197 protein-coding genes (2 of these 197 cut by a window edge) are annotated in these 224,445 nt (G+C 66.5%); 94 read left to right on the top strand and 103 right to left on the bottom strand.

All coding sequences use genetic code 11. The features are described 5' to 3' along the window. The 7 genes in view from trkA to def are tightly spaced (at most 33 nt apart) and all read right to left on the bottom strand, a layout consistent with a single transcriptional unit that may run on beyond the window. Nucleotides 1-413, bottom strand: the 5' portion of a protein-coding gene (trkA, locus tag AC1Q6E_RS01940) for a Trk system potassium transporter TrkA (protein ID WP_152798119.1). It extends 964 nt beyond the left edge of the window; the window shows 413 of its 1,377 coding nt (coding positions 1-413); the start codon lies at nucleotides 411-413; its stop codon lies off the left edge, out of view. Then, the gene (locus AC1Q6E_RS01945) at nucleotides 410-1,144 is read right to left on the bottom strand and encodes a response regulator (RefSeq protein ID WP_152798118.1); all 735 of its coding nucleotides are present in this window, start codon (nucleotides 1,142-1,144) and stop codon (nucleotides 410-412) included. The genes trkA and AC1Q6E_RS01945 overlap by 4 nt, the downstream gene beginning before the upstream one ends. 17 nt (nucleotides 1,145-1,161) lie before the next feature. Continuing rightward, the gene (locus tag AC1Q6E_RS01950) at nucleotides 1,162-3,621 is read right to left on the bottom strand and encodes a sensor histidine kinase (protein WP_152798918.1); all 2,460 of its coding nucleotides are present in this window, start codon (nucleotides 3,619-3,621) and stop codon (nucleotides 1,162-1,164) included. Between the two features lie 23 nt (nucleotides 3,622-3,644). Then, complete coding sequence (locus tag AC1Q6E_RS01955) at nucleotides 3,645-4,475, bottom strand: DUF4390 domain-containing protein (RefSeq protein ID WP_492572100.1); 831 nt, start codon at nucleotides 4,473-4,475, stop codon at nucleotides 3,645-3,647. Further along, a complete protein-coding gene (gene rsmB / locus AC1Q6E_RS01960; protein WP_492572191.1) occupies nucleotides 4,472-5,794 on the bottom strand; it encodes a 16S rRNA (cytosine(967)-C(5))-methyltransferase RsmB in 1,323 nt (440 codons plus the stop codon). Before rsmB ends, AC1Q6E_RS01955 begins: the two co-directional genes overlap by 4 nt. Further along, nucleotides 5,791-6,738, bottom strand: coding sequence for a methionyl-tRNA formyltransferase (gene fmt, locus AC1Q6E_RS01965; protein WP_296557934.1), 948 nt, complete (start codon nucleotides 6,736-6,738; stop codon nucleotides 5,791-5,793). The genes rsmB and fmt overlap by 4 nt, the downstream gene beginning before the upstream one ends. Nucleotides 6,739-6,771: 33 nt before the next feature. Beyond that, a complete protein-coding gene (gene def, locus AC1Q6E_RS01970) occupies nucleotides 6,772-7,272 on the bottom strand; it encodes a peptide deformylase (RefSeq protein ID WP_152797832.1) in 501 nt (166 codons plus the stop codon). Between the two features lie 168 nt (nucleotides 7,273-7,440). On the opposite strand from def, the gene dprA reads away from it, so the two are divergent. The 4 genes from dprA (at nucleotide 7,441) to AC1Q6E_RS01990 (ending at nucleotide 12,662) form a co-directional block, all read left to right on the top strand. After that, entirely contained in the window at nucleotides 7,441-8,550 is a 1,110-nt protein-coding gene (dprA, locus tag AC1Q6E_RS01975) for a DNA-processing protein DprA (protein WP_492572101.1), read from the top strand. Nucleotides 8,551-8,654: 104 nt separating this feature from the next. After that, nucleotides 8,655-9,113 carry a Smg family protein gene (locus AC1Q6E_RS01980; protein WP_152797830.1) on the top strand — a complete coding sequence of 153 codons (459 nt, stop codon included), beginning with the start codon at nucleotides 8,655-8,657 and terminating at the stop codon, nucleotides 9,111-9,113. Between the two features lie 316 nt (nucleotides 9,114-9,429). Beyond that, nucleotides 9,430-12,084 carry a DNA topoisomerase III gene (locus tag AC1Q6E_RS01985; RefSeq protein ID WP_152797829.1) on the top strand — a complete coding sequence of 885 codons (2,655 nt, stop codon included), beginning with the start codon at nucleotides 9,430-9,432 and terminating at the stop codon, nucleotides 12,082-12,084. Nucleotides 12,085-12,095: 11 nt separating this feature from the next. Next, nucleotides 12,096-12,662, top strand: coding sequence for an SET domain-containing protein (locus AC1Q6E_RS01990; RefSeq protein ID WP_152797828.1), 567 nt, complete (start codon nucleotides 12,096-12,098; stop codon nucleotides 12,660-12,662). 44 nt (nucleotides 12,663-12,706) lie between these two features. Here AC1Q6E_RS01990 and AC1Q6E_RS01995 read toward each other — a convergent pair whose 3' ends face one another. Then, complete coding sequence (locus AC1Q6E_RS01995) at nucleotides 12,707-13,459, bottom strand: outer membrane lipoprotein (protein WP_492572102.1); 753 nt, start codon at nucleotides 13,457-13,459, stop codon at nucleotides 12,707-12,709. 148 nt (nucleotides 13,460-13,607) lie between these two features. Here AC1Q6E_RS01995 and AC1Q6E_RS02000 point away from each other — a divergent pair, with 148 nt between their 5' ends. Next, a complete protein-coding gene (locus tag AC1Q6E_RS02000; RefSeq protein ID WP_296557924.1) occupies nucleotides 13,608-13,844 on the top strand; it encodes a DUF3717 domain-containing protein in 237 nt (78 codons plus the stop codon). Here the strand turns inward: AC1Q6E_RS02000 and AC1Q6E_RS02005 are convergent. Next, nucleotides 13,834-14,682, bottom strand: coding sequence for an NUDIX hydrolase (locus AC1Q6E_RS02005; protein WP_152797857.1), 849 nt, complete (start codon nucleotides 14,680-14,682; stop codon nucleotides 13,834-13,836). The genes AC1Q6E_RS02000 and AC1Q6E_RS02005 overlap by 11 nt on opposite strands. A gap of 176 nt (nucleotides 14,683-14,858) precedes the next feature. Between AC1Q6E_RS02005 and AC1Q6E_RS02010 the strand changes: the two genes are divergently transcribed. From AC1Q6E_RS02010 to AC1Q6E_RS02040, 7 genes are all read left to right on the top strand, one after another. Beyond that, the gene (locus AC1Q6E_RS02010) at nucleotides 14,859-15,851 is read left to right on the top strand and encodes a 2-dehydropantoate 2-reductase (protein WP_152797858.1); all 993 of its coding nucleotides are present in this window, start codon (nucleotides 14,859-14,861) and stop codon (nucleotides 15,849-15,851) included. Between the two features lie 126 nt (nucleotides 15,852-15,977). After that, a complete protein-coding gene (locus tag AC1Q6E_RS02015) occupies nucleotides 15,978-16,847 on the top strand; it encodes a fumarate hydratase (protein ID WP_152797859.1) in 870 nt (289 codons plus the stop codon). Between the two features lie 20 nt (nucleotides 16,848-16,867). Further along, the gene (locus tag AC1Q6E_RS02020; RefSeq protein WP_492572103.1) at nucleotides 16,868-17,497 is read left to right on the top strand and encodes a fumarate hydratase C-terminal domain-containing protein; all 630 of its coding nucleotides are present in this window, start codon (nucleotides 16,868-16,870) and stop codon (nucleotides 17,495-17,497) included. A gap of 42 nt (nucleotides 17,498-17,539) precedes the next feature. Next, nucleotides 17,540-18,520, top strand: coding sequence for a Bug family tripartite tricarboxylate transporter substrate binding protein (locus AC1Q6E_RS02025; protein ID WP_152797860.1), 981 nt, complete (start codon nucleotides 17,540-17,542; stop codon nucleotides 18,518-18,520). A 172-nt stretch (nucleotides 18,521-18,692) separates the two neighbouring features. Continuing rightward, entirely contained in the window at nucleotides 18,693-19,313 is a 621-nt protein-coding gene (locus tag AC1Q6E_RS02030; RefSeq protein WP_130356452.1) for a flavin reductase family protein, read from the top strand. Nucleotides 19,314-19,443: 130 nt separating this feature from the next. Beyond that, nucleotides 19,444-20,199: an HpcH/HpaI aldolase family protein gene (locus tag AC1Q6E_RS02035; protein WP_296557911.1), complete on the top strand. Its 756-nt coding sequence runs from the start codon at nucleotides 19,444-19,446 to the stop codon at nucleotides 20,197-20,199. A gap of 31 nt (nucleotides 20,200-20,230) precedes the next feature. Next, nucleotides 20,231-21,091 carry a cupin domain-containing protein gene (locus tag AC1Q6E_RS02040; protein WP_492572104.1) on the top strand — a complete coding sequence of 287 codons (861 nt, stop codon included), beginning with the start codon at nucleotides 20,231-20,233 and terminating at the stop codon, nucleotides 21,089-21,091. On the opposite strand, the gene AC1Q6E_RS02045 is transcribed toward AC1Q6E_RS02040, so the two are convergent. Both AC1Q6E_RS02045 and AC1Q6E_RS02050 read right to left on the bottom strand, forming a co-directional pair. Further along, the gene (locus AC1Q6E_RS02045; protein ID WP_492572105.1) at nucleotides 21,088-21,855 is read right to left on the bottom strand and encodes a DNA-binding transcriptional regulator; all 768 of its coding nucleotides are present in this window, start codon (nucleotides 21,853-21,855) and stop codon (nucleotides 21,088-21,090) included. The two genes, AC1Q6E_RS02040 and AC1Q6E_RS02045, sit on opposite strands and share 4 nt — an antisense overlap. An 87-nt stretch (nucleotides 21,856-21,942) precedes the next feature. Continuing rightward, complete coding sequence (locus AC1Q6E_RS02050; RefSeq protein ID WP_152797863.1) at nucleotides 21,943-22,902, bottom strand: amidohydrolase family protein; 960 nt, start codon at nucleotides 22,900-22,902, stop codon at nucleotides 21,943-21,945. A 211-nt stretch (nucleotides 22,903-23,113) separates the two neighbouring features. Between AC1Q6E_RS02050 and AC1Q6E_RS02055 the strand changes: the two genes are divergently transcribed. From AC1Q6E_RS02055 to AC1Q6E_RS02065, 3 genes are all read left to right on the top strand, one after another. After that, nucleotides 23,114-23,425, top strand: coding sequence for a (2Fe-2S)-binding protein (locus tag AC1Q6E_RS02055; protein ID WP_152797864.1), 312 nt, complete (start codon nucleotides 23,114-23,116; stop codon nucleotides 23,423-23,425). Between the two features lie 254 nt (nucleotides 23,426-23,679). Next, a complete protein-coding gene (gene mnmC / locus AC1Q6E_RS02060; protein ID WP_492572192.1) occupies nucleotides 23,680-25,581 on the top strand; it encodes a bifunctional tRNA (5-methylaminomethyl-2-thiouridine)(34)-methyltransferase MnmC2/FAD-dependent 5-carboxymethylaminomethyl-2-thiouridine(34) oxidoreductase MnmC1 in 1,902 nt (633 codons plus the stop codon). 266 nt (nucleotides 25,582-25,847) lie between these two features. Then, on the top strand, nucleotides 25,848-28,076 hold the full coding sequence (locus AC1Q6E_RS02065; RefSeq protein WP_296558406.1) for a glycoside hydrolase family 31 protein: 2,229 nt from the start codon (nucleotides 25,848-25,850) through the stop codon (nucleotides 28,074-28,076). 316 nt (nucleotides 28,077-28,392) lie between these two features. Here the strand turns inward: AC1Q6E_RS02065 and AC1Q6E_RS02070 are convergent, their stop codons facing one another. Then, nucleotides 28,393-29,211: a copper resistance protein NlpE N-terminal domain-containing protein gene (locus tag AC1Q6E_RS02070; RefSeq protein ID WP_296558404.1), complete on the bottom strand. Its 819-nt coding sequence runs from the start codon at nucleotides 29,209-29,211 to the stop codon at nucleotides 28,393-28,395. Between the two features lie 193 nt (nucleotides 29,212-29,404). Here AC1Q6E_RS02070 and AC1Q6E_RS02075 point away from each other — a divergent pair, with 193 nt between their 5' ends. Beyond that, a complete protein-coding gene (locus AC1Q6E_RS02075; RefSeq protein ID WP_152794430.1) occupies nucleotides 29,405-30,259 on the top strand; it encodes a prepilin peptidase in 855 nt (284 codons plus the stop codon). Continuing rightward, entirely contained in the window at nucleotides 30,253-30,897 is a 645-nt protein-coding gene (gene coaE, locus AC1Q6E_RS02080; protein ID WP_152792473.1) for a dephospho-CoA kinase, read from the top strand. Before AC1Q6E_RS02075 ends, coaE begins: the two co-directional genes overlap by 7 nt. A gap of 19 nt (nucleotides 30,898-30,916) precedes the next feature. On the opposite strand, the gene AC1Q6E_RS02085 is transcribed toward coaE, so the two are convergent. Beyond that, entirely contained in the window at nucleotides 30,917-31,873 is a 957-nt protein-coding gene (locus AC1Q6E_RS02085; protein ID WP_492572106.1) for a Bug family tripartite tricarboxylate transporter substrate binding protein, read from the bottom strand. 125 nt (nucleotides 31,874-31,998) lie between these two features. Here AC1Q6E_RS02085 and AC1Q6E_RS02090 point away from each other — a divergent pair, with 125 nt between their 5' ends. The 3 genes from AC1Q6E_RS02090 (at nucleotide 31,999) to AC1Q6E_RS02100 (ending at nucleotide 34,143) form a co-directional block, all read left to right on the top strand. Next, on the top strand, nucleotides 31,999-32,964 hold the full coding sequence (locus AC1Q6E_RS02090; RefSeq protein ID WP_296558398.1) for a LysR family transcriptional regulator: 966 nt from the start codon (nucleotides 31,999-32,001) through the stop codon (nucleotides 32,962-32,964). 169 nt (nucleotides 32,965-33,133) lie between these two features. Next, nucleotides 33,134-33,889: a cell division protein ZapD gene (gene zapD, locus AC1Q6E_RS02095; protein WP_492572107.1), complete on the top strand. Its 756-nt coding sequence runs from the start codon at nucleotides 33,134-33,136 to the stop codon at nucleotides 33,887-33,889. 38 nt (nucleotides 33,890-33,927) lie between these two features. Then, nucleotides 33,928-34,143 carry a DNA gyrase inhibitor YacG gene (locus AC1Q6E_RS02100; RefSeq protein WP_152792469.1) on the top strand — a complete coding sequence of 72 codons (216 nt, stop codon included), beginning with the start codon at nucleotides 33,928-33,930 and terminating at the stop codon, nucleotides 34,141-34,143. A 1-nt stretch (nucleotide 34,144) separates the two neighbouring features. Here the strand turns inward: AC1Q6E_RS02100 and AC1Q6E_RS02105 are convergent, their stop codons facing one another. Then, complete coding sequence (locus AC1Q6E_RS02105; RefSeq protein WP_152792468.1) at nucleotides 34,145-35,053, bottom strand: LysR substrate-binding domain-containing protein; 909 nt, start codon at nucleotides 35,051-35,053, stop codon at nucleotides 34,145-34,147. A 120-nt stretch (nucleotides 35,054-35,173) separates the two neighbouring features. Here AC1Q6E_RS02105 and AC1Q6E_RS02110 point away from each other — a divergent pair, with 120 nt between their 5' ends. Both AC1Q6E_RS02110 and AC1Q6E_RS02115 read left to right on the top strand, forming a co-directional pair. After that, nucleotides 35,174-36,322 carry an FAD-dependent monooxygenase gene (locus AC1Q6E_RS02110; RefSeq protein ID WP_152792467.1) on the top strand — a complete coding sequence of 383 codons (1,149 nt, stop codon included), beginning with the start codon at nucleotides 35,174-35,176 and terminating at the stop codon, nucleotides 36,320-36,322. A 64-nt stretch (nucleotides 36,323-36,386) separates the two neighbouring features. Then, nucleotides 36,387-37,349: a Bug family tripartite tricarboxylate transporter substrate binding protein gene (locus tag AC1Q6E_RS02115; RefSeq protein WP_492572108.1), complete on the top strand. Its 963-nt coding sequence runs from the start codon at nucleotides 36,387-36,389 to the stop codon at nucleotides 37,347-37,349. Nucleotides 37,350-37,405: 56 nt separating this feature from the next. Here the strand turns inward: AC1Q6E_RS02115 and AC1Q6E_RS02120 are convergent, their stop codons facing one another. Both AC1Q6E_RS02120 and AC1Q6E_RS02125 read right to left on the bottom strand, forming a co-directional pair. Further along, on the bottom strand, nucleotides 37,406-38,518 hold the full coding sequence (locus AC1Q6E_RS02120; RefSeq protein ID WP_296556855.1) for a thiamine phosphate synthase: 1,113 nt from the start codon (nucleotides 38,516-38,518) through the stop codon (nucleotides 37,406-37,408). Beyond that, nucleotides 38,511-39,362, bottom strand: a complete 852-nt coding sequence (locus AC1Q6E_RS02125) for an ATP-binding protein (protein ID WP_492572193.1) — start codon at nucleotides 39,360-39,362, stop codon at nucleotides 38,511-38,513. The genes AC1Q6E_RS02120 and AC1Q6E_RS02125 overlap by 8 nt, the downstream gene beginning before the upstream one ends. A 249-nt stretch (nucleotides 39,363-39,611) precedes the next feature. Between AC1Q6E_RS02125 and AC1Q6E_RS02130 the strand changes: the two genes are divergently transcribed. Next, complete coding sequence (locus tag AC1Q6E_RS02130; RefSeq protein WP_152798170.1) at nucleotides 39,612-39,872, top strand: type II toxin-antitoxin system RelE/ParE family toxin; 261 nt, start codon at nucleotides 39,612-39,614, stop codon at nucleotides 39,870-39,872. Nucleotides 39,873-39,883: 11 nt separating this feature from the next. After that, nucleotides 39,884-40,168: a HigA family addiction module antitoxin gene (locus AC1Q6E_RS02135; protein ID WP_492572109.1), complete on the top strand. Its 285-nt coding sequence runs from the start codon at nucleotides 39,884-39,886 to the stop codon at nucleotides 40,166-40,168. Nucleotides 40,169-40,204: 36 nt separating this feature from the next. Here the strand turns inward: AC1Q6E_RS02135 and argJ are convergent, their stop codons facing one another. The 4 genes from argJ to thiD (AC1Q6E_RS02155) are packed head-to-tail and all read right to left on the bottom strand — an operon-like array spanning nucleotide 40,205 to nucleotide 44,351. After that, complete coding sequence (argJ, locus tag AC1Q6E_RS02140; RefSeq protein ID WP_152798171.1) at nucleotides 40,205-41,431, bottom strand: bifunctional glutamate N-acetyltransferase/amino-acid acetyltransferase ArgJ; 1,227 nt, start codon at nucleotides 41,429-41,431, stop codon at nucleotides 40,205-40,207. 51 nt (nucleotides 41,432-41,482) lie between these two features. Beyond that, a complete protein-coding gene (hemL, locus tag AC1Q6E_RS02145) occupies nucleotides 41,483-42,766 on the bottom strand; it encodes a glutamate-1-semialdehyde 2,1-aminomutase (RefSeq protein WP_492572110.1) in 1,284 nt (427 codons plus the stop codon). Between the two features lie 2 nt (nucleotides 42,767-42,768). Further along, nucleotides 42,769-43,461: a thiamine phosphate synthase gene (gene thiE / locus AC1Q6E_RS02150; RefSeq protein WP_492572111.1), complete on the bottom strand. Its 693-nt coding sequence runs from the start codon at nucleotides 43,459-43,461 to the stop codon at nucleotides 42,769-42,771. Then, the gene (thiD, locus tag AC1Q6E_RS02155; RefSeq protein ID WP_152798203.1) at nucleotides 43,458-44,351 is read right to left on the bottom strand and encodes a hydroxymethylpyrimidine/phosphomethylpyrimidine kinase; all 894 of its coding nucleotides are present in this window, start codon (nucleotides 44,349-44,351) and stop codon (nucleotides 43,458-43,460) included. The genes thiE and thiD (AC1Q6E_RS02155) overlap by 4 nt, the downstream gene beginning before the upstream one ends. Nucleotides 44,352-44,486: 135 nt before the next feature. On the opposite strand from thiD (AC1Q6E_RS02155), the gene AC1Q6E_RS02160 reads away from it, so the two are divergent. The 9 genes from AC1Q6E_RS02160 to AC1Q6E_RS02200 all read left to right on the top strand — a co-directional run bounded on the left by AC1Q6E_RS02160 (nucleotide 44,487) and on the right by AC1Q6E_RS02200 (nucleotide 49,862). Beyond that, a complete protein-coding gene (locus AC1Q6E_RS02160; RefSeq protein ID WP_152798202.1) occupies nucleotides 44,487-44,651 on the top strand; it encodes a rubredoxin in 165 nt (54 codons plus the stop codon). A gap of 29 nt (nucleotides 44,652-44,680) precedes the next feature. Next, nucleotides 44,681-45,247, top strand: coding sequence for a YqgE/AlgH family protein (locus AC1Q6E_RS02165; protein ID WP_152798201.1), 567 nt, complete (start codon nucleotides 44,681-44,683; stop codon nucleotides 45,245-45,247). Next, a complete protein-coding gene (gene ruvX / locus AC1Q6E_RS02170) occupies nucleotides 45,240-45,650 on the top strand; it encodes a Holliday junction resolvase RuvX (RefSeq protein ID WP_152798200.1) in 411 nt (136 codons plus the stop codon). The genes AC1Q6E_RS02165 and ruvX overlap by 8 nt, the downstream gene beginning before the upstream one ends. Nucleotides 45,651-45,662: 12 nt before the next feature. Beyond that, nucleotides 45,663-46,202 (top strand): bifunctional pyr operon transcriptional regulator/uracil phosphoribosyltransferase PyrR, encoded by a 540-nt coding sequence (gene pyrR, locus AC1Q6E_RS02175; RefSeq protein ID WP_152798199.1) that lies wholly within the window; start codon nucleotides 45,663-45,665, stop codon nucleotides 46,200-46,202. After that, on the top strand, nucleotides 46,147-47,142 hold the full coding sequence (locus tag AC1Q6E_RS02180) for an aspartate carbamoyltransferase catalytic subunit (RefSeq protein WP_152798198.1): 996 nt from the start codon (nucleotides 46,147-46,149) through the stop codon (nucleotides 47,140-47,142). Before pyrR ends, AC1Q6E_RS02180 begins: the two co-directional genes overlap by 56 nt. Nucleotides 47,143-47,145: 3 nt before the next feature. Further along, nucleotides 47,146-48,438, top strand: a complete 1,293-nt coding sequence (locus tag AC1Q6E_RS02185; RefSeq protein ID WP_152798197.1) for a dihydroorotase — start codon at nucleotides 47,146-47,148, stop codon at nucleotides 48,436-48,438. A 2-nt stretch (nucleotides 48,439-48,440) separates the two neighbouring features. Next, entirely contained in the window at nucleotides 48,441-49,205 is a 765-nt protein-coding gene (locus AC1Q6E_RS02190; RefSeq protein ID WP_296556848.1) for a lysophospholipid acyltransferase family protein, read from the top strand. Between the two features lie 73 nt (nucleotides 49,206-49,278). Beyond that, nucleotides 49,279-49,557, top strand: coding sequence for a YlcI/YnfO family protein (locus tag AC1Q6E_RS02195; protein ID WP_152798195.1), 279 nt, complete (start codon nucleotides 49,279-49,281; stop codon nucleotides 49,555-49,557). Continuing rightward, nucleotides 49,554-49,862, top strand: a complete 309-nt coding sequence (locus AC1Q6E_RS02200; RefSeq protein ID WP_152798194.1) for a type II toxin-antitoxin system RelE/ParE family toxin — start codon at nucleotides 49,554-49,556, stop codon at nucleotides 49,860-49,862. The genes AC1Q6E_RS02195 and AC1Q6E_RS02200 overlap by 4 nt, the downstream gene beginning before the upstream one ends. Nucleotides 49,863-49,882: 20 nt before the next feature. On the opposite strand, the gene lldD is transcribed toward AC1Q6E_RS02200, so the two are convergent. The 3 genes from lldD to AC1Q6E_RS02215 all read right to left on the bottom strand — a co-directional run bounded on the left by lldD (nucleotide 49,883) and on the right by AC1Q6E_RS02215 (nucleotide 52,782). Further along, nucleotides 49,883-51,016 carry an FMN-dependent L-lactate dehydrogenase LldD gene (gene lldD / locus AC1Q6E_RS02205; protein ID WP_492572112.1) on the bottom strand — a complete coding sequence of 378 codons (1,134 nt, stop codon included), beginning with the start codon at nucleotides 51,014-51,016 and terminating at the stop codon, nucleotides 49,883-49,885. Further along, nucleotides 51,013-51,771 carry a transcriptional regulator LldR gene (gene lldR / locus AC1Q6E_RS02210; protein WP_492572194.1) on the bottom strand — a complete coding sequence of 253 codons (759 nt, stop codon included), beginning with the start codon at nucleotides 51,769-51,771 and terminating at the stop codon, nucleotides 51,013-51,015. The genes lldD and lldR overlap by 4 nt, the downstream gene beginning before the upstream one ends. 90 nt (nucleotides 51,772-51,861) lie before the next feature. Further along, nucleotides 51,862-52,782 (bottom strand): LysR family transcriptional regulator, encoded by a 921-nt coding sequence (locus AC1Q6E_RS02215; protein WP_152798192.1) that lies wholly within the window; start codon nucleotides 52,780-52,782, stop codon nucleotides 51,862-51,864. A gap of 155 nt (nucleotides 52,783-52,937) precedes the next feature. Between AC1Q6E_RS02215 and AC1Q6E_RS02220 the strand changes: the two genes are divergently transcribed. The 11 genes from AC1Q6E_RS02220 to AC1Q6E_RS02270 all read left to right on the top strand — a co-directional run bounded on the left by AC1Q6E_RS02220 (nucleotide 52,938) and on the right by AC1Q6E_RS02270 (nucleotide 64,823). Beyond that, a complete protein-coding gene (locus tag AC1Q6E_RS02220; RefSeq protein WP_492572113.1) occupies nucleotides 52,938-53,708 on the top strand; it encodes an SDR family NAD(P)-dependent oxidoreductase in 771 nt (256 codons plus the stop codon). 2 nt (nucleotides 53,709-53,710) lie between these two features. Then, nucleotides 53,711-54,640 carry a 3,5-dioxohexanoate:acetyl-CoA acetone transferase gene (kce, locus tag AC1Q6E_RS02225; protein ID WP_492572115.1) on the top strand — a complete coding sequence of 310 codons (930 nt, stop codon included), beginning with the start codon at nucleotides 53,711-53,713 and terminating at the stop codon, nucleotides 54,638-54,640. 41 nt (nucleotides 54,641-54,681) lie between these two features. Further along, nucleotides 54,682-55,899 (top strand): Rieske 2Fe-2S domain-containing protein, encoded by a 1,218-nt coding sequence (locus AC1Q6E_RS02230; protein ID WP_296558628.1) that lies wholly within the window; start codon nucleotides 54,682-54,684, stop codon nucleotides 55,897-55,899. Nucleotides 55,900-55,944: 45 nt separating this feature from the next. Next, nucleotides 55,945-56,919, top strand: a complete 975-nt coding sequence (locus tag AC1Q6E_RS02235; protein WP_152798189.1) for a Bug family tripartite tricarboxylate transporter substrate binding protein — start codon at nucleotides 55,945-55,947, stop codon at nucleotides 56,917-56,919. Nucleotides 56,920-56,959: 40 nt separating this feature from the next. Continuing rightward, nucleotides 56,960-57,760, top strand: a complete 801-nt coding sequence (locus AC1Q6E_RS02240) for an HpcH/HpaI aldolase family protein (protein ID WP_152798188.1) — start codon at nucleotides 56,960-56,962, stop codon at nucleotides 57,758-57,760. Nucleotides 57,761-57,931: 171 nt separating this feature from the next. Beyond that, nucleotides 57,932-59,068 (top strand): cupin domain-containing protein, encoded by a 1,137-nt coding sequence (locus AC1Q6E_RS02245; RefSeq protein ID WP_492572116.1) that lies wholly within the window; start codon nucleotides 57,932-57,934, stop codon nucleotides 59,066-59,068. A gap of 112 nt (nucleotides 59,069-59,180) precedes the next feature. Next, nucleotides 59,181-60,155 carry a Bug family tripartite tricarboxylate transporter substrate binding protein gene (locus AC1Q6E_RS02250; RefSeq protein WP_492572117.1) on the top strand — a complete coding sequence of 325 codons (975 nt, stop codon included), beginning with the start codon at nucleotides 59,181-59,183 and terminating at the stop codon, nucleotides 60,153-60,155. A gap of 14 nt (nucleotides 60,156-60,169) precedes the next feature. Next, nucleotides 60,170-61,165: a zinc-dependent alcohol dehydrogenase family protein gene (locus AC1Q6E_RS02255; RefSeq protein WP_152798185.1), complete on the top strand. Its 996-nt coding sequence runs from the start codon at nucleotides 60,170-60,172 to the stop codon at nucleotides 61,163-61,165. 142 nt (nucleotides 61,166-61,307) lie between these two features. After that, nucleotides 61,308-62,057: an alpha/beta hydrolase gene (locus AC1Q6E_RS02260; protein ID WP_152798184.1), complete on the top strand. Its 750-nt coding sequence runs from the start codon at nucleotides 61,308-61,310 to the stop codon at nucleotides 62,055-62,057. Continuing rightward, nucleotides 62,054-63,610 (top strand): acetolactate synthase large subunit, encoded by a 1,557-nt coding sequence (locus tag AC1Q6E_RS02265; RefSeq protein ID WP_492572118.1) that lies wholly within the window; start codon nucleotides 62,054-62,056, stop codon nucleotides 63,608-63,610. Before AC1Q6E_RS02260 ends, AC1Q6E_RS02265 begins: the two co-directional genes overlap by 4 nt. 22 nt (nucleotides 63,611-63,632) lie before the next feature. Beyond that, complete coding sequence (locus AC1Q6E_RS02270; RefSeq protein WP_296558619.1) at nucleotides 63,633-64,823, top strand: CaiB/BaiF CoA transferase family protein; 1,191 nt, start codon at nucleotides 63,633-63,635, stop codon at nucleotides 64,821-64,823. Here the strand turns inward: AC1Q6E_RS02270 and AC1Q6E_RS02275 are convergent. Next, a complete protein-coding gene (locus tag AC1Q6E_RS02275) occupies nucleotides 64,816-65,772 on the bottom strand; it encodes a LysR family transcriptional regulator (protein WP_152798181.1) in 957 nt (318 codons plus the stop codon). The genes AC1Q6E_RS02270 and AC1Q6E_RS02275 overlap by 8 nt on opposite strands. Before the next feature lie 105 nt (nucleotides 65,773-65,877). Beyond that, nucleotides 65,878-66,840: a Bug family tripartite tricarboxylate transporter substrate binding protein gene (locus AC1Q6E_RS02280; protein ID WP_296558617.1), complete on the bottom strand. Its 963-nt coding sequence runs from the start codon at nucleotides 66,838-66,840 to the stop codon at nucleotides 65,878-65,880. Nucleotides 66,841-67,038: 198 nt separating this feature from the next. Between AC1Q6E_RS02280 and AC1Q6E_RS02285 the strand changes: the two genes are divergently transcribed. Next, on the top strand, nucleotides 67,039-68,043 hold the full coding sequence (locus AC1Q6E_RS02285; RefSeq protein WP_492572119.1) for a quinone oxidoreductase family protein: 1,005 nt from the start codon (nucleotides 67,039-67,041) through the stop codon (nucleotides 68,041-68,043). Nucleotides 68,044-68,055: 12 nt separating this feature from the next. On the opposite strand, the gene AC1Q6E_RS02290 is transcribed toward AC1Q6E_RS02285, so the two are convergent. Beyond that, the gene (locus AC1Q6E_RS02290) at nucleotides 68,056-69,030 is read right to left on the bottom strand and encodes a Bug family tripartite tricarboxylate transporter substrate binding protein (RefSeq protein WP_152798178.1); all 975 of its coding nucleotides are present in this window, start codon (nucleotides 69,028-69,030) and stop codon (nucleotides 68,056-68,058) included. Between the two features lie 42 nt (nucleotides 69,031-69,072). Then, nucleotides 69,073-70,071, bottom strand: a complete 999-nt coding sequence (locus AC1Q6E_RS02295) for a quinone oxidoreductase family protein (protein ID WP_152798177.1) — start codon at nucleotides 70,069-70,071, stop codon at nucleotides 69,073-69,075. A 208-nt stretch (nucleotides 70,072-70,279) separates the two neighbouring features. Between AC1Q6E_RS02295 and AC1Q6E_RS02300 the strand changes: the two genes are divergently transcribed. Beyond that, on the top strand, nucleotides 70,280-70,879 hold the full coding sequence (locus AC1Q6E_RS02300; RefSeq protein WP_296559508.1) for a cupin domain-containing protein: 600 nt from the start codon (nucleotides 70,280-70,282) through the stop codon (nucleotides 70,877-70,879). A gap of 47 nt (nucleotides 70,880-70,926) precedes the next feature. Here the strand turns inward: AC1Q6E_RS02300 and AC1Q6E_RS02305 are convergent, their stop codons facing one another. The 5 genes from AC1Q6E_RS02305 to AC1Q6E_RS02325 form a co-directional block, all read right to left on the bottom strand. Then, nucleotides 70,927-71,880, bottom strand: coding sequence for a LysR family transcriptional regulator (locus AC1Q6E_RS02305; RefSeq protein WP_152798175.1), 954 nt, complete (start codon nucleotides 71,878-71,880; stop codon nucleotides 70,927-70,929). Nucleotides 71,881-71,912: 32 nt separating this feature from the next. Further along, on the bottom strand, nucleotides 71,913-72,854 hold the full coding sequence (locus tag AC1Q6E_RS02310) for a LysR substrate-binding domain-containing protein (RefSeq protein WP_492572120.1): 942 nt from the start codon (nucleotides 72,852-72,854) through the stop codon (nucleotides 71,913-71,915). A 163-nt stretch (nucleotides 72,855-73,017) separates the two neighbouring features. Then, entirely contained in the window at nucleotides 73,018-74,298 is a 1,281-nt protein-coding gene (locus tag AC1Q6E_RS02315) for a c-type cytochrome (RefSeq protein WP_296559502.1), read from the bottom strand. A gap of 1 nt (nucleotide 74,299) precedes the next feature. Continuing rightward, nucleotides 74,300-74,848: a (2Fe-2S)-binding protein gene (locus AC1Q6E_RS02320; protein WP_152800337.1), complete on the bottom strand. Its 549-nt coding sequence runs from the start codon at nucleotides 74,846-74,848 to the stop codon at nucleotides 74,300-74,302. Then, on the bottom strand, nucleotides 74,845-77,682 hold the full coding sequence (locus AC1Q6E_RS02325) for a xanthine dehydrogenase family protein molybdopterin-binding subunit (RefSeq protein ID WP_492572121.1): 2,838 nt from the start codon (nucleotides 77,680-77,682) through the stop codon (nucleotides 74,845-74,847). The genes AC1Q6E_RS02320 and AC1Q6E_RS02325 overlap by 4 nt, the downstream gene beginning before the upstream one ends. Nucleotides 77,683-77,918: 236 nt before the next feature. Here AC1Q6E_RS02325 and AC1Q6E_RS02330 point away from each other — a divergent pair, with 236 nt between their 5' ends. The 10 genes from AC1Q6E_RS02330 (at nucleotide 77,919) to AC1Q6E_RS02375 (ending at nucleotide 89,971) form a co-directional block, all read left to right on the top strand. Next, entirely contained in the window at nucleotides 77,919-80,099 is a 2,181-nt protein-coding gene (locus AC1Q6E_RS02330; protein WP_152800336.1) for a thiamine pyrophosphate-dependent enzyme, read from the top strand. After that, nucleotides 80,096-81,670, top strand: coding sequence for an indolepyruvate oxidoreductase subunit beta family protein (locus tag AC1Q6E_RS02335; RefSeq protein WP_296559496.1), 1,575 nt, complete (start codon nucleotides 80,096-80,098; stop codon nucleotides 81,668-81,670). Before AC1Q6E_RS02330 ends, AC1Q6E_RS02335 begins: the two co-directional genes overlap by 4 nt. 57 nt (nucleotides 81,671-81,727) lie before the next feature. Continuing rightward, entirely contained in the window at nucleotides 81,728-82,720 is a 993-nt protein-coding gene (dctP, locus tag AC1Q6E_RS02340; RefSeq protein WP_492572122.1) for a TRAP transporter substrate-binding protein DctP, read from the top strand. Beyond that, nucleotides 82,717-83,247 carry a TRAP transporter small permease gene (locus AC1Q6E_RS02345; RefSeq protein WP_152800333.1) on the top strand — a complete coding sequence of 177 codons (531 nt, stop codon included), beginning with the start codon at nucleotides 82,717-82,719 and terminating at the stop codon, nucleotides 83,245-83,247. Before dctP ends, AC1Q6E_RS02345 begins: the two co-directional genes overlap by 4 nt. Further along, on the top strand, nucleotides 83,244-84,560 hold the full coding sequence (locus AC1Q6E_RS02350; RefSeq protein ID WP_152800332.1) for a TRAP transporter large permease: 1,317 nt from the start codon (nucleotides 83,244-83,246) through the stop codon (nucleotides 84,558-84,560). Before AC1Q6E_RS02345 ends, AC1Q6E_RS02350 begins: the two co-directional genes overlap by 4 nt. Nucleotides 84,561-85,195: 635 nt before the next feature. Beyond that, nucleotides 85,196-86,449: an aromatic ring-hydroxylating oxygenase subunit alpha gene (locus tag AC1Q6E_RS02355; RefSeq protein WP_492572123.1), complete on the top strand. Its 1,254-nt coding sequence runs from the start codon at nucleotides 85,196-85,198 to the stop codon at nucleotides 86,447-86,449. 13 nt (nucleotides 86,450-86,462) lie between these two features. Next, nucleotides 86,463-86,969 carry an aromatic-ring-hydroxylating dioxygenase subunit beta gene (locus tag AC1Q6E_RS02360; protein WP_152793116.1) on the top strand — a complete coding sequence of 169 codons (507 nt, stop codon included), beginning with the start codon at nucleotides 86,463-86,465 and terminating at the stop codon, nucleotides 86,967-86,969. Nucleotides 86,970-87,000: 31 nt separating this feature from the next. Beyond that, nucleotides 87,001-87,975 carry a Bug family tripartite tricarboxylate transporter substrate binding protein gene (locus AC1Q6E_RS02365; RefSeq protein ID WP_152793117.1) on the top strand — a complete coding sequence of 325 codons (975 nt, stop codon included), beginning with the start codon at nucleotides 87,001-87,003 and terminating at the stop codon, nucleotides 87,973-87,975. 2 nt (nucleotides 87,976-87,977) lie between these two features. After that, a complete protein-coding gene (locus tag AC1Q6E_RS02370) occupies nucleotides 87,978-89,180 on the top strand; it encodes a rhodanese-like domain-containing protein (protein ID WP_492572124.1) in 1,203 nt (400 codons plus the stop codon). Next, entirely contained in the window at nucleotides 89,180-89,971 is a 792-nt protein-coding gene (locus AC1Q6E_RS02375) for an alpha/beta fold hydrolase (RefSeq protein WP_492572195.1), read from the top strand. The genes AC1Q6E_RS02370 and AC1Q6E_RS02375 overlap by 1 nt, the downstream gene beginning before the upstream one ends. A 51-nt stretch (nucleotides 89,972-90,022) precedes the next feature. On the opposite strand, the gene AC1Q6E_RS02380 is transcribed toward AC1Q6E_RS02375, so the two are convergent. Then, nucleotides 90,023-90,925 carry a LysR family transcriptional regulator gene (locus AC1Q6E_RS02380; RefSeq protein WP_492572125.1) on the bottom strand — a complete coding sequence of 301 codons (903 nt, stop codon included), beginning with the start codon at nucleotides 90,923-90,925 and terminating at the stop codon, nucleotides 90,023-90,025. Between the two features lie 205 nt (nucleotides 90,926-91,130). Between AC1Q6E_RS02380 and AC1Q6E_RS02385 the strand changes: the two genes are divergently transcribed. Genes AC1Q6E_RS02385 through AC1Q6E_RS02395 form a run of 3 tightly spaced genes read left to right on the top strand, consistent with a single transcriptional unit; the run spans nucleotide 91,131 to nucleotide 102,041 of the window. Continuing rightward, entirely contained in the window at nucleotides 91,131-93,167 is a 2,037-nt protein-coding gene (locus AC1Q6E_RS02385) for a CHAT domain-containing protein (protein ID WP_492572126.1), read from the top strand. Nucleotides 93,168-93,170: 3 nt separating this feature from the next. Next, nucleotides 93,171-94,814, top strand: coding sequence for a ShlB/FhaC/HecB family hemolysin secretion/activation protein (locus AC1Q6E_RS02390; RefSeq protein ID WP_492572127.1), 1,644 nt, complete (start codon nucleotides 93,171-93,173; stop codon nucleotides 94,812-94,814). 54 nt (nucleotides 94,815-94,868) lie between these two features. Further along, nucleotides 94,869-102,041, top strand: coding sequence for a two-partner secretion domain-containing protein (locus AC1Q6E_RS02395; RefSeq protein WP_492572128.1), 7,173 nt, complete (start codon nucleotides 94,869-94,871; stop codon nucleotides 102,039-102,041). Here AC1Q6E_RS02395 and AC1Q6E_RS02400 read toward each other — a convergent pair. Both AC1Q6E_RS02400 and AC1Q6E_RS02405 read right to left on the bottom strand, forming a co-directional pair. After that, complete coding sequence (locus tag AC1Q6E_RS02400; protein ID WP_492572129.1) at nucleotides 102,038-103,936, bottom strand: ATP-binding protein; 1,899 nt, start codon at nucleotides 103,934-103,936, stop codon at nucleotides 102,038-102,040. The genes AC1Q6E_RS02395 and AC1Q6E_RS02400 overlap by 4 nt on opposite strands. A gap of 18 nt (nucleotides 103,937-103,954) precedes the next feature. After that, the gene (locus AC1Q6E_RS02405) at nucleotides 103,955-105,073 is read right to left on the bottom strand and encodes an ABC transporter substrate binding protein (RefSeq protein ID WP_492572130.1); all 1,119 of its coding nucleotides are present in this window, start codon (nucleotides 105,071-105,073) and stop codon (nucleotides 103,955-103,957) included. 207 nt (nucleotides 105,074-105,280) lie between these two features. Here AC1Q6E_RS02405 and AC1Q6E_RS02410 point away from each other — a divergent pair, with 207 nt between their 5' ends. After that, nucleotides 105,281-105,889 (top strand): OmpA family protein, encoded by a 609-nt coding sequence (locus tag AC1Q6E_RS02410; RefSeq protein ID WP_152793127.1) that lies wholly within the window; start codon nucleotides 105,281-105,283, stop codon nucleotides 105,887-105,889. A gap of 36 nt (nucleotides 105,890-105,925) precedes the next feature. Further along, a complete protein-coding gene (locus tag AC1Q6E_RS02415; protein WP_492572131.1) occupies nucleotides 105,926-106,315 on the top strand; it encodes a DUF4280 domain-containing protein in 390 nt (129 codons plus the stop codon). Nucleotides 106,316-106,339: 24 nt separating this feature from the next. Here AC1Q6E_RS02415 and AC1Q6E_RS02420 read toward each other — a convergent pair whose 3' ends face one another. The 8 genes from AC1Q6E_RS02420 to phnD form a co-directional block, all read right to left on the bottom strand. After that, the gene (locus AC1Q6E_RS02420; protein ID WP_492572132.1) at nucleotides 106,340-108,529 is read right to left on the bottom strand and encodes a hypothetical protein; all 2,190 of its coding nucleotides are present in this window, start codon (nucleotides 108,527-108,529) and stop codon (nucleotides 106,340-106,342) included. Nucleotides 108,530-108,644: 115 nt separating this feature from the next. After that, nucleotides 108,645-109,268, bottom strand: coding sequence for a peptidoglycan-binding domain-containing protein (locus AC1Q6E_RS02425; RefSeq protein WP_152793130.1), 624 nt, complete (start codon nucleotides 109,266-109,268; stop codon nucleotides 108,645-108,647). Between the two features lie 3 nt (nucleotides 109,269-109,271). After that, entirely contained in the window at nucleotides 109,272-111,542 is a 2,271-nt protein-coding gene (gene tssI, locus AC1Q6E_RS02430) for a type VI secretion system tip protein TssI/VgrG (RefSeq protein ID WP_492572133.1), read from the bottom strand. An 11-nt stretch (nucleotides 111,543-111,553) separates the two neighbouring features. Continuing rightward, nucleotides 111,554-114,205, bottom strand: coding sequence for a type VI secretion system ATPase TssH (tssH, locus tag AC1Q6E_RS02435; RefSeq protein WP_492572134.1), 2,652 nt, complete (start codon nucleotides 114,203-114,205; stop codon nucleotides 111,554-111,556). Next, on the bottom strand, nucleotides 114,196-115,275 hold the full coding sequence (tssG, locus tag AC1Q6E_RS02440) for a type VI secretion system baseplate subunit TssG (RefSeq protein ID WP_296557280.1): 1,080 nt from the start codon (nucleotides 115,273-115,275) through the stop codon (nucleotides 114,196-114,198). Before tssG ends, tssH begins: the two co-directional genes overlap by 10 nt. 4 nt (nucleotides 115,276-115,279) lie before the next feature. Next, on the bottom strand, nucleotides 115,280-117,112 hold the full coding sequence (tssF, locus tag AC1Q6E_RS02445; RefSeq protein WP_492572135.1) for a type VI secretion system baseplate subunit TssF: 1,833 nt from the start codon (nucleotides 117,110-117,112) through the stop codon (nucleotides 115,280-115,282). 105 nt (nucleotides 117,113-117,217) lie between these two features. Beyond that, complete coding sequence (mltA, locus tag AC1Q6E_RS02450) at nucleotides 117,218-119,098, bottom strand: murein transglycosylase A (protein ID WP_492572136.1); 1,881 nt, start codon at nucleotides 119,096-119,098, stop codon at nucleotides 117,218-117,220. An 80-nt stretch (nucleotides 119,099-119,178) separates the two neighbouring features. Continuing rightward, the gene (phnD, locus tag AC1Q6E_RS02455; RefSeq protein ID WP_152793135.1) at nucleotides 119,179-120,165 is read right to left on the bottom strand and encodes a phosphate/phosphite/phosphonate ABC transporter substrate-binding protein; all 987 of its coding nucleotides are present in this window, start codon (nucleotides 120,163-120,165) and stop codon (nucleotides 119,179-119,181) included. Between the two features lie 192 nt (nucleotides 120,166-120,357). Between phnD and AC1Q6E_RS02460 the strand changes: the two genes are divergently transcribed. Next, a complete protein-coding gene (locus AC1Q6E_RS02460; RefSeq protein WP_296557289.1) occupies nucleotides 120,358-122,247 on the top strand; it encodes an ATP-binding response regulator in 1,890 nt (629 codons plus the stop codon). Here the strand turns inward: AC1Q6E_RS02460 and tssE are convergent. From tssE to tssB, 4 genes are all read right to left on the bottom strand, one after another. Beyond that, nucleotides 122,232-122,663 (bottom strand): type VI secretion system baseplate subunit TssE, encoded by a 432-nt coding sequence (gene tssE / locus AC1Q6E_RS02465; protein ID WP_152793136.1) that lies wholly within the window; start codon nucleotides 122,661-122,663, stop codon nucleotides 122,232-122,234. The genes AC1Q6E_RS02460 and tssE overlap by 16 nt on opposite strands. Nucleotides 122,664-122,789: 126 nt before the next feature. Then, entirely contained in the window at nucleotides 122,790-123,284 is a 495-nt protein-coding gene (locus AC1Q6E_RS02470; protein ID WP_152793137.1) for an Hcp family type VI secretion system effector, read from the bottom strand. 22 nt (nucleotides 123,285-123,306) lie between these two features. After that, nucleotides 123,307-124,794, bottom strand: a complete 1,488-nt coding sequence (gene tssC, locus AC1Q6E_RS02475; protein WP_152793138.1) for a type VI secretion system contractile sheath large subunit — start codon at nucleotides 124,792-124,794, stop codon at nucleotides 123,307-123,309. A gap of 26 nt (nucleotides 124,795-124,820) precedes the next feature. Beyond that, nucleotides 124,821-125,339: a type VI secretion system contractile sheath small subunit gene (gene tssB, locus AC1Q6E_RS02480; protein ID WP_152793139.1), complete on the bottom strand. Its 519-nt coding sequence runs from the start codon at nucleotides 125,337-125,339 to the stop codon at nucleotides 124,821-124,823. 223 nt (nucleotides 125,340-125,562) lie between these two features. On the opposite strand from tssB, the gene AC1Q6E_RS02485 reads away from it, so the two are divergent. Both AC1Q6E_RS02485 and AC1Q6E_RS02490 read left to right on the top strand, forming a co-directional pair. Next, nucleotides 125,563-125,871: a type II toxin-antitoxin system RelE/ParE family toxin gene (locus AC1Q6E_RS02485; RefSeq protein ID WP_492572137.1), complete on the top strand. Its 309-nt coding sequence runs from the start codon at nucleotides 125,563-125,565 to the stop codon at nucleotides 125,869-125,871. Next, nucleotides 125,861-126,148 carry an addiction module antidote protein gene (locus AC1Q6E_RS02490; protein WP_152793141.1) on the top strand — a complete coding sequence of 96 codons (288 nt, stop codon included), beginning with the start codon at nucleotides 125,861-125,863 and terminating at the stop codon, nucleotides 126,146-126,148. The genes AC1Q6E_RS02485 and AC1Q6E_RS02490 overlap by 11 nt, the downstream gene beginning before the upstream one ends. A gap of 5 nt (nucleotides 126,149-126,153) precedes the next feature. Here the strand turns inward: AC1Q6E_RS02490 and tssA are convergent, their stop codons facing one another. The 5 genes from tssA to AC1Q6E_RS02515 are packed head-to-tail and all read right to left on the bottom strand — an operon-like array spanning nucleotide 126,154 to nucleotide 134,658. Next, complete coding sequence (gene tssA, locus AC1Q6E_RS02495) at nucleotides 126,154-127,254, bottom strand: type VI secretion system protein TssA (RefSeq protein WP_492572138.1); 1,101 nt, start codon at nucleotides 127,252-127,254, stop codon at nucleotides 126,154-126,156. A gap of 16 nt (nucleotides 127,255-127,270) precedes the next feature. Further along, nucleotides 127,271-130,852 (bottom strand): type VI secretion protein IcmF/TssM N-terminal domain-containing protein, encoded by a 3,582-nt coding sequence (locus AC1Q6E_RS02500; RefSeq protein ID WP_492572139.1) that lies wholly within the window; start codon nucleotides 130,850-130,852, stop codon nucleotides 127,271-127,273. Nucleotides 130,853-130,856: 4 nt separating this feature from the next. Continuing rightward, nucleotides 130,857-132,194, bottom strand: a complete 1,338-nt coding sequence (locus AC1Q6E_RS02505) for a DotU family type IV/VI secretion system protein (protein ID WP_296557297.1) — start codon at nucleotides 132,192-132,194, stop codon at nucleotides 130,857-130,859. 27 nt (nucleotides 132,195-132,221) lie between these two features. Further along, complete coding sequence (tssK, locus tag AC1Q6E_RS02510) at nucleotides 132,222-133,643, bottom strand: type VI secretion system baseplate subunit TssK (RefSeq protein WP_492572140.1); 1,422 nt, start codon at nucleotides 133,641-133,643, stop codon at nucleotides 132,222-132,224. Nucleotides 133,644-133,677: 34 nt separating this feature from the next. After that, entirely contained in the window at nucleotides 133,678-134,658 is a 981-nt protein-coding gene (locus tag AC1Q6E_RS02515) for a TraB/GumN family protein (RefSeq protein ID WP_492572141.1), read from the bottom strand. Nucleotides 134,659-134,845: 187 nt separating this feature from the next. Here AC1Q6E_RS02515 and AC1Q6E_RS02520 point away from each other — a divergent pair, with 187 nt between their 5' ends. Continuing rightward, nucleotides 134,846-135,511 (top strand): response regulator transcription factor, encoded by a 666-nt coding sequence (locus AC1Q6E_RS02520; protein ID WP_296557301.1) that lies wholly within the window; start codon nucleotides 134,846-134,848, stop codon nucleotides 135,509-135,511. A gap of 5 nt (nucleotides 135,512-135,516) precedes the next feature. Here AC1Q6E_RS02520 and AC1Q6E_RS02525 read toward each other — a convergent pair whose 3' ends face one another. The 7 genes from AC1Q6E_RS02525 to galU all read right to left on the bottom strand — a co-directional run bounded on the left by AC1Q6E_RS02525 (nucleotide 135,517) and on the right by galU (nucleotide 141,656). Continuing rightward, nucleotides 135,517-136,206 (bottom strand): nitroreductase, encoded by a 690-nt coding sequence (locus AC1Q6E_RS02525; RefSeq protein ID WP_492572142.1) that lies wholly within the window; start codon nucleotides 136,204-136,206, stop codon nucleotides 135,517-135,519. Between the two features lie 58 nt (nucleotides 136,207-136,264). Continuing rightward, complete coding sequence (gene rfbB, locus AC1Q6E_RS02530) at nucleotides 136,265-137,278, bottom strand: dTDP-glucose 4,6-dehydratase (protein ID WP_296557305.1); 1,014 nt, start codon at nucleotides 137,276-137,278, stop codon at nucleotides 136,265-136,267. Then, nucleotides 137,275-138,156, bottom strand: coding sequence for a dTDP-4-dehydrorhamnose reductase (gene rfbD, locus AC1Q6E_RS02535; RefSeq protein WP_492572143.1), 882 nt, complete (start codon nucleotides 138,154-138,156; stop codon nucleotides 137,275-137,277). Before rfbD ends, rfbB begins: the two co-directional genes overlap by 4 nt. Next, on the bottom strand, nucleotides 138,153-138,719 hold the full coding sequence (gene rfbC / locus AC1Q6E_RS02540) for a dTDP-4-dehydrorhamnose 3,5-epimerase (RefSeq protein WP_492572144.1): 567 nt from the start codon (nucleotides 138,717-138,719) through the stop codon (nucleotides 138,153-138,155). Before rfbC ends, rfbD begins: the two co-directional genes overlap by 4 nt. 25 nt (nucleotides 138,720-138,744) lie before the next feature. After that, the gene (locus tag AC1Q6E_RS02545; RefSeq protein ID WP_296557310.1) at nucleotides 138,745-139,566 is read right to left on the bottom strand and encodes a symmetrical bis(5'-nucleosyl)-tetraphosphatase; all 822 of its coding nucleotides are present in this window, start codon (nucleotides 139,564-139,566) and stop codon (nucleotides 138,745-138,747) included. Then, on the bottom strand, nucleotides 139,563-140,741 hold the full coding sequence (lptG, locus tag AC1Q6E_RS02550; RefSeq protein WP_296557312.1) for an LPS export ABC transporter permease LptG: 1,179 nt from the start codon (nucleotides 140,739-140,741) through the stop codon (nucleotides 139,563-139,565). The genes AC1Q6E_RS02545 and lptG overlap by 4 nt, the downstream gene beginning before the upstream one ends. A gap of 72 nt (nucleotides 140,742-140,813) precedes the next feature. Then, on the bottom strand, nucleotides 140,814-141,656 hold the full coding sequence (gene galU, locus AC1Q6E_RS02555) for a UTP--glucose-1-phosphate uridylyltransferase GalU (RefSeq protein WP_152793153.1): 843 nt from the start codon (nucleotides 141,654-141,656) through the stop codon (nucleotides 140,814-140,816). Nucleotides 141,657-142,005: 349 nt separating this feature from the next. Between galU and AC1Q6E_RS02560 the strand changes: the two genes are divergently transcribed. The 6 genes from AC1Q6E_RS02560 to AC1Q6E_RS02585 all read left to right on the top strand — a co-directional run bounded on the left by AC1Q6E_RS02560 (nucleotide 142,006) and on the right by AC1Q6E_RS02585 (nucleotide 149,954). Then, the gene (locus tag AC1Q6E_RS02560) at nucleotides 142,006-143,538 is read left to right on the top strand and encodes a capsule assembly Wzi family protein (protein WP_152793154.1); all 1,533 of its coding nucleotides are present in this window, start codon (nucleotides 142,006-142,008) and stop codon (nucleotides 143,536-143,538) included. Nucleotides 143,539-143,622: 84 nt separating this feature from the next. Further along, nucleotides 143,623-144,078: a low molecular weight protein-tyrosine-phosphatase gene (locus AC1Q6E_RS02565; RefSeq protein ID WP_296557428.1), complete on the top strand. Its 456-nt coding sequence runs from the start codon at nucleotides 143,623-143,625 to the stop codon at nucleotides 144,076-144,078. Between the two features lie 11 nt (nucleotides 144,079-144,089). Beyond that, nucleotides 144,090-145,292 carry a polysaccharide biosynthesis/export family protein gene (locus AC1Q6E_RS02570; RefSeq protein WP_152793156.1) on the top strand — a complete coding sequence of 401 codons (1,203 nt, stop codon included), beginning with the start codon at nucleotides 144,090-144,092 and terminating at the stop codon, nucleotides 145,290-145,292. Nucleotides 145,293-145,310: 18 nt separating this feature from the next. Next, on the top strand, nucleotides 145,311-147,539 hold the full coding sequence (locus AC1Q6E_RS02575; RefSeq protein WP_152793157.1) for a polysaccharide biosynthesis tyrosine autokinase: 2,229 nt from the start codon (nucleotides 145,311-145,313) through the stop codon (nucleotides 147,537-147,539). A 142-nt stretch (nucleotides 147,540-147,681) separates the two neighbouring features. Then, nucleotides 147,682-148,821: a hypothetical protein gene (locus AC1Q6E_RS02580; protein ID WP_492572146.1), complete on the top strand. Its 1,140-nt coding sequence runs from the start codon at nucleotides 147,682-147,684 to the stop codon at nucleotides 148,819-148,821. A gap of 20 nt (nucleotides 148,822-148,841) precedes the next feature. Continuing rightward, on the top strand, nucleotides 148,842-149,954 hold the full coding sequence (locus AC1Q6E_RS02585) for a glycosyltransferase family 4 protein (RefSeq protein ID WP_296557317.1): 1,113 nt from the start codon (nucleotides 148,842-148,844) through the stop codon (nucleotides 149,952-149,954). A gap of 665 nt (nucleotides 149,955-150,619) precedes the next feature. Here the strand turns inward: AC1Q6E_RS02585 and AC1Q6E_RS02590 are convergent. Further along, nucleotides 150,620-150,808: a hypothetical protein gene (locus AC1Q6E_RS02590; RefSeq protein WP_152793159.1), complete on the bottom strand. Its 189-nt coding sequence runs from the start codon at nucleotides 150,806-150,808 to the stop codon at nucleotides 150,620-150,622. A 330-nt stretch (nucleotides 150,809-151,138) separates the two neighbouring features. Between AC1Q6E_RS02590 and AC1Q6E_RS02595 the strand changes: the two genes are divergently transcribed. Then, nucleotides 151,139-153,022 (top strand): putative phage tail protein, encoded by a 1,884-nt coding sequence (locus tag AC1Q6E_RS02595; protein WP_492572147.1) that lies wholly within the window; start codon nucleotides 151,139-151,141, stop codon nucleotides 153,020-153,022. 473 nt (nucleotides 153,023-153,495) lie between these two features. Here AC1Q6E_RS02595 and AC1Q6E_RS02600 read toward each other — a convergent pair whose 3' ends face one another. The 16 genes from AC1Q6E_RS02600 to AC1Q6E_RS02675 all read right to left on the bottom strand — a co-directional run bounded on the left by AC1Q6E_RS02600 (nucleotide 153,496) and on the right by AC1Q6E_RS02675 (nucleotide 171,426). After that, nucleotides 153,496-154,044, bottom strand: a complete 549-nt coding sequence (locus tag AC1Q6E_RS02600) for a DapH/DapD/GlmU-related protein (protein ID WP_296557324.1) — start codon at nucleotides 154,042-154,044, stop codon at nucleotides 153,496-153,498. A gap of 49 nt (nucleotides 154,045-154,093) precedes the next feature. After that, the gene (locus AC1Q6E_RS02605) at nucleotides 154,094-155,374 is read right to left on the bottom strand and encodes an oligosaccharide flippase family protein (RefSeq protein ID WP_152793162.1); all 1,281 of its coding nucleotides are present in this window, start codon (nucleotides 155,372-155,374) and stop codon (nucleotides 154,094-154,096) included. Between the two features lie 27 nt (nucleotides 155,375-155,401). Further along, nucleotides 155,402-156,595 (bottom strand): glycosyltransferase, encoded by a 1,194-nt coding sequence (locus AC1Q6E_RS02610; RefSeq protein WP_152793163.1) that lies wholly within the window; start codon nucleotides 156,593-156,595, stop codon nucleotides 155,402-155,404. A gap of 29 nt (nucleotides 156,596-156,624) precedes the next feature. Further along, nucleotides 156,625-157,980, bottom strand: a complete 1,356-nt coding sequence (locus AC1Q6E_RS02615) for a DUF7033 domain-containing protein (protein WP_152793164.1) — start codon at nucleotides 157,978-157,980, stop codon at nucleotides 156,625-156,627. Then, a complete protein-coding gene (locus tag AC1Q6E_RS02620) occupies nucleotides 157,977-158,972 on the bottom strand; it encodes a GNAT family N-acetyltransferase (protein ID WP_492572148.1) in 996 nt (331 codons plus the stop codon). Before AC1Q6E_RS02620 ends, AC1Q6E_RS02615 begins: the two co-directional genes overlap by 4 nt. A gap of 95 nt (nucleotides 158,973-159,067) precedes the next feature. Next, nucleotides 159,068-160,135 carry a non-hydrolyzing UDP-N-acetylglucosamine 2-epimerase gene (gene wecB, locus AC1Q6E_RS02625; protein ID WP_152793166.1) on the bottom strand — a complete coding sequence of 356 codons (1,068 nt, stop codon included), beginning with the start codon at nucleotides 160,133-160,135 and terminating at the stop codon, nucleotides 159,068-159,070. Nucleotides 160,136-160,208: 73 nt separating this feature from the next. Then, nucleotides 160,209-161,297, bottom strand: a complete 1,089-nt coding sequence (locus AC1Q6E_RS02630; protein ID WP_296557430.1) for a DegT/DnrJ/EryC1/StrS family aminotransferase — start codon at nucleotides 161,295-161,297, stop codon at nucleotides 160,209-160,211. Nucleotides 161,298-161,303: 6 nt separating this feature from the next. After that, the gene (locus tag AC1Q6E_RS02635; RefSeq protein ID WP_152793168.1) at nucleotides 161,304-161,897 is read right to left on the bottom strand and encodes an acyltransferase; all 594 of its coding nucleotides are present in this window, start codon (nucleotides 161,895-161,897) and stop codon (nucleotides 161,304-161,306) included. Next, nucleotides 161,897-162,937 carry a glycerol-3-phosphate dehydrogenase/oxidase gene (locus AC1Q6E_RS02640; protein WP_152793169.1) on the bottom strand — a complete coding sequence of 347 codons (1,041 nt, stop codon included), beginning with the start codon at nucleotides 162,935-162,937 and terminating at the stop codon, nucleotides 161,897-161,899. Before AC1Q6E_RS02640 ends, AC1Q6E_RS02635 begins: the two co-directional genes overlap by 1 nt. A gap of 13 nt (nucleotides 162,938-162,950) precedes the next feature. Further along, nucleotides 162,951-164,009: a Gfo/Idh/MocA family protein gene (locus AC1Q6E_RS02645; protein ID WP_296557336.1), complete on the bottom strand. Its 1,059-nt coding sequence runs from the start codon at nucleotides 164,007-164,009 to the stop codon at nucleotides 162,951-162,953. 49 nt (nucleotides 164,010-164,058) lie between these two features. Next, nucleotides 164,059-165,081 carry an SDR family oxidoreductase gene (locus tag AC1Q6E_RS02650; RefSeq protein WP_492572149.1) on the bottom strand — a complete coding sequence of 341 codons (1,023 nt, stop codon included), beginning with the start codon at nucleotides 165,079-165,081 and terminating at the stop codon, nucleotides 164,059-164,061. A 6-nt stretch (nucleotides 165,082-165,087) separates the two neighbouring features. Further along, nucleotides 165,088-166,362 carry a Vi polysaccharide biosynthesis UDP-N-acetylglucosamine C-6 dehydrogenase TviB gene (tviB, locus tag AC1Q6E_RS02655; protein ID WP_152793172.1) on the bottom strand — a complete coding sequence of 425 codons (1,275 nt, stop codon included), beginning with the start codon at nucleotides 166,360-166,362 and terminating at the stop codon, nucleotides 165,088-165,090. A 342-nt stretch (nucleotides 166,363-166,704) separates the two neighbouring features. Then, nucleotides 166,705-167,847, bottom strand: coding sequence for an MraY family glycosyltransferase (locus tag AC1Q6E_RS02660; RefSeq protein WP_152793173.1), 1,143 nt, complete (start codon nucleotides 167,845-167,847; stop codon nucleotides 166,705-166,707). Between the two features lie 380 nt (nucleotides 167,848-168,227). Further along, a complete protein-coding gene (locus tag AC1Q6E_RS02665) occupies nucleotides 168,228-168,374 on the bottom strand; it encodes a hypothetical protein (protein WP_296557342.1) in 147 nt (48 codons plus the stop codon). A 242-nt stretch (nucleotides 168,375-168,616) separates the two neighbouring features. Beyond that, nucleotides 168,617-169,960, bottom strand: a complete 1,344-nt coding sequence (gene glmM / locus AC1Q6E_RS02670; protein WP_152793174.1) for a phosphoglucosamine mutase — start codon at nucleotides 169,958-169,960, stop codon at nucleotides 168,617-168,619. 368 nt (nucleotides 169,961-170,328) lie between these two features. After that, nucleotides 170,329-171,426, bottom strand: a complete 1,098-nt coding sequence (locus tag AC1Q6E_RS02675; RefSeq protein ID WP_152793175.1) for an MraY family glycosyltransferase — start codon at nucleotides 171,424-171,426, stop codon at nucleotides 170,329-170,331. Nucleotides 171,427-171,802: 376 nt separating this feature from the next. On the opposite strand from AC1Q6E_RS02675, the gene AC1Q6E_RS02680 reads away from it, so the two are divergent. Both AC1Q6E_RS02680 and pgi read left to right on the top strand, forming a co-directional pair. Continuing rightward, entirely contained in the window at nucleotides 171,803-173,209 is a 1,407-nt protein-coding gene (locus tag AC1Q6E_RS02680) for a phosphomannomutase/phosphoglucomutase (protein ID WP_492572150.1), read from the top strand. 12 nt (nucleotides 173,210-173,221) lie between these two features. Further along, a complete protein-coding gene (gene pgi / locus AC1Q6E_RS02685; protein WP_492572151.1) occupies nucleotides 173,222-174,820 on the top strand; it encodes a glucose-6-phosphate isomerase in 1,599 nt (532 codons plus the stop codon). A 9-nt stretch (nucleotides 174,821-174,829) separates the two neighbouring features. Here pgi and AC1Q6E_RS02690 read toward each other — a convergent pair whose 3' ends face one another. The 4 genes from AC1Q6E_RS02690 to AC1Q6E_RS02705 form a co-directional block, all read right to left on the bottom strand. Next, nucleotides 174,830-175,690, bottom strand: a complete 861-nt coding sequence (locus AC1Q6E_RS02690; protein WP_152793177.1) for a fumarylacetoacetate hydrolase family protein — start codon at nucleotides 175,688-175,690, stop codon at nucleotides 174,830-174,832. A gap of 31 nt (nucleotides 175,691-175,721) precedes the next feature. Further along, nucleotides 175,722-176,708, bottom strand: a complete 987-nt coding sequence (locus AC1Q6E_RS02695) for a Bug family tripartite tricarboxylate transporter substrate binding protein (protein ID WP_492572152.1) — start codon at nucleotides 176,706-176,708, stop codon at nucleotides 175,722-175,724. Between the two features lie 37 nt (nucleotides 176,709-176,745). Next, nucleotides 176,746-177,648 carry a TauD/TfdA dioxygenase family protein gene (locus tag AC1Q6E_RS02700; RefSeq protein ID WP_492572153.1) on the bottom strand — a complete coding sequence of 301 codons (903 nt, stop codon included), beginning with the start codon at nucleotides 177,646-177,648 and terminating at the stop codon, nucleotides 176,746-176,748. Between the two features lie 171 nt (nucleotides 177,649-177,819). Continuing rightward, nucleotides 177,820-178,503 carry a GntR family transcriptional regulator gene (locus tag AC1Q6E_RS02705; RefSeq protein WP_152793180.1) on the bottom strand — a complete coding sequence of 228 codons (684 nt, stop codon included), beginning with the start codon at nucleotides 178,501-178,503 and terminating at the stop codon, nucleotides 177,820-177,822. 236 nt (nucleotides 178,504-178,739) lie between these two features. Here AC1Q6E_RS02705 and waaC point away from each other — a divergent pair, with 236 nt between their 5' ends. Beyond that, the gene (gene waaC / locus AC1Q6E_RS02710; protein ID WP_492572196.1) at nucleotides 178,740-179,684 is read left to right on the top strand and encodes a lipopolysaccharide heptosyltransferase I; all 945 of its coding nucleotides are present in this window, start codon (nucleotides 178,740-178,742) and stop codon (nucleotides 179,682-179,684) included. Nucleotides 179,685-179,695: 11 nt separating this feature from the next. Further along, complete coding sequence (locus AC1Q6E_RS02715) at nucleotides 179,696-181,003, top strand: 3-deoxy-D-manno-octulosonic acid transferase (RefSeq protein WP_492572197.1); 1,308 nt, start codon at nucleotides 179,696-179,698, stop codon at nucleotides 181,001-181,003. Between the two features lie 4 nt (nucleotides 181,004-181,007). On the opposite strand, the gene AC1Q6E_RS02720 is transcribed toward AC1Q6E_RS02715, so the two are convergent. After that, on the bottom strand, nucleotides 181,008-181,943 hold the full coding sequence (locus AC1Q6E_RS02720; protein ID WP_152793183.1) for a LysR substrate-binding domain-containing protein: 936 nt from the start codon (nucleotides 181,941-181,943) through the stop codon (nucleotides 181,008-181,010). A gap of 115 nt (nucleotides 181,944-182,058) precedes the next feature. After that, nucleotides 182,059-183,015 carry a LysR family transcriptional regulator gene (locus AC1Q6E_RS02725; RefSeq protein WP_296557359.1) on the bottom strand — a complete coding sequence of 319 codons (957 nt, stop codon included), beginning with the start codon at nucleotides 183,013-183,015 and terminating at the stop codon, nucleotides 182,059-182,061. Between the two features lie 116 nt (nucleotides 183,016-183,131). Between AC1Q6E_RS02725 and AC1Q6E_RS02730 the strand changes: the two genes are divergently transcribed. The 3 genes from AC1Q6E_RS02730 to AC1Q6E_RS02740 are packed head-to-tail and all read left to right on the top strand — an operon-like array spanning nucleotide 183,132 to nucleotide 185,386. Beyond that, a complete protein-coding gene (locus tag AC1Q6E_RS02730) occupies nucleotides 183,132-184,097 on the top strand; it encodes a Bug family tripartite tricarboxylate transporter substrate binding protein (RefSeq protein WP_152793185.1) in 966 nt (321 codons plus the stop codon). 21 nt (nucleotides 184,098-184,118) lie between these two features. After that, nucleotides 184,119-184,868: an alpha/beta fold hydrolase gene (locus AC1Q6E_RS02735; RefSeq protein ID WP_492572154.1), complete on the top strand. Its 750-nt coding sequence runs from the start codon at nucleotides 184,119-184,121 to the stop codon at nucleotides 184,866-184,868. Continuing rightward, a complete protein-coding gene (locus AC1Q6E_RS02740) occupies nucleotides 184,865-185,386 on the top strand; it encodes a cupin domain-containing protein (RefSeq protein WP_152793187.1) in 522 nt (173 codons plus the stop codon). The genes AC1Q6E_RS02735 and AC1Q6E_RS02740 overlap by 4 nt, the downstream gene beginning before the upstream one ends. Here the strand turns inward: AC1Q6E_RS02740 and AC1Q6E_RS02745 are convergent. From AC1Q6E_RS02745 to AC1Q6E_RS02765, 5 genes are all read right to left on the bottom strand, one after another. After that, nucleotides 185,367-186,263 (bottom strand): substrate-binding domain-containing protein, encoded by an 897-nt coding sequence (locus tag AC1Q6E_RS02745; RefSeq protein WP_492572155.1) that lies wholly within the window; start codon nucleotides 186,261-186,263, stop codon nucleotides 185,367-185,369. The two genes, AC1Q6E_RS02740 and AC1Q6E_RS02745, sit on opposite strands and share 20 nt — an antisense overlap. Nucleotides 186,264-186,267: 4 nt before the next feature. Further along, nucleotides 186,268-187,122, bottom strand: a complete 855-nt coding sequence (locus AC1Q6E_RS02750; protein ID WP_152793189.1) for an amidohydrolase family protein — start codon at nucleotides 187,120-187,122, stop codon at nucleotides 186,268-186,270. Between the two features lie 47 nt (nucleotides 187,123-187,169). Then, nucleotides 187,170-188,156, bottom strand: a complete 987-nt coding sequence (locus tag AC1Q6E_RS02755) for an ABC transporter substrate-binding protein (RefSeq protein ID WP_152793190.1) — start codon at nucleotides 188,154-188,156, stop codon at nucleotides 187,170-187,172. A gap of 162 nt (nucleotides 188,157-188,318) precedes the next feature. Next, nucleotides 188,319-189,005, bottom strand: a complete 687-nt coding sequence (locus tag AC1Q6E_RS02760) for a 4-carboxy-4-hydroxy-2-oxoadipate aldolase/oxaloacetate decarboxylase (protein ID WP_296557398.1) — start codon at nucleotides 189,003-189,005, stop codon at nucleotides 188,319-188,321. Nucleotides 189,006-189,016: 11 nt separating this feature from the next. Next, entirely contained in the window at nucleotides 189,017-190,006 is a 990-nt protein-coding gene (locus tag AC1Q6E_RS02765) for a Bug family tripartite tricarboxylate transporter substrate binding protein (protein WP_152793192.1), read from the bottom strand. A 284-nt stretch (nucleotides 190,007-190,290) separates the two neighbouring features. Here AC1Q6E_RS02765 and AC1Q6E_RS02770 point away from each other — a divergent pair, with 284 nt between their 5' ends. From AC1Q6E_RS02770 to AC1Q6E_RS02780, 3 genes are read left to right on the top strand one after another with little or no spacing between them, the layout of a single operon-like run. Continuing rightward, complete coding sequence (locus AC1Q6E_RS02770) at nucleotides 190,291-191,271, top strand: Bug family tripartite tricarboxylate transporter substrate binding protein (protein WP_152793193.1); 981 nt, start codon at nucleotides 190,291-190,293, stop codon at nucleotides 191,269-191,271. A gap of 43 nt (nucleotides 191,272-191,314) precedes the next feature. After that, nucleotides 191,315-192,217 (top strand): amidohydrolase family protein, encoded by a 903-nt coding sequence (locus AC1Q6E_RS02775; RefSeq protein WP_492572156.1) that lies wholly within the window; start codon nucleotides 191,315-191,317, stop codon nucleotides 192,215-192,217. Further along, nucleotides 192,214-193,221, top strand: coding sequence for an amidohydrolase family protein (locus AC1Q6E_RS02780; protein WP_152793195.1), 1,008 nt, complete (start codon nucleotides 192,214-192,216; stop codon nucleotides 193,219-193,221). The genes AC1Q6E_RS02775 and AC1Q6E_RS02780 overlap by 4 nt, the downstream gene beginning before the upstream one ends. A 20-nt stretch (nucleotides 193,222-193,241) precedes the next feature. Here the strand turns inward: AC1Q6E_RS02780 and AC1Q6E_RS02785 are convergent, their stop codons facing one another. From AC1Q6E_RS02785 to AC1Q6E_RS02795, 3 genes are read right to left on the bottom strand one after another with little or no spacing between them, the layout of a single operon-like run. After that, entirely contained in the window at nucleotides 193,242-194,555 is a 1,314-nt protein-coding gene (locus AC1Q6E_RS02785; protein WP_492572157.1) for a TolC family outer membrane protein, read from the bottom strand. A gap of 16 nt (nucleotides 194,556-194,571) precedes the next feature. Further along, the gene (locus AC1Q6E_RS02790) at nucleotides 194,572-195,252 is read right to left on the bottom strand and encodes a protein-L-isoaspartate O-methyltransferase family protein (protein WP_152793197.1); all 681 of its coding nucleotides are present in this window, start codon (nucleotides 195,250-195,252) and stop codon (nucleotides 194,572-194,574) included. 49 nt (nucleotides 195,253-195,301) lie between these two features. Further along, entirely contained in the window at nucleotides 195,302-195,601 is a 300-nt protein-coding gene (locus AC1Q6E_RS02795) for an antibiotic biosynthesis monooxygenase family protein (RefSeq protein ID WP_152793198.1), read from the bottom strand. Between the two features lie 144 nt (nucleotides 195,602-195,745). Between AC1Q6E_RS02795 and thiD (AC1Q6E_RS02800) the strand changes: the two genes are divergently transcribed. Next, nucleotides 195,746-196,570, top strand: a complete 825-nt coding sequence (gene thiD / locus AC1Q6E_RS02800; protein ID WP_296557409.1) for a bifunctional hydroxymethylpyrimidine kinase/phosphomethylpyrimidine kinase — start codon at nucleotides 195,746-195,748, stop codon at nucleotides 196,568-196,570. Nucleotides 196,571-196,579: 9 nt separating this feature from the next. Here the strand turns inward: thiD (AC1Q6E_RS02800) and AC1Q6E_RS02805 are convergent, their stop codons facing one another. Next, nucleotides 196,580-197,527, bottom strand: coding sequence for a LysR family transcriptional regulator (locus tag AC1Q6E_RS02805; RefSeq protein ID WP_152793200.1), 948 nt, complete (start codon nucleotides 197,525-197,527; stop codon nucleotides 196,580-196,582). 235 nt (nucleotides 197,528-197,762) lie between these two features. Here AC1Q6E_RS02805 and AC1Q6E_RS02810 point away from each other — a divergent pair, with 235 nt between their 5' ends. Genes AC1Q6E_RS02810 through AC1Q6E_RS02840 form a run of 7 tightly spaced genes read left to right on the top strand, consistent with a single transcriptional unit; the run spans nucleotide 197,763 to nucleotide 206,778 of the window. Next, nucleotides 197,763-198,755 (top strand): tripartite tricarboxylate transporter substrate binding protein, encoded by a 993-nt coding sequence (locus tag AC1Q6E_RS02810; RefSeq protein ID WP_152793201.1) that lies wholly within the window; start codon nucleotides 197,763-197,765, stop codon nucleotides 198,753-198,755. After that, nucleotides 198,752-199,930 carry a mandelate racemase/muconate lactonizing enzyme family protein gene (locus tag AC1Q6E_RS02815; RefSeq protein WP_492572158.1) on the top strand — a complete coding sequence of 393 codons (1,179 nt, stop codon included), beginning with the start codon at nucleotides 198,752-198,754 and terminating at the stop codon, nucleotides 199,928-199,930. Before AC1Q6E_RS02810 ends, AC1Q6E_RS02815 begins: the two co-directional genes overlap by 4 nt. Before the next feature lie 38 nt (nucleotides 199,931-199,968). After that, nucleotides 199,969-200,952, top strand: a complete 984-nt coding sequence (locus AC1Q6E_RS02820; RefSeq protein ID WP_152793202.1) for a tripartite tricarboxylate transporter substrate binding protein — start codon at nucleotides 199,969-199,971, stop codon at nucleotides 200,950-200,952. Between the two features lie 32 nt (nucleotides 200,953-200,984). Beyond that, nucleotides 200,985-202,421: a UbiD family decarboxylase gene (locus tag AC1Q6E_RS02825; RefSeq protein WP_152793203.1), complete on the top strand. Its 1,437-nt coding sequence runs from the start codon at nucleotides 200,985-200,987 to the stop codon at nucleotides 202,419-202,421. Between the two features lie 19 nt (nucleotides 202,422-202,440). After that, entirely contained in the window at nucleotides 202,441-203,655 is a 1,215-nt protein-coding gene (locus AC1Q6E_RS02830; protein ID WP_152793204.1) for an alpha-hydroxy acid oxidase, read from the top strand. Beyond that, nucleotides 203,628-205,079 (top strand): aldehyde dehydrogenase family protein, encoded by a 1,452-nt coding sequence (locus AC1Q6E_RS02835; protein ID WP_152793205.1) that lies wholly within the window; start codon nucleotides 203,628-203,630, stop codon nucleotides 205,077-205,079. The genes AC1Q6E_RS02830 and AC1Q6E_RS02835 overlap by 28 nt, the downstream gene beginning before the upstream one ends. Before the next feature lie 31 nt (nucleotides 205,080-205,110). Then, nucleotides 205,111-206,778: a thiamine pyrophosphate-binding protein gene (locus AC1Q6E_RS02840; protein WP_296557422.1), complete on the top strand. Its 1,668-nt coding sequence runs from the start codon at nucleotides 205,111-205,113 to the stop codon at nucleotides 206,776-206,778. Between the two features lie 17 nt (nucleotides 206,779-206,795). Here the strand turns inward: AC1Q6E_RS02840 and AC1Q6E_RS02845 are convergent, their stop codons facing one another. The 4 genes from AC1Q6E_RS02845 to AC1Q6E_RS02860 all read right to left on the bottom strand — a co-directional run bounded on the left by AC1Q6E_RS02845 (nucleotide 206,796) and on the right by AC1Q6E_RS02860 (nucleotide 212,102). After that, nucleotides 206,796-207,581: a thiazole synthase gene (locus AC1Q6E_RS02845; protein ID WP_152793207.1), complete on the bottom strand. Its 786-nt coding sequence runs from the start codon at nucleotides 207,579-207,581 to the stop codon at nucleotides 206,796-206,798. A gap of 335 nt (nucleotides 207,582-207,916) precedes the next feature. Then, the gene (thiC, locus tag AC1Q6E_RS02850; protein ID WP_296560562.1) at nucleotides 207,917-209,830 is read right to left on the bottom strand and encodes a phosphomethylpyrimidine synthase ThiC; all 1,914 of its coding nucleotides are present in this window, start codon (nucleotides 209,828-209,830) and stop codon (nucleotides 207,917-207,919) included. A 319-nt stretch (nucleotides 209,831-210,149) separates the two neighbouring features. Beyond that, the gene (locus AC1Q6E_RS02855; RefSeq protein ID WP_492572159.1) at nucleotides 210,150-211,259 is read right to left on the bottom strand and encodes a helix-turn-helix transcriptional regulator; all 1,110 of its coding nucleotides are present in this window, start codon (nucleotides 211,257-211,259) and stop codon (nucleotides 210,150-210,152) included. Nucleotides 211,260-211,364: 105 nt separating this feature from the next. Next, complete coding sequence (locus tag AC1Q6E_RS02860; protein WP_152793783.1) at nucleotides 211,365-212,102, bottom strand: GntR family transcriptional regulator; 738 nt, start codon at nucleotides 212,100-212,102, stop codon at nucleotides 211,365-211,367. 144 nt (nucleotides 212,103-212,246) lie between these two features. Between AC1Q6E_RS02860 and AC1Q6E_RS02865 the strand changes: the two genes are divergently transcribed. The 3 genes from AC1Q6E_RS02865 to AC1Q6E_RS02875 are packed head-to-tail and all read left to right on the top strand — an operon-like array spanning nucleotide 212,247 to nucleotide 214,941. Continuing rightward, on the top strand, nucleotides 212,247-213,215 hold the full coding sequence (locus AC1Q6E_RS02865) for a tripartite tricarboxylate transporter substrate binding protein (protein ID WP_152793784.1): 969 nt from the start codon (nucleotides 212,247-212,249) through the stop codon (nucleotides 213,213-213,215). Nucleotides 213,216-213,246: 31 nt separating this feature from the next. Next, nucleotides 213,247-214,149, top strand: coding sequence for a polysaccharide deacetylase family protein (locus AC1Q6E_RS02870; protein WP_492572160.1), 903 nt, complete (start codon nucleotides 213,247-213,249; stop codon nucleotides 214,147-214,149). 12 nt (nucleotides 214,150-214,161) lie between these two features. Beyond that, on the top strand, nucleotides 214,162-214,941 hold the full coding sequence (locus AC1Q6E_RS02875) for an SDR family oxidoreductase (protein WP_152793786.1): 780 nt from the start codon (nucleotides 214,162-214,164) through the stop codon (nucleotides 214,939-214,941). Between the two features lie 16 nt (nucleotides 214,942-214,957). On the opposite strand, the gene AC1Q6E_RS02880 is transcribed toward AC1Q6E_RS02875, so the two are convergent. The 7 genes from AC1Q6E_RS02880 to AC1Q6E_RS02910 form a co-directional block, all read right to left on the bottom strand. Then, entirely contained in the window at nucleotides 214,958-215,887 is a 930-nt protein-coding gene (locus tag AC1Q6E_RS02880; protein ID WP_152793787.1) for a LysR family transcriptional regulator, read from the bottom strand. 79 nt (nucleotides 215,888-215,966) lie between these two features. Continuing rightward, nucleotides 215,967-216,932, bottom strand: coding sequence for a Bug family tripartite tricarboxylate transporter substrate binding protein (locus tag AC1Q6E_RS02885; protein ID WP_492572161.1), 966 nt, complete (start codon nucleotides 216,930-216,932; stop codon nucleotides 215,967-215,969). 1 nt (nucleotide 216,933) lies between these two features. After that, a complete protein-coding gene (locus tag AC1Q6E_RS02890; protein WP_296560549.1) occupies nucleotides 216,934-217,587 on the bottom strand; it encodes an isochorismatase family protein in 654 nt (217 codons plus the stop codon). A gap of 145 nt (nucleotides 217,588-217,732) precedes the next feature. After that, the gene (locus AC1Q6E_RS02895; protein WP_492572162.1) at nucleotides 217,733-219,835 is read right to left on the bottom strand and encodes a TonB-dependent siderophore receptor; all 2,103 of its coding nucleotides are present in this window, start codon (nucleotides 219,833-219,835) and stop codon (nucleotides 217,733-217,735) included. A gap of 186 nt (nucleotides 219,836-220,021) precedes the next feature. Next, nucleotides 220,022-220,846, bottom strand: a complete 825-nt coding sequence (locus AC1Q6E_RS02900) for an ABC transporter substrate-binding protein (RefSeq protein WP_152793791.1) — start codon at nucleotides 220,844-220,846, stop codon at nucleotides 220,022-220,024. Further along, a complete protein-coding gene (locus tag AC1Q6E_RS02905) occupies nucleotides 220,843-221,592 on the bottom strand; it encodes an ATP-binding cassette domain-containing protein (protein WP_152794765.1) in 750 nt (249 codons plus the stop codon). The genes AC1Q6E_RS02900 and AC1Q6E_RS02905 overlap by 4 nt, the downstream gene beginning before the upstream one ends. A gap of 35 nt (nucleotides 221,593-221,627) precedes the next feature. Beyond that, nucleotides 221,628-222,371 carry an ABC transporter permease gene (locus tag AC1Q6E_RS02910; protein WP_152793792.1) on the bottom strand — a complete coding sequence of 248 codons (744 nt, stop codon included), beginning with the start codon at nucleotides 222,369-222,371 and terminating at the stop codon, nucleotides 221,628-221,630. Between the two features lie 116 nt (nucleotides 222,372-222,487). Here AC1Q6E_RS02910 and AC1Q6E_RS02915 point away from each other — a divergent pair, with 116 nt between their 5' ends. After that, nucleotides 222,488-223,597, top strand: a complete 1,110-nt coding sequence (locus tag AC1Q6E_RS02915) for a substrate-binding domain-containing protein (protein ID WP_492572163.1) — start codon at nucleotides 222,488-222,490, stop codon at nucleotides 223,595-223,597. A 9-nt stretch (nucleotides 223,598-223,606) separates the two neighbouring features. On the opposite strand, the gene AC1Q6E_RS02920 is transcribed toward AC1Q6E_RS02915, so the two are convergent. Then, nucleotides 223,607-224,445: the 3' portion of a formate dehydrogenase accessory sulfurtransferase FdhD gene (locus AC1Q6E_RS02920; protein ID WP_296560543.1), read on the bottom strand. The gene runs 43 nt beyond the window's last position; the window shows 839 of its 882 coding nt (coding positions 44-882); its start codon lies beyond the right edge, outside the window; the stop codon is at nucleotides 223,607-223,609.

Raw genomic sequence — 224,445 nt, forward strand, 5'->3', positions numbered from 1 at the left:
ATCTCGACCAGTTTCTCGATATAGCTGGTCACGCTGCGTTCGGGGCAGATCAGGTGATCGACGTCGAACCCGTCCTCGGCCATCAGTTCCTCGTGGTCGAGGAATTCGGACGAACGCACGCGCGCGATGCAGCGCGGCACGTTGAACACCTTCTTGGCGATCTTGCAGGCGACCAGGTTGCTTTCGTCCGACGTCGCGCAGGAAATGAAAAGATCGGCGTCCGCCGCGCCGGCCTCCTGCAGGGTCGACACGTGGGTGCCGTTGCCTACCAGCCCGCGCAGGTCCAGCCTGTCCTGCAACACGGACAGGCGCGCGCCGTCGGTATCGATGACGGTAATGTCGTTGTGCTCGGATACCAGGTTCTCGGCCACGCTGGTCCCCACCTGGCCAGCGCCGAGTATCAGGATTTTCATACGCCTCGTTTACGCGAGAGTTCGATTCCAAGCTGTTTCAGTTTGCGGTACAGATGGGTGCGCTCCAACCCCGTCTTGTCGGCCACGCGGGTCATGCTGCCGCCCTCGCGCGCCAGATGGTGCTCGAAGTACACCCGCTCGAACGCGTCGCGCGCTTCACGCAGCGGCAGGTCGAGCGAGAGGGTGAGCAGCGGCGAACGTGGCTGGCTATCATGCATGGCAACGGTGCCCGCCGAGCGATCGACGGCCGGCGCGGGCCCGGGGGCAGGCGGACGCATGCCGTCGCCGGCCGAGGGCGGCGACGGCGCGTAGCCCGGCATGGCGGGCCGCACGGAGGCTTGCGGCGCGGCCGGCTTGCCGCCCGCCCGGCCCCGCTCCAGCGCGCCGGCGATGGTCTTGAGCAGGCGCGTCATGGTGATGGGCTTTTCCAGGAAATCGATGGCGCCGATGCGTGTCGCCTCGACCGCGGTATCGATGGTCGCGTGGCCGCTCATCATGATGACGGGCATGTCGAGCAGGTCCTGCGCCGCCCATTCCTTGAGCAGCGTCACGCCATCGGTATCGGGCATCCAGATATCGAGCAGAACCACGTCGGGACGATTGGCGGCACGCAGCGCGCGTGCCGCCGCGGCATTTTCGGCCAGATCGACCGTATGCCCTTCGTCGTAAAGAATTTCCGACAGGAGTTCGCGGATGCCGACCTCGTCGTCAACCACCAAAATTCTGGCCATATCTTTAGCAACCTCTGTTACGCGGACTGCGCCCCCGCAGTCTCGGAAAAACGCGCGGCGTCGTGCGCAACGTCCGTACCCCCGGCAAGCCGAGTGAATAGTATAGAGACCATTGCGCCTCCTTCGGGCCGGTTGGCAAGATCAATTCTGCCTCCGTGCTCTTCGACGATCTTCTTGACGATGGCCAGCCCCAGCCCCGTCCCCCGCGCCTTGGTCGTAATGTAGGGCTCGAAGGCGCGTTGCAGGATGCGGGCGGCGAAGCCGGTGCCCGAATCGGTCACCATGAATTTGATGGAGGCGTGCTCGCGGCCGTCGGGCAACCGCGTCTGGATGAGACGCGTGCCGACCGAGATGCGGTCGCTGGACGTGGGCCCGGCCGGCGCCCCGTCTCCCGCCTGGCGGGCCGCTTCCTTGGCCTTTTCTTCGATGGCATCGCGCGCATTGGCGATCAGGTTGTGGATCACCTGGCGCAGTTGGGTGGCATCGCCGCGCACGCGCGGCAGCGCCGGCTCCAGATCGACCGACAGCGCGACATTGCCGGTGCCGGCCTTCAGCACGCCGCCGGCCGTATCCCATCCGTACAGGGTCAGGACCTCGGCCACCAGTTCGTTCAGGTCCAGCAACTGGTGCTGGGCCGGCGGCGTCCTGGCGTACTCGCGGAAGTCGTCCACCATGCGCTGCATGGAACTGACCTGGTTGATGATGGTGGTGGTCGAGCGCTTGAGCATGTCGGCGTCGGGCTGCGCGAGCTTGTCGGCCAGCTTGATGGCGATCCGCTCGGCCGACAGCTGGATCGGCGTCAGGGGGTTCTTGATCTCGTGCGCCAGCCGCCGCGCGACCTCGCCCCAGGCGACGGCGCGGTTGGCGGAAATGACTTCGGTAATGTCGTCGAACACCACCACGTAGCCCCCACTCGCTCCCGCCACCGGCAGGTGTGATCCTCGCGCCAGCAGGGTAATCGTATTGTCGTCCCCGGTGGGATCCGAATTGTTACCTTCGCCGCGCGCCGCGTCCGACCCGGTGGCCGCCGGCCGCCGGACAATCTCGAACTGCTGCTGCCAGTACTGGCGCCCGGTGCCGGCCGCCGCGTGCTCGGCGAATGCCGTGCGGATGGTCTGCGCGAAAGCGGTCAGTCCGTCTATGGTTTCCAGCGGCCGTCCCGTGACCGCGCGCAGGTCCACCCGCAGGATCTGCTGGGCGCCGCGGTTCACGGTGGCGACGCGGAAGGCCTCGTCGAACACCAGCACGCCCGACGACAGGTTCGACAGGATGCTTTCCAGGTAGACGTTGCTGCGTTCGAGCTGGCGCCGGTTGCTCTCGACCATGCGGCGCGCCTCGTCCAATTGGCGGGTCATGGCATTGAACGACCGGGTCAACTGGCCCAGCTCGTCGCTCTGGGGCGGCTCCGGGATCGGCCGGTAGTCGCCCACCCCCACCGCCTGCGTGCCCTCGGCCAGGCGCAGCAGCGGCCGCACCATGCGGGACGACAGCGAGAACGCCGCCGCGATCGCCGCGAACACCGCCAGCAGCAGCGCCAGGGTCAGCGTGATGCCGTACAGCTTGCGCAGCCCCAGCCGCGACAGCGACAGCTCCTGGTAGTCGCGGTAGCCGCTCTGGACCTCCTCGGCGTTGCTGGCGATCTGTTCCGGCACCCCTTGCAGAAGCTGCAGGTAACGCGACTCGGCCGGCAGCACCCCGGGCAGCTCGAAACCGCCCACGGGGGCGATCGGCACGATCACCCGCAGGCGCAGGGCGCCGCCGGTGGACGTGTCGCGGGTCGTGCCCAGCGGCCCCTGCACGCCGTCCACCGTGGTCGGGCTGGCGGTACTGTTGGCCTCGGCGGCAGCGTAGGAGCGCGCGATCTTCAGTTGCCGCAGCACCTGCGGCGTCGGCGTCTCGGGCACCAGCGAACCGTAGGAATTGGTGGACCAGGCGATGACCCGGCCGCTGGATGTGAACACCATGGCGTCCTGGACGCCGACCTGCTCGCGCAGCCGGGTCAGCGACAGCGCCACGTTCGCTTCCTGGTTGTCGCCCAGTTCGATCGACATGGTGCGCGCCTTGGCGTTCATCTCCTGGAGCTGCGAATCCAGCGCCGCCCGGCCGAGATTCAGGCCGGATTCGAGCGCGGTGTCCACCCGCACGTTGAACCACGACTCGATGGACCGCGACAGGAACTGCACCGACAGCATGTAGATCAGCACCCCGGGCACCACCCCCACCAGCGCGAAAGCCAGCGCAAACCGGGAGGTGAGCCGGGCGCCGAACTGCCCGCGCCGCAATTGCCCCAGCAGCCGGACCGTCAGCGCGACCACCCAGGCGAACAGCGCCAGGGCGATGATGGCGTTGAGCCCGAGCAACAGGCCGTACTGTTGTTCCAGGCGGGACGAGTTGCCGGTGGACCACGCAAGCAGGAACAGCAGCAGCAGGGCGCTCACTCCCCCCATGCCAAGGAGGACGCGCAGGAAGCGATTCAGGATACGTACGCGGCGGGTTCGCATCATTGGGACTCCGTGGGAGGAGTCAGGCCCAGCCCCCCGGGGGCCGCATGGGGCGAACCACCTGGCAGGACCAGGCCGTGGCCGCCGGCGGGGGCGCCGTTGGAAGGCACGATGGGCGAAGCCGGCGACGCCGGCTGGGCAGGAACGGACTGCATGGGTGCGGACGGAGCGGGGCCGGCGGGAGGCGGCAGGGGCGGCGGCGGCAGTCCCGGCTGGGCGGCGGCGGGCGGCGGCGCGCCGGAACCGGACGGCGGCGGCGGTTCGCCGCTCAGGCGCACGTTGAACTCCGTCCATGGCGTCGCGAGCGACCAGTCGCTGCTGTTCAAGGCGTTGACCTGGAACGGCTTGGAAAGCTGGGAAATATCGAAACGCACGCGCAGCCGGCCCTGGTAGCGCGTGTCCGGGCTCAGCGCGTCGCGGTCGCCGATGCGCCAGTTGCGCACGTGGCGCACGACCGACAGGGCTTCGACCAGCGACCCCACGGGCAGCGCGAGATTGCCGGAATGCACGCGCCACTGGCGCGTCAGCGGGTTGTAGACGATCCGCCACGTCTGGTTAGAGGACAACACCACTTCGTCGAACCAATACCAGCGGGGCCGGCGGATCTCGACCTCGACCGAGAAATAAAGCGGCAGCCCGCGCGCGACGGCATCTTCGAGCTGGTTGTTCAGATTCAGCAGGACATCGGCGCTCAGGAGCAGATCACGGCCGCGTTCGGTCACCGTCACGGACTGGACGGCTGGCTCGGATGCCGGGGCTTGGCCGCCCCACAGCAACATCAGGGCAACGACCGGCAGGATCAGGACGCGATGAAGTCGGAGAATGATCAAACCTTGGCAAACAACGCGTAGAAAAAACCATCGTGCTGCTCGGCCGGCCGATCAGGCTCCGCCTGCGTAAGCAGTTGCCCAGGCGCAGGCAGCCGCGCCGCATCGGGATGCCTGAGCTGGAAAGCCTCGGCTTGCCTGGCTCCCTCCGCGGGGAAAATCGAGCAGGTTGCATAGAGCAATTTACCACCGGGCGCCACCACCTGCCACAAGGCATCGGCAATCCGGGCCTGGAGCGCGGCGGTATTGGCCACGTCGCCCTCGCGCCGCAGCCAGCGGATGTCGGGATGGCGCCGGACGATGCCCGATGCGGTACAGGGCACGTCGGCCAGCACCGCATCGAAGAGCCGCCCGTCCCACCAGGCGTCCAGATCTGCCACGTCGGCGGCCTGCGTGCGCGCGGACAGCCCCAGCCGCGCCAGGTTGGCATCCACCCGCTCCAGCCTGCCGGCATCGACGTCCAGCGCCAGCAGGTCGAGATCCGCCAGTTCCAGCAGATGCGCCGTCTTGCCGCCCGGCGCGGCGCAGGCGTCGAGCACCCGCATGCCGTCCTTCACCTGGAGCAGCGGTGCCGCCAGCTGCGCGGCGGCATCCTGGACCGACCACCAGCCCTCGGCAAAGCCCGGCAACTGTTGCACCGGCCGCGGCTGGGCCAGCGCGAGCCCCGCCTCGCCCACCGGCAAGGCCTCGACGCCGGCGGCGTGCAAGGCCTCGACCAGCGCCTCGCGGCTGGTACGGCGGCGATTGACGCGCAGGACCATGGCAGGCGGCCGGTTGGCGGCGCGCAGCAGCGATTGCCAATGATCGGGATAGTCGATGCGCAGGCGCCGCACCCACCACTCCGGATGGTTCCAGACGGCCTCGGGGCGGCGGCCGGCGGCTTCCAGCACGCTCTCGCGCTCGCGCAGGAAACGCCGCAGGCTGCCGTTGACCAGGCCCTTGAACGGCGCGAGCGGACGCTGGCCGGCGGCGGCCCGCACGGCCTGGTCCACCACGGTGTGGGGCGCGTAGCTGACACCGGCCGCGGCGGCCTCGGCTTCGTCCGCCACCAGCAGCGAGAATGCCGTCAGCAGCAGCGCGTCCAGCAGCGGATCGGCCGGCTTGCGGGGAATCAGCGCCTGCTTGACCGCGCGCGCGCGCCCCAGTTGACGCATCGCGTGGAAGGACAGCGCCTGGGCCGCCGGCCGCAGCGGCGCGGCAACGCGCGACAGCGCATCGGTCAGGGAAACGCCCCCCAGCACGCCCTGCACCGCGCGCGCGGCGGCCAGCAGCACGTCGGACAAGGGGGCCGACACGGGCCCGGTGGCTGGCGGCGCCATCAGGAAAGATCGGGGTTCCAGCCCCGCACGAAGACATCGGCCGGCTGGCGCTTGCCGCCCGCCTTCTGCAATTCGGTCAGGCGCAGGACCCCCTGGCCGGTGGCCAGGTCCACCCCCGCCGCGCCCGCGCGCACGACGGTTCCCGGGCTGGCCTGCGATGCCTCGTCCAGCGCCTCGGCGCGCCAGGCCTTGACCGGGTCGGCCAGGCCGGGCAACCGCACGGTGGCCCCCGGGACCGGATTGAAGGCCAGGATGCGGCGCGCCAGTTCGGCGGCGGGCCGCGAACAATCGAGCGCCGCCTCGGCCTTGTCCAGCTTGGCGGCGTAGGTCACGCCCTCGGCGGGCTGCGGCGTGGCCGGCAGGCCGCCTGCCTCCAGTCGTGCCAGGGCCTGCACGATCAACTCCCCGCCCAGCACGGCCAGGCGGTCGTGCAGATCGCCGGCGGTCTGGCCCGCCCCGATGGGCAGCGCGCCTTCGAGCAGCATGTCGCCCGTATCCAGGCCCGCGTCCATCTGCATGATGGTGATTCCCGTCTGCGCGTCGCCCGCCTCGATGGCGCGCTGGATGGGCGCGGCGCCGCGCCAGCGCGGCAGCAGGCTGGCATGGATGTTCAGGCAGCCCAGCCGCGGGATGTCCAGTACCCCCTGGGGCAGGATCAGGCCGTAGGCGGCCACGATCATCGCGTCGGCCCGTGCCGCGCGCAGGGCCTCGTGCGCCTGGGCCGCCTCGTCGGGATACTTGCCGTCCAGCCGCAGGCTGCGCGGCTGCAGCACCGGCGCCCCCGCCTCCAGCGCCGCCGCCTTCACCGGACTGGGCGTCAGTTTGAGCCCGCGTCCGGCCGGCCGGTCCGGCTGTGTCAGCACCAGGGCGATCGTATGCCCGGCCTCGATGAGGGCCCGCAGGGCGATTTTTGCGAATTCCGGCGTACCGGCAAAGACCAGATGCATCTCGAGTACCCCCCTACGCGTTTAGCCTCCCCTCTAGACTTTTTCCAGTTTGCGCAGCTTGGTCTTGATGCGGCTTTGCTTGAGGGGAGAGAGGTATTCGACGAACACCTTGCCTTCGAGGTGATCGAGTTCGTGCTGTACGCAGACGGCCAGGATGCCTTCGGCGTCGAGTTCGTAGCGTTCGCCCTGTTCGTTGGTGGCTTCGACCCTGATACGGGCGGAACGCTGGACTTCGTCGTAGATGCCCGGCACCGACAGGCAGCCTTCCTCGTAGACCTGGGTTTCCTCGCTCTTCCAGGTAATGACCGGGTTGATCAGGACGAGCAGGTCGTCGCTGTGCTCGGAAACGTCGATGACCACGATGCGCTCATGGATATCGACCTGGGTGGCGGCCAGCCCTATCCCCGGCGCCGCGTACATGGTCTCGGCCATGTCGCGGACGATGCGGCGGATGCGGTCGTCGACCACGCCCACCGGCTTGGCTTTCTTGTGCAGCCTTGCGTCGGGATAGTGAAGAATGGGTAGCAATGCCATGATCGTGATGCCGTTGTCCCCAGCGTGGGGCGCCTATCAAAGAATATGGGGCCGGCTGGCCGGAGTCCAAGGGGCAAGATACCACAGCTTCCCGGCGCCTCCGGCGGGCAGGATATCGGTGTCCTGCCTGAACCCGCGATGCCTCGCCCGCCGTGTTTAGATGGCGGCATGCCCCTCGCCCACACACCGGAAGAACTGTCCGCCTGGCTGCGGCTCACCCTCGAACCCGGCATCGGGCCGGTCACCGCGCGCGAACTGCTGCGGGCGGTCGGGTTGCCCCAGCAGTTGTACCGCCTGTCCCGCGACGATCTGGCGGCCTGGTTGCCGCCGCCGCTGGCCGGGCAACTGGCCCGCCCGCCGTCCCCGGGGCAACTGGCCGCCCTCGAACGCACGCTGCGCTGGGCCGAGCATCCCGGCCACCACCTCCTGACCCTGGCCGACGCCGCCTACCCCCGGACGCTGCTCGACATCCACGATCCGCCCCCGCTGCTGTACGTGGCCGGCGATCCGGCCCGGCTGTCGCCCGACGCCATCGCCATCGTCGGCGCGCGCAACGCCACCCCCGACGGCCTGGCCAACGCGCGCGCCTATGCGCGGCACCTGGCGCGGCAGGGCTGGTGCATCGTCAGCGGGCTGGCGCTGGGCATCGATGCCGCCGCGCACGAAGGCGCGCTCGAAGCCGGCGCCGATGCGGGCGGCACGGTCGCGGTCGTGGGAACGGGCGTCGACGTGGTCTATCCGCCACGGAACAGGAAGCTGGCCGAGCGGATCGCCGCGCAGGGCGCCATCGTTTCCGAGTTCCCGCTGGGCCTGCCGGCGCTGCCTCACCAGTTCCCCCGGCGCAACCGGCTGGTGGCAGGCCTGGCACGGGGCACGCTGGTGGCCGAGGCGGCGGCCCGCAGCGGTTCGCTCATCACCGCCCGGCTGGCCGCCGAAGCCGGCCGCGAGGTGTTCGCCATTCCGGGCTCCATCCATTCGCCGCTGTCGCGCGGCTGTCACGCGCTGATCCGGCAGGGTGCCAAGCTGGTGGAATCGGCGCAGGACATCCTGGACGAACTGCTGGGCCCGGCCGCATCCCGCCAGCCGGCACCGGCCCCCCCGCTCCCGCGGGACCCCCTGCTGGCCGGCATGGGCTACGGCCCCATCCACCTGGATGCGCTGGCCGCGCGCACCGGCCTCGCGGTCCCGGCACTGCAGGACAGGCTGCTCGAACTGGAATTGCAGGGACGGATTACCCGGCTGGATGGCGGCCGCTACCAGGTCGCGGCCAGGCGCTGAATACCCTTGTGTACCGCACGCACAACGCATGAGCAGCAAATGCCGGGCCATTTGCCTAGGGATGCAATTCAGCGTACAGTGGATCCAGCCTTACACGCTGACTTATGTTCGATATTCTCGTCTACCTCTTCGAGAACTACTACACGCCGGAAGCGTGCCCGGACCCGGAAACGCTGGCGCGCAAACTTGCCGCCGCCGGCTTCGAAGACGATGAAATCGACGACGCCCTGACCTGGCTGTCCGGGCTTGCCGAATCCACTCATCGCTGTGTCGATCTCGCCCTTGTTCCCAGTAGCGGCTGCCGTATCTATGCCGAGGCCGAGTATCGCCAGCTCGGTTCGGAAGCGATCGGCTTCATCGCCTTCCTGGAAGCGGCCGGCGTGCTGTCGTCCCCCCTGCGCGAAATCGTGATCGACCGCTCGTTCGCCCTGGGCGAGGCGCCCGTTCCCCTGGAAAAACTCAAGATCATCGTCCTGATGGTGCTCTGGAGCCAGGAGACCGAGATCGACAACCTGATCCTGGAAGAACTGCTCGAAGACGGCAGCGCCCGGCAGCTCCATTAAGAGCAGCCACGTAGCTCTGGCGCGACAAACCAAGACACTTCCACTAGACTCCGGATGCGGTGGATCCGGCACCGCCGGCCCACCCGCGTTGCCCCACGGGACCCGGCGCCGGGCCGCCCCAAGGCGGATCCCGGCCCCCTTGGGGGCTGCCGCGTAGCGGCTGGGGGCCCACCATTCTGGGCGCCCGAAGGGCGCAGGGGGAGCATTTTTCGGCCTGGGTGGCACAGGCCCGACTTGCGTTGCTTAAAAATCCCCCCGTATCATCCGGCGCTTTGACGCGCTATTTGTTCGCGTCGGCTCCGTCAACTGGAAGTCAATGGGCAAAACTCTGATCATCGCCGAGAAACCTTCGGTCGCGCTGGACATTTCCCGCGCGCTGGGCGGGTTCAAGCGCGAAGGCGATTATTTCGAAAGCGACGACTATGTGCTCTCGTCCAGCGTCGGGCACCTGCTCACCCTCGTGGCGCCCAACGATCCGGTCAAGGGCAAGTGGAGCTTCACCCATCTGCCGGTGATTCCGCCCGAGTTCGAACTGGGGCCGGCCGACAAGCGCTCGGAAGAACGGCTGCGCCTGCTGGTGCGGCTGATCAAGCGCAAGGACGTGGACGCGCTGATCAACGCCTGCGACGCGGGACGCGAGGGCGAGTTGATCTTCCGCTACATCGCCCAGTACGCGAAGACCAACAAGCCCATCCGGCGCCTGTGGCTGCAATCGATGACCCAGCAGGCCATCCGCGACGCTTTCGCCGACCTGCGCTCCGACTCCGCGCTGCAACCGCTGGAAGCCGCGGCGCGCTCGCGCGCCGAGGCCGACTGGCTGGTGGGCATCAACGGCACGCGGGCCATGACGGCCTTCAACAGCAAGGACGGCGGCTTCTTCAAGACCACGGTGGGCCGGGTGCAGACCCCCACGCTCGCCATCGTGTCCGAGCGCGAGGAGCGCATCCGCCAGTTCGTGCCGCGCGACTACTGGGAGGTGCGCGCGCAGTTCGTCGCCGCCGCCGGCCTGTACGAAGGCCGCTGGTTCGATCCCAAGCACGTCAAGGATCCGCAGGATCCCGAGAAGCGCGAATCGCGCCTGTGGAGCAAGGCGGCGGCCGAATCGGTGGTGGCGGCCTGCCGCGACCGCACCGGCTCGGTCACCGAGGAATCGAAGCCGTCCACCCAGCTGTCCGGACTGCTGTACGACCTGACCACGCTGCAGCGCGAGGCCAACTCGCGCTTCGGCTTCTCGGCCAAGACCACGCTGGCGCTGGCCCAGACCCTGTACGAACGCCACAAGGCGCTGACCTACCCCCGTACCGATTCGCGCTACCTGCCCGAGGACTACCTGGGCACGGTGAGCCAGACCATGCAGACGCTGGCCGCCAACCGGCCCGGCTACGCGCCGTTCGCTTTGAAGATCCTGGACAGCGGCTGGGTCAAGCCCAACCGCCGCGTGTTCGACAACAAGAAGGTGTCGGACCACTTCGCCATCATCCCGACGCTGCAGGCGCCGCGCGAATTGAGCGAGGCCGAGGCCAAACTGTACGACCTCGTGGTCAAGCGCTTCCTGGCGGTATTTTTCCCGGCGGCCGAATTCCTGGTCACGACCCGGATCACGGAAGTCGCCGGCCACAAGTTCAAGACCGAGGGCAAGGTCCTGATCAATCCGGGCTGGATGGCGGTCTACGGCCGCGATGCACAGGGCGAGGACGCCAACCTGGTGCCGGTCGCCTCCGGCGAACCGGTCCGCACCGAGGAAGTCGAGGCCGTGGGCCTGGTCACGAAACCGCCCGCCCGCTACACGGAAGCGACGCTGCTGTCGGCCATGGAAGGCGCGGGCAAGCTGGTCGACGACGAAGAGCTGCGCGAAGCCATGTCGGCGCGCGGCCTGGGCACGCCGGCCACGCGCGCGGGCATCATCGAAGGGCTGATCAACGAGGTCTATCTGCGCCGCGAAGGCCGCGACCTGGTGCCGACCGCCAAGGCGCGCCAGTTGATGACGCTGCTGTCGGGCCTGGACGTGGACGAGCTGACCTCGCCTGAACTGACGGGCGAATGGGAGCACAAGCTGTCGCAGATCGAGCGCGGCCAGTTGGCGCGCGAGGCCTTCATGCGCGAGATCGCGCAAATGACCCAGGTCATCGTCAAGCGCGCGAAAGAATACGACCGCGACACGGTGCCGGGCGACTACGCCACCCTGACCACGCCATGTCCGAAATGCGGCGCCGTGGTCAAGGAAAACTACCGGCGCTATGCCTGCACCGCCTGCGACTTCTCGATCAGCAAGCATCCCGGCGGGCGCACCTTCGAGCAGCAGGAAGTCGAGGAATTGCTGGCCAAGCGCGAGATCGGCCCGCTGAACGGCTTCATCAGCAAGATGGGCCGGCCCTTCTCGGCCATCCTGCGCATCACCGACGACTACAAGCTGGAATTCGACTTCGGCCAGGCCGACGAAGAAGCCTCGGAAGCCGTGGACTTTTCCGGCCAGACGCCGGTGGGCCCGTGCCCGAAATGCGGCTCGAACGTGTTCGATCACGGCATGAGCTTCATATGCGAGAAATCGGTCGGACCGCAACGTTCGTGCGATTTCCGTTCCGGCAAGGTCATCCTGCAACAGGAGATCACGGCCGAGCAGATGGGCAAGCTGCTGGCCGAAGGGCGCACCGACCTGCTGCAGAACTTCGTCTCCAGCCGCACCAACCGCAAGTTCAAGGCCTTCCTGGTGCGGCAGCCCGACGGCAAGATCGGCTTCGAGTTCGAGCCCCGCCCCGCCAAGGGCGGCAAGGCGGGCGAGGACGCGCCCGCGGCCAGGAAGACAGCGGCGAAGAAGGCGGCCGCCGGCCAGGACGAAGCTGCCACGGCACCGGCGAAGAAAGCTCCCGCCAAGAAGGCGGCAGCCAAGAAGACCGCTGCACGCAAGACCGCCGCCAAGAAAGCCCCCGCGAAGAAAGCCGCCAAAAAGGCGGCCGCGAAGACCTCCAGCTGAGCCACAGCCTAATGACCAAGAAGAAAACGCCCCCACGGGCGCGCAAGTCTCCTGTTGTCGAACAGCCCGCCGAGGATCGCGTGGACGTCGACCCCGGCCCCGGCGGCAAGCCCTGGTACATCGTGCGCCGCTCGCGGGTGCACGGTACCGGCGTGTTCGCGGCCCGCAAGATCCCGGCCGGCACCCGCGTCATCGAATACACGGGCGAACGCATCAGCGCGGCCGAGGCCGACCGCCGCCATCCCGTCAATCCCGAGGATCCGTACCACACCTTCTTCTTCGCGCTGGAAAGCGGCAAGGTGATCGACGGCGGCAGCCAGGGCAACGATGCGCGCTGGATCAACCACGCCTGCGAACCCAACTGCGAAGCCGAAGAAACGGACGACGGCCGCGTCTTCATCGTCTCGCAACATCCCATCGACCGCGGCGACGAACTCAATTATGACTACGGCCTGGTCATCGACGAGCGCATCACGCCGACGTTGAAGAAGAATTATCAGTGCCTGTGTGGCGCCGAGACGTGCCGGGGCACGATGCTGGCGCTGAAGCGGCGCAAGAAGAAGAAAGAGAAAGCCTAGCGGCGGGCAGGGGGCCGGACGGCCGCGCCGCCCGGCCCTGCCGTTCAGTTGTAGCCGCCGACCCGCATCGCCTGGGAGTCGCCGCCGTTGCGGGACACGACCGAGCCGTTCACCACGCGCACCGGATCGCCGCTGCGCCACGGATAGGCCGAGGCGCTGTGGAAGGTGCGCATGCTGCCATCCTCCATCCTGACCGTCATCTCGTACTGCGTCGAGCTGCGTACGCGCTTCTCGACCTCGTTGCCCGCGTAGGCGCCGCCGAGCGCGCCCAGCACGGTCAGCGCGGTGCGGCCGCTACCGCCGCCGAACTGGTTGCCGACCACGCCGCCCACGACTCCACCGCCCACCGCCCCCAGGCCCGTTCCCTGGCCCTGGACCTGCAAGGCGCGCACGCTTTCGACCGTTCCGCAATTGCCGCAGGTGGCCGCGACCGGCCGCGCCGGCTCGCGGTAGGCCGGTGCGGGGCGGCTGGCGGTACGGGCCGGGGCCGGCGGCGCCACGCGTTCGGGCGCCACCGGCTTCGCGGGCGCCGGTTGATACGCCAAGGCCTTGCCGAAATCGCGCCCGCCAGCCGGGGCGGAAGCCTCGGCCACTTGCTGCGACGGCGCCGATTTGGCAAGCGGCGAGGGCAGCAGTCCGGTCAGGACACCCACGCCAACCGCGGCCAGGACGATGACGCTGATGGCCGCTGCGGCCACCAGCGGGTGCAGCGCGACGGCACCCCGCATGGAGCGATGCGCGCGCGCGAACGCGGCATCGACAGGCGATCGGGGACCGGAAGAAGGACCGGAAAACATGGCATCACTCCGCTCGTAAGATTCACGTAAGTTACTGCCAAGACACCTTCCAGGTTGTTTCGCGGCGCAGCCGAATCTCGCGCTTTCTGTATCGGAACTGACCGAATGTTTCCGCCCCGGGCCGGCAAAGTCTGCCAGAATGGTCCGCATGGAAATCACCCTGACCGAACTCGAGGACGCGATCAATTTCTGGCGCGCGCGCAAGCCCTCGACGAGCGAAGCGTGCGTGCTGTGCATGGAAGCCTCGGCGCTGGCCGGGCCGTATGCCGCCATGATCATGCATCACCTGCCCGTGCTGGACGAAGCGGCGATGTCCGAGCCGGCGCGGGCGGCCGTCTCGGCCTGGCGGCAGGCGCGCCAGGCCTTGGCCCCGGTCAAAGGCTGACGCGGGCGGATTCGGCCGGAGTCACGACCAGCGATGCCGGCGCGAACGCGCCCAGGCTGGCCTTCATGGACAACGCGGCTTCCAGCGTGAACACGCCATCGGCCACCATTTCCAGCACCTCTTCCGGCGACACCGTGCGCAGGGCGGCCACTTCGCCATCCTGGTTCTCCGGCACCACCTCGGGCCCCAGCACGGTATCGACCACGGTCACATGCTCGACCTGGTAGCCCTCGGGCAGGACCCGGCGCACGGTGAACTGGCCGCTGCGCCGGCCATCCTTCAGATGGTGGGGCAACAGCCCGGCTTCCTCCCAGCTTTCCCGGAGCAAGGCCGACTCTGGCGTTTCGGCGGCGCTGACCAGGCCGCCAACCAAGGTGTCCCACATGCCCGGATCGGTCGTCTTGGTGAACGACCGCTGGGCGATCCACAATTGCCCGCTGTCGGTCCAGGCATTCAAGTGGACGGCATGGGTGGCAAGGCCCAGCGGCCGCACCGACGCCCGCTCGATGACGCCCAGCACCGTGCCGTCGTCGGCCACCACGTCCAGCAGTTCGTTGCGCCAGCCATTGAGCCGGCCGGCTTCGAAAAGAGCCGTGGCGATGCGGGCCAGCAGCGCGCTGACGGCCTGGGACCGCGCGCCCGCGGCCGATGCGCCGGCCAGTTCGGGCAACAGATGGACCACGCCGGGTTCGATCAGCACTTCGTCCGGGAAGGCGGCCAGCCAGTGCGGCACGTCCGGAGCCACCCAGCCGCAATCATGGCCGGCAATACGCAGCCGGGGAGAGTCGGGAGGCGGATCGACCTGTGCCCGGGCCGATACGGAGTCGAATACGTTCATCCAGATATCGTGAATTTCCAACACTGCAAGCTTCCATTGTGCCGGAAGTCCGGAGGGAACGCCCGGCCCCCCCTGGGCAAACGAAGGCGCCCCGGGCCGCCTCGGGTAAGATGCCGGCGCTCGCATGTCCGACCGGTGCGCAGCGCCGGACCGCATCCCCAAGGAAGAGGAAGACCATGACCGATCACCCCCGCATCTGCATCGTCGGCGCCGGCGCGATAGGCGGCTTTGTCGCCGGACGCCTGGCCCAGGCAGGCAACGACGTTTCCCTGCTGGCCCGTGGCCGCACCCTGGAAGCATTGCGCGAGCACGGCCAGCGGCTCGACTCCGCGGGCAAGCTCGTCGCCTCGCCGGTCCGGGCCAGCGACGACGCCCAGGCACTGGGCCCGCAAGACGTCGTCGTCATCACCGTCAAGGCGCCCGCCCTGCCGGACGTCGCACGGGCCATCCGCCCCCTGGTCGGCGCCGACACGGTCGTGATCCCGGCGTTGAACGGCATCCCCTGGTGGTTCTTCCTGGACGCCGGCCTGCCGCTGGGCGGCACGCGGCTGCGCAGCGTCGACCCGGACGGGAGCATCGAAGCCAGCCTGCCCGTGGACCAGGTGCTGGGCGCCGTGGTCTTCGCCTCGGCCTCCACGCCCGAGCCCGGCCTGACCCGGCATGCCTCGGGCAACCGCATCGTGCTGGGCGAGCCGAAGGGCGGGACCAGCGAACGCGCCAGCGCCGTGGCCGCGCTGTTCACGCAAGCGGGCTTCGATGCGCCAGCCAGCGAGAACGTGCGCGCGGACATCTGGACCAAGCTGCTGGGCAATGCCTGCTTCAACCCGGCCAGCCTGCTGACGGGTGCCTATACCGACGACATGATCGACGACCCGCGCCTGCATGGCAGGTTCGTGGCCATGATGGACGAGGCGCTGGCGCTGGGCACCCGGCTCGGGTTGCCGGCCCAGGTCGAGTCGCGCGGCCGCATCGCCTTCACCCGGGGCCTGGGCCACATCAAGACCTCGATGCTGCAGGACGTGGAAGCAGGACGGCCGGTGGAGATCGACAGCATCCTGGGCGCGCTGGTCGAGACCGCGGCCGCGGCGCAGTTCCCCACCCCCACCCTGGACACCGTCTATGCGCTGGCGCGCATGCGCGCCCAGACCCTGGGGCTGTATCCCGGTTGAGCCGGTTTCGTCCTCTCAACTTTTCTATAGGCGAAAAACACCAAAACATCGCTTGAACCGCGGCCGCCCACGCCGCATCCTGCCATCCTAGCGTAAGCACGGAGAGCCGGCGCACGGCGGTATGCGATGTCCATTTCCAGCGAAACCATCAGATCGGTCACCTCGTCCCTGTATGAGTGGTCCCTGAAGAAAGTCCCGGACGACACCAAGAGGGTGCTCGCCCAGGCGCAGCAGCGCGAAACGGTCCAGCTCGGCAAGCAGACGCTGCGCATCATGCTCGAAAGCGCCGAGGCCGCCGAGACCGAAAGCCACCTGGTCTGTTCGGACGTGGGGGTACCCACCTACATGATCCGCGTGGGCACGGGCGTGAGCTTCGAAGGCAACGTCCGCCAGGCCATCGTCGACGGCTTCGCCGACCTGGTCGCGCGCGCCGACCCGCCCATCCTGAAGATGGTGACCAATCCGCTGACCCTGCAGCGCAGCTACGAGGGCAAGAACATGCCCCTGGTCACCTTCGACATGATCGACGGCGCCGACTACATGGAGATCGTCTGTGCGCCCAAGGCGATGGGCACCGGCCGGTGGGAAGCCATCGAAACCTTCGTCTACCCGTCGCTGGAGACGATCGAGAAATACGTGCTCGACACCGTGCTCAAGGCCGGATCGCAGCCCTGTCCTCCCATCGTCGTGGGCGTGGGCATAGGCGGCACCTTCGACTACGCGGCCAAGATGGCCAAGGAATGCGTGCTGCGGCCCTTCGGCCAGACCAACCCCGAACCCATCCTGGCGGCCATGGAGCAACGGCTGCTCAAGGCCATCAACGACACCGGCTTCGGCCCCATGGGCACGGGCGGAGACACCACCGCCATGGCGGTGCACATCGACTACTCGGCCAGCCACGGCTTCATGCCCGTGGCCGTGGCCTTCAACTGCTGGATCAACCGGCGCACCTGTGCCCGCATCTACCAGGACGGCACGGTCGAGCGCCTGGAATAGCCAGAACGGAGACGAGCATCGTGAATACCCATCGCCTGACCCTGCCGGCAAGCGCGGACGACATCGCCCGCGTCCAGGCCGGCGACCTGGTCTACCTGACCGGCGACATCGTCGTCACCATCGGCCTGCCCACCCACCAGCGCATGGTGGCCTACGCCAGCGAGGGCAAGCCGCTGCCGGTGGACGTGCACGGCGGCGCCTTCCTGCACCTGAGTTCGTACAACCGCGAAAGCGACACGCCCTCCGGTTACGAGGCGCTGTACATGAACCCCACCACCAGCACGCGCTACGACGCGCTCATGCCGACGCTGATCCGCGCCTACGGCCTGCGCATCGTGGGCGGCAAGGGCGGCCTGGGTGAAGAAAGCGTCCAGGCCATGCGTGAGACGGGCTGCATCTACCTGTCCTTCCTGGGCGGCGGCTGCACCCTGCTCGCGCGCGCGATCCAGGAGGTCGTGTCCGTGCACTGGGAAGACTACATCTCGCAATTCCGCCTGGTTACCTTGCGCGTCAAGGATCTGGGACCCGCCACGGTGGGCATCGACGCCCACGGCAACAGCCTCTACCACCAGTTGCGCGAGAACGTGCAGCAGCGGCTGCCCGGCATCCTCGAAGAACTCGACCAGCACCGCGCGGATTCCACGCACTGAGTGCGGCAACCTTCTTCATCATTACGACAGATCGGAGACCCCATGAAGAACCATCGACTTCTCGTTTGCGCCACCGCCATCCTGGCACTGGGCGCCACCACCGCCCATGCCAAGGACGACGCCGCGTCGTGGCCCACCCGGCCGGTGCGGCTGATCGTGCCGTTCCCGGCCGGCGGCAGCACCGACGTGGTCGCGCGCCTGATCGCCGAACGGCTGGGCCAGAAACTCGGCCAGCAATTCGTCGTCGACAACCGTCCGGGCGCGGCCGGCAACATCGGCACCGACCAGGTCGCCAAGGCGTCCCCGGACGGCTACACGCTCACGCTGACGACCTCGGGCCCGCTGGCCAACAACAAGTACCTGTACAAGTCCATGCCGTACGATCCGGCCAAGGACCTGACCCCCATCGTGCTGGTGGGCGAAATTCCGCTGGTGATCGTGTCCACCGACAAGACCCCGGCCAAGAACCTGAAGGAATTCATCGCGCTGGCCAAGGCCGCGCCCGGCAAGTATTCCATCGGCAACCCGGGCAACGGCACCATCGGCCACCTGGCCTATGAATTGCTGCGCCACAACACCAAGACCGATTTCCTGGGCGTCCCGTACAAGGGCGACACGCCGGCCATGACCGACCTGCTGGGCGGCTCCATCCAGGCCATCGTCGCGCCCATCACGGCCTTCATCCCGCAGATCCAGAGCGGCAAGATGAACGGCCTGGCGGTGACCTCGAAGAAACGCTTCCCCGGCACGCCCGAGGTGCCCACCGCGATCGAGCAGGGTTTCGACGTCGAGGCCTCGGTCTGGTTCGCCGTGGCGGGTCCCACCGGCATGCCCCGTCCCATCGTCGACAAGCTCAACCGCGAGATCAACCTCGTGCTGAACTCACCCGAGGGCCGGGCCAAGCTCGAGCAGTTCGGCGCGGTCGTGGGCGGCGGTTCGCCCGAGCAGCTGGATTCGCTGATGAAGATCGAAAGCGCGAAGTGGAAGCGGATCATCGAGGACGCCAACATAAAGTTGGACTAAGGACTGGAGCCCCCCCTACGCCCTTCGGGCGCCCCCCAGGGGGGCGATGCGGGTGGACCGGCGCAGCCGGATCCACCGCATCCTCGGTCTGGAGTGTTCTTCTTGGGGCCGGGGTGTTCTTCTTGAATTGTGGGACACGGGTTTGTGGGGGGTTCTCCCCATGGAGTTTTGAATGAGCGGTTTCGTTACGTTGAAGACCGAGGGCATGAGCACCGAGGAGGCCTATCGGCTGATCGTGGGCTGCGTGGCGCCTCGGCCGGTGGCGTGGATCACCACGCAGGACGAGTCGGGGCGGGTCAATGCCGCGCCGTTCAGCTCGTACAACTATGTGGCGCACAGCCCGCCGATGCTGGCGGTGAACATCGGCTCGCGCAAGGGCGAGCTCAAGGACACCGCGCGCAACATCGTCGAGACGCGCGAGTTCGTGGTGAACGTGGCCACGGAGGCCACGCTGGAGCTGATGCATGCCTCGGGCGCGGACTACCCGCCCGAGATCGGCGAGCCCCAGGCTCTGGGCATCGAGCTGGCGCCCAGCACGGTGGTGCGGCCGCCGCGCATTCCCGCCACGCCGATCCAGATGGAATGCCGGCTGGAACACGTGCTGCCGCTGGGCCGGGGCCTGAACACGCTCTACATCGGCGAAGTGGTGGCCTTCCACCTGTCCGAGGCCATCTTCAACGGCCGGCACATCGATGCCGTGGCGATGCGGCCCATCGCCCGGCTGGGCGGACCGTACTACGCGGGGCTGGGCGAGATCTTCCATCGGCCGATGCTGCAAGCGCCGCCGATCTGACCCCCCCTACGCGCTTACGCGTGCCCCCCAGGGGGCGGCACTGGCGGACCGGCGAAGCCGGATCCGCTGTGCCCTGGAAACCAACGGGCTGGCGGGGGTTTGGAGTTCTTAATTTTTTTAAGGAATGTTGATGACGGGTTCATCTGGGGATTTCAGCCGGTCGGTGCAGGCCGGGACGTTCATCAAGACGGTGTCGCCGCACGTGGTGGAAATACTGGGGACGACGGCGCTGGACTTCGGGGTGCTGGATGCCGAGCACGCGCCGTTCGACCGGGTGGCGCTGGACTTGATGATGATGGCCGGACGGGCCGCGCGGCTGCCGCTTTTCGTGCGGGTGGCCGACTACGAGGCTTCGACCATCCTGTCGACGCTGGACCTGGGCGCCGCCGGCATCGTGGTGCCGCACGTCGATGACGCCGGGCAGGCGGAGCTGATCGTCTCGCGCGCCCGCTACAAGGGCGGGGTGCGGGGTTTTTCCAGCTCGCCGCGGGCGGCCGGCTACGGGACCATGACCTACAAGCAGGCCCAGGAGGCGGGCGACCAGACGCTGGTGATGTGTCAGATCGAAAGCGTCGAAGGCCTGGCCAACGTCGAAAGCATCGCCGCCGTTCCCGGCGTGGGCGGACTGTTCGTGGGCCGCGCCGACCTGGCCTTGTCCATGGGCGAGGAAGGCTCGCGCAGCCCTGCCGTGCTGGAAGCCACCGCCCGCATCGTCCGCGCGGCCCTGGCCGCCGGCAAGATCGCCGCGATGTTCGTGGCCAATGCCGCCGAGCGCGACGAATTCGCCGCCCAAGGCGTGACCTGGTTCGTGATCGGATCCGACCAATCCCTGCTGCGCCAGGGCGCGCAATCGGTTGCCGTGGCCGGCGACCGGTCGCACGGCTGACGCGGCGCTCATTCATGCAAAGGTGAAGCCCATGACTGTCCAACAACCGCGGTCCGCGACCTATGCCGCGCACTACGACACGGCCCCGCAGCAACAGGACGCCGGCGCGCGCACCTGGCTGACCCGGGGCGCCAATTTCGTCGTCGCCGTCTCGCAGGTCGAAGCGGGTGCCGTGCTGGCGCGCGACGCCAATCCCGACGAGTACTTCGTCTTCGTGCACAGCGGCGGCGCCCGCATCCAGGCGGGCGCCGACCTGATCGATGCCGCCCCCGAGACCGTGACCATCGTTCCCCCCGGCGCGAGCCGCGTCGAAGCCACGGCGGCGGGCACCATCGTGCGCGTGTTCTCCAACCGCGCCGCCGACCTGGCGGCGGCCTCGGTCAACCAGGCCGTCTATGCCGACGGCGCCCCAGAGGTCGCGCCGCTGGTGCCGTGGCCCGATCCGCCGGCCGGCTTCAAGCTGCGCCACTACGTGCTGGCCGACCATGTGCGGCCGGACAGCAACATGCGCATCTTCCGCAGCACCAACCTGATGGTCAATTTCCTGGCCAAGCGCGTGGTGCCTCGCGACGTGCACAAGCTCAGCCCGCACACCCACGCCGACTTCGAACAGGGTTCGCTGGCGATCCAGGGCACCTATGCGCATCACCTGCGCTGGCCGTGGACGCCGGACATGGACATGTGGAAAGAGGACGAGCATGTCGAGATCGGCAGCCCGTCCGTCACGGTCATCCCCGCGAAGGTGCTGCACACCAGCCGCAACGTCAGCCAGGGCGACTGCTGGCTGATCGACATCTTCGGCCCGCCCCGCATGGATTTTTCCAGCAAGCCGGGCCTGGTCTGCAACGCGGACGAGTACCCCATGCCCGCGCCGGCCGCCGCCGCGGCCTAGAGTCTGGCGAGGTCCTCGGAGATGCCCCGGGAGACCTCTTGCAACGGCTCCAGGTAGCGCTCGACGACCTGCTCGTTGGTGAGCGTGGACGCGAACCACGTCATGCCGAACGAGGCCACCACGTGCTTGCCGTCGAACACCGGCACCGCCAGCGTGCCGGATACCGGGCGCACCGCGGGGTCGCGCAACGCGTAACCCTGCGCCCGCGTCCGTTCGATCATCCGCCGGACCGCGTCCTTGTCCCGTGCCGGCTCATCCTCGGGACTCTTCGACTGCCGCAGCAGCGCGAGAATGGTCTCGCGCTCGTCCTCTTCGCAAAAGGCCAGGTAGGCGCGCCCGATGGCGCGGCTGACCAGGCTCAGGCGCATGTTGATGGTGGAATGCAGCAGCGACAGCGGCGAATGGGGAATGGTGCTGTAGCGCACCACCATCGCATCGGTGTCGAACACGGCAATGGCCAGCGGCCACTTGATGGCCTCGGTCAGCGCGTCCAGGCGCGGCCGGGCTGCCTCGACGATGCGCGGCTCGCTGTGATAGCCCGACGACAGCGTGTTGACCAGCGACGTCAGGTAATACGCGCCGTACTGCGGCGCATGGCGCACCAGCCCCTTGGAAGCGAGGGACTCCAGCAGGCGGATCAACGATGGCTTGGGGATGCCCGTCTGCTTGTGCAGGACGTCCAGGGTCGACACCGGCTGGCGGTTGAGAGCCTGCAGCAGTTCGATGGCGCGGACAACGGCTTGGACGGGCGGAAAAGAAGGCACGCGGACCTCCGTACGGAAAGAACGCCGGCCGGCGATTATCGCATTGCCGGATGCGTTCCATCTTCCGTACGGCTGTCCTGGTGAAAATCAGCGCCGGGCGCCGCCCTTCACGAACACGCGCTTGCCGGTATCGTGCCAGACCGCGCGCTTCTCTTCGTCGTTCAGCAGGACCGAGGCGTCGAGCATGCGTTGCACCATTTCCTTGTAGGTGCCCGACGAGGTGCCGATGTCCGAGCCCCACATGATGCGGTCGGCGCCGAACAGGTCGACCGCGCGGCGCAGCACCTGCTCGGCCGGCACGTCGGCCTCGCGGTACTCGTCCAGGTTGATCGAGGTGAACTTGAAGAAGATGTTCTGTTCGTGCGCCAGCTTCTCGAAGCGTTCGTCCAGGCCGAAGTGTTCCTCGGTGGCCTCGGGCTCCAGCAGGTGGTCCAGCACGATGCGCACGTTCGGATAGCGGCGGGCCAGTTCGATGATGGTCGGCACCGACGGACCGCCGCCACCCACGGCCAGCACTTCCAGATCGATGACCAGGCCGAACTCCTCGGCCACGTCCCAGGTCTTGAGCGCCTGCGGCGAGTTCAGCCACGGCATGCTGCCGTCGGGCTGGCGGCCACCGAACAGGCGCACGCCCGCCAGGCCGTTCTTCTCGATGTAGCTGCGCACCAGGCCCGGCGTGCCGGCATCCTCGGCGTCCAGGATGACCACCGCCGAGAAGATATCGGGATGGGCGTCGGACGAATCCAGGATGTAGCTGTTGTCGTAGCGGTAGATCATGCGCTTCTGCACGGCCACCGCGCCGTCGACGTTTTCTTCCTGCATCCAGACCAGCATGCGCGCCACGTCGGGCACTTCATTGATCGGATTGGGACCGTGCTTGCCGCCCGGCTTGCCGATCACGCCCGGGGCGCGCGGCGGCGCATCGGCGGCCCGCTTCATGGGATTGCGCGGATAGCGCACCTGGTCATCCGCCACCAAGTGGGCGTGCGAATCGAACAACAGCGGACGGGCGCCGGCGGCCGACGGGGCTTGCTTGTCTTGGGTCATATCCAACTCTACGTGTTTACAGCAGGGACTGTATCGCCACGTGGCGCGGCCCGCACCCGATATTCTCCAACTTTTCGATGGTCGAAAAGTTTGCCGTATCACGTATCACCCACGCAAAACCGGCCTCTTGCAAATCTTGAGAATATTATCGATAATTAATCTCATTACGATGACCACTGCGGTTCACATTGCGCCGCAACCGAGTCCCGCCATGTACGTTTGTGTCTGCAACGCCATCACCGAACGCCAGATCCGCAGCAGCGTGGAATCCGGCGCCACCACCCTGGCCGACCTGCAATTCGACCTGGGCGTGGCGACCTGCTGCGGCTCCTGCGCCGACACCGCCTGCCAATACCTGCCGGCCGGCGCCAGCGCCTGCGAACACGCCTACGAAGCCTCCATCTCGGCCGCCGGCGGCCGCACCGAAGCCACCGAACTGCCCCCGCCCCGCGCCACGACGCGCCGCTTCCCCATCCACGTCGTCGCCGCCGGCGCCGACGCCGACGCCGCCAAGGCGGCGTAGGGGTCCCCCCCTACGCGCTGACGCGCGCCCCCCAGGGGGCGAAACCGGCGGACTGGCAAAGCCAGATCCGCGGTTTCCTGGGTCTAGGGAAAGTATCCTGACTGAAGCACGGTTGCTACCGCTGGCAGCCAGCGAAGCACCGCCGCCACACTCCAAGAAACAGGTACTAGACCCAGGATGCGGTGGATCCGGCTCCGCCGGTCCACCCGCATCGCCCCCTGGGGGGCGCCCGAAGGGCGTAGGGGGGGGTTATCATCCTCGCCGTGTTTACGCCTCTGACCCCCTCCCGGCCCGCCTTCGATCAGGATGGCCTGCCCTACAGCCCGCGCTACGGCGATATCTATCATGCCGCCCAGGGAGCGCTGGAGCAGGCTCGCCATGTGTTCCTGGCGGGCAACGGGCTGCCGGAGCGATGGCGCGGGCGTGAGCGTTTTACGGTGTGCGAGACCGGATTCGGCCTGGGGCTGACTTTCCTGGCGCTGTGGCGGGCATGGCGCGACGATCCCCGGCGCAGCCGGCGGCTGCACGTGGTGTCGATCGAGGCCCATCCTTTCTCCCGCGAGGATCTGGCGGAACTGTTGCAGCCCCGGCTGCCCGCCGGGTGGAAGGACATGGCCGCGCAGTTGCTGGCGCAATGGCCGCCGCTCTTGCCGGGACTGCACCGGCTGGACCTGGATGGCGGCGAGGTGACGCTGACCCTGGCCTTCGGGCTGGCCGAACAGGTCGTGCCCCGGCTGGTCCTGCGCGCGGACGCTTTTTTCCTGGATGGCTTCAAGCCCTCCGTGAATCCCGACATGTGGTCCGAGCCGCTGATGCGGGCGTTGGCGAGACTGGCCGCGCCGGATGCCACGGCGGCGACCTGGGCGAGCGCCGGCGCGGTGCGCCGGGCCTTGCGGACGGCAGGGTTCGAGGTCGAGCGCCGGAGCGGTTTCGGTGGCAAGCTCCATATGACCGTGGCGCGTTTTGCACCGCGCTTCGAGCGCCGCCACGCGCCGGCCGAGCCGCCGTCCTTCGCCGAGCGCCATGCCGTGGTGGTGGGGGCGGGCATCGCGGGGGCGGGCGTGGCGCATGCGCTGGCGTTGCGCGGCTGGCGCGTGTCCGTGTTCGATCCGGCGTGGGGCGCCCGGCCGCCGGAAGCCGGCCACCTGGCCGCCGCGTTGACGCCATTGCTGGCTCGCGACGACAGCCCGCGCGCGCGCCTGAGCCGCGCCGGGGCCTTCCGCGCGGCGGCGCGCTGGGCGCCCTGGGTGGATGGCGGGATCGTCGACCGCTGCGGCACCGTCCAATTGGCCAAGTCCGACGAGAAAGAGGCCGGCATGCGTGCCATGCTGGCGGAGCTGGGGTTTCCGGCAGATTGGGCGTGCCCGGTGACGCGGGAAGAGGCCAGCGCGCTGGCGGGCTGCCCGACGGCGCGCGGCGGCGTGTATTTCCCCGGCGGGTTACGGGTGCGTCCCCGCCAATTGGGCGCGGCGCTGCTGTCCCGGCCGGGCATCGCGGTCCGGGCGGCGCGGGTGGCCCGCATCGAGGCGCTGCCGGCGGACGTGCCGTCGGGGCGGCGGTGGCGGGCTATCGATGGCGATGGCGCCACGCTGGCCGAAGCCGAGATCGTGGTGCTGGCCAATGCCGCCGAGGCGCCGCGGCTGCTCGCCGCCAGCGGCCTGGCGGCGACCGGAGGCGAACTGCCGGGCTTCTTCGGGCAAAAAGCCATCGCTGGGCAGATCACGCTGCTGCCGGCGCAAGCGGCCGCCTGGCACCCGCCGCATTGCGTGGTGGCGGGCGACGGCTATGTGTTGCCCGCCGTGGATGGCATGTGCGTGGCCGGCAGCACTTATGTGCATGACGCCCCGCGGGCGGTCGCCACGGCCGAGGGCCACGCGGTCAACCTCGAGCGGGCCGGCCGGCTCCTGCCGGAGCTGGCCGGCGCCGGCCTGGATCCCAGTGCGTCCATGGGCTGGGCGGGCTGGCGCGCCGTGTTGCCCGGCCGGCTGCCGGTGATCGGCGAATCGCCTGTCCAGGGCGGGCTTTGGGCGGCGTCGGGCTATGCCTCGCGCGGACTCAGCTGGTCGGCCCTGGGGGGCGACATTCTGGCCGCTTTCCTGGAGGGAGAACCTATGGTGCTGGAAGGGGATTTGCTGCGCATGATCGCCTGGCGCTGATTCCGGTCCGAATCGTGGGAAAATAGAGGGATTAACAGCAAAAAGACGTCCCTGTGGGCGCGCGGTGCCTGGCCCGTGGGCCTCGGCAGCGCATGGATGAGCGAGAGACGGCTGCTTCCACGGTTTATTTGCCTCCCCGAATCCGTCAAAATAGAGGTTTTGGCGAAAAAGTGCGGTCTTTTGCCGCATTTGGGGCGGATAGCGGGGCCTCGCGAGGGTTGCGTCTTTGCTATTGCCAATCTGTCGAAAGCGATCGAGGGAAACCTGTGCCACTTCAATTCGACTCCTCCCGCTACCAGCGTCTGGAATCCCTGTCTCTCAACACGACCGGTCCGGCCGCCGTCCGCTTCACCACGGACCAGGGCCAGCCGGTGCTGGTCGAAGCCAGCGCGCCTGGCGTGTTCAGGTTGAGCATGGGTACGCCCGCCGTGACGGGCAAGCCGGCCTCCGGCCCGGCCGCGCGCGCCGCGGCCCTGCATGACCTGCTGGCCCGGGACGAGGCCATAGGCGAGGCCGTGGTTGAACAGGCGGACGTGGCCGGCCAGCCCGGCTGGCGCATCGTCCAGGGCGACAACGTGCTCGAGATCGCCGCCAATCCCGTGCGGCTGGCCCTTTACCGCAAGGGGCAGCAGGTGTTGGCTTCCTCCGCGGACGAGGACCTGTGCCCGCTCGGCACCGAGGACGCGGCGGCTCCGGCATCATGGGCCCTGTGCTTCGACCTCGCGGCCGGCGAAGCCGTCCACGGCCTGGGCGAGAGCCGCATCATGCTGGATCGCCGCGCCGAGCGCGTCGTATCCGACGAGGCCGAGTCGCGCGCCCTGCCGCTGGCCTGGAGCCCGCGTGGCTGGGGGCTCTACGTCAATACGCTCGAGTCCGTCGTGCACGACATCGGCCTGCCCGAGTTCGCGCCCGACAGCTACGTGGTGACCATCGCCGATGCCCAGCTGGACCTGTTCCTGTTCGTGGGCGAACCGGCCGAGATCCTGAACCAGTACACCCAGCTGACCGGCCGCGCCGGACAGCCCACGTTGTGGAGCATGGGGGCCTGGCTGCACGAGGCGGCCGGCACCGGAGCCGGGCAACTGGCGGCCGTGGCGGGCCAGATGCGCAGCCGCGGCATGCCCGTGGATGCCGTGTCGTTCAGGCCGCCCGCGGCCTGGGACATCCGCGCCAAGCTGAACCTCGAATGGGACGCCGCCCGCTTCCCCGACCCGCGCCAGGTGCTGGGGGAGTTCAAGGGACTGGACCTGAAGGTGTGCGCGCCGGGCTTTCCGGGCGTACCGACCCAGAGTCCCATGTTCGCCGAGCTCGAGGACAAGGGCTGGCTGCTGACCGACGACACGGGCGGCGCCCAGGTGTTCGCCGGCGTGCCCGCCAGCGCGGGAGCCGCTTTCGGCCTGCTCGACCTGACCCACCGCGACGTCTGGACCTTCTGGCGCGACAAGATCCGCCAGATCATGGACGAAGGTGTCGATGCGGTGTCCTGCGACATCCAGTTCGACATCCCCGACGGCGTCGAGGCGCGCAACGGCGATACCGGCGCCAGGCTGCGCACGGCCTATCCCATGCTGGCCAAGCGCTGCCTGTTCGAGGCGGCGGCCTGGAACAAGACGCCGCCCGAGGGCGTGGTGTGGAGCCGCGATCTTTTCCCGACCGGCCAGCGCCTGCCCATGCAGGCGCCCGTGTCCGTGCCCAACACCTGGGAAGGCCTGGCCGAATCGCTGCGCGCCGCGCTGACCTCGGGCGCCAGCGGCTTGCCGGCCCATGCCCATGACATCGGTTCGCCCGAGCATCCGCTGGGCACCATGACGCCCGAGCTGTACCTGCGCTGGCTGGCGGCCGGGGTGTTCAGCTCGCACCTGCGCTTTCATGCGGTGCCGGGCCTGCTGCCCTGGGATTTCGGCGACGAGGCCTTCCAGCACGCGCAGACGCTGATGCAGTGGCGCTACCGGCTCATTCCCTACGTGCTGGGCGTGATCGAGGACGCGGCCCGCACCGGCCTGCCGGTGCAGCGCTCCATGGCCCTGTCCTTCCCGGAGGATCCCGAGGCGCACGCCCACGAGTTGCAATACCTGCTCGGCCCGGCCCTGCTGGTCGCGCCAGCGGTGCAGCCCGGCAACCAGATCCGTGTCTACTTCCCCAAGGGCGAGGCCTGGTGGGACCTGAACACGGGCTGGCGCTACGAGGGCGGCACGACCTGGACCTTCGAGTGCGGACTGGACCGCCTGCCGCTCTTCGGCCGCGAAGGCCACATGCTGTGCCTGGGCCCCGCCGCCCAGCACACCGGCGAATTCAACTCAGCCCGCATCCTGGACGAGGTCTGGCTGTTCGGCATGCCGGTGCACAACCCCAGCGTGATGCGCAACAAGATCCGCGTCATGCAGATGCAGGGATCGAGCTACGCCAAGGGCCTGGAAGGCCTGAAGATCCTGCCGTCCGAAGGCCTGGAGGTGAAGCGCCGCGGCGCGGAAGTGCGTATTTCCAGGGCAAGGTAGAAGACCCCCCCCTACGCGCTGACGCGCGCCCCCCAGGGGGCGAAACCGGCGGACCGGCAAAGCCGGATCCGCGGTTTCCTGGGTCTGGTACGCGCTTCTTGGATTGGATCATCCTGGCTACCGCTGGCTGCCAGCGATGGCAACGGTGCCACAATCCAAGAAACTGGAGCTAGACCCAGGATGCGGTGGATCCGGCTTTGCCGGTCCACTCGCATCGCCCCCTTGAGGGGGCGCCCGAAGGGCGTGGGGGTGGCCTTCCCTTCCGGTCCGCCAGTTTCGCCCCCTGGGGGGCGCGCGTCAGCGCGTAGGGGGGGGCCTAGTCCTCGCAGGGGCTGTCCAGGGTGCCGCGGGCGAGTTTGTCCACGACGACCGATTCCACCGGGGGTTCGCCGGTGCGGGCGATGTGGCCGTCTATCCACATCAGCACGGGGGTGCCGGGCGCCACGCGCAGTTTGGCGTAGGCGTCGGCCAGTGCCTGTGCCTGGCCGGTGGGCGATACGGGATAGCGCTTGCCGGTGCTGCAGATGGCGAAGGTGGGCTGGCCGTCCTTGGACACGACCTTGCCGCGCATCGTGAAGCTGTCGGTGATGAAATCCACGTCGAACTGCTGGGTGAGCGCATAGTTCAGCGTGGACTGGATGGGGTCGCCGTTCTGGTCCAGCATGCGCAGCGTCGTGCCCGAAATGAACTCGTAGAGTCCGCCTTCGTTGCGGTCGCCGATCAGGCGGATCTGGTCGGACGAGTCGACCAGGCGCTCCCAGCGGCCGGTGCTGACGAAGCTCTGTTCCTTGTTGTCGCGGGTCCCGAAATACACCCGGCGCATGCGCCAGGTCCAGTCGGGCAGCAGCGTGAGCGTGACGCGCTGGCCGGCGCAATCGGCGCAGGGGATGACGCCGCGGAAGGTTTGCGGCTGGGCCAGGGGCACGCCCCGGTCCTGTCTGCCCCGGTCCGCCTGTTCCTGCGTCATGGCGGGAGGCGGCGGCACCACCGCGTCGGCGGCGGTCAGGGTGCCGGAGTGCTGGCGGTCAGGCAGGGGGATGGAGCACGCGCCCAGTCCGGCCGCCACGACCAGGGCGGCGGCCAGGGTGGCAAGGCGGGAAGGAGCGGGACGGGGCGAAAGGGGCGGGTTGGTCATGACGGCTCCGGCTCTTGAGATTTACCGCAAGTCTACCCTGTTGCGTCTGCCGGCATGCGATGGACAAGGCGGCGAATGGGCGGGTTGCCGTTTCGCGGGGGATGACATTTATTGCACGGCCCGCTCCACGCGGGACCCGGGGGGCGGTTAAGCTTGCGGGGGGCCGCCGTGGCGGCGTTTTTCATCTTTGTCTATGTCATTCGTGCAGATACTCGCGGCCACCCCGTGGCTGGCAGGCGCGGCCGCCGCCGTGCTGGGGCTGGTGGTGGGCAGCTTCCTCAATGTCGTGATCGCGCGCCTGCCGCAGATGATGCAGCGTGCCTGGCAGGCACAGTGCGCCGAGCTGCATGGCGACGCGCCGTCCGGGCAGGAGCGTTTCGACCTGGCGCGTCCCGCTTCGCATTGCCCGGCATGCCGGCATCCCATCTCATGGCGCCACAACATCCCGGTCCTGGGCTGGCTCGTGCTGCGCGGCCGCTGCGCCCACTGCGCCGCGCCCATTTCCTGGCAGTATCCCCTGGTGGAACTCGCGGCGGCGGCCTTGTTCGCGGCCTGCGTGGCCGTGTTCGGCGTGACGTGGAGCAGCCTGGCGGCCATGGCGTTCTGCGCGGCCTGCCTGGCGTTGGCGGTGATCGATCTCCAGACTTCGCTGCTGCCGGACGACCTGACGCTGCCGCTGTTGTGGGGGGGGCTGTTCGTCAATCTGTGGGGCGGCTTCGCCTTCCTGCCCGACGCGGTCATCGGCGCGATGGCCGGCTACGGGGTGCTGTGGTCGGTGTATTGGCTGTTCCGCCTGCTGACGGGCAAGGAGGGCATGGGCTATGGCGATTTCAAGCTGCTGGCCGCCATCGGGGCCTGGTTGGGGTGGCAGAGCCTGCCACTGGTCATGGTGGCGGCGTCGCTGGCCGGCGTGGCGGTGGCCGGGGGGCTGCTGCTGGCCGGACGGGTGCGGCGCGACCAGCCGCTGCCCTTCGGTCCGTATCTGGCGGTGGCGGGCGTGGCGGCGCTGTTCGCCGGCGACGCATGGATTAAGCTGCTGGCATGGTAGGCACACCTTCTTCTTCCGGCGGGCGGCCCCTGCGAGTGGGCTTGACGGGCGGCATCGGCTCCGGCAAGACGGCCGTGGCCGATCTCCTGGAGGCCCAGGGCGCGGCGGTCATCGACACCGACGCCATCGCGCATGCGCTTACCGCGCCGGGCGGCCTCGCCATCGAGCCGCTGCGGCGCGAATTCGGCCCGGACATGATAGGCGCCGATGGCGCGATGGATCGCCCCCGCATGCGGGCGCTGGTGTTTTCCGATGCCCGCGCCAAGGCGCGGCTCGAGGCGTTGATCCATCCGCTCATCGGCCAGGAGGTCGAGCGCGAGGCGGCCGCGCGCCAGGGGCTCTACCAGGTCTTCGTGGTGCCGCTGCTGGTGGAGTCCGGCCGCTGGCGGGATCGCGTGGACCGCATCTGCGTGGTCGATTGCGACGAGGCCACCCAGGTCCTGCGCGTCCGGCGCCGCAGCGGCCTCGCGCCCGAGATGGTCGCCCGCATCATGGCCGCCCAGGCCACGCGCGCCCAGCGCCTCGCGGTGGCCGACGACGTCATCGTCAACGATGGCCAGACCACGCCCGCCCAGTTGGCGGCGCGTACGCTGGACCGGCATCGCGCCTGGCTCGACCTGTCCGCGCTGCCCGTTTGAGCGCGGCGTCGAGCCGGACTCACTGGATGTCCAGCTTGCGGATCAGGGCGTCCCATCGCGCCCGCGTGTCATGCAGCCAGGCCGTGGTTCGCGCCGAGTCCGCCCAGAAGGGCGTCACGGCCATCTGGTCCAGTTGGCGGCGTACTTCGGGGCTTTCCAGGATCTCGCGCAGCAGGTCCCCCCACTTCTTCACCACGGACGCTGGCGTGCCCGCGGGAAACAGGATCACCTGGCTGAACTGCACGTCGAAGTCGGGTACGCCCTGTTCCTGTACGGTGGGGACTTGCGGCAACTGCGGGTTGCGGGCCGTGGCCGAGGTGGCCAGCGCCTGCAGCGCGCCGGACCGCACGTAGGGCAGCGTGTTGGTCGAGGCCACGAAAGCCAGCGGCACATGGCCGGCCACCACGTCGGACAGGGCGGGTGCGTTGCCCTTGTAGGGCACGTGCGTGCCGCGTATGCCGGTCCTGGCCTTCAGCAGCTCGAAAGTCAGGTGGCCCGGCGAGGCCAGGCCGGCCGAGGCGTAGGTCAGGTCTTCCTTCGTGGCCCGGTCCAGGAAGTCGCGGAAATTCTTCAGGCCCAGCCTGGGGTGGGCCACCAGTACCTGCGAGGTGGTGCCGAAGATGCCGGCCGGCACGAGGTCGCGGAAGGGGTCCAGCCCCATGTTCTTGTAGACCGAGGGATTGATCGTCAGCAGGTGGTCGATGCTGACCAGCGCCGTGTAGCCGTCCTTGGGCGACCGGGCGACGTATTCGGCGCCGATGTTGCCGCCGGCTCCCGCGCGGTTCTCGACGATGACGGGTTGTTTCAGGCGCGATGCCGCCTGTTCGGCGATCAATCGCGCAATGAGATCCAGCGGCCCGCCGGCGGCGAAGTTGATGACCAGCTTGACCGGGCGGTCGGGGTAGTCGGCGCCCCGGGCCCAGGGCGCGGCGGCAAGAAGGAAGAAGGCGAGGAAAAGGCGCGCAAGCGGTCGCATGAGATGTCTCCGTGGAAGGGGGGCGGGCTGGCTGGGCCAGTCTGGTCGGCGCCGTGCCTGCATTATGGGAACGGAGAGGTATTTCCTTCCAATGATAAAATGCCGGGCTGTCATACATAAAATTCATGGCAATGAACTGGACCCGGCGCTTGCGCATCCGGCAGCTCGAAGTGCTGAGCAGCCTGGCCGATACGTGCAATCTCAGTCACACCGCCGATCGCCTCTGCATGACGCAGCCAGCACTGTCCAAGTGGCTGGCCGAACTGGAGGGCGAACTGGGCGTGCCGTTGTTCGAACGCCATTCGCGGGGCCTCGTGCCCACCCGCTTCGGCGCGGCGATGGCCGAGCATGCCCGCATCATGCTGGCCGAGGTCGAGCGGGCCAGCCAGACCATGGCGCTGATGGCCGAAGGGGCGGACGGCCATCTGTCCATCGGGGTGACGGCCACGGTCTCGACCGGGCTACTGCCCGACAGTGTGGCCCTGCTGCTGTCGCGCCGTCCCGAAACCCGTTTGTCCATCACCGAATCGACCCTGGACCAGCTCCTGCCACCGCTGCTGGAACGCCGCCTGGACTTCGTGGTGACGCGTCTCGAAGGCGATGCCATCGACGACCGCCTGCGCTGCACGCCGGTCTACAGCGAAAGCATCGCGGTGGCCGCGCCCCCCGCGCATCCGCTGGCCGGCCGCCGCGGCCTGACGTGGGCCGATCTGGACGGATGCGGCTGGGTGGTGCCGCCCAAGGGCAATCCGCTGCGGCGCGAACTGGACGCCGAGTTCGCGCTGGCCGGGCAGCCCGCGCCCCGCTACCGTGTGGAGGCGGTGGGCATCCTGATGCTGGTGGCCATGATGCAGCGGGCCAGCCTGCTGACCGCGCTGTCGCGCCGCGCACTGGACTATTTCCAGGCCGCCGGCCAACTGGTCGCGCTGGACCTGCCCACCCGCCGGCAGGGCATGGTGGGCATCCTGCGCCACCGCGACGCGCCCGACACCACGCTGCATCGCGACTTCCACGCGGCCTTGCTGGAGGCGGCCGGGGCGGCCGGCGTCACAACTCGAAACCGCATTGCCGGGCGGCCTGCTTCAAAGTAAGGGGGGATCGGGCTACGGTTGAGTGTTTTCCTGTCTGCTCCGTACCTACAATGATGGAGGTGTTCCGAAGCGCCCGCGCAAGGGCCGTTCGGAAGCGGACAAGGCAAGTGTCGCCGTGTCCATGCGGTACAGGTATATTTCTACGAAATTCCGATTCCGGACGGTCTACGTGGTTCTTTACGAATACCCATTCAACGAGCGCGTCCGTACGCTGCTGCGTCTGGAAAGCCTCTTCGATAATCTGTTCTTCTTCGTGCGGCAACCGGATGCCCGCGGGCATCACGTCGCATTGACCACGCTGTTTGAAATCCTGGACGTGTCGGCGCGCGCCGACCTCAAGTCCGAGCTGCTGCAGGACCTGGAGCGCTACCGCCAATCCTTGAGCTCGCTGCGCGAGCATCCCGGCGTCGACCGCCAGACCCTGGACGTCATGCTGTCCAGCATCGAGCAGGCCACGGGCTCGCTCGTGGCCCAGGGCAAGACCGGCCAGCCGCTGCGGCAGAACGAATGGCTGACCAGCATACGCAGCCGCCTGGCGATCCCGGGCGGGGCCTGCGAGTTCGATGTCCCGTCCTTTCACGCCTGGAAGCACAAGCCGGTCGAGCAGCGGGTCCAGGATCTCGCCCAGTGGGTCGAGCCCTTCCTGCCCATACGGGACGGCCTGGCCATCGTGCTGAAGATGCTGCGCGAATCGGGCCGGCAGGTCGCGGTGGTGGCCGAGGGCGGCGCCTTCCAGCAGATGCTGGGCGGCAAGGCCTACCAGTTGCTGCGCATCTATGTCGACGACACGCTGGGTGTGTTTCCCGAAGTCAGCGCCAACAAATACATGGTGTCGGTGCGGTTCTCGTCCCAGGGGGGGGATCTGAAGCCCCAGCCGGTGACGGCCGACGTGCCCTTCCGGCTGACGCTGTGCAACAGCTTCTGAGGGCGGCGGATCCCTCGTCCCCTGGCTACAATGCGGCCATGGTCAAGAAAGTCAAATGCCCCACCTGCGCCAGGCCGGCCCCATGGAGTCCCGAGAACGCCTGGCGGCCCTTCTGTTCCGAACGCTGCCGCCAGATCGACCTGGGGGCCTGGGCGGCCGAGAAATTCGCGATTCCCGGCGCGCCGCTGGAGACCGACGACCTGAGCGGGGACTCCTCGGGGCGCCTGTTTCCTCCGCCGCCGTCGGTGAATTGAACTAGGCGTTGGCCAGCAGCGTCCGGATGTCCAGCGACCGGAGCAATTGCATCGTCTCCCGCGTCAGCCGGGTCAAGGGTTGCAGCCGCGCCGTGCACATGATCAGGTTGTTGTGCATGGACGGCGAATGTACGCGCGCCGTGGCCAGGGTGCCCGCGCGCCGCTGCGGCCCGATGGCGCTGGCCGACAGCAGCGCGTAGCCTTCCCCGCTTTCGGCCAGCGCGACCATGGTGTGCACCGCATTGACTTCGGCGACGATGTCCAGGGCGATGCCGCGCCGGCGGCAGGCGGCATCCACCACCGCGCGGATGGTGTTGGGCTCGCAGGGCAGGATCAGCGGGTAGTCCGCCAGCGCATCGACGGGCAGCGATTCGGGCAGGCGCTCGCCCGGACCGGGTACCGACCCCACCAGCATCAGTTCCTCCTTGAACACGGGTTCATAGTCCAGCGTCTCTCCCGGGGCGGGGTCGTACAGCAGCGCGACGTCGACCCGGCCTTCGTGCAGCCATTCCCTCAGGCTCACGCTCAGCCCTTCGGTCACGGTCAGCGCGGCGCCGGGCAGGCGCTCGCGGAAGCCGCGCACCAGGCTGGGGGCGAGCAGGTGGGCGATGCGCGGGGGGAAGCCGACGACGATCTTGCCGCGTGGCACCGCCTTCAGTTCGTGGATTTCCTGTCGCGCGGTGGCCAGGCGATCGAGGACCACGCGGGCATGTTCCAGCAGGCGCCTGCCTGCCTCGGTCGGCTCCACGCCACGGCCGTTCCGGTAGAGCAGGTGCTCGTGCAACTCCACTTCCAGCAGGCGGATCTGCCGGCTCAGGGAAGGCTGGGTCATTTCGAGCACCATCGCGGCGCGGGTGAAGCTGCCGGCGTCGACGACCTGGACGAAGTACTCGAGTTGCTTGATATCCATCCCCGGCCTTTCCTCGCATAGAGAAGTTCTATAGCTGCTAGTGCTGTTCTGCAATTTACTCGATATGTCTGGACTTCAATAATGAGTGCTTCCGCGATGGCGGATCATTGGAGGAGTTTCATGAAGAAGTCGGAGTTGCCGGTTGCGATCATCGGCGCGGGGATCGGCGGATTGGCGGCGGCGGTCGCCCTGCGCGCGCAGGGCGTGGCCGTGCACGTGTACGAACAAGCGCGTCAGTTCGCGCGCATCGGCGCGGGCATCCAGATGTCGCCCAATGCGATGAGGGTGCTGGATGGGTTCGGACTGCGCCCGCAGCTGGAAGAGATCGCTTTCTCGCCCCGGTCGTCCCTGAATCGGGCGCACGACACCGGCGCCGTGACGAACGAGTTTCCGCTGGCCGAGGCTGTCCTGGAGCGCTATGGCATGCCTTTCCTGGCCATGCATCGCGGCGACCTGCATGCGGCGCTGGCCGCGCGGGTGCCGCAGGAGCACATGTCGCTGGGCAAGAAGCTCATGCACCTGGACCAGGGAGACCGCGAGGCCGTGCTGCGGTTCGAGGATGGCAGCGAGGCCCGCGCGGCCGCCGTCATCGGCGCCGATGGCGTGCATTCCCTGGTGCGCGAGCTGCTGCTGGGCGAGGAGCAGCCTCGCTTCACCGGCCGCGTCGCCTACCGCACGACGTTTCCCGCGAGCCGGCTGGGCTCGCTCGACATCGGCCGGTCGCGCACGAAATGGTGGGGGCCGGACCGCCACATCGTCATCTACTACGTGACCCGGCGCCAGGATGAGGTCTATTTCGTCACCAGCCAACCCGAGGACGCGGGCTGGCTGACTCCCGAGTCGTGGTCGGCCAAGGGTGACCTGGAGGTGCTGCGGGCGGCCTATGCCGATTTCCATCCCGATGTGCGCGCCGTGCTGGCAGCATGCCCGGACGTGCATAAATGGGCGATCTTCCAGCGCGATCCGCTGCCGAGCTGGGGACGGGGCAATATCGTGCTGATGGGCGACGCCTGCCATCCGATGACGCCCTACATGGCCCAGGGCGCGGCCATGGCGCTGGAGGATTCGGTCGTCCTGGCGCGCTGCGTGGCGGAGCACGGCGCCGATCTCGACATGGCGTTCCGCCTGTTCGAGCAGGTCCGCAAGCCCCGCACGTCGGCGGTGCAGGCCGGGTCGAGCGCCAACAACTGGATGCGCGAGTCCACCAACCCGGACTGGGTCTATGGCTACGACGCCTGGAATGTATCGCTGGACGCAGGCGCACAGTAGGCCTTTCCAGCCGGACGGATCCGGGAGCCCGGCGTCCGTCCGGCGCATGAAAACAGGAGACAGCATGAAAACACGCATCAAGACTTTCGTCGCGGCCATGGCGCTGGGAGCCGTCCCGGCGCTGGCGGCGCACGCCGATTATCCGGACCGTCCCATCAAGCTGGTGGTGCCGCACGGACCGGGAGGCGTCGCCGACACCGTGTCGCGCATCTTTGCCGACGCCCTGGCGCGCGAACTCAAGCAACCGGTCATCGTCGAGAACAAGGCCGGCGCCAGCACCATGATAGGCGCGGACTACGTCGCCAAGGCAGCCCCGGACGGCTACACCTTGCTCATGGCATCCGTGACCACGCTGTCGATCAACCCTTTCCTGTATCCGAACATCACCTACGACCCCAAGCGCGACTTCGCGCCGGTTTCCATGGTCGCGGCGCTGCCGTTCTATCTGATGGCCAGCCCCACGCTGGGAGTCAAGAACGTGAAGGAACTGGTGGCGCTGGCCCGGTCGCGGCCCGGCCAGTTGAACTATTCATCGCCGGGGTCGGGCACCTCGCCGCACCTGGTGGGTGCGTTGTTCGCCTCCATGACCGGCGTCGACACCCTCCACGTGCCTTACAAGTCGACCGCATCGGCCGAGGTCGATCTCAACGCCGGTCGCATCCATTTCGCCTTCACCGGTTCGGGCATGGCGCCGATCCGGTCGGGCAGGGTGATCGGCCTGGGGGTGACCAGCGGCGAACGCCTGGCCTCCATGCCCGAACTGCCGACGCTGAAGGAACAGGGCCTGGACCTGGAGGCGACCGTCTGGAATGGCGTGGTCGCTCCCGCCGGCACGTCGACGGAGATCGTCGGCAAGCTCGCCGCCGCGCTGGCCCGGATCGCCCGGTCGCCGGACGTCAAGGAGAAGGTCCAGGCGCACGGGGGCCTGACGGTGGGCAATACGCCCGCGGAGTTCAAGCGCCTGATCGATACCGAGGCCGCGCGGTGGGAGAAGGTCATCAAGGAGGCCAGCATCACCGTGCAGTGACGCTGGCGGGAGGCCGGGGGCCGGCGGGCGGGCGCCGCCGGCCTGGCGCCCTGGGGTCAGTTGCCCCAGAAGCCGCCTATGCCCGCGACGCCGTGGGCGCCATGGGCGATGGCGGTCGTGCGCGTACCGGGGGATTGCCCGCCCAGCGCGAACACCGGCAGGCCGGCGTGCAAGGCCAGCTTGCCGAAGGTTTCCCAGCCCATGCCGGGCTGGCCGGGATGCGAAGGCGTGGGCAGCACCGGCGCCAGCACCGCGAAGTCGGCGTCCAACTGGCGTGCACGCTCCAGCTCCGCGGCGTCGTGGGCCGATACGCCCAGCATCGCGCCGGGCGGGAGCGCGGGGCGTTGCGCCGGGATGTCGGCGGCACGCAGGTGCACGCCGTCGGCGTCGGCGATCCAGCCGCGCGGATGCACGCTGTTGACCAGGACGCGCGCGCCGGCCGATCGGGCACGGGCCACCACCTGTTTCAATACCCGGCGCAGCGTGTCGTCGGCCGCGCCGCCGGGCCAGCCCGGTTCGCGGAACTGGACCAGCTTCAGGCCCGAGGCCAGCGCGGTATCCAGGCGTTGCAGGAAGGCGTCGACGTTGGCGGGCGCGCCGATGTTCGTGATGGCATAGGTGCCGGGCACGTGCAGCCAGCGCAGCGGCGGCAGCGTGGCCGGCAGGAGCGGGCCGATGCGCGGCTCCAGCGCCAGTCCCAGCGCATCCTCCGGCGACTGCGCGCGGGCCTGGGCCGCTTCCAGGTCGGTCGGCTGCTCGCCACGGGCGAGGCGCGCTTCCAGCGCCTTCAGCCGCGCTTCATGATCGCGCCGCGCCGCCTGTGCCTCGGCCTCGTTCGCGTCCCGTATCCGGCCCCATTGCAGCGCCTGCGACTCCAGTCCCCGCGGCTCGCCTTCCCAGCGCGTGACGCGGCAGAAATACAGCCTGACGGTGGCGTGCGAGTACGCGTGCACATGCGTGACCCAGGTCGACGACTCCAGCACCGTCACCCCCAGCTCTTCCTTCAGCTCCCGCGCCAGGGCCTGCAGGATCGTCTCGCCCGGCTCCAGCTTGCCCCCGGGCAGTTCCCACCATCCCGCATAAGGCTTGCCTTCGGGCCGCTGGCCCAGCAGCAGGCGTCCGTCCGGTTGCAGCATCACTCCCACCGCGACATCGACGATCTTAGTCATTCCGCGCTGCCCAGTCTTTCGCGAATTGCCAGGCGACCCGGCCCGAGCGCGAGCCGCGTTCCAGCGTCCATTGCAGCGCCTCGGTACGGGACCTGGCGATGGACTCCTCGCTGCATCCCAGCTCGCGCAGCCAGTGCGCGACGATGTCCAGGTAGTCGTCCTGCTTGAACGGATAGAACGACAGCCACAGGCCGAAGCGCTCGGACAGCGAGATCTTTTCCTCGACGGTCTCGCCGGGGTGGATCTCGCCGTCGCTCTGGTGCTTGGCCTGCAGGTTCTCGTGCATGTACTCCGGCATCAGGTGGCGCCGGTTGGACGTGGCGTAGATCAGCAGGTTCTGGGTCGAGGCGGCGATGGAACCGTCCAGCACCGATTTGAGCGCCTTGTAGCCGGGCTCGCCTTCCTCGAACGACAGGTCGTCGGCGAAAACGATGAAGCGCTCGGGCCGCTCGGCCACGGTCTCGACGATTTCCTGCAGGTCGCCCAGGTCGCTCTTGTCGACCTCGATCAGGCGCAGCCCGCGGTCGCCATGGGCGGCCAGCATGGCCTTCACCAGCGAACTCTTGCCGGTGCCGCGCGCGCCCGTCATCAGCACGTTGTTGGCCGGCTTGCCTTCCAGGAATTGCACCGTGTTGCGGTTGATCACGTCCTTCTGGCGATCGATGTGCTGCAGGTCGTCCAGGTCGATGCGCGCGATGTGCCGCACCGGCTCCAGCCAGCCCCGCGTTCCGCGCTTGCGCCAGCGGAAGGCGCGGGAATTCCAGTCCACGGCAGGCGGGGCGGGGGGCAACCAGGCTTCGAGCTGGGCGAGGACGCCCTCGGCGCGTTTCAGGAAAGAGGCCAGATCGACAGGTGGGGAGGACTCGTTCGGCACAGCGGCGTTCCTATCTTCGGCCGGAGCCGCGCGGCCCCGGATCGTGTTCTTGAACGACGGATACCGGCCCGGGCGGGCACGCCGCCGAGGCCGGTATCCATCTACGGCATCGGGTATTGCACCATTTTTTTCGATGGCGCGCCCGGCGAGGGGGGGCCGCCAAGAACGAGTCCATAGAGATCGATTGATGTTTGAGTAGTGTATAGATGCACTATACGAATGATCAAAAGCTTCCGGCACAAAGGCATTCAACTGTTCTTCGAGACGGGTTCAAAAGCCAAGATCGTGGTGAAGCATGCCGCGACGTCGGAGGCCGATATGTCGGCCCCGGGCTGGAATCTGCATCAACTGAGCGGGAAGAACCCCAAGGGGCAGTCCGTTGCCGGACATTGGGCCGTGTCGGTCAGCGGCAATTGGCGCCTCACGTTCTATTTCGAGAACGGAGACGCCGTCCTGGTGGATTACCAGGACTATCATTAGGAGAGCAAGCCATGCGTATGCATAATCCCGCTCATCCCGGCTTTGTCCTGCGAGAGTACCTGGGCGACATGAGCACTACTGACGCTGCCAAGCACTTGGGCGTAACCCGGGCTGCGCTTTCGCGCATCCTGAACACGCGTGCAGGTATCTCGGCGGAGATGGCCCGGCGGCTGCAACTTGCCTTGGGCACCAGCGCCGAAATGTGGGTCACCATGCAGGCCTACTATGACCTGTGGGTTGCCGAGCAACAACCGGCGCCCAAGGTGAGCCCTCTGCACGAATGTCGCACTTGCTAGACTCGTCAGTCGAACGCGGCGCTGGAGCGTGGAGGATCAAGATCTGTAGTCGGCGTTGATGCTCACGTACTCATGCGAGAAATCGCACGTATACACCGTCTCCGCCACGTTCCCCCGGCCCAGCGAGATGCGCACGGCGATCTCGGCCTGCTTCATCACGCGCTGGCCGTCTTCTTCCCGGTAGTCCGGGTTGCGTCCGCCGCTCTTGGCCACCCACACGTCGTCCAGCCACAGGTTGACCCGGCCCACGTCCAGGTCGTCGATGCCGGCATAGCCGATGGCCGCCAGGATGCGCCCCAGGTTGGGGTCCGAGGCGTAGAAGGCGGTCTTGACCAGCGGCGAATGCGCCACCGAATAGGCGACCTTGAGCGCCTCTTCCTGGTTGCCGGCGTCCTCGACCCGGATGGTCATGAACTTGGTCGCCCCCTCGGCGTCGCGCACGATCAGTTGCGCCAGTTCGGTCGCCGCGGCCTTCAGCGTGGCCAGCAGTTCGGGGTAGAGCGGATCCGACTCGGATTCGATGCGCAGGCCGGCGCGGCCGGTCGCGGCGATGATGAAGGAGTCGTTGGTGGAGGTGTCGCCGTCCACCGTGATGCGGTTGAACGAGACGTCGGCGACCTGGCCCGCCATGCGCTTGAGCAGGGCGGGGGCGATGGCGGCGTCGGTGGCCAGGAAGCCCAGCATGGTCGCCATGTTGGGGCGGATCATGCCGGCGCCCTTGCTGACGCCGGTCAGCGTGATCTGGTGGCCGCCGATGTTGGCCTTGCTGGACACGATCTTGGGCAGCGTGTCGGTGGTCATGATGCCGTGCGCGGCCTCGGTCCAGTTGCCCGGCGCCAGCGCCTTGACGGCGGCCGGCAGGCCCGCCTCGATGCGGTCCACCGGCAGCGGCTCCAGGATCACGCCGGTCGAGAACGGCAGGACCTGGCGCGGATCCAGGCCCAGCAGCCCGGCCAGCGCGTCGCAGGTGGCGCGGGCGGCGGCCAGTCCGGGCTCGCCGGTGCCCGCGTTGGCGTTGCCGGTGTTGATGACCATGGCGCGGATGGGCAGCGATTGCGCCAGGTGCTCCTCGCACACCTGCACCGGGGCGGCGCGGAAGCGGTTGCGCGTGAAGACGCCGGCCACGCTGGTGCCCTCGGCCAGTCGGAAGACGGTCAGGTCGCGGCGACCGGCCTTGCGGATGCCGGCTTCGGTGACGCCGATTTCGACGCCGTCCACCGGAAAGACGAGTTCGGGAGCGGGAATGTGCAGATTGACGGCCATGGCTGTCCTCGCGGGGCGGAAGGGGCGGGGCGCGGCCTGCGCCCCGCCGGGTCAGGGGTTGAGTTCGGCGAAGGCTTCGCCGGCGATGGCGACGGTGCGGGCGATGACGTCGTCGTCGTGGGTGATGGAGACGAAGCCGGCCTCGAACGCCGACGGCGCGAAGCTCACGCCGCGCACCAGCGCGGCGTGGAAGAACTTGTTGAACGCGGCGGTATCCGAGGCCGAGACTTCGGCCAGCGTGGTGGGGACCGAGTCGCGGAAGTACAGGCCGAACATGCCGCCCACGTGGTCGGCGCTGAAGGGCACGCCCGCGCTGGCGGCCGCCGCGCGCAGGCCTTGCACCAGCTTGCCGGTCTGGGCTTCCAGCTTCTCGTAGAAGCCCGGCTCGGCCAGCAGGCGCAGGGTGGTGAGGCCCGCCGCCACGGCCACGGGGTTGCCCGACAGCGTGCCGGCCTGGTAAACCCCGCCCAGCGGGGCGATGTGGGCCATGATGTCGCGCCGGCCGCCGAAGGCGCCGATGGGCATGCCGCCGCCGATGACCTTGGCCAGGGTGGTCAGGTCGGGCACGATGCCGGTGCGGCCCTGCACGCCTTGCGGCCCGACGCGAAAGCCGGTCATGACCTCGTCGAAGATCAGCACCGCGCCGTAGCGGGTGCACTGGTCGCGCAGTGCCTGCAGGAAGCCGGGCACGGGCTGGACCAGGTTCATGTTGCCCGCCACGGGTTCCACGATCACGCAGGCGATCTCGTCGCCGTACTGCTTGAACGCGGCTTCCACGCCGGCGATGTCGTTGTAGTCCAGCACCAGGGTGTGCGCGGTGAACTCCGGCGGCACGCCGGCCGAGGTCGGGTTGCCGAAGGTCAGCAGGCCCGAGCCGGCTTTCACCAGCAGGCTGTCGGCATGGCCGTGGTAGCACCCCTCGAACTTGATGATCTTGGCCCGGCCGGTGTAGCCGCGGGCCAGCCGGATCGCGCTCATGGTCGCCTCGGTGCCCGAGCTGACCAGGCGCACCTGCTCGATGGAGGGCAGGCGGTGCACGAGCATCTCGGCCAGTTCGATCTCGGCCTCGGTGGGGGCGCCGAACGACAGGCCGTTGACGGCGGCCTCCTGCACGGCCCGGATCACCGCCGGATGGGCGTGGCCCAGGATGGCCGGGCCCCAGGAGCCCACATAGTCGATGTATTGCTTCTTGTCGGCGTCCCAGGTGTAGGGACCGGCGGCGCGTTCGATGAAGGGCGGGGTGCCGCCTACCGAGCGGAAGGCGCGCACCGGCGAATTGACGCCGCCCGGAATGGTGCGGCAGGCGCGTTCGAAGAGTTCTGCGTTGCGGATCATGGTCATGCCTTGGTGGGGGCGCCGGCGGAGTCTTCGGCCCAGGCCTGGCCGAAGGCCCGCGCGGCGGCTTCGATGTCGTCGGCGCCGAACAGCGCGGTGATGACGGCGAGCGCGTCGGCGCCCGCCGTGGCGGCCTGCTTCGCGTTGGCCGGCGTGATGCCGCCGATCGCGACGATGGCAGGGCGGGCGGGAGGGACGGTGCCCGGCCGCCGCAGCCCGCGTGCCTCGGTCAGGCACGACAGCGGGGCATGCACGGCCGCGGGCTTGGTGGGCGAGTCGAACACCGCGCCGAAGGCGACGTGGTCGGCGCCGGCGGCCAGCGCGGCCCGGGCGAGCCCTGGTTCGGCATAGCAGGAGGCGCCGATCAGCAGTGCCGGTCCCCCGGCCTGGCGGGCCTGGGCGATGTCGCCGTCCCCGCGGCCCAGGTGGACGCCGTCGGCGCCGGCCTCGATGGCCAGCCGCCAATCGTCGTTGATGATCAGGAGCAGGTCCAGGCGATCACAGGCGGCGCGCAGGGCGCGGGCCTGTTCCAGCCGCTTGGCCGGTTCGGCCAGCTTGCGGCGTAGCTGCACGGCGCGCAGTCCGCCCCGGGCGGCCGCTTCCACGGCGGCGATCAGCCGGGCGGTGTCGTCCCACTCGGGCGTGATGCCGTACAGGCCGCGCAGCGGGTGGGCCAGGGCCGGATCCGTGGTCATGGCGTGGGCTCCACGGTGTCGGGCGTGGCGTCGTCACCGGCCGCCGCCGGTTCGCTGCCCTGCTTGGCCCAGAAAAAACGGTCGGGCAGCAGCCGGCCCATGCCGGGCTGGAAGCCCGACGCCAGCGCCTGCCACGTATATTCCTGGGCCTCGGCGGTGGCGTCGCGCACGTCCATGCCGCTGGCCAGCAGGGCGGCCAGCGCGGCCGACAGGGTCGGGCCGGCGCCGCGGAAATTGCCGGGCAGCCGCGGCCAGCGGTACTCGCCCGCGGGCTCGGCGGTGGTATCGCCGCCGCCGCGCAGGGTGTTGACCACGATGTCGCCGGGCTGGTGCAGGCCGGTCGCCAGCACCCAGGCGGCTCCCCGGCGCAGCAGCGCCTGGGCCGCGGTCTCGTCGGACGCCTCCAGGTCCAGCAGTCCGTCCGCCGCCAATTGCTCCAGCCGCAGGCTGTCGGCCACGACCAGGGTGGCCTGGGGCACCAGCAGTTCGATGGTGGCGGCCATGATTTCTTCGGCCGAGTCCTCGGTTTCCGCATCGTCCGTGTCCGGGGGATCGGCCCCCAGGTGCAGCACGACCGGGACGGCCGAGTAGTCGGCCAGGATCTCGGCCACCGCCGCCACGGCCTCGGCCGAGAACAGTCCGCCGATCTTGAAGGCCCGTACCGGCATGTCCTCCAGCAGGCTGCGTGCCTGGTCGTCTATCCATTCGGGCGCGATGGCTTCGCCGTCTTCCAGGCCGGCCGAGTCCTGCACGGTATAGCCGGTCAACACGGTCAAGGCGTGGCAGCCCATGCTGGCACAGGTCAGCAGGTCGGCCTGGATGCCCCCGCCGGCGCTGGGGTCGGAGGGGGCGAAGGTCAGAACGAGAGGAGGCGTGGGGGCGGCTGGCAACGAAAAGTCTCGAAAGGTGGGGCAGTCCGGCGGGATCCGGGCGGGGCCCACGGTGTTTCGGTAAGATGCGAGATTCTAATGGATGCCCGGTGGTTCCCGGTTCGCGGGGGCGGGGCTTGGTAAGATTGAACGACGATGCGTACCTGGATGTGTCTGATTTGCGGCTGGATCTACGACGAGGCAGCCGGTGTGCCGGAAGAGGGTATTCCTCCCGGAACCAAGTGGGAAGACGTGCCGCCCAATTGGGTTTGTCCCGAGTGCGGCGCCCGCAAGGAAGATTTTGAGATGGTCGAGATCTGACCCGCCCCGGGCGTTTACAATTCACAGGTATGAGCGAACGCGCCAATATCGATCTCACGAACCAGTTCCTGATCGCCATGCCCGCCATGGCCGATCCGAACTTTGCCGGCGCCGTCATCTATGTATGCGAACACACCGCCAAGGGGGCGCTGGGCCTGGTCATCAACCGGCCCACCGACCTGACCCTGGCGGGCCTGTTCGAGCGGATCGAGCTGTCCCTGGACGATGCCACGCAGGCCGAATCCCCGGTGTTCTTCGGCGGACCGGTCCAGACCGACCGCGGCTTCGTGCTGCACGCCCCGGTGGGCGACTACAACTCCTCGATCAAGGTCGGCGACCTGGCCCTGACCACGTCTCGCGACGTGCTGCAGGCGGTCTCCGACGGCCAGGGGCCGGGCAAGCTGCTGGTCACGCTGGGCTATGCGGGATGGGGTGCGGGCCAGCTCGAGGACGAGATCTCCGAGAACGCTTGGCTCAGCGTGTCGGCGTCGTCCGACGTCATCTTCAACGTGCCGCCCGCCGAGCGTTTCGACGCCGCGCTGGCGCTGCTGGGCATTGCCCCGATCATGCTGGCGGGCGAAGCCGGCCATGCCTGACGAAACGCTGCTCGCCTTCGACTACGGGACCCAATTCATCGGCGTTGCCGTCGGCAATACGCTGACCGGCCACGCACGTCCGCTCGAAGTCATCGCCAATACCACGCGCGAGACGCGCTTCGGCCGCGTCGAGCAATTGCTGCGCGAATGGCAGCCGTCCCGCCTGGTGGTGGGCCTGGCGCTGGATACCGATGGCGGCGAACAGCCCATGACGGGCCTGTGCCGGCGTTTCGCCAACCAGTTGCACGGCCGCTACGGGCTGCCGGTGGAACTGGTGGACGAGCGCGGCACCAGCCTGGCCGCCCAGTCCGAGATGGGGGCCGCCGGCCGCGGGCTGCGCGTGGACGCGGTGGCCGCGGCCATCATCCTGCAGAGCTATTTCGACACGCCCCGTTCTCCCTGATCCGAGACTGCCATGAACCCAACCCCTCCCAACCTCGACGCCGAGGCGCTGTATGCGCGGCTGCGCGACGCCGTGCGGAAGCTGCTGGACACCCTGCCGGCCGACCGTACCCACCTCGTCGGCATCCACTCCGGGGGATCGTGGATAGCCGAGCGGCTGCACCGCGACTTCGGCCTGCCCGAGGCGCCGGGCAAGCTGGACATCAGCTTCTACCGCGACGACTTCGCGCGCATCGGCCTGCATCCCCAGGTCAAGCCTTCGGACATCGCCTTCGGCGTGGACGACAAGCACCTGATCCTGGTCGACGACGTGCTCTATACGGGCCGCACGATACGCGCCGCCATGAACGAGCTGTTCGACTATGGGCGTCCGGCCTCCATCAGGCTGGCCGTGCTGGTGGACCGGGGCGGGCGCGAACTGCCCGTGGCGGCGGATTTCGCCGCGGCCACCGTCGAGCTGGCGCCGGGACAGAGCCTCGTGCTGTCGCGCGCCGGCGATGCCTTCAAGATCGATTTCGAAACCCTGCCGCCCCAGGAGCCGCACCATGCGTAACCCGCAGCTCAACAGCAACGGCGAACTCACCCACCTGTTGACCGTGGAGGGATTGCCGCGCGCGATCCTGAACCAGATCCTCGACACCGCGGAGTCGTTCGTGCCGCTGGCCGACCGCGAGATCAAGAAATTGCCGCTGCTGCGCGGCAAGAGCGTGTTCAACCTGTTCTTCGAAAACTCCACGCGCACGCGCACCACGTTCGAGATCGCGGCCAAGCGCCTGTCGGCCGACGTCTACAACCTGAACATCAACGCCTCGTCGGCCAGCAAGGGCGAGTCGCTGCTGGACACCATCAACAACCTGTCGGCCATGCAGGCCGACCTGTTCGTGGTGCGGCACGCCTCCAGCGGCGCGCCGCACCTGATCGCCCAGCACGTGGCGCCCCACGTGCACGTGATCAACGCCGGCGACGGCCGCCATGCGCACCCGACGCAGGGCCTGCTGGACATGTACACCATCCGCCACTACAAGAAGGACTTCACCAAGCTCACGGTGGCGATCGTCGGCGACATCCTGCATTCGCGTGTGGCGCGGTCGGACATCCACGCGCTGACCACGCTGGGCGTGCCCGAGGTGCGGGCCATCGGCCCGCTGACGCTGTTGCCGTCCGGCCTCGAACAGATGGGCGTGCGCGTGTTCACCGACATGGCCGAGGGGCTCAAGGGAGTGGACGTGATCATCATGCTGCGCCTGCAGAACGAGCGCATGCGCGGCGCGCTGCTGCCCTCGGCGCAGGAGTATTTCAAGCACTATGGCCTGACGCAGGAGAAGCTCGCGCTGGCCAAGCCCGACGCGATCGTCATGCACCCCGGACCGATGAACCGCGGCGTGGAGATCGACTCCCCGGTGGCCGATGGCAAGCAGGCCGTCATCCTGGACCAGGTCACGTTCGGCATCGCGGTCCGCATGGCCGTCATGAGCATTGTCGCAGGAGCCTGACCCATGAAAATCCATATCCAGGGCGGCCGCCTGATCGACCCGGCCAACGGCGTGGACGCCGTCAACGACATCTACATCGCCGCGGGACGCGTGGTCGGCATCGGCCAGGCGCCAGGGGGCTTCGTGCCCAATCGCCTGATCGACGCGCGCGGCCTGGCGGTCCTGCCCGGCCTCGTGGACCTGTCCGCCCGGCTGCGCGAGCCCGGCTTCGAGCACCGCGCCACGCTGGAGTCCGAATTGCAGGCGGCGCTGGCGGGCGGCGTGACCAGCCTGGTGCTGCCGCCCGACACCGACCCGGTGCTGGACGAGCCCGGCCTGGTCGAGATGCTCAAGCACCGCGCGCGCCAGCTCAACCAGTCGCACGTCTACCCGCTGGGCGCGATGACCGTCGGCCTGAAGGGCGAGATCATCACCGAGATGGCCGAGCTGACCGAGGCCGGTTGCGTGGCGTTCTCGCAGGCCGACGCGCACATCGCCGACACCAATGTGCTGCTGCGCGCCATGCAGTACGCCCGTACCTTCGACTACGCGCTGTGGCTGCGCCCCGAAGATCCCTGGCTGGCCCGCGAGGGCGTGGCCGCCAGCGGCGCCATGGCGTCGCGCCTGGGGCTGGCAGGTATTCCCGAGCAGGCCGAGACCATCGCCCTGCACACGCTGTTCGAGCTGCAGCGCGCCACGCGCGCGCGCCTGCATCTGTGCCGCATCTCCAGCGCCGCCGGGATCGAACTGGTGCGCCGCGCCCGTGCCGAAGGCCTGCCCGTGACCTGCGACGTCAGCGCCCACCACGTGCACCTGACCGACGTGGACATCGGCTACTTCGACGCGCATTGCCGGTTGACGCCGCCGCTGCGCGGCCAGCGCGACCGCGACGCGATCCAGGCGGCGCTGGCGGACGGCACCATCGACGCGATCTGCTCGGACCACACGCCGGTGGACGAGGACTACAAGCTGCTGCCCTTCGCCGAGGCCGAGCCCGGCGCGACAGGCCTGGAGCTGCTGCTGTCGCTGGCGCTGAAATGGGCCCGCGACGCCGACCTGCCGGTCGCGCGCGCGGTGGCGCGGGTCACCAGCGAACCCGCCCGGGTCCTGGGCACCAAGGTGCTGGCCTCGTGCGGGCAACTGGGCGCCGGGGCGCTGGCCGATCTCTGCCTGGTCGACCTGGACGAACACTGGCTGGTCAGCGAGGACAGCCTGCTGAGCCAGGGCAAGCACACGCCGTTCCTGGGCATGGAGCTGCCCGGCAAGGTCCGCATGACCATCGTCGCGGGTCACGTGGCCTACGAGGCGACGGCCTGATCGTGCTTGCCTGGTTTCGCCTGGCCGCGCACCTGCTGCGGTTTTCGCTGCGTTTCCTGCTCGTCACCCTGTGGGTGATATTCGGGCTCATCGTGCTGGCCACCGTGTTCCGGCGGTTCGAGGTGGCGCGGCGCGACCGGATCAACAACTGGTGGTCCCGCTGGCTGCTGCGCTGGTGCGGCGTCGACGTCTACGTCAGCGGCCACCCGCCTGTCGACGGGGCGGCCCTGTTGATCGCCAACCACGTGTCGTGGCTGGACATCTACGCGCTCAGCAGCGTGCGATGCACCATCTTCGTCGGCAAACAGGAATTGCGTTCCTGGCCGGTGCTGGGCTGGCTGATCGCCGGAGTCGGCACGGTGTTCATCGAACGCGGCAACCGGCGCGCGCTGCATCACGTGGCCCAGGCCATGCGCGAGCGATTCGACCGGGGGCAGTTGATCGGACTGTTCCCCGAGGGGACCACCTCGGACGGTTTCGACGTGCTGCCCTTCCATGCCGCCCTGTTCGAGCCCGCGCGGCGCGCCGGCGTACCCGTGGTGCCGGTCGCGCTGCGCTATCTCCAGCACGGCCAGCGCACCGCCGTGGCCGCGTACGTGGGCGAGGAAACCCTGCTGGGCAATGCGTGGCGGGTCCTGGGTTCGACCGGCATGGCGGTCCAGGTCGTCTACCTGCCCGCCGTCGCCGCCGACGGCGGCGACGAGGATCACCGCCATGCGATGGCCGCGCGCGTGCGCGAGGCCATCCGGGCCGAAGTGGTCGTTTGATGGGTTCGCCCGGCTTGCCAATCGACTTTCGTCGAGTTAGTGTATTGCAAATGCGATGCGTACTGGGAATGCCATGAAAACTGCCACGCTTCCTCCCTTGCGGGTCGAGCCGGAACTGCGTGAGGCTGCCGAAAGAGTTCTCGAGGCGGGCGAGAGTTTGTCCAGCTTTGTCGAGCAGGCGGTCCGCTCGGCGGTGTCGCGCCGTGAGGCGCAGACGGTTTTTCTGGCCAGAGGTTTGGCATCGCGCGACCTGGCGCGGGAATCAGGCGACTACGTTCCAGCGCAAGCCGTATTGGATACGCTGCGGCAGCGCTTTGAGGCCGCCCAGGCCGACCGGCGCAAGCGGTCTTGACGTACCGTGTTCGCTTCACGCGGGAAGCCGAGCAGGATCTTATCCGGCTCTATGACTTTATCCTGGAGCGGGATCCCGATGCCATGGACTTGGCTGTCCATGCTCTGGTTGCGATCCAGGATGGCATCTGCATTCTCGAGCGTTCGCCCTACACCTGCAGAAAGGCGACACCGCATTCACCTTACTTGCGTGAGTTGGTGATTCCGTTCGGTCGTGCGGGCCATGTCGCCTTGTTCGAGATCGATGGACCCGATTCGGTCACTGTTCTTGCAGTACGTCATCAGCGCGAAGACGATTATCACTGAGACGCCGCCCAGCGCGCGCATCAGCGCGCCAGCAGGTCACCCGAGATGGCGTCCACCGACTTGACGCCCGTCAGCGTCATGGCCACCCGCATTTCTTTTTCCACCAGGTCGAGCAGCCGGGCCACGCCGGCTTCGCCGCCCGCGGCCAGCGCGTAGATATAGGCGCGGCCCAGCATCACGGCGTCGGCGCCCAGCGCGAGCATGCGCACGACATCGAGGCCGCTGCGCAGGCCGGAGTCGGCCAGGATCCTGATGTCGCCCTTGACCGCCTCCGCGATGGCGGGCAGGGCGCGGGCCGACGAAAGAACGCCGTCGAGCTGGCGGCCGCCGTGGTTCGACACGACGATGCCATCGGCGCCGAAACGCACCGCGTCGCGCGCATCTTCCGGATCGAGTATGCCCTTGATGACCATGGGGCCTTGCCAGAACTCGCGGATCCAGTCCAGGTCCTTCCATGATATCGACGGGTCGAAGTTGGCGCCCAGCCAGCCGATGTAGTCTTCGAGGCCGGTCGGTTTGCCCAGGTAGGCCGAAATGTTGCCCAGGTCATGGGGCCGGCCGCGCAGGCCCACGTTCCACGCCCATCGAGGGTGAGCGATGGCCTGCCCGTAGCGTCGCAGCGCGGCGTGCGGACCGCTCATGCCCGAGTGGGCATCGCGATACCGCGCGCCGGGCACGGGCATGTCGACCGTGAATACCAGGGTGGAGCAACCGGCTTCCCGGGCCCGCTCCAGCGCATTGCGCATGAAGCCGCGGTCCTTGAGCACATAGAGCTGGAACCACATCGGCCGGCCGATGGCGGGCGCGACTTCCTCGATGGGGCACACCGACACGGTGGACATCGTAAACGGGATGCCCTTCGCCGCGGCCGCGCGCGCCGCGGCGACCTCGCCCCGGCGCGCATACATGCCGGTCAGGCCCACGGGAGCCAGGACCACGGGCAGGGAGAGGGACTCGCCGAACAGCCGGGTTTCCAGGCTCAGGTCCGTCATGTTGCGCAGGACGAGCTGCCGGAGCGAGACGTCGGCCAGGTCCTCGACGTTGCGCCGCAAGGTGTGCTCGGCATTGGCGCCGCCATCGATGTAGTGGAAGAGAAACGGCGGAAGGCAGCGTTGGGCCGCGGCCCGGAAGTCGCTGGCGGAAGAGATGATCATAGGGAGTGGCCAGGTGAGGTCAGGCGCAGGGAGCGATCTTGGCGGGCGGTGTCTTCGTCGAGTTTTTTCAGGGTGGCGTGGACGTGGTCCAGGTGTTCGCCCATCGCGGCGCGCGCCTCGTCGGCCCTGCCGTCGAGGATGCTGCGCATCAAGGCGCCGTGCTGGGCGTTCAGCCTGTCCTGCCGGCGTGGGTGGTCGTGGACGAGCATCGCGTGCCGGCTCCGGGCCACCGTGGACAGCACGAGATCGAACAGGCTGCGCATGACCTGGATCAACACCAGGTTGTGCGACGCCTCCGCGATGGCGAGGTGGAACCGGGCATCGGCGCGCGCCGACAGCGTCGCGTCCTTGCGTTGCTGGTGCTCGACCATCTGGTCGAAGCAGCGGCGGATGTTGTCCTTGTCCCGCGCGCTGGCGCGCAGGGCGGCATGCGCGGCGGCGCTGCCCTCCAGCGCCCGGCGTGTCTCCAGCACGTCGTAGCGGTACATCGGGTCATGCAGCATCAGCGCCGCCAGCGGCGATAGGGATGGCTGCGGCCATGCCTCCACGTCCGCATGCAGGAACGTCCCGGCGCCGATCCGGGTGGACAGGATGCCGTGGCCGGACAGTTTCTGGATGGCCGTCCTCAGTGACGCCCGGGACACGCCCAGGCTTGCCGCCAGGCTGCGCTCGGCCGGGAGACGTTCGCCGCGCGCCATGCCGCGTGCGCGTATCAAGGCCAGCAGTTGCTCCGCGACGTGGTCGGAGAGGCGCATGGGGACGGAAGGGGATGAGTCCAAGGAGTGTCCGGGATGCCTTGCGTTGGTCTGACCGGTTCCGGGGAAGAGCGGGTTCGAATCAAAATTCTATAAGGTCCTGGGCCGCCGATGTGAGGATTCTCGGGATTGGTCAGACCAGTCGCGGACATGGCGAACGAAGCGCTGCAAGGCCGGGTCGTCGTCGTTCCTGCGCCAGACGAAGTGGGCGAGCGATTCGCTGGCTGTCTCCTGGATGGCCAGATAGCGGACATTGTCCAGGCCCGATGCCGCGAAGGCCTGTGGAAGAACGGCTACGCCGGATTGCTGGCGGACCAGCATGACCGCGCTGATCCAGTGCGTGACCTCGTGCCTGATCTGCGGGGAAAACCCCGCCGCGGTGGTCAGCGCGATGACGGCGTCGAAATAGCTCGGCGAGATGTGCCGGGGAAACAGGATCCAGGGTTCGCCGGCGAGCTTGCGCAGGCTGATGCGCCGGCGCGAGGCCAGGGGATGGGAGGCGTGCAGGCAACAGACGAAGGGCTCGCGCTGCAGCGTGATGAAGTCGAGTTCGGGGGGCACCACCATGGCATGCAGGAAGCCGCCCGAGAGCTGGCGGTGCGAGATGGCGTCGGCCTGTGCGGCCGACGCCATCTCGCACAAGGAGACCTCCACGCCCGGTTGCGCCGACTCGAACTCGTGCACCATCTGCGGCGCGCCCCGCAGCAGCATGCCGCCGGTATAGCCAAGACGGAGTTGTCCCAGGACGCCGCTGCCGGTCCGCCGGGCGACCGTGCAGGCCTGTTCGAACTGGGCGAGCGTGCGCACGGCCTGCGGGTAAAGGGCGTGGCCCGCGGCCGTGAGGGCCACCGTCTTGGTATTGCGCTCGAAGAGCTGCGTGCCGAGTTCGGCTTCCATCTGCTTGATGGCGCTGCTGAGCGGAGGCTGCGAGATCGACAGCCGCGCGGCGGCCCGATGGAAATGCAGCTCTTCCGCCAGGACGACGAAGTACTTCAACTGTCGCATCTCCATTTCCGTCTCCGTTGCGTGCTCGGTTGTGATGATACGTATCGTGTATCAGTTGAGCCGAATTTTCAATTGGACTGGATCAGTGCGCGGCGCGAACATGTCGCCAAGGCGGGCCGACCGATCCGCCGGTTCCAACGACGATACGAGAGACAGGCTTCATGACATCGACATCATCCAGGCGCGTGGCGATCATCACCGGCGCATCGCGCGGCATCGGCGCGGCCATTGCCGTAGCGCTGGCGCGGCGGGGCATAGGCAGCGTGCTCGCCGTGCGCGATCCGGTCCAGGCGGAGCCGGTCAGGCGGGAGGTGGAGGCGTTGGGAATCCCATGCCGCGTCGCGCGGTGCGATGTCACGTCCGCGGACGACGCGCGGGCCGTCGTCGGGCAGGTGCTGGACGAGCATGGCCACCTCGACGTCCTGATCAACAATGCCGGCCTTATCGAACCGATCGCGCACATTGCCGATGGCGATCCGCAGGCCTGGATCCGCAACCTGGAGACCAATCTCGTCGGCCCGTACCGGCTGCTGCGCGCCGCGCTGCCGGCGCTGGCGCATGCCGCCGGGGCCGTCGTGAATCTCAGCTCGGGAGCCGCGCTGGCGCCGCGCGAGGGCTGGTCGGCGTATTGCAGCGCCAAGGCGGGCCTTGCCATGTTGACGCGCTGCGTCGCGCACGAGTACGGAGCCGCTGGCGTCGCGGCCTACAGCCTGCAACCCGGGGTGGTCGATACCGACATGCAGGGGATCATCCGCCAGTCGGGCATGAACGAGATCAGCAGGATTCCGCGCGACCGGCTGGCCTCGCCGGGCCTGGCCGCCGCGGTCGTCGCCTGGCTGGCCGACGAGCGGCCCGAGGACCTGCGCGGCCAGGAGCTGTCGGTTGCCGAGCGCGCGCTGCTGGTGCGCGCGGCGGTGGCGGGGGAGGCCTGACCATGGCTGTCCGCCCTGTCATCATCTCCTGCGCCGTGACCGGCTCGATCCACACGCCCAGCATGTCGCCGTACCTGCCGATCACGCCGGAGGAAATCGCCGGGGCGGCGCTGGAGGCGGCCGAGGCGGGCGCCGCCATCGTCCATCTGCACGCCCGCGACCCGGGGGATGGGCGGCCGGACCAGACGCCGGAAGCCTTCATGCGCTTCCTGCCGCGCATCAAGGCCTCGTCCGACGTGGTGGTCAATATCACCACCGGTGGCGCGCCGACCATGTCGGTGCAAGAGCGGTTGCAGCCCGCGCTGCGCCTTGCGCCCGAAATCGCATCGCTGAATCTGGGGTCGATGAATTTCGGCCTGTACGAGATGTTGAAGCGCCACCGCGACTTTCGCTTTGATTGGGAGCGTCTCTATCTCGAGCAGAGCGAGGACAGGGTGTTCCGCAATACGTTCAAGGATATCGCCCATATCCTGGAATCCTGCGGCGGCAATGGTACGCGCTTCGAACTGGAGTGCTACGACATCGGCCACCTTTACACGGCGGCGCATTTCCGCGATCGCGGCCTGCTGCCCGGACCCTTGTTCATCCAGTCGGTGTTCGGCATCCGCGGCGGAATCGGCGCCCATGCCGAGGACATCCTCCACATGAAGCGGACCGCCGACCGCCTGTTCGGCGACGAGTATCTCTGGTCCGTGCTCGGTTGCGGCCGCAACCAGATGTTCACCGGCGTGCAGGCGGCCGTGATGGGGGGCAACGTGCGGGTCGGCCTTGAAGACAGCCTCTGGAGCGGTCCCGGCACGCTGGCCCGCAGCAATGCCGAACAAGTGGCCCGGATGCGCCGCATCCTGGAGGAATTGGGACTTTCCGTCGCCACGCCGGCGCAGGCGCGCGACATGTTGAACCTCAAGGGTGCCGAGGCCGTGGGCTTCTGAGCCATAGGACCGCGCCCGCCTTTCATCTACCTGGAGATTGCATGGATATGCCCAACGCCGCGCCCGGCCGCGCGGAACAGCTCGCCTTGTTGACGCAGACGGCGCCCGATACCGAGATGGGAAGACTGCTGCGCCGGTTCTGGCATCCTGTCGCGCTGTCGAGCGACGTCCTGCCCGGCCATGCCGTGCCGGTCGAGGCGCTGGGCGAGACATTCACGCTGTTTCGCGGGGAAAGCGGCACCCCCTATCTGGTGGGAGGTCGCTGCCGCCATCGCCAGACCCTGCTGCATACCGGCTGGGTGCAGGGGGAAAAGATACGGTGCATCTATCACGGCTGGCAGTTCGACGGCAGTGGCCGGTGCGTGCAGCGGCCGGCCGAGAAGGAAGCGCGTGTCCCGCCGGGTTGCCGCATTCCGGGCCACCCCGTGCATGAGTACTGCGGGATGGTCTTCGCTTACCTGGGCGAGGGCGAGGCGCCGGCGTTCGAGTTGCCGCGCAAGGATGTCTTCGAAGTGCCCGGCGTCCTGATCGCCGTGACCAAGGAGACATGGCGCATCAATTGGTTCCAGCAGATCGAGAACTCGCTGGATGCCGTCCACGTCAGCTTCGTCCACCAGGCGCTGCGGGTCGGACCATTCGGCGACGCCGTCACCACGATGATGCCCGACCTGTCCTATGTCGAGAACGAAGCCGGCATCGAGCAGATCGCCGTTCGCGCGCATGACAACGTGCGCAAGAGCGACTGGACGTTTCCCAACAACAACCACGTGGTGGTGCCCGGCCTGCGCAAGGGCGACCCGTGGATCGATTTCGGCATCTGGATGGTGCCCCAGGACGACGAGCACAGCACCCGTTTCACCATCTACGCCATGGCGCCGGCCGACGACGACGCCAACGAGCGCTTTCGCGCTTACTTCCGCGAGTTCGGCGGCTACAACGCGGACGAGCACTACGATGAGCTCTTTCACCAGCGCAAGGCGCCGCCTGAGGAAGATTTCCTGGCCGGGCTGATTTCGGCCCAGGACTACGTCGCGCAGCGAGGGCAGGGCGTGGTGGCGGACCGCCGCCTCGAGATGCTCGGCAAATCCGACCTGGGCGTGGTGACGCTGCGCCGCGTGTTCTGGCGGGAGCTGGACGCCCTGCGCGAGGGGCGGCCCACCAAGCATTGGCGCAAGCGGGCCGAACCGCTTTCGCTTCCCATGCAGCCGGGACGGCAAAGAGACGATAGCCCCGCTTCCACCGCGGCAACGGCGTCCTAGCTTCCGACCGCGACCCGCGGCACAACAATATCCGAGGAGACACTCATGAATCGCATCTGGACCTGTATCGTGCTTGCGGCCGCGCTCGCGCTGCCCGGCCCGGGGGCGGCGAAGTCCGATCCCGCCGCGTATCCCGCCAAGCCCATCCGCCTGATCGTGCCCTACTCAGTGGGGGGCGGCACGGATATCCTCGCGCGCATGGCGGGCAAGGAAATCGCCGAGGCGCTGGGGCAGCCGGTCATCGTCGAGAACCGGCCCAGTGCCCAGGGCATCGCGGCGATGGAGCATCTGGCGCACGCGGCGCCCGACGGCTATACGCTGTTGATGGCGCCGTCGGGGCCGCTGGTCATGAATCCGGTCATGCGCAAGTCGCTGCCATATTCGTCCGAGAAGGATTTCTCTCCCATATCCATCGTGGGGCGCCTGCCGTTGCTGGTTACCGTCAATGCCTCCCTGCCGGTGCATACGGTGGACGAACTGGTCGGCTATGCCAAGGCGAACCCGGAGAAGGTCAGCTACGCGTCGAGCGCGGCCCTGTTCCAGCTCGCCACCGAACTGTTCAAGCAGAAGACCGGCACGCGCTTCCTGGCCATTCCGTACAAGAGCAGCGGCGAGTCGATCACCGCGCTGGTCGGCGGGCAGGTCACCATGGCGATCGCCGACCTGCCGCCGCTGACGGCGCTGATCAAATCCGGCAAGCTGCGTGCGCTGGCCTATACCAACGAGACGCGCAGCGAAATCTTTCCCGACGTGCCGACGGTGGCCGAGGCGGGCCTGCCCGGCATCGAGGTGGCAACGCTGGTGGGGTTGATCGGCCCGGCGGGAATGCCGGGCGAGGTCGTCGCCCGGTTGCAGAATGTACTGGTGAAGATGGTGGCCAAGCCGGACGTCCGCAAGCGCTTTCTCGATATCGGCGTCGAACCGGTGGGCAGCACGTCGGAGGCTTACGCAAGCTCCATCCGCCGCGATCTCGAGCGCTGGGCCGCGGTGGCCGAAACGGCCGGCATCCAGCCCGAATGACCATGGGCATTCCTGTCCAGGCCCCTGGGGAACCGTTGCCATGAATCCCTTCATCGCCCGTCTGCGCGGCGGCGGTCCCGCTCCGCTCGGCATCTTTCTCATGTCGGGCAGCCCCATCGTCGCGGAGGCGATCGGCTGCAATGGTTTCGAATGGGCGATCGTCGACGCCGAACACTCGCCGATCGATGTCGCCGATGTCGCCCACATGCTCATGGCGATCGGTAGCACGCCCATGCTCGCGGTAGTGCGGGCGCCATGGAACGAACCGGTGATCATCAAGCGGCTGCTGGACGCGGGCGCCGCCACCCTGCTGGTGCCTTTCGTGCAGGACGCGGAGGAGGCCGCGCGCGCCGCCGCCGCCGTCCGCTATCCGCCCCAGGGGCTGCGGGGCATGGCGGGGCTGAGCCGCGCGTCGCGCTTCGGCGCCGTGGCGGATCATTTCCGGCGGGCCAATGCCGGCGTCGGGCTGATCGTGCAGATCGAGACCCCGCAGGCCCTGGACCGCATCGAGGACATCGCGGCCGTCGAGGGCGTCGACGCCGTGTTCATCGGACCGACCGATCTGTCGGGCAGCATGGGCCTCTACGGCGACGGCGCCCATCCCGACGTCCAGGCCGCCACCGCGTCGGCGATCGCCCGTTGCAAGCGGATCGGCAAACCGGTGGGGACGCTGGCGGCTACGCTGGAATCGGCCGCCGCGCTGGCCCGGCAGGGGGCGGATTTCGTCGTGCTCGCGTCCGACCTGGGGCTGTTGCTGGGGCAGGTCCGGACCGCCCGGGCGGCGTGGAAGACGGCGTTCGGGGGCGGGCAGGACGGCCAGGCGTCCACGGTACGGTATTAGCGCCCGGGGGGCTTGGGGCGCCGCGGTGTTTCCGAGCCCCGGGGCCGCGGCGTCGCCGCGACGCAAGCGCCTTCTCCGCATTGATGCGCTGGCATGGCCGCATCTGCCGCCGAACATGGTTTCCTCTGGCCAAAGGCAGTCCAATGACGCCTTTCACTGCTGGAGTCCATCATGAACGCCAACGTTGCTGGTGTCGGCGCGCTCACCCTCGAACAGATGCAGGGGCAACTGGCCGCGGCGCCGGATTACCGGGTGGCCGACGATGCGCCGGCACGCCGCTTTACCGCCCTGGTCGAACGGCTGTGGGGGGGTAGCCTCAAGCCGCTGATGGCCGCGCCTGGCACCGGCGGGCGATTTTCGGAGGCGCCGCTCGCCTGCCCGGCAACCGCCAGCACCGGCTTGCTCGACCTGCCGCCGGGCGCCCGCTCCGAACCCTGGCGCAATGCCGATGCGATCGAGAATATCGTCGCGCTGGACGGCGGGTTGGACATTGCGTTCGGCCCCGCGCTGGATCATCGGGTCGCGCTGGGGCCCTTCGACATGTTTTCCGTGCCTGCCGGCCTGTTGCACCAGATCGTGAACCGGGCACCGGGCGCGGCGCGGGCGGTGATCTGCCTGAGCGTCCCGGAAGGCGGGACCTACGATGCGGTCTTCGATCCCGCATTGGCCGATACGGCTTGCGTCGAGGCCCGCCGCCGTCTTGGCCTGAGGTTCGAGGACGGCACCGGCATCGATGCGGAGCCTGGCGGGATCGAGAAGCGTGTCACGCGCTTCGACACGCTCGTTCCCTACAAGAAGGATCTCAACCGCACGGGAGGGCTCCCGGCCGAAGCCACCGAGTCGCTGTCCGCCGGCTCGGTGTACCCCTTGATCGTGCCGGAGGGCCACGTGGGGCGCTCCCGCACCGCTCCCATGTATGGCCATCAAGGCCTCTACATTTCCATCGCGGAGTGCAGCGCGGGCAACGATGGCCCGCCTCCCCACGCGCATTCGGACACCCAGGAATCGTTCTTCGTGCTGGACGGTTCCTTCGACATGTGTACCGGCTTCGACAACGAGACCGTCGTTCCCGTCAAGGCGGGCGACCTGATCGCGATGCCCAAGCTGGTCATGCGCACGTTCCGGAATACCGCGGGCCGGCCCTCCCGCCTGCTGGTCATCATCCAGGGGCCGGGCCGGATGCAGGATACCGTGTCGTTCTCCCGCCGTATCGGCGAGGACTTCGAGCGCCGCTTCGGCCGCCAGACGATCGAGGAATACGCCAAGATAAGAATGACCTTCGACGCCGAAGAGCGATTGGGGGCTTGATGTCCGCGCGGGGTGCTCCCGCGCCACGACCCGTCCGTCGCCGGCCCGCCGCCGCTTGAAGCGCGGCACCCGCCTTGTCGGCGCGCAACGAAAAAATCATGGAGACATCCCAATGAGACGCATCGCCCACGCGGGGGCCAGCGCCGTTCTGGCGGCCTGTTTCGTATCGAACGCCATGGCGCAGGATACCTACCCCAATAAACCCCTACGCCTGATCGTCCCCTATGCGCCGGGCGCCATCACGGATCTGGCCGCCCGCCTGTTGGCCGAACATCTATCGGCCGGGCTTGGACAGCCCATCATCGTCGAGAACAAGTCCGGCGGAGGGGCGCGCATCGGCGCGCTGGCGGTCGCCAATGCCCCGCCCGACGGCTACACGCTGCTTTTCGCGAATTCGGTCACGCACGGAACCGTGCCCGCCATGTCGAGGTCCTTGCCGTTCGATCCGGTAAAGAGCTTCGCGCCCGTCGGGAGGGCCTTCGTATACAGCTCCACGCTGGTGTGCAATCACGCGATTCCGCCGAACACCATCGGCGAGCTGATCCGGTACACCACCGAGCATCCCGACAAGTTGACGAATGCCACGGCCGGTCCGGGTACCGGACACGATCTGCTCGGCGGCTTGTACAACTCGGTGACCGGAGGCCGCATGCTCCATGTCCACTATCGTGGCGCCGCGCCGGCCTTGCAGGACGTGCTGGGCGGAACGGCGGATTGCATATGGGGCGGTGGCGACGTGAAGCAGTACGTGCAGAACGGCAAGCTCAAGGCATTCGCCACGAGCGGCGAGCGGCGCGACCCGGATTTCCCCGACGTGCCGACGATGGCCGAGGCCGGCGTGAAGAATTTCAAGATCGTCTGGTGGCAAGGCGTGGCCGCGCCTGCGGGCACGCCGCCGGCGGTGGTCGCGCGGTTGAACCAGGCGATCAACCAGGCCGTCGATGCGGCGGCGCTCAAGGAGCGGGCTCGGGTCCTCTCCCTGGTCCCGGCCGGCGGGTCGCCGGAAGACCTGGCCCGGATCATCCAGGACGACCTGGCGCGGTACTCCGCCATTGTCAAAAGCGCGAATATTCCGTTCCAGGATTGAGCACCGGATCAACGATGAAAGCTATTCAACTTCGCGTGACGGGCGGTCCGGAAGTCTTGGAGTATGTCGACGTTCCCACGCCCGTGCCGGGGCGCGCAGAGGTGCTCGTCCAGGCCCATTCCATCGGCGTCGGCATGCCCGATCTTCTCGTCAGGAGCGGGCGCTATGCGTGGATGCCGCCCCTGCCGGCCATCCCCGGCATCGAAATGGCGGGGCGGGTGGCGGGCGTCGGCCCCGGGGTGACGGCGCTGGCCGAGGGCGATCCGGTGTTCGTATCGGCCCGCGACCTGCCCGTGCGCGGCAATTGCTATGCGCAGTACATCTGCGTGCCCGAACATGCCGTCCATCCGCTGCCGCCCGCCGCGGACCTGGAGGCCGCGGCCTGCCTGTCCAACTATCAGGTGGCATGGCATGTATTGAACAGCGCGACGCGAGGTTTCCTGTACGACGACATACTCGTCTGGGCCGCCGCCGGAGGCGTGGGCTCCGCCTTGCTCCAACTGGCGAAACTGGGCGGCAAGCGGGCCTACGGCATCGTCCGTGGCGCCGCCAAGCAGTCCTTCGCGCTGAGGCAGGGCGCGGATGCCTGCGCGGATTCCCGCGTCGACGACATCCCCGCCGCCGTGCAGGCGTGGACCGGCGGGAAAGGCGTGGACCTCATCCTCGATCCTGTCGGCGGCGCGGGGTTCGGGCAGAACTTCGATCTGTTGGCCAGGCTCGGCATGGTCGTCAGCTACGGCATTCTCGACGGCCCGCCGCATCCTTCCTACGCGGAGGCGTTGCAGGCCCATTTCGGCCGTTCGCTGGCGGTGCGGTTTTTCTCCATGCATGCGCTCGACGATGCACCCGCGCTCAGGCGCGTGGCGATGGATGCCCTGCTGCCTGACCTGGCCGCGGGCCGGATCGCGCCCCACATCCATGCCCGCCTGCCGCTGCGCGACGCGGCACAGGCGCATCGGCTGCTGGAGCAGGGAGCGGTCTTCGGCAAGATCGTCCTCGATCCCCGGTAGCCGGAGGAGCGTCGCCGCCATTCCATCGCCCTGTGGCCATACCCATATCGCCGTCGTCGATATGGGCCCGGCGAAAACCGCGTGATGTAATGCGTTCGCCTGCGCGGCCATCCAGGCCCCGATCATTGAAAAAGGAGATTCCGTGAGCCGTTCCATCGAATCGGGCGAGGCGCCCGCCACCCCGGAGCCGGGCGTGCCCGAACGTTTCGTGGTGGAGCACCGGGGCGTGCCGGTGCCGGCGGCGCTCTGGACGCCGGAAGGCCGGCCGGCGGCGATCGTCCAGGCGTGCCATGGCGGGAGCGGCCATAAAGAATCACGCGCCATTCTGGCGATCGCGGCGCGGCTTTTGCCGCTGGGCATCGCCGTGCTGGCCATAGACGGGCCGGTGCAAGGCCGGCGCCGCGCAGACGGCAACCTGGATCCGGCTGTCGCTCGCCAATCCTTCCGCGAGGCCTGGCGCGCCGGGGTGGGGCGGACCAGCATGGCGGAAGAAATGTCGGCGGCGCTGGACCAGGTCCTCGCCACGCGGCAATGGTCCGATCTTCCCGTCGGGTATGTCGGGGTGTCGATGGGAACGGCCTACGGCATTCCTTATCTCGCCGCGGACCGCCGCGTAAAGGCCGCCGTCATCGGCTTGTGGAGCACGACCTACGCGGCCAGCGAGCATCTGGCCGGGTTTGCGCGCAAGATGGACTGCGCCGTGTGGTTCACCCAGCAGTGGAATGACGAGTTCTTCGACAGGGAGGGCACGGCGGCGCTGTTCGATGCCATCGGATCGCCGGACAAGCGGCTCGTGGCCTATCCCGGCCCCCACGTCGAACTGGAAGGAGAGCGGCTGACCGACGCGATCCACTTCATCCGCGGGCGCTTGCTGGAGGAATCGAGGCGATGACCGGGGCGGAAGTGCTGGTCCACACGCTGGTGCAAAACGGGGTGGACGTCTGTTTCGCCAATCCCGGCACGTCGGAGATGCATTTCGTGTCCGCATTGGACCGCATCGACGGCATGCGCTGCGTGCTGGGCCTGTTCGAGGGCGTGGTGACCGGCGCGGCGGACGGCTACTACCGGATGACGCAGCGCCCGGCGGCGACGCTCCTGCATCTGGGGCCCGGCCTGGCGAACGGGCTTGCCAATCTGCACAATGCGAAGAAGGCGCGTTCGGGCATCGTCAACATCGTTGGCGATCACGCGACGGCCCACCTCGGGCTGAACGCGCCGCTTACCTCGGATGTCGAGGCGGTGGCGGCCCCGATGTCGAATTGGGTCCACACGATCCCGTCGGTGGAGACGGTGGCCGGAGACTGCATGGAGGCCGTGCGGCGCGCCTCGGGCCGGCCGGCCGAGATCGCCACGCTCATCCTTCCCGCGGACAAGGCCTGGAGCGCGGGCGCAGCCGTGCCGGCCGCGCCTCGGCCCGCGGCGGCCGGCGTGCCGCCGCCCGACTCGTCGGCCCTGGCGGCGGCCGTGGACGCGCTCAGGCATCGTGCCTCGTCCACGCTGCTCCTGCTCGGCGGGCGGGCGGTCCATGCGGATGCGGCCGCTTGGGCCGGCAGGATTGCCGCGGCCACCGGCTGCGCCGTCATGTCCGAGTTCTACGTTCCGCGCCAGCAACGCGGCCGGGGCAGGTTTCCCGTTTCCCGGCTACCCTACTCGGTCGATGCGGCAACCGCCGCGCTCGCGCGCTTCGACCACATCATCCTGGTGGAAGCGGCCGATCCCGTCGCGTTCTTCGCCTATCCCGGCAAGCCCGGACGATTGTCCGCGCCGGGTAGCCGCATCATTGGCCTGTCCGGCCCCGAGCACGATGCGCAAGAGGTGTTGCGGGCGCTTGCCGAGGGCGTCGGCGCGACGCGCGGCGCCGTTCCCGCGCCGGACGGGAACATTCCCGCCGCGGGCGCGGACCAGCCGCTGGATGCCGCGTCGATCGCGGCGGTGTTGGCGGCATGCATTCCCGAGCAGGCGATCGTCGTGGACGAAGCGATCTCCACCGGAAGGAATTTCGATCGCGCCACGCAAGGCGCGGCCCCGCACGATTGGCTCACCAACATGGGCGGCGCGATCGGGTATGGGCTGCCGGTGGCGGTCGGCGCCGCGATCGGCGCGCCCGGCCGCAAGGTGATCGCGCTGGAGGGGGACGGAAGCGCCATGTACACGCCCCAGGCGTTGTGGACCATGGTGCGCGAGTCGCTCGATGTGACGGTCGTGGTGTTCGCCAACCGTTCGTACCAGATCCTGCACGGCGAACTGGCCAACGTCGGCGCCGGCGCTCCTGGCGCGCGGGCGATCGATATGCTGACATTGGACCGGCCCGTCCTCGATTGGGTGTTCCTGGCGCGGGGAATGGGCATGGCGGCGACCCGGGCATGCAGTGCGAGAGAGTTGGACCGGCAATTGCGCGCGGCCTTGGCATCGGGGGGCCCCAGCCTGATCGAGGTATGCTTGTGAGTGGCTTATGGGGCAGCGCGACATGACGACGGAATTGCCTTTGCGGGGCGTGCGGGTGCTTGATCTTTCCCGGGTGCTGGCAGGGCCCTGGTGCGGCATGGTGCTGGGTGATCTCGGCGCGGAGGTGATAAAAATCGAGCACCCGCGGCGAGGCGACGATACCCGTGATTGGGGCGTCAGGGCGGACGATACCCGCACTGCCTACTTCAATAGCGCCAACCGGAACAAGCGATCGGTCGGTATCGACCTGCAGACCCCGGCTGGCCAGGAACTGGCCTTGTCCCTGGCCAGCCGCTGCGACGTCGTGATCCAGAATTTCCGTTTCGGTGGCGCCGAGAAACTGGGGCTGGGTCACGCCCAGGTCCGCGCCGTCAAGCCTGACGTCGTTTATTGCTCCATTTCCGGATACGACCGTACCGGGGCCGAAGCGGCCCGGCCGGGCTACGATCTTGTCATCCAGGGCGAGACCGGATTGATGTCCATCAACGGCGAGCAAGGCCAGCGGCCGTTGAAATTCGGCATGGCGGTGGTTGATCTGTTTACCGGCATGTATGCCGCGCAAGCCGTGATGGCCGCGTTGTTCGATCGGCAGCGCACCGGCTCGGGCCGGCATGTCGAGCTGGCGCTCTATGACTGCGGCTTGATGATCAGCGCGTATTGCGGGCTGGAAGCGCTGTTGAACGAACGCGATCCTCCGCGCTATGGCAACTCGCATCCGTCCATCGTGCCGTATGGCGTATTCGAGGCGCAGGATGGGCCGTTGGTCATCACGGTGGGAAACAATGCCCAGTTCCAGCGTTTCTGCCGCGACGTCATCGAGCGTCCGGATCTGGCCGGCGACGAGCGCTATGCCACCAACACGAGCAGGACCGCGCATCGACAGGCCTTGCTGGAGCAACTGGTCCCGGAGATCGCCGCGCGCTCCAGGGGCCTGTTGCTGGAACGACTGTGCGAAGCGGAGATTCCCTGTGGCGAAGTGCTCGGGCTGCTGGACGCGCTCCAATCGGAACGGACGGCTTCAGGCGGGCTCCTGACGCCGCGCGCCGATGGCGTCGGCAGCGTGTTCGCGCCGCCTTATCGGCTGGACGGCGGCAGGCCGGAAGTCCGGCTGGCGCCACCCTCGCTGGGGGAAGGGACCCGGGATGTGCTGGGCGGGCTGCTCGGGCTGGATGCCGAGGCGTTGGAAGCGCTGGCGCGCCAGCAAGTCATTTGAGTTCGGCGGGATCGCGCCCGCAGGACGAAGCCGGAGCGAGCCTGACACCGATTTCCCTGAGGATGCCTCGCAGCCATTTGTGGGAAACCGAGTTGTGCAGGCGGTCGTGCCACAGCATGCTGATATCGACGCTGTCGACCTTGAACGGCAGATCCAGCAGGCGGATCGGGAGATGCCGCTGCGCCGACAGCGCCAGGCCCTCCGGCACGGCGGCCAGCAGCCTGTTCTTTGCGACGATCTGCGGCAGCAGCATGATGCTGGATACCTGCAGGGCGACCTGGCGGACGTGGCCGGTACGCTCGAGCGCCTCGTCCACCATCAATTCCATCGAGGCATAGGGAACCGGCGCCGCGCCCCACGTCACGTGGGGAAGCGCGACGAATTGGTCGAGCGTCAGGCGGTCGCCGATATCGGGGTGCCGGGCGTTGGCGATGCAGACCAGGCGCTGGGGATACAGGACGGTTTGATGCAGGTCCGGCGGGGGATGCCGGATGAACGCCAGCGCCAGATCGATATCGCCGTCGCGCAAATATTCGCGGGCGCGGCGAAGGTCGCCGGGGCTGACCGTGAAGCGCATGTGCGGAGCGATCTCTCCGGCAATCGCCATCAGCTCGGGCAGGACGAGCCGCGAGATGCCATCGGACGCCATGATGCGAAAGCGGGTCGTCGCGCTGGCGGCATGGAAGGTTTCCTCGCCTTCTTCCCGGCCCTCCAGCAGGTCGGCCATGGCGCGGAAACGCTTGACGAGTTCCATCGCCCGCGGCGTCGGCTGCATGCCGGTACTGGTCTGGACCAGCAAAGGGTCTTTCAAGGTCGTCCTGAGCTTGGCCAGGGCGGTGGACATCGCCGGCTGGCCGATGCCCATGCGTTCGGCGGCCCGGGTGACGTGGCCTTCGGTGATCAGGGCTTCGAGATAGACGAGATGTTGGAGATTGAGCCGCTCGATCATGGCGCGCAGGGCCGGGACAATGGGTCGATGGCTCCTATTATAGAGAGCGGTGCGGGGCCCGCGCCGGGATCCGGGACGTGAAGGGACGCCGTCCACGCCGCGCGGCTACTGGGTGGCGATGCCGCGCTCCTTGATGATGTTGCCGAAGGCCTCGTAGTCCTGGCGGTAGACGGCCGCGAATTCCTGCGGGGTATCGCCCACCGGCTCGAAGCCGGTACTGGTCATCCGTTCCTGGACGTCCGGCATCTGGATCGCCTTCCGGAGCTCCGAACCGAGTTTTTCAACGATGTCCGCGGGTGTGCCGGCCTTCACGAACATGCCTTGCCATGCGAGCACCTTCGCGTTCGGGTAGACCGCGCCGATGGGGTCCGCCTGCGGGAATACCTTGGACGGCTTGCTGTCGGTGATGGCGACCGCGCGCACGGCACCGGACAGGATGTGGGGCTGGTAGTTCATCTGCGTATCGATGCCGCAGTCGAGCTGGCCGGATGCCATGTCGGGCAGGGCCTGGGCGAAACCGCGGTAGGGCACGTGCAGCACATCGATGCCCGCCGCTTTCTTCAGCATCTCCAGCGCCAGATGCGGGGGCGATCCCACGCCATAGGTCGAACACGAAAGCTTGCCCGGATGTTCGCGCGCGTAGTCCACGAAGTCCTTCAGGTTCTTGATCGGCAGGGTGGGCCGCACGACGAAGACATAGGCGGCCATCGCCGGCCGGGTGAGAGGAATGAGGTCGCGCAGGGGGTCGTAGGGTACCTTGGAGAGCCAGGGGGTGATGATCAGCGCCGACGTGTGGAACAGCATCGTGTAGCCGTCGGCGGCGGCGGAGGTGACGCCCTGCACGGCAATGCTGCCCGTCGCCCCGACCCGGTTCTCCACCACCACGGGCTGTCCCGTCGATGCCTGGAGCTTGGCGGCCAGGGTGCGGGCGATGATGTCGGTCGAGCCTCCGGCGGGAAATGCGGACAGAATCTTCAGGGGACGATCGGGGAATGACTCGGCGGCGGCGCTTCCCGCGGCCAACGTCAGGCCCGATGCGACGAAAAAGCAGGAAAGCAGGCTTTTCATGGTGTCTCCTAGGTTCTGGCCTATTGGGTCGCTGACTATAGGCGAACGGGAACGAAGGACGCCATGTCCCCTCCCTGATAGTTTCATTGCCGCTCGCAGATGGATGGCCCGTTCGTTGATGGCGGTATCACCGTGGGGACGATTGCCCGTCCGTGGTCGCCGTGCTCGAATGGACCTCGTTCGGAGGAGAGAGTCTTGATGCGAGCAAGAAAAATCCAGTTGTCCGGATTCGGCGGACCGGAAGTCCTGCAAGTGGCCGAGTTCGAGGTGCCGGCGTTGGGGCCGCGCGACGTTCTCGTCAGGTCGCACGCGATAGGAGTGGGGTGGCCGGATGTCTATGTGCGAACCGGCACCTATCCGTGGCAGCACCTTTTTCCCATGCCGGCGACGCCAGGCATCGAGATGGCCGGCCGGGTCGCCGCGGCCGGGGCCGAGGTGGCCGACCTGCCGGTCGGCCGGCCGGTATATGTCTCGTCGCGGCTCATGGGGTTCCGGGGCGGCTGCTATGCCGAGGCCATGGTCGTTCCGCGCGACGTGCTGGTCGAGCTTCCCGGGAATGTGGACCTGGATGTGGCGGCGGGCCTGGCCTACTACCAACTGGCCGTCGCCCTGCTGAGGGCGGCGGGCGCGGCCAGGCCCGCCGGCTGGGCGATGGTGTCCGGCGCCAGCGGCGGGGTGGGAACGGCGCTGGTGCAGACCGCCAAGGCCTTTGGATACAGGGTGCTGGCCTCGGTCGGCCATGACGACAAGCGTGCGCACGCGACGGCGGTGGGCGCGGATGCCGTGATCAACTACCGCACGGACGCCGCGGCTGCGGCGATAGCCGGCATCACCGGCGGCCATGGCGTCGATCTCTGGCTGGAGTCGTTCGTGGGGCCGGACTTCGGCCAGGTCTTCCGCAGCATGGCGCCATGGGGGAAGGTCATGCTCTACAACGCCGTGGGCGGTCATCCCGCGCCAGCTTTCTTCGACGACTGGCGGGCGGCGATGGGGAAATGCGTGTCGGTCCAGTACTTCTCCATGCATGTCTACGAGGACGATCCCCAGGCCATGCGCGATTTGCTGAGCGCGGCGATGCGGTTGATCGTGGACGGGGCGATCAAGCCGCCCGCCGGCACATTCTTCAAGCTCGAAGATGCCGCGCAGGCGCATCGCCTGCTCGAGAGCGGCACCAATCGAGGCCGCATCTTTCTGCGGCCGTAGGGGCGGGCGCAGTCAGTTCAGGCGTATGTTCCTGGCCTTGATGATCTGGCCGAATTTTTCATAGTCGCTTTGGACGAGCCGGTCGAACTCCTCGATGGAGAGATCGGAGGTTTCGAATCCGGCGGTCCGTATGCGCTCCTGGACCTTGGGGTCGGCCAGTACGCGGCGCCACTCCGCTATCAGCCGTTCGCGGATGGGGGCGGGGGTTTCCGCCCGGACGAAGATGGCCTGCCAACCCAGCACGACGCTTTCCGGATAGCGCCGGCCGACGGCATCGATGCCGGGGTACAGCGCCATTTTTCCGCTACCCGTATGCGCGATCGCGCGGATCCTGCCGCTGGCCACGTGGGGCGCGGGCATGGTCGGAGGATCGATGCTGCAGTCCAGCTGGCCGGACAGCAGATCGGGAAGCGCCTGGCCGAAGTTGGTATACGGCACGTGGACGATCTCCACGCCCGCCGCGCCCATCAACAGTTCCAGGGCCAGGTGGGGCGGCGAGGCGACGCCGTACGTGCCACAACTGAGCTTGCCGGGATGCTGCTTCGCATAGGCGATGAATTCGTCCAGCGAATGCACGGGAAGCTTGGGGCTGACCGTGATGACATACGGGGTGTAGCCGGTATAGGCGATGGGCGTGAACGCCTTGCGGAAATCGAAGGGCTGCTTGACGACCCAGGGAAGGATCGCCGCCGCGCTGGTGTTCAGCAGCAATGTGTAGCCGTCCGCGGGCGCCTGGGCCACGGCGGCCGAACCGATGGCGCCGGTCGCGCCGGGCCGGTTGTCCACGATGATGGGTTGGCCCAGTTGTTCCTTGAGCTGTTCGGCGTAGGTGCGCGACATGGTGTCCGGAGTTCCGCCGGCGGAGAAGGGCACGATGAGCTTGACCGGATGCGTGGGGTAGGTCGATTCCTGGGATCGGGCCGCAGGCGCCGCGATGAGCGCGATGGCCGCCGCGGCAAGGATCGCCGCCTGTTTCATGTTCGGCATGGTGTCTCCGGGTTTTTATGTAGGTTGGCAGCGAACGTCCGGTCAGGGGCGCAGGAAGATCCGGCCGACCTGGCGGCCGCTCTCCAGGAGCCGGTGGGCGTCGCCGGCCTGCTCCAGCGGGAAATGGCGCCCGGCGGGGGGGCTGACCTTGCCGGACGACATGAGCGCGACCGCGCGCTGGATGAGCGCCCTGCGCGCCGGCAGATCGTCTTCCCAGACATGCATGGAGAAGTACTGGATCGACAGGCACTTGGCCATGTGCGTGCGCCAGGCGTCGAAGAAACTTGCGGGCGGGTGGCCGCCCGTTGCGTTGTAGAGCACCAGCTTTCCCCAGGGCGCGAGGTGAGCCAGGGCATCGGCCAGGTTTTCGCCGGCATAGGCTTCGAGCCACAAATCAACGCCGCGGCCATGCGTGGCCGCCGCGATGGCAGGTCCGCAATCGGAGGTGCGGTAGTTGAGCACGCAATCGGCGCCCATTGCCTCCGAATGCGCTCGCTTGTCGTCGTGGCCCACCGTGGCGATGACGCGGTGGCCCAGTGCCTTGGCCACCTGCACGAGCGCGGTGCCCATGCCGCCGCTGGCCCCGGATACGAGCACCGTGGAGATCGTCTGTCCTCGTGAACACTCTTCGAGCAGGGCGAGCGCCACCTGGTAGTAGGCCAGGTTCGCCGCGCTGTCCAGGTTCAGCTCCGGCGGCAGGGCGATCAGCCGGTCTTCCGGTACGAGCCGGGCCTGCGCATAGCAGCCGCCGCGCATGCCGAGCATGCCGGACGATACGTAGACGGGCTGGCCGACGGCAAAGCGCTTCACGTCGGAGCCGATGGCGGCGACCGTTCCCGACATTTCCACGCCCGGTGTCGCGGGCATGGGAAAGAGATGCTGCCAGGGATACGTGCCGGTGCGCACATAGACATCCGGCCAGCCGACCCCGATGCTGTGGGCCCGGACCAGCACGTCGCAAGGGCCGGGAACGGGCGCCGGGACGTCGCGGACCTGCAGTACTTCGGGTCCGCCGAAGCGCTCGATTTCGATTCTTTTCACGGATAGTCTCCTTGGGGGAGGATTTCAGCACGCGTGGCGGCTTCCCGGCCATGTGCCGCGGGGAATACCTGCATCGACGGTGGCGTATGCGGCGCCACGCCGGCGCATCGCCATCGAAACCGGCGATATTCGTATCGACGGCCAATCATGGGCAGGGCGGACGAGGATGCCTAAAGTGGGCGCACCACAACATGCGAAGGAGAGCGCCGTGACGACCATCAACCCCACTCCCGAAGAAATGAACAAACGGATTGTCCGGGCCAAGACCATACAACCGAAGAAGAAGCGCTTCGCCGCCGGTGGCGGTATCCCCTCGGAGGCCATGGAGTCGATCGCGGCGGATTCCATCTACCTGTACATGGCGCCCGAGACCGGTGTCGGGGCGACCAGCCAGAATCCCGGGGTCGTGGGTTTCCCTGGGCTTACCGTGAATGTCTGCCGATGCCCCGTCGGGCAGGGGCCCGATCTGCACTCGCATGCCCGCACGCTCGAGACATTCATGTGCCTCAAGGGGCAGTTCGAGATCCGCTGGGGCGATGATGGCCAGTATTCGACGCTCCTGGATGAGCAGGACATGATTTCCGTCCCTCCCAACGTCATGCGCGCTTTCCGCAACACGGGCCTGACGCCGGAAGCCCACCTTCTTGTCCTGATCCAGGGGCAGGCACAAGACATGGCCGCGGACATCCAATATGCCCCGGAAACCGGAGAGCGGCTGGCGCGGAAATTTGGCGACGACGTCCGCGAGAAGGTCGAGGCGTTGGGCTGGCGCTTCGACGCCGAGCTGGGCAGCCGCGAGCGGGCATGAGCCCCGGACGATAGGCATGCGCGGAGCGCCATGCTCCGCATGCCCGATCAGGTCGGTTGATCCTCGACCAGCGGCCGCAGGGCGAGCTGGCCACCGACATGACGCAGCGCATTGCGCAGCCATCGATGAGCCGGGTCGTTATGGCTGCGCTCATGCCAGATCATGCTGATGTCCGCGGCCGGAACCGCGAAGGGCAGCGGCAGTATCTGGATCGGCAAGGTATTGCGGGCGTTGAGCGCCAGGTGTTCAGGCACCACGGCCAGCAGTTCGCTGTTGGCGACGACGTCGGGCAGCAAAGTCAGGTTGGCAACCTGCAGGCTCGTCTGGCGGGCCTGGCCGAGCTTGCGCAGCACGTCGTCGACCAGTTCCTCGAGTGTCGACGGTATCGTGGCGGTGACGCCCCACCTGGCGTGCGGCTGGGCGACAAAGGTTTCCAGCGTGAGGCCGGCGGCGAGCGCGGGGTGCCCGTCGCGCGCGATGCACATCAGGCGCTGGGGGTACAGGACGGTCTGGTGGAGATCCGAGCTGGGGTTGGGGACGAAGGAGATGATCAGGTCGAAGTCTCCCTCGCGCAGGTACTCGGCGATGCGCCGGGGGTCGCCGGGCTGGACGGTGAAGTGCATGCCCGGCGCCTCGCGGCATGCCTGGCGCATCAGGCCGGGGAGTACGCTGCGGAGCGTCGAGTCGGACGCCATGATGCGCCAGCGCCGCTGCGCGGTGGCGGGGTGGAAACTTCCCCCGCCGGCGCCGCGCTCGTCGATGAGGCTGGTGATTTCCTTGACCCGCTGGGCCAGTTCGAGCGCACAGGGCGTCGGGGTCATGCCTTGCGCGGTCTTGACCAGGAGCGGGTCATGGAAGGTCTTGCGCAGCCGGGCGAGCGCCGCCGACATGGCGGGCTGTCCGATGCCGGCGCGCGCCGCGGCCCGGGTGACGTGCCGTTCTTCTACCAGTGCCTGCAGATAGAGCATGTGTTGGAAGGTGAGGCGGCCGAGGGGAGTCATGCGCTTCTTGTCCTGTGGTCACACTGCGCAATCTACACGTTTCCACGCCCTTTGCGCGGGAGGGGTTGCGCGAACAACCTGTGCACCAGCGCCCGCACCCATTGCAGCGAGGGATCGCTGGCCGTGTTGGCGTGCCAGATCAGGCGCACGTCGTAGCTGGGCGCGTAGGGCAGGGCCCACACCTTGAATCCGTAGCGCGGTTGCGCGTTGCGCGCGTAGGTGGTCGGCACGATGGCCAGCATGCGCGAGTTCATGACCACTTCCGGCAGGGCGCCGAAATGCAGGGCCCGCACGACAATGCGGTGGTCCAGTTTCATGCGGGTCAGCATCTCGCGCACGCTGTCGTGGAAGGTGGCGGTGGGGGAGGCCACGAGCAGCGAGGCCGAGGCGAGTTCGCTGGGGGACAGGATCCTGCCCTTGTGGCCGGGGAATGGCGTCCAGTCGGGCGCGGTGATGGCGACGTAGGGTTCGTGGAAGAGCACGTCGGCTTGTATGCCGCGCTGCTTGGGATGCAGGATGCCGATGGAGAAGTCGAGTTCGCGCGCTTCGAGCGCGGCGGCGACGTCGTCGGCGAGCACGGAGATGTTGGTGAGCTGGGTGTGCGGCGCTTCGGCGTGCAGGGCGGCGGCCAGGGTGGGCAGGAAGGTCATTTCGCCGAGGTCGGACATGGAGACGCGCCATTCGACGTGGCTGTGCTCGGGGTCGAATTCTTCGCGGCCGGTGACGAGGGCTTCCAGGGAGCGCAGTTCGGCGGCGACGGCGGGGGCGATGTGTTCGCAGACGCTAGTGGGGATGAGGCCGTGGGGGGTGCGCAGGAAGAGTTCGTCTTCGAAGAAGTAGCGCAGGCGGGCGAGGGCGTTGCTGGTGGCCGGTTGGGAGAGGGACAGCATTTTGCCGGCGGCGGTGACGGAGCGGGTTTGGTGGATGGCGACCAGGACGCGTAGGAGGTTCAGGTCTAGTTGGCGGAAGTTCATGGGGTTTCTGGTTCTTGAGACGGCCTGCGCCCCTGCCGCCGGCCTGCGCCATCTGTCAGTGTGAGGGGCAGGCGTCCTGGATGAGGGGGGCGGGCGGGGTATCCGGGGTCCTTATGGGGATTCTACGGAATATTCAGGGAACAAATGAAGGGGGCTTACCCCTTCATTTGCCCTCGCGCAGCTTCGCCACGTCGCTGGCGGTGACCTGGCCTTCGCGGGTGGACCAGGTGGTGCGCATGTAGTTGGTCAGTTGGGCGACCTCGTCGTCGGTCAGGCGGTGGGCGAAGGCGGGCATGTCGCCGATGCGGGTGCCGTCGGGCAGGCGTTGCGCGGGCAGGCCGTCGAGGATGGAGAGCAGCAGGTTGCGGGGGCTTTGCAGGCGGACGGTGCTGTTGGCGGCCAGGGGGGGCATGCCGGGCGGGTGGCCTTCGCCGTCGACGCCGTGGCAGGCGGCGCAGGTGTTCAGGTAGACGCGGCGGCCGGGCGAGGGGGGGGCGGCGTCGGGTTGGGCTTGCGGGGCGGGGACGGGCTTGGGGGGCGTGTCGCCCAGCAGGAAGGCGGCCATGGCCTTCAGGTCGTCGTCGGTCAGGTACTGGGTGCTGTGCAGGATGACGGGGTACATCTCGTCGGCGGCGATGCCCTGGGGGGCGAGGCCGGTGCGCAGGAAGCGTTGCAGGTCTTCCGGCGTCCAGCCGCGTTCGGCCAATGCCTGCGGGGTCAGGGACGGCGCCTCGAAGCGGTTCAGGGTATAGCCTTGCAGCCAGTCGTCGCGGTGCAACTGGCCCAGCTTGCCGCGCGGGGTGTGGCATTCGCCGCAGTGGCCCAGCACGTTGGTCAGGTAGCGGCCGCGCACCCATTGCGCCGACTCGCCCTGCGAGGCGGCGGGCAGCGGGTCGTGGTCGAAGAACAGCAGGTTCCAGCCCGTCATCAGGACGCGCAGGTTGAGCGGGAAGGGGATCTCGGGCTTCTTGTTGGGCTGGCCACTGGGCCGCACGTTCATCAGGTAGGCGTAGATCAGGTCGGCGTCGGCGCGCGGGATGTCGTGGTACGCCGGGTACGGCATGGCGGGGTAGAGGTTGCGTCCGTGCGGGGCCTTGCCTTCGGTCAGCGCGCGGTGGAATTCGTCGGCGGTCCAGCGGCCGATGCCGTGGTCGGGGTCGGGCGTGATGTTGGTGCCGTACAGCGTGCCGAAGGGTGTTTGCAGCGGGAAGCCGCCGGCATAGGCGGGGCCGTCGGCGGTCTGGTGGCAGGCCGCGCAGTCGGCGGCCCGGGCCAGGTAGCGGCCCAGCTGCAATTGTTCCTGCGTGGCCTGGACCTGCTGGGGCGCACGGTCGGGTGGCGCGTCGCGGTTGCCCAGGACCGCCGCGGCGACGGCGGCGATGGCCAGGACCAGGATGACGAGGGCGACGATGGGACCGCGTCGCCGGGGGGACGGGCGGGCCATGTCAGCGCTCCTTGATGACGAGACCGGGGGTGGCCAGGATGACTGCCTTGGCCGCTTCGAAGTAGCGCACATAGCCGGTGCAGCGGCAGATGTGGCGGCCCAGGTGTTCGGTGATCGTGTCTTCCAACTGGTCGGCGCGCACGGGGTGGGCCTTGAGCCGTTCCATCAGCGCGGTCGCGCCGATCACGAAACCGGGCGTACAGTAGCCGCACTGGAAGCTGTAGTGGTCCAGGTAGGCCTGCTGGACGGGGGTGATGGCGATGACCTTCTGCTGGTCGTCGCGCTCGGCCAGGCCTTCTATGGTCCGGATGCGCTTGCCGTTGAAGTAGTGGGCGCCGGTGATGCAGGTGCGGATCTCCTCGGCGCCGCCGGGGCCGTCCAGCAGCACCGTACAGGCATGGCAGACGCCGATGCCGCAGCCGAAGCGCGAGCCGGTCAGGCCCAGGTATTCGTGCAGGAAGTCGACCATCATCAACGTATCGGGCACGTCCATGGGCCCGACCTGCTTGCCGTTGATGGTCAGCGCCAGGGGCGAGGTCGTGATCGTCATGGTTCCAGGACCTCCCGTATTTTTTCCGGCGTGACCGGCAGGTCGGTGAAGCGGTGGCCGATGGCATGCGCGATGCCGTTCACGATGGCGGCGACGATGGGGATCATGACGACTTCCGCGATGCCCTTGGGCGGATCGGTGTCCGAGAGGGGCGGCAGGATGTCGCCGGTCTGGCGCCACACGGCCACGTCGTGCGCGCGCGGCAGGTGGTAGCGGTCGAAGTTCCAGGTGCCGTTGCCGGGGCCGTCCTCGTACAGCGGCAGGTATTCGTGCAGCGCGTGGCCGATGCCCATCGCGATGCCGCCCTGCAACTGGCCCGACACCAGGTCCTCGACCACCGGCTTGCCGCATTCGAGCACCGAGTGGTGCGACAGCAGCCGCACCTGGCCGCTGGTCGGGTTGACGGCCAGCTCGGCCAGGGCGGCGTTGGCGCTGTAGTAGGTGACGCCGGCGTTGTTGCGCTGGGTGGGCGGATAGAAGATGTTCGCGCGCTTGATGACGTCATAGGGATGGGCCGAGCGGCTGCCGTCGCCGTGGCGCACGGCCAGGCCGTCCAGCGGCCGCCGGATGGTCGTGCCGCCCACGTTGAAGTCGGCCTCGGCCCATTGCCAGCGGTTGAAGGTATGGCCCACCGCCGCGGTCACGAAGTTCGATTCGTAGGCGGTCTTGACCAGGCGCTCCAGCGGCAGCGGTTCCAGCCCGTTCGCGGTCAGGCCGCGTTCGGTCCAGCGCGCATCCTCGCGCCGCACCACCAGGGGCGCGGCCTGGCCGCCACCGATGCCGCGGCTCCAGATCGCCATCGCGGCCGGCCACAGGCCGTGCTCGAACACGACGCGGGCGGTTTCCTTGGTGGCGTGCCCGAAGAAGTAGACCGAGTTGCTGGCGCTGGAAGGCGAGGCGTGGACCGGTGTCCAGAGCGGATCGGCGGCCAGCCGGTCCTGATCTTCCTGCTTGACCGTATAGGTATCGACGTTGCCGACCATGGGCAGGTCGGACCAGTCGGTGACCGCGGTGCGCACTTCGTCGGCGGGGCGGCCGAACCATTGCGCGCACATCACGGCCTGCGAGGTGCTCATGCCGGTGCCGATCTCGACGCCGGTATGGTGCAGCACGATACGGCCTTCCGGGCTGAGCGCCACGCGCACGAAGGCGGCCTCGCCGCCAGTGCCGAAGTCTTTCTGCACACAGGCGAAGCCCACGCCATAGCGCTCGTTCGGATGGGCCGCCTCGTAGTCGCGCTTGCGCTGGGCCCGTTCGGTCCACAGCGGATGTCGGCGCGCGCGCTCAAGCACTTCGTCCACCCGCAGCGCGCCGCCCGCGATGGCACCCTGGGTGTTCTTCATGCCCGACAGCAGCGCGTTGCGGACGCGGAACTCGATCGGGTCGATGCCGAGTTCCCCGGCCATCTCGTCGATCATCATCTCGGTGGCGGCCATGCTTTGCAGCGTGCCGTAGCCGCGCGCCGAGCCGGCGTCCACGGCCCGGGTCGCCTCGGCCACGGCGATCAGGTCGTTCTTGGGGAAGTAGTAGATCGATTGCGCGGCGGTGGCCGCCACCATGACCACCGAGGGCGAGAAATTCGAGCGCCCGCCGCCATTGCCGGTGAAGGTGCCCTGGAAAGACTGGAGTTTGCCGGTCTTGCGGTCCACCGCCATGGTGTATTGCATGTCGAAGGCGTGGCGCTTGAGCGAAGTCTGGAAATGCTCGAAGCGGTCCACCGCGAAGCGAACCGGATGGCCGTCGCCGTATAGCGCGGCGACCAGGCCGTAGAACGGCACGTTGCAATGGTCCTTGGAGCCGTACCCGACCGTGTAGCAGGGATGCACGAACAGGTGTTCCAGCGGGAAGCCGCTGTCGGCCACCATCGTGGCGGCGGCCTCGGCCACTTCCTGTGGCGACTGCGTGGCCAGCACCATGTGCAGCGAGCGGGTGGCCGGGTCGTACCAGCAGTTTGCGTTGTCCGGCTCGAGCGCGGCGGTGTCGACGGACTGCGTGGTGTAGCGGCGCTTCATCACCAGCCAGTCGGCGGGCGGCGCGGCAAGCTCCGCGCCGATCTGCCCGGCCGCGCGCATGCCGCGCGCGTCGAGGCTGTCCTCGGGCTTGGCCGAGGGCCAGACCAGGGTTTTCTTTTCGGTGGGGAAGAGGGGGCTGTCTTTCAGGCTGGAGTAGGCGTCCTCGTCGTCCGGCGAAGCGCCGCCCACGCGGACGTAGCGGAACACGCCCCAGGGCTCGCGGTCGAGCGGCCCGGTCGCCGCGCCGTAACGGACGACATCCCGGGTGGCGCGCAGCCGTCCGCGGGCAAGCTGGTAGCGCGCGAAGTCGTGGAAGATCAGGATGGCGACCGCGTGCCCCAGGTAGGCCGGCGTCTTGCCGGTGGGCAGCAGCATGTCCTCGCCGTAGAAGCCGGGGAAGGCCAGCTTGTCGCGGGCCAGGTCTTCGGCCGTGACCACGCGGTCGGGCTTGAGGTCGGCCCCCAGCGACGCCAGGTCGAAGCCGGTGTAGGTCCGGTCGGCCAGCGTGGCGCGAAGAATGAACGCATGGGACTGTTGCTTGGGCCAGTGCGGCATGTCGGCGGCGCGGATGTCGCGGGCGAAGACCTTGCCACCCACCACTTTCTCGTGGCCGTCGATCCGGAAGCGGGTGTGGCCGTCGGCCGGGTTCCACTGCGCGCCGCGCAGGATGCGCTCTTCGAACAGGGCGCCGAACGCGGCGCTGTACAGCGGGGCGATCCACACCGTGACGCCGCCCACCGCGATGGCCTTCAGGAAGCCACGGCGGGACACGCCGGCGCCGGTGGCGCCCGCCGTCTGGTTCCAGCCAGGATCTTGCTTCACAGCACGCTCCTTGCGGCAAAACCGCAGATGCCATGCTGGCAGCAAAGGATGGATTTATCAATACCGGAAAAGGGCGGAAATCCACGCTTGCCCGATGCGGCATACATGGATTTTCCTTATAGGGATTCTACGAGGTATTCACCAAACAAATGTGGAATATACGAATAAACCATTAGCCCAGGGCCCGGTGCCGGAGAAGAATGATGCGCTGACACCAGGCAGAGGAGAACGGGACCATGGCGGAGCGTTCGTTCACGAACGAGGTCGGCAAGCTGAAGCTGGGCGAAGGCGAGGAATTCCGCGGCGAGGGCATCCTGGCCGTGACCAAGGCCCTGCTGCAGTCTGGTGTGTCGTACGTGGCGGGATACCAGGGGGCGCCGATCTCGCACCTGATGGATGTGCTGACCGACGCGAACGACATCCTGGAAGAGCTGGGTGTCCACTTCGAGCACAGCGCCTCCGAGGCGACGGCCACCGCGACCCTGGCGGCCTCGGTCAACTATCCGCTGCGCGGCGCCGTCACCTTCAAGTCCACCGTGGGCACCAACGTGGCCTCGGACGCGCTGGCCAACCTGGCTTCCGGCGGCGTGACCGGCGGCGCGCTGCTGATCGTGGGCGAGGACTACGGCGAAGGCTCCAGCATCATGCAGGAGCGCTCGCACGCCTTCGCGATGAAGTCGCAGGTCTGGCTGCTGGACCCCCGGCCGAACCTGGAAAGCATGGTGGGCGCGGTCGAACGGGGTTTCGAGCTGTCGGAAGCCAGCAATACGCCCGTCATGCTGCAATTGCGCATCCGCGCCTGTCACGTGCATGGCCGTTTCACGACGCGGGCGAACAAGCGGTCCTCGTACACGCTCAAGGACGCCATCGAGAACCCCGAGCGCGACGTCAACCGCATCGTGCTGCCGCCGGCGTCCTACCTGCACGAGCAGGAGAAGGTGGCCAAGCGCTGGCCGGCGGCGGTGCGCTACATCGTGGCGCACGGCATGAACGAATTCTTCGGCGCCGCCGACGCGGACATCGGCATCGTCATGCAGGGGGGCATGTACAACGGCGTGCTGCGCGCGCTGGAACTGCTGGGGCTGGCCGACGCCTTCGGCCAGTCGCGGATCCCGCTGTACGTGCTGAACGTGACCTATCCGCTGGTGGACGAGGAGTTCGTCCGCTTCTGCGCCGGCAAGCGCGGCATCCTGATCGTGGAAGAAGGGCAGCCCGACTACATCGAGCAGGCGGTCCACGCCATCCTGCGTCGCGCCGACCTGAACACGCGGGTCCATGGCAAGGACGTGCTGCCGATGGCGGGGGAATACACGGGTGGCGTGCTGCTCAAGGGGCTGGCGGAGTACGTGCGCCGCTATGAGCCAGGCTTGCTCGAAGGGCGGCAACTGCCCCGCGCCGCGCGGCCGACCGAGCCCGCGCGCATGCCGGACAATCCCAAGGCCTTCGCCATCCAGCAGGCTTCCGATCAGGTCCAGGGACGGCCGCCGTCGTTCTGCACCGGCTGTCCGGAACGCCCCATCTTCACCGCCATCAAGCTGGTCGAGCGCGAGCTGGGCCGGCACCACATCAGCTGCGACATCGGCTGCCATCTGTTCTCGGTGCTGCCACCCTTCAACCTCGGCGCCACGACCATGGGCTACGGCCTGGGGTGGGCCGGCGCCTCGGCGCTGAACACGCGCGAGACCTCCCGCCGCACCATCTCCATCATGGGCGACGGCGGGTTCTGGCACAACGGCCTGACCAGCGGCGTGGGCAACGCCGTGTTCAACGAGACCGACAACGTGCTGCTGGTGGTGGACAACGGCTACTCGGCCGCCACCGGCGGGCAGGACGTGCTGTCGTCCAAGGCCGAGAACCCGATACGCAGTACCAACAACCCCATCGAGAACGCGGTGCGCGGGGTGGGCGTGAAGTGGGTGCGGACGGTGACGCGTACCTACAGCGTGGCGCAGATGCGCGACACGCTGCGCGAGGCGCTGACCACCCGGGAGAAAGGCCCGAAGGTGGTGGTGGCGCAGAGCGAGTGCATGCTGAACAAGCAGCGCCGCGTGCGTCCGCTGATGCGCAAGGCCATAGGCGAAGGACGGCGCGTCGTGCGCGAGCGCTTCGGCGTGGATCCCGACACGTGCACCGGCGATCATTCCTGTATCCGGCTGTCCGGTTGCCCCTCGCTGACCATACGGGACAACCCCGATCCGCTGCGCACCGATCCGGTCGCGGCGGTGGTGGACAGTTGCGTGGGCTGCGGGCTGTGCGGCGAGGTCTCGCATGCCGCCGTGCTGTGCCCGTCGTTCTACCGGGCCGAGATCATCAACAACCCGGGGCGCTGGGACAAGTTCAAGGCGCGGGTCAGGAAGACCGTCATCGGCGCCTTGCAGCGCCGCATCGACCGTCGGCTGGAGGGATTGGCGGCATGAGCATGACGCACGATATCGATGGCGCGGGCACGCCGCGCGCATTGACCATCGCGGTGCTGGCCATGGGCGGCGAGGGCGGCGGGGTGCTGGCCGACTGGCTGGTGGACCTGGCCGAGCACAACGGCTACCTGGCCCAGACCACCTCGGTGCCGGGCGTGGCCCAGCGTACCGGCGCCACGGTGTACTACATCGAGATGTTCCGCGAGGCGGACGTGCCGCCGGGGCGGGCGCCGGTCCTGGCGCTGGGCCCGGTGCCCGGCGAGGTCGATGTCGTCATCGCGTCCGAGCTGATGGAGGCGGGCCGCGCCTTGCAACGGGGCCTGGTCGCGGATGACCGCACCACGCTGATCGCCTCCACCCACCGGGTGTATTCCATGACGGAGCGCACGGCGATGGGCGACGACCGGGTCGATTCGGCCGCGCTGCTGGAGGGCGGACAGGTGGCGGCGCGGCGCTTCGTGGCCGCCGATTTCAATCGCATGGCCGAGGACGCCGGCAGCCCCATCAGCCCGGCGCTGTACGGGGCGTTGGCGGCGACGGGCGCGCTGCCCTTCGGCCGCGCGCTTTTCGAGGAAGCGATCCGGCGCGGGGGCGTGGGCGTGAAGGCCAGCCTGCAAGCCTTCGCCGCGGGCTTCGACGCGGCCGCCGGCCAGGATGCGCCGGTGCTGCGCGAGACCACCGTGCGGCGCGAAGCGGCGGCCGTCGCGCCGGCCGGGGCGCCCGCGTCCAAGGGCCGGCTGCCCGCCGCTGTCGGCCCCCGGCTGGCTGCCCTGGACGAACGGATGGCGCGCGAGTTTCCGGCCGAGTGCCACGCGGTGTTGCGCGCCGGCCTGGTCCGCGCGGCGGACTACCAGGACGTGGCCTACGCCGGCGAGTACCTGGACCGGCTCGCGCCGCTACTGGCCGCGTTGCCGGATCGCGGCGCCGCCAGCATGGAGGTCCTGTCCGAGACCGCCCGCCACCTGGCCTTGTGGATGACCTACGAGGACGTGGCGCGGGTGGCGGACCTGAAGACGCGCGGCACGCGCTTCGCCCGCGTGGCCGCCGAGGTGCGCCTGTCGCCGGCGCAACAACTGGAGATCAACGAATTCATGCACCCGCGGCTGGAGGAGCTGGCCGACGCCATGCCTGCCTGGCTGGGACGGTGGATGGTGCGCAGCGCCTTCGCGCGCGGCTGCATCGGGCCGTTCACGCGCAAGGGCAGGGTGGTGCGCACCAGTTCGCTGCGCGGCTTTCTGCTGCTGTACGCGGTGGCGGGACTGCGCGGCATACGCCGGGGCTCGCTGCGCTACCAGGTCGAACGCGAACGCATGGCGCGATGGATGGAGGCCATCGTCTCGCTGGCGGGGGGCCAGCCGGCGCTGGCCGTGGAGGTGGCGCGGGCGCAGCGGCTGATCAAGGGCTACGGCGACACCCACGTGCGCGGCTGGGGCAATTTCCAGCGCATCATGTCGGCGTTGCCGGCGCTGCGGCAGGCCGCCGACGGTCCCCCGCGCCTGCGGGCGCTGGTCAAGGCGGCCCTGTCGGACGACAGCGGCCGCGCGCTGGAGGAAAAACTCGCGACCGTCTAGGATGAGGCGGCGCGATCAAGCAGCACTTCGTCGGTACAAAAAGACAGGAGACAACGCATGAAATTTCCGCTCATCAAGGCTGCCGCCGCGTTCCTGGCCTGCACGGCCATGTTCGCCGGACCCGCCCAGGCGCAGCAGGCCACGCTGCGCCTGATCTCGGCCTTTCCCGAGAACGGCATCTACGTGCAGCACCTGCAGGCATGGGTCAAGAAGTTCAATGAAGAAGGCAAGGGGGTGCTGCAACTCAACTTCCTGGGCGGCCCCAAGACCATGCCCCCGTTCGAGGTGGGCAACGCGGTCAAGACCGGCGTGGTCGACATCGCGCTGAACACCGGCGCGTTCTACACCAACGTGCTGCCCGAGTCCGACTTCCTGAAGCTGAGCGACATCCCGGTCGCCGAGCAGCGCAAGAACGGCGCGTTCGAGGCCATCAACAAGGTCTGGAACGAAAAGGGCAACATGCAGTACCTGGCCCGGATGGTCGAACACCAGCCCTTCCACCTGTACATCAACAAGAAGATCGACAAGCCCGATCTGACGGGCATGAAGATCCGCATCACGCCGGTCTACCGCGAGTTCTTCCAGGCCCTCAACGCCAACGTCATCACCACGCCCCCGGGCGAGGTCTATACCGCGCTGGAGCGCGGTGTGGTGGACGGCTACGGCTGGCCGATAGGCGGCATTTTCGACCTGAACTGGCAGGAGAAGACCAGGTTCCGCGTGGACCCGGGCTTCTACGATGCCGAGGTCTCGCTGATCATGAACCTGCCGGCCTACAAGAAGCTGACCCCGCCGCAACTGGCCTACCTGAACAAGCAGTTGCTGGCCCTGGAAGCGCAGAACGGCTTCTGGGACCGCTACGCCGAAGACGAGACCGCGCGGCAGGCCAAGGCGGGTATCCAGACCATCAAGTTCGACGACGCCACCGCCAGGCGCTATCGCGACATGGCCTACGACGTGGGCTGGGCCACCGCCACCAAGCAGAGCCCCGAGGTGGCGGCGCGTTTCAAGTCGCTGCTGTCCCGTCCGGCCGCCGGTAATCGCCCATGATCGCGCGCGTGTCCGCCGCCTACGGGCGGCTGCTGGCGGCGCTCGCCGCCGTGGGATGCGCGCTGCTGCTGGCCATGATGCTCGTCATCGTGGCCGACGTGCTGCTGCGCAACCTCGCCATCGCCGGACTGCCGCGCGGCCTGGCCTGGAGCAACGAGGTGTCCGAGGCCATGCTGTACCTGATCACGCTGTGCCTGGCGCCCTGGTTGCTGCGCCAGGGCCAGCACATCCGCGTCGACATCGTGCTGCAGGCCATTCCGCGCCGCCTGGCCTGGGGGCTGGAATGGCTCAGCGACGTCCTGGGCCTGGGATGCTGCCTGGTGATTGCCTGCTACGGCGCCCAGTCGGCCTGGACCAGCTACCAGTCGGGCGCCATGAACATCAAGACGCTGGTGACACCCGAGTGGTGGATGCTGGCGCCGCTGCCCGTGGTGTTCCTGCTGCTGGCGGTGGAAATGCTGTTCCGCATGCATCGCCTGCTGCATGCCGAGGCGGGTCCGCGCAATGAAGCGGTGAGCGCATCATGAGCTGGCAGATCGCGGCCTGGATCCTGCTGGGCGGGTCCACGGTGCTGCTGTTCATGGGCATGCCGGTGGCGCTGACCTTCATTTCCATCAACATCGTGGGCGCGTGGCTGTACATGGGGGGCGAGATCGGGCTGATGCAGCTCGCCCGCAACAGCGTCAGCTCGGTGGCGGCCTTCTCGCTCACGCCCATCCCGCTGTTCGTGCTGATGGGCGAGGTGCTGTTCCACACCGGCCTCGCGCTCAAGGTGATCGACGGTATCGAGCGCCTGATCACGCGCGTGCCGGGGCGCCTGGCCGTGGTCGCGGTGGTGGCCGGGACGGTGTTCTCGGCCATTTCCGGATCGACCATCGCCACCACCGCCATGCTGGGGTCGCTGATGCTGCCCGTCATGCTGGCGCGCGGCTACCACCCCCGCATCGCGACCGGACCCATCATGGCGATCGGCGCCGTGGACATGCTGATCCCTCCTTCGGCGCTGACCGTGCTGCTGGGCTCGCTGTCGGGCATCTCCATTTCCAAGCTGCTGATAGGAGGGGTGATGCCGGGCATCATCCTGTCGGTGGCCTTCGTGCTGTGGATCGTGCTGCGCGTGCGCATCACGCCGTCCTGGGCGCCGGCGTCCGACACCGGCGAGCGGCGCACCGGCTGGGCGCGGTGGAGCCTGTTCGTGGCCTACGTGCTGCCCACGCTGTCGATTTTCGGCGTCGTGGTGGGCGCGCTGGCGGCGGGCTGGGCCACGCCCACCGAATGCGCGGCGCTGGGATCCTTCGCCACCATGCTGCTGGCCATGCTCTACCGCCGCCTGACCTGGGAGGCCCTGGTCAAGTCGCTGAAGGGAACGGCCGCCATCTCGGGCATGATCCTGTTCATCATCCTGGGGGCCACGACTTTCGCCCAGATCCTGTCGTTCTCGGGCGCGAGCAATGGCCTGGTGGAGACGATCACCGGCCACGGGCTGTCCACCGGCATGATCGTGCTGGGCATGATGCTGATGCTCATCTTCCTGGGCATCTTCGTCGACCAGATCAGCATGATGATGATCACGCTGCCCATCTTCATGCCCATCGTCGGCGTGCTGGGCATCGATCCGGTGTGGTTCGGCGTCATGTTCCTGATCTGCATGCAGCTCGGCCTCCTGCTGCCGCCGCACGGCCTGCTGCTGATGACCATGCGCGGGGTGGCGCCGCCGTCGGTTTCCATGGGGACGATTTTCATCGCGGTCGTGCCCTACGTGGTCATGAGCCTGCTGTTGCTCGGGGCGGTGTTCTTCCTGCCGGGCATCGCCACCTGGCTGCCGAAAATGATTGGCTAGCCTGGGCTGAATCGACATTCATGGCATCCATGATGACGGGCCTCAACTGCGGGGATTGAGATCTTGAACCGTCCTTGATCGGTGGGGCGGGGCGGCCCGCTCGGGGGGCGCAGCGAAGCCGGTCCCGCTGCGCGGGACTGCCCGGCGAGGGCAGGCTTGGCGGGGCGGGCGCAGAACTCGGGCGGGCACAGTCCCCCGGACTGTGCCTAAGGCCGCCCTCAAACAGCTGCGCCCTTGCTTCCCCGCCAAGCCTGCCCTCGCCGGCGGCTCCGAATGCGCCCCCCGAGCGGGCCGCCCCGCCCCACCGATCAAGGACTACGGTGGTGATGAGTGACGATCGCAGGTTCAGAGACGGCGAGGGGTTTTTATCTTATCGACCAACACGACCGTACTGGCATTCACGGGGCTAGGTGACCAGCGGTGCAGGTCTTGTCCGGGGCGCTCCGCCCGCCCCCCGGCCCCGGCGCCCCGGACAAGACCGGGTAAAGAACATGAATGTCGATTCCGCCCATAATTGAATGTGATTTGCATCAAAAACGGGATAATGAGTTCCAGCCATGTGGCTATGCCCGGGCCGGGCAAATCCCTACCATCCCTCCGTCGCCCGAAGTTCGCGTGGCGTATTGGAGAATGCGATGGAGGCAGGAGAGGCGCTGGTCAGTTGGCCCAGCGAAGGCATCACCCGGGTGCCGTTCCAGGTCTTTTCCGACCGGGAGGTCTACGACCGGGAGCAGCAGCGGATCTTCCGCGGCCCGGTCTGGCAGTTTCTTTGCATCGAACAGGACATCCCCGAGCCCGGCGACGTCGTCACGTCCTGGATGGGCGAGACGCCGGTGATCGTCGCGCGAGACCACGATGGCCAGGTCAACGCCATGGTCAACCGCTGCGCCCACAAGGGCGCGCTGGTCGCGTTGAAGGCCAAGGACAAGGTCAAGAACCTGACCTGTGTCTACCATGCATGGTCGTACCGGCTGGATGGCCGGCTGAGGTCGATCGCCTTCCAGAACGGCGTCAACGGCAAGGGCGGCATGCCCGAAGACTTCGACGTCGAGGCCCATCGGCTGCAACCGGTGCGCGTCCAGGTCTTCTGCGGGCTGGTGTTCGGCACGCTGTCGGACGAGACGCCGCCGCTGGACGAGTTCCTGGGCCCGCGCATGAGCGCCTTCATCCAGCGCAACTTCGGCCGGCCGCTGAAGGTGCTGGGCCGGCATAGCCAGGTCATCCACAACAACTGGAAGCTGTACGCCGAGAACGTGCGGGATTCCTATCACGCGACGCTGCTGCATACCTTCTACACCACCTTCAAGGTGAACCGGCTGGACATGGACGGGGGCATCATCCTGTCCGACCGCAAGTGGCACCACATCAGCTATTCGAAGCGCGCCACCTTCAACCTGGACAAGGAATACCTGACGGCCGAGGTGCACTCGGCCAAGTACGGCGCGCAGCACGGCGAATCCGCCCTGGAAGGGCCCGAGCTGCTCGATGCGTGGGAGGAGTTCGACGACGGCATCACCCACAGCATCCAGACCGTGTTCCCCAACGTGGTGTTCCAGTTCACGCTGAACTCCCTGGCCATCCGCTTCTTCGTCCCCCAGGGCGTGGACAAGACCGAGCTGAAATGGATATTCCTCGGCTACGAGCGCGATACGCCCGAGCAGTCGAAGATGCGCATCATGCAGTCCAACCTGACCGGCGCGGCCGGCCTGGTGGCCCTGGAGGACGGCTGCATCAACGAGTTCGTGCAGCGCGGCACGGCAGGGTCCGGCCGGCGCGCGGCATTCATCGAGATGGGCGGCCGCGTGGCCGAGTCGAACGAGTCGTCGCGCGCCACCGAGGCCTCCGTCCGGGGGTTCTGGCACGGCTATCGCGACATCATGGGATTCTGACGGAACGCTGATCATGCAGACCACCATTCGTACTGCTTCTTCCCCCGCCGTGCGCGAGGACGTCCACGCCGCGATCGGGCGGCTGATGGCCGACTACGCCCACGCGCTGGACGACGATGAGCTGGAGTCCTGGCCGGACTTCTTCACCGACGACGGCACCTACCGGCTGACCACGCGCGAAAACGTGGCGGCCGGCCTGCCGGTGGGCATCATCCATTGCGAGGGGCGCGGTATGCTGCGCGATCGCGTCGCGGCGCTGCGCACCGCCAATATTTTCGAGCCGCACTGCTACACGCACGTGCTGGGCCCCGGCCGCATCGTCGCGGTGGGCGACGGCAGCTGGCGCGTGCGCTCCAATTTCAGCGTCTATCGCACGTTCGAGACAGGCGAGTCCCGGCTGTACGGGGTCGGCAAGTACCTGGACATCGTCCATGCCCAGGCCGACGGCCCGCGCCTGCGGGAACGCGTGGTCGTGCTGGATTCGCGCTGCGTCGACGTGCTGACCGTCATTCCACTGTAGCGGGCGCGCTGCGCACCGGAGGAGACACATCATGAAGAAAAGCTTGAAGGCCGCGGGCCTGGCCGCCGCGGCATGGACCGCCTGTATCGCGTCGTCGCAGGCGGCTGACGGCACCGATTGGCCGAGGCACGCCGTGCGGCTGATCGTGCCCTACGCGCCGGGCGGCATCGCCGACCAGATGGCGCGCATCACGGCCGAGGCGTTGCAGGCCGCCTTCAACCAGCCGTTCATCGTCGAGAACAAGCCGGGCGCCAGCGGCAGCCTGGCGACGTCCTACGTGGCCAAGAGCAAGCCCGACGGCTATACGCTGCTGGTAGGCCTGGCCGCGCCCCAGACCTTGAACCAGTTCATCTACAAGCTCGACTACCATGGGCTGAACGATTTCGCGCCGGTGGCGCTGCTCAACACCAATCCGTTGATCCTGGCGGTGCATCCCACGCTGCCGGTCAAGACGGTGGGCGACGTGATCGCCTATGCGCGCAAGTATCCCGGCAAGCTGAACTTCGGCGGCGCCGGCGGCCTGACGCAGTTCGCCGGCGAGGTCTTCAAGTACGACACCAAGACCGACATGGTGCACGTGCCCTATCGGGGCGGCGCGCCTGCCGTGGCGGCCGCCGTGGCCGGCGACGTGCAGATGACCTTCGCCAACTACTCCGACGTGCAGCCCTGGATCGAGTCCGGCCGGCTGCGCGCGGTCGCCATCACCAGTCCCAAGCGCTATCCGCGCAATCCCGACCTGCCCACCATCGCCGAGTCCGGCGTGCCGGGCTTCGGCATGGACGGCTGGACGGGCTTGCTGGCGCCCGCCGGCACGCCACCCGCCATCGTCCAGAAGATATCGGCGGTGGTGCGCAAGGCGTTGAACGAGCCCGCGATGAAGGATAAGCTCGAAGCCATGGGCAGCCCGCCCGGGGACATGACGCCGGAGGCGTTCCGGACTTTCGTGGCCGGCGAGATCAAGCGCTGGCAGGGCTTCGTGGCCGAATCCGGCATCAAGGTGGAATAGGCATGGCCAACGAACGTGAAACGGCCCCGATGCCGTCCGGACCGCTGATCACCGCCTCCGATCTGGCCCGCGTGGCGGGCGGCGCGGGGGTGGTCATCCTGGACTGCACCAGCCACTTGCCCACGGAGCGGCGCGACGCGCGCCGCGAGTTCGAGGCGGCGCACATTCCGGGCGCGCGCTTCGTGGACCTGGCCGAGATCAGCGATCCCGCCTCCGGCCTGCCCACGATGCTGCCCCCGGCGGCGCAGTTCGAGGCCGTCATGCGCAGGCTGGGCATCCAGGCCGGGGATCTGGTCGTGGCCTACGACACCCATGGCATACGGACCGCGCCGCGCCTGTGGTGGATGTTCCGGGGATATGGCCACGAACGCGTGGCCGTCCTGGATGGGGGATTGCCCGCGTGGCGGGCGGCCGGCGGCGTGCTGGAGCAAGGTCCGGCCGCGCCCGCGCGGGAAGGAGGCTGGCGCGCGACGCGCGAGCACGACGCGGTGGCCGATACCGCCGCGACGCGCGCCGCCGCGGCGCACGCGTCGTCCCAGGTGGTGGACGCCCGCAGCGCCGAGCGCTTCCGGGGCCTGGCGCCCGAGCCGCGGCCAGGGCTGCGGGCCGGCCACATCCCGGGCAGCGTCAACCTGCCTTATGAGCAACTGCTCGATCCGGTCTCGCATGCCTACCTGCCGGACGACCGGCTGGCCGAGGCCATGCGGACGCATGGGCTGGAGCTGGGGCGGGATACGGGCTTCGTCTGTTCCTGCGGCTCCGGCGTGTCGGCCTGCGTGCTGGCGCTGGCCTTGCACAAGCTGGGCGAACGCGACGTCCGGGTCTACGACGGCTCCTGGACCCAATGGGGCAGCGATGCGGCCCTGCCGGTCGAAACCGGGGACGGGCATGCCTATGCCCTGAAGACCTACGTGGCGGCCCCCGGCAAGTTCGCGGCCATGCGCGACCGCTTCCTGGCCTCGGCCGCGCCGCTGCTGGCTGAACAAGGGCTGCTGCTGGAACGGAGCTGGACGCCGCCCGAGGCGCCCGATACTTTCGTCTACCTGCTGAAATGGCGGCCGGGGGTGGATTTCGACCGGGCGTGGGACGCGTTCGCGCGGGATCCACGCTGGCAGGAGGTCAAGCGCCGCTCGGAAGCTGACGGGCCCCTGATCGCGCGTCAGGAGTCTATGATGCTGGGTATTTCGACAGGGGAGATGCAGTGATGAATGCGCAGGGCAAGTTCGATGCGGGATCGGGCCTCTATTACACGGCGCAGGGGCCGTCGGCGGGCGAGGCGGTGCTGCTGGTCCATTCGATCATGTCCGATGGGGCCAGCTGGGCGCGGCAGTCTGCCTGGCTGGCACGCACGTACCGGGTGATCGCCATCGACCTGCCGGGCCACGGTCAGGCGCCCGTCGCCGGCGAGGTGACGCTGTCCGGCCTGGCCGACGCGGTCACGCGGCTGGCGGACACGCTCGGCTTTGCGCGCTTCCATTTCATGGGGGTCTCGCTGGGCGCCATGATCGGCTTCGACCTGGCCACGCGTCATGCGGACCGGCTGGCCAGCCTGGTGGCCTGCGACGCGCCGTCCAGCACGCCGGACAACTACGCGGCGCTGTGGGACGAGCGGATCGCGCGCGCCCGGAGCGAGGGCATGGCCGCGCTGGTGGACGAGACCCTGGCGCGGTGGTTCACGCCGCCCACGCTGGCGGGGGAACCCGCCCTGGTCGCACAGGTCCGCGAGCAGATCCTGAAGACGCCGGTCGAGGGCTACGCGCATTGCGCGCGGGCGATCAGCCGCTTCGACTATCGCGACGGGCTGGCGCGCAGCCCGGTCAGGGCAACGCTGACGGCGGGCGAGGCCGACGGGGTCATCGTGCCGGCCATGCGCGAGCAGGCGCGGGCGATGCCGCATGCCCAGTGGGTGGAGATCCCCGGCGCCGGCCACCTGCCCCAGCTCGAAAATCCGGCCGCCTTCGAGGCCATGATGGCGGGACACTTCGGCAAGGCGTAGGGGCCCGGGGCCCTGGGGCCTGCGCGAGGCTCCTTTGCGCGTGAACAGGCCCTAGGCGTCCTGCGATTTGCGGATGGCGTCCGCCAGGTACTTGAGCATCGCCCGGGTGGCGCGCGGCACGCTGGTACGCGAGACGATGTAGGCGTTGAGCGGCAGGCGCGGCTCCCATTCGGGCACGATGCGCCTGAGGCGTCCGCCGGGTACGTAGTCGCGGCCCAGGATCTCGGGGATCAGTCCCACGCCGGTTCCGCAGGACACCATCTCGCGCAGCAGGCGGATGCTGTTCACGCGTGCCCGCACCCGTCCCAGCGCGGAGCGGCCGGCGCCCGACGGGAGGGTGTTCCACAGGCTTTGTCCGGATTGCAGTTCGGTCACCACCCAATCGAGCGCGGGCAGCGTGGCGAGGGAAACGGGATGGGGCAGGCCGGCTTCATAGGCGGGGCTGCAATAGAGCCCGTAGCGGATCTCGCCCAGCTTGCGTACCGTCAACCGCGACGGCTTGGGCTCGCCGAAGGCGATCAGGATGTCCACGCCTTCGCCGATCATGTCGATGGGACGCGTGGTGGTGTCGACGACGATCTGCAGGTCGTCGTGCTCCATGGCGAATTCCGAGATGGCCTGTCCCAGCCACGCGGTGCCGAACTCGATCGGCATCGCGACGTGGAGCGTGCCCGACATGCTGGTGGCGCTGCGGGCGATCTTGCGCGCGATGCTGTCGCGGGCACGCGCGATGTCCGCGCATTCCTGCAGCAGGTCCAGTCCCAGGGCGGTGGGCGAAACCTTGCGCGTATTGCGCTTGAGCAGCATCGCGCCGCAGCTTTTCTCCAGCGCGATCAGGCGGCGGCTGAGCGTGGCGCGCGGCACGCCAAGCTTGCTCGCGGCCGACGTGAGCGAGCCGCTTTCCACCACCGATTGGAACAGCATCAGATCGTCGAGATCGAGTGACAGCTGCATGACGCGGCCTTACCCCTTTAGCGCTATGTCCTATTGCGTATAGGCATGTTAGCGCACGCTACCTAGACTTCGTTCCTATATCCATGGCGGGAGGTGCCCGCTGCGAACGTGGAGCGCAAGCATGGGGCGGGCGAGGCGGAAGGGGAAGATCTGGGGCGGCGCGCGCGGAGCCATCTGCGCGCTGGCGCTCGGATGGGGGCTTCCCGTGGCATGGGCCCAGGAGTCCGTGCCGGATGCCGAGGTGGGGCAGGTCGCGCAAGAGCGGCTGGCCGATGCCGACACCCTGCTGGCGTTGAGCCAGGACGGCGCGCTCCTGTATGCCCAGGATCCGGTCAAGCTCAGTGGCTACCAGTATTGCAGCCAGGCGGTGGCATTGGCCGAACAGGGCGAGTTCAGGCAGAGCGTGCGCGCAGCCAGCAAGGCGTTGCACCTGGCCCAGGCCACCAACGATCCCAACCTGGCCGCGCTGGCCAACCGCGACCTGGCGATCGCCTACAGCTACGCCGGGCGCCTGGACAAGGCGGAGTCCTTCGCGCGCGAGGCGCTGCGGCATCCTCCCAAGGAGCCCGAGAAGGTTCTCGGTCCGGTGCACAAGGTGCTGGGCGATGTCGAGGCCCGGCGCGGCGACTACCCTGCCGCGATCAATAGCTACGAGACCGCGCTGGCGAACAGCTCGGAACGCTACGCGCCCCTGGTGCGCGTGTCGCTGGTCAACGCGTTGGCCGAGACCGGCGACGCCGCGCGGGCGCGGCAGATGCTGGACGCCACCGCGCAGCCGGGCGATCCGGCCCTGGCCACGCAGTGGCAGCGCACCCGTGCCCGCGTCCTGTTGGCCGAGAACCGTCCGCGGGAAGCGGCGGACCTGTACCGTTCGCTCACGACGCGCAAGACCGGCGCCGACAGCGGCTACTACCAGCTGTGGGCGTGGGATGGCGTGGCGCGCAGCGAGATGGCGCTGGGCAACAAGCCCGCCGCCGCCGATGCGCTGGGCAGGGCGCTCGACGGCGTGGACGAGGTGCGCGCGAAGTTTCGCAGCGATGAGTTCAAGATGGGCCTGTTCTCGGATATGCAGTCCGTGTTCGAGCGCGCGATCGGCCTCTACAGCGACCTGGGCAATGCGCCGGCGGCGTTCGAGCTGAGCGAGCGCAGCCGCAGCCGCGCGCTGCTGGACGCGGTGCGGGGGCGCGGTAGCGTGCCTGACGCGGCCACGGCAACGCTGTCGCTGGCGGGCCTGCAACAGTCCCTGGCGCCCGACGAACGCGTGATCCAGTTCCATGCCTTGCCCGACCGCCTGCAAGCCTGGATAGTGGGCCCGTCCGAATTGCGGGAAGTGTCCATTGCCATCGGGCGCGACGACCTGGCGAAACTGGTCGACGCTTTCCGCGACCTGATCGTCAACGGCAAGCGTGGCGCGGTGGACGGCGCGGCCAAGGTAGGCGAGCTGCTGATCGCGCCGCTGGGCATCGCCGCCGGCCAGCGGCTGATCGTCGTGCCGCACGGACCGCTGCACTACCTGCCATTCCAGGCGCTGCGCCTGAACGGCGCCTATCTGATAGAAAGCCACGCGATGTCGGTGGCGCCCTCGATGAGCATCGCCGTGCAGCTGGCACGCAGGACGCCGCGGGTCTCGCCCACGCTGACGGCCTTCGGCAACCCGCGTATCGAGGACCAGTACGACCTGCCCGGCGCGGAGCGCGAGGTGCAGGAACTGGCGCGGCTGTTCCCGCAGAAGAATGTCTTCATGGGCACGGCCGCCACCAAGACGCAGTTCAAGGAAGCGGCCGCCCGGGCGCCCCTGATCCACGTCGCCGCCCATGCGCAGGCCGATACCGTGGATCCGCTCTATTCGCGCATCCTGCTGGCCAACGAAGACGGCAGGCAGAGCTTCCTGGAGGCGCGCGAGATCCTGGGGCTGGACATGAACCATACGGCCCTGGTCACGCTGTCGGCGTGCGAATCGGGGCTGGGCCGCATCGACCAGGGCGACGAGGTGCTGGGGTTCACGCGGTCGTTCCTGTCCGCCGGTTCGTCCAGCCTGATCGCCTCGCTGTGGCCGGTGTCCGATGATGCCGCGGAGCTGCTGATGAGCACCCTGTACGCCGAACTGGCCAAGGGCACCGACATCCAGAGGGCGATGCAGGCCGGCCAGCTTGCCGTCCTCAAACGCGACAAGATGGCGCATCCGTTTTTCTGGGCGCCGTTCAACCTGATCGGGAACTGGCGCCTGACGGTGGAGGGCTGAAGCATGCGGGGTGCCGACAAGACATGGAATCGCCGCGGCATCGCCGCCGCGGCGATGGGGCTGGCGTGGTCGGCCGCGCTGGCCCAGACGCCCGGGCCGCTGGCCCAGGCGCCGTCGCAGCGCCTGCCCGAGCCGCCCGTGCCGGCGGCCGCCCAGGCGGGTTTTCGGTTGCAGCAGGTGGTCTTCACCGGCGCTTCGGCCATTCCCGCGGACGAACTGCAGGGGCTCGCGGCCGGCTACGTGGGCCGCGAGGTGTCGCTGTCCGATCTGGAAGCCCTGGCGCGGGAAGTGACCGAGCTGTATCGCAGCCGCGGATACTTTCTTGCCCAGGCGCTGGTGCCGGTGCAGACCGTGCGCGACGGGCGGGTCGAGATCAGCGTCGTCGAGGGGCGGCTGGGCAAGGTGGACATCCAGGTTGCGCCGGATGCGCCGATCTCGGAAGGGCGTATCCGCGCCTACCTTGCGCCGCTGCAGCCGGGCCAGCCGGTCAGCACGCAAAGCTACGAACGCGCCATGCTGCTGCTTTCCGACCTGCCCGGCATCAAGGTGTCGTCCGGCCTGCAAGAGGGCAGCGAACCCGGCACGACGGACCTCGTGGTCGAGGTGACCCAGGCGCGGCGCGTGACCTTCGCCTTCGACGCGGACAACCACGGCACGCGCGAATCGGGCCGGGTCCGCGTGGGCGGCACGATGCGGGTGGCCAGCCCGCTGGGCCTGGGCGACAACCTGGACGCCCGGCTCATGATGTCCGAGGGCAACTCGCTCAACTTCGGGCGGCTGGGCTACGAGGCGCCCCTGGGCGCGGACGGACTGCGCCTGGGGGCCGGCATCTCGCGCGTGAGCTACGAGCTGGGCCAGCCCTGGTCGCAGCTGGGAGCGAAGGGGCGGGCCACGGTGGCCGATCTGTCGCTGAACTACCCGGTCATCCGGCAGCGCGGCCAGAACCTGTTCCTGCGCCTGGGCGTGGATCACAAGGAACTGCGCGACGATTTGTCCATGTTCTCGTACTCGGCGCGCAAGAATGTCGTCGGCGTGGGCCTGGGCTGGAGCTGGGAGCGGCGCGACGAACTGTTCGGCGGCGGCTACTGGGCCAGTACCGGTACGCTGTACCACGGCCGCCTGGACATCAAGGACGATCTGACGCGGGCGATGGACCAGGGGCCGGCGGGCCACCGGACGGACGGCGGGTTCACCAAGCTGACCTGGCAGGTGTCGCGCCTGCAGTCCGTGTTGCCGCGCCATACCTTGTACGTGTCCCTGGGCGGGCAGCTCACCAACGGCAACCTGGATGCCTCCGAAAAACTGGCGCTGGGCGGCGCGCGCGCCGTGCGCGCCTTCCCGTCCAGCGAGCTGCTGGTGGACGAGGGCGTGCTGGGCGTGGTCGAGTGGCGCTGGTCCGCCACCGAGGACCTGACCCCCTATGTGTTCTACGACGTGGGCAAGGGCCGGATGTTCCATTCGCCCACCAGCCTCGACACCAACAATACCCGCAGCATGCAGGGCTTCGGTATCGGCGCGGTGTGGTCGCGGCCCGGCGACTTCATGGTGAACGTCTCGCTGGCGTGGCGCCGCAATACCGCGGCGCCCGTCACCGACGGCGGTGATCGCAAGCCCCGGATCTTCGTGCAGTTCCAGAAAGTGTTTTGAGGTTTCCGGGGCGCCCACGCGGCGCGGGCCGCGCTCCGGGACCAGGAGAATCACATGAGTGCAGCTACCCGTTCCCCCCGCAAGGTCCGCGGGCCCGCGGCCCAGTCGCCGGAGGCGCGCTGGAACCCCCGCCCGCTGGCGCTGGCCCTCGCGCTGGTCGGCACCAGCGCGGGCGCCCAGATGCCGACCGGATTCAACCCCGTGCAAGGCAGCGTGCTCGCGCCCGTCACGAGCGGCAACGTCATGTCCATCCAGCAGCAGAGCGACCGTGCCATCATCGAGTGGGGGACGTTCTCGATCGGCAAGGACAACGCGGTCCGTTTCCTGCAGCCCGGCGCATCCAGCATCGCGCTGAACCGCGTGCTGGGCGGGGATCTGTCCCGGATCTCGGGCGAGTTGTCGGCCAATGGCCGCATCTTCCTGATCAATCCGGCGGGCGTGCTGTTCGGGCAGGGGTCGAAGGTGGAGACCGGCGGTCTGGTCGCCTCGACGCTCAACATCACCAACGCGGACTTCATGGCGGGCCGCTTCCGGTTCGAGCGCGACGATGCCAACACCGCTTCCGTGACGAACCTGGGGACTCTGACGGCTCCGGGGTCGACCATCGCGTTGATGGCGGCGACGGTAGTCAACGGCGGCGACGGGCGGATCGTGGCCGATGGCGGCACCGTGGGGCTGGTGTCGGCCCGCCAGGTGACGCTGGACTTCCAGGGCGACGGCCTGACCACGTTCCGCTTCGCCCCGGGCGCCGGCGCCAGCATGGCGGCGGTCACCAATGAAAGCGGCGCGGTGCTCCAGGCCAATGGCGGCCGGGTGGCGGTGCTGGCGGATTCGACCCAGGTGGCGCAGCGGGTGGTCAACCAGCAGGGTACGATCCGGGCGCAATCGCTGACCGCGCGCAATGGCGAGATCATCCTGGGCGCAACCGGCCAGGCCGACGTGGAGGTGGGCGGCACGCTGGATGTGTCGGGCGCGGCGGGCGGCACCATCCACGTCGACGGGGGCGGTATTCGTACCCAGTCGGGCCGTATGGATGCTTCGGGCGACGGCGGCGGCGGACGCATCGAACTGGAGGGCCGGCGCGCGGTCTCGATGGATGCCGGTAGCCGGCTGCATGCGGATGCGCTGGTTTCCGGCAATGGCGGGACCATCGACATCGATGCTCCGGGGCTGCATGCGGCGGGGACCATGACGGCGAATGCCGCGGGCAACGGCGCGGGCGGCGCCGTCACGACCTCGGGCAGCGTGGTCGAGATCGGGGCGGCCCAGGTCTCGGCGGCCGGCGCTGGCGGCGGCGCGAACGGCAAGTGGACGATTGCCTCGCAGGGCGACGTGACCGTGGGCGCGGCGCCGGCGGCACGGCCCGCCACCGAGGTGTCCGTGGCCGATGACGACAGCCGGGTGTCGGGCGGCGCCGTGGGCGAAGCGCTGGGGAACCGCACCGACGTGACCGTGGCCGCCACCGGCTTCGCGCTCGACGGCGGCCGGGGGCAGAGCGGCAACGTGGTGTTCGAGGACGGTTCGAGCGTCGTCAAGACGCGGGGCGGGGCGTCCACGCTGCGCGTGGACGCCATGCGCAACATCGATATGTGGAACGGATCGCGCATCGAATCGCAGGCGGGTGCGCTGAATGTCGAATTCAACGCCGATTCCTCGGGCAAGGCCGCGATGCGCCGGCCGGAGGGTGCCAGTGATTTCGTCGAGGAGAGCGGCGGCAGCATCGATCTGGAAGGCGCCACCATATCCACCCGGGGCGGGGACCTGCGCCTGTTCGGGCAAAGCGATGCCGCCGGCGGCAAGGCCACCGGCGGCACGTCCTTCGTGAATGGCCGGGCACAGACCCGCCGCGACGGCATCTTCGTCGGCTGGAGCGACGTGTCGCTGTGCGCCGACGACGCCTGCGCGGCGGGCGGCTCGCTGGCCGCGGCGGGGACCGGCATCACCACCGTCGATGCGACATCCAGCCGGGGCGTGGAAGGGGGAGAGGGCGTCACCTTCAGCGGTACCGGCGTGGCGGCGGGCGGCGATATCTCGATCACCGGCCATGGCGGCGTGGCGGCCGCCGGCGTGCGGATAGACGGGCGGCGCGAAGGCGGCACGCAGCACCCGATGACCGCCGCGGGCGACATCACCATCGTCGGCACGGCGGCGAATGCCACGCTGGACAACAATCTTCCCGCGGGAACCCCGGAAGCCGGCGTGGTGCTCCAGAGCACGGCATTGTCCGCCGGCGGCGACGTCACGATCGACGGCAAGGGTTCCAACCTGGATGCGCTGACCAAATCGCCGGGCATCTTCGGGGTGCTGGGCTACGGCACGATCGATGCCGTCGATGGCGTGCGCCTGAGCGATACGCGGGTCCTGGCCGGACCGCGCCGCGACATCCTGATCACCGGCGCCGCGGGCGGCGACGGGTTGATCATCGACGGCGGATCGGGAGCGACCTATACCGCCATCGCCGCGCGCGGCGTGCGCATCGAGAAAAGCGTGGCGGCCCTGGGCGCGGCGGGCGGGACGGCGCCCGACATTGCCACCGATGGCGGGCGCATCCGCATCGTCGGCCGCGACAGCGACATCTGGCTGGCGGGCGAGCCGACCAAGGTGGGCCCGACGCTGCAGGTAGATGCCGGCAGCGCGGCAGGCCGGGGCGGCAGCGTCGAGGTCACCGGACGCAACGTGGGCGTGCTGGGCGCGACCTCGTTGCTGGCGGACGGTGCGACCGGCGGAGGCGGCGTGACGGTGCAGGCCGATGCGGTCGCGGCCGTGGATGATTTCGCGCACCTCCATGCCAACGCGACCGGCGCCAACGGCGACGGCGGCCGGATCCTGTTGACGGGGCAGGATGGCGTGCGCGTCCATGGCGCGCTCCAGGCGCGAGGCGCCGGCGCGGGTCACGGCGGGCGGATCGAGACCTCTGGCGGGGGCGTCAACGCGAGCGGGGTCCGTATCAACGCCGGAACCGGAACCGGCGCGGCGGGAACCTGGATCGTCGATCCCTATGATGTCAACATCGTCCACGGCACGGGGCCGGGCGCGCCGGTGGACAGTCCGTTCGAGGCCGTGGCCGACACCACGATCCAGGATTCCAGCATCAACGCCGCCCTGGATGCGGGCACGAGCGTGCGGATAGGGACCGGGGCCGGCAGCGGCACGGGGGGCGACATCAACATCGACAGCGGCGTGGAGATCCGCCGCACGGCGGGTACGGTGCCCCTGGAGTTCGCGCTGGATGCGTATCGCAGCATACGCGGCGGGTCGTTCAGCATCGTATCCGAGGCCGGTGCGCTCGATCTGGCGTTCAACAGCAATGCCAGCGGTACCCTGGCGGGCGACCAGTCCATCTTTTTCCAGAACGCGACGATGACCACCAACGGTGGATCGGTCAGCCTGTACGGCCAGAGCGACCCGCTGGCGGGCAGCGCCAGTTCCAACCGCGGGCCGGCCATCCAGCTGCTGGACAGCTTCATCGACACCCGCGTCGGCCAGAGCGATGCCGGAGCGGGCGGGAATGTCGTGCTGCGGGGAGCGGGCGATGGGGTGACCAGCGTGGACATCGAAGGCGGACGCATCGATGCGTCCGGCGGCAGTGTCACGGTGCGCGGCGTATCCTCCAGTTACGGGGCGGGCGTGGAGATGAGGGCGGGCCACAGCGGCGAGGCCACCATCACGACCACGGCCGGCAATATCGCCATCGTCGGCGTGGGCGGCGGCGATTCGTCGCTGGGCGCGGAAGGCGTCAGGATGGAAGGCGCGCACGTGCAATCCGGCGGCGGCGACGTGGACGTGCGCGGACTGGCGCAGGGAACGGGTACGACCGCTTCCGGCGTGATCCTGGAGGACGCCTCGCTGGTCGCGCAGGCGGGCCGGGTACGGGTGGCGGGGCAGTCCGCGGGCAGTGGCGCGGGCATCGATCTGCAAGGCGGATCGTCCAGCCTGTCGGCGAATGCGATCGACGGCCAGCAGGGCGTCGTCCTGCGGGCGGACAACGACGGCAGCGCCGACGCGATCGCGCTGGATGCCTCGGTCCGGTCGGGGGTGTCGATCAACCTGCGGCCGGGCGGCGTCGATGCCGCGGGCAATGCCACCGATCATGCCATGACCCGGATTTCGCTGGGGGGGGCGGGCGGCAACGGGTTCTCGCTGTCGAACGCCGACATGGGGAACCTGGATGCGCCCAATGTGATCGTCGGCAGCAACACCCATGCCGCCGACATCTCGGTGGACGGCGCGGTGGCGACGGCCGGCAACCTGACCCTGCAGAACGAAGGGGGTGGGGCGATCGCGCTGGGCGGCAACGTGACGGCGGCCACGCTGGCGCTGCTGGCGGGCGGGAACGTGACCCAGACGTCCACCGCCGCGATCGCCGCGAACGCGCTGGCGGCCCGGTCGGCCACGGGCGATGTCGTGCTGACGCACCCGGACAATGCCGTGGCCACGGTGGCCGGCGGCGCGGCGGGCGACTTCCGCTACGTGGATACCGACGGCATCACGATCGGCAACGTCTCGGCCCTGGGCATGGACGCCGCGACGAACGGCGTGCAGAACCGCGCGCTGGACGGGATCGCGGCCGACCGCGCCATCGTGCAGGCCCGCTCCGGGAACATCACGGCCAACGCCGCCATCACGGCGCCGACGGCCGCCACGTTGCAGGCGGATGCCGGCGCCATCCAGCTCAACCGGACGCTGGACAGCGGCTCGGTGGCGCTGCTGGCGACCGGCGCGATCGGCCAGCTGGCGGGTGCGTCCATCCACGCCGGCACGCTGGTGGCCCGGTCGACGGGCGCGGGCGTGACGTTGACCGACGCGGGCAACCAGGCCGGGGTTCTGGCGGGAGGCGCGGCCACCGATTTCCGGTATGTGGATGCCGATGGCCTGACCCTGGGGAGTGCCGCCGTCGTGAGCCACGATACCGCGGGTAGCCTGCAGACCCTTGCCGTATCGGGGGTTTCGGCCGGCACGACGCAGATCGCGGCGCGCAACGGCGATCTGGACGTCGCCGCCGCCGTGTCGGCCGTCGACCTGCTGAGCCTGCAGGCCGACGCTGGCGCGATCGGGGTGGGCGCGGCGGTCCAGGGGCGGACGGTGGCGCTGCTGGCCAGCGGCGACATCACGCAAACCACCGCGGGCGCCCTCGCCGGCGATGCATTGCTGGCGCGCTCCAGCGCGGGCGATATCCAACTGGCGGCAGGGACGAACGATGTGCGGACGCTGGCGGCGGCTGCCGCGGGCGATCTGCGCTATCGCGGCAGCGGCGACCTGGCCGTGGCGACGGTGGCCGCCGGCGCGCTGGATGCCGGTGGCGCGCCGCAGGCCGTCGCGGCTTCCGGGCTGACGGCGGCCGACGCGATCGCGCAGACGACTACGGGCAATCTGTCCGTCCAGGCAGCCTCGGCCGCATCGAACCGGCTGACCTTGCAGGCGGATGCAGGCAGCGTGCAGGTCGGGCAATCGTTGCAGGCAGGTACGGTGGCCTTGCTGGCCCGCGGAGACATCGTCCAACAGGCCGGCGCGGGCATCACGGCGGGCACGCTGGCGGCCCGGTCGACGGCCGGCGCGGTGACGCTGACCGCCGCCGGCAACGATGCCGGCGTGTTCGCGGGCAGCGCGGCCACCGAACTGCGCTATGCGGACGCGAACGCGCTGACCATTGGCGATGTCGTCGTGGCCAGCCAGGACACGGCGGGCGGACTGGCGTCGTCGACCCAGGCCGGCGCGCAGGCCGGCACGGTGCGGATCGCCGCGCGAACGGGAGATCTGACGGTGGCCTCGGGCGTGACGGCCATCGACGCCGCGTCCCTGCAGGCCGATGCCGGCGCCGTGGCCGTGGACGCCGTCGTCCAGGCCCGGACCGTGGCGCTGCTCGCAACGGGCGGCATTGCTGAATCGGCGTCCGGCGGCATTGCGGCGGATGCGCTGCTGGCACGTTCGACAGGCGGCGACGTCTTGCTGGAAGCCGGTGGCAACGACGTGCGCGCGCTGGCGGGCAGCGCGGCGGACAATCTCATTTATCGCGGCGCCGGCGACCTGGCCGTGGCGAACGTGACGGCCGGTGCGCTCGACGCGGCCGGCGCACCGCAGGCGGTCTCCGCCTCGGGCGTGACGGCCGGAAACGCGTTCGTGCGGTCCACGTCGGGCAACCTGTCCGTCGCCGCCGCGTCGGCCGCCGCGGGAGCGCTGATGCTCCAGGCGGACACCGGCAACGTCACGCTCGGGCAGTCCGTGCAGGCCGCCACGGTGGCGCTGCTCGCCGGCGGCGATATCGGCCAGGGGGCAGCGGGGGCGATCGCCGCCGACGAGCTGCTGGCCCGCAGCTCCGGCGGCGGCGTCGGCCTGGACCAGGCTCCCAACCGCGTCGGGACGCTGGCGGGCGGGGCGCGCGATGCGTTCGCCTATGCGGACGTGGATGCCTTGCGCATCGGCGAGGTGTCGCTGCCGACCCTGGGAGCGGGGGAGGGCGCGCCGGCAGGTTCCGAACGAGGCATCGCCGCCGCCTCCACGTTCGTGCGGACCCAGTCCGGCGACCTTACGCTGGATGCCGACGTGACCGGCGGCACCGCCGACCTGGTAGCGGCGGCACGCTTCCAGAATCCGGACGGCGCGCGCATCGATACGTCCGGACGCTGGCGCGTGTGGGCCGATACCTGGGAGGGAGAGACGCGCGGCGGCATGGCCGGATCCGGGGCGCTGCCCAACCTGTACGGCCGCGCCTACGGCGCGTCCATCGCGGATGTGGACAACCACTTCATCTACCGGCAACAACCCACGGTGACCGTGACCCTGGACAGTGCGTCCCGGCCGGCGGGTATCGGCAATCCCGCATTGGGCTACACGCTGGCGGGCCTGATCCTGGGAGACACCGGGGCGGGCATCAGCGGCGCGGCGGGTTCGGCGGCCAATGCGGCGAGTCCGGCCGGCACCTACGCCGTCACCGCGACCACCCCCTTCGTCTCGGCCGAGGGATATCTCATCAATGTCGTCCCGGGCGTGCTGACCGTGAACAGCTATGCCTTGCCCAGCGTGGACCTCCAGCGCGAGATTCCGACCACCTATCTGTACGATCGCAACCTGGTGCCCGTGGCCATGTGTTTCGCCACGGGGCCGATAGCCGGCGACCGGGTCGAACAGGCGGGAGACGTACTGGCCAGGGAATGGTCCAGGGTACGGACGCGGCCGAACCTGAGCAACTGCGTGTCCACCGATCGCCGGAACGCCTGCTCGGATTTCTAAAGGCTGGCCGTCCGGCCGGCGTTGCGTCCGGCCGGCGTCCAGCGGCCCAGCAACGCGCGCAGCTTGGCGGGCGCGACCGGCTTGGTCAGCAGCGTGACCGAGGCTTCCCGGATACGCTGCAGGATGTCCGGCGTGGTCGTGCCCGATATCATGATGGCGGTGGCGTGCGGCCGCAGCTCCCGCGCCTGCAGCAGCAGGGCGAGTCCGTCGTCGCTGTCGCCCAGTTGCAGGTCGCACAGGATCACGTCGTAGCGCCGGGTGGCGTCGCGCAGCTTGCGCAGGGCGTCGTCGGCCGTGCGAGCCTGGTCCACCCGGCAGTTCCACTGCCGCAGCAGATGGGCCGTTCCTTCCAGGATGGCCTCGTCGTCATCGATCAGCAGGCAGTCCAGGTCCAGCGAGGTCGCGCCGGCGGCATCGTGGGGGGCGGCCATGGGCGCCACGGGCGGCGCGTCGGTCGTGGGAAGCCGCAGCGAGAACGTGCTGCCCCGGCGCAGCGCGGATCGGACGCGGATGTCGGTGTGCAGCAGGCGGGCGATGCGGGCGCAGATGGACAGCCCCAGGCCGAAGCCGTTGCGCCGGTCGCGCTGCGGATTGGCGACCTGGTAGAACTCTTCGAAAATGCGCGACTGCTGGATGGGCGCGACGCCTATGCCGTTGTCGCGGATCTCGATCCGCGTGCCGTCGCCGTCGCGCCGCGCGGCAACCAGCACGCGGCCGCCTTCGCCGTGGCGCACGGCGTTGCGTACCAGGTTGTCGAGCACACGCATGACCAGGCCGGCATCCGTCAGGACGGCGCGGCCGCGGTCGCGCCATACCAGGTCCACTCCCGCCTCGCGCGCGACCGCCCCATGCATGGCGTCGAGCTGGTCGAACAGATCGCCCACGCGCACCGGGGCATAGGATGGCGACAGCACATTGGCGTCGAGCCGGGAAATGTCCAGCAGCGCGTCGAGCAGCGCGCTCATGACCTGGGTGCCTTCCTGCAAGCGTTGCATGGCGGGTAGCTGCGCCTGGCTGGCGGTGGGCAGCAGGCCGTCGATGAACAGGCCCATCGCATGTACGGGCTGGCGCAGGTCGTGGCTGGCGGTGGCCAGGAAGCGCGTGCGCGAACGCGTGGCCTGCTCGGCCTGCGACAGCCGCGCGAGCGCTTCCTGCGTGGCGGCCTGGATGCGTTCTTCCTGCGACGAATAGGCGTCCTGCAGGCGCTGGGCCATGTGGTCGACGTCGCTGGCCAGGGTGGCGATCTCATTGCGGCCGCAGGGGCCGCAGCGGGCGTTGAGTTTTCCTGCCTGCAGGGACGAGACGGTGGCGGAGATGCGCTTGAGCGGCCGCGCGACGGCGCGCGCCATGTGCAGGGCCGAGAGCCAGGCCAGAAGCAGGGCGGTGCCGCCTATCAGGCCGCCGGCCAGCATCGAGGCGGCGCGCGCGCTCCGGTGTTCGGCATCGTCCAGGAACACGCGCACCGTGCCGATGTCCAGCGCCGGTCCGCCGGGGCGGGGGTAGTCGGTCAGGCCGCGCGTGGCGCGCAGGCGCACCGGCTCGGCGAAGGGGCGGGCATGTTTGAGCTTTTCCGACTCCGGGCCCGCCGCGATGGCGATGCCCGTGCCGTTGCCGATCTCGACGCGCGACGCGATGCCCTTGGCCACCATGTTCTCCGCCAGGTCGCGCAGCGTCTCCACGTCGCCGGCATACAGGCTCAGGTCGCTGGCCACGGCCAGTTGCCGCGCGATCGCCGCGCCGTTGGTCCGGAAGGCCTGCTCCAGCGCGTCCAGCCGTTCGTGGGTGAACCACAGGGTCAGCGCGACGGCGGCGGTGGCGCACGGCAGTACGCCCAATCGTATGAGATCGCGCTGCAGGCTGTTCGATCGAAGCGCGGCGGGGAGCATGGGAGGCATGGCGGCGCGGGCCCGACGCTAGTCCCTGCGCGCCACGGCCGCGGTCAGGGCGTCGTCCGGCGGCAAGGCCAGCCCCAGGCGCCTGGCCACATGAGGGTTGGTGCGCACCGTCAGCCGCCGGGGAGCCTCGACCACCGGCGGGCCGGGCGGGGATTGCCTGAGCCGCACGGTCAGGGCATGGGCCTGTTCGGCCAGTTGTGCGTTGCCGGGCACCAGCGCCGCCAGGGCGCCGGCGCGCACCATGGCCTCGCTGGTGGCGAACACCGGCAGATTGGCGGTGGCCGCCGATTGCAGCAGCGCCAGGGCGGCGGCGGATGTCGATCCCACCGGATCGGGCAGCACCAGCAAGGCATCGCTGGCGGGAACGACGGCCTGCAGGGCGCTGGTCAGGGCGTTGGCGTCGGGGGCATCGGCGGCGGCGATGGCCCAGGGCCGGCCGCCGCGCGACGGGTGCTGGGCAGGCCAGGCCAGGGCCGCGCTGGCCAGGTCGCGCATCAGCGGTTCTGCCTGGGGCGCGGTGACGACGCCGACCCGGCGCTTGCCGGGCAGCACGGCGTCGATCAGGCTGAGCTGCTCGGCCGCGGCCGGATCGCGCAACAACACGCCGATGGCACGCTCCGGGCGGCGCAGCGCGGGCAGGGCGCGCAGTTCCTCATACTCCAGGCGGCCCAGCAGGGCCAGCAGGATCGGTTCATTGCCGGCACGCTGGACGACGGCCCGGGCTGCCTTGGGTCCCACCGCTACCAGCACGCCCGGATCGCTGCCTTCGGCGCGGACCGGCTGGGGCGGGGAGGCCGGCGGACCCGTGTCGGGCAGCATGGAGCCGCGCGCGCTGCGCGTGCGCACGCCGGCCAGGACGGAGTCGCTGTCGTCCGGGCCGGATCGTGGCGCGGCCGCCTGCGCGTCGAGCTGCCGCAGCGAATCCAGCGGCAGGATGTCGACCCTGCCCTGGGTCAGCCGGTGCGAAGCGGCATTGACGCTGCGCAGCTGCGCGGCGAATTCGCCGTACTGCTGCGCCGTATCGTCCAGGATGAGTGTCATGTCGGCCGCCCAGGGCGCGGCCAGCGGCGCGGCCAGCCATAGGACGGCCAACCGGCGCAGGAGCAGCAACAGAGGCGGCGCGGAGATTCGGTGCACGTTGCAATAATTCGTGAAAGCTGTATCCGCAATCTACGTAAGCCCGGCGTCCGCGGCGATAGGGCAGAGGGCCTATGTCGCCGGCTGTCTCGCCGCCGGGTACGGCAGGTCCGGGCGCGACGGGATAGGCCGCTTGGCATATCGATACCGGCCGGGGATTTGCGCACACTATGGCATCCGCCTGTCCACCTTCCTGGAGTGCGCGCCATGAAAACCTCCGTCCGGCCCCGAGTCTTTCCCCCGGGTGTCCTCGCCGCCACCCTGGCGTGCGCGGCCGCCCTTGCGATCCCGCATCCGGTGCATGCCCAGTCCGGCAACTTCGGTACCGAAACGCCCTCGGTCAACCAGATCATCGATCAGCTCAAGAGCGGCGGCAGCGACGATGCCACCGCCGGCGTGCGCACGCGCGCGCTGCGTCCCGGTGCCTCGTCCCAGGCCACCGCGATGCCCGAAGCCGCGCCGGCGCCCGCCGCGCCCGCCGCCATTTCCATGCAGATCCAGTTCGCGTTCGGCTCGGACCAGATCGCCGAAAGTTCGCGCCGCTCCATCGACAACCTGGCCGCGGCGCTGGCTTCCAGTGAACTGAAGGGGCGTATGTTCACGGTGGCGGGCCATACCGACGGGGTAGGGTCGGCCGACTACAACATGCGGCTGTCGCAGCGTCGCGCCGCCTCGGTCAAGACGTATCTGGTGGGCCATGGTGTCGACGCCTCGCGCCTGCGCACGGTGGGCAAGGGCCAGACCGAACTGCTGAACCCCGTCGATCCGCGCGCCGCCGAGAACCGGCGCGTGGAAATCATCGCCACCGGCTCCTAGCCGCGCCGGCGGCCGGCGCGCCGCAGGAGGACCGCCATGGCCATGCACGTCGTCAACGGGGCGCTGCTGCAATGCAGCTTCGGCCTGGCCCCTTCGTCGCTGGTGGTGTTGCCCGTCAACCGGATGATGTCCTCGAACCAGCCGGCGGCCAACATCATGGATCACAAGCCGATGGTCAACATCATGCCTTTCGGCATGTGCGCCTGCCCCGCCAATCCCACCGTCGCCTCGGCCACCTCCGCCGCCCTGGGGGTGCTCACCCCCATGCCTTGCGTGCCGGCGACCAGCTCGCCCTGGGCTCCGGGCGCGCCCACCGTCATGCTGGCCAACCAGCCGGTCCTGAACAACACCTCGACCTGCATGTGCAACTGGGGCGGGGTGATCACGGTGACGATGCCAGGGCAATTCACCGAGATGGTTCCGTAGCGGTTTTCCCCGGGCGCCTCCCCCTTACCCGCTCAAGGTGACTTTGGCCACCTTGTCGATTTCGGGTTTTTCCGGGCGCTTGGCCTCGCAGCTCTTCTCCAGCGTGCCGGGGAAGGGGAGTTCGCCGGTGGGCGGGGCGTCGGCGTCGGCCCCGCCGGGAGTGTCGCCCTTCTTGCCGGTGGCCTTGTCCATGACGTCCTGCATGCCGTCGCGGCGGGCCTGGTCGACGTCGTCGACTTTGTCTTTCATTTCGTTGGCGCTCTTGGCCGGATCGAGGAAGTTGAACTGGTTGGAGCCCAACTTGCCGACCGCGTCGTCGACGTTCTTGCCGCTTTGCTTGGCCTGCTCGGCCGCCGCCAGCGCGTTGTTCTTGGTGTCCTGGACGTCCTTGGCCATGCCGGCCGCCTGGCCCAGCCGGTCGCGCACCGGGTTCCAGACGGTCCGGCCCACGGTGTCGCCCAGCCCGAAAGCCTCCAGCAGCAGGTTGAAGAGCGGGAACAGGGTGTTGCGCACCTGCAGGGCCAGCAGCATGGGCACGCCGGCCAGCAGCGCCTCCATGGTCATCGCCTCCTGGCACTTCGCGCGGTCCAGCAGCGTCTGTACTTCCTTTGTCAGCTCGTCGACGATGAAATCGAGGATCGCGTTCAGATGCGAGGCCTGGCCGGTCAGGAATTTCTCCACCAGTTCGGCGCCCTTGTTCATCAGTTCCTTGCGGCCCACGCTGACCTTGCCCAGCTCGGTCTCGCCCTGGGCCTTCTTGTTTTCTCCGGGGGGATCGAAACCCGCCAGCTTGAAGGCGAGATTGACCAGGGTGCCGCTGAGCGTCTCGCGCACCGACAGCGACACCAGCGCCGGTACGTCGCCCTGGCAGCCTGCCAGCAGCAGGTTGACATAGATGCGTTCCAGGATGGTGGCCGACACCTTGGCGATTTCCTGGACCACCGTGTCGACGAAGCCGGGCAGCGTCACGCCGACGCCCTCGGCGATGGCGCGCGACATCAGCGCCGGCGCGGGAACGATTTTCAAGCGATTCTTCGGATCGGTGCGCGGTTCGTCCCAGCGTTCGCCGCCTGACAGGGTGGCGAACGCCGCGGCCAGCGCCTCGCTGCCGGGACGGGTCCGGGCGCCGGCGGTCTCCAGCCAGTCGGTCAGCGACTCCTGGGCGCGCTTGGCCTTCTCGCGGGTTTCCTCGACCGTGTCTTTCGCGTCGTCCACCGCCTTTTCCGCCTTGCCCAGGGGGCCCGAGTAGGTCTTGGGCGGGGCGGCGGGCGCGGCCGAGCCTCCTGCTGCCGCGGCCTCGTCCTTGTCGGTCCAGATGAAGAACGTAGGCGTGCGCCCGTCCCGTATCGCGACCACCGAGAAGGCGCGGCAGGCTTCCTCGATGCCGGCCTCGTACTCGGTGCGGGCTGCCTGGAACACGGCCTTGTAGGTGTCCTGCACCTTGAACAGGTACTTGGGCACGTCGGCGATGAACCCCCCCACCGCGCCGACCGCGCCCAGGCCGCCGGGGATGGGCAGCGAGGGCAGGCCCGCGCCGCCGCCGGCCCCGGGCTTGAACGCGGAGGCGCACAGCGTCCAGTAGTCGGCCCGGGCCTGGTGCAGGTCCACGCCGGCCTGGTGCAGCGTGGTGTAGTCGATCGAGGCCGCGTTCAGCTTCTTGCCGGCGGTGGCGATGGCGACCATGATGGCCGTGAACTGTTGCGGGTCCACGGCGCCGGATTTCTTGCCGCTGCCCAGCAGCGAGCCCGCCGTTTCCAGCAGCGCGCCGACCGCGCCCTGGGTGTTGGTCTGCAGCACTTGCCGCGCGCAGCGGGCGAAACCGTGCAGCAGCATGGCTTCGCGCAGCAATGCGTCGCGGCATCCGGCACCGTGTCCCGGCGGCCCCTTGCCGGGGAACAGGTCGTTCATGTCGGCATGCGCCTTGCCGAAATGGATGAACTCGATGGGCATGGGGCGGCTGCCGCGATTTTCGTCCGAGGACAGGCTTTCGGAGCCCATGGCGGTGGGCTTGAGGAACAGTTTCTGCGGCTGGCCCTGTTTGTCGTTCAGCGGTTCGCGGGCGTAGTAGTAGGGCGTGCCGGCACCGGCGCCGCCGGGCCCGCCGCCCAGCTTGCCGGCCACGTCGTCGATCAGCCCTCCCAGCGTCGATCCTTCTCCGGCCACGCTGTTGGCGGCGCCGGCCGCGGTTCCCGCCGCGCTTTCAAGCAGTCCCATCGTTCATTTCTCCTCGGCCGTCGTTCGAGGGGCGGCGTACTTGGGGAATGGCGTCCAGCGCACCGGCCCAGGCCGGATCAAGCAATCAACCCCGTACGGCAATTGGCGGCATTCCCTAGACATGAAGTTCTTCCAGCTTGGCGCGGGTGGCGTCGTCGGGCTCGCCGGTCGTGTCCAGTCCATACTGGCTCTGGAAGCGCTTGAGCGCGTCGCGTGTGGCATCGCCCATGCTTCCGCTCTCGCCGCCGCAATCGAACCCGAGGTTCTCCAGCCTGCGCTGCACGCCGGCCGTGTCGCCGACCGGGCGCAGCGCGCCGATGGCGATGTCGTAGACCTCGGCGCCTTCGGACAGCGTCAGGGTGGCGCTGCGCGTTTCGCCCGGGATGGGGTGTTCCAGCTTGCCGTCGCCGTCGGTCACGCCGTGTATCACCTTGTCGCCGAAGACCAGGGTGTACGCTTCCCTGGCGCGCGGTTCGTCCAGCACCGTCAGCCGCAGCTTCAGCTTGGTGGGCTCGCCCTTGCGCGTGAACGTGTGGCGGGCGTCGACCGGCTTGCCGACCGATTTCGTGCCCTTCTCGGGAATGAATACCTCGTCGCCCGGCACGAGCTGATTGGGATCCTTGCGTTTGGCGCGCAGACCGGCGTTGCTGCCGTGGTCCCAGATCGTCTTCCACAGGAATCCGTGGTCCTTGGCGATGCTGGCGATGCTGTCGTTTTCTCCCACAGTATAGTTGGGCATGGCTTACTCCCAGGCCGAGTCGTCCAGGCCGGGGAAGCTGATCTCGCAGTTCCCCGGGTCGAGGCGGGCCACCCGCGCCACGCCTTCCTGGTCGGTGGATCGGGTGGCGGTCTTGCCGTTGGGCAGCTTGAACTTCACGCGTTCTCCCGTCACGGGCTGGCTTTCCTCGTCCAGCAGCTGGACCTCGATGTAGTGCGTCTTGTCCTTGTTTTCTTCCGCCGTCTGGTCGTGCGTCGGCTCGTCGCCGTCCCCGCCTCCCTTGAAGACCTGGCCGGGATCGGCGTGCGTGGCCAGGGCGGCTTGCATCACCTGCATGGGGGACACGAGCGAGGCCGCGCTGCCCGAGGCCGGGCCGCCGCCGCTGTTGATCATCACCATGGGCGCCTGGATGTAGATGCCGCCCGCCGAGATGTCGATGAAGCTGCCGCCGACCTTGAGCGACAGCTTGGCCCCGGCTTCCAGCACCACGTTCATGCCGGCCTTCAGGTAATAGCTTTGCGAGACGGACTCGCTGTGGCTCTTGAAGGATTCGCCCACGCCGCCGTCCACCTTCACCGACTGCGACCCGGTGATGGCGACGGCCTGCATGCCGGTTATCTTCAGGTGGTCGTCGCCGCCGATTTCGGCCACGCGGTCCTGCTTGATCTGCTCGTGGCGGTGACGCTTGATCTCGTCCAGCCGGTCGCGTTCCACCACCAGGTGGTCGTCGTTGCCGATGGCCGTGCGCCGGTCGTTCCCCACGCGTACGTCCATGTCCTTCTCGGCGTTGACGAACAGCTGTTCCTCGCCTTTCTTGTCCTCGAAGCGGATCTCGTTGAAACCTTCGCCGCCCTTGCTGGACATGGTCTTGATGGTGGACTTGGTCTGGTCCGCGGGCAGCGCGTAGGGCGGCATGTTGTCGGCGTTGTAGACGCTGCCCACCACGATGGGCCGGTCCGGGTCGCCGTCCAGGAAGTCGACGATGACTTCCTGGCCGATGCGGGGGATGAACATCGCGCCCCATTGCCGTCCCGCCCAGACCTGGGATACGCGCAGCCAGCAGGAACTCTTTTCGTTGCGATGGCTGCGGCGATCCCAGAAAAAGTGGACCTTGATCCGGCCGTACTCGTCGGTGTAGATCTCTTCGCTCTTGGGGCCCGCGACCACGGCCGTCTGTGGCCCGTTCACGCGGCCGCGGGGCGTGCGCAGCGGCGCGCGGTAGGTGACCCGGTGCGGAATCACCGATAGCCGGTTGTTGTAGGTGCTGGTTTCCTCGCCGCCCAGGTCGCCCAGGTTGTTGGTGCCGCTGTGCTCCACCGATACGACCAGGTATTCCTCGTTCATCGCGTCGATGGGATGGTCTTCCAGTTCGAATACGTAGCCCGGCGTCAGCGCGCGGACGTTGCTCGCGCCTTCCAGCGTCTCGTACTCGACTTCCTCGGCCTCGATCTCCACCCGGGTCGACTGGTCGCCGTCGGCCAGCTCGGTGTAGCCGCCGGGATGGCGGTAGCGTTCGAATTCGGCGTTGTTGCCGACGCGTATCAACGAATTGATCGAGACCCGCATGTCGGTGCCCGGCTTGGTGAAGTCGTAGTCATTGGACACGTAGCGGCCGGTGCGCGAGGCGAACCGGCGCGACAGCCACGAAATGCCGTCGCGTTCTTCCAGCAGGATCTGCTGGTGGAAAGGCAGGGTGGCCGTTTCCAGCTTGGGGTTGTTGTCCCGGTTGTCGGTCAGCACCATGATCTCGGCGTCTTCTTCGTGGCGGAAGAAGTAATGGATGCCTGCCCGCTCCAGCAGCCGCGAGATGAAGTTGAACGTGGTTTCCCGGTATTGGGTGCAATAGACCAGGTCCGGATAGTCCTCGGTCAGGTGGAGCTCGTAGTCCGAGAAGCTGAATTCCTTGAAGAGGGCTTCGACGATCCGGGGAATGCTCAGGTTCTGGAAAATGCGCGAGTCCTCATGCAGCTGCAGGAACCAGAACCAGGGCACGACGTCGCAGACATAGCGGGTACTGTGATTGTCGTCGTCGTTCTGGCGCGGCTCGCCGGCACGTTCGAAACTCGACACCCAGCCGGTCCAGTGGCGTTCGCCGTCTTCGGTGTAGACGCGCAGGGTCACGCGTTGGCCGAGCAGCGCGGACGGCTTGATGTCCTCCTGTTCCGAAGCCAGCGTCAGGTGGAAGCGGAAGGGCTCGGACAGTCGTTCGTGTCCCTCGAACCGTTCGACCAGCAACGCGTCGTCCCCCAGCGGGGTGGCGAGGTCGAACAGGCGTTCGGCGGTGGAGATAGCCATGGCCGGATCCGTCAGCGGATGGTGTAGGCGAAGCCGCCGTCGGCCCCGATGCCGGCGCCTATGTGGGAGATCGCCTCGGCCGCGCCCATGCGGGCCAGCACGAGATCGGCCACCTCGGGCAGCAGGGTGCCTGTCAGGATGTTGTCGATGTTGCGCGCGCCGGAGTCGACCTCGGTGCAGCGCCGCGCGATCGCGTCCACCAGCGCTTCGTCGTACTCGAATGCCGCCGCGTGGTTGGCGCGTATGCGCCGCGCGATCTTGTCCAGCTTCAGCCGCACGATGCGTTTCATGTTCTCGTCGCGCAGCGGGTAGTAGGGCACGAGCGCGCAGCGACCCAGGAACGCCGGCTTGAAGGCCTCCTGCAGGTCGGGCCGCAGCAGGTCCAGCAACTGGTCCACGGGCGGCCGGGTGCGGCCGTTGTCGCTGGCCTGCATGATGACGTCGGTGCCGGCGTTCGAGGTCAGGATGATCAGCGTGTTGCGGAAGTCGATCTCGCGGCCTTCGCCGTCCTCCATGTTGCCCTTGTCGAATACCTGGAAGAACAGCTCAAGCACGTCGGGATGGGCCTTCTCGATCTCGTCCAGCAGCACGACGCTGTAGGGCCGCCGGCGGACCGCCTCGGTCAGGACGCCGCCCTCGCCGTAGCCCACGTAGCCCGGCGGCGAGCCCTTCAGGCTGGAGACGGTGTGCGCCTCCTGGTACTCGGACATGTTGATGGTGATCATGTTGCGCTCGCCGCCGTAGAGGATGTCGGCCAGCGCGATGGCGGTCTCCGTCTTGCCCACGCCGCTGGTGCCCACCAGCAGGAACACGCCCTTGGGCTTGTTCGGGTCCTCCAGGTTGGCGCGCGAGGTGCGCACGCGCTGGGCGATGGCCTGCAAGGCGTGGTCCTGGCCGATGACGCGTTCGGCCAGCAGCGTGTCCAGCCGGCGCACGGCCTCGATCTCGTCGGCCACCATGCGGCCCACCGGGATCCCCGTCCAGCCCGCGATCACCTCCGCCACCGCGCTGCCATCCACCAGCGCATGGACCATGGGCGCATCGCCTTGCGCGGCGCGCAGGTCGGCCCGAAGCCGGTCGAGTTCCAGCGCGGCGCCGGCGCGTTCGGGCGCATCGGCCGGCAGGCTGGCCAGGGCATCCAGGCGGGTGCCGATCTCGGCCACCAGCTTGCGTTCGGTCTCCCATTTTTCCTTCAGGCGGTCCAGGCTGGCCTGGACCTGTGCCGTGTCGGCCGCGATCTCCGCCAGGCGGGCCGCATGGTCCAGTCCCGTGGCGGCCTCCGATTCCAGTTGCGCGCGCTCGGTGGCCAGCGCTTCCAGCCGGCGCTGGGCGTCTTCCACCGCGGCCGGCGTGGCATGCTGGCCGACCGCGATCTTGGCGCAGGCCGTATCCAGCACGCTGACGGCCTTGTCCGGCAACTGGCGCCCGGCCACGTAGCGGGACGACAGCTTCACGGCATCGGCCACGGCCTCGTCCAGGATGCGCACGCCATGGTGTTTCGCCATGGCCGCTGCCACGCCGCGCAGCATGCCGACGGCCTTGGCGTCGGCCGGCTCGTCCACCTTGACCACCTGGAAACGGCGGGTCAGGGCGGCGTCCTTCTCGAAGTATTTCTTGTATTCGCTCCAGGTGGTGGCGGCGATGGTGCGCATTTCGCCGCGCGCCAGGGCCGGCTTGAGCAGGTTGGCCGCGTCGTTCTGGCCAGCCGCGCCGCCGGCGCCGATCAGCGTATGCGCTTCGTCGATGAACATGACGATGGGCTTGGGGCTGCGCTTGACTTCGTCGATCACGCCTTTGAGCCGGTTTTCGAACTCGCCCTTGACGCTGGCGCCCGCCTGCAGCAGGCCGAGGTCCAGCGACAGCAGCGTGACCCCGCGCAGGACGGGCGGTACGTCGTCGGCCACGATGCGGGCCGCGAGGCCCTCGACCACGGCGGTCTTGCCCACGCCGGGCTCGCCGGTCAGGATAGGATTGTTCTGCCGGCGCCGTGACAGGACGTCCACCATCAGCCGTATTTCCTCGTCCCGGCCCAGCACCGGGTCCAGATGGCCTTCGCGCGCGCGTTGCGTCAGGTCGATGCAGAACCGGTCCAGGTTGGGGGTCGCGCTGGGCTTGCCGCCGGCGCCGTCGGCGGCCGGCGCCAGGTCGGCCGGCACGCCGGTATCGCCCAGCGCCAGGGCGTCCCGCGCCTCGGCCGACGCCGCGGCGATGGCGTGGAAGTTCTGCTGCAGCGATTCCAGGTTGATGCCTTGCAGCGACTTGATGGCGGGCGCCAGCAGGCGCTTCAGGTCGGCGTCGGCCAGCAGCGCGATCAGCAGATGGCCGCTGCGTATCCTGGCTTCGCCGTATTCGACCGAGGCGAAGACCCAGGCGCGCTCCAGCAGCAGCGGCAGATGGGGCGACAGGGCGGGCGTGCGCGAGTTGCCGGTCTTGAACGTGTCCAGGGCGCGATCGAGTTCCTTGCGCGCCTGGTCCGGGGCGATGTCGAACTGGCGCAGGATGCGCGCGACATCCGTGTTCTCCGTCTCGAGCAGCTTGGACAGCAGGTGCTCGATCTCGACGTCGTAGTGGGTGCGCGACAGGCAAAGACCGGCCGCGCCTTCCATCGCGCCTTTGCATACGCCGTTCAGGCGCCCCACCAATGCCCGCAGGTTCACCGCCATGACTGGCCTCCCGTTGCGCTGAATTGAAATTCGCAGTCGTCCGCCGGCCGCGGGCTGCGCCGTCCGCCCAGCCAGGTATTCCAGCCCAGGCGAGCGGCATCCGGCGCGGCGCCGCCCAGCCGCGCCGGCCGGACTTCGTCGGCGCGGACCGCCAGCCGGATGCGCAGGTCCAGCGCCAGTCCGGTCATGAACCGTGCCAGCTCTACCGTGCCGTCCATCCAGCCCGCCCGCTTGTCGGCCGGCGGGAGCAATTGCTCGAAATGGCGGCGTCGCAGCGGTCCCACCCGCAGCCGCAGCGTGCTCTGCCGGTCCCAGAAGCGGCTGCCGAGCACGCACTCCCGCCCCAGCGCCGCGGCCTGCCGGCCCAGGCGCGTGCGGTCGCCGGCGGGTACGTCCTGCCAGGTGCCGACGCAGCTTTCCACCGCGACCGGCGCGCCCAGATAGTCGCTCATGACCTGCGCCAGCGACCCGGCGCCGTGCGGCCGCTGCGACAGCAGGCCGGCGTAGTAGCCCAGCGCCGCGCCGGGCAGCGGACGCCGCCGCGCGCGGGATTCGGTCCCGCGGCGCGGAAACAGGCTGCCGTACAGGTGGGGCGTCCCCATGCCTATCAGGTCGTAGACGTGGCGGTGCACGCCCGATTCCGCGTCCGATTCCAGCGCCACCTCGGGGCGATGGCGCGCCCAGGCGCGCCAGAAAAGCTCGATCAGCCGGTGATTGAACAAGTCCAGGAAATCCTGCGCGGCCGGGTCGCGCGCCTGGCGCAGGGCCATCAGCCACTCGGTATAGTGGCGCGGCAGGACTCCGGAGGGGCCGGCCAGGCCCATGAAGTTCACCCGCATCAATTGCGGGCCGTCGGTGCCGGCCCATGCCGGCCGGGCGATGGAGGCGATCTCGTTGGGCGGGAAGAACAGTCCCAGCGTCGTGCCGAAGCGCAGCGTGCCGGGTGGGATCGCCCGCGTCCCCGCCGGTACGCCCGCGCCGCGCAGCAGCAGCCGCACGGCCTGGAAGAATCCATATCGTTCCGGATGCGCTTCCAGCAGGGCGAGGTGGCTGTGGACGGGAGCGGCCATGTCGCTACACCAGGTGCTGGTCGCCCGACCGCGGGGCGAAGGTGGCCATGGCGGCTTCGCGCTGCAAGGTGCGCACGGTCAGCCGGGTCCAGGAGTTCGCGGTGCAGTACAGCCCGAAGAAACGGTCGAGCACGCAGGCCAGCAGATAGACCCCCGATCCGACGTACTGGCTTTCGTCGAAGGTCAGGGTGATGTCGGTGCCGCGCACGAAGGCCTGGCGGGGTGCCGCGCCCACGCGCGCGACCGACGGCGCGCCGGCCACGTCGACGATGCCGGCGATCTGTTTGCGCAGGCTGGCCGAATCGGTGAAGTTGTACAGGCTCAGGATCTCCAGCAGCGCTTCGCGCCCGTCCTCGACGATGGACAGATGGTTCAGTGCCAGATGGGAGATCAGCCGCCACTGGTTGGCGAGCCGCATGGGCGCGCGCCAGGTGGCGGTCGGTTTCTTCAGGAGGCGCGCGCCGGAAACGGCGCCGGCGTCTTCGAGCTGCAGGTTGCTGTCTTCGCCGCCGAAGGGCAGGAGCGCGGGCAGGTCGCGGTTGGTGCAGGTCAGCATGATGGACAGCGTGTCCACGGACGGCACGCTGGGATCCATGTCCTTGTCGACCAGTGCGATGCGCATGTCCGTTCCCTCGTCCGAAGGCTGCGGAGAAGGCACGCGGCGGGCGATCCAGTACGTGCCCGGTTCCTGTTCGATGCCATGCGCCACCGAGAAGAAGGGCAGGAATTCCCGCACCTGTTCCTGGGACACGCCGCGGGTGTGCCGGCGCACGCCGTCCACCGAATAGACCTCGAGTCCCAGCGGCCGCCGCACGTCGGGGACCACGGGATACTCGTGCAGTTCGTGCGTCAACCGTACCGGTTCGGCGGGCTGCGGGAACAGGTTGACGATGGGCGTGCAGTGGAGCTTGAAGGTATCGCGGCCCACCGTCTGCTCCAGCCGGCCCAGGCGCTCCTGGCGGCCGAAGGGCGCGAGCAGGAAGCGTATGTCGATGCCGCGGGCGTAGCGGCGCAGGTCCAGGCCGGTCAGGTCCACGAACAGGAATTTCTCCGGCAGGACGAAGTATTCCTGGATCAGCCGGTAGCCCAGGAACGAGCGTGGGTCGTAGTCCAGCAGCCCTTCGCCTTCGCCGAATCCCACCGGGCGCAGGCAGGAGGCGGGCAGCTCCAGCGGCTCCGCCGGGGGCTGTCCCTCGGCCGGCACGATCTGCACGCGGCTGGTGCTGTTGAGCAGCAGCTCATGCAGCGCATGCACCAGCGGGCTTTCGCCATCGAGATAGAAGCGCAGGGTATCGACGCCCAGTTGGGCGAAGCTGGCCTGGCCCCGGGTCTCCACGCGCACGCTGATGGTGGCGGCCGTCTCCGCGCCGCGCAGCGCGAAGGCCGACCGCTCGATGGACTCGCATCGGGCGGCCGTCACTTCCAGCGGCCAGACCTCCACCGGCCAGGCATTGCGGTAACGCACGGGCTCGCCCTGCACGGGGCGGGTCAGCAGCGTGGTGCCGCGCTCGACGCGCTGCGCGCCGCTCAGTTCGGCGCCCGGCGCCAGCAGCAACTGGGCGATCGACATCGAGGGCACCGGCCGCAGGAAGTGCGGATACAGCACCGACAGGAATGCCTCGGTGATCTGCGGGAAGTCGTCGTCCAGCTTCTTGTGGATGCGCGAGGCGATGAACGCGAAAGACTCGATCAGGCGTTCGACGTGCGGGTCTTCGTAGACGTCGCCGTCCAGCAGCAGCCGCGCCGCGATCTTGGGATAGCGCGCGGCGAACTCCTTCGAGAGCTTGCGCAGATGCGTGAGCTCGTCTTCATAGTAGGGAAGAAGTTCCTCGAGCATGGTGAGACGGTCCGGCGCTTTGGAGTAGGCAGTCTAGGAGGGGACGGCGCCCCGGGCCATTCGCCGAATGGCCTATTACTCGTGGCATCGGAGCGCAGCCGGACCTTATTGCTCCACGCAATTGTCCGGATCGGGAACCACGCATTCGGCCAGGACCGCGGGCCCGCCCAGCGAGCGGGTGCGTACCGCCGCCGTCATGGCCGAGGTCCGGAGGTCGCGCGGGAGCAGCAGCCACATGCGGCCGGTTTCCTTCATGCGCGAAGCCCGGTCTCCCGCCGTGGGGCCGAAACCCCAGAAGTAATCGGCGCGCACCGTGCCGCGGATGGCGCCGCCGGTGTCCTGAGCGAACATCAGCCGGTTGACGGCGCCGGCCGAGGGGGAGGAGCCGCCGGTGGAGACGAAGACCGGGTAGCCCAGTGGCGTGGTGCGAGGATCCACGGCGATCGAGCGGCCCGCCGTCAGCGGGACGCCCAACGCGCCCAGCGGGCCTTGCGGGCCGTCCGGGATCAGGCGGAAGAAAACGTAGCTGGGGTCGGGGATGCCGGTTGTCTGGCCGGTCCCGCCCATGGCGGCGGGCGAGGCGTCGCCGGGAGCGGAGGCGGGCGCCGGCGCCGGACTCGCGGCGGGTCGGGCCGATGTGTTTCCCCCCAGTGCCGCGATGATGGCGGCGACCTCCGGATCGGGAGCCGCCGGCCGGCTGGCCGCCGGGGCCGCCGGGGCCACGGGCGCCACGGGCGCCACGGGGGTTGCGGCGGGCGCGGCCGGACGCGCCGCCGCGCCGCTGCCGCGTCCCTGCAAGGCGGCGATGATGCGCGCCACGTCGGGGTCGCGCTGGATGGCGGGGGCGGTTTGCGGGGTGGCCATCGGCAGCGCGGCCGATGAGGTGGCGGCGGCACTGCTGGCTCCCAGCGCCAGGCCGCGGGTCTTGATCGCGGCGCCGACGGTGGCGGTGTCGGCGCTCGATGCCTGGGGCAGGAAAGGATGGCCGTTCTGTTCGCCATAGGCGACGCGCAGGGTCTCGCCACCGGCCAGCCGGATCTTGCCGGAACCCTGGATCTGCAGCGAATACAGGGCATAGGCATCGTTCACCCAGGCGAGTACCTGGGCATCCAGCGCGCGCCGCTCGATGGCCTGGCGCGACCAGTAGGGCACGATGCGGCCGCCCTCGGCCCGCACGCGGTAGCGCTTGTCGCGGATGCCGGGCGTCAGGTCGCCCATGTCCACGTCGTACTGGCGGGCGCCGGGCGACCCGGGCGCGGCCGGCGTCAGGCGGCGGTCGTCCAGCCGGAGCCACTGCCGCTTGCCCGCGGCCGCCACCTGGGCGTCCAGGAACAGCAGGTCGGCGGGCACGCCATGGACGGGATAGGGATAGCGGGAACTGCGGGTGCGGCTGCCTTCCAGCAGCGGCTCGTAATAGCCGGTGATGACGCCTTCGTCGCTCTGGTCCGGGTTCTGCATGGAGTAGGCGTGGAAGCGCTGCTCGAAGAAGCGGCGGATGCCCGGGTCGTCGATCGTTTCGATGCGGCCGGCGGCGGCGCACAGGTCATCCCAGACCGGCTTCTTTCCCAGGGCCAGGCAGCTCTGGCGGAAAGCGTTCAGGCTTTCGCGCGCGGAGTCCGCGGACCAGCCGGGCAGGGCCGAGAACGGCACCGGCTCGAAGCGGGCATAGCGGGTGGAAAAAGGCGTTCCCAGGTCGTCCGGCGGGGTTTGTTCACGGGCAGGAGCGGAGGCGGCGTCGGGGGTCGCCGGCGCGGCTGCCGGCACCGGGCGCGCGGCACCCGGCGGCGCGGACGGCTTCGAGGACGTGGGCGGTGCCGAGGCGGCGGGCGCCGCGGCCGATGGCGCGACGGGTGCCGGCTGCTGCGTGGCCGGGCCGGTGCATGCGGCCAGCGCCAGCAGGCCGGCGGCAATTGTCGTCTTGGGCAGCCGGCCCCGCATGGGCCGCCGTGGCGGGCCGGTTCGAACATGGCTGGTCGCGGGCGTCATGGCGCTTCTCCCGACAGAATCCTGACCATGCAGTGTGACGCTTCGCCCGCGTCCGTTCCATACTACCTAGGGGGTATGGCCTAGGGTGCGGGTGCGAGCCGCTGCCGCTGGTCCTCGTACTCGGCGGCGAGCCGCGCCAGCCGGGATTGCCGGGCCTGCTCCGATACCCATTGGCCCAGGATGGCCTGGCGCTGCGCGAGCTGGTATTCCAATCGCAATACCTGCAGCAGCATGCGGTTGTCGGCGGGCGGGAGGCCGGCCAGTCCGTGCAGCCGGCTCAGCACCACGCGTTCGGCGTCGCCCCGCGTGCCGGCGCTCTGGCCGTAGCCGCTCAGGAAGGTGCGCACCTTGTCGCGCATCGCGTCCGAGAAGCCCAGAAGCATGACGATGGCCCCGTGAGGAATGAGGTCAGACTCCCAGATGATCTTCAGGCGCGCGGCCTCCTGGGGGAAGTGGGTGCGGAAGCGGTCCAGGTCGGCGGTGTTGTTGGTGGCGACGTCCACGTCGCCGTTGGCGACGGCCAGCGCCGTGCCCTGGTGGCCATCGACGAGCTCGCTGGGGAAGTGACGTTCGATCGCGATGTTGCGGGGCGAGAACAACTGCAACTGGGGGATGACGTAGCCCGACATGGATTGCGTCTCGCCCAGGCCCAGGCGCCATTTGCCGGGCTGGTTCAGGACGTCGTCCAGGTCGCGGATGGGGCCGTCCTTGCGGACGATCAGGACCGAGCGGTAGCCGGGCAGGCCGTCCGGCCGCACGACCTGGTTCAGGACCGTCATGCCGTACTGCAGCACGGCTTCGAGCGCGAGCTTGCCCGACACGAAGGCCAGGTCGACCCGGTTCTCCTGCATGGCCAGGCGCAGTCCCTCGTACGAGGTGAAGGACTGGGCAACGACGGGGCGGCCCAGCGCGTCTCCCAGGTCGTCCAGCAGGGGCTTCCAGTCCTGGCGCGATTCCAGCGCGCCTCCCAGCGGCAGTACGCCGAAGCGAAGCGCGGCCTCCTGGGCCCCGGAGGCCTCCGGCAGGACCCCCAGCGCAAGACCGGCGAACATGAGGGCAAACGACATCCTGCGAACGAAAAACTGGGCGAACGTATGCACGATGGCGGGAGCGTGGACCGGGGCCAGGGATCATCGCATCAACACGCGAAGGCAGGAAGGGGGGGACATATTTGGCAACAGAATCCGCAAAAATCGAATTCGCTTGTCTTGGCGAACGGGCCTATCCACAATCACGAGACCTCCACTTCCCGTCTTCGCATGGCCGCGACGTCACGTTTCGCCGATCTTTCCCGCCGCTGGGTCGGCGGCATGCCGCTTGCCGTGCGGTTGATGCTGCTCAGCCTGGTGCCGGCGGCGGTAGCCATCCTGCTCGCGATGTCGGTGCTGGCGCGCCATCACCTGACCGAACTCACCCGCCTGACCGAGAACAACGCGCGGGCCGTGGCGCGCCAGGTGGCCACCTTGTCGCGTACGTCGCTGATGCGCATGGATCGCCGCGCCCTGCTCAACGCTGCCCGGGTCGGCAGCCAGCAGCCGGGCGTGCGGCAGGTGCAGATACGGACCCTGGATGGCGAGATCGTCGCCCAGTCGGGTTTCTGGACCAAGCCTACCGATCCGCCGGGACTCGAGGTGCTGGAGCCCATAGACAGCGAGGAGTCGGCGCGGGCGGGCGAGGTCATGGTGGAGTTCGACCTGGATTCCGTCGCCGCGGCGCGCCGCAACCTGTGGTCCACCCTGGCGGCGCTGCTGGGGGCCAGCCTGCTGGGCGTGGGCATCGCGGGATGGTGGGCGGCCCGGCGCATCAGCGCGCCCATACGCAAGCTGGCCGAGGTCGTCGACCGGCTGGGAGAAGGCGAGGAGGTCGAGGTCGAGACCGGCGCCACCGCCGAGGTCGGCCGCCTGCAGCACGGTTTCAAGGTGGCGGCCCAGGCGCTGGCGGACAGCCGCAGGACCATGGAAAGCCAGATCGCGCAGGCCACCCAGGAACTGGCCTTGAAGAATGCCCAGCTGGAAGCCGCCAACCAGGGCAAGACGCGCCTGCTGGCCGCGGCCAGCCATGATCTGCGCCAGCCCCTGCATGCGCTGACCCTGTTCGCGGACGCCCTGCGCTCGGACGAGACCGATCCGCCGCGCCTGGCTTGCATCGCGTCCATCCAGGAGTGCGTGCATTCGCTGGACCGCCTGTTCTCCGAGCTGCTCAACCTGTCCCAGATCGACGCGGGCGCGGTGCGCGTGCAGCGCGCCGTGTTTCCGCTGGACCGCCTGTTCGACGACATCAGCCGCAATTTCCGCCCCCAGGCCGAAGAACAGGGACTGCGGCTGGTGGTTCGCAAGACCGATGCCTGGGTCGATTGCGATTACGTCATGCTGTCCCGCATCCTGAACAACCTCGTCAGCAATGCGCTGCGCCATACCGCGCAGGGCGGCGTGCTGGTCGGGGCCCGCCGGGACGGGGCGGGAGGCATGCGCATCGGCGTGTGGGACACGGGCGTGGGCATCGCGCCGGAGCATCAGCACAAGGTGTTCGAGGAGTTCTATCAGGTCGATGCGTCCAGCTCGCGCGGATCGCGGGGGCTGGGGCTTGGCCTGGCGACGGTGCGCCGGCTGTGCGACCTGCTGGACATGCCGTTGCGGCTGCAGTCGCGCGTGGGCCGGGGCACGGTGGTGTCCGTGGTCGCGCCGGCGGCGGCGCCGGCCGAAGCGCCTCCGCCCTGCCCGGCGCAGGGCGCGCAGATCGATTTCACCGGCATGTTCGTGCTCGTGATCGACGACGAACCGAACATACTCGAGGGGCTGTCGCTCGTGCTGCGCAACTGGGGGGCCGAGGTGGCCGTGGCCGAGAGCCGGGCGCAGGTCCTGGCCCTGGCGGAACAGTGGGCGCGGCCGCCCGACGTGGTGGTCACCGACTTGTTGCTGCGCGATGGCGAGAATGGGCTCGAGGTGCTGCGGGCGCTCGACGCGCACCCTGGCATGCACGGCCGCCGCGCGGCGCGCCTGTTGGTCACGGGCGAGACCAAGCCGGATCGGCTGCGCGAGATTGCCGAAGCCGGTATTGCGGTCTTGCACAAGCCGGTGACCAGCGATGTGCTCAGGCAGGCGCTCGCGGCGGTGCTGCGCGATGCGCGCGGCCGCTACTTGACGGCGTAGGCCTGGGTATTGAGCTGGAGCACGGCGTCGAACTGGACTTTCTCCCGGTCGGGGCCCAGCGACAGCAGCGCGTCCACCTTGAATCGCAGCACGCGCTCGTACTGGCGGGGCGCCTCCAGTCCCACCCTGACCCGCGACAGGCGGCTCTCGTGCTGCGTGATGGCCGCTTCCAGCGCGCGCCGTATCCGGTCGCGATCGTGCGGACTGAGCAGGCTGTAGGACGAGAAGTCGGGAATGCCGTAGGTCAGCGAGGACTTGCGGCACTCGGCGTAGGCCTGCGGAATCAGGCGCGCTCCTTCCGAGCGTGTGTTCAGCAATGCTTCCAGGTCCCGCGAAACAGCGTCGCGCAACGCGTAAATATCGGCGCGGCCGCTGTCGGCGGTCGCCGATTCCAGGCGCTCGATCAGGCTTTTCATAGTGGGCCTCTACGCACCGCTGCTACATTCCAAGATAGCTCCACTCGACCCAGGATGCGGTGGATCCGGCTTTGCCGGTCCACCCGCATCGCCCCCTGGGGGGCGCGCGAAGCGCGTAGGGGGGGCCTACACCTTCACATTTTTCTTCAGGTCCCAGCCGGCGGAGGCGTTGCCCGAAGACTTCCCGTCGATGCCGATCTTGCTGTAGGTCATCTCGATCTTGCCGAAGCCCAGCGCGACGGCTTCCAGCGGCACGTCCTGCGTGTTGTCGGCGGAGCCGTCGCGGTTGACCGACGTCACGATCACGTCGGTCAGCTTGTACTCCATGTATTTCTCTTTCTGTCCGCCGGCGCGATTCACGGTGATGGTCGCTTTGGGAATCGTGGCCCCGGTGCAGCAGTATTCGAACAGCTTGGGGCTGGCGATGTCCAGGTTGTGCAGGAAGGTGAAGTTCTTTACCTCGACCCGCGCCGACCCGAGGTTGCCCGACGACGATGCGGTGTTCGACTGGGGCTGGGCCGCGCCGAAGCCGTAGTTCTGGATCTCGATCCAGTCCTTGTGCTTCTCGTCGGTGCTTTCCCCCTTGATCCCTTCAAGCTGGATGAATGCGTCGAATGCCATGATTCAGACTCCTCGTGGTGAATTAGCGGGCCGATTGCGGAAGTTCGGCCACCAGGCGCAGCGAGACGCTCAATTCGTCCAGCTGGTAGTGCGGGCGCAGGAAGGCGGCGGCCTTGTAGGCGCCCGGCTTGCCGGGTATCTCGGCCACTTCGATGCGGGCTTCGCGCAGCGGGAACTGGGCCTTGCGTTCCTGCGAGGCCATATCGTCCAGCAGGACGTACTGCGCCACCCAATTGTTCAGGTAGGTCTCGACGCTCGCCTTCGAGGCGAAGCTGCCGATCTTGTCGCGCATCATCGTCTTCAGGTAGTGCGCGATGCGGCTGACCGCGTAGATGTACTGCAGCTGCGACGACAGCCGGGCATTGGCGTTGGCGGCATCGGTGTTGTATTCCTTGGCCCGCTGCGCCGACTGGGTCGAGAAGAAGGCCGCGTAGTCCGTGCCCTTGCAATGCACCAGCGGAATGAAGCCCAGGTCCGCCAGCTCCTTTTCGCGCCTGTCGGTGATGGCGATTTCGGTCGGGCATTTCAGCGCGACCTCGCCGTCGTCGGTGGCGAAGGTGTGCGTGGGCAGTCCTTCGACCAGGCCCCCGCCTTCCACGCCGCGGATCGCCGCGCACCAGCCGTACCGGGCGAAGGCGTCGGTGATGCGCGCGCCCAGCGAATACGCGGCATTGCTCCACAGGTACTTGGAGTGATCCTTGCCCGTCACGTCTTCCTGGTAATTGAACGCCTCCACCGGCGCGGTGTCGGGCCCGTAGGGCAGGCGCCCCAGCACGTGCGGCATGGCCAGCCCGATGTAGCGCGAATCCTCCGAGGCGCGGAAGGACTTCCATTTGGCGTATTCGACCGTGTCGAAGATCTTGGCCAGGTCGCGCGGCCCGGACAGGTCGGTGAAGCTCTCGAACCCGAACAACTCGGGCGAGGCGGCCGATAGGAAGGGCGCGTGGGCGGAAGCGGCGATGTGCGACATCTCTTCCAGCAGGTACATGTCCTCGGGATGGCGCGTGAACTCGTAGTCGCCGATCAGCGTCGCGAACGGCGCGCCGCCGAAAGTGCCGTATTCCTCTTCATAGACCTTCTTGAACAACGCCGACTGGTCGAAATCCGAGGCGCTTTTCAGGTCTTTCACCAGTTCCTTCTTGCTGGCGTTGAACAGCTTGACCTTCAATGTGGTGCTGGTCTCCGAGCTGTCGATCAGGTACTTCAGCCCGCGCCAGCTGCCTTCGAGCTGCTGGAATTCCGGCGCGTGCATGACGGCCGACAACTGGTCGGACAGGACCGCGTCCAGTTGCGCGATGCGCGCGTCGATGGAGGCGATGGCGTCGCGCGAGATCGTGACCTCGCCGTCGGCGATCTGGCTGACCAGCTCGGCGATGAGGTCCCGCGCCCGTTCCTTCTCGGAATCGGAGCGGGCGACGCGGCTTTGCGACAGGATGGAGTCGAGCAGCGAAGCGGACTGGGCTTCGGCGGACGCGGCGGGCGCCGCGCCTTGTGGTTGGGTGTCGGCCATGGGCGGTCTCCGGTGGCTACGGTGCGTCAGGCTTTGGGGGTGTCGTCTTTCGCGACTTCCCGGGACAACTGGGCGATCTTGTCGGTGTTCTGCAGCACCTCGCTCAGCAACTCCTCGAACTTGTCGTTGCCCGCCATCTTGTTGCGCAGGTCGGCCAGCTTCTGGCGGGCTTCCAGCAGCTTGCGCAGCGGGTCGATCTGCCGCACGAGCCTCTCCGGCTCGAAATCGGCCAGGCTCTTGAAGTCCAGCGTCACGCCTATGCGCGACCCGTCGTCGGACAGCTTGTTGTCCACCTGGTATTGCAGGCGCGGCTTCATGCCCTTGAGCACGTCGTCGAAGTTGTCCTTGTCGACGTTGACGAACTTGCGGTCCTTCAACCGGGGCAGCGGCTCCTCGGGCTTGCCGCTGAAATCGCCCAGCACGCCCGCGACGAAGGGCAGTTCCTTCTTCTCGATGGCGTCGCCGATCTCCACGTCGTAGGTCAGCTGGACCCGGGGCGCGCGGACGCGGTCGAGCTTGTGCTGGGTGCTTTCCTTCTTGGCCATGATCGCTCTCCTTGGCATCGCCGGCGGTCGAACGGGAATGCGGTGCAGTCTAGAAAGCCGGGGCCGGCGGCGGTAGTAGCCAGACGGCCAGACGTGGAGATAGGCCGGAAGGGGTAGGGGGAGGTTGGACGAGATTGTCCTTGAGGTGCTTGGCGATGACAGGCAGATATCCGCAGAATCGCTCTGTCTTGCTTGTTTTTTTGTATCCAAAAGGATACTATTGATGAACACTATCCTTGCTACGAAAGCGTTCGAAAAATGGCTACACGGTCTGAAAGATTTGCGGGCCAGGGCCCGGATCATTGCCCGGATCCAAGGCGCTCGAACCGGGAATTTCGGCAGCCATCGCGCGCTTGGTCGGGGGGTGATGGAGATGAAGATCGATGTTGGTCCGGGATATCGGATTTATTACGCGAGGCAAGGGTCGGTGGTCTACCTGTTGCTTTGTGGCGGAGACAAATCGACCCAGGCCTGCGACATCAAGACAGCCCACAGACTATGGGCGACAAGAGAGGTCAATCATGAGGCGTGAAGTCAGGCCATTCGACGCATCGGAATACCTGGACAGCGAAGAGATGATCGCGGAATACCTCTCCGCAGCCATTGAAGAAGGCCCCGATGTTTTTCTGCTTGCCCTGGGGGATATCGCGAAGGCGGTGGGCATGGCCGAAGTCGCCCACCGTACCGGCCTGGGGCGGGAAAGCTTGTACAAGTCCCTGGCGCCGGGTTCCAAGCCGCGTTACGAAACCGTCTGGAAGCTGATTCAAGCATTCGGTCTCAAGCTGAAGTTCGAGCCGATGCACGGCTGAGCCCGTCACCCCCGCGGCACCCCGATCCGATCCCGTATCACCCCCAGCACCGAATCGTCGTTCACCACTTCCGCCAGCCACTGATCCAGCGGCATGTCGGCCCAGCTCACCGCGCGTTCCAGCAGGAAGGACACCGGGCTGTGCGGCTCCACGCGCTTGAAGTGGGCGGCGATCTCGCCCAGGGTACGCAGCAGCTCGGCGCGGGCCTGGAAGTCCACCGCCACGCGCGGCACGGCCATCGTGGCCGTGGCCACCGGCATGGCTTGCAACGCGGGTTCCGGCGTCGCGGCAGGCGCCGTGGATGCAACGACAGCGGTTTCGCCCGCCCCCGGTTCCTGTCGGGGGGCGATGCCCAGGTTCTGCGCCGCGCGCGCCAGCACCTGGCGCGCGCGCTTGAGCCCGTCGCCCAGGTCGGCCAGGCTGGGCGCCTGGCGGCCGAAGCGCTGGTCGACCAGCGCCTGCAAACGGTCGAAGGCGGCCTGCGCCGCGTCCACGGCGGCCAGGGTTTCCGACACGAAGCCCGGGCCGCTGCCCTCGATGGCCTTGTCCACCGATTCCCCCGTGGGTTTGCCCGCATCCAGCGCTTCCTGGTGGGCGGCGGCGTTCTGGCGCGCAAGGTTGTCGACCTCGCGCGAGTCCTGCCAATCGATCAGCGTGACGTAGGGTGCGGAAGCGGTCAGCGGCGCCTTCTTCAAGGCGAGCCCGCCATAGACGTTGAACCAGGCCAGTTTGCTGGCGCGTTCCTCCTGGTCGTCGCCATCGGGCCGCGGGTGCAGGCCGTCCCAGTAGGTGTCCAGCAGGCTGTGCAGCACATCCATCGCATCGGTGGCGCCGGCCAGTCCGTGACGGGCAATCAGGGCCTCGCCCAGCCAGACGGCGGCCTGCAGGTCCTTGCTCTGGCTTTGCAGCACTTCTGCCGCCAGGTCGGCGGCGGCCCGCCAGTCGGCGGTCTTCAGTTCGGTCTGCCAGTCGCCCTGCGACAGTGAGGGGTCGTCCGCGCGGCGCGCTTCCCGGATGCGGTCGTAGGTGTCCGAGAACGAGGCGTCCTCGCCGCAGGGATCGCCTCCGGCGATGGGTTGCATCAGTTCGGCGATATCGATGGCCATGGGAATCTCCAGGTCGTCATTCCAGGATGGAGGTAGGCAATGCGGCGGCCGGTTCGGTCCGGGCGTTCAGGAACCGCAGCATCTCGTCGGAAGGGCGTACGTCCATGAATACCCGGGCTTCGGTGAAGCCCTGCTGGGCCAGCCGTACCGACAGTTCCTTCCACTGGATGGGGCCGTACGAGGTACGGAAATCGGGCAGCCGGAAGGCGTGAGATCCCGAACGGAAATCGGAGATCAAGGTGGCGAAGCCTTCGGCGCCGGGGTAGATCAGCGTCAGCCGGGGCCCCAGGGGAGGCGGCGGAGTGGTGGCAGGCACGGGCGCGGGAACGGCTCCGGGCATGGCGCCAGGCGCGGCGGCCGCGGGCGCCTCAGGCGGCGCGGGCAGCGAGATGTGCAGGCGCGCCTCGATGCAGCTGTCAGGCGACCAGAACACCTGGGCCGTGGCTTCCGCCAGCGATTCCGCGCGGGTCGACGCGAGGTAGGTGCGCTCGCGGCAGACCACTTCCAGTACCGTGCCCTGCGGCCCCTCGCTGGCCGCGCCCATGCGGGTGGGCTGCGAGAACTGGAAGCTGCCGGCAAGAAACGGTTTGTTGACCTGGGTCGACAGGATGCGCCGCTCGGCCGCGACCATGCCCTGGTAGGCGGACGACAGCGGCAAGCCGATGCCGGCGATGCGCGTGGGCGTGCGTTCGCGTTCGGTGATGAAAGGCTGCAGCCAGTCCTTCACGAAGGCCGTCAGCCGCCCTTGTTCGCCGTACAGCGCGTCGACCTGCTCCTTGGGCGGCATGCCGCGCAGCGCGGCGACCACGCTCTCGTTCCACCGGGCCTGGACGAACTGGCCGGCGCGCTGCACGGTCAGGTACAGCAGCAGCCGCGACGGTCCTTGCACCACGGACCAGGCGGCCAGGTCGTCGCCCTTGAAGACCGCGGCGAATTGTTCTCCCGGCTTGTCCACCGCGGACAGCAGGGCGGCATAGTCGGCCGCCGGCGGCTGCGGCGGCGCGCCTTTGGCGCGGAACAGCTCGGCCGCGATGTCATAGGCGTCCTGGCCGCTGGTGTCGGCGCGCAGGCGGAGATAGGCGCGCGCGTAGTCCGGCCGCCGAGGACGCAGCACCCGTTCGGTGGTGTCGATCTCCGCCAGCAGCCAACTGGGGGGCTGGATGGGTTCGGCGCCCCACCAGCCACGGAACATCCCTGTCACGGCGTCGACCATGAATCCGCCCAAGGGCCGCCAGGCGTCCAGCCAATCGCCCTTCGCGCGGGCCCACGCCCGGGTCCAGCGCGTGCCCAGGGGCAAGGCAAGGTCCAGCCCTTGCAGGTCGCGATCGGTGACGGCGGCCAGCAGCAGGTACGGATCCTCGGCCGTGCCCGCGCGCTTGCCCATGGCGTCGAGCTGGGGGCGCCACAGCCTGGTGCCCTCGAAGAACCTGGCCTGGAAACGCCCCCATGCGCGAAAGTATTCGCTGAAGTACTGGGCTCGGAACGTTTCCAGGACAGGCTTGCGCTCGGGGACGGCGTCGGCGGCGGTGCGCAGCATGGGGGCCAGCACCTCCTGCCAGGTCTGGCGCGTGAACGCGGCCGAGACCGAAGGCATGGCGGCCGCTTCCACGCCCACGACCCGGTCCGGCGGCAGCCAGAAGGCGGTCAGCGCGATCGGATCGCGGCGTTGGTCGGCCCAGGCGCGGACATCGTCCGGACGAGGCGTATGGGCCGCCAGCAGTCGGGCCAGGAGCGTGCGCAGGCGCTGGGCTTCCGCGTCCAGCGTGGCCGATTGCTGCCAGCGCAGGTAGCCCATGTAGGTGGTGAGCAGGGCGGCGGCGTGTTCGCGATCGGCCCGCGCGTCCTGCTCACCCGAGACAAAAGGGCTGAACGGCCTCGCGTCCTGGTCGAACGCCAGGTTGGTCGCCGCTTCCTGTTGGCACGCGTCGCTCTGCCGGCGGCAGTGGTCCAGCATGCGCAGCCGCTGGGAGACCGCCAGCAAGTGCTCCAGTCCCGCCTGGTTGCGCGCGAGGTCGGTTTCGATGATCTGGTCGTAGGGGGCCAGGATCAGGTTGGAGAAATCGCGCAGCACCTGTTCCTTCATCCGCTCGATGTCGGCGTCGGCCCGCCGCAGGCCGAATCCCAGGCCGGTATCGGCGCGCGCCACCTCCAACTGCTCGATGGTGCGGCCGCAGCGGGCCAGCCAGCCAATGCGCGCGGCCGCCACCGCGTCGCTGGGTTCGCGGCAGGCCGTCTGTGTCTGCGCCAGCAGCCTGCCGTCGTCCTGCCGGGCGTTGACGAAACCGTAGCTCAGCATGGCCGACAGGCCGAGCATCGCGCCCACGCCTACCGCCGCGATCGCCATCTTGCCGGCATTGCCCCGGAAGCTGGGCGAGGCCAGGGGCTGGTCGGCGGGCAGGAAGCGGGTGAAGAGGTCGTCCAGGAAACCGCCCGCGGCGCCGCTCTTGCCGGCGGCGGTCTCGGGCGGCGAACCGGTCAGGAACAGGCCGCGCCAGCGGGGCGTGCGCTGGAAAGGATTGTCTTCCAGCATCAGGCCGATCAGGGTTTCCAGCCCGGGCTCCAGGGCCCGCACGTGCTCGACGAATTCATAGATGGCCCGGCGCCCCGCCGGGGTGGCCTGGCCGCGCAGCGCGGTGATGCGCAGTGCGTGCAGGCGCCGCACGATGGGGGCATAGAGTTCTTCGAGCCGGTTCCCGGTCGCCGCGCTGATCTCCTCCGTATCCGAGAGCCGGTGCCCCACCGCCTGCGCCAGTGCCTGCTCCGGCACGACGGCGGCGAAGGCGCCGTAGCCGGGTACCTGGTCCAATCCGGTGACCACCAGGTACACCGGAAGCTGGACCTGCAGATGCTCCAGGGCCTCGTCCACCAGCCGCCGCAGCCGCATCGCCACCGGCCGCACCGCGTCAGGGCCCGCCAGCAGCGTGCGCGCGCCCATGCAGACGACGATGCCGTTCAGCGGCAACTTGTCGCGTTCGGTGGAAAGCAGCATCAGCGCCTGGTACCACAGCCCCCGCTGCACGCGGGCCGAGGCGTCGCAGACCGCCGAGGGCGGCGTCTCGATCGCGATCATGGATTTGAAGAACCACCATCGCCAGTAACCGTCGGGCTGGGGATCGGGAGGCGGGAAGGGCGAGACCCGGTTGGCCGCGCGCAGCAGGCCGTCCACGCCCGCCTGCTCGTCGCCCACGAACAGCATCCAGGGGATGCGGTAGAGCGGGTCGCGGCCCCTGCCGATCTCGGGCGAGCGCTGGATGGTCTGGCGCGCCTGCGCGATGGCGGTGCGCATGCGCTCCAGCGCCACCTTCTCGTCCTCGGGGTTGCCCGGGCCCAGGTCGCCGATGCGCTTGCGCGCGAACCCCCGCCGCGAGAACCGCTTCGCGCCCGAGGCGAACCACCACAGCACGGCGAAGGCGACCAGGCACAGCGCCAGCACCTGCCAGAACCGCGCAGGCAGGAGCGGCAGCACCAGCATGGCTACGAGGGCCAGCAGCACGGCGGCCAGCAGCAGCAGGACGACGGCGGTGGCCACGCGGACGGCGCGTTTCTTCATGCCGGGCAGACGTTCCAGCGGCTGGGCGATACGGTCGAGGAAACTCATGGCGTCACCGCTTCGGTTCGGTTTGCAGGAACAGGAAATTCGCGGCCAGCTTGTCGTTGCTCCGGTGCGCATCCAGGAACTCGCGCAGCTTGGGCAGGTAGGCCGATGCCGGTTCGTACTCGGGCCGCTCCGCCGTGTACAGCGGCGACGGCGAACTGACCACCGTGATCAACTCCTGGCCGAAGGGCGGCCCGACGATCCAGCCCTCGGGTATCTTCTCGCCCACGTTGAATTGCTCGCCCGCGCGTATCAGCCGGCCGTTCTCCGGTTCGCGCTTGTTGGGATACAGATGGATGACCGAGCCGTCCACCGTGTAGTAGTCCACGTACAGGTAGCCGTCGTAGTCGGCCTGGCCCAGCTTGACGGTGACGCGTTCGCCTTCGGTGAAGCGATCCGAGTGGCCGGTGGTGGGCGTGACCTGCAGGCCGTGCCGGCGATCGAGGTTCCGGGCGCGGTAGGGCTTGAGCAGCGCCACCACCTCGCAATGCGGCCAGATGCGCACCTTGACGTCGAAGGCGGGCGACTTCACGCCCTTGATGGCGGCGATGTCTGTCTGCACCCGCGCGATGTCCTCGGGCCGCGAGACGAAGCCGCTCACCGTGGTCGCGCCGCTTTCGGCCACCTGTCCGGCCAGCTCCGAGCACGCGTAGGTCTGCAATTGCCCCTGCACCAGATCCGCGACCGAAGGACCGGTGTCGCGCGGACCCGCCACCAGCAGCCATAGCAGATAGCCGACCGGGATCAGCAGGGCCACCGCCGCGCCGGCCTTCAGCAGCAGCTTGTCCCACTGCTTGGGATAGCGCGGTCCGGACGGATCCTTCATCAGGTAGGGCTGCGGCGTGATGGGTTCCTCGCGCAGCGTGTGCAGGGCCGCCGGCGGTACGGGTAGCTGGCGGCCGTGCAGTTCCTTGAGCTTGCCCAGTTCGCCGGTGTCCGCGGTCTCGAAGTAATACTGGCCGACGAATCCCAGCAGCAGCGCGTGGTAATAGACTTCGCGCACCTCGTCCTCGTCCGACTTCAGGATGGACAGGTGGTGGAAGAACTCGTTGCCGGCGTTGTTGGTGTTGAACAGCGCGACCTGCAGCGGCGTGACGCTGTTCCAGTAGGCGGGGTTGCGCGTGATGATCTCGTCGAACCAGGACACCACCGCGAAACAGGCCGATTCCACGTGTTCGGGCCGCTTGCCGGCCGCCAGCGCCGCCGCCTTCGCCGCGGCGATCAGTTTGCGCGCGTGCTCTTGAACCTCGGCGGCCCCGTTGCCGGCGGTGCCGGCGGCGATCCGCTCGTCCAGCTCCAGGCCGAACGAGAAGACCGGTGAAAAGAAATCCAGCAGGCGTGCCATGGATGACTCCTGGTTGGGCGCTTGTTGCTATTCTTCTGCGCCGACGGGGAACAGCTTGATGACCGTCTCGTCTGCGGGGAGATCGGAAAAGATCGAGATGTTTCGCCGATCCTTGATGAATTGCCAGAACTGGTGCCGGGTATCGATCAGGAAATACGTCGTGTTCGGCGTCTTCTGCGGCAACTCCTCGGGCGGTACCGGCAGCAGGTCGATCTTCAGGCCGAAGAGCGCCGCCTGCAGCAGCCGCGGCATCTCCTCGCTCGAGGCGATCTTGCCGGTGCGTTGCAGCCGCTGGGCCAGCTCCATGCCCTGCACCGATGATTCGAAGGCCAGGTAGAAGCGCGTCTTGTCCGACGCGAACAGGCTCACCGGCAGGTCGGCCTTGTGGAAGCGGCCGTCGTAGGCCAGGGTGATGCCGACCTCCGCGCCCACCGTCAGCGCCTTGATCAACATTTCCGCGCGGGTGAAAGCCAGCTTGAAGCAGCGCCGCAGGTCGTCGTGGTCGTAGACCGGCAGCTCGGTTTCCGCGGGGTTGGGCTGCAGTCCCCCGGCGTAGCCGATTTCTTCGGAGAACACCGAGAACTCCGCCACCAGCCGCCGCAGGTCCTGGTACAGCGGCCAGGGCGGCACCATGCCCAGCCGCACGTGTTCCTGCAGCAGCGGGATGTAGCGCGCGAAGGTCTGCATCATCAGCACCCGCATCACTTCCTGCGCGCTGGTCGAGGCCGCGCGTATGCCGCGCTGGCGCTTGGCCGAGGCGAAATCCTGGCCGCGCGACACGACCAGATCGCGCAGCGCGCGCGTCCAGCGAGCGAGGTTGGACGACGCGTTCAGGGACACCAGCGGCGGCACGTAGTCCGGGGAAGGCTTGAAGCGGCCCGGGCCATTGGGAAGGATCTCGGCGAATTTGCAGGACTCCGCGCCGCCCAGCAGCGCGTCGGCATGCTCGTCCAGGCTGCACACGATCTGCGGCTGGCAATCGACGAAGTCCACATCCACCGCGGGCGCCTGCGGATCGAACGGATCGGCCACGTGCTCCGTGCGCAGCGCATGCCGTGCCGGCAGCAGCGACTTCTGCGCCGAGCCCAGCCCCTGGACCGTGGGGTCGCGCGCCAGCACGAGATAGAGCGAGATCGGATCGTTGCCCGCCACCGTCATCTCCAGCAGGCTGCGCTCGGGAACCTGGGCGTTGCCCGGCGCTGGCGCGCCGGCCGAGCCGCCGCCCACCCAATGGCCATCGGCCGTCAGCAGCGCGTAGCGGGAAATCCGGACCACGCCGCCCGCCAGCGCCTGCTCGTCCAGCTCCAGCACTTCGAAGCCGCGCGGATAGGGCGAGTGCAGCCCATGCAAGGCCCACCCGTAGGCCCGCGCCCATTCCTCGTGACATTGCAGATGCTGCGGGGCCAGGAACGCGCCCTGGCCCCAGAAAACCTGCTGTCGGTTCAACATTCCGGTGTCCTCCCCGTAGCGTGCCGTCGCCCGTTCACAGCGGTTCCGCCACGATCAGGAAGCCGCGCTGCCTCAGCCGTTCCAGCAGGCCGGCGGCTCCCGTCAGATGAATGGCGCCCACGGCCACGAACATGCCACCGCGTCGCAGCAGCTCGTCCAGCCTGGGCAGCCAGCGTTCATTGCGCGCTTCGATCAGGCAGCGCCGCGCCCGTTCCTCGATGGGGCGGGCACGCGCGTCCAGCCCCACCATCGCGTCGATCTCGTCCAGCCACGCGGCCAGATTGCGGCTGCGGTAGTACTCCAGCACCCGGGCCGACTGTTCACCGAAGAGCCAGGGAGTCCGCAGGCGTTGCGCCAGCACCAGCGCCTGCTCCGTCGACGGCACGCAGTCCAGCGCCGCCAATTGCTCGTCCAGTGTTTCCAGATGCTCGGTGCGCAATTGCATGTCCGCTGCCCAGCGTTCCAGCCGCCGATCCAGCGTCTGTTCGCCCGCCACCTCGCCGCGCGCCTCCAGCAGCGCCAGCGCCGCCCAGGGTTTCAGGCGGTACAGCAGGGCGGGCGACACCGCCGGCAGCAGCCGCTGCAGCTCGGCGAACGCCTGCTGGCCGATCAGGCCGGGCAAGCCGGCCTGATCGGCCAGCAACCGATAGCGTTCCTTCGACGCATCCCAGTGGGCGTCGTTGCCTGCCTCGTTGACCAGCATCCGCGTATGGCGCATCGCCTCCCGCATCACGCCGGTATCCAATGCCAATTCCTCGGGATCGCCGAAATGGATGGTGCCGAAGATGAAATTGACGGGTTCCTCCGTGGCGGCGCCTCGCGCGTCGTCGGATGCCGAGGCGGCCGATGGCGGCTGCACCCGGAAGAGGACGCTGCGCCACTGGCGCCAAGCCTCCGCCGGCGGCTCCTCCTCGCGTTGCGCCGCGCCAGGCTGCGCCGACGCGAACACCGGAACCCCCGCGGCGCAGGCCAGCGCCAGCAATAACGATCGCAGCGCCGACCATAACCCTGGCATGGACCGGCACGGGGGGCGGGAGTGCAGTCCCATGGTCCGCGTCCTCGTAGAAAGTGATGGCGATTCTTTCAGACGGGATATATCCGGGCCATATTCCGAGCGGCCTATATCGTTGGTGCAGGCCACGGGTCCTTGCTTAGCGGGGGCGGGCCGACTATCTTTACGATGTCAGGGATATGGGGGGAATATGAAGATCCTGATCGCTGATGACCACAGGCTGGTCATCGAGGCTGTCAAGGTAAAACTGGCCGAACTGGGGCCCGATGTCGAGTTCAGGATGGCGCTCAAGGTCGAAGACCTGCGGCGGGAAGCCTCCGACGACCTCGACCTGGCCCTGATCGACCTCACCATGCCCGGCGCGGAGGGCTACAGCCATATCGCCGAGCTGCGCGAGCGCCTGCCCGCGCTGCCCATCATCGTGCTGTCCGGCGTCGAGGATCCCGACGTCATGCGTGCCGCCATCGACCTGGGGGCCCTGGGCTTCATCCCCAAGGCCTATTCGCCCGACGTCATGCTGTCGGCGGTGCGGCTGGTACTGGCCGGTGGCGTGTTCGTGCCGCAGATGATGCTGTCCGGCATGTCCCACCAACCGTCCGGCGCCCCCCTGGCCGCGGCGGACGCCGCCGGCGGCGCCCGCTCGACTTCGCTGGACCAGTTGCGCGGCCTACTGACCGAACGGCAGGTCGACGTGCTGCGTCTATTGTCCCAGGGCAAGCCCAACAAACTCATCGCTCGCGACCTGGGCATCAGCGAAGGCACGGTCAAGATCCATCTGGCTGCCATCTTCCGCGCGCTGGACGTGCGCAATCGCACCGAGGCGGTGGTCGCGGCCCGCGGGCTGGCGGGCCTGTAGCCCGGTCAGTCCTCCACCCACCTTACGGCTTCGTCCACCGCGGCCCGCGACGTACGGAAGCCGTTGGCGGGATGGCCGGGATCCGCGAAGCCGAACGCAATCCCGCAGACCACCTTGCGATCCCGCGCGATGCCGAAATGATCGCGGATGAAGGGCGAATATTCCGCCAACGCAGCCTGCGCGATCGTCGCCACGCCCAGGCTGCGCGCCGCCAGCATGAAATTGCCCACGTAGGCGCCGCAATCCACGGCCCCGTATACGCCCAGCGCCTCGGGCGTGGTGACGATGGCTACATGCGGCGCGCCGAAGAACCGGAAATTCTCCGCACCTTGCCGGGCCGAGGCCTCGCGGTCTCCGCGCTGCACGCCCACGCTCGCGTACAACTGGAAACCGCACTCCCGCCGCCGTTCGCGATAGACGCCGGTGTACTCGCGGGGGAAGGGAAAGTCGGGATGCGTCTCTGGCTGGGACATTACGTGCTCGAACAAGGCCTGCCGGAACCGTTCCGTGCCCGCGTCCGCCGTCACGACCAGTTCCCAGGGCTGCGTGTTGCACCAGGAGGCGGTGCGCTGGGCCAGCGCGAGGATGCGCTGGATGGTGTCGCGGGGCAGTTGCTCCGGCAGGAAGCCGCGGCAGCTCCAGCGGTCCTGGAGCAGGCGGGTGAGCGAGGCGTGGTCGTCGGCGTGTGAGGTCATGGAGCGTTTCCCGAACCAGTATTGCCCGTGTTCCGCGGCATGCGGGCGATGCCGTCCATCATGCGGTCGGCCTGGCCAGGTACCATGCCAGCGTCTTTCGCATCGCGCCGTCGAAGTCCTCCCGCGGCGTCCATCCCAGCTCATCCCGCATCCGCGCCGCATCGATGGCATAGCGCCAGTCGTGTCCCGGCCGGTCGGCCACGAAGCGGATCAACCGGCGGTGCGGCGCGCCTGCGGGACGATGTTCGTCCATCAGCGCGCACAGTTTTTCGGCCACCTCGATGTTGTTCAACTCGCAGCCGCCGCCGATGTTGTAGGTCTCGCCCGTGCGCCCGTCCCGCAGCACCCGGTCGATGCCCCGGCAATGGTCGTCCACGTACAGCCAATCGCGCGAGTTTCCTCCGGTGCCGAACACCGGTATGGGCTCGTCCGCCAGGCAGCAGCGGATGATCGTCGGGATGAACTTCTCGTCGTGCTGATAGGGGCCGTAGTTGTTGGAGCAATGGGTCGTCACCACCGGCAGTCCGTACGTGCGGTGATAGGCGCGTACCAGGTGATCCGAGGCTGCCTTGCTGGCGGAGTAGGGCGAATTCGGCGCGTAGGGCGAAGCCTCGGTGAAGGGCGCGTCGTCCGGACCCAGCGAACCGTAGACCTCGTCCGTGGATATATGGTGGAAACGCCGCCCCTGCGCGGACGGCCCTTCGGCCAGCCATGCCTGGCGTGCCGCCTCCAGCAGCACGAAGGTCCCGTCCACGTTGGTCCGCACGAAATCGCCCGGCCCGGTGATGGAGCGGTCCACATGCGTTTCGGCGGCGAAGTGGACGATGGTATCGACGTCATGCTCGCGCAGCAGCCGCCCGACCAGCTCCGCGTCGCAGATGTCACCATGGACGAAGACATGGCGCCCGCTGGTGTCGAAGCGGGGAAGGATGCCGGGATCGGCCGCGTACGTCATCAGGTCGAGATTGACCACCCGCACGCCAGGATCGCCGGCCAGCAGATAGGCCACGAAATTCGCCCCGATGAAACCGGCGCCGCCGGTGACCAGGACATGCCGGGGAACATGACTCATGCCGCGTCCTTCCATGCGGACAGTACTTCTCGCAGGCCTGCCTGCCAATCCGGCGGTGCCAGGCCCAGGGCCTCGCGCGCCCGTGTGCCGTCCAGCACTGAATAGCGCGGGCGCCGGGCCGGGGTTGAGTAGTCGTCGCTATCGACGGCGGCCACTTCAGGTATCGAGTCCAGAAGACCCAGTTCGCGCGCACCGGCCAGGATCGACCGGGCGAAGCCATGCCAGGTCGTCGCCGGGCCGCCAGGATAATGATAGGTTCCCCAGGGAAGTTCATTGCCGGCCCTGATACGCGCCGCCAGCTCCAACAAGGCCAGGGCGATCGCGCCCGCGTGGGTGGGCGTGCCCGCCTGGTCGGCCACCACGCGCAGCGGCTGGCCCTCGCTGGCCCGCCGCAGGATCGTGCGCACGAAATTGCCGCCGTGCGCGCCGAACACCCACGACACCCGCAGCGTCAGGTGGCGGGGCAGGAGGGCTGGCAACAGCCGTTCTCCCTCCCATTTGCTGAGGCCGTAGGCATTCAGCGGCGAGGGGGCGTCATTCTCGGTGTAGGGGGTGGCTTTCCCGCCATCGAACACATAGCAGGTCGACAAATGCAGCAGCGCCGCACCCCGGGCCGCGCAGGCCCGGGCCAGGTGGCCGACGCCATCCCGGTTTACCGCCCAAGCCTGCCCGGGCTCGCCCTCCGCCTTGTCCACCGCCGTATAGGCGGCGGCATTGATCACGATGTCGGGGCGATGCTCGGCCATGATGCGGCGGGTGGCGCCGGCATCGGTGATATCCCACTGCCCGTGATCCAGCCCCACGACGCCCAGCGCCGCGCCGCGCAACACCAGCTCGTGTCCCAATTGCCCCCCGGCACCCGCGACCAGGATGGTCATGGCATGGCCCGGTAGACCGGCAAGCGGTCGTGAGGCAGGTCCGACAGCAGCGGGTGTGCGCCATCCTTGGCCGACAGTGTGTAGGGGCCCGCGTCGGGCCAGGCGATGTCCAGCGCGGGATCGTTCCAGCGCACGCCGGCCTCGGCGGCCGGGTCGTAGTAGGCCGTGCACTTGTAGACGACCTCGGCCTCGTCCGACAGCACGCAGAAACCGTGTGCGAAGCCAGGGGGAATCCATACTTGCCGGTGGGCGTCGCCATCCAGCTCCGTGCCGGCCCAGGCGCCGAAACGGGGCGATCCCCGCCGCACGTCAACCGCCACGTCGAAGATCCGGCCCCGCGCCACCCGCACCAGCTTGCCCTGCGCGTAGGGCCACTGGAAATGCAGCCCGCGCAGCACCCCGCGCCGCGACAGCGACTGGTTCTCCTGCACGAACCGGGCTTCGATGCCGGCTTGCTCCAGCCAACTCGCCCGGAATGTCTCCACGAAATACCCGCGTGCATCGCGCCGCACGTCGGGCGCGAACACCAGCACTTCCGGCAGGCGGGTTTCCAGCACGTCCACGATCACACCTCTTGCCGGCGGGCGATCAGCCCGGTACCTGATACTGTTGGCAGGCCACCTGCACCAGCCTGTGGTCCTCCAGGCGCGCCGCGGTCAACTGCCCGCCCCAGACGCAGCCCGTATCCAGCGCCAGCAGACCAGGGCGTTCCAGCAGGCCCAGGGTCGACCAATGCCCGAACACCACGGTGACCGATTCGGTCGCGCGCCCCGGCACGTCGAACCAAGGCATGAACCCGTCCGGCGCGTGCCTGGCGCTCGCTTTCGCCGCGAACTCCATCGTGCCGTCGGCCGAACAGAAGCGCATCCGCGTCAACGCGTTCACGATCACCCGCAGCCTGTCCGCCCCTTGCAGCCCATCATGCCAGGCCGTCGGCAGATTGCCGTACATCTGTCCCAGGAAGTCCCGCCAGTCCGGCCCGCGCAGGGTCGCCTCCACCTCGCCGGCCAGCGCCAGCGTCTGTGCTGCCGTCCAGCCCGGTAGCACGCCCGCATGGACCAGCAGATGCCCCAATTGGAAATGCGCCAACGGACGGTGCCGCAGCCAGGTCAGGATATCGGCGGCGTCCGGCGCGTCCAGGATCTCCTGGATCGTGTCCGATTTTCCCGCCTTGCGCAGCCCGGCGGCCACCGCCAACAAGTGCAGGTCGTGATTGCCCAGCACCGCCACGGCCCGTTCGCCCAGCGCCATCACCCTGCGTATCGTCGCCAGCGAAGCCGGGCCACGGTTGACCAGATCGCCCGCGAACCAGAACCGCGCATCGGCATCGCCGGCGATTTCCGGCTGCGAGAGCAGCGATTCCAGCGGCGCGCAGCACCCCTGCAAGTCGCCGATCATCCAGATACTCATGACGCGGCACCCGCCGCCTGCCGCCATCGGGCGCGCAGCAAATTACCGTACTCCATCCCCAGCATCGCCAGCAGCGCGACTCCCAGGGCCAGCGCATTGGGCGCGACCGCCGTCACCCAGGCCGGCCAGCGATTGAGCATGCCCACGTTCAGCGACAGCTGATTCAACATGAAAAAGCCCACGCCCAGCAGGATGCCCAGGAAAATCTTCACCCCGACTCCCCCGCGGCGCGTCTGCATGAACCCTATGGGCGCGGCGATAGTGATCATCGCCAGCAGCGTGAACGGATAGATCAACTTGCGCCAGATCGCCACGATCTGCCGGTCGGACGTCAGATGGTTCTTGTTCAGATAGCCCACATAGTCCAGCAGATCCGTGAACGACATCCGCTCGGGCGTCAGCACCCGGGCCAGCAGCAACTCCGGCGTCAACGTCGTGGACACGGTTCGCTCGGCCTCCCGGGTGACCACCACCGGGGCCTCGGTCGCCCGTGCCCCGCCATGCAGCGACGACTCCAGCGAGGGAGAGATCGTCGTGATCGCCACGTCATGCAGACGCAGCTCATTCGTGCCGAAACTGGCCGCCTTGGCCTGCGTGATGGAGGCCAGTTGCCGCGCCGACGTGAAGTCGTACAACGTGACGTCCGAGGCGCCACCACCGGCCTGCAGCGTTCCCACGTTGATGATGCGTTCGCCGCCGGGCGTGTCCTCCTTGAACCAGTAGCCGCTGCGCAGCACCCCTGACGACCGCCCGCCCGCGCTGCCGGTGATCGTCAACCGTGTCTCGTTCAACTTGATCTCGGCCGCCGGTGTCAGCCACTCCGCCAGCATGATCGCCAGGATCATCACCGGCACCGATACCAGCCACAGCATTCCCAGCAACCGCATCCCGCTGACCCCCGACACCCGCAGGATCACCAGTTCGTGCCGCTGCGCCAACCCGGCCAGCGCCAGGATGGCCCCGATCAGCAAACCGATGGGCAGGATGTCGTAGATCCGCGTCGGCAGCGCGAGCAACTCCAGGAACAGCAGGTGGTACAGCTTGAAGCCGCCGCGGCCCACCTGGTCCAGGTCGTCCACCAGGGCGAAGAACGAGAACAACCCCACCAGCGCCATGAGGACGACGGACGAGGAACGATAGATTTCGGTGGCCAGGTAGCGGCGGGCGGTGTTCACGGCGTATCGGAAAACGGGCAGGCCGTTAGTGTAAAGGATGGCCGGCGGGGGGAAGGCCGGCCCCGCCGCAAGTTACTTCACCTCGAAACCGTGATACTTCTTGCCCAGCGCCATCGTGGCTTCGAACAGCCCCGTCTTGCTGCCGCAGTCATAGCGCTTGCCATCGTAGCGATGCGCGAACACCTTCCGCTTGGCCTGCATCAGCGCCGCGATCCCGTCCGTCAACTGGATCTCGCCGCCGGCACCCTTGCCCAGCGTACGCAGGTGATCGAAGATCTCGCCTTCCAGCACGTAGCGGCCAACCACCGCCAGCGTGGACGGTGCGTCCTCCGGTGCGGGCTTCTCTACCATATTGAATACCTGGGCCGTCTGGCCCGAGGCGTCCCGCGTATCGACGATCCCGTACTTCGACGTGTCCTGCCGGTCCACGTCCTGTACGCCCAGCACGCTACCACCATTGGCCTGGGCGGCGTCGACCAGCTGCTTTGTAACAGGTACGTCCGCATCGATCAGGTCATCGGCCAGCAGCACCGCGAACGGCTCCCGGCCCACCACCGGCTCGGCGCACAGCACCGCGTGGCCCAGACCCAGGGGAGCGGGCTGCCTAATATAGATACAGTTCACCGATGGCGGGATGATGTTCCTGACCGTGCGCAGCAGTTCGATCTTGTGCTTGGCCACCAGCTCGGCTTCCAGTTCGGGCATCGAGTCGAAGTGATCCTCGATCGCCCGCTTGTTGCGGCCCGTGATGAAGACCATCGTCGAGATCCCCGCCGCCACCGCTTCCTCGACGGCGTACTGGATCAAGGGCTTGTCGATGACGGGCAGCATCTCCTTCGGCATGGCTTTTGTTGCAGGAAGGAAACGCGTGCCCAGGCCGGCGACAGGAAAGACAGCGGTGCGGATGGGTTTCATAGAAGAGACTCGAGAAAAGGTGAGAATGCTGTGTTGCTGGGCATGTTACTCGACTTGCTTCTCGTTCCGGGACTGCTGGAGGGCGGAAATTGAGTGGAAGGAAAAGGGAAAAAGCGCCTGTTACCGTTGATCAAACTCTGGTAACGAGGGCTATCATGTCGACTCCTGGAGAGCAATCAGACATTAGTGAAACCTTCCATCGCGGGATGATCGCAAATTTGTTATAGAAATTAAGTGCGATATGGAGGCTGAGGGTTTCATGGTATGTTTGCTCGCCTTTGCCTCTTCCATGAAACCAAGGGTTTACCCTTGGTTTGCTGTGGGTTGACCCCTCTCCTCGACGCCTATCGTGCACAAAAGTGGTCTGATTCGTTTGGATTCGCCAATCGGCAAGCATGTCATTCGATTCATTACTGTAAGCCTGCTGGGGGCCGGTGTCTTCACGGCGGGCTCCGGTGCCGCCTGGGCGCAGAATGCCGCGATGATCGAGGCTGGCAACCAGGATCTCCGGGAGGACATTCAGTGGCTGGTCGACCGAAGGATTATCGGCTACGTGTCTACATCCACGTGGCCTATTCCGGTGTCCGTATTGGAAACCGCCATGGAGGCCCGCAAGAAGAAGGGGCTGACGCGAGCGGATGTGCATGCGATCTTGTCAGTACGGCGCTATCTGGACGATCAACGGAAGGCCAGTTTCGGGGTTATCGCCCAGGTCAATACTGACTCTTTGCCGCAATTGGGATTTGCGAGCCAGAGTCGGGCGGCTGCCACCGGGAGCGTTTACCTGCAGGGCGGAAACGACACCGTGGCGGGCAAGCTCCAGGTCAACGGCTTGCTGGATCCTTTGACCAGCAAGCAGTCTAAAGGCAACTTGGAAGGCAGCTATGTGTCGGCTCGCTTCCTGGGCCAGGCCTTGTACGTCGGGCAATTGGCCCATTTTTGGGGTCCGGGTACGGACGGCAGTCTGAATTGGGGAAATGCAGCGACTGCCATACCAGGTATTGGAATTCAACGGGCGACACAAACAGCCCCGGAAAGTAGCTGGCTCTCGTGGGTTGGGCCATGGGGTTACGACGTTTTCCTGGGGCAATTGCAGCACGACAAGACCGTACCAAACGCCAGAGTGATAAACATGCGGGCTTTCTTCCAGCCTATCCCGGGCCTGGAGTTGGGAGCATCGAGATTTATCGAATGGGGCGGAAGCGGAAGAGATAACGGCTGGAGCGCGTTGTGGAACGCGTTGAGCGGCAATTCCAACGAATATGCTGCTGGAAAAGACCCCAGCAACGAGTTGTCGGGGTTCGATGTGAGGTATACCGTCAATATCGGCGGCAATCCTTTGACGGCCTATGCTCAATTGGCCGGCGAGGATGAGGCGGGCGGACTGCCCTCCCATTACCTGGCGCAAGTCGGGACCCAGTTCAAGCATATGGTAGGCGCAACCAGGGTTCAATGGAACGCGGAAGCGGCGGATACGACGGCGAGCAGGGTTTTTGGATTGGGAACAGGGATTATAGGAACTGCCTACAATCATGGGACCTATCGAGACGGGCTCTATCACGATGGACTTCCGATCGGGCACCCCATAGGCGGAACTGGCCGGATGCTGTCAGCAGGAGTGTCTGTCGTGCCTGACGATTTCCGTTATTTCTCTCGCTATGCCTTCCGCATGCTGCAGGCGGAAATCAATACGGCGAACAGATCCACAAATTACGTGTTTCCGAAAGAAAGTAAATTGATGGGAATGGAGTTTTCGTATTCATGGCGAATCAGGCCCATGACATTCCGGGCTGGAGCGGTTGTTTTGCGACGAATTTCTGGTGCTGCCGATAACGGTTTCAGTTTGATGTTTTCCATGAACATGCCATTGAATGGAATATGAAAACTGGCGGTGGCAGTTCGTGGAATCTTTGCGTTTTTTCATAGGCTTATGTTGTTAGACTCCAATGCGCCAGTGCTCTTGGTGATGTGCACGGGAAACGTGTGCCGCAGCCCGATGGCCGAAGCCCTGATGAATCATTACGTAAGTAATTGGGGCATCAGTGCCAACGTGATTTCCAGAGGGTTGGCCGCGCCGGTCGGACGATCTCCACATCCGCATGCAATCCGTGTGGCAGAAGCGCACGGCATACCATTGGCGCCGGATAAACGCGCCGCGCAAGTCAGCAGCGCGGACATGGCGATGGCGACAGCTATATTCATCATGGACTCGGACCATCGCCGGGAAGTACAGAAAGCTTATCCGACCGCGTCGGGGAAGACGTTTCTGCTGGGACAATGGCAAGGCCAGGAAATTGCGGACCCCATCAACGAACCGCTACCCAAATTCGAAGATGCCTGGGTGCAATGTGACCAGGGTGTTCAGGAATGGCTTAAACGCCTGCGTGATGCCGATATCGTGCGTTTCGTTGAAAATGTATGAACTAAAAGTGCGTGCAAATCATTGCCGCGGTGAGTGAATTGATAGGAGTTTTCGAAGTGGCGAAGCCTCGCATTCGTTTTTCGTTATGTGCTTTGGCGCGGAGCAGCGTAATAGCGTTAGTGCCAATGGCAGGATGCTCGCTTGTACCAGGTCAATATCTTGGAATAACTCCGAAGATTAACGAAACTGACCGTGCTTATGCATATGACACGACGGGAATTGAATCGGTAGAAGAGCGAGCGGATATTTTTTCAATCACTTCTACAGCAATTCTGGAGCAGGAAAAAGAGCGGGACGCCGCGCGGAAAAAAGTAGAGGCGTTGCGGGCGGAAAGTGAGCGTCAGAATAAAGTCGGAACATACGATTATTATGTAGGTGTCCAGGACGTATTGCTCGTCACTGTCTGGAATCATCCGGAAATCAACAACCCTGGTGGTAGCGTCAATGCCGCGGTTTCCGGGCGAGTAATCAATGAAGACGGGACGTTCTTTTTCCCCTACGCCGGCAAGGTCAACGCCGAAGGCAAGACTGTTCAGCAGATCAGAGATGAGTTGACGAAACGGCTTTCCAGGGTTCTCGTGGAACCGCAGGTTGATGTTTCTGTTCTGCAATACCGCAGCAAGCGGGCCTTCATTTTAGGCCAGGTGGAAAAGCCGGGAATAATTCCCTTGACGGGAATACCTCTGACCGTAGCGGACTTGATAACCTCCGCAGGTGGACTTAAAACGGATGCTGATCTTCGAAGAGTCAGCCTGGTACGTCCCGGTAGCGCTGCTCAAACCCTCGATCTATATGCCTTGTATTATGAAGGCGACCTTTCCCAGAATATGTTGCTCCGGCCCGGCGACGTGGTCACGGTACCCGAAAATCGCTACAACAAGATTTTTGTTCTAGGCGAAGTCGGTAGGCCCCAGTCGTTTGCATTGCCTGGTGGACGCTTCAGCCTGGCCGATGCCATCGCCGACGCGGGTGGGTTTAATCCCCTGTCTTCCAACGCCGGGCAATTGTATGTGATTCGAAATGGGAAGAGCAATCGGCCGCAGATTTGGCATCTCGATGCCGCGAGTCCTGATGCTTTGGTCCTGGCCGATGGGTTCGAGTTGGAACCGAGGGATATCGTATATGTAGATCCCGCTGGGGTCGCCCGGTTCAGCAGAGTGTTGAATAACATCCTGCCAACCGCTGCCGTCGCGCGGCCTGCTATTCAGAATTAATTACAATCGGCTCAATCCATGGATTCCGCAAAAATTGACGGCGACTCGTCGTATGAAATAAATCTTGGGGCACTTCTTGATATTTTGCTCCAATATGTCTGGGTAATTGTTTCAGTTTTCGTCGTTATCTTCGCGATTGGCGTAGGTTACGTCACGTTCGCTACGCCCATATATCGCGCGGACGCTCTGATTCAAGTCGAAGATAACAAGCCGTCGATGTTGAGCGGTATCCAGAATATTGCGAATGCGTTGGGAACCAGCTCGAATCCCGTTACCGGGGAAATTGAGATTCTGTTGTCCAGGGAAGTGTTGTTCAAGGCAATTTCTGGAATACAGGCGGATATTCAGATCCACCCCAAATTTTTCCCGGTCGTCGGTGCGTGGTACGCCAGGGTCTTTGGAAAGAATCCTGCCGACAGTACTGCGCCGTTCAATCTGAATGAATATGCCTGGGGTAAAGAGCGGCTGAGGCTGGACAGTCTTGAGTTCAGCGACGGCAGTGCGGGAGGGGTTTTTTATTTTCGTGCCCGCGAAAACGGCTTTGATATCGAGGATGAGTCGGGCAAGGTCCTGACATCCGGCCAGGTTGGTCGCATGTTTGAGTTCAAGACCGATAACGCAACGGTAAAAGGCTCGGTTTCGTTGTTGAATGCCAGGCCGGGGGTCGTATTTCAAGTCGAGAAAGTTTCTCCCGTCAAAGCATACAAGGCGATCTCCTCCCGCTTGAAGATCGACGAGGCAACACGGCAAAGTGGGATCATCCGGGTCAGCTACGAAGACTCGGACGCCGATTTTGCCCAAAGGCTGGTGAACGCCATTTCCAAGGCCTATCTGCTGCAGAACGTCGAGCGCCGCAGTGCCGAGGCGGATCAGAGCCTGCGGTTCTTGAACACTCAAATGCCTGAAATCAAAAAGAGTGTCGAGCAATCTGAAGATGCTCTCACTACTTTCCGGACAAAAACAAATACTGTCCGGGTTGAAAAAGAGGCAGATGGACTGCTTGCCCGGTCTATCGACGTGGAACGGGGGCGCCTGGAGCTGCAGCTGAAGCTGGACGAGATGCGGCAGCGCTTCAAGTCCGATCATCCTCAGATCAAGGCCTTGGAATCCCAAATTGAAGAGACCAAACGAGAGGGTGGTCGCGTTAACGAGCAGGTAAACCGTCTGCCGGCGGCACAACGTGATCTGCTGCGCTTGGAGCGTGACGCTACGGTCAACAGCGAGCTGTATATCGCGTTGCTGAACAACGTCCAGCAGCTGAAGGTTGCCAAGGCGGGAACCATTGGAAACGTCAGGGTCGTGGATTATGCGATCAGAGACGATGTCCCCGTAGCTCCACAGAAGTCCCTGGTGCTGGCTATCGCGGCCTTTGCCGGGATTGTTCTGGGAGTCATTGCCGCTGTCGTTGCCCGCTTGCTGCGGCCAACGGTGCGGGATGCCGCGGAAGTAGAAAGAGCCACTGGTTTGGTATCGTACGCCAGCGTCCCCGAGAGCATTTCCCAGGAAAAACTGGATTCCCATCTCCGAGACAAGCGAGGGCGTAAAGCCATTGTCGAGGGGAGGAATCAGTTGCTGGCGCTGATAGCGCCGGAAGATCCTGCAATCGAGAGCCTGCGTTCGTTGAGGACCGGCCTGGCATTTGCGCTGATGGGAGCTGGCAACAAGAATGTCGTGATCACCGGCCCGACCGCAGGGCTGGGGAAGAGCTTCATTTCTGCGAACTTGAGCGCTCTATTGGCGGCCAGCGGCAAGAGGATTCTTCTCGTTGAGACCGATATGAGAAGGCCGCAATTGGGAACATATTTCGGCTACAAGGAAAAAAGAGGGCTGGCAGAGATACTGGTGGGCGCCCAGCGTTTTGATGACGTGGTTTATAAGGTGGATGTCCTGGATGGAAATCTGGACGTCCTGCCTGCCGGTTCGATTCCGCCCAATCCTGGCGAACTTCTGCTGAACGAGAGATTCACCGAGCTGGTTCGTTCGATCCAGGATCGCTATGATTATCTGATTTTTGACTCTGCTCCCGTATTGCCGGTCGGGGATACGCTGGCCGTTACCCGCATAGCCGATGCTGTTTTCATGGTGGTTCGCTCGGAGTGCAGCACGTTCGGTGAGGTCAGGGATGCCGTAAGCAAGCTTGAATCCGTAGGTAGCTCGGTGAAGGGCATGATATTCAATGGTGTCAAGCGGCGGCGCATCGGGTATGGCTACGCTTACCGCTACTATTACAGCTACGGACGAGACTGAGTTTACCAATGGATCGGAGAGCGGGCGCAGGCTGCGCTCTCCGTGCGTTGACGAGTGACGTGAATGTTTCTTGTAGTGTTGCTGCTATAAATTACTAAACTGACGATTTATTGGCCTTATGCGGGCAAGCCCTCGATATCTGTTGAGTTTTCTATTTTTCTGTTCGATTGCCACACTGCCGTTGTATTTGTGGTCTTCGGGTTTGCCACAGCTGACTCACGTCCTGCTCCTGATTTTTGCCCTGTTTCTATTTTTCGGGTATAGCAAAAAAATATCTTTTAAGCCCCATGAGCTGTTGATTCTTGGGCTCATGTTATTCGCATTGTTCCGGGAGTGCGTGGCGATTATCGGAGGCTCGGGGGCCGGGGGCCTGAGCGAAGTCGCATATCTGGCGTTCAATCTGGTTGTCCTGGTATCGGTCAGATCGTGCCTGGAAACGCAGAATGGAATGGCCCCGTTGAAATGGGGCTATATCACTGCCCTGCTGCTTGCCGTCGCCGGACTGTGGATCATGGGGACGAGCTTCACTGGAACTCAAGTTACCGAACGCGCGATCGGGACATTCAATAACCCAAATCAGCTGGGTTATTTTTCTGTGTGTTCGTTCTGTCTCTTCGTGATTTTTTTCAAATACAGGATGCTCAATGCAATTCAATCCATCGTGATAATTGGGTTGATTGGGGTCTTGTCTGTATCCTCTCTGTCAAAAGCCGCGAACATAGCAATTGGCTTGGGCGTTGTCTTCCTGCTTTTGTCCACGTTGTTTTCCAGGTCAAATTGGTCTTTTAAAATACTGACCCTTGTCGCCCTGCTGGCGATAATGTTCATCTTTGCCGGAAGCTATCTGGAGCTGGACGACCTGCTGATTACCCAGAGATTGCGATCCATTGGATCGGATAGTGATGACAGTCTCGAGGAGCGAGGGACCTTTGCACTTTTCGATGCGGGCGCCAATGTTCTGGAGTATTTGTTCGGGATTGGATACGGCAGAAGTTTCGCCATTGTCGGGCACGAGATTCATAGCACTCTGGCAGCGAATCTTGTGAATTACGGCTTTTTCGGGGGCGGAATATATCTGTTATTTCTGGGGTATTGGGCCTGGAAGTCCTGGAAGAAGTATGGGATCTGGCTGGGGTCGGCCATGGTTTTGCCACCCATGGTTTATGGAATCGCCCATAACGGAACGCGGTTCACGGTCTTTTATGTGGCCATTGCCGCTTCTCTGGCATCCATTTCCAGGCACTATGCCCAGTCTGGAAAGACAACCGCGGAAAAAGCGTAAATTCTTGATGGCGAGATTTTGTGAGTAAGAAAGTAATCATCGCTTTGAACGCGACCTGGAATCTTGTTAATTTCCGTGCGAATTTGATTCGTGCCTTCATAAACCATGGTTACGAAGTTGTCGCTGTCGCTCCCAAGGACAAGTATATCGAGCAATTGCTGGCGCTGGGGTGCCGGTTTGTCGATCTGCCGATGAATTCAAAGGGGAAGAATCCATTCATGGATATCCTCTTGCTGTTCAGGTTCTGGTCCATCTTGCGTCGCGAGAAACCCGCTGTTTTTCTTGGTTATACCGTCAAGCCGAATATCTATGGCTCGCTCGCTGCCCGAAGCTTGGGAATTCCCGTAATCAATAACATTGCGGGACTAGGGGCCGTTTTTATCAAGAAAGGGTGGCTCACGGCGCTCGTGCGTTTTCTGTACGGTTTGGCTCTCAAGAAATCGAAAAGAATATTCTTCCAGAACAAGGATGATCTCGCGCATTTTGTCGACGTCGGGGTCGTCAAGAAAGATGCGGTGGACCTCTTGCCGGGCTCAGGGGTGGATCTGGAGAAGTTTTTTCTCGCGCCCTATCCTGAGAACACGCGGCCTCGTTTCTTGTTGGTGGCCCGGATGCTGTGGGACAAGGGCGTCGGGGAGTTCGTCGAAGCTGCAAAGATAATCCAGGCCAGAGGGTTGTCCGCTGATTTCTGCCTGCTGGGATTCTTGGACGCGAAGAATCCAACCGCAATTTCGCGGGCCCAGATGCAAAAATGGGTTGATGATGGATCCGTTCAATATCTGGGTAGCAGTGACGATGTGCGCTCTGAAATCGCAGTAGCGGATTGCGTTGTCTTGCCTTCTTATCGAGAGGGTACGCCGCGCTCGTTGCTGGAAGCTGCATCCATGGGGAGGCCGATCATAACTACCGATGCTGTTGGCTGCCGTGAAGTCGTTGATGATTCCATGAACGGTTTGCTATGTCGGGTAAAAGATCCCATTGATCTGGCCGATAAGATCCAGATGATGATAGAAATGTCTCCTGGCCAAAGAAGAACTCTCGGAGAAAGAGGACGCCAGAAGGTGGAAAGAGAATTCGACGAAAAAATCGTCATAGAAAAATATTTGAATGCGATCGAGCGCGCTTCGCGCTGATGCAATAGCCCGTCAGAACCTGCCCCGGCACAAGCCACCGATGCAGCCGGTGTTTTCAATGCCATCCCGATGGGCGCATCGTACGCTTGGCGCGCAGGTCACGCGTTCGATCACGCATTTCGTCGCGCGTGGGGCGGCGTGATGAACAAGCGCAATCCGTAGCTTGGAACCAACGCCGGCTAGCCGCGATTCGCGAGGGCGAGGCCGTAGCCGGGCCGAGGCGGGAAGGGGGCGACGAACCCGGACGGCGGAACCGGGCAATCAGGACCTGTTCCGGGATGTGGTCGGCGGCGCAGGCCTTGCCGCATGGCGTTCGGGTAAGGCAGACGAGCACCAGCGCCAGCCTGGCCGAATCGTGACGGCCTGCCCCGGGCCCGACGCAAGTCTATAAGCCGTTTTCCGGCCCGCCGTGGCCGTCAGCCACCGCACGTCTGCCAAGCGCCATCAGATGAGCGGTCGATCGCCAATGAGGGTGACTCCTCATACCGTAAAGCCTTGTCCCTGGATTCCTGGCGGTTGGCGTCGTTCACTTCTCTTTCCCCGCGGTAGCGGGGCAATCTTTTCCCGCGCGGCTCCCGCAGCATTCGATGCACCTCCTTCTGCTTCGTGAGCCGGCGCTCGGACCATTCCTTTCGATCCCCTGCCAGGGGGCCGGGAGGCACGCTTCATGGCGCGCCTGGCATCATCGATCCGCCGCTCGACCGGGGGGACGGCAACCGGTGCCCGCGATCGGCCTCGAGCGCTGTCGCGTTTCCATGGATGGTGTGGGGCTCCGGATCATCCTTGCGTTCGACGGTGTGGTGCTTGATGTCTTCTTCCATTTCCGTGCGCACCGTCGCGGTTCCCTCCGTCATGCCGGGAGCGGACCTCCACCCTGGCAGGACACACCCGCGGCATTTGCCAAAGCTCCAGACATTGCACCGGTGCGAGAGGCGCTGGGCCGATTCACAGGCTCTGCGGGGGAAATACGCTTGTCTATCGTCACGGAAAGGCGTACATGGGTTTTCGCCGCCCATTACGCCCCGTGTTGAGGCTCACACGGAACTGTTCTGGATGACTGGCAGTCCTAAATGAAAGCGGGAACCGGCTGGAAAGTGGCCGTAAAGAAAGCATGATGGCCCCATAGCGTCTGAAAATATTCGTACCGCATATTTTTCGAGAACCAGTGTCTTGCGGGAGGTCGTATGCAACGCCGCCATTTAATCTCCGGGGTCTTGTCCGGCATTGCCGCTTTTTTCGCCACGTCTGTCAAGGCACAGACAAGTCCGGTAAACCCCGTTGACGCGGGTGACCGGAAAGAGGGGGCTTTTCTTGCCTCCCCCTTTGAGGTAGCGAATGTCGATGCCTTGCGAAAACTTGTCCCGAACAGCAAAAGAATGACAGTCCTGCTACAGGGATATTGGCAGGCAGGCGACGGAGGCGGGGGATTGTTGCAGTGGATGCCCGGCAGCACCAACGATGATGACGGAGTTTTTGTATTCCGTCCGATGGAAAATAGTGCGCGTGGGCGATGGGAACGATCCGCCGAAATCGTGGATGTGAAGTGGGCGGGCGCCAAATCCGATGGATACAGCGACGACAGTTCAGCTATCCAAAATGCGGCTTCGGTCGCTCTGCGTAGAGGGTTGCCGTTGTATTTCCCGGCTGGCACCTATCTTCTCGCAAGGAAAGGGAAAATCCAGGTCTTGCTGGAAGATATGGAGAGTTCTTTACGAATATACGGAGCCGGGCCGACGACAACGTTGAGGCTGGGAAGCGGGGTCTGTTCGTCTGATTTCGTTTGTATGTTTTCGGTCAGGTCAAAAAAGGGAGTCAATATAGAATTCTCGGACCTGACTATCGACATGAATGAAGCTGAGAATAAGCTTCTGGGCGGGTCCAGCTCGCTGGAGCATTGCCACGCAATACAGATACTCCCGAAATCGATAAACGGATTCGATAGCGTAATTATCAGGAACCTGTTCTTTTCAAACCTGATCGCCGACGGTGTGAATGTCGGCGGTTCGACAGTGGAATGTGTGAACCGGATCAGCGTGGATGGACTCTACGGTGGAGAGCGGAAAAGAAGTCGCAGCGACATTGCGATCACATGCTCCTACACGAAATTGAATCTAATAAACTGCATTACACACAACATCGAGGTGGAGGTGAATGTCGACAAAGGAAGAGTCGCCACGCCGAGCTTTACTACAATCAGCAATGTTTCCGTGTCCGAGGCGGACTTCATAACGGATGCGAGAGGCGAGCACTGGCTGACGATGTCAAATGCCAATGTTCTGGCTTTTTTCAATATGAACGGATACGTGGCGAACATATCCAATTCAAATTTCCTGGTCAGCAGCCTTGTTCGAATATCTGATTATTCGCATGCTTCCAGTGTATTCTTTGTCGGTTGCCAGTTCAGGACAAACAATGACTACAAGGATGATTATCTGTTTTTCTTTGGAAAGAAGGAAAACGGTCCGAAAATTGTTTCATTCGTTTCCTGCCAATTCGATATTTCTGCTTCGCTGGCGAAGGGAATCATCGTGGATCGGAACTCCGGAACCGGTCCGGAAGATTACTTGATAATAAGGGGCTGTAACTTCTCTGCCAAGGACGTGGAGATCTTCATCAATGCAAATGGAAGAAACATCATAATTGTTGGGAACGATTTCATCGGTGTTCCAAAGAACAAGAATTCCATTGTAATAAGCAACGAAAATAGCAACTCGGCATATGATTCATATATCGAGATAAAAGAGAATAAATTTCTCTCGGCAGGCCAGGTCGCGATCAGTCCTTGCAATTCGGCTTCTTCGAGGGTCATATATTTTCTTGGAAAGAACTATGTCCGTGATCCAGCTCTCATGTTCTATCTGAGAGAGGAGAAATTCACGAATATAGATTTCCATTCCCCAATGGAGATCTTCGTTGATGAGCCGCCAACGAGTGGTTTTACAATATCGGGAACTCGTTATTTATATAAGAACCCGGCATCATTGGGAAAGTTGGGAGTCGTGGCCGGACTCACAGGAGACGTTTCAAAGAAAAAGAAGATTTTCAATGAAATGCCTATCTCTTATTGAGTTCTCGGATGAGATGCTTGGAGCCCCGGCCCGGCTTTGTGGCGGGAGACGTCTTGGAGCACGGACAATTTCCAGGTAGGCCGGTCGATCACGGGAGCCTGGGTGGAGCTTGTCCATACCCGCTGTAACGCTGTCGAGCATCTCTCCTTGGTGTCCGCGGCCAACGCAGGGGTGACCTGGATTGGCGGCCTGGAACGTATCGGCTGCTTCCCGACTACCTCTTGTCTTGATCCGGCAGGCGCTGAACTTCCCGGCGGCTGGCTCCAGGTGGTCTGGCGTCATCGATCTGGCGTCGGAACTCCGCGGGTGACCGCTTCCATGCCTGGCTGGCCTTGGGCTGGCGCCTTGTCCTGGATGATGTCAGGCACCGGCGCGCTCTTGAGCTTGGCTGTAACGGCGTGGTCTCTATCTGTGTGCTCATCGTCACGGCTCTTCCAGCCATGACGTGAGTACGCCTTTACCATGCCGGACACCTAACGGGTCTCTACCGGCCCGGCAGAGGCAGCAAGTTGCTTCATGCGAATGATTCTGCAGGGGTTTCCGGCCGCGACACAGTTGCTCGGAACATCCTTCGTAACTACGCTACCTGCCCCGATCGTGACGTTGTCTCCTATGGAAACGCCCGGCAAGACAATGGCGTTCGCCCCGATCCACACGTGAGAGCCTATATGAATAGGCCGGGTGGGTTCAGGTATCAGCATGTCATCATCGCTATGGTTGGCGGAGATGATTTTTACCCCAGGCCCAATCTCGACGCAGTCTCCAAAGACGATGCCGTTGAAGGCTTGAATGTAGTTCCCCAGATTGTCGCCGGGATCGCAATCGTGCCCCTTCTTTATATTCTTGTAGCCCAGGACAACCGATGTGAAGTGAACCGGCCATGGAACTCGCCGATTGAAGCCCACGATTTTCTGCAGCAACCCGTACTTGAGTAGAATCGAAAAGGAACTCTTGTACCCGGGGCGTCGAAAGTACTGGGGATAAAGAATGCGAACGAGCCATCCCAGCAGGAGCTTGTCCATCCTAAGAATATTCGTCTTTAATCTCTGGTTCATGGGCGGTAGGAAGGAGTCAAAGAAGTTCTTCAGCCAGTAGGTAAATAAGCCAAAAGAATGCAAGCGGGAGAACGGAAAGCTTCAGGCTTTTCGCCTTGCCTGATCCGGCGGTTCTGAAAATGAAGAAGCTGTATATGGCCAGGGAAAGTGAGCCAAAAGCAGAAAATCCCAAGATCGCCATTTGGAAATTGCCAGTCATTCCGCCCAGCAGTACGCCAGAAACGCGAAGGGAAAAAATAAGGATTGTCAGTAAAAAATCCAGTCGTTGGTTGCCCGTGGCTGGAAATATATATGAGAGAGGGCCGGTGACAAAAGAGATCAGCAGCCACGGAGTCAGTATGGCGGCGATATGGCCGCTTTCCCGCCATTCATCTCCGAAAAAAAACTGGAATCCAACCTCTGAACATAGCAGAAAAATCAGAAAGATCGGCGATGCATATAACCATGATCGAGTCGCAAGATTTTCTGTAATCTGCGCAACATTGGCGTCGCTCTTGGTTATTTCGGAGTAGTAGGCCTGGCCGATCGATGTGGTCAGGTAGGTGATTGGAATGGAAACGATGCGATGAGCCATCAGGTAATGGCCAACCGCGGCAAGATTGAATTGGTAGCTGAGTATGAAAATGAGGATGTTGGAAGACAGGGCCGCAAAAAAAGACGCCGGCATGTGATAAAAGGGAAAATTCCGGTACTTTCTAAGAAAGCCTGAAAATTTCAACCGATTGGGGCGGCGTGAAAGAATGCTCCGTGGCCAAATGGCTATGACAGAAATAAACAGTCCGGCCAAATAACCCAGGATCAGCCCGCTCTGAGCGCCAAATAAAACCAATTGAAGCAGGACGACGCTAAGAGATTGGATCAGCTTTGAGGATGATGTCCGCTTGAAATCACCCATTGCAAGCTGATATTGGGTGCAGACTTTATAGAGCGAATAGAAGAAGGTCGAGAAAACTATCGCCACGAGCAGGCCCAGGGAGATCTCGGTGCCGTGAATGGTCCTGCCCGAAACGAATAGACCGACAAGGAGGATGCCGGTCGCCAGAAGCGTGAAACTACCCAAGAATGCAAATAGCGCCGACGAGTGAACCGTACGGCTGCGACTGAGCATGAAGGTGTTCTCAAGGCTCAACGTGGCCAGATGGGAAAGGATCATTCCGCTGGAGAGAATTACCCCAAAAATGCCGAACTGGTCTGGGGTATAAAGGCGGGCGAGCGGAATGGAGCCTAGCGCGAGGATAAGCTGAGCTGAGACATTGCCAGCAAGTAGCGTTCTGATTTTTTTCTTGAATGAAGCCACGAGAAGTTTTCTTAAGAAGAACCAGATCTACATCGATGGTTTGTAGTCAGAGATGATCCGTATCTCTGTTTCAAATCGTCGGGGCCAGGGCAGGATCAACCGAGAGATGTCCGACTTTGCTTCCTCGATCAGTTCCTGCGTTGATGCGAGATCGGACTGGATCCACGCATTGATTTTTTCCGCAATGTCTTCCGGGAACTTGTCCTCTGCACCCACCAGTGAGTTTTTCTTATGAGAGAAAATAGTTCCGGTATCTCCGGTGCTTCTGACGGCTATCAAACGGCCCGCATAGACTGCTTCCCACAGCGAGTTTCCGAGGTTGCTGTTGTCATAACAGAAGAGGCAAACGTGAGATCTCTGCAAGGCCTCAAGGTATCCAGATTGCTGCTGCCCGGGCGTAATGGTGACGAACTCTTCCAATCCGAGGTCTTTGACGCGGGCTTCGAGTTTTGACCTGTCAGGTCCATCCCCGAGGATTTCGAGGTGGGCATTCAGTTTATATTCCTGTACCAGAATTCTTATTGACTCCAGTGCCAGGTCATGTCTCTTCCAGTGGCTCAGCCTACCGATGGACAGGATTTTCAGCACGTCTCCCCGGGTATATGAAACAGGAGGCAGCGCACTCAATTTCTCGTGAAAGGCCTGGTCAATTCCATTGTAGAGGTGATAGAAAACCCCTTTTCTTCCTGCGAATTCCACGAGCGCGTCGTATTGAGTACCGTCGTTCGTGGAAATCAGAATATCCCGTCCGAACCTGGCCGTAAGATATTCGAGAAGATGGCGAGAAAAAACCTTGGAATATCTCTTTTTCTTGACGAAATCAGATGCCAGGGAGCCAAAGACCCGGCATACCGTTGTTTTTGCGTATTGCTTGCCGAGCAGGCTGGCTATGAGACTATAGTTCGCCATTCCATAAATCACATCAAAATTTCCCTTCCTGATGTGCTTGAGGGCGTAGATGTACGAAATTGGCAGGCAGAGAAGCCTGAAAAGAATCCTGTTTTTTACGGGAATTTTGTAGAGATGGATCTTGGAGCCATTTTCAAAGGATATGACCCGGGAAATATGGGGGTTTACTACAATGGCTTCAAACCGATGGTCGGCGGAGCGTCCGAAATATTGGAAAAAATTATAGACCGCGGGCATTCCCTTGGGGGGGGCTCCACTTATGAACCAGGGCAGGAGCCCGGAAAAAATATCGCCCAGAACAAATAGATTCATTTTAATGACGTTCCTGGAATTCAATGAAATCAACTCTTGTCATTGATTTTCTGTAGTAGTTCTTCGTAGAGTCTCTTCATTGAATTCGTGGATACACCCGCGTCGGCAAAAATACTGTTGTGGAAATTGTAGGTGATGGCCGTACCGGATTGATTGGCTTGGATGAACGAAAAAAGCAGTTGTTTCGCCTTGTCGACATCGTACGCTGCTTCCATCAGCAGGGGCCCGTCCATTATCACCAGTGGGATCTCCTTGACATCAAGCTCCTGGCGCAGGTCGAGGTCGAAGATGGAAAATTCCATGCCGGTTCCGCATCGAAAGCCAATCTTGTCAGCATATCCGAGTGTGTAGTCCCTGCGGATCTTGTTTTCCTGCAAGATCCTTGGCGTTTCACTCACGGAGTATCGAAGAATGTGCTGCCGGCTGCTGGTTATCTCAGTCCTGGCGCCAAGAGCCAATGCTGCTCTTTCCTCAGCCAGTTGGCCGGAGTCCTTGTAGGTGACATAGCTCGGGTGCAGGCCAATCTCATATCCGTTTGAAATTGCAAGGCCGATGGCTTCTCCAGCTTCGGCATCTGAAAGCGAATACAGGTTGTCGTACCTGGTGCGCCCACCGCTCATGAAAAAGACGACGCGATCCTTGGTCCGGTTCTTTGAAAAAAGCCACTCAAACGTGTCGAACGGATCCTTCCCGGTTGAGCGAAATTCGAAAAATTGCCGAGCCAGGGAAATTGTCTTTTTCAGGTTTTTTTCTTTCAGGAAAGTCCGCGCAAATGCTCGAATGATCCGTTTGTTTGAACCAAATTTCCTCAGGCAGTCGATGTCATGAGTGAGGGTGTGCTTGGTGGGCCAGTTGGAGATGCTGGTTCCCAATGTCTCCAACAGCGCCAATCTAATATGATCTACCACCGGAATGCGATGGAGCTCTTCCTTGACCAGGAACTGAGCCTCGCTTCGCAGCCGGCCATGTTTGTCCAGAGAGTCGTCGGACGCGTACCACTCTTCATATCGCGTCAGATGGAAGAAGGTCGCTTCCAGGACATCGAAATGAAGGGCTTGATTGGATGCAAATTGACCATCAGGCCGCTTGTGCTTTTCTACCGAATATAAGAATCTTGAACCGTGGGCGTACCTGTTCGAAATCAATGAACCCGGTATTGGACGGTCGGAGCCATTGAAGAGAATGCGTTGCCGTGGAATGGACAAATCAACATCGGGAGGGATCGTGTCTCCGTATGATATTCGATAGTCTGCTTCGAAATTTTCATCGTTAAAGCCCAACTCGAACTCATGCCCCTCGACGGAGCAAAAGAGCTGCCGAACGGTATATTCAATTTCCCGGCTGAACTCGGGGCTGTCGTGAAGGAAAAGTATGCGCGTTTTCATTTTATTTTTCCACGAGCCAGATCAGCCAGTTTGAAGAGAAAATTTCTTTTTTGGATTTCAAAGTATGGGACTTGTTCGGCGCCAAAGGCGCGAACGAATTTCTCCACGGGCTTGATCATGCTGCCTTCGAAATCGAAGAATTTGGCAAATTTCTGGCAGTATTCGATGGCATCCCAGAGGAGCAGGGACGTGGCGCCGCTGCTTCTCAGCGAAGGATCGGCACCGCCCCAAAGATAGTACGCTGTTTCGGCATCCCAGACGATATAGACAGCCGCATGGACCTGTTGGGTCGCCGTGTCGACTGCCAGGGTGATGCGACGCATCTTTCTCTGGGAAAGCTCTTTGTCAAGCCTTCGTACGAAATCCAGGGAGTATGGAATCTCTTTGTTCTGGCGAAGAAAGCTCTTTTTATTGATTTCATAAAAAGAGTCAATGTCATCGATTTCTTTGATGGAAACCTTGGATTGAGCCTTTTTTATATCGGTTCTTATATTCGACTCCAACTCTTTGTGGAGATTTTCTATCGTTGGTGACAGGTCGAGTCGATATGTATAGAGAGTTGTTTGCGCGTAGCCGCTCCAATAAAACGGCATCCAGTTTTTCAGGGAAAACCTGAATTTTTGCTTGAAAAAAGAAAAACGGGGAATCTGTTCGATAAGATTCTCCAGGGCTTCCTTTTCATGGGCGATTTTTTTTGCAGGCCTATTGCTGGAGGCTGGAGATATCCAAGGGCCCAGAAACTGGGTTTGCTTTGGCATGCGGCTGATGTAAATGCCGAACTTCTTCTCGACTGTATAAGGCCAGACAGCTTTGACGCTGCCGTCCTTGTTGTGAGAAAAAACAGCGTTCCAATTGCCATTTGTCGCGGCCTCGATCCACCACCATTGAAGGAAGATGGGGACGGCATGAGCGTTCTCAGACCATTCTTTGTATTCTTCTTTGTTGTCCTTTGCGAATGGTCTATGCGGCTGAAATAAATTAAGAATTCTCATGGGCAAAGAAGTGATGGTGTGATGAGGCCACAATGTAAATATGGGAAGATTGAACTCTGGAACGAAGCGAAAAAATGCTCAGGCTCGTGAGCTTGTCATTTCGCAAGGCACGAGGCTATTTTTTCGGAGGCGAAACCTTCACCATACGGGCTGTGAGCGACTTGAATGGTCGAGCCGAAGCTTTGGCGCGCACTTTTTATGATCTGCTCTTCATCTGCGCCAGCCAGTGTATTTGCCTTGATTTCGACGAGTTCTACCCATTCCGTTTGATCACGCATGGTGATGCAGGGTTTGCGGAAGAAAAAAGCCTCTTTCTGCAAGCCGCCACTGTCGGTCAGGACAAGACTGCAGCTTTGTAGCAGGTCGATCATTTCCAGGTATCCCACTGGATCGATCACGGATATTTCCAGTTCGACGCCCAGGCGTTGAATGGCAGCCCGCGTTCTTGGATGAACGGGAAGCAGAACAGGGGCGATATTCTTATGTATGTGATTGAGCGCATTGATGATGGATCGCAGCCGATTTTCATCATCGGTGTTTTCCGCGCGATGCAATGTCGCAAGTGCAAAGTCTCCCTTCGGCTTGCTTTCGATGGTGGCGGAAGCATTCTGGGCGAAGAAAAGGGCGGCATCCTGCATGACATCGCCAACGTTGAGCATCGTGATTGGCTTCGAGCAAAAACCTTCTCTTTCCAGGTTCTTGATCGCCGTCTCTGTCGGGCAAAAGAGGAGGTCGCTTACATTATCGGTAAGGATGCGGTTGACCTCTTCCGGCATCTGCATATTGAAGCTGCGCAAGCCAGCTTCGATGTGCGCGACGGGAACGTGCAATTTGATGGCAGCCAGCGCGCCGGCCAATGTCGAGTTTGTGTCGCCATACACAAGGACCCGATCGGGTTTTTCGTCGAGAATGATGCGTTCGATGCTTTCCAGCATACGGGCTGTCATTTGCCCGTGGGTTCCGCCATGGATGTCCAGCTGAAAACGAGGCTTTGGTATGCTCAGCTGGTCAAAGAAAATGCTGGACATGTTCGCGTCGAAGTGCTGGCCGGTGTGGAGAAGCACTTCCTCTATTTCATCAGGCCTTTTTGCCAGAGCATGGGAGACAACGCTGGCCTTGATGAATTGCGGACGGGCGCCGATGACAGTTAGTATTTTCTTCATTTAGATCCGGGGTGTCTAAAAAAATATTGCCTCACATGGGAGGCATGGAGGCAAATATTAGAAATTCATCATTTCAGCTAAGCGAAGATTTTATACTATCTGCTATTCTGTTGATGTGTTCTAATGTAATGTATGGGCTGAAGGGCAGGCTTAATACCTGTTCCGCTGTCAGGTCGCCAACCGGCAGATGCACAGCGGTATCCTGTACCGCTGGCTGTTTGTTCAGCGGTATTGGATAATGAATGGCTGTGGGGATCCCCTGCTCATGCAGGGCGCGCTGCAGTTTGTCGCGTTCAGAGACCCGTATCGTATATTGCGCCCAGGAACTGATGTTGTGGGGCTCGACATGGGGCGTTGTTTCTATTCCCCGCTCAATGAGGGCTTCGGTATACGCAGCAGCCAGTTTTTGGCGGGTATCCATTTCGTCAGAAAAAACGTCCAATTTCGCGAGCAGGACGGCTGCTTGTATCGTGTCAAGGCGGCTGTTCACGCCGACGCGAATATGGTGATATCGGCGGTCCTGGCCGTGGCGGGCGATCTGCCTGATTTTCGTGGCCAATTCTTCATCATTCGTGAATATGGCCCCACCGTCACCGTAACAGCCCAGAGGTTTGCTCGGGAAGAAGCTGGTGCACGAAATATCGCTCAAGTTGCACGAGTTGCGCCCCTTGTATTGGGCTCCGAAGCTTTGCGCTGCATCCTCTATGACTGTTATGCCGTGTTTTTTCGCAATCTCGTTGATTGGGTCAAAATCGGCGCATTGCCCATAGAGTGAAACCGGAATTATTGCCTTGGTCCGCGGTGTAATGACTTGTTCCAGGAGCGCCGGGTTTATGTTGTAGGTTTTTGGATCGATATCCACATAAACAGGTTTCGCGCCTAGCAGGGCGACGGTCTCCGCGGTGGCTATATAGGTGAACCCAGGGGTGATGACTTCATCGCCGGGTCCTATCCCGATGGCCATTTGTGCTATTTGAAGCGCATCCGTGCCATTGGCGCAAGTGACGCAATAGCGTGCTCCGACCGCCGCGGCGAGTCTCCCCTCCAGTTCGGTGACCTCCGGGCCGAGGATATATTGACCATGAGCCAGCACGCGCTGTATGCCCTGATCGATTTTTTCCTTCAATCTGAGCTGCTGTGATTTCAGGTCGCAGAATTCGATTTTCATTTATTTGTCCGCCTTTGTCAGTTGGCTATCAGAGAGTGAGTAATGGTCACCGGTATGCGGGCAGGTAAAATTACCTTGGCCATTTACCGGCAGGGGAATTCGTTCACCGTACTCGCTCATCCATCCGATTTGCCTGGCGGGGACGCCGGCCATTAGAGCGTATGCCGGAACGTTTTTTGTGATAACGGCTCCAGCCGCGATGAATGCGAACTCACCCACCGTCACGCCGCACACTATCGTACTGTTCGCACCAAGGGTCGCTCCACGTTTGACGAGCGTGTTCCGATACTCATTCTTGCGATTGACCAGGGCCCGCGGGTTGTATACGTTGGTGAAAACCATGCTGGGGCCGCAGAAAACGCCTTCTTCCAGTATTACGTTGTCATAAACCGACACGTTATTCTGGATTTTGCAGTTGTCGCCAATGACTACCTTGTTGCCGACGAAGACATTCTGGCCGAGGGAGATATTGCGCCCGAGCTGGGCGTCGCCGCAGACATGTACAAAATGCCAGATGCGGCATCCGTCGCCGATTTGCGCCCCGTCGTCAATGATTGCCGACGGGTGGGCGGTATAGTTGCGAGATGTTGACATTATTCTAGAATCCTCTTTGCTGCTTCTTCGCCTTCAAGCAACGCGGTCGTCCATTTCCCACCGTAAATATGCAGGACATTGTCGACCTTCTCAAAGGCCCACTCGCGCGTGGCATTCGTCGGGTCGTCCGCACTGAAGACGAGGGGGCGAACTCCCGCGAAGGAGCCAATGATGTCGTCCGTGCCTGCATGAGGCGAGAGGTAATGGTTGTAAACTTCAAGCAAATATTGGATTTCGTGTTCGCTGGGCCCCGGATTCTCTGCTTCGCTCTGCCGTATTTCGGTTGTCCCGAGAAGCGTAGCTCCTTTGTATGGCAAAACAAAAACAACCCGCTTTTCCCCCGGCACCGGTAGCAGCAATGCAGTTTCAATGGGGCGTTTAAGCAGGATATGACTGCCACGAACCAGATCCAACTTGTAGGCAGATTTTCCGGGTTGTGTTTGACGCAGTGACGCGACCCAGGGCCCGGTTGCATTGACGATTCTGTCAAAACTGGATAACTGATTGAAATCGGTGATTTCGCATTGCGTGCGAATATCAACGCCCTCAGCCGCCAGTTGGCCGACAACCCAGTTTCCTAGCGCATAGTCGTCCATCTGGGCATCATAGAATGAATATGCTCCCAGGAGGTCGGATTGTACAAGGCTGGGATGGCGGGCCCCGACCTCGGCCGCGGTGAGCCACCGGCTTTTCGGAAAGCCGCTGCCGCGCGCCAGAAGGTCATATAGCTTGATTCCAGTCGCGATGATCCATCGGGATCGGGAGCCATCTTGGTAGATAGGCAAAAGCAGCTCAAGCTGCTGGCAAAACTGGGGGGCTCTTTGTAGCCAGGTCGTTCTTGCCAGCAGAGCTTTACGCACCAAACGGAATTGCCCTGTTTCGAGATAGCGCAGGCCGCCATGCAGCAGTTTGGAAGACGCACTGCTGGTCTCTTGCATGGGGCGGCCGCGCTCGAAAAGCGTAACTTGAGCGCCCCGCTTCGAGAGAGCCCAGCTTGTGCAGGCTCCGACAATTCCCCCGCCTACTACCGCAATACGCATTGCAGGACAGCCTTTAAAACTCGAGCGGCAAGGCGACGCGACGGCCGTCTCGAGCCGACAGGTACAGGGCTATGAGCAACTCGAGGCTTTTCAGCCCTTCGCGACCGTCTGTTTCGGGCTCTTCTTCCCCGCTCAAGGTCTTTATCACGTTGTCGTAGTAGAGGGGATGGCCAAATCCATACACCGATGTGGTCGAATAACTAGCCGCCTGAATGGCCTCATCCTCAGGAAGGGCCTGGTCGAATTCCCAGTGTTGGATCTCGTTGACAGCAACGCCGCCAATGCGGACCGTGCCCTTCTCGCCGAGGATGGTAATGCTGCCTTCCAGATTCTTGGGGTACGTGAGCATGCTGACATTCAGAGTGCCCATGGCCCCGCTCCGCCAACGGAGTGCAGCCGCGCCGCTATCTTCGACCTGTATGTTCCGGGCCAATGTGCCCGTATATGCCATGACACTTTCGAGAGGGCCGATCAGCCAATCCAGTAGGTCGATGTAATGGCTGGCCTGATTCATGAATGCCCCGCCGTCGAACTCCCAGGTGCCGCGCCATTTGGCGCTATCGTAATATTCCTGGGGACGAGTCCAGAAGACATTGATTGCAACGTTGTAGATGCGACCAAACCTCTTCTTGTCGATGGCTTGCTTGAGCAATTGGAGCGTGGCGTTGCGCCGGTTTTGTTTCACGACGAAGAGGCGCACGTCTGCCTTGTCGCAGGCGTCCACCATGCTCAGGCCATCTTCCCAGCGCGTGGCCATCGGCTTTTCGGTCATGACGTGCAGGCCAGAGCCGGCAACCTTGATTGCTTGAGATGCATGCAAGCCACTGGGAGTGGTCAGAATGACGCAATCGGCCGTCGTCTGTTCCAGCATTGCGGTCAGATTGCCATGGCCGCGCGCACCGGTTTGGCTGACGGCTCGTGCCAAGGCGTCTTCGTCAATGTCGCATACGTCGACCAGTTCGCATCGGTCGGCGTGCTTTTCGATGGAGGAAAAATGATTTTGAGCAATTCTTCCACAACCCACCAATGCGAAACGGATTTTTCGTTCAGATACGGGCGTAGTCTTTTGCATATGAGAACCTGTTTAAATATATCTTCCCGGATTGAGCCAAACCAAGACTTCAATCCCGGTGAGAGCTTAGGTACCAAGGCATTGCCGCGATAATGCCCTGGGAAATGTCATGTGTCGGCGAATATCCGAGAAGGTTCCTGGCCTTGTCTATGTTCGCCTGGGAGTGCCGCACATCGCCCGGGCGAAAATCGCAATATTCCGGGGCAAGATCATAGCGGATATCGTGCGAAGCCAACGCGCCTCGAAGCATCTCGAATAGCTCATTGAGCGTGGTCCGTTCCCCGACTGCGACGTTGTATATCTGATTGCGGGCGTCGCTTTGAGAGTGAGCGGCCAGGATGTTCGCCTGGACGGCGTTATCTATATAGCAGAAATCCCGACTGCTTTCGCCGTCGCCATTTATCCTGACGGGCTGGTTTTTTATCATCGCGGAGATCCACTTGGGAATGACTGCCGCGTATGCACCCTCAGGATCCTGCCTGGCACCGAAGACGTTGAAATAGCGGAGCCCTATGCTGGAAAAACCATAGTTTTTCGAAAAGACATCAGCATAGAGTTCATTGACCAATTTCGTGACCGCGTAGGGAGACAGCGGCTTGCCTATCGTGTCTTCCGTCTTGGGGAGCGCCGGGTGATCGCCGTAGGTCGAACTGCTGGCTGCATACACGAAGTTCCTGACCTCATTGTCCCGGGCCGCGACGAGCATGTTCAAAAAACCGTCTATGTTCGAGGCATTGCTGGCGAGAGGATCAGAGAGACTACGAGGTACGGAGCCCAGGGCCGCTTGATGCAACACATAGTCAATGTTCCGCGTCGCCTGGGCGCACGTCGCGACGTCGCGGATGTCGCCCTCAAGGAAATCAAATCGAGCCCATTGCTCGGGTGTAACGAGTGTTTCGATCTCGGCCAGATTCTTCGCGTGGCCCGTCGAGAAATTATCGAGGCCGACGACATCCTGGTTTAGTTTAAGAAGCGTTTCCAGAAGGTTGCTTCCGATGAAACCGGCGACTCCCGTAATCAGCCATCTCTTTGGTTGCGAGATCAAAGAGGCGCGTGCGGTTGCGTAATTCATGATTCTTCAGAGGCGCAGGTCAGATGCATCGCGAGGCAGGACATACTTCAAGTCATATATGACGTGGTCTTTCTTGCCCAGAGCCCGGATGGCATCTTCCGACAGCGCTTTGAATTGTTCGTGGGCAACGGCAAGGATGATTGCGTCGTAGGCCCCCTCGGCCGGCGTGTCTATCGGGGTTATGCCGTGCTCATGCTCGGCTTCGGCCGCGTCGACCCACGGATCATAGACGTCGGCGGTAATGTTGTATGCGCCAAGTTCTTTGAGGATGTCGACTACCCGGGTATTGCGCAGGTCGGGGCAATTTTCCTTGAAAGTCAGGCCCATGACCAAGACGCGCGCGCCCTCGACATGAATGCGCTTGTGCAACATGGCTTTGACCAGTTGCGAGACGACATAGGCTCCCATGCCGTCGTTCAATCTGCGCCCAGCCAGGATGATCTCTGGGTGATACCCGATGCTCTGAGCTTTGTGGGTAAGATAATAAGGGTCTACGCCGATGCAATGGCCACCAACCAGTCCCGGCCGGAACGGCAGGAAGTTCCATTTGGTACCGGCTGCCTTCAACACGGCCTCGGTGTCGATACCCATCTTGTTGAAAATGATGGATAGCTCGTTGATCAGGGCAATGTTGAGGTCGCGTTGTGTGTTTTCAATTACTTTGGCCGCTTCCGCCACGCGGATGCTCTCGGCCTTGTGCGTGCCGGCCGTTATGATCTGGCCGTATAGCTGGTCTACGAGAGCGGCGACTTCCGGCGTGGAGCCGGAGGTAATCTTCTTGATCGTCGATACGCGATGTTCTTTGTCACCGGGGTTGATTCTTTCCGGGCTATAGCCGGCATAGAAATCCACGTTGTATTTCAACCCCGATACACGTTCGAGGACCGGGACGCAGTCTTCTTCAGTGGCCCCGGGATAAACCGTCGATTCGTAGATGACGATGTCCCCTTTCTTGAGGACTTTGCCGATCGTTTCGGATGCCTTGATCAGCGGCGTGAGGTCCGGGCGCTTGTGCTCATCGATGGGGGTGGGAACCGTGACAATGAAGACGTTGCAGGACATCAAATCTTCGATTTGCGAGCTATAACGCAATCCGGTGGCGGATTGCAGTTCTTCGTTACTCACCTCGAGGGTTGAGTCGTGCCCGGCTCGGAGAGCTTTTATTCGCTCGGCGTTGATATCGAAGCCAACAACCGGTTGTTTCTTCCCGAATTCTACCGCGAGTGGCAAGCCGACATAACCAAGACCAATCAGTGCGAGTTTGATGTTTGAAAGTTGCATAGCGACTTTTTTGTCAATGAGCGTGAAGTAGGAATATCTGTATGGGTAGTTGAAAAGGCCGGCGTTTTGCGCCTTGTTCTTGAACTGAGGTTTGACTCTGACTTTCGTGGTTACGCTACTCTACGCTTCTTCTCAACGAAATTAATATTCTGCTGCGGGCCAGGTTCTTCGATCTGGTGCCGGGGGCCGGTTGCGCAAGCGGAAACCATCTCCGCTGCACCTGCCCGCCGTGCCCATGTACCGAAAAAACAGCTTCAAGTATTGGTGATGTCCGTGTCAATCGGGAGCGTGTTCCCAGTTGCCTGGGGGCCAGGCGGCAGTAGGGAATGAGACGCCCGGACGCTAGGGTTGTTGCCGGACAGGCGGCGATTTTCCCTGCGCAGGGCTATTTTCCCGCATTCTCTTGTGGAACGGGGACAAGACCGTGCGCAGCAATCGGAGCGCCCGTTCCCGCTTGGCCGTAACCCACCACCACAGGCCGCAGCAGACGACGAATGTTGCCAGCAGGGTGACCGCGCTGAAGTCGTGCCTGAGTGCCTGAGCCGCGATGAGTCCCGTGAAGACGCTGAACAAGGCAAGCAGCACGACGGTTTGCATCGGGCTGGCCCCGGCATCCCGCATGAGGTGGTGTATATGGTTGTGGTCGGCCTTGAACGGTGAAAAACCGCGACGTACTCGATGCAGCATCAGGACCAGGCAATCAATCAGCGGAACAGGAATGAGCCACAAGGCGAGCGCTGGCGTGACAGGGTGATCGGGGGTCTGGGTGAGTCGGAATGACACCCAGGCAACAGTGAAGCCAAGAAAGGCGCTGCCGCCATTCCCCATGAATATCTTGGCGCGATTGCGCCATGGGAAGCGGAAATTGAAAATCAGAAAGGCGAAAAGTGCTCCGCAGATCGGAGCGATGTCGGAGGTGAGCGCCGCGTTGCCCGAATAGCTGGCAGCCGCAGCCAGCATTATTAGCGCGACCAGGCAGAGAGAGCCGGCAAAGCCGTCCACGCCATCGATCATGTTCAGCGCATTGATGAGTCCGACCGTGGCGAAGACCGTGAACGGAATTGACCAGATGCCTAACGAGACGTCATTGAGGCCTAGAAGCGGCCCCAGGTGTTCGGCTCTTACACCGCCCCAGGTCGAGGTGATCAGCGTCGCTATTATCTGGACGACGATGCGAAACCACCATGGCAGGTCGAATTTGTCATCCAGCTGCCCTACGACGATCAGAAGCCCCCCGGCCACGGCAAAAGCCAGGAACTGAGAGAGAGGAGCTTCCGGGCGTAGACCAAAAAAAAGATAGCAGCCAATAATGCCGATAATCATCGCCAATCCACCGACTACGGGAGTCGGAAGGCTGTGGTCTTTACGGCCTGCAGGAAAATCAAGCAGTTGAAATTTTCTGGCTACAGGAATTAGGCTGGCTATGGCCACTGTAGTCAAAATGCCTGCTGCGAGTCCTTTTTGCCAAATAGAAAAATCAATCATTTGTCATAGAGATTGTTGCGATAGTGTATGATTCCCTGCGCCAAATGCAGGGTTCTCGCCGGGGTAAGAGTTTATAAAAAAATCTTGTTCCTGGTCACGGATTGGCGAGGAGCTGGCGCGGGAAGCGGAGATAGGTACTCACTTGGATAGGCAAAGTCGAAAGGTGGCTGCGCGGCGGGCGACATGTCGGATCGTAGGTGGTAAGGTGGAGCTTCAATGGTGCTGTTCCGGGCGCCGACCGATATTTCTCGTTGTCGAGGCCAGGAAAAGAAAAGGGCATGTAGGTTCGTCTGCATGATTGCTTGTTCCCCGTTCAATCGAAGTCCGCGAGTCTAGTCCCCGGGCGCAAATTTCCCTCGTGGCTCGTTGCCTATCGGCCGCTAGGCGGCCAGGCAGGTTGCATCCAGCAGCGCAACGGCGGCATTCTGATCAGCATGGCGGGCCGTATCAATCCCCCATAGAGGGGATTGCGGAAAGCCGAAATGCCGTTTTTTCAATGAATTCGAGGCGACCTTTAAGGTTAGCATGTCGTGATGTTCCTATATCAGGAAAGCCCTGACAAAGATTGCGTCGGTTTGTACATGCAAAATCAGTTATTCACAAGATTGTGAATTACGGAAGAAAGCGATCAAGGAGTCGGCAAGGTCGGTCTTTCGTTTCCGCAGTGGTTGGCCATGGAAATTTCCCTGGTGGGTCGGCGGGGTGAGCATCGTTGTCCGGTTCAGCGGGAATCGCCGAGGAGCCTCAAATAGAAAGCGTAGATCCGGGATCAGTTCAAGCTCGTCGCCAGTCTGTCCACGCACCGAACCGCCAGCATTTCTTCGTCCGCCTCCACCATCAATCGCAGTTTCGGCTCGGTACCCGACGGCCGGATCAAGACCCGGCCGCGGCCTTGCAGCGTGGCCGACACCTCCCGGTAAGCGGCGGCGAGGCCAGGATGGGACTCCCACTCCAGGTCAGGTTGCAGCTTCACGTTCACCAGTTTTTGCGGCAGCAGCCGCAGTTCGGAGGTCAGGGCCGGCAGGCCCTTGCCGCTGCGGCGTATGGCGGCGATGACCTGGAGCGCGGCGAGGACGCCGTCGCCGGTGGAGTGGCGGTCCAGGCACAGGATATGGCCCGAGCTTTCGCCGCCGAACAGCCAGCCTTTGTCCTGCAGGGCCTGCATGACGTTTTTGTCGCCGACCGGGGTGCGGACGAAAGGAACGCCCAGGTCGGCCATGCGGCGCTCGAAGGCGTAGTTGGTCATGACGGTGCCGGCCACGCCGGCCACCGGGCCTTGCGTCATGCGGTCGCGCACGATCACGTAGAGCAGTTCGTCGCCGTTGTACATGCGGCCGCTCGCATCCACCATCTGTAGCCGGTCGGCGTCGCCGTCCAGGGCCACACCCAGGTCGGCGCGATGTTCCCTGACCTTTTCCGCCAGGGTTTCGGGGTGGGTGGCACCCACCTTTTCGTTGATGTTGAAGCCGTTGGGTTCGCAGCCGACGGGAATGACCGTGGCGCCGAGTTCCCGGAAGACGTTGGGGGCGATGTGGTACGCGGCGCCGTGGGCGGCGTCGACCACGATCCGGAGCCCGTTCAGGTCCATGTCGGACGGGAAGCTGGCTTTGCAGAATTCGATGTAGCGGCCGGCGGCGTCATCCAGGCGTTTCACGCGGCCCAGTCCTTCGGAGGGGGCGCAACCCATGGGTTGGTCCAGGGCGGCTTCGATGGCTTGTTCGGTCTGGTCGGGGAATTTGCTGCCCTGGGCGGAGAAGAACTTGATGCCGTTGTCGTCGAAGGGGTTGTGCGAGGCGCTGATGACGATGCCGGCGGACAGGCGCAGGGCCCGGGTCAGGTAGGCGACGGCCGGGGTGGGGATGGGGCCGGCCAGGACGACGTCCACGCCGGCGGCGGAGAGGCCGGCTTCCAGCGAGGACTCGAGCATGTAGCCGGAAATGCGGGTGTCCTTCCCGATCAGGACGGACGGGCGGTGCCCGCGCGGTGCCTGGGCCAGGAGTACCAGGCCCGCGGCATGGCCCAGGCGCAGGGCGAAGGCGGCATTGATGACCGCTCCGCCCACTTTGCCCCGGATGCCGTCGGTGCCGAAATATTTAGTTTGTGTTGCAGCCATGATTTCTTCCGTGCTTTCTTATTGCTTCATGCTTCTTTGCTTGTCTGCAGGGGAAAGCGACGCCTGGCGCTCCTTGGTCGGGAGTTCCGGTATTGACAGGCCACCATGATTCCCCACTACGGCTTTTATTGAAATCTGCCGTTTAGCCAGCGCAAGCTACACGGACGACAGCATAGGCGGGGAAGTATGACACTCCGCTTCCGCTATGTAACAAAATACGGAGGATGGTCGCTAGAATGGGGTAATGCCCGGGTGGCCGCACGCGGGGCCGCTCGGGGTGACAGCGCTTACAAATTGTTACGCTGTTTAACTAATGTTCGGAGATTTGCGGCCTTTGCCCATCTGGGATAGTCGTCCCGACGGCAGGCTTATTCTTTTGCCCGGTGCAGCACCAGCCACCGGGGGGTACGGAAGCGCACGATGGCTGTATACAGCCAAGTATAGACAGCGATGAAGGTCGCGAGGAATAGCATTAGTACTACCCCCCGGTCCCAGAATACCGTGGCCGGCACGATTGCGACGAGGCTGAGCGCCCACAGGTAGGGGGACGTGACCGCATTGCGCTGGGTCAGCAGCCGCGCGTTGCGGGTGCCGATGGCCCACCGTATCACCCGTTTATAGATCAGCATGTGCAGATGCACGCCGTCCGGCATGCTGGGAGACATGCCGCGGAGATATTTCTTTCGATATATGGAGAAAAGCGTTTCAAAGATGGGATAAATGAACAGCAGGGCGGGATACCAGGCCGAGACCACCGGGTTGCGGACCACCAGCAGGATGCCCAGCTCGGCCAGCATGAAGCCCAGGAAATAGGCGCCGCCATCGCCCAGGAAGATCAGGCCGTACGGGTAGTTCCAGACCAGGAATCCGAGGATGGCGCCGATCATGAGGAGCGAACCGCCCAGGATGAGGGGGTCGCTGACCTTGAAGGCGACGTAGCCCAGCGAGGCGAACATGGCCAGCGCCGCGGCGGCGGCCAGGCCGTTGAAGCCGTCGATGATGTTGACCGCATTGACCATCGCGCCCACGCAAACGACCGCGGCCAGGCCGCCCACGAGCGGGATGGCCAGCCAGGCATCGATCAGGGGAATGTCGACGCGCGTGACGGTGGCCTGAAGGAGCAGGGCGGCCAGGACGGCGCCGGCAAACGCGCAAAGCAGCCGCACCAGGGGCCTGATGCGCTTGGTGAGGTCTTCCGCCAGCCCGATGCCGAATACCACGGCCGAGCACAGCAGCAGCAGGCCGAGATCGATGGCCAGGGGGAGATCGCGCGAAGTCAGGGCGGCGACCGCCACGGTACAGCCCGCGACGATGCTCAGGCCGCCTATCCGCGGTACCGGCCGGACGTGGAATTTCTGGATACCGTCCAGATCATGGTCCGCCGTGGCGCCGTCGCGATTGGCGACGCGCACGATGAGCATGGTCACGAGAAGGGAAACTATGAAACTGATCGTCAGATTGAGCATGCACGCTCGTCGCAGGTGAGGGCCGGTCCGCTGCCGGCGGAAAGAATTGTTTAGCTTGCTATGGGTATATCCGACAACCGATGGCGTGTCACGCGATTCCAGGTTTCGCGTGGTATCGCATAATTATCGTGCCGTTACGCTGCGTTACGTCGTGCAAGAAAACAGGGCTGTCGCATGGCAACTTCATCTATAGTCCCAGTGAACTTTCCGGGGGTTGCACCGGACTATATCGCCGGGAAGGCCGGGCCGGGCGCAGCCGCCAGGACGGCTCGTGGGTACCGAAGAATGTTAGTGAGCGCTTATCTTCACTTGCCCGCAACCGGCCGTGGCATCGTACTGGCTCGGCCCATCATCAAATCTGAATCAGGAGTACCCCGTGGGGACCAACGTCTCATCTTCACCCGTCGACATCGCCGCTTCCGCCTTCAAGGCCTATGACATTCGCGGTGTGGTCCCGTCGCCTCTCAGCCCGGAGTTCGCCCGCCGCCTGGGCGCGGCGCTGGCGCTCGAAGCGCGCCGGGCCGGCGTGCGGCAGGTGGCGGTCGGCCGCGACGGGCGGCTGAGCGGACCGGATTTGTCGCAGGCGCTGCAAGCCGGCCTGATGGCCGGCGGCATCGACGTGCTGGACGTGGGCATGGTGCCGACGCCGCTGGTCTATTACGCGGCCAATGTCAGCGGCACGGGGTCGGGCGTGGCGATCACCGGCAGCCACAATCCGCCGCAGTACAACGGCTTCAAGATGATGCTGGGCGGTACGACGCTGTACGGCGATGCCATTACCGCGCTGCGCGAGCCCATGGTGAAAAATGCCAGCGGGGACGCGGCCACTCCGGGTTCCCGCAAGGAGTGGGACGCCGTGCCGGAGTACCTGCAGCGCATCGTGGGCGACGTGAAGCTGGCCCGCAAGATGAAGATCGCGGTGGATGCCGGCAACGGCGTGGCCGGGCCGGTGGCGGTGCAGCTGTTCAAGGCGCTGGGCTGTGAAGTGGTGGAGCTGTTCTGTGACGTGGACGGGACCTTCCCCAACCATCATCCGGATCCCGCCGATCCCCACAACCTGGAAGATCTGATCCGCTGCCTGGCCGAGACCGATTGCGAGATCGGCCTGGCCTTCGATGGCGACGGCGATCGCCTGGGCGTGGTGACGAAGTCGGGGCAGATCATCTGGCCCGATCGGCAGTTGATCCTGTTCGCGCGTGACGTGTTGTCGCGCAATCCGGGTGCCGAGATCATCTATGACGTGAAGTGCAGCCGCTATGTGGCGCAGGAAGTGACGGCCGCGGGCGGCAAGCCGCTGATGTGGAAGACCGGGCATTCGCTGGTCAAGGCGAAGCTGAAGGAAACCGGTGCCCCGCTGGCCGGCGAGATGAGCGGGCATATTTTCTTCAAGGAGCGTTGGTACGGTTTCGACGATGGCCTGTATACCGGCGCGCGGTTGCTGGAGATCGTATCCCGCTCGGACGATCCTTCGGCGGTGCTGGAAGCCTTGCCGCAGGCCAAGTCCACGCCCGAGCTGAAGATGGAGACCGCCGAGGGCGAGCAGTTCGAGGTGGTCAAGCGCCTGCAGGAGCAGGGGCAGTTCACCGGTGCGCGCGAGGTGATCACGATCGATGGCGTGCGGGTGGAATACGCGGATGGCTTCGGGCTGGCCCGCGCCTCGAACACGACACCGGTGGTGGTGCTGCGTTTCGAGGCGGATGATGACGCCGCGCTGGCGCGCATCCAGCAGGATTTCCGCACGCAGCTGCTGCGCGTCGCACCCGACGCCAAGCTGCCGTTCTGAGGAGGGGAGACCATGCAGGAAGGGGCTCCCGCCCATCTGGCGCCGTTCACCGCACCGTTGGCCGAGACGGCCGAGTGGCGTGCCTTCGTCGAGGCTGCCCGTCGGGCGGACCGCCGAGCGGGGACGCTGCGGATGATCGAGGCGGCGGGCTTGTCGGTGGACCTGAGTACACAGGCGCAGTCCGACGAATTGTCGGCCGCGGGGGCGTTGCTGCTGGCCGCGCGTGATTTCGAGGCCGCGCGGGCCCGCCTGCTGGAAGGCGGCATTGCCAATTGCACGGAAAACCGCGCCGCGTGGCACACCGCGCTGCGCGCGGAAGAGCCGCCCGGGCGGGTGGCGGGCCGGGTGCTGGCCGAGCGGGATCGCGTGCGCGCCTTCGTGCGCCATGTGGATGCGGAGGGGCGCTATGACAGTGTGGTGCACATTGGCATCGGGGGCAGCGATTGGGGACCCAAGCTGGTGGTGGCGGCGCTGGGCTATGCGGGAACCCGCCGGCAGATGCGCTTCGTTTCCAATATCGACGGGCATGCCATCGAGGCGGGGCTGGTCGGCCTCGACCCGCTGCGCACGCTGGTGGTGGTGTCGTCCAAGTCGTTCAGTACGACCGAGACGCTGCATAACGCCGACTGCGCGCTACGCTGGCTGCGCGAGGCCGGCGTCGCCGATCCGTGGGCGCAGGTGGTTGCCGTGACGGCCAACCCCGAGGCGGCCCGGGGCCTGGGCGTGGCGCCCGAGCGCATCTTTACCTTCTGGGACTGGGCCGGAGGCCGCTATTCGGTCTGGTCGGCCATCGGGCTGCCCATTGCGCTGGCGCTGGGCGCCGAGGCGCTGGACGGGCTGCTGCAGGGCGCGGCCGCGATGGACGGGCATTTCTCGACGGCGCCGCCGGCGGCCAATGCGCCGGTGCAACTGGCGCTGGCGGGGCTGGCCAACCGCAATGTGTTCGGTTATCCCTCGCTGAATATCGCCCCCTACGATGCGCGGCTGGTCCATCTCGTGCCCTATCTGCAGCAGTTGGAGATGGAGTCGCTGGGCAAGTCGGTCGACCTCCAGGGGCGGCCGGTCACGACGTCGACCGGGCCCGTGGTCTGGGGCATGCCCGGCACCGATGGCCAGCACACCTTTTTCCAGTGGCTGCACCAGGGGCCGGAGGGCGCCCCGGTGGATTTCATTATTTGCCGCGAGGCGGACCACCCTTATCCGGAGCATCACCGGCTGCTGGTGGCCAATTGCCTGGCCCAGCGCGAGGCGCTGCTGCGTGGCAAGCCGGTGTCCGTGCTGGAGGCGGAACTGGCGCCCAAGGAAAGCGATCCGGCGCGAGTATCCTGGCTGGCGCGCCACAAAATGCATCCCGGCGGCCGGCCGTCCACGCTGATCGTGCTGCCGCGCCTGAGCGCGCATGCGTTGGGCGCACTGCTGGCGCTGTACGAGCACAAGGTGTTCGTGCAGGGCCTGGTGTGGGGCATCAATCCCTACGACCAGTGGGGCGTCGAATACGGCAAGGTCCTGGCCACGGGGATCGCGCAAGAGCTGGCGGGGCTGGCATCGGCCGGCGGTCACGATGCGTCCACTGCGTACTGGGTGGCGCAGTGGAGCAATGGCGGGATGTAGGCTGGCCGCTCAATCCAGCAGTGCTGGATCCCAGGCGTGGACGACCTGGCGCTGTTCGCCCAGGCCGGGGATCCCGAGCGTGATGACGTCGCCCGCCTTGAGGTAGACCGGCGGCTTCTGGCCCAGCCCGACGCCGGGCGGCGTGCCCGTCGCGATCAGGTCGCCCGGTTCGAGCGTGGTGAAGCGGCTGATGTAGCTGACCAGGAAATCCACGCCGAAGACCATGTTGCGCGTGCTGCCGTCCTGGCGGCGCTTGCCGTTCACGTCCAGCCACAGGCGCAGGTCCTGCGGGTCCGGTATTTCGTCGGCCGTGACCAGCCAGGGACCGATCGGGCCGAAGGTGTCGCAGCCCTTGCCCTTATCCCATTGGCCGCAGCGTTCGAGCTGGTATTCGCGTTCCGACACGTCGTTGATGACGCAGAAGCCGGCGATGTGCCGCCGGGCGTCCGCGGGGTCGACGTAGCGGGCACGCGTGCCGATGACGATGCCCAGCTCGATTTCCCAGTCGGTCTTGGTGGAGTCGCGCGGCATGACGATGGGGTCGTCGGGACCCTGGATGCAGCTGTTCCACTTGGCGAACAGCACCGGTTCTTCTGGAACGGGTTGGTTGGATTCGGCCGCGTGGTCGCTGTAGTTCAGCCCGACGCAGATGAATTTCCCCGTGCCGCTGCAAGGCGCGCCCAGCCGTGTTCCGGCCGGGACGATGGGCAGGCGCCCGGTATCCAGCGCGCGCAGGCGGTCCAGTTGCGCGGGGGACAGGGTGGCGGCGGTAATGTCGTCCAGGTGCCCGGACAGATCGCGAAGCGTGCCGTGCTCGTCCACGAGGCCGGGTTTTTCGTGGCCCTTGGGGCCGTGGCGTAGAAGTTTCATGGGTGATGGATGATGGGTTGCGGCCGGACCGTCAAAGCGAAACGCGCGGGATGTGGGCTTGTTCGATGACGCCGGCCCATTTGCGGATTTCCTGGCGGGTCTTGTCTTCAAGCTCTTGGGAAGTGGAACTGGCGGCGATGGCGCCCTGCGCACTCAGCTTTTCCTTGACCGACGTATCCGCCAGGGCGAGCGCGGTCTCGCGGGCGAGGCGGTCGACGATGGCGCGTGGCAGGCCCGCGGGGCCCACCAGCGCCGTCCAGGTGTAGGCCTCGAAGCCGGCCATGCCCGATTCGACGAAGGTCGGGACTTCGGGCAGCGAAGGCAGGCGCTGGTCGGCGCCGATGGCGAGCGCGCGCACCTTGCCGCTCTTGATGTGCTGGTAGGAGGCGAGCGCATTGTCGAACATCACGGAGACTTGTCCGCTGATCAGGTCGGCCAGGGCCAGGCTGCTGCCTTTGTAGGGGACATGCACGATGTCCAGTCCCTGCTGGCTCTTGAGCAGCTCCATGGTCAGGTTGGGCGGGGATCCGATGCCGGGCGAGGCGTAGTTCAGCTTGCCCGGGTTGGCCTTCACCCAGCGTATGAATTCCGCGAGAGTCCTGGCGGGGACCGAGGGATGCACGTTCAGTACCAGCGGCAAGATGGATGTGAGCGAGATCTGCGCGAAGTCCTTGAGCGGATCGTAGGGCATGCGTTCGAACAGGCTGATGTTGACCGCATGCGGGCCGTTGCCTGTCAGGAGCAGGGTGTAGCCGTCCGCGGGTGCGCGGGCGGCGGCCTCCTGGCCGATGATGCCCGAGGCGCCGGCCCGGTTGTCGACGATGAAGCTCTGGCCCAGCGACGCGGACAACTTGTCGGCCAGGATGCGGGCGATGATATCGGTGGCCCCGCCGGCGGGGAAGGGGACGATCATGCGGACTGGCCGGTTGGGCCAGTTGTCTTCCTTGGCGCGGGCGGCCTGCATGACGGGGGCCATGGCCGTGGCAGCCGTCAGTCCGAGAAGCGTTCGGCGTTTCATGGTGGCGGTTTCCTTGGTGGTCGGGGCGCGGTCCGCGTCAATGCCCGGCAGGGCGGTAGAACGGCGCATCGCCCTGGATCGTCGTACGCCGCATCAACCGGCGGTGGGTGTTGTCGAAGTCGGTGGCCCGATGCATGGTCGACCGGTTGTCCCAGAAAACGAGATCGCCCGGCTGCCACTTGTGGCGGTACACGAAGGCGGGCTGGGTGGCGAACTCGCTCAGTTCCACGACCAGGCGGCGGCCTGCCTCGTCGTCCATGCCTTCGATGCTGCGGGTCAGTCCCGCGCCGACGTACAGCGCCTGCCGGCCCGTGGAGGGATGGGTGCGCACCAGCGGATGGGCGACAGGCGGCGTCCTGGCTTCTTCTTCCGGCGTGAGCGGCTGGCGGTGGCCCAGGTAGGTGCGGTAGTGCCAGGGGTAGTCGTGGATGCCGCGCAGGCCGGCCAGTTGCTGCCGCCTGGCGGCGGGGAGCGCATCGTGGGCCGCGAACATGCTCGCGAATTCCGTGTCCGCCCCTTGTGGCGGGCACTCGACGCCGTACAGCAGCGATCCCATGCTCGGGCGGGGCAGGAAGGACATGTCGGAATGCCAGAGCATGCCCGCCCGGTCGGCACCGATCTTCTCCCCTTTTTCATTGGTGATGTTGGAAAGAATGGTGACTTCCGGGCAGTCGGCCATGTTGAAGCGATTGACCACGTGTCCGATCAGCGGGCCGAAGTGGGCGCTGAAGTCGCGGTGGGCGATGGGCGGCAGGTCCTGGTGCCGGAAGATCACCACGCCATGCCGTTCCCAGGCGTTCCGGATGTCGGTGACGGCGTCGGCGGAGATCGGCCGGGAAAGATCCACGCCTTCGATCTGGGCGCCGACGTGCTCGGCAAGCTTGCGGACGGTAAGGCCGCTGGGGGTGAGATAGCTATCTGACAGTCTGCTTTCGTTCATTTCGTCTCCTTTTGTCTGATTGTCGACAATATATGATCGGACTGTCAAGATACGGATTTACCCTCTGGTTTTGCGGTGGCTACGCGGTCATTCGCGTGGAAAAACCAGGGGCTGGCTACTTCGTTTGTTTGTCGACAATGACTGCCGGGCCGGTGAGGCGGTGTGGCGGCGTCAGGGCGCGAGTACGCTCAACGCATAGGCCAGGTTGTCATGCACCAGCTTCTGGCCGCACCGGTTGGCCGTGTCCTGATCCTGCTTGCGCAGCGCCGCGAGCAGGTCGCGCCAATTGTCCAGCGACTGCCGGCGGCGCGAGGCGGCGGACAGCCCCAGGTTGGTGTAGCGGGCGATCTGCAGCGACATCTGGTTCAGCATGCTGGCCAGCTTCTTGTTGCCGCAGTGTTCGCAGATCAACTGGGCCATGCTGGCGGAAAGGGCCGCGTGCTCCAGCGCCTGAGCCTGTTCGTCGGCGCCGTCGAGCGCCGACATGCGCGCCAGCGTATCTTCCAGCCGGCGCAACAGGGCGTCGGTACGGCAGCGCGCGAACAAGTCGCAGGCCACGCCCAGCAGCGCGGCGCGGATCTGGTAGATCTCGACCATTTCATCGTGGCTGAGCGCCGTGACCTTGGCGCCATGGCGAGGCTGTATGGATACCACGCCGTCGCGTTCGAGAATGCGGAAGGCCTCGCGCACGCTGCTGCGGCTGACCCCGAAATAGCCGGCGAGCGGGATTTCGCGCAGGCTGGCGCCGGGCGCGATCTCGTTTTTCATGATCGCTTCGGCGATGGCTTCGGCGACCTGCTCGGGCAGGCTCGTGAGATTGGGAGGGGACCGTAGCAGCAGGGAGTCGAGAGCCATGAAGCGATTGCTCGTTGGAATGGGAAGTAGTCGGTCAGCCCGGCGCGGGCGGCTTGCCGGGGTATTGTCCGACAAATCGGTGCCGGCGGGGCCCGCGGCACGAGCGTCCGTTTTCGGAACCAGGCCCTCTGTTGATGGCGGGGGGCGCGCACCGGTTAAAATCCGCCCTTTCCACGCAGCCGGTTCCGCACCGGCTTCCGTCCGTGCCCCGCATCCTCCTCGTCAAGACCTCGTCCATGGGCGACATCGTCCATGCGCTGCCCGCCGTCTCCGATATCGCCCGCCACATGCCGGGCGCGCGGATCGATTGGGTGGCCGAAGAGGCATTCGCCGCCATTCCCGCCCTGCATCCACGCTTGAACGCCGTCATTCCCGTGGCGCTGCGCCGCTGGCGCAAGGCCTGGTGGTCGGCGTCGGTGAAGGCCGAGCGAGCGGCTTTCCGCAGGCGGCTGAGCGAGCATCGGTATGACGCCGTGATCGACATGCAGGGGCTTTGGAAGTCGGCCATGGTGGCGCGCCTCGCCAACGGGCCTCTGCATGGCTGCGATCTGCGTTCGGCGCGGGATCCCTTCGCGTCTTTTTTCTATCGCTATCGCCACCGGGTGGTGTTCGAGCAGTCGGCGGTGGTGCGCATGCGGGAACTGGCGGCCTTTTCGCTGGGGTATGACCTGGCCGGCGCGCCGGATTTCGGCATCCGCGCCGAGCCGCCCGCGGGGCTGCCCGCGCGTTATGCCGCGATCATGCCGTCGGCCAGCCGGCCGACCAAACTGTGGTCCGAGGCGTCGTGGCGCACGGTGCTGGAGCGGCTGGCGGTGGCCGGGCATGCGCCGCTGGTGTTCGCCGGCACCGAGGACGAGGCGGCCCGCGCGCAGCGCCTGATCGCGGGCATACCGGACGCCCGGGCGCTGCCGCGCATGGGGCTGGCCGAGGTGGCCGGCATGCTGGCGGGCGCATCGGTGGTGGTGGGGCTGGACAGCGGGTTGACGCACCTGGCGGGCGCGCTGGGGCGGCCCACCATCGGCATCTACGCGGATTACGACCCGGCGCTCGCGCCGGTGACGGGTTCGGCCTATACGGCCAGCCTGGGCGGACGGGGGACGCCTCCTTCGTGCGAGCAGGTGCTGGCCGCCATCGGGCAGGCCCTGCCCGCCGGCGCGGCGGTCTCCGGAGCGGCGCGTTGATGCGGGGCGCGGTGTTGCAGGCCGTGTATTCGCTGGTGTGGCGGCTGGCCACGCCCTTTCTGTTGTGGCGCATCGGGCGCCGCGCGCGGCGCGAACCCGTGTACGGCGTCCATCCGGCGGAGCGTTTCGGCTTCTACGGCAGCGGCAGGCATGCGCCGGCGCGCGGCGGTTTCCGGGCGGCGCCAGTCTGGGTGCATGCGGTCAGCCTGGGCGAGACGCGCGCGGCGCAACCGCTGATCCGCGCGCTGCTGGATCGTGGCCTGCCGGTGCTGCTGACCCACATGACGGCAACCGGCCGCACCGAGGGAGGGCGCCTGTTCGAGCAGGACATCTTGCAGGGCAGGCTGCGCCAGGCCTGGCTGCCCTATGACATGCCGGGCGCCGTGCACCGTTTCTACCGGTATTTCGCGCCGCGTTGCGGCCTGCTGGTCGAGACCGAGGTCTGGCCCAACCTGGTGTCGGGCGCGCGGCGCTACGCCGTGCCGATCGCCCTGGTCAGCGCGCGGCTGTCGGCCTCGTCCGCGCGCAAGACGATGCGGGTGGCTGGCCTGGCGCGACGCACCTACGGGCGTCTGGACGCCGTGCTGGCGCAGACCCGGGCCGATGCCGAGCGGCTGCGGCGGGTGGGCGCGCGCGATCCGCAGGTGGTCGGCAACCTGAAGTTCGACCTGCAGTTGCCCTATGACCTGATGCAGGCAGGCGCCGCCTGGCGTCAGCGGCTGGGCCGGCCGGCCATTGTCTGGGCCAGTACGCGCGAGGGGGAGGAAGAGGCCATCCTGGCCGCGTTGCGCGAGATGCCTCGCACGCGGGGAGGACTGGCACCGCTGGCCGTGCTGATCCCCCGCCATCCCCAGCGTTTCGACGAGGTGGCGGCGATGGTGCTGGCGTCGGGGCTCTCCATGCGGCGCCGCTCGACCATGCCCGGCATGCCGTTCGGCTGGGTTGATCCGGAGACCGCCGTGCTGCTGGGCGACAGCCTGGGCGAGATGCCGTTCTACTACACCGCCGCCGACGTGGCCATCGTGGGGGGCAGCTTCGCGCCGCTGGGCGGGCAGAACCTGATCGAAGCCGCCGCCTGTGGCGTGCCGGTCATCGTCGGTCCGCATACCTTCAATTTCGCGCAGGCCTCGGAAGACGCGATCGAGGCCGGTGCCGCATTGCGCGCGGACAGCGCCCAGGCGGCCTGGCGTCTGGCGCTGGAACTGATCGACGATGGCGACCGCCGCGCCGGCATGCGCGCCGCCGCGGGCCGGTTCAGCGCCACGCACACCGGCGCGACGCAGCGGGTGATGCGGGCGGTGGGGCCCTGGCTGGGGTGAGCGCCTAGCGGGCTTGCAGCCCCGCCGCTGCCTCTTCCAGGCACGCGATCATCAATTCCGAGCCGGGCGTCAGTCCCCGATTCCGGTTCCACAGCACTCCGCGCGGCCGCATCAGATGAGGGAAGCTCAGCGGCAGCACCGTCAGGGGCTCCGATGCGTCGGCCGCAACGGCCCCGGCCATCACGGCGATCGCGTCGGTGACGTGCAGGTAGGCACGCGCCAGGTGTGTGGACAAGGTTTCGACATAGTTGTTGGGCAGCGTCATGCCATGTTCTTCCAGCGTGCGCTCCAGCGGCGCGCGCAGGATGCTGCCCGTCGGCGGCAGGATCCACGGATAGGGTTGCAGGTCCGACCATTTCAGGCGCCTGCGCCGGGCCAGCGGGTGCTGGTGCCGCGTCATGAGCTGCACGGGGTCGTCCAGCAGTTCCTTTTCCTCGAAGCCGTCGGCGGCGCTGCGCAGGGGCAGCCGGCCAACCACGAGATCCACGCGGCCTTGCCAGAGTTCGGGCAGCAGGGTCTGGGCGGTGCCTTCGGTGACCAGTACGTTGGTGTGGGGGGAGCGCTGCTTGAGGATGGCGATGGCCTGCGGAAGCAGCATGGAGGTGGCGGCGGGGAAGGCACCGATGTGGATCTTGCCCACCGCGCCCGAGCTGAGCGAGTTGAGTTCGTCGCGCGCCTGGTGCAGTTCGGTCAGCAGGGTGCGGGCATGGCGCACCAGGCATTCGCCGTAGGCCGTGGGGCGCAGGCCCTGGGCGGTGCGGGTGAAGAGTTCCAGGCCCAGGCCTTTTTCCAGTTCGGCCAGGGCCTTGGAGACCGCGGGCACGGTGACGTGCGAGCTTTCGGCCACCTGCTTGAGGTTGCCGTGATCGTACAGCGCCGTGATGAGTCGGAGGTGGCGTGCCTTCAAGTTGATCTGGAGATACCAGTCGATCTGCGTCATGCCGCCCCCAGGGATAAAGTCTGCTGCCGGTTGTTCAAGCCGGGGGATTTTACTCAACCGGCCCCGGCGTGCCGTGTAGGCTCGGCCTAACCGGAAGTTAAGGCCGAGCTGGCGATTACTGGCGTTGCCGGCGCCCAGGCGCACCGAACGAAGCCTGCCCCTTGATGCCGGCCGCCACGGTTTCCACGTGGCGCACGAGCGCCGTGGCCTCGGGCGAGAGGGGCCGGAGCGCCGAATAGTACACCTCGGTCCAGAGCACGATGCGAGGCCGGAAGGGGCGCAACACGATATCGGAGAAGATGCCGCCCGCGAGCAGCAGGGGGTTGATCAGGGCGATGCCGACCTGCTCGCGCACCAGGGCGCACGCCGCCAGCGAATTCCTGGCCAGCACCGGCGCGCGCACGCGCACGCCGGATTCGCTGAGCGTGGCTTCGACCAGGATCGTGGTCGGCGAGTCGTCGGGCAGGGCGATCAGCGTTTCTCCCTGGAGATCGTCGGGCCGGACGAGGGCCCGGCCGGCCAGCCGGTGTCCTGGCGGCAGCGCCGCCACCAGGAGATCTTCCGATATCGTCCGCCGTTCGCACAGCTCGAGGTTGCTGGCCGACTGCGGTAGCGGCTGGTTGGTGACGCCTACGTCGATTTCCTGGTGGGCGACCAGTTCCAGCGTGTCGTGCGGCGTCTCGACCCGCAGGTCCACCTCCACGTCGGGCATCTCGCGCCGCAGCCTGCTGACGGCCTGGGGCACGATCGCGATCAGTGGCGGCGCGTGTGCGGCGATGGTCACCCGGCGCTGTTTTCCGCGCTCGAGTTCATAGGCCATGTCCAGGGCGAAATCCAGTTGCTGGGCCGCGCGGTTGGCATGGGGCAGCCATTGCTTGGCGGCCGCCGTGGGCCGCAGGCGCCCGCCGGAGCGATCGAACAAGGCCACTCCCGTTTCGCGCTCCAGGAGCCGGAGGATCTTGCTGACCGCGGGCTCGGACACGCCGAGCTTGAGGGCGGCCTCGGCCAGGCTGCGGCTTTTCATGACCGCCGCGAACACGCGCAGGTGGCGACTGGTCAGGACACGGGGCATGGAAAATTCGCCTTAACTGAAAGTTAAGTAAATGTAGGCAAAACCGAGGTGGAGGGCAACCTACACTGGTTTTCCCCACACGCCCCGCGGCATCGGCCGCTGAACCAGGAGTCGCCATGCCAGCCCGACTGATCGGCTTGTTCTTGTTCTGTCTGCCCTTTTCCCTGGCCGCCCAGCCCTCGGCTTTTCCCAACCGCCCCCTCAGCATCGTGGTTACGACGGCGGCCGGCGGATCGGTGGACGCCATTGCCCGCGCGATTGCCGCCGACCTGGGCAAGACGCTCGGACAGCCCGTCGTGGTCGAGAACCGGCCTGGCGCCAATGGCAACATCGCCGCCCAGCATGTGAAGGCCTCGGCACCCGACGGTCATACGCTGCTGATGCTGAGTTCCAGCACGTTCACCCTCAATCCGTTCGTCCTGGAGCGCGTGCCCTTCAACCCGGAGAAGGACTTCGTTCCGGTGGCGATGACGGCCGGGCTCAACATGGTGCTGGTGGTCGCGCCGGGCACCCGGGCGGGCACGCTCGAGGAACTGGTTGCCGCGATGAAGGCGCGGCCCGGCGAACTGAACTACGGGTCGTCCGGCAACGGGTCGCTGCCCCAGGTCGCGGCGGAGCTGCTGGCCATACGGACCGGCACCCGCGCGACCCATGTTCCCTACAAGGGCATCGCGCCGGCCTTGAACGACTTGTTGGCGGGCCAGATCGATTTCATGTTCGACTCCGGTACCGCGATGTCCCATATCCAGGCCGGCAAGCTGCGCGCGTTGGCCGTGATCGGCCCCAACCGGCTGCCCATTTTCCCGGACGTGCCGACGTTCAAGGAAGCCGGCGTGGCCGGCATGGAAGTGGCCGCCGGCTGGCACGGCATTTTCGCGCCCGCCGGCACGGATCCGGCCGTCGTCGATCGGCTCAATGCCGAGATCAACAAGAGCCTGCGATCGGCCGCCATGCGCGAGCGGATGAACAGCATGGGGTTCGAGAGCGTCGCGCTGCCGGCCGCCGGGCTTGGCCGTGCCTTGCGCCAGGATTTGCAGCGGTTGGGGCCGATCGTGAAACAGGCCGGCATCACCGCCTATTGAACCGGCACGGAGCGCTTCACCATGAATCGCGACGTCCGCGTCCCGTTGGTGCTCATTCCCGGCCTGCTCTGCAACGATGTGCTGTGGGCGCCCCAGCGAGTCGGCCTGCACGACTGCGCCGACATCTGGATTCCCGACCTGTCGCGCGCCGCCAGCCTGCCCGAGGCGGTGGAGCGGATGCTGGCCGATGTCCCGTTCGAGCGGTTCGCGCTGGCCGGGCTGTCGATGGGAGGCTACCTGGCGGCGCTTGCCGCCTTGCGTTCGCCCGACCGAGTCGAGCGGCTGGCCCTGTTGAACACGCGTGCCCATGCCCTGGAGACCGAGGCGGGACGCCAGCGCCGCAACGCCCAGATCGAGTTGGCCCGCCGGGACTTCGCGGCGCTGGTGGAGCAGTTGCTGCCGGCCCTGCTGCGTCCGCAAGCCCTGCGGGACGCGGCGCTGGCGCAGGGCGTCCGGGACATGTCCCTGTCATTGGGCGTCGATGTGTTCATCCGCCAGCAGGAGGCCAACATGAGCCGGCCGGTCATCGCCCACAGGCTGGAGCACATCGCCTGCCCGACCTGGATCATCGGTGGCGACCAGGACGCCATCGCGCCACAGGAAAGCCAGCATGCCCTGGCTCGGGCCATCGCGGGTTCCCATCTGCGCATATTGCGCGACTGCGGGCATCTGTCGACGCTGGAGCACCCCGGCGCGGTGACCCAATTGCTTAGGCAGTGGCTCGACAGCCCGGGCCTGCCATCCCGACCCTACCAAGGAGCAACACCATGACGTCCCTTTCCACGGCGCCCTCGACGGACCTGGGTATCGAGCAGATCGGCCAGCGCCAGGTGGCGCGTTTCCGCGACCGCAAACCCGACTGGGAGGCATTCGAAGACGCGAAGCTCGACGGTTTCCGGCGCGCCCAGCATCGCTTCATCGGAGCGGGCGGATCCGCCAAGCATGGCGATCCCAGCGTGATCCCGCCGCTGGGCTTCACCCTGAGCGTCATGTTCGTGCCGCCCGGCCAGGGCAATGCCGCCCATACCCACGAAGTGGAAGAAGTGTTCTTCGTGCTGCGGGGCTTCCTGGACGTGTTCCTGGAGGACGCGGCCGGCAACCGGTTCGAGACCCGTCTGGGCCCCTGGGAATGCGTCTCCTGCCCGCCGGGCGTCATGCACGGCTATCTGAACGCAAGCCTGGAGCCGGTCTATTTCCAGGTGATGCTGGGCAAGTCCCGCCCCGGCGCGCTGAACTACCAGGATGAAGCCCTGCGCGCCGCGGTGGCGGTCAACCCAGCGCGCCGGTGACGTCGTCGAACAATTCGTCCACCGTGAACCGGCGCGGAATGATCTTCTGCTCGTACGACCACTCGATGGCCATCTCCAGGCCTTTGCGGTTGGCTTCCAGGCCCAGCGGCGGCAGGGTTTCCAGCGCGGCGGCCGGGGCAAGCGCGCGGCTTTCCCCGATCATCCGGTAGATCTCGCGCACGGCCTCGGGATGCTTGCGCGTGATGTCCTGGTGGATGGCGAAGACGTGGTTGATGGGCACGACACCTTCGCGCTGGTACCAGGCCTTGGCGGCCGCGATGGGCTCGGGAACCAGGGTCTGCACGCGCGGATCCTTGGGCATGTCGTTGCCGAGGATGGCGGCGGCCAGTTCGCCGTTCAGCATCATCTCGGGAATCGACGAACCCTTGGGCAGCATGTGGCAATTGGGCGGGTCGCGGTATTCGGCCAGGTGCGATTCGTCCACGGTGTACCACTCGACCTTGTTGGGATCGACGCCGTATTCGTGCTGCAGGATGCCGCGCACCCACAGGCCGGTGGTCTGCGCATAGGTGCGCACGCCCACTTTCTTGCCTTCGATGTCCTTGGGGTCGAGGTGGCCGAGTTCCTTGTTGAAGCCTATGCAGTGGTGCTGGAAGCGGCCGACCATGGGGGCGGGCAGGATCACGTACGGCTTGCCGTAGGCCTTGGCCTGGAGGTAGGTGACGATGGCCAGTTCGCCCGCGTCGAAGGCGTTGTCGCGGATCATCGGCTTGAAGCCGTCGTGCGCGGTCTTGGGGCCGCAAAAGTCGAGCTGGACGATGTCCGAGGCGATGCGGCCGTCCTTCATGGCCGCGGCGACCGGCGAGTCGGCCAGGTTGGTTTTCAGCGTGACGCGCGTGGCGTGTGCGGTGGTCATGGGGTCAGTCCTTCAGCACGGGGTAGAGCTTCTGCGCGGTGCCGGCCATGATCCAGTGCTGGTCGGCGGCGGGCAGGAAGGCGATGTAGTCCTTGAACGCCTTGACGATGTCGGCCAGGCTGTCCTCGGCGGCGGGGAAGTTGGAGCCCCAGGCGATGCGGTCGGCGCCGAATTCCTGGACCACGCGGCCGAAGAAAGTTTCGGGGGTGGCCTTGCCGGAATACGCGGACTCGGTGTTGCGGCTGCTGAGCTTGAGGTACAGGTTCTTGAAGCGGGCCAGGTCGAACAAGTGCTGGGCGCCGGCATAGGGCGGGCCGCTGGTGATGTCCGGCTTCATCATGTGGTCGACGATGGCGAGGGTGTCGGGGAAAGCGGTCAGCAGCTTCTCCAGCGCCGGGATGGCGGCCTTGGTGATCTGGACGCACACGGGGATGTCCAGTTCTCCCGCCAGGCGCCAAGCCGGATGCAGGGCGGGGTCTTCCAGCGTGGGCGCCTGGCCCGGCATGGTGCTGCCGGTGGTGAAAATGCGCAGCCCGGCCAGGCCGCGTCCGGTCCAGTAGCGGATCTTCTGCGTGGCGTCGGGCGCGAGCATGTCGACCGAGTAGACGCCGGCGAAGCGCTTGGGCTGCTCGGCGACCGAGTCGGCCACGTAGGCGTTGTCGAAGCCGTAGGTGGTCGACGAGTGGACGATGGCGGCCTTGTCGATGCCGGCGGCGTCCATGGCCGCGGCGTACTGTTCGAAGGTGGCGGGCCGGGTGGCGGACCAGCCCGAGCGCTCGCCGCCCAGCGGGTCGAGCGGATAGCGGGTGGTGTCGGGCGAGATGATGTGCGGATGGATGTCGATCAGGCGTGTGGTCATGGCGGTGTCGCGCAAAGGGTGGATGTCGTCGGGAGGGCCGCGCCGGGTCAGGCGCCGACGTCGATGAACATGTCGTCGACGGCGTAGCGCTTCTTGAGCAGGCCTTGCTGGTGGCAGTAATTCATCATGGCTTCGATGGACGGCCGGTTGGCCTCGATGCCGTAGGGCAGGGGGTCGCCCACGATGCGGCCCATGGCGCGGTAGTGCTCGTCCTTGTCCGACACCGATTCGCCGGCGGCCAGCTGGCGCAAGTAGATGTTCTTCGAGGCCAGGAAGGCGTCGTACAGGGCCTTGCCCACCCACGGGTGCTTGGCCAGCACTTCGTCCTTGACGGTGATCAGGCCGTGCACGGGGTAGATGCCGGTCTTGCGGTACCACTCGGCTTCGAGCCGGTCGGCATCGGGGAACATTTCGCGGTATTCCGGCGGTTTGATCCGCCCGCCCGCCTGCCAGCCGTCGGCCGGCGCGCCGGCGCGGCCGATGCCGGCGTTGTCGGTGAAGGCGGCCGACAGGTAGCCGCTGGCCATCAGGTCCACCAGCGATTTGCCGTCCCTGGCCTGTTCGACGTTGGGCGGCAGCTGGAGCGAGGAGACGTGTTCCTCGTCGTCCACCACCCAGGTGATGCGCGAGTTGTCGACGCCGTAGTCGTTGGTCAGGATGCCGCGCGTCCAGATGCCGGTGGTGACCGAATAGGCGCGCACGCCCGCGCGCTTGCCTTCGAGGTCGCGCGGCTCGCGGATGCCGGCGTCGTCGCGGTAGACCAGGCCGGCATGGTGGAAGCGGCGGAAGATGAAGACGGGCAGGGCCTTGAACGGGGCGCCGGCCTCGCGGGCGATCATGTAGGTGGCGGGGGCCATTTCGCAGACGTCGAACTCGACGTCGCGCACCATGCGCCGGAAGGCCGCGATGATGGGCTTGATCTCGACGAAGTCCGGCTGGACGCCGTCGATGGGAACGTCGCCGCGCTTGAGCGCCGCGGTGTGGCCGTAGGTGGCGATGGCGATCTTCAGGGGAAGGGGCTGCTTGGATGTCATGGCTGCTTGGTCGGAGGGAAGGCGGGAATGGTGCGACGTGTCAGTTACCTATGGCCCGCATGGGATGAAACGGATGTCACGCGGCCGAGGACGCCGCGGATCCGGCTCCGCCGGTCCGCCAGCGTCGCCCCCTGGGGGGCGCCCGAAGGGCGTAGGGGGGGGTCATATCTCATTGTCGACGTAGAGGAGGCCGGCGGCCTCGAGGCCCTGGCGCATGTTGGCCACGTCCAGCGACAGTTCGCCGGCCAGGTAGCGCTCGCGCGATTTTTCTTCCTTGGCGGTGCGCTGGCGCGCCAGTTCCAGCGTGCGGGCGATCTCCAGGCGGGGCACGACCACCACGCCATCGTCGTCCGCCACGATGGCATCGCCCGGATTCACGTTCATGCCGGCGCATACCACCGGCAGGTTGACGTGGCCCAGCGTGGCCTTGACCGTGCCGCGCGCGGAAATGGCGCGCGACCACACGGGAAAGCGCATCTCGGTCAGGGTGCGCACGTCCCGGCAGCCGGCGTCGATGACCACGCCCTGGATGCCGCGCGTCTTGAGCGAGGTGCAGATCAGGTCGCCGATCATGCCGTCGGTGTTCTCGCACATGACGCCCACCACCAGGATGTCGCCCGGCCGGCATTGCTCGATGGCCGCGTGCAGCATCCAGTTGTCGCCCGGCGCGGTCAGCGCGGTCACGGCGGAACCGGCGATGCTGGCGCCGGCGTAGATGGGGCGCAGGTACGGCGCCATCAGGCCGGCTCGTCCCATGGCCTCGTGCACGGTGGCCACGCCGTGCACGGCCAACTCGGCGATGAGGTCCTGCGGGCCGCGCGGGATGTTGCGTACGACGACGTTCTTCATGTTGCTCTCGTTCAGTTGATGGGGATGTTCGCTTTCTCGATCACCGCCTTCCATTTGGCGATGTCGGCCTTCATCAGGGCGCGCGCTTCGTCCACGCCCAGGGCGTAGGGTTCGGAATTCATCTCGCGCAGCTTCTGCGCGACTTCGGGCGAAGTGACGGCGGCCACGAAGGCCCGGTTGAGCTTGTCGATGATGGCGCGCGGCGTGCCCTGGCGGATCGATACGCCGTTCCACGACGCGACCACGTAGCCGTCCAGGCCGCTTTCGGCGGTGGTCGGCACGTCCGGCAGGTTGGGGTTGCGGCCGTCGGCCGCGATGGCCAGCGCGCGCACCGCGCCGCTCTTGATCGAGGACAGCATGGGCGGCACGAAGTCGAAGCCCACGTCGATGTCGCCGGAGCGTACGCCGGTCAGCAGCGCGGCACTGGTCTTGTAGGGAATGGTCTCGGCCTTGATGCCCGCCACCGATTTGAACAACTCGGCGCCCAGGTGCTGGCTCGAGCCGACGTTGGTGGTGCCCAGGCTCAGCTTGCCGGGATTGGCCTTGGCATAGGCGATCAGCTCCGTGAGGTTGCGAAAGCGCGAATCGGGCTTGACCGTCAGGATCAGGTTGAACCTGGACAGCGTGGCGACCTGGGTGAAGTCGTCCACGATGCTGTAGGGCAGGTCCTTGACCAGCGTCTGGGTGATGGCCGTGCCGTTGCCGCCCTGCACGAGCGTGTAGCCGTCGGCGGGCGCCTGCAGGCCGGCCTGGAACGACTGCACGCCGCCCGCGCTGGGCTTGTTGTCGATCACGATCTGCTGCCCCAGGATCTCGCTGACCTTCTGCGTGACCACGCGCGCCGTCAGGTCGCCGATGCCGCCCGCGCCGTAGGGCAGGTACATCCGGATCGGCCGCTCTGGATAATCGGCCGCCGAGGCGGGAGAGAGGATGCCGGCCGACAGCGCGGCGGCAACGATGACGGCGGGGTACCGCCGGATTCGCAATACGGGGAATGTCACGACTAGTCTCCTTGTCCCGGCGTGCAGGGCCGCCGATGTCGTACTGCCGGGGATGGTTGCACGCGAGGCGCCACGGGGTCTATTGAGTAAAACTTCCGCGGGGTTGAGCGGTTGGTTAAGGCGGCCGCGCGGGACGGCGGGGGTTGAGCGTTTCCTCAAGTCAGCGGAAGCATTACTCAATGGGTGCGCACGCCTGGCCGCCGGCAGAATGCGGAATGCCTGCGCGGGCCTGGCGCCCCGCACCAGACCAGAAGACCAAAAGGCCAAAAGACCCAGGAGACGTCATGCAACCCAGGAATATCCCTGCCCGAGCGGCCGGGGCGGCGGTGCTCGCGCTGGCCGCGGCGGGCGCGTGCGCCCAGGGCCAGCCTTATCCTTCCAAGCCGATCACCATCGTCGTGGCTTTCGGTCCCGGGGGCGCGGGAGATCTTGTCACGCGCAAGGTGGCGCAGGGCATGTCGGCGCGCATCGGCCAGCCGGTGGTGATCGAGAACAAGCCGGGCGCTGGCGCGGCGGCCGCGGCCGTGGCGGTGGCCCAGGCGCGTCCCGATGGTTATACGGCACTGCTGACGGGGAACGGCACCGCCATCAGTTCCGTGCTGTTCAAGAGCCTGCCCTACAGCCTGTCACGCGATTTCCGCCATGTCTCCTCCATCGCCTCGTTCGACCTGGGGCTGGTCACCGACGGCAACTCGCGATTCACGTCCGTGGCCGATGTGATCGCCTACGCCAAGGCCAATCCCGGCAAGCTCAACATCGGCACGTCGCGCATAGGCAGCACCCAGCATCTGGCCGCCGAGCTGTTCAAGTCCATGGCCGGCATCGATGCCGTCAGCATCCCGTACAAGACCACGGGCGACATGATCGCGGCCGTGCGTGCCGGCGATGTGCAGGTGGCGTTCGAAGTGCTGTCGCCCATCCTGGGCCAGTTGTCGGCGGGCAGCATCAAGGCCATAGGCGTGACGTCCGCCCGGCGTTTTCCGGGCCTGCCGGACGTGCCCACGGTGGCGGAAAGCGGCGTGCCGGGTTTCGAGGCATCGTCCTGGGCCGGTATCAGCGTGCCGGCGGCCACGCCCGCGCCGGTGGTCGAGCGCCTTGCGCGCGAGATCCGCGCGGCGGTGGAGTCGCCCGAAGTCCAGGCCTCGCTGCAAGCCATGGGCTACGTGGGCAGCGCCAGCACGCCGGCCGAGATGACCGAACGCATCGAGCGCGACGCCGCGAAGTGGAAAACCGTGATCGAGACCGCCGAAATCCCGCTGCAATAGGCCGGGATCCAGATCCCAACCCGTCATCCAGGACAGGCATCGCATGAAGCGCAGAGTCGTAGATATCCACCCGCACATCATCAGCACCGATACCCAGGCCTACCCGCGCGACCCGCTCTGGGGCCGGCAGTCGTCATGGTCGCAGGAGCGGCCCGCCAGCACGGAGCAATTGCTGCGGGCCATGGACGAGGCAGGCGTTGCCCGGGCCGCCATCGTGCAGGCCTCGACCTGCTATGGCTACGACAACAGCTATGTCGCCGATGCGGTGGCGGCGCATCCCGATCGTTTCACCGGCGTTTTTTCCGTGGACATGCTGGCGGCGGACGCGCCCGCGCGCATTCGACACTGGGCGGGCAGCGGGCTGACGGGGCTGCGCCTGTTCACCGCGGGCAGCACAGTGGAGGGGCAGATGCCCGGCCTGGACGATCCGCGCAGCTTTCCCGCATGGGACTGCGCGGCCGACCTGGGGCTGCCGGTGTGCGTGCAGATGCGCATCGCCGGCGTGCCGCAACTGCGCGTGCTGCTGGCACGCTATCCGCGCGTGCCCATCGTCCTCGACCATTTCTTCGCCCTGCCGCTGGACGAGGGGCCGCCCTATGCGTCGGCGCAGGAGCTGTTCCGCCTGGCGGCCCACCCGAACGTTTATTTGAAGCTGACGCCGGTCATCCTGGGCAAGGCGCGCCTGGGCCAGGCCAGCCCGCAGTCCTTTTTTTCGCGCGCGCTGGCCGAGTTCGGCGCCTCGCGCATCGCCTGGGGTTCGAATTTCCCCGCCACGGCGGGATCGCTGAAGACCCTCCTGGAGGAAGCGCAACAGGCGCTGGCCTGGGCGGGCGGCGATGACCTCGCATGGATCTTCCACCGGACGGCGGAACGCCTCTATCCGGCATTACGGGCCGATGCCGGCCCGGCCACGACTCACGACGACAGGAACAAGGAGTCCGCATGATCATCGATTGCCATGGGCACTACACTACCGCGCCCGAAGCCTTGAACGAGTACCGGCGCTTGCAGGTGGCGGCCTGCGAATGCGGCAAGTGCGAAATATTTCCACGCCCGGTCGTCTCGGACGACCAGATACGTGAAAGCCTGGAGACCAAGCAACTGCGCATCCAGCGCGAACGCGGCACCGATCTGACGATCTTTTCCCCGCGCGCGGTCGGCATGGGCCACCACATCGGCGATCTGCGGACCAGCACCGAGTGGGCTATCGTCTGCAACGACCTCATTCATCGCATCTGCCAGATGTACCCGGACAATTTCGCCGGCGTCTGCCAGTTGCCGCAGAGCCCGGGCGTGGAGCCGGCCAAGTGCATCCCGGAGCTCGAGCGCTGCGTGAACGAGCTGGGCTTCATCGGCTGCAACCTGAATCCCGATCCCACGGGCGGCTACTGGAAGGATCCGCCGCTGCATGACAAATGGTGGTATCCGCTGTACGAGAAGATGGTCGAGCTGGACGTGCCGGCCATGATCCACGTCAGCGGCTCGTGCAACCCGCATTTCCACGCGACCGGCGCGCACTACATCAACGGCGACACGACGGCCTTCATGCAGTTCCTGACGTCCTCGTTGTTCAAGGACTTCCCGACGCTGAAGTTCATCATCCCGCACGGCGGCGGCGCGGTGCCCTATCACTGGGGACGCTATCGCGGACTGGCGCAGGACATGGGCCTGCCGCCACTCAAGGAACTGCTGTTGCAGAACGTGTTCTTCGATACCTGCGTCTACCATCAGCCAGGCATAGACCTGCTGCTGAAGGTGATCCCGCCGGAGAACATCCTGTTCGCGTCCGAGACCGTGGGAGCGGTGCGCGGCGTGGATCCGGAAACCGGCCATCACTTCGACGATACGCGTCGCTATATCGACGCCGCCGAACTCGCTGGCGCCGACAAGGAGAAGATCTTCTCGGGGAATGCCTACCGGGTGTATGGCCGGCTGAAGGGCCGCGCGTAGCGCGCCCGGCTGCTGCGCGGCTAGCGCAGCAGCGCGTTGACCAGCCTCACGTCGTCTTCCGACAGGATGCCGGAGGCGGCCTTCAGGCGCAGGCCCGACAGCAGCGCGTCGTAGCGCGCCTTGGCCAGGTCGCGTTCGGTGGAGTAGAGCTGCTGCTGGGCGTTCAGCACGTCGATGTTGATGCGCACGCCCACTTCGTAGCCGGTCTTGTTGGCGTCGAGCGCGCTGCGGCTGGAGACCTGCGCTGCTTCCAGCGCGCGGACCTGGGCCAGTCCGGCGTTCACGCCCTGGAACGCGATGCGCGTGTTCTGGACGGCGGCCCGGCGGGCGACCTCGAGATCGTTGCGGGCTTTCTCGGACAGCGCGACGGCTTCGTCCACCTTGGACGTGGTGCCGAAACCGGCGAAGATGGGCACCGAGACCTGCACGCCCACCGAGCGCGTGGTGTAGAAGTCGTTGACCACGGTCTGCCCGACCAGCCCCCGCGTGCGCGCCACGTTGGCGGTCAGGTCGAACGAGGGGTAGTGCCCGCTCTTGGCGATCTCGATGCCGCGCTGGGCGATCTCGCTGTTGAGGGTGGCCTGCGCGACCGCCAGGTTGTTGGCGGTCGCCTGTTCGGTCCAGGCGTCGATCCGTGCCGGCTGCGGCGCCGGCACGTTGACCGCGGGTGGCAGCTTGGCCAGATCGCCCGAGGGCGCGCCGATGATCTGCTGCAGTGCGCCGATGCGGACCGCGAGGTCGGACTCGGCCTGGATCTCCTGGGCCTGGGCCAGGTCGTAGCGGGCCTGGGCCTCGTAGGTGTCGGTGATGGTGGCCGTGCCGATCTCGAAATTGCGCTTGGCCGATTCGAGCTGTTCCGAGATGGCGATCTTCTGGGCGCCGATGAACGCCAGATTGTCCTGTGCCGAGAGCACGTCGAAATAGGCCTGCGCCACGCGCAGGATCAGGTCCTGGCGCCCCTGGGCGAGCTGGGCCTCGCCCACGGCGAGCTGCAGCTTGGATTGTTCGTAGGTCTGCCAGCCCGACCAGCGGAACAGCGGCTGGATCAGTTGCAGCGTATAGGTCTCGTTGGTGTAGGTCACGCCCGGCAGGCGGGTCGTGGAGGCCTCGGCGCGGCTGCCGGCGAGCGAGATGGCGGGCATGAGCGCGGCGCGCGCCTGGGGGAGTTTTTCAAGCGTGGCGGTATAGGCCGACCGTACCGACGCGAAGGTCGCATCGTTGGCCAGTGCCGCCTGATAGGCCTGCTCCAGGTCCAGTGCCGCGACCGCAGGAACGAAAACGCAGGCGCCGAACAGCGCGCACAGCGTCTGGACGTGGTACGACCTGGCGCGCATGGGCACGGAACTCCGCCTAGAACTTGAATTTGGAAACGGTGATGCCGCGCAGGGGCTTGACCAGGGTCTCGAACAGCGAGGCTGTTTCGAAGCTGGCGGCCGTGGTGCGGGTGATGAGCAGTGTGGTCATGACGGGGGACTGCCCGACGATGATCGCCAGCCGGCCGCCCACGCGCAACTGGTACTTCAGGCTGTCGGGTACCTCGGGTACCGAGCCGGTGACGACGATGGCGTCGTATTCGGTCGAGCCCCAGCCCTTGCTGCCGTCTCCCACCTGGACCGTGGCGTTGGCGATGCCGGCGCGCTTCAGGTTGGCCTGGGCGAAGGCGGCCAGCTTGGGCAGGATCTCCACTGACGTGACCGTCTGGGCCTGGCTGGCCAGCAGTGCCGTCTGGTAGCCCGAACCCGTGCCGATCTCCAGCACGCTGTCGGTGGACTTGAGCGCGAGCTCTTGCTGAAGGCGCGCTTCGACCTTGGGCGCGAGCATGCATTCGCCGCTGTCGTAGTCGTCGATCCGCAGCGGGATCTCGGTGTCGGCGAAGGCGAGGGTGCGCAGCGCGGGCGGCACGAATTCCTCTCGCTTTACCTTGAACAGCAGTTCCAGCACCTTGGGGTCGAGGACGTCCCAGGGGCGGATCTGCTGCTCCACCATATTGAAGCGGGCGTGTTCGACGTCGGGAAGGGAAGCAGCGTTCATGGCAGGATTTGGACAGGAAACCTTAACAAAACGAGCAATTCTAACCGGGTCAGAAGGGCTTGGCGACCGTGGTCGCGTGGCGGACCTCGGGCGGCTTGGCGAAGTAGTTGCCCACCAGCGCGCGCCAGGCCTTGAAGTCGTCGGATCCGCGGAAGTGCACGGTGTGGTCTTCCAGCGTTTCCCACTGCACCACGAGCAGATAGGCGTTGGGATCCTCCAGCGTCTGGTGCAGCTCCATGCCGCGGCAGCCTTTCGCCCGCTGGAAGAGCGGTGCCGCTTCCTGGACGCCGGCCTCGAACTTTTCCTGGGTGCCGGGCTGGATTTCGATGTGCGCGAGTTCGTAGATCATGGTGGGCCTTCCATAGAACGGCCTGCTATGTTACCTGCGTTCGGACGGGGCGGACATGGCGGCCGGAGCGGGCTGGCGGGCGGACTATACTGGCGGCGTGCGTCGCCCGCGGGGGCGGCGCGTTTCGTTTTCCAGAGGATCGCCATGTCTGCCGTTCGTCCCATTCCCAAGGCCCTGACCATCGCGGGCGTGGACCCCTCGGGCGGCGCCGGAGTGCTGGCCGACGTCAAGGCCATGAGCGCGCTGGGCGCGTACGCCTGCGGCGTCATCGCGGCGCTGACCGCGCAGAACACCCAGGGCGTCACGGGCGTGTTGCCCATCGATCCCGCCTTCGTCGCGCAGCAGATCGACACCTTGTTCGCCGACGTGCCGGCCGACGCGGTCAAGATCGGCATGCTGGGCAGCCGGCCCGTCACCCAGGTCGTGGGCGAGCGGCTCGCGCACTGGAAGCCGCCGCACGTGGTGCTCGATCCCGTCATGATCGCCAAGAGCGGCGATGCCCTGCTGGCGCGCGACGCCATCGGCGCGTTGCGGGAAGTGCTGATGCCGCAGGTCACCATGATCACGCCCAACCTGCCGGAGGCCGGCGTGCTGCTCGAGCAGCGGCCGGTGGAGACCGTCAAGGAAATGCGGCGCGTGGCCGAGCGGCTGCGCGAGCAGCTTCCCCACAACGGCCATCGCTGGGTGTTCCTGAAAGGGGGGCACCTGCCCGGCGACATGGCCATCGACTTGTTGCATGACGGCGACCGGATGATCGAACTGGCCGCGCCGCGCATCGAGACCCGCAATACCCACGGCACGGGCTGCACCCTGTCGGCCGCGCTGGCGGCGCTGCTGCCCCAGGCGCAGGACGTGCCCGAGGCGGCCCGCCGGGCCAAGCATTACCTGACCGAGGCCATCCGCCATGCGGACCGGCTGGGCGTGGGGTCGGGGAACGGGCCGGTGCACCACTTCCACGGATGGTGGTAGAAGCCCGGGTCACGTCGCGGCTGCGGCTGGCGCCGTGTCCGCGCCGGGCGCCTGCTCCTGCGCCCGCAGCCGGATCTGCCGGGTAAGCATCCCCATGAAGGCCGCCGCCGCCGGATTCAGCGGCCGGCGCGGATGGACGACCGACACCACCTGCCGGATCAGCCGGGGCGAGACGATGGCGTGCGCTTGCAGGATGCCGGCCCGCAGCCGGTCATGCACGGCGATGCGCGGCAGGATCGTCGCCAATTGATTCTGCTCGACCAGCTTGACCACGGTTACCAGGGAATCGACTTCCAGCGATGGAGCGAGCTCGACGTTGTCGTGCTGCGCGAAGCTGTCGATGATGTGGCGCAGGCCGTGGCGCCGGGTAGTCAGCACCAGCGACAGGTTTTGCGAGGCGATCTGGCCCAGGGTGAGCCGCGCGGGAAGATTGCCCGCATGCCGCGTGCTGGTGATCAGCACCAGTTCCTCGTCGACGATGTGATCCACGCTCAGCGCCAGCGGCCGCCGCGGCTTGTTGATGATGGCGGCGTCGAGCTGCCCGCCGGCCACCCAGTCGCTGAGGGTGGCGCTGTAGCCGTCGGCCACCGTGACGGAGACCTTGGGATGGCGGGCCGAGAACGTGGTCATGGTCTCGGCCAGCACGCCTTCCGTGATCGACGCGATCAGGCCGATGTTGACGTGGCCTCCGATTTCGCCGTCGTTGCACAGCACTTCGTCGCGGGCCTGGGAGAAGTCGCGCATGATCGGCAGGAACAGGCGGTACATGTGGCGCGCCGAGGCGGTGGGCAGCATGCCCTGGGGGCTGCGTTCGAACAGCCGCTGCCCGATTTCCTGTTCGAGCTTGGAGATCTGCATGCTGAGCGCGGGCTGGACGATGTTCAGCCGGCGCGCGGCCTTCGTGACCGTGCCTTCCTCGAACAGGCAGATGAAGTATTGGATTTGCCGGAATTCCATGCCAAGTCCGTGTATTCAGTTTTTCTGATGGAGATCATAAAAAGCCATGAATGAATGGCTGCCGACAACGATCTCTGTCTGGTGAATTATCGCCACTCTACGCTAGGAGAAAAGCGTATTTATCTCGTCTTTATATTCAGAAAAATTGATATAGACAATAATTAAATATTAATTGAACTGATTATGACGCGATCTTAGACTTTCGCTCCACAAGAAAGAGAAGTGGAGACGCGACATGACCCGTTCCCCCCTGCGCCGGCGCGCCTTGTCGTCGGTGGCCTTGGCCGGCCTGGCCCTGGTGCTGGCCGGGACCGCCACGGCGGCGGCCGATACCTATCCTTCCAGGGCCTTGCGCATCGTCGTGCCCTATCCGACCGGCGGCTTCAACGACACGCTGGGGCGGCTGGTGGCGGCCAAGCTGCACGAAGCGTGGGGGCAGCCCGTCATCGTCGAGAACAAGCCGGGCGCGGGTACGCAGATCGGTTCGGCGGCCGTGGCCCGCGCGCCAGCGGACGGCTACACCCTGCTGGTCGTGCAATTTCCGTTCGCCGCCAACCCCTGGCTGTACAAGCGGCTGCCCTACGATACGGTCAAGGATTTCACGCCGGTGATACTGGCCGGGCGTTCGCCCATGCTGCTGGTCGTGAATGCCGGGTCCAGCCTGCGTTCCGTGGCCGACGTGCTGGCGGCGGCGCGGGCCAGGCCGGGCAGCCTGAACTATGGCACCTCGGGCGACGGCTCTTCCAACCATCTCGCGATGGAGCGTTTCACCGGCATGACCGGCGTGAAGATGACGCCGGTGCCGTACAAGGGGAGCACGCCGCTGTTGACGGATCTGGCCGGTGGCCAGGTCGGCCTGGCCTTCGATGCCTTTCCCCATGCGCTGCCCTTCATCCAGTCGGGCAAGATCCGGCCGCTGGCGATCGCCGATGCGCAGCGGTCGGCGCTCATGCCGGAACTGCCCACTGTTGCCGAGGCGGGCGTGCCGGGCTACGACGTATCGTCCTGGCACGGATTCGTGGTGCCGGCCGGCACGCCCCGCGCCGTGGTCGACAAGCTCAATGCCCAGCTCGATGCCATCCTGGCCATGGAGGACGTGCGCAAGGTCTTCCGCCAGCAAGGCGTCGTGCCTGATGGCGGAAGCCAGGAAGCGTTCCGCGGTTTCATCGCGGGGCAGATGGACCTCTGGAAACAGGTGGTCCGGCAAGCCGGGATCGCGCCGCAATGAAGGCGCTCGCTTCGCCCCGTCCGGTGGCCGCGCCCCTGGTCGTGCGCGATGTGCAGGCCTTCGCCACTTCCTTCCCGGTCCCCGCCGCCAGCAGCGTGACGCTGGGTGTCGGGCGGGTGGTCAAGCGTGATGCGGTGGTGGTCAAGGTGACGACCGAATGCGGGCTGGTGGGATATGGCGAATCGCATCACGGGCGCGCCCACACCACCATCGCCCATTTCGTGAACAGCGCGCTGCGGCCGTTCGTGGCGGGCCGGGACGCGGCCGACGTGAACGGGATCTGGCATTACATCTACATGCGCCAGCTCGCCAGCCACGGCCTGGGCGCCGCCTGCGCGATGGCCATGAGCGGCATCGACATGGCGCTGTGGGACATCCGCGGCAAGGCGGTGGGCTGGCCGCTGCACCGGCTGCTGGGCGGCGCGGCGCGGGCGGTCCCGGCCTACGCCGGGGGCGTCGCGCTGGGGTGGCAGGATCCCGCCGCGCTGGTTGAGGAGGCGCGCCGCCACGTCGAGGCGGGGTACCGCGCGGTGAAGCTGCGGCTGGGCGACAGCGTGGCGCGCGACCTGGCACGCGTGCGCGCCGTGCGGGAGGCGTTCGGCGGCGAGCTGGTCATCCTGGCCGATGCCAATACCGCCTATGGGGTGGATGATGCGCGCGCCGCGATGCCGGGGCTGGACGAACTGGGCGTGGGTTGGCTGGAAGAGCCTTTCCCCCCGCACGATCATCGCAGCTATGCGCAGGCCCGGACCTTCGGGCGAGTGCCGCTGGCTGCTGGCGAGAACCACTACACCCGCTACGAGTTCAATCGGCTCGTGGACGACGGCGTGGTCACCGTATTGCAGCCTGACCTGTCCAAGGCGGGCGGCATCACCGAGACGCTGCGTATCGCCGCGATGGCGTCGGCCCACAAGCTGCGGGTGCACCTGCACTCGTCGATGACGGGCATCAACCTGGCCGCCTGCGTCCACGTGCTGGCCGCCGTGGACAACGGCGGGTATTTCGAGGCGGACGTCTCGCGCGTGAACCTGTTTCGCGATCGCCTGACGAGCACGCCGTTCGAGATCGGCGACGACGGCTGTGTCCGGCCGCTGGAGGGGCCGGGCCTGGGCGTGGAGGTGGACGAGGACTTCCTGCGCGCCCATCCGGCCATAGAAGGGCCGGCCTACGTATGACGCAGCAATCCATCAAACAGACAAACGGAGACAGAAACATGCACTTCACGACGTGGATCGGGATCGCCGCGGGCGCCGCGGCACTGGCGGCAACCGCGCCCGCCCTGGCGGACCGGGTGGCCGACGCCTACCCGGAAAAACCCATACGCATCATCGTTCCCTATACGCCGGCCGGCTTCAACGACGCCATGGCGCGCGTATTCGCGCGCAAGCTGCAGGAAAGCTGGCATCAGCCGGTCATCGTCGAGAACAAGCCGGGCGCGGGCACCATCATCGGGACCGAGCACGGCGTCCGCGCCGAGCCCGACGGCTATACGCTGGTGGTGGTCGGTTTTCCGCTGGTGGCCAACCAGTTCCTGTACAAGAAGCTGCCCTATGACTCGGTCAAGGATGTGGCGCCGGTGATCCTGGGCGCGCGTTCTCCCAACCTGCTGGTGGTCAGCGCGAACTCGAGCATACGCAGCGTGGAGGACCTCGTGGCCGAGGCCCGGCGCCGCCCGGGCAAACTCAACTACGCGACCGCCGGCAACGGCACGTCGAACCACCTGACCATGGAGTACTTCAAGAGCGTGGCGGGCATCGACCTCGCGCAGGTGCCCTACAAGGGCAGCGCGCCCATGGTGACCGACCTGCTGGGCGGGCAGGTGGACGTGATGTTCGACAACATGCCGCACGTGCTGCCCCACGTGCGCGCGGGCAAGATGCGCGCGCTGGGCATCACCGGCGCGAAGCGCTCGACGCTCGCGCCCGATCTTCCCACCATCGCCGAGCAGGGCTATCCCGGCTTCGAGGTCGCCGTCTGGTACGGCCTGGGCGCCCCGGCCCGCACGCCGCCCGCCATCCTGGCCAAGCTGAACCGGGAGTTGAACCGGATCCTGGCGACCGACGAGGTCAGGAAGATCTTCGCCGACCAGGGCGTGGAGCCGCTGGGCGGATCGCTGGAGGACTTCTCGGCCTATTTCAAGGAGCAGTCCCAGCGCTGGTCCAAGGTCGTGCATGACGCCAAGGTGTCCCTGGAGTAGGGGAGCCGGCGCAATTGACGAGGAAAGGAACGATGACAGGCAAGAACAGGCCCCGGGACATGCGGCAGTGGCTGGCGCACCTGGCGCAGACGGACAGGCTCGCGGTCCTGCGCGAGGGCGTGCCGCTCAAGCACACGCTGGCGGCCATGGCCAAGCTGCTGGACGGCCATAAGGCCGCCTATTTCCCGCGCCCCGGCGGCCACGCCATGCCCGTCGTGTCGGGCTTCATGGCGCAGCGCGCCTGGATCGCCGAGGCCCTGGGGGTGGAGTCGGCCGGGCTGCTGGAAGCGTTCCGGAGGGCTGCCGAGTCGCCGCTGCCGTGGCGCGAGGTCGAGGCCGGCGCGGCGCCTTGCCAGGAGGTCGTGCTGCGCGACGTCGACCTGCTGGCGCAACTGCCCATTCCCACCCACAGCGAGTTCGACAGCGGCCCGTACATCACCGCCGGCATGGTGATCGCGCGCAATCCCGTCACGGGCGTGCAGAACGTCTCGATCAACCGCATCCAGGTGCATGCGCGCGACCGCATGGCCATCCTGCTGCTGCCGCGGCATCTGCACGCGTTCTACCAGGAGGCGGAGGCGCGCGGCCTGGAATTGCCGGTGGCCGTGGTGATCGGCGCCGACCCGCTGACGCTGCTGGCATCGCAGGCCATCACGCCCATCGACTACGACGAGCTGGAGATCGCCGGCGCCCTGCACGGCGAACCGCTCGAAGTCGTCAAGTGCCTGACCAACGACGTGCGCGTTCCGGCCCGCGCCGAGATCGTGATCGAGGGGCGGCTGCTGCCGGGCGTGCGGGAAGAGGAAGGACCGTTCGGCGAATTCCCGCGCTACTACAGCGCCAAGGAAAAACGCGAGGTGATCGCGGTCGATGCCATCACGCACCGGCGTGGTCCCCTCTTCCACACCATCGTGCCGGCCGAACTCGAACATCTGCTGCTCGGATCCATCCCGCGCGAGGCCACGCTGCTGTCGCACCTGCAACGCAGCTTTCCCGGCGTGCTGGACGTGCACCTGAGCATGGGCGGGGTCGGGCGCTACCACCTGTTCGTCAAGTTCAGGAAGCGCCGCGAGGGCGAACCCAAGAACGTGCTGCTGTGCGCGCTGGGGGCGCACTACGACCTCAAGCAGGTGATCGTGGTGGACGACGACGTCGACGTGCACGATCCCAAGCAGGTCGAATGGGCCGTGGCCACGCGCTTCCAGGCCGACCGCGACCTGATGGTGATAAGCGGGGCCCAGGGATCGGTGCTCGATCCTTCCACCACCGTGGGCGTGGACGACATCGAGAACCTGCCGCCGGCCCTGCAGGGCATCGGCGCCAAGATGGGGCTCGATGCCACGCGGCCCATCGCCTATGCGGGTCATGTCTTCACCAAGGTCAGGATCCCGGGCGAGGAGGAGATAGACATCGCCGCCCAGATCGTGCCCAATGCCGTGGTCGACTGGGAAACCGGCGCGGTCGGTTAGCGACGTACGAGGAATGGCGATGACCCTGGCTTCCATCCTGTCCACTGGCGACCTGGAGCAGGCCGCGCGGCGGCGCCTGCCTCCCAGCGTGTACGGCTATGTCTCGGGCGGTTCGGAAACCGAAAGCGCGCTGCGGGGCAATCGCCGGGCCTTCGACGCGTGGCGGTTCGTGCCGCGCTTCCTGGTGGACGTGTCGCGCCGGTCCCAGGCCAGGAGCCTGTTCGGCACGCAGTATGCAGCGCCGTTCGGCATCGCGCCGATGGGCGTTGCCGGTATCTGCGGCTTCGACGGCGACCTCGCGCTGGCACGCGCGGCGGCCGCGGCCCGGGTGCCCTTCGTGTTGAGCGGCGCGTCGACCACGCCCATGGAGCGCGTGCTGCAACAGGCGCCGGGAAGCTGGTTCCAGGCCTATGTCCCGTCCAATCGCGAACTGATCGGCGCCTTGCTGGCGCGCGCCGAGCGGGCGGGAGTCCCGGTGCTGGTGGTGACGGTGGACGTGCCGATCGCCTCGACGCGCGAGGTGGAGTTGCGCAACGGCTTCAGCCTGCCGTTGCGGTTCACGCCGCGGCTGGTGGCCGGCGGCCTGGCCCGGCCCCGCTGGCTGACGCAGACCTTCCTGCGGACGCTGCTGCGCCAGGGCATCCCGCGATTCGAGAATTTCTCCGCGGCGCGCGGCAACCGCATCATCACCGCGGCGTCCGGCGACCACCGCGCGGGACGGGCCGCGCTGTCGTGGGACGACCTGGCCTGGGTGCGCGACCGCTGGCGCGGCCGGCTAGTGATCAAGGGGTTGCTGCATCCGGAGGACGCCGCGCGCGCCCAGGCCATCGGCGCCGACGGCATCATCGTTTCGAATCACGGCGGCCGGCAGCTCGATGGCGCGCAGGCGCCGCTGGACGCCTTGCCCGCCATCGCGGCCGAGGCGTCCCGGCTGGCGATCATGGTCGACAGCGGCTTTCGGCGAGGTACCGACATCCTGAAGGCGCTGGCGCTGGGCGCCGATTTCGTCTTCATCGGCCGCCCCGCCATGTACGGCCTGGCCGTGGGCGGCCAGGCGGGCGTCGCCCATGTATTGACCCTGCTCAAGCGCGAGATCGACGTCGACCTCGCCCTGCTGGGATGCGGCGACGTCGCGGACCTGGATCGCAGATACCTGGCCCGGCCGGGCCCGCCACCCGAATTCCGCACCCATTCCGGAGATTGCTCATGCAGTTGCTCGACGCCCGCCATCTGATCGATGGACACTGGCAGCCTTCCGCCGACGGCCGCACGGCCGCCAGCGCCGATCCCGCCACCGGCGAGGCCATCGGCACGCTGGCCGATGGCGGCCGCGCCGAGGCGCAGGCGGCCATCGCCGCCGCCCGCCGGGCCTTCGACACGACACCCTGGGCGCAAAGCCCGCGCGTGCGGCAGAACGTCTTGCTGCAATGGGCCGACCGGCTCGAACGCCGCGCCGATCTCGCGGCGCTGCTGACGCGCGAGAACGGCAAGGTGTTGCGCGAGGCGCGCGGGGAGATGGCCGGCGCCATTTCCGAGATCCGCTACTACGCGGGGCTGGCGCGCCACATGCCCGGACATTTCATGGAAGTGGAGCCGGGGGCCTACGCGGCCACGCTGCGCGAGCCGGCCGGCGTGGCGGGGCTCATCATTCCCTGGAACGCCCCGGCCGTGCTGTTGATCCGGGCGCTCGCGCCCGCGCTGGCGGCCGGATGCACGGTCATCGTCAAGCCGGCGATGCAGACCGCGCAGATCACGGCGGCGGTGCTGCACGAACTGGCGCAGGTGCCCGGCCTGCCGCCCGGCGTGGTGAACCTGGTGTGCGAGACCGGCAGCGAAGCGGCCAGGGAGCTGGTCGCTTCGCCCGACGTGGACGTGCTGAGCTTCACCGGCTCCAATCTGGTCGGCCAGCGCATCATGGCGGCGGCCGCGCCCACCATGAAGAAGCTGTCGCTGGAGCTGGGCGGCAAGTCGTGTTGCCTGGTCTTTCCCGACGCGGACATCGAGGCGACCGCGCGCCAACTGGCCGCGGCGGCCACCATCATTTCCGGACAGCAGTGCACCGCCGCGCGGCGCGTGCTGGTCCATGCGTCGCGCCTGGACGAGATGAAGCGGGCCCTGGCCGCGGCCCTGGCAGCCGTCGTGGTTGGGCCGGGATCCGATGAGGCCTCGGGCATGGGGCCGTTGATCGACGGGCAGGCGGTGCGCACGGTGGATGAAGCCGTGCGGCGCGCGCTGGACGAGTGCGACGAAGTCCTGCTGCGCGGCGAGCGGCCGCGGGGGGCGCTGGCGGGCGGCAGTTACCTCACGCCCACGCTGGTCGCGCATCGCGACAGTTCGGCATTCTTCTGCCAGGAGGAAATCTTCGGCCCCTTCGTGGTGCTCGAATCCTTCGATGACGAGCGCGAGGCGGTGGGGCGCGCCAATCACACGGTGTACGGGTTGTCCGCCAGCATCTGGACGGCCGATGGCGACCGCGCGCTGCGCGTCGCGCGCGCCCTGCGCAACGGCACGGTCTGGATCAACGACCACAATCGCCTGTTCGCCGAGGCGGAGACCGGCGGGTACCGCCAGAGCGGACTGGGCCGGCTGCACGGCTACGAAGGCCTGGGCGATTTCCTGGAGACCAAGCACATCTACCGCAATGCCGGTGTGGCCTGAGGCGCGCCGGACGAAATTTCAAGGAACCGACATGAGTGGAACATCCGAGGCACGCAGCGGCGGCCGGATCCTGGTGGATGCGCTCAGGACGCACGGCGTGGATACCGCCTTCTGCGTACCGGGCGAGAGCTTCCTGGCCGTGCTGGACGGGTTGTACGAGGCGCGCGATGCCATACGGCTGGTGGTGTGCCGCCAGGAGGGCGGGGCGGCGCACATGGCGGAAGCCTATGGCAAGCTGACCGGCGAACCCGGGATCTGCTTCGTGACGCGCGGACCCGGCGCGACCAATGCCAGCATCGGCATCCATACCGCGCGGCAGGACTCGACGCCGCTGATCGTGTTCGTCGGCCAGGTGGCCCGTGGCGACATGGGGCGCGAGGCCTGGCAGGAAATCGATTTTCGCCACATGTTCGGCACCCAGGCCAAGTGGGTGGACCAGATCGACGATCCGCGCCGCATTCCCGAATACGTCAGCCGCGCCTTCCACGTGGCGACCTCGGGCCGTCCCGGCCCGGTCGTGCTGGCGCTGCCGGAGGACATGCTGGCGGAGATGGCGGTGGCGCACGACGCTCCGCGCTACCGGCGCGTCGCGCAGGCGCCCGCGGCACGGGACATGGCGGATCTGGCGGCCCTGCTGGCCGAGGCGCGCCGGCCCATGATGCTGCTGGGCGGCGGGGGCTGGTCGCGCGCCGCCTGCGAGGACATCGAACGCTTCGCGCGCGCGTTCGACCTGCCCGTGGCCTGCACCTTCCGGCGGCAGGACTTGTTCGACAACCACGATGACCGCTATGCGGGCGAATCGGGACTGGGCATGGATCCGCGCCTGGCCGGCCGCATCGGGCAGGCCGACCTGATCGTCGCGGTCGGTGCCCGGTTGGGCGAGACCTCCACGAATGGCTATGCGCTGCTCGATGTTCCCCGGCCGCGCCAGAAGCTGGCGCACGTCCACCTGGACGCGGGTGAGCTGGGGCGCGTCTACAGCGCCGACGTCGCCATCAACGCCGACATGGCGTCCTTCGCCGCGGCGGCCGCGCAACTGGCGCCCGCCGCGCCGCCGGCCTGGGCCGGCTGGACGGCGCAGGCCCGCGCGGACTATCTCGACAACCTGCGGCATGCGCCCATGCCGGGCCCGGTGGACCTGGGCGAGGTCATGGCCCACCTGCGCGAGGTGCTGCCGCCCGGGTCCATCATCACGAACGGGGCCGGCAACTACACGCTATGGGTGCAGCGTTTCTACCAGTACCGGGGCTGGCGCACGCAACTGGCGCCCACCAGCGGGACCATGGGCTACGGCGTGCCGGCGGCCATCGCCGCCAAGCTCGTCCATCCCGACCGGCCCGCGGTCTGCTTCGCGGGGGATGGCTGTTTCCTGATGAATTCGCAGGAGATGGCAACGGCGGTCCAATATGGCGCGAATGCCGTGTTCATCGTGGTGGACAACGGGATGTACGGCAGCATACGCATGCACCAGGAACGCCATTATCCGGGCCGGGTGCATGGCACGGACCTGCGCAATCCGGATTTTGTCGCGCTGGCGGCGTCTTATGGACTGCACGCCGAACAGGTCCCGACGACCGCGGACTTTCCGGCCGCGTTCGCCCGGGCCTTGGCGGCCGGCAGGCCGGCCCTGCTGGCATTGAAGACCGACCCCGACGTGATCTCGCCCCGGACGACGATTGCCCGGCTGCGACAAGGTTGACGGGGCCGGGCGCCGTCTTATGACTGGATAAGCCCGGTCGTCGGCGAGCTGGGCGATCCGCTGTACAGCTTCTTCGGCATGCGGCCCGCCAGGAAGGCCTCGCGCCCGGCTTCCACGCCTTTCTTCATCGCGCTGGCCATCAGGACGGGATCCTTGGCCGCGGCGATGGCGGTGTTCATCAGCACGCCGTCGCAGCCCAGCTCCATGGCGATCGCCGCATCGGAAGCCGTGCCCACGCCCGCGTCCACGATGATGGGTACGTTGGCCTGGTCGATGATCAATCGCAGGTTCCACGGATTCAGGATGCCCATGCCCGAGCCGATCAGCGAGGCCAGCGGCATGACCGCGATGCAGCCGATCTCTTCCAGCATGCGTGCCTGGATGGGATCGTCGGTGCAGTACACCATGACCTTGAAGCCGTCCTTGACCAGCGTTTCCGCGGCCTTCAGGGTTTCAGGCATGTTCGGGAACAGGGTGTGCGAGTCGCCCAGCACTTCCAGCTTCACCAGGTCATGCCCATCCAGCAGCTCGCGCGCCAGGCGCAGCGTGCGCACGGCATCGTCGGCGGTATAGCAGCCGGCGGTGTTGGGCAGGAGGGTGTATTGGCTGGGCGGAAGGTAGTCGAGCAGGCTGGGTTCGCCGGCGTTCTGGCCGATGTTGGTGCGGCGGATGGCTACGGTGATGATGTTTGCGCCGCTGGCGTCGATGGCCGCCTTGGTTTCGTCGAAGTCCTTGTACTTGCCGGTGCCCACCAACAGGCGCGAGGAATAGGTCTTGCCGGCAAGGGTGAATGTGTCTGTCATGGTTGGATCCTAAAATCTCTATCGATCATGCCCCGGCCCTCAGCCGTGGCATTACGCCAATTCAACGGGCTCGGCCCGGCCGGCGGCGCCGCGGCATTGGGCCGGCCGTGATTCGGGCGGGATTCGGGGAAGCAAGGGCGAAACTGTTTGAGCGCGGCATTAGGGACAGTCCGGGGGACTGTCCCCGCGCGAGTTTTTCGCCCGCCCCGAATCCCGCCCGAATCACGGGAAGTCCCGGCGGAGCCGGGACCCGGACCTCTGCCGCGGCGCCGCCGGCCGGGTCGAGCCCGTTGCGTCAGCAAGAAACGCTCTCAAAGCAGTGTAACCAAGGTGGCTTACGACCGGTGATAGATCTCCGCCCCCTTCTTCACGAACTCCACCGCCTTCTCCTGCATCCCCTTGTTCAGGGCCTCGGCCTCGCTCAAACCCTGCTGCTCGGCGTATTCGCGGACGTCCTGCGTGATCTTCATGCTGCAGAAGTGCGGGCCGCACATCGAGCAGAAATGGGCGACCTTCATCGAGTCCTTGGGCAGGGTCTCGTCATGGAATTCCTTGGCGGTGTCGGGGTCCAGGCCGAGGTTGAACTGGTCGTCCCAGCGGAACTCGAAGCGGGCCTTGGAGAGCGCGTTGTCGCGGATCTGCGCGCCAGGGTGGCCCTTGGCGAGATCGGCGGCGTGGGCGGCGATCTTGTAGGTGATGATGCCGTCCTTGACGTCCTTCTTGTTGGGCAGGCCCAGGTGTTCCTTGGGCGTGACGTAACAGAGCATGGCCGTGCCGTACCAGCCGATCTGCGCGGCGCCGATGCCCGAGGTGATGTGGTCGTAGCCGGGGGCGATGTCGGTGGTCAGGGGGCCGAGCGTATAGAACGGCGCTTCATGGCAGTGCTCGAGCTGCAGGTCCATGTTTTCCTTGATCATGTGCATGGGCACATGCCCCGGGCCCTCGATCATGACCTGCACGTCGTGCTTCCAGGCGACCTGGGTCAGTTCGCCCAGGGTGCGCAGCTCGGACAACTGGGCATCGTCGTTGGCGTCGTAGATCGAGCCCGGACGCAGGCCGTCGCCCAGCGAGAAGCTGACGTCGTAGGCCTTCATGATGTCGCAGATTTCCTCGAAGCGCTCGTACAGGAAGCTTTCCTTGTGGTGCGCCAGGCACCACTTGGCCATGATGGAGCCGCCGCGCGAAACGATGCCCGTCATGCGCTTGGCGGTCATGGGCACGAAGGGCAGGCGCACGCCCGCATGGATGGTGAAGTAGTCCACGCCCTGCTCGGCCTGTTCGATCAGCGTGTCGCGGAAGATTTCCCAGGTCAGCTCCTCGGCCTTGCCGTCGACCTTCTCCAGCGCCTGGTAGATGGGTACGGTGCCGATGGGCACGGGCGAGTTGCGGATGATCCATTCGCGCGTTTCGTGGATGTGCTTGCCGGTGGACAGGTCCATGACCGTGTCGCCGCCCCAGCGGATGGACCAGGTCATTTTTTCCACTTCCTCGGCGATGGAGGAAGAGACGGCCGAGTTGCCGATGTTGGCGTTGATCTTGACCAGGAAATTGCGGCCGATGGCCATCGGCTCGATTTCCGGGTGGTTGATGTTGGCCGGGATGATGGCGCGGCCGCGCGCGATTTCATCGCGCACGAACTCGGGCGTGATGCGCGCGGGTATCGAAGCGCCGAAGGACTGGCCGGGGTGCTGGCGGCCCAGCAGCTCGGCCAGGCGCTGGCCCTGCGGGCCGCTGGCGCGCAGCGACTCGATGTACTGTTCGCGGCGCAGGTTCTCGCGGATGGCCACGTATTCCATCTCGGGCGTGACGATGCCTCGGCGCGCGTAGTGCATCTGCGTCACGTTGGCGCCGGCCTTGGCGCGGCGCGGGGCGCGGTGCAGGTTGAAGCGCAGCTCGGCCAGCTTCGGGTCGGCCAGGCGTTCGCGGCCGTAGGCGCTGCTGGGGCCGTCGAGCTGTTCCGTGTCGCCGCGTTCGGCGATCCAGGTCTCGCGCAGCGGCGCCAGGCCCGAGCGGATGTCGATCTTGGCGTCCGGGTCGGTATAGGGGCCGCTGGTGTCGTAGACGGTGATGGGCGGGTTCTGTTCGCCGCCGAACATGGTGGGCGTATCGGCCTGCTCGATCTCGCGGAAGGGCACGCGGATGTCGGGGCGCGAGCCTTGTTCGTAGACCTTGCGCGACCGGGGCAGCGGTTGGATGGCGGCCTGGTCGACTTGTGCCGTGGCGGCGATGAACTTGGGATTGGCGTTCATGGAAGCTCCAAGAAAAGGTTTCCGGAGCCGAACGAAGGAAGGGATTTTCCGGGTGGCCTCCCGGTGATGCCCGTGTACGGGAAGGGAGAAGGGCCGTGGGGCCGCGTGCCGGGAACGCGAGGTTCCGCCGGAAAACGCTCCCTGCATCGGCATTATCCGTACAGGTGCTGAGGGTGTCATCTCAACCCACGCCGAACCGGCGATGAGTACCCCTGCGTCACGGGCGTAAGTATAGGCTGGCGGCCGCCAATGTCCAGTGCGCGCCGTGCCGCGACGCAGCATCCCGTGGCGCGGGAGCATGGGTCATGCGGCTTTTTCGTCACGGGCAGGCATCGGAGCGCAACAGCGCCAGTTGTCCGACCAGCCGTATGAGGTCGGACTGCCGGCGGGTGTGCGTTTTCTGGAAGATGGCGCGCAATTGCGTACGCACCGTATTGAGCGAAAGTCGTAGCTGTTCGGCCACGGCCGGCAAAGGTTCGTCGTGCCGCATCAGGTGATGGACCAGCCGTATCTCGGCGGGGGTCAGGCCGAACATGGCGCGCAGCAAGGTTCCAGGCGGAGGCTTGCGCCATCGCGGGCCCTGGATGGCCACCAGGGCAAGGGCATCGTGCCAGTGCACCCCGCCATGCGCGCACAGGGGCAGGGTCACGAGGATGTCGTCGTCGGCCAGCATGAGCGAGCCGCTCGTGGGTTCTGCGGTGTCGCGTCCGCAGGCCTGCTCAAGAAGGCGGCGAAGCGTGGCCGGCACGGGGATGGCGTTGTCCGAGAGCGGGCAGCCCGGTGTGCGCAGCCACCGCTGGCCGGCGGTGTTGCCGGTGACGACCCGGCCCTGGGGCGAACAGGCCAGCAGGGGAAAGCTCAGTGAGTCGAGCGTGCTCTTGAGGATCAGCGACTCGGCCCGCTGGTGCCGCAATTGCTGGCGCAAGGAGAGGGCATTGCGCAAATGCGGCTGCACCGCTTGCATGAGCTGGAGTTCCCGGGGGGTGAACGTCCGGCGGCCGGCCTCGCGCTGGATGGACATGACCGGAAGGTATTCCGTGTCGCCCGCCACCGGCAGCAAGGCGTAGTGCCCGATTCCGAGCGGAGCCAGGAAGTCGCGGTAGAAGGGCATGCGCTGCAGGCTGGATGCGCCATGGAAGTCATGGTCGACGTAGATTTTTCCCGCGGCCAGCAGCGGAACGGCCGCGCGGGCCGGATCCACTTCCTGCATGGCGATGAAGCCTGCTTCCAGGTCGGGAATCAGCGCGCCGGCATAGTCGATCGTCAACTGATTGGTGGGGCGGTGCAGCGAGACGAGCGCGGCGCTCGCGCCGCCCAGGGCCGTGTTGACTTGCTGCAGGGCGGCCTGCCATTTTTCCGGCGAGGCGACGCCGGCGTACAGGCCGTCCAGCAACTGGAGCGCGGTCTGGTCTGAAGAGCTTGGGGGCATCGGGCGATAAGGGCCGTCCTTGCGGGGACGGGGCATGACCTCGGGCGTATGTTCTTGACAAATATAGTTGCAAACCCGGAGTCGTGACCAGTCTCTCGGGCCGGGTCAGTTCCGCATGCCCGGCGTACCCAGTTCCGCCAGCATGCGTTCCTGCACACGCTGCGACGTCTCCATCACATGCTTGCGCATGAGCCGCGCGGCTTCTTCCGTCTGGAGCGATACGGCCGCCTGGAACAGTTTTTCGTGCTCGTTCTCGCGTCCCTTGCGGACCTCGGCGTTGACGCGCGAATAGCGGCGATAGTAGATCGAGGCTTCGAACATCTGCGTGCAGTAGTCGATCATCCAGCGCGAGCGGCAACCGGCGATGAGGGCCGTGTGGAAGTCGCGGTGGGCCGTTTCCCAGTCGGGGTTTTCGCGCCTGCCCGGTTTTCCGTCGAGATAACGTTCGAGCCGGGTCAGGCGGTGGTAGGCCTGCACCAGGCCTTGCACCCAGGTCTGGTCGGCGTACTCGATGGATGCTCGCAGGGCGATGTCGTTGAGCCAGCAGCGCGTGCGCGACAGTTCTTCCAGGTGGGCGCCGCCAAAATTGGGGACCGCGAAGCCGCGGCGATCGTGCTGCACGACCAGGCCCTCGCGCGACAGGCGGGTGAGGGCTTCGCGCAACGGCGCGAGGCCGACCTCGTAGCGCTCGCTGAGCTGTCGAGTGCCCAGTTTCTGCCCGGGAGCAAAGTGGGCCCCGACGATGTCCTGTCGCAGGCGTTCGTAGGTCTGGGAGGCCAGTGTCGCGGGTATGGCGCGTCCGGTCGCAAGGGGGTCGTCGAATTCCAGCATGGTCGAGTACACGATTTTATCGATAAATCATACACAGGCTGCCGCCCCTGGGCGATGGCGCGGACCTCGGGTTTCTCCCTGGTTTTCCTTTTCTTTCTTGATCGATAAAAATTAAAAAAGAAAAATTTTTATCGATAATTTTGCGAGGAGAGAAGAATGAGGTCATTCCGGTGGATGATCCTGGCGGCCGTTCTGGCAGCTGGGCCGACGGCGCAGGCGCAGACCTATCCGGCCCACCCCATCCGGCTGGTCGTGCCGTTCGGCGCGGGTGGCACCCCCGATACGGTGGCCCGCCAACTGGCGGCGGAAATGGACAAGCGGCTCAAGGTACGGGTGGTCGTGGACAACAAGCCCGGCGCCAACGGCGTCATCGGCGCGGCCGATGTGGCCAAGGCCGCGCCCGATGGCTACACCTTGCTGCACGTGACGACGTCGTTCGTGATCAACCCCTATGTCTACAAGAAGCTGCCCTACGACATCGGCAAGGATTTCGTGCCGGTGGTGAACGTGGCGACGGGCACCGGATATCTGCTCATGGTCAATCCCGCGCTGCCGGTGCGCACGGTGGCGGAACTGGTCGACTATGGCCGCAAGGCCGCCAAGCCGATCACGTACTCGTCGCCGGGCATCGGCAACACCCTGCACCTGGCCGGCGAACTGTTCGCCGCGCGCGCCGGCATGGCCATGCTGCACGTGCCGTACAAGAGCGCGTCGCAAGCGCTGAACGCGGTGGCGGCGGGCGACGTCGACATCATGTTCATTCCGCCGACCATCGCGCTGCCCTATGTCCAGTCGGGCAAGGTACGCACGTTGGGTTTTACCGGCGAGCAGCGTACGCCCGAGTATCCCGATGCGCCGACCATGGCGCAGGCGGGCATCGCCGATTTCGTGCTTCCGGCGGCGTGGCAAGGCTTGTTCGCGCCGGCGGGAACGCCGCAGGCGGCGATCGACAGGATTGCCGCCACGGTTCGCGACATCGTCGCCCAGCCGGCTTTCGCCAAGATGCTGCGAGATGGGGGCTATGAACCCGACCCGCGCGCCGGGCAGTCGTTCGCGGAGCTGGTGCGCGCAGATTCCGTCCGCTATGCGGAAGCCGTCAAGCGCGCCGGCATAGAAGCCCAATGACCCGATGACCATGATCGAACGAGGAGCCAACATGGATGTACTGAACCTGCACGCCGGCGCGACCGAGATCCACCCGCCCGCCGGTTTCCTGCTGCCCGGTGGCAAGCGTATCGGCGTGGTTTTCCGCATGGCCTACGAGTGGTGGTCGGACGAGGCGTGGCCCGGCATCGGCCCCATGGGCAATCCGCTCAAGGGCGGCATCCCCGACCTGAACGCGGTCGGCTGGGCCGAGTACGGCCACCGGCGCGGCGTGCATCGCGTGCTCGAAGCGCTGGCCCGCAATGGTGTCAAAGCCTCGATCCTGGTGAGCGGGATCATGGCCGAGCGCTATCCGGAAGAGGTCAAGGGCATCGCCGAGGCCGGCCATGACCTGGTCGCGCATTCATATGCGATGGACGTGATCCCCGCCTATCTGGACGAGGCGCAGGAGCGCGACAACATCCGGCGCACGACCGACCTGATCGCGGCGGCGACGGGCCAGACGCCGCCCGGGTGGATCAGCCCGCGCGGTACGCCCAGCCACCGCACGGCTCGCCTGCTGGCACAGGCCGGCTATCTCTGGCATGGCGACACGCTGAACGATGACATGCCCTATCTGGTCGACTTCGGCGACCACGGGATCGTGGCCGTGCCCGGCACCATGGAAGTGAACGACCTGCCGCTGGTGATGCGCCATGGCCAGCCGCCCAGTGCGATGGTGGACATCTTCGAGGACTGGCTCGACTACGTCCGCAAGTGGGAGCGCGCGCCGCAGAAAATCGATCCCACGGTGCATGCCCACGTATGCGGGCGTCCGGCGGGGATGGCGGCGTTCCAGCGGTTGCTGGAGATCGCCACGGCGGCGGATGACATCTGGATCGGCACGCGCACCGAGCTTGCCCGGCACCTCATGCAGGCCATCGGCAGGCCGGCAGCGCTCCACCAACAGGCATAGGCGGGAAGACTCATGGATCTGCAGATTCGCGGCCGCAAGGCCATCGTATGCGCTTCTACTCGCGGGCTGGGGCGGGCTTGCGCCGCTTCGCTGGCGCGCGAGGGGGTGCATGTCGTGATCAACGGGCGGTCGCCGGACTCGGCCGCCGCCGCCGCGCAGGAACTGGCCGCCGAGACCGGCGGTGTCGTGCGCGCGGCCGCGGCGGACATCAATACCGATGCGGGGCGCGCGGCGCTGGTGGCGGCGTGTCCGGACGCCGACATCCTGGTGACGAACAACGAGGGGCCGGCGCCCGGCCGCTTCATGGATTGGGAAAGAGAGCATTACCTGCAGGCGATCGAAGCCAACATGCTGGCGCCCGCCATGCTGATCCGCGCGCTATTGCCCGGCATGCGGGCCAGGGGGTTCGGCCGCATCGTCAACATCACTTCCGCCATGGTGAAGTCGCCCAGCCCGGCCATGGGCTTGTCGACGTCCGCGCGCACGGGCCTGACCGCATTGTGCAAGGCCATCTCGCGCGAGGTGGTCGTCGACAACGTGACCATCAACAATCTGCTGCCCGAGCGCTTCGACACCGACCGCCAGCGTTTCATGGCCGAGCGCATGGTCCGCGAGCAGGGGCTGAGCTACGACGAAGCCCGGCAGCGCATCGTCGATACCATCGCGGCCGGCCGGCTGGGGCAGCCGAGCGAGTTCGGCGATGCCTGCGCTTTTCTCTGCAGCGCGCAGGCCGGGTATCTGTCAGGGCAGAACCTGCAACTGGACGGCGGTTCGTATCGCGGCGTGTTCTGAGGAAGGAACGACCTGGCTACACCGGACTGCCCAGCTCCCCCAGCCGCGCCGCGATCATGTCCACGCACGCCTGGACGATGGGGCCGGTCTCGTCGACGTACCGGCGGCTGGCCTCGTCCGGCGCCCGCCGGCGAACGATGAACAGCGTGATGTGCATGTCCGGGTCGGTAATGGGGCGAGCCACGACCTCGCCGCGTTCCAGCTCGCGGACGATGGCGCCCAGCGGCATGACGGCCGCCGCCGCGCCGCGCAGCACCAGGTCGCGCTGGCTGGTGATGGAATGAGTCTCGCACTGGATGCGGGGCTGCGCGCCTTTCCCGAAGGCGCTGGCCTCGACCAGCCGGCGCGCGACGTCGCGCTCGTTGCCCAGCACCAGCTCATGCCCCAGCACCTCGTCCATCGTGGCGGGCCCGGTGGAAGTCGCCAGATCGGCCCGGACCGTCAGCAGCAGTCGTTCCTTGAGCACCGGGGTCGTGGACAGGCCGGGGCGTGGCGCCACCGAGTAGGCCAATGCGGCATCGATGTCCTTGCGCTCGAGCGCGTCGACCAGCAGGAAGCTGGGGTTTTCGTAGAGTTGCAGGTCGATGTGGGGATACCGGCGCTTGAGCGTCAGGAGCAGGTCCGAACCGATCAGCAGCATGATGCTGGAGGTCAGTCCCAGGTTGAAACGGACCGGCGCGGCCTGGTCGGCGCGCCGCACGTCATCCTGCGTCCGGGCGACCAGTTCGAAGATCTGGCGCGACCGTTCGAGCAGCAGGCTGCCGGCCGGCGTGGGATCCACGCCGCGAGAATGCCGCGACAGCAGGGGGACGCCGAACGTCGCTTCGAGCTCGCGCATGTGGGTGCCCAGGGCCGGCTGGGCGATGTGGAGCTGTTCGGCGGCGCGGGTGATGTTTCTTGTCTCCACGACCTTGGCGAAGTATTCGAGTCGCTTCAGCGTGATCATAGGCGGCAGACATGAGGGGGCTCCGGCCTATAGTAGGCCGATTCCGCCGCGGCCGGCACCACGGCGGAAAACGCCGGGGCTACTGGGTCCCGGCCAGCCCCGCACGCTGGACCATCCCGCCGAATCGATCGATTTCGCGCCGCATGTAGTCCCCGTATTCGGCCAGGACACGGCCGTCGGGAACGATGCCCAGGTCGGCCAGCTTGCGCCGCACGTCGGGCTGGGCCACGGCCTGGCGGGCGGCATCGGCCAGCTTGCGCAAGTGCTCGGGCGGCGTCCCGCGCGGCGCGAGCAGGCCGATGTCGGCGGTGAAGACATAGCCGGGCAGGCCGCTTTCCTCCAGCGTCGGCACGTCGGGCAGTTGCGCGACGCGCGCCTTGCTGGTCACGCCCAGCAACCGCAGGCGGCCTGCCCGCACCAGCCCTTCTATCGACGGCAGGCCGGCCAGCAGCATGTCGGCGGTTCCCGCCGCGACCGGGGCGGAAGGCTGTTCACGGAACGGGACGTGCATGATGTCGATGCCGGCCGAGCGCCGGATTTCCTCGAACATGACGTGGTGCAGCGAACCGATGCCTATGGTGCCGTAGGTGAGCTTGCCCGGGGCGGCCTTGGCTTGCGCCACCATTTCCTGGAAAGAGTTGGCCTTCAGCGAGGGGCCGGCCGTCAGGAAGAGCTGGGCCGCGCCCAGGAGGGCGATGGGCTCGAAACTGTCCATGCCCTGGTAGGGCAGCTTCTTGTACAGCGTGGGGTTGATGGTGAGCGGGCTGGAGTCGGCCACCAGCAGGGTGTAGCCGTCGGGGTTGGCCTTGGCCACCGATTCCAGGGCGATGATGCTGCCCGCGCCGGTCTTGTTCTCGACGGCGATGGGCTGCCCCAGCGAGGCGGACATGTGCTGGCCCACCAGACGCGCGATGACGTCGGGCACGCCGCCGGTGGGCGCGGCCACCACCATCTTGATCGGACGGTTGGGAAACCCGCCGTCGGCATGGCCAGCGGCGGGAGCCATCGCCAGCAGCAGGGCGGCGAAGAGACCTGGCTTTTTCATGTCAGGCCTCCACCGGTTGCGCGATGAGGGAAAGATGGGCGATGACCTCGTCCAGCGGGACGACGTCGCCATACTTCGCATCCATGTCGAGCAGGCTCTGGCGATGGGCCGCGCCGGACCGGTCGCCCACGGCCTCGGGTGCCACGATCGGGCGGAAGCCGCTTTGCACCGCGTCCACGACCGTCGCCCGCACGCAGCCGCTGGTGGTGCAGCCGGTCACGATGACGGTGTCCACGCCCCGCGAGACCAGGCGCGCGGCCAGGTCCGTGCTGGCGAAGCAGCTCGCGTATTTCTTGGACATGATGGAGTCGCCGTCCACCGTGTCCAGGCGCGGATCGAGCCGGACGTTGTCACTGCCTTCAAGCAGGCTGGCCATGCCGCCCATCTTCCGTTGCCAGACACCGGCGTCCGACAGGTCGGCCCGGTAGCCCACGGTGAAGAAATGGATGGGCGCGCCGATACGGCGGCAGGAGGCGATGAGACGGTTGGTGGCGAGCACCGCCTGCTCCAGGTCGGCGCCGAGCGGCTGCGCCGGGTCCGTGAAGCCGCGGATCATGTCGACGATGATCAGCGCGCAGTGGCGGCCGAAACCGATGCGCTGGCCGAAGCCTTTTTCCTTGAACAGCGGGTCGTCGATCTGCAAGTCCTGGTCCATTTCTCCTCCATGGAATGTGAATGGCCACTCGGTGGCTCTGGAGGAGAATTGGACCGCGCGGGGGGCGGCGCTGTCCAAGACGGGTTTCGGCTGGAAGCCATACGGCGGGGGTATGGCTGGCGCGGCGAGCCGCGCCGCCCCGCTGCTAGAACTTGTACGTCGCGCTGGCGATGACGCTGCGGCGGGCGCCGTACCAGCAATCCCCGCGTGACAGGCACGTCGCCACGTAGGTCTTGTCGGTCAGGTTGTTCAGATTGAGGGCGTAGCGCCAGTGATCGGTTTCGTACGAGACCATGGCGTCGAACAGCGTGACCGACGGGGTAGTGGGGGCGACACCGTCGCGGAACGAGCTCATCCAGCGGACCCCGGCGCCCAGCGCGAAACCGCTGACGTCGCCCACGGCGAATCGCCACTTGCCCCATGCCGCCGCCTGGTGGCGCGGCATGCCTTCGAGCGACTTGTCGAGAGCGATGTAGTTGTAGTGCGCGATCAGGTCGAAGCTGCGAGTGATCGCGCCGCGGTACTCCAGTTCCAGGCCCTTGGTCCTGGTCGCGCCCACCTGGACGGAATAAAGCGGGTTGGTCGGGTCGCCCGCCAACTGGTTCTTTTCCTTGAGCTGGTAGAGCGAGGCGGTGGCCATCCGCCGGCCATCGGCCGACTGGTGCTTGACGCCCACTTCCCACTGTTCGCCGCGCAAGGGCTTGAAGCGCGCGCCACCCTTGTCGGTGCCGGGAACCGGCGTGAACGATTCGCTGTAGTTGATGTACGGGGCCAGGCCGTTGTCGGCCACGTACATCACGCCCAGACGCTTGGTCGTGGCATTGTCCTTCTCGTCGGCGCTGCCGGCCAGCCCGGCCGTGGTGCGATCGTGGCGTATGCCGGCGGAGACGATCCAGTGCTTGCCTATCTTCATCTGATCCTGCAGGTACAGGCCCGCCTGGCGCAGCGTGTAGCGTGGCTCGTCGGTCAATGCCGGCGGCGTGTAGTTGCCGTAGACAGGATCGTAGGCGTCGATGGTGCCGCCGTCGGCGACGCCGCTGCGGCGGTCGCGGCGGTAGCGCGTCCAGTCGAAGCCCAGCAGGACCTGATGCCGCACGATGCCGGTCTGCAGCCTGCCGGTCAGGTGCTGGTCCAGCGTGTCGATGCGCACCTTGGTGAGGGCGTCGTCCGCATAGCGGCCGATGCGGCGCTGGTTGACCGGGTCCGCGGCCCAGCCGCCGGGATCGGTGAACGAGTCCGCATAGTGGGTGAGGTAGTCCACCTTGTTGTTGGCATGGCGAAAGCCCTGGCTGAAGGACCACTGGTCGTTGAAGCGGTGCTCGAACAACCAGCCGAGGGAAGTGCGGCGCGAATCGTAGCGGTCGTGGCCGGGTTCGCCGATGAAGCGGCTGGTGGGGATCGTGCCGTTGGGGTTGCCGGTGCGCATGCCCGACCATGGCATGAACTGCGCGGTCGACCCGCTCTCATCCTTCTGCCACAGTCCTTGCAGCGTGAGCGAGGTCGAGGCGCTGGGACGCCAGGTGAGCGAAGGCATGACCAGGCTGCGGTTGTCCTTCACATGGTCGACCTGGGTGTCGGCATCGCGCTTGAGCGCGACGAGGCGATACAGCCACTGTCCGTCGGCCGTCAGCGGGCCGGTCAGGTCCACCTGGGCCTGCTTGCGGCCGCGGTTGCCCAGCTGTATGCCCGCTTCGCCCTGGAATTCGGCCTGCGGGCGCTTGCTGACCATGTTGATGAGGCCGCCTGTGCTGCCCTGGCCGTACAGCATGGCCGCCGGCCCGCGCAGCACTTCCAGGCGCTCCAGCGTATAGGGTTCGATGCGGGTGGTGCTGGTGTAGTAGTCGTAGTGCTGGCGCAGGCCGTCCAGGTACAGCGTGGGTTCGGTGCCGCGTATGCGGACCGAATCGGCGCGTGAGTCGATGCCGTAGGCGTCGGAGCGCACGCCGGCCGCATAGCCGAGTGCATCCTGGAGGTTGGTGGCGCCCTGATCCGTGAGCTGATCGCGTGTGATGACCGTGACCGACTGCGGAGTCTCGAGCAACGGTGTGTCCGTCTTGGTGGCAGTGGCCGAGCGCCTGGCGGTGTAGCCGTAGACGGGGCCGGTGGCGGTTTCGCGCTCGGGGCTGGCTTCGACGCGGATTTCCCGCAAGGTGGCCGGCTCGGTGGTCTGCGCGCAAAGCGCGGCGGGAAGCGTGGCCAGCGCGGCGGCCAGGCCCGCATGGCGAAGGGGGATGGATAAGGGTGGCATGGGGGCGATATCCAAGTTTTGTTAATAAATCTTGTAATGATAATCATTATCAACATTATTTCAATGAAAAGATTGGCAAGAACCGGATTGGCCGAGGCTGTTTGGCGAAGGCGAAAAAAAAGCGGCCTGGAAAGGCCGCCCGGGGGACGCGCGTGCAAGAGCCCGGCGGCGAGGCCGGGCCGGTCGTCACGGTTTGGCGTTGGGGAAGAACAATTGCTGGCCGTCGATCTTGTAGCTGGCGATCGTCTGCTGGCCGGCGGGGGAAATGACCCAGTCGACGAATTTCTGGGCGGCCGCGGTCTTGACGTGCGGATGCTTGGCGGGATTGACCACCATCACGCCATACTGGTTGAACAGGCGCTCGTCCCCTTCCACGAGCACGGTGAGGCTGCCCCGGTTCTTGAAGCTGAGCCAGGTGCCGCGGTCCGACAGCACGTAGGCGCCGGTGGACGACGCCATGTTCAGCGCGGGCCCCATGCCGCAGCCGCAGGCCTTGTAGCCGCTTCCCTTCTTGTCGTCCAGGCCGGCTTCCTTCCAGTAGCGCAGTTCGGCCGAGTGCGTGCCGCTCTTGTCGCCGCGGGAAATGAACTCGGCGTTTGCCGCCGACAATTTCTTCAGCGCCTGGACGATGTCCTTGCCCTTCACGCCGGCGGGGTCGGCGGCGGGGCCGATCAGCACGAAGTCGTTGTACATGACCGGGTAGCGCTTCACGCCGTAGCCATCGGCGATGAATTTCTCCTCGGCGGCCTGGTCGTGCACGAACAGCACGTCGGCGTCGCCGCGCCGGCCGGTGTCCAGCGCCTGGCCCGTGCCTTGCGCCACGACTTTGATGTCGATGCCGCTGGCCTTCTTGAAAGCGGGCAGCAGGTGGGCGAACAGGCCGGATTGTTCAGTGGAGGTGGTCGACGCCATGACGATGGTTTCGGCGGCCGCGGGCAGGCTGGCCAGGGCGGCGGCGGCGGGCAGCAGACAGCCCAGGACGAGCGGGCGCAGGCGGTGGAAGAGCTTCATATTTTTTCTCCTTTGACGAAAAGGCCGGCTTCCTCGGGCAGCGGCCCGTTGAAGAAGGCATGGACGGGAAGGTCCGCCAGGATGCGGCCCCGTTCCAGGTAGATCACCCGGCTCGCCAGGCGTTTGACCTGGCCCAGGTTGTGGCTGCTGAACACCATGGTCATGGTGCGGCCCGAGCGCGGCTGCGCGAATGCCTGCATCAAGGCTTCGACTTCGCGCTTGGCGTGCGGATCGAGATTGGCGGTGGGCTCGTCCAGCAGCAGGGCGTCGGCGTCCAGGGCCCAGGCCTGGGCCAGCGCCACGCGCTGTTGCTGCCCGCCGGACAGCGCCTTGGCATTGCGGCCGCCCAGTTCGGCCATGTCGACGCGCGCCAGCGCTTCCACAGCCGACTGCCGCGCCTGGCGCCAGCCCAGGCCCCGCAGCCACAGTCCCAGCGCGACGTTGTTCTGGGCCGAGGTTCGCAGCATGTGCGGCCGCTGGAACACCAGCGCCTGCCGGTTGCGCGGCAGGCAGGAGACGGTGCCCGCGGTGGGCGCGAGCAGGCCGTGCAACACCCGCAGCAGCGTACTCTTGCCGCTGCCGTTCGTGCCGACCAGGGCAACGCGTTCGCCGGCGTGGACGGACAGATCGACGCCGTGCAGCGCGCGCACCGGGCCGTAGCACAGGTCGACGTCGCGCAGGGCGAACAGGACTGGGTGGGCGGCGGGGTCCGGTACGCCTGGCGGCACCGGGATCAAGGCCGCCATGTCCGCGTCCAGGGGCAGGATCGAGGCCGCGCGCTTCATGCGGCGGGATCCGGCATGCGCAGCCAGGCGGACAGGCCCGCGTCGCGCCTTTCGCGCCAGCGGCGCACCAGCGCGATCAATGTGTTGAGCAGCAGGACCACGGCCAGCAGCACGATGCCCAGCGCCACGGCCAGGGGCAGGTCGCCCTTGCTGGTCTCGAGCGCGATGGCGGTGGTCATGACGCGCGTATAGCCTTCGATGTTGCCGCCGACCACCATCACGGCGCCCACTTCCGAGACCGCGCGGCCGAATGCCGCGATCAGGATGGTCAGCAGCGCGAAACGTTCATCCCAGATCAGCAGCAGCCCGCGCATGAAGGTGCCCGCGCCCAGCGAGCGCAGTTGTTCGCCATGGCTGCGGTCGGCATCTTCGACCACCTGCCGCGTCAGCGCCGTGACCACGGGCAGCACCAGGATGGCCTGCGCCACCACCATGGCCTGGAACGAGAACAGCCAGCCGAGGAAGCCCAGCGGACCCGAGCGCGACAGCAACAGATAGACCAGCAGCCCTACCACGACGGAGGGCAGGGCCAGCATGGTGTTGAGCAAGGTCAGCACGACTCCCCGGCCGGGAAACCGCGCGACCCCCAGCCACGCCCCCAGCACCAGCCCGCCGCCGCAGGCGAGCAGGCAGGCACAGGCGCTGACCGCCAGCGACAGCCTGACGATGTCGAGCAAGACAGGATCGAGAGAAGTGATGAGGCGCAGCGCTGTGACCGCGCTTTCCGCAAGAGTGTTCATGCCGTCTTCAGATGTGCCGCCCCAGCGTAGCGGAGTGCGCCCGACGAGGCGATATGAAGTAGTGTGCATAGGCATCCCCTAGGGGGGGCGCGCTTCCCCAGGGCTATACTCCAGCAGTGCATCAAGTCGAACTCTCCTACACTTTCGGTGTCCCGCGCGCCAATGCCGCCACCATCCGCAATCCGCTGATGGATCTGCTGCATGCCATCCGCGAACATGGTTCGATCTCGGCCGCCGCCAAGGCCCTGGATCTGTCCTATCGCCACGTCTGGGGCGAACTCAAGCGCTGGGAGAAGAACCTCGGGCACGCGCTGGTGATCTGGGACAAGGGCCAGCCGGCGCGTCTGACGGAGTTCGGCAACAAGCTGCTGTGGGCCGAGCGGCAGGCCCAGGCGCGGCTGGCGCCGCAGATCGGGGCTTTATATGCCGACCTGGAACGGGCCTTCGCGGTCGCGTTCGATGACGCGGCCCATGTGGTCGCCCTGCATGCCAGCCATGACGACGCGCTGGCGTCGCTGCGCGAGCATTCCGTGGCCAGCGACAAGCTGCATCTGGACATACGCTTCACCGGCAGCGTCGATGCGATCAAGGCATTGAACGAAGGCCGATGCGTCATGGCGGGGTTCCACGCTCCCGCCGATTCCCCGCCGGGGTCGCTGGCGGAGCGTACCTACAAGCCGCTGCTGCAGCCCGGCCAGCACAAGATCATCGGTTTCGCCCGCCGCAGCCAGGGATTGATGGTGGCGCGGGGCAATCCGCTCGCCCTTGCTTCGTTGGACGATCTCGTCCGGCCCGGCGTGCGCTTCGTGAACCGCCCGCTGGGGACGGGCACGCGGGTGCTGCTGGACGAGTTGCTGGCCCGGCACGCGCTGTCGCCCGCGGACATCGAGGGCTATGGCCACACCGAGCCGTCGCACGCGGCGGTGGCGCACGCGGTGGCGTCGGGTGCCGCGGATGCCGGCCTGGGCATCGAGGTCGCCGCCCGGACCAGCAGGCTCGATTTCATCCCCCTGGTGTCCGAAAACTACTTCCTGGTCTGCCTGAAATCCACGCTGGAACTGCCATCCACCCAGGCATTGCTGGGCATCCTGCGTAGCGAGGCCTGGCAGCGCAAGCTGGCGGCGACGCCGGGATACGCGCCGCAGCAAAGCGGCGAGGTGCTGTCGATGCGGCGGGTGCTGCCCTGGTGGAATTTCCGCATGCCCAAGTCCGGCAAGCGGGACTGAGGCGATCGGTCAGGCTTCTTGCGGCATGGGCCGCGCGGGGCGGGGCGCTCCGGCCAGCCCGGGCTGCATGGCCAGGCGCCAGGGTGCGGTATAGCAGAGGAAGTGCTTGTTGGTGGCGCGGCCGATCGCGCACAGGCCCAGGCGTTCGGCCAGTTCGAAGCCCATTTGCGTGATGCCGCTGCGCGAGACGACGATGGGAATGCCCATCTGCGCCGCCTTGATGATCATTTCGCTGGTGAGCCGGCCCGTGGTGTAGAAGACTTTGTCATGGCCGGCCATCCGGGCCTGGTCCTGCAGCCACATCCAGCCCGCGATGGTATCGATGGCGTTGTGGCGTCCGACATCTTCGACGAACATCAGCATGCGCTCGCCCTGGAACAGCGCGCAGCCGTGCACGGAGCCGGCGGACTTGTAGGTGGTTTCCTGCAGGCGGATGGCATCCAGCAGGCCGTAGAGCTGGCCCTGGGTGAGCCGGGCATCCTCGGGCAGGCGGATGTCGTCGATCTCGTCCATCAAGCCGCCGAAGACGCTGCCTTGGCCGCAGCCGGTGGTGACCACGCGCTGGGACGTGCGGGCCTCGAGGTCCTGGATGCCGCCGCGCGTCTGGACGGCCGCGGCCTGGACTTCCCAGTCGACGGTGACCGCCTCGACTTCGTCCAGGGACCGCACCAGGCGCTGGTTGCGCAGGTAGCCCAGCACCAGCAGCTCGGGCATGGCGCCCAGGGTCATCAGCGTGACCAGTTCGCGTTTGTCGACGTAGACGGTCAGCGAACGCTCGGCCGGAATGGAAACGGTATCGCGCACGCCATGTTCGTTGACCACGGTGATCTCGCGCGTCAACGGCGCGC

This window comes from Pigmentiphaga sp. MLSB6-MA01, from assembly GCF_058793475.1.

What these genes read in the sequence shown, in the direction of transcription:
- AC1Q6E_RS02010 (WP_152797858.1), top strand. Translation starts at nt 14,859, where the DNA reads ATGACCGATCACCCCCGCATCTGCATCGTCGGCGCCGGCGCGATAGGC.
- AC1Q6E_RS02865 (WP_152793784.1), top strand. Translation starts at nt 212,247, where the DNA reads ATGAGGTCATTCCGGTGGATGATCCTGGCGGCCGTTCTGGCAGCTGGG.
- AC1Q6E_RS02675 (WP_152793175.1), bottom strand. Translation starts at nt 171,426, where the DNA reads ATGCTCAATCTGACGATCAGTTTCATAGTTTCCCTTCTCGTGACCATG.
- AC1Q6E_RS02755 (WP_152793190.1), bottom strand. Translation starts at nt 188,156, where the DNA reads ATGACATCCAAGCAGCCCCTTCCCCTGAAGATCGCCATCGCCACCTAC.
- argJ (WP_152798171.1), bottom strand. Translation starts at nt 41,431, where the DNA reads ATGGCCGTCAATCTGCACATTCCCGCTCCCGAACTCGTCTTTCCGGTG.
- AC1Q6E_RS02415 (WP_492572131.1), top strand. Translation starts at nt 105,926, where the DNA reads ATGGCCATGCACGTCGTCAACGGGGCGCTGCTGCAATGCAGCTTCGGC.
- AC1Q6E_RS02870 (WP_492572160.1), top strand. Translation starts at nt 213,247, where the DNA reads ATGGATGTACTGAACCTGCACGCCGGCGCGACCGAGATCCACCCGCCC.
- AC1Q6E_RS02700 (WP_492572153.1), bottom strand. Translation starts at nt 177,648, where the DNA reads ATGAACGAAAGCAGACTGTCAGATAGCTATCTCACCCCCAGCGGCCTT.
- AC1Q6E_RS02505 (WP_296557297.1), bottom strand. Translation starts at nt 132,194, where the DNA reads ATGGCACGCCTGCTGGATTTCTTTTCACCGGTCTTCTCGTTCGGCCTG.
- AC1Q6E_RS02565 (WP_296557428.1), top strand. Translation starts at nt 143,623, where the DNA reads ATGTGCACGGGAAACGTGTGCCGCAGCCCGATGGCCGAAGCCCTGATG.
- AC1Q6E_RS02250 (WP_492572117.1), top strand. Translation starts at nt 59,181, where the DNA reads ATGAGACGCATCGCCCACGCGGGGGCCAGCGCCGTTCTGGCGGCCTGT.
- fmt (WP_296557934.1), bottom strand. Translation starts at nt 6,738, where the DNA reads ATGCATCTGGTCTTTGCCGGTACGCCGGAATTCGCAAAAATCGCCCTG.
- tssH (WP_492572134.1), bottom strand. Translation starts at nt 114,205, where the DNA reads ATGGCGGTGAACCTGCGGGCATTGGTGGGGCGCCTGAACGGCGTATGC.
- AC1Q6E_RS02705 (WP_152793180.1), bottom strand. Translation starts at nt 178,503, where the DNA reads ATGGCTCTCGACTCCCTGCTGCTACGGTCCCCTCCCAATCTCACGAGC.
- AC1Q6E_RS02315 (WP_296559502.1), bottom strand. Translation starts at nt 74,298, where the DNA reads ATGGCCCGCCCGTCCCCCCGGCGACGCGGTCCCATCGTCGCCCTCGTC.
- AC1Q6E_RS02760 (WP_296557398.1), bottom strand. Translation starts at nt 189,005, where the DNA reads ATGAAGAACGTCGTCGTACGCAACATCCCGCGCGGCCCGCAGGACCTC.
- tssC (WP_152793138.1), bottom strand. Translation starts at nt 124,794, where the DNA reads ATGGCCGACACCCAACCACAAGGCGCGGCGCCCGCCGCGTCCGCCGAA.
- AC1Q6E_RS02165 (WP_152798201.1), top strand. Translation starts at nt 44,681, where the DNA reads ATGAGCGAACGCGCCAATATCGATCTCACGAACCAGTTCCTGATCGCC.
- AC1Q6E_RS02600 (WP_296557324.1), bottom strand. Translation starts at nt 154,044, where the DNA reads ATGGACAAGCTCCTGCTGGGATGGCTCGTTCGCATTCTTTATCCCCAG.
- wecB (WP_152793166.1), bottom strand. Translation starts at nt 160,135, where the DNA reads ATGAAGAAAATACTAACTGTCATCGGCGCCCGTCCGCAATTCATCAAG.
- AC1Q6E_RS02875 (WP_152793786.1), top strand. Translation starts at nt 214,162, where the DNA reads ATGGATCTGCAGATTCGCGGCCGCAAGGCCATCGTATGCGCTTCTACT.
- galU (WP_152793153.1), bottom strand. Translation starts at nt 141,656, where the DNA reads ATGAAACCCATCCGCACCGCTGTCTTTCCTGTCGCCGGCCTGGGCACG.
- tssA (WP_492572138.1), bottom strand. Translation starts at nt 127,254, where the DNA reads ATGGCCATCGATATCGCCGAACTGATGCAACCCATCGCCGGAGGCGAT.
- AC1Q6E_RS02490 (WP_152793141.1), top strand. Translation starts at nt 125,861, where the DNA reads ATGAGGCGTGAAGTCAGGCCATTCGACGCATCGGAATACCTGGACAGC.
- AC1Q6E_RS02255 (WP_152798185.1), top strand. Translation starts at nt 60,170, where the DNA reads ATGAAAGCTATTCAACTTCGCGTGACGGGCGGTCCGGAAGTCTTGGAG.
- AC1Q6E_RS02520 (WP_296557301.1), top strand. Translation starts at nt 134,846, where the DNA reads ATGAAGATCCTGATCGCTGATGACCACAGGCTGGTCATCGAGGCTGTC.
- AC1Q6E_RS02110 (WP_152792467.1), top strand. Translation starts at nt 35,174, where the DNA reads ATGAAGAAGTCGGAGTTGCCGGTTGCGATCATCGGCGCGGGGATCGGC.
- AC1Q6E_RS02005 (WP_152797857.1), bottom strand. Translation starts at nt 14,682, where the DNA reads ATGAACGTATTCGACTCCGTATCGGCCCGGGCACAGGTCGATCCGCCT.
- tssF (WP_492572135.1), bottom strand. Translation starts at nt 117,112, where the DNA reads ATGCTCGAGGAACTTCTTCCCTACTATGAAGACGAGCTCACGCATCTG.
- AC1Q6E_RS02180 (WP_152798198.1), top strand. Translation starts at nt 46,147, where the DNA reads ATGCCTTCAAGATCGATTTCGAAACCCTGCCGCCCCAGGAGCCGCACC.
- AC1Q6E_RS02500 (WP_492572139.1), bottom strand. Translation starts at nt 130,852, where the DNA reads ATGAGTTTCCTCGACCGTATCGCCCAGCCGCTGGAACGTCTGCCCGGC.
- AC1Q6E_RS02370 (WP_492572124.1), top strand. Translation starts at nt 87,978, where the DNA reads ATGGCCAACGAACGTGAAACGGCCCCGATGCCGTCCGGACCGCTGATC.
- AC1Q6E_RS02720 (WP_152793183.1), bottom strand. Translation starts at nt 181,943, where the DNA reads ATGACGCAGATCGACTGGTATCTCCAGATCAACTTGAAGGCACGCCAC.
- rfbD (WP_492572143.1), bottom strand. Translation starts at nt 138,156, where the DNA reads ATGACCATCCTGGTCGCGGGTGCCGGGGGGCAATTGGGACACGAGCTG.
- AC1Q6E_RS02335 (WP_296559496.1), top strand. Translation starts at nt 80,096, where the DNA reads ATGAGCATGACGCACGATATCGATGGCGCGGGCACGCCGCGCGCATTG.
- AC1Q6E_RS02050 (WP_152797863.1), bottom strand. Translation starts at nt 22,902, where the DNA reads ATGACCCAAGACAAGCAAGCCCCGTCGGCCGCCGGCGCCCGTCCGCTG.
- AC1Q6E_RS02160 (WP_152798202.1), top strand. Translation starts at nt 44,487, where the DNA reads ATGCGTACCTGGATGTGTCTGATTTGCGGCTGGATCTACGACGAGGCA.
- AC1Q6E_RS02855 (WP_492572159.1), bottom strand. Translation starts at nt 211,259, where the DNA reads ATGCCCCCAAGCTCTTCAGACCAGACCGCGCTCCAGTTGCTGGACGGC.
- AC1Q6E_RS02215 (WP_152798192.1), bottom strand. Translation starts at nt 52,782, where the DNA reads ATGGAGATGCGACAGTTGAAGTACTTCGTCGTCCTGGCGGAAGAGCTG.
- AC1Q6E_RS02355 (WP_492572123.1), top strand. Translation starts at nt 85,196, where the DNA reads ATGGAGGCAGGAGAGGCGCTGGTCAGTTGGCCCAGCGAAGGCATCACC.
- AC1Q6E_RS02135 (WP_492572109.1), top strand. Translation starts at nt 39,884, where the DNA reads ATGCGTATGCATAATCCCGCTCATCCCGGCTTTGTCCTGCGAGAGTAC.
- AC1Q6E_RS02515 (WP_492572141.1), bottom strand. Translation starts at nt 134,658, where the DNA reads ATGCCAGGGTTATGGTCGGCGCTGCGATCGTTATTGCTGGCGCTGGCC.
- AC1Q6E_RS01990 (WP_152797828.1), top strand. Translation starts at nt 12,096, where the DNA reads ATGACCAAGAAGAAAACGCCCCCACGGGCGCGCAAGTCTCCTGTTGTC.
- tssE (WP_152793136.1), bottom strand. Translation starts at nt 122,663, where the DNA reads ATGAAAAGCCTGATCGAGCGCCTGGAATCGGCGACCGCCGACAGCGGC.
- AC1Q6E_RS02015 (WP_152797859.1), top strand. Translation starts at nt 15,978, where the DNA reads ATGTCCATTTCCAGCGAAACCATCAGATCGGTCACCTCGTCCCTGTAT.
- pyrR (WP_152798199.1), top strand. Translation starts at nt 45,663, where the DNA reads ATGAACCCAACCCCTCCCAACCTCGACGCCGAGGCGCTGTATGCGCGG.
- AC1Q6E_RS01995 (WP_492572102.1), bottom strand. Translation starts at nt 13,459, where the DNA reads ATGTTTTCCGGTCCTTCTTCCGGTCCCCGATCGCCTGTCGATGCCGCG.
- AC1Q6E_RS02425 (WP_152793130.1), bottom strand. Translation starts at nt 109,268, where the DNA reads ATGCCCAACTATACTGTGGGAGAAAACGACAGCATCGCCAGCATCGCC.
- AC1Q6E_RS02660 (WP_152793173.1), bottom strand. Translation starts at nt 167,847, where the DNA reads ATGATTGATTTTTCTATTTGGCAAAAAGGACTCGCAGCAGGCATTTTG.
- AC1Q6E_RS02000 (WP_296557924.1), top strand. Translation starts at nt 13,608, where the DNA reads ATGGAAATCACCCTGACCGAACTCGAGGACGCGATCAATTTCTGGCGC.
- AC1Q6E_RS02745 (WP_492572155.1), bottom strand. Translation starts at nt 186,263, where the DNA reads ATGACCACCGCACACGCCACGCGCGTCACGCTGAAAACCAACCTGGCC.
- tssI (WP_492572133.1), bottom strand. Translation starts at nt 111,542, where the DNA reads ATGGCTATCTCCACCGCCGAACGCCTGTTCGACCTCGCCACCCCGCTG.
- AC1Q6E_RS02785 (WP_492572157.1), bottom strand. Translation starts at nt 194,555, where the DNA reads ATGCGCGCCAGGTCGTACCACGTCCAGACGCTGTGCGCGCTGTTCGGC.
- AC1Q6E_RS02770 (WP_152793193.1), top strand. Translation starts at nt 190,291, where the DNA reads ATGCAACCCAGGAATATCCCTGCCCGAGCGGCCGGGGCGGCGGTGCTC.
- AC1Q6E_RS02730 (WP_152793185.1), top strand. Translation starts at nt 183,132, where the DNA reads ATGCCAGCCCGACTGATCGGCTTGTTCTTGTTCTGTCTGCCCTTTTCC.
- AC1Q6E_RS02275 (WP_152798181.1), bottom strand. Translation starts at nt 65,772, where the DNA reads ATGATCGAGCGGCTCAATCTCCAACATCTCGTCTATCTCGAAGCCCTG.
- AC1Q6E_RS02740 (WP_152793187.1), top strand. Translation starts at nt 184,865, where the DNA reads ATGACGTCCCTTTCCACGGCGCCCTCGACGGACCTGGGTATCGAGCAG.
- AC1Q6E_RS02100 (WP_152792469.1), top strand. Translation starts at nt 33,928, where the DNA reads ATGGTCAAGAAAGTCAAATGCCCCACCTGCGCCAGGCCGGCCCCATGG.
- thiC (WP_296560562.1), bottom strand. Translation starts at nt 209,830, where the DNA reads ATGAACGCCAATCCCAAGTTCATCGCCGCCACGGCACAAGTCGACCAG.
- AC1Q6E_RS02105 (WP_152792468.1), bottom strand. Translation starts at nt 35,053, where the DNA reads ATGGATATCAAGCAACTCGAGTACTTCGTCCAGGTCGTCGACGCCGGC.
- AC1Q6E_RS02115 (WP_492572108.1), top strand. Translation starts at nt 36,387, where the DNA reads ATGAAAACACGCATCAAGACTTTCGTCGCGGCCATGGCGCTGGGAGCC.
- AC1Q6E_RS02410 (WP_152793127.1), top strand. Translation starts at nt 105,281, where the DNA reads ATGAAAACCTCCGTCCGGCCCCGAGTCTTTCCCCCGGGTGTCCTCGCC.
- ruvX (WP_152798200.1), top strand. Translation starts at nt 45,240, where the DNA reads ATGCCTGACGAAACGCTGCTCGCCTTCGACTACGGGACCCAATTCATC.
- coaE (WP_152792473.1), top strand. Translation starts at nt 30,253, where the DNA reads ATGGTAGGCACACCTTCTTCTTCCGGCGGGCGGCCCCTGCGAGTGGGC.
- AC1Q6E_RS02780 (WP_152793195.1), top strand. Translation starts at nt 192,214, where the DNA reads ATGATCATCGATTGCCATGGGCACTACACTACCGCGCCCGAAGCCTTG.
- AC1Q6E_RS02840 (WP_296557422.1), top strand. Translation starts at nt 205,111, where the DNA reads ATGAGTGGAACATCCGAGGCACGCAGCGGCGGCCGGATCCTGGTGGAT.
- pgi (WP_492572151.1), top strand. Translation starts at nt 173,222, where the DNA reads ATGCAGGAAGGGGCTCCCGCCCATCTGGCGCCGTTCACCGCACCGTTG.
- AC1Q6E_RS02375 (WP_492572195.1), top strand. Translation starts at nt 89,180, where the DNA reads ATGAATGCGCAGGGCAAGTTCGATGCGGGATCGGGCCTCTATTACACG.
- AC1Q6E_RS02185 (WP_152798197.1), top strand. Translation starts at nt 47,146, where the DNA reads ATGAAAATCCATATCCAGGGCGGCCGCCTGATCGACCCGGCCAACGGC.
- AC1Q6E_RS02220 (WP_492572113.1), top strand. Translation starts at nt 52,938, where the DNA reads ATGACATCGACATCATCCAGGCGCGTGGCGATCATCACCGGCGCATCG.
- AC1Q6E_RS02485 (WP_492572137.1), top strand. Translation starts at nt 125,563, where the DNA reads ATGAACACTATCCTTGCTACGAAAGCGTTCGAAAAATGGCTACACGGT.
- AC1Q6E_RS02620 (WP_492572148.1), bottom strand. Translation starts at nt 158,972, where the DNA reads ATGAGAATTCTTAATTTATTTCAGCCGCATAGACCATTCGCAAAGGAC.
- AC1Q6E_RS02290 (WP_152798178.1), bottom strand. Translation starts at nt 69,030, where the DNA reads ATGCCGAACATGAAACAGGCGGCGATCCTTGCCGCGGCGGCCATCGCG.
- AC1Q6E_RS02130 (WP_152798170.1), top strand. Translation starts at nt 39,612, where the DNA reads ATGATCAAAAGCTTCCGGCACAAAGGCATTCAACTGTTCTTCGAGACG.
- AC1Q6E_RS02725 (WP_296557359.1), bottom strand. Translation starts at nt 183,015, where the DNA reads ATGCCCCGTGTCCTGACCAGTCGCCACCTGCGCGTGTTCGCGGCGGTC.
- lldR (WP_492572194.1), bottom strand. Translation starts at nt 51,771, where the DNA reads ATGCGCCTCTCCGACCACGTCGCGGAGCAACTGCTGGCCTTGATACGC.
- AC1Q6E_RS02280 (WP_296558617.1), bottom strand. Translation starts at nt 66,840, where the DNA reads ATGAAAAGCCTGCTTTCCTGCTTTTTCGTCGCATCGGGCCTGACGTTG.
- AC1Q6E_RS02035 (WP_296557911.1), top strand. Translation starts at nt 19,444, where the DNA reads ATGACGGGTTCATCTGGGGATTTCAGCCGGTCGGTGCAGGCCGGGACG.
- AC1Q6E_RS02055 (WP_152797864.1), top strand. Translation starts at nt 23,114, where the DNA reads ATGTACGTTTGTGTCTGCAACGCCATCACCGAACGCCAGATCCGCAGC.
- AC1Q6E_RS02420 (WP_492572132.1), bottom strand. Translation starts at nt 108,529, where the DNA reads ATGGGACTGCTTGAAAGCGCGGCGGGAACCGCGGCCGGCGCCGCCAAC.
- AC1Q6E_RS02795 (WP_152793198.1), bottom strand. Translation starts at nt 195,601, where the DNA reads ATGATCTACGAACTCGCGCACATCGAAATCCAGCCCGGCACCCAGGAA.
- AC1Q6E_RS02590 (WP_152793159.1), bottom strand. Translation starts at nt 150,808, where the DNA reads ATGACGGAGGGAACCGCGACGGTGCGCACGGAAATGGAAGAAGACATC.
- AC1Q6E_RS02235 (WP_152798189.1), top strand. Translation starts at nt 55,945, where the DNA reads ATGAATCGCATCTGGACCTGTATCGTGCTTGCGGCCGCGCTCGCGCTG.
- AC1Q6E_RS02595 (WP_492572147.1), top strand. Translation starts at nt 151,139, where the DNA reads ATGCAACGCCGCCATTTAATCTCCGGGGTCTTGTCCGGCATTGCCGCT.
- AC1Q6E_RS01945 (WP_152798118.1), bottom strand. Translation starts at nt 1,144, where the DNA reads ATGGCCAGAATTTTGGTGGTTGACGACGAGGTCGGCATCCGCGAACTC.
- AC1Q6E_RS02910 (WP_152793792.1), bottom strand. Translation starts at nt 222,371, where the DNA reads ATGAACACTCTTGCGGAAAGCGCGGTCACAGCGCTGCGCCTCATCACT.
- AC1Q6E_RS02360 (WP_152793116.1), top strand. Translation starts at nt 86,463, where the DNA reads ATGCAGACCACCATTCGTACTGCTTCTTCCCCCGCCGTGCGCGAGGAC.
- AC1Q6E_RS02810 (WP_152793201.1), top strand. Translation starts at nt 197,763, where the DNA reads ATGACCCGTTCCCCCCTGCGCCGGCGCGCCTTGTCGTCGGTGGCCTTG.
- AC1Q6E_RS02350 (WP_152800332.1), top strand. Translation starts at nt 83,244, where the DNA reads ATGAGCTGGCAGATCGCGGCCTGGATCCTGCTGGGCGGGTCCACGGTG.
- AC1Q6E_RS02820 (WP_152793202.1), top strand. Translation starts at nt 199,969, where the DNA reads ATGCACTTCACGACGTGGATCGGGATCGCCGCGGGCGCCGCGGCACTG.
- AC1Q6E_RS02400 (WP_492572129.1), bottom strand. Translation starts at nt 103,936, where the DNA reads ATGCCTCCCATGCTCCCCGCCGCGCTTCGATCGAACAGCCTGCAGCGC.
- AC1Q6E_RS02635 (WP_152793168.1), bottom strand. Translation starts at nt 161,897, where the DNA reads ATGTCAACATCTCGCAACTATACCGCCCACCCGTCGGCAATCATTGAC.
- AC1Q6E_RS02695 (WP_492572152.1), bottom strand. Translation starts at nt 176,708, where the DNA reads ATGAAACGCCGAACGCTTCTCGGACTGACGGCTGCCACGGCCATGGCC.
- AC1Q6E_RS02380 (WP_492572125.1), bottom strand. Translation starts at nt 90,925, where the DNA reads ATGCAGCTGTCACTCGATCTCGACGATCTGATGCTGTTCCAATCGGTG.
- AC1Q6E_RS02320 (WP_152800337.1), bottom strand. Translation starts at nt 74,848, where the DNA reads ATGACGATCACGACCTCGCCCCTGGCGCTGACCATCAACGGCAAGCAG.
- AC1Q6E_RS02905 (WP_152794765.1), bottom strand. Translation starts at nt 221,592, where the DNA reads ATGGCGGCCTTGATCCCGGTGCCGCCAGGCGTACCGGACCCCGCCGCC.
- AC1Q6E_RS02025 (WP_152797860.1), top strand. Translation starts at nt 17,540, where the DNA reads ATGAAGAACCATCGACTTCTCGTTTGCGCCACCGCCATCCTGGCACTG.
- AC1Q6E_RS02195 (WP_152798195.1), top strand. Translation starts at nt 49,279, where the DNA reads ATGAAAACTGCCACGCTTCCTCCCTTGCGGGTCGAGCCGGAACTGCGT.
- AC1Q6E_RS02575 (WP_152793157.1), top strand. Translation starts at nt 145,311, where the DNA reads ATGGATTCCGCAAAAATTGACGGCGACTCGTCGTATGAAATAAATCTT.
- AC1Q6E_RS02525 (WP_492572142.1), bottom strand. Translation starts at nt 136,206, where the DNA reads ATGACCTCACACGCCGACGACCACGCCTCGCTCACCCGCCTGCTCCAG.
- dctP (WP_492572122.1), top strand. Translation starts at nt 81,728, where the DNA reads ATGAAATTTCCGCTCATCAAGGCTGCCGCCGCGTTCCTGGCCTGCACG.
- AC1Q6E_RS02330 (WP_152800336.1), top strand. Translation starts at nt 77,919, where the DNA reads ATGGCGGAGCGTTCGTTCACGAACGAGGTCGGCAAGCTGAAGCTGGGC.
- AC1Q6E_RS02845 (WP_152793207.1), bottom strand. Translation starts at nt 207,581, where the DNA reads ATGACAGACACATTCACCCTTGCCGGCAAGACCTATTCCTCGCGCCTG.
- AC1Q6E_RS02245 (WP_492572116.1), top strand. Translation starts at nt 57,932, where the DNA reads ATGAACGCCAACGTTGCTGGTGTCGGCGCGCTCACCCTCGAACAGATG.
- hemL (WP_492572110.1), bottom strand. Translation starts at nt 42,766, where the DNA reads ATGATCCGCAACGCAGAACTCTTCGAACGCGCCTGCCGCACCATTCCG.
- tssB (WP_152793139.1), bottom strand. Translation starts at nt 125,339, where the DNA reads ATGGCCAAGAAGGAAAGCACCCAGCACAAGCTCGACCGCGTCCGCGCG.
- AC1Q6E_RS02345 (WP_152800333.1), top strand. Translation starts at nt 82,717, where the DNA reads ATGATCGCGCGCGTGTCCGCCGCCTACGGGCGGCTGCTGGCGGCGCTC.
- AC1Q6E_RS02790 (WP_152793197.1), bottom strand. Translation starts at nt 195,252, where the DNA reads ATGAACGCTGCTTCCCTTCCCGACGTCGAACACGCCCGCTTCAATATG.
- AC1Q6E_RS02885 (WP_492572161.1), bottom strand. Translation starts at nt 216,932, where the DNA reads ATGAAAAAGCCAGGTCTCTTCGCCGCCCTGCTGCTGGCGATGGCTCCC.
- AC1Q6E_RS02610 (WP_152793163.1), bottom strand. Translation starts at nt 156,595, where the DNA reads ATGAATCTATTTGTTCTGGGCGATATTTTTTCCGGGCTCCTGCCCTGG.
- AC1Q6E_RS02120 (WP_296556855.1), bottom strand. Translation starts at nt 38,518, where the DNA reads ATGACTAAGATCGTCGATGTCGCGGTGGGAGTGATGCTGCAACCGGAC.
- AC1Q6E_RS02270 (WP_296558619.1), top strand. Translation starts at nt 63,633, where the DNA reads ATGACGACGGAATTGCCTTTGCGGGGCGTGCGGGTGCTTGATCTTTCC.
- AC1Q6E_RS02645 (WP_296557336.1), bottom strand. Translation starts at nt 164,009, where the DNA reads ATGCAAAAGACTACGCCCGTATCTGAACGAAAAATCCGTTTCGCATTG.
- AC1Q6E_RS02830 (WP_152793204.1), top strand. Translation starts at nt 202,441, where the DNA reads ATGACCCTGGCTTCCATCCTGTCCACTGGCGACCTGGAGCAGGCCGCG.
- AC1Q6E_RS02895 (WP_492572162.1), bottom strand. Translation starts at nt 219,835, where the DNA reads ATGCCACCCTTATCCATCCCCCTTCGCCATGCGGGCCTGGCCGCCGCG.
- AC1Q6E_RS02395 (WP_492572128.1), top strand. Translation starts at nt 94,869, where the DNA reads ATGAGTGCAGCTACCCGTTCCCCCCGCAAGGTCCGCGGGCCCGCGGCC.
- AC1Q6E_RS02070 (WP_296558404.1), bottom strand. Translation starts at nt 29,211, where the DNA reads ATGACCAACCCGCCCCTTTCGCCCCGTCCCGCTCCTTCCCGCCTTGCC.
- AC1Q6E_RS02835 (WP_152793205.1), top strand. Translation starts at nt 203,628, where the DNA reads ATGCAGTTGCTCGACGCCCGCCATCTGATCGATGGACACTGGCAGCCT.
- AC1Q6E_RS02775 (WP_492572156.1), top strand. Translation starts at nt 191,315, where the DNA reads ATGAAGCGCAGAGTCGTAGATATCCACCCGCACATCATCAGCACCGAT.
- thiD (WP_296557409.1), top strand. Translation starts at nt 195,746, where the DNA reads ATGTCTGCCGTTCGTCCCATTCCCAAGGCCCTGACCATCGCGGGCGTG.
- AC1Q6E_RS02690 (WP_152793177.1), bottom strand. Translation starts at nt 175,690, where the DNA reads ATGAAACTTCTACGCCACGGCCCCAAGGGCCACGAAAAACCCGGCCTC.
- def (WP_152797832.1), bottom strand. Translation starts at nt 7,272, where the DNA reads ATGGCATTGCTACCCATTCTTCACTATCCCGACGCAAGGCTGCACAAG.
- AC1Q6E_RS02470 (WP_152793137.1), bottom strand. Translation starts at nt 123,284, where the DNA reads ATGGCATTCGACGCATTCATCCAGCTTGAAGGGATCAAGGGGGAAAGC.
- AC1Q6E_RS02665 (WP_296557342.1), bottom strand. Translation starts at nt 168,374, where the DNA reads ATGCTAACCTTAAAGGTCGCCTCGAATTCATTGAAAAAACGGCATTTC.
- tviB (WP_152793172.1), bottom strand. Translation starts at nt 166,362, where the DNA reads ATGCAACTTTCAAACATCAAACTCGCACTGATTGGTCTTGGTTATGTC.
- AC1Q6E_RS02365 (WP_152793117.1), top strand. Translation starts at nt 87,001, where the DNA reads ATGAAGAAAAGCTTGAAGGCCGCGGGCCTGGCCGCCGCGGCATGGACC.
- AC1Q6E_RS01985 (WP_152797829.1), top strand. Translation starts at nt 9,430, where the DNA reads ATGGGCAAAACTCTGATCATCGCCGAGAAACCTTCGGTCGCGCTGGAC.
- AC1Q6E_RS02825 (WP_152793203.1), top strand. Translation starts at nt 200,985, where the DNA reads ATGACAGGCAAGAACAGGCCCCGGGACATGCGGCAGTGGCTGGCGCAC.
- AC1Q6E_RS02030 (WP_130356452.1), top strand. Translation starts at nt 18,693, where the DNA reads ATGAGCGGTTTCGTTACGTTGAAGACCGAGGGCATGAGCACCGAGGAG.
- AC1Q6E_RS02265 (WP_492572118.1), top strand. Translation starts at nt 62,054, where the DNA reads ATGACCGGGGCGGAAGTGCTGGTCCACACGCTGGTGCAAAACGGGGTG.
- AC1Q6E_RS02750 (WP_152793189.1), bottom strand. Translation starts at nt 187,122, where the DNA reads ATGACCACACGCCTGATCGACATCCATCCGCACATCATCTCGCCCGAC.
- tssK (WP_492572140.1), bottom strand. Translation starts at nt 133,643, where the DNA reads ATGTTGAACCGACAGCAGGTTTTCTGGGGCCAGGGCGCGTTCCTGGCC.
- AC1Q6E_RS02815 (WP_492572158.1), top strand. Translation starts at nt 198,752, where the DNA reads ATGAAGGCGCTCGCTTCGCCCCGTCCGGTGGCCGCGCCCCTGGTCGTG.
- AC1Q6E_RS02285 (WP_492572119.1), top strand. Translation starts at nt 67,039, where the DNA reads ATGCGAGCAAGAAAAATCCAGTTGTCCGGATTCGGCGGACCGGAAGTC.
- dprA (WP_492572101.1), top strand. Translation starts at nt 7,441, where the DNA reads ATGCCCCTCGCCCACACACCGGAAGAACTGTCCGCCTGGCTGCGGCTC.
- thiE (WP_492572111.1), bottom strand. Translation starts at nt 43,461, where the DNA reads ATGACCACGGATCCGGCCCTGGCCCACCCGCTGCGCGGCCTGTACGGC.
- AC1Q6E_RS02900 (WP_152793791.1), bottom strand. Translation starts at nt 220,846, where the DNA reads ATGAAGCTCTTCCACCGCCTGCGCCCGCTCGTCCTGGGCTGTCTGCTG.
- AC1Q6E_RS02240 (WP_152798188.1), top strand. Translation starts at nt 56,960, where the DNA reads ATGAATCCCTTCATCGCCCGTCTGCGCGGCGGCGGTCCCGCTCCGCTC.
- rfbB (WP_296557305.1), bottom strand. Translation starts at nt 137,278, where the DNA reads ATGAGTCATGTTCCCCGGCATGTCCTGGTCACCGGCGGCGCCGGTTTC.
- AC1Q6E_RS02735 (WP_492572154.1), top strand. Translation starts at nt 184,119, where the DNA reads ATGAATCGCGACGTCCGCGTCCCGTTGGTGCTCATTCCCGGCCTGCTC.
- AC1Q6E_RS02390 (WP_492572127.1), top strand. Translation starts at nt 93,171, where the DNA reads ATGCGGGGTGCCGACAAGACATGGAATCGCCGCGGCATCGCCGCCGCG.
- AC1Q6E_RS02640 (WP_152793169.1), bottom strand. Translation starts at nt 162,937, where the DNA reads ATGCGTATTGCGGTAGTAGGCGGGGGAATTGTCGGAGCCTGCACAAGC.
- AC1Q6E_RS02545 (WP_296557310.1), bottom strand. Translation starts at nt 139,566, where the DNA reads ATGAGTATCTGGATGATCGGCGACTTGCAGGGGTGCTGCGCGCCGCTG.
- AC1Q6E_RS01980 (WP_152797830.1), top strand. Translation starts at nt 8,655, where the DNA reads ATGTTCGATATTCTCGTCTACCTCTTCGAGAACTACTACACGCCGGAA.
- kce (WP_492572115.1), top strand. Translation starts at nt 53,711, where the DNA reads ATGGCTGTCCGCCCTGTCATCATCTCCTGCGCCGTGACCGGCTCGATC.
- AC1Q6E_RS02890 (WP_296560549.1), bottom strand. Translation starts at nt 217,587, where the DNA reads ATGGACCAGGACTTGCAGATCGACGACCCGCTGTTCAAGGAAAAAGGC.
- AC1Q6E_RS02880 (WP_152793787.1), bottom strand. Translation starts at nt 215,887, where the DNA reads ATGATCACGCTGAAGCGACTCGAATACTTCGCCAAGGTCGTGGAGACA.
- AC1Q6E_RS02460 (WP_296557289.1), top strand. Translation starts at nt 120,358, where the DNA reads ATGGCCGCGACGTCACGTTTCGCCGATCTTTCCCGCCGCTGGGTCGGC.
- AC1Q6E_RS02615 (WP_152793164.1), bottom strand. Translation starts at nt 157,980, where the DNA reads ATGAAAACGCGCATACTTTTCCTTCACGACAGCCCCGAGTTCAGCCGG.
- phnD (WP_152793135.1), bottom strand. Translation starts at nt 120,165, where the DNA reads ATGTCGTTTGCCCTCATGTTCGCCGGTCTTGCGCTGGGGGTCCTGCCG.
- lldD (WP_492572112.1), bottom strand. Translation starts at nt 51,016, where the DNA reads ATGATCATCTCTTCCGCCAGCGACTTCCGGGCCGCGGCCCAACGCTGC.
- AC1Q6E_RS02650 (WP_492572149.1), bottom strand. Translation starts at nt 165,081, where the DNA reads ATGAATTACGCAACCGCACGCGCCTCTTTGATCTCGCAACCAAAGAGA.
- AC1Q6E_RS02230 (WP_296558628.1), top strand. Translation starts at nt 54,682, where the DNA reads ATGGATATGCCCAACGCCGCGCCCGGCCGCGCGGAACAGCTCGCCTTG.
- AC1Q6E_RS02040 (WP_492572104.1), top strand. Translation starts at nt 20,231, where the DNA reads ATGACTGTCCAACAACCGCGGTCCGCGACCTATGCCGCGCACTACGAC.
- mltA (WP_492572136.1), bottom strand. Translation starts at nt 119,098, where the DNA reads ATGACGCCCGCGACCAGCCATGTTCGAACCGGCCCGCCACGGCGGCCC.
- AC1Q6E_RS02075 (WP_152794430.1), top strand. Translation starts at nt 29,405, where the DNA reads ATGTCATTCGTGCAGATACTCGCGGCCACCCCGTGGCTGGCAGGCGCG.
- AC1Q6E_RS02305 (WP_152798175.1), bottom strand. Translation starts at nt 71,880, where the DNA reads ATGACTCCCCTCGGCCGCCTCACCTTCCAACACATGCTCTATCTGCAG.
- AC1Q6E_RS02310 (WP_492572120.1), bottom strand. Translation starts at nt 72,854, where the DNA reads ATGAACTTCCGCCAACTAGACCTGAACCTCCTACGCGTCCTGGTCGCC.
- AC1Q6E_RS02805 (WP_152793200.1), bottom strand. Translation starts at nt 197,527, where the DNA reads ATGGAATTCCGGCAAATCCAATACTTCATCTGCCTGTTCGAGGAAGGC.
- AC1Q6E_RS02085 (WP_492572106.1), bottom strand. Translation starts at nt 31,873, where the DNA reads ATGCGACCGCTTGCGCGCCTTTTCCTCGCCTTCTTCCTTCTTGCCGCC.
- waaC (WP_492572196.1), top strand. Translation starts at nt 178,740, where the DNA reads ATGGGCGACATCGTCCATGCGCTGCCCGCCGTCTCCGATATCGCCCGC.
- glmM (WP_152793174.1), bottom strand. Translation starts at nt 169,960, where the DNA reads ATGGCTGCAACACAAACTAAATATTTCGGCACCGACGGCATCCGGGGC.
- AC1Q6E_RS02090 (WP_296558398.1), top strand. Translation starts at nt 31,999, where the DNA reads ATGGCAATGAACTGGACCCGGCGCTTGCGCATCCGGCAGCTCGAAGTG.
- tssG (WP_296557280.1), bottom strand. Translation starts at nt 115,275, where the DNA reads ATGGCCGCTCCCGTCCACAGCCACCTCGCCCTGCTGGAAGCGCATCCG.